This is a genomic window from Neorhizobium sp. P12A, from assembly GCF_008365395.1.
Classification (GTDB): Bacteria; Pseudomonadota; Alphaproteobacteria; order Rhizobiales; family Rhizobiaceae; genus Rhizobium.
Genome location: NZ_QOVX01000001.1, coordinates 1,020,881 through 1,245,706, shown reverse-complemented (window position 1 = coordinate 1,245,706; position 224,826 = coordinate 1,020,881). Strand labels below are relative to the sequence as shown.

At 60.2% G+C, this 224,826-nt stretch carries 210 protein-coding genes, 3 tRNA genes and 1 pseudogene (1 of these 214 running past the window's edge); 105 read left to right on the top strand and 109 right to left on the bottom strand.

What is annotated here, in order from left to right; all coding sequences use genetic code 11:
- Positions 1-292: 292 nt before the first annotated feature.
- Complete coding sequence (locus DTW90_RS05980) at positions 293-1,090, bottom strand: metallophosphoesterase family protein (RefSeq protein ID WP_348642633.1); 798 nt, start codon at positions 1,088-1,090, stop codon at positions 293-295.
- Positions 1,091-1,476: 386 nt separating this feature from the next.
- A tRNA-Thr gene (locus tag DTW90_RS05975) sits at positions 1,477-1,551 on the bottom strand.
- A 156-nt stretch (positions 1,552-1,707) separates the two neighbouring features.
- Here DTW90_RS05975 and DTW90_RS05970 point away from each other — a divergent pair.
- The 13 genes from DTW90_RS05970 (at position 1,708) to DTW90_RS05910 (ending at position 13,035) form a co-directional block, all read left to right on the top strand.
- Positions 1,708-1,926: a hypothetical protein gene (locus DTW90_RS05970; RefSeq protein WP_132525188.1), complete on the top strand. Its 219-nt coding sequence runs from the start codon at positions 1,708-1,710 to the stop codon at positions 1,924-1,926.
- Positions 1,927-2,044: 118 nt separating this feature from the next.
- On the top strand, positions 2,045-3,337 hold the full coding sequence (gene murA / locus DTW90_RS05965; RefSeq protein ID WP_132525190.1) for a UDP-N-acetylglucosamine 1-carboxyvinyltransferase: 1,293 nt from the start codon (positions 2,045-2,047) through the stop codon (positions 3,335-3,337).
- A 123-nt stretch (positions 3,338-3,460) separates the two neighbouring features.
- The gene (locus tag DTW90_RS05960) at positions 3,461-3,901 is read left to right on the top strand and encodes a DUF2948 family protein (RefSeq protein ID WP_132525192.1); all 441 of its coding nucleotides are present in this window, start codon (positions 3,461-3,463) and stop codon (positions 3,899-3,901) included.
- Between the two features lie 45 nt (positions 3,902-3,946).
- A complete protein-coding gene (gene hisD, locus DTW90_RS05955; RefSeq protein ID WP_149336964.1) occupies positions 3,947-5,245 on the top strand; it encodes a histidinol dehydrogenase in 1,299 nt (432 codons plus the stop codon).
- A gap of 3 nt (positions 5,246-5,248) precedes the next feature.
- The gene (locus tag DTW90_RS05950; protein WP_149336962.1) at positions 5,249-5,722 is read left to right on the top strand and encodes a UPF0262 family protein; all 474 of its coding nucleotides are present in this window, start codon (positions 5,249-5,251) and stop codon (positions 5,720-5,722) included.
- Between the two features lie 5 nt (positions 5,723-5,727).
- On the top strand, positions 5,728-6,204 hold the full coding sequence (locus DTW90_RS05945; RefSeq protein ID WP_149336960.1) for a low molecular weight phosphatase family protein: 477 nt from the start codon (positions 5,728-5,730) through the stop codon (positions 6,202-6,204).
- 119 nt (positions 6,205-6,323) lie between these two features.
- Complete coding sequence (infA, locus tag DTW90_RS05940) at positions 6,324-6,542, top strand: translation initiation factor IF-1 (RefSeq protein ID WP_003545338.1); 219 nt, start codon at positions 6,324-6,326, stop codon at positions 6,540-6,542.
- Between the two features lie 56 nt (positions 6,543-6,598).
- A complete protein-coding gene (locus tag DTW90_RS05935) occupies positions 6,599-7,219 on the top strand; it encodes a Maf-like protein (RefSeq protein ID WP_149336958.1) in 621 nt (206 codons plus the stop codon).
- Between the two features lie 5 nt (positions 7,220-7,224).
- Positions 7,225-7,437 carry a DNA gyrase inhibitor YacG gene (yacG, locus tag DTW90_RS05930; protein ID WP_188079878.1) on the top strand — a complete coding sequence of 71 codons (213 nt, stop codon included), beginning with the start codon at positions 7,225-7,227 and terminating at the stop codon, positions 7,435-7,437.
- Between the two features lie 246 nt (positions 7,438-7,683).
- A tRNA-Phe gene (locus DTW90_RS05925) sits at positions 7,684-7,759 on the top strand.
- 491 nt (positions 7,760-8,250) lie between these two features.
- Positions 8,251-10,197, top strand: a complete 1,947-nt coding sequence (locus DTW90_RS05920) for a PrkA family serine protein kinase (protein ID WP_132525202.1) — start codon at positions 8,251-8,253, stop codon at positions 10,195-10,197.
- A 19-nt stretch (positions 10,198-10,216) separates the two neighbouring features.
- Positions 10,217-11,488 (top strand): YeaH/YhbH family protein, encoded by a 1,272-nt coding sequence (locus DTW90_RS05915; protein ID WP_149336956.1) that lies wholly within the window; start codon positions 10,217-10,219, stop codon positions 11,486-11,488.
- Positions 11,488-13,035 (top strand): SpoVR family protein, encoded by a 1,548-nt coding sequence (locus DTW90_RS05910; protein WP_149336954.1) that lies wholly within the window; start codon positions 11,488-11,490, stop codon positions 13,033-13,035. Before DTW90_RS05915 ends, DTW90_RS05910 begins: the two co-directional genes overlap by 1 nt.
- Positions 13,036-13,054: 19 nt before the next feature.
- On the opposite strand, the gene DTW90_RS05905 is transcribed toward DTW90_RS05910, so the two are convergent.
- Complete coding sequence (locus DTW90_RS05905; RefSeq protein WP_149336952.1) at positions 13,055-14,515, bottom strand: DHA2 family efflux MFS transporter permease subunit; 1,461 nt, start codon at positions 14,513-14,515, stop codon at positions 13,055-13,057.
- A gap of 411 nt (positions 14,516-14,926) precedes the next feature.
- Between DTW90_RS05905 and DTW90_RS05900 the strand changes: the two genes are divergently transcribed.
- Entirely contained in the window at positions 14,927-15,148 is a 222-nt protein-coding gene (locus DTW90_RS05900) for a KTSC domain-containing protein (RefSeq protein WP_188079877.1), read from the top strand.
- A 31-nt stretch (positions 15,149-15,179) separates the two neighbouring features.
- Here DTW90_RS05900 and DTW90_RS05895 read toward each other — a convergent pair whose 3' ends face one another.
- The 5 genes from DTW90_RS05895 to DTW90_RS05875 form a co-directional block, all read right to left on the bottom strand.
- Positions 15,180-15,995, bottom strand: a complete 816-nt coding sequence (locus DTW90_RS05895; protein ID WP_149336948.1) for a DUF6030 family protein — start codon at positions 15,993-15,995, stop codon at positions 15,180-15,182.
- Positions 15,996-16,199: 204 nt separating this feature from the next.
- Positions 16,200-16,928, bottom strand: coding sequence for a copper homeostasis protein CutC (locus tag DTW90_RS05890; protein ID WP_246664891.1), 729 nt, complete (start codon positions 16,926-16,928; stop codon positions 16,200-16,202).
- Entirely contained in the window at positions 16,900-17,826 is a 927-nt protein-coding gene (locus DTW90_RS05885) for an ROK family protein (protein ID WP_149336946.1), read from the bottom strand. The genes DTW90_RS05890 and DTW90_RS05885 overlap by 29 nt, the downstream gene beginning before the upstream one ends.
- 78 nt (positions 17,827-17,904) lie before the next feature.
- Positions 17,905-19,239, bottom strand: coding sequence for an ATP-binding protein (locus DTW90_RS05880; RefSeq protein WP_149337069.1), 1,335 nt, complete (start codon positions 19,237-19,239; stop codon positions 17,905-17,907).
- An 8-nt stretch (positions 19,240-19,247) separates the two neighbouring features.
- Positions 19,248-19,907 carry a response regulator gene (locus DTW90_RS05875; protein WP_149336944.1) on the bottom strand — a complete coding sequence of 220 codons (660 nt, stop codon included), beginning with the start codon at positions 19,905-19,907 and terminating at the stop codon, positions 19,248-19,250.
- Positions 19,908-20,155: 248 nt separating this feature from the next.
- On the opposite strand from DTW90_RS05875, the gene DTW90_RS05870 reads away from it, so the two are divergent.
- From DTW90_RS05870 to DTW90_RS05825, 10 genes are all read left to right on the top strand, one after another.
- Positions 20,156-20,611: an RbsD/FucU family protein gene (locus DTW90_RS05870; RefSeq protein WP_132525218.1), complete on the top strand. Its 456-nt coding sequence runs from the start codon at positions 20,156-20,158 to the stop codon at positions 20,609-20,611.
- 71 nt (positions 20,612-20,682) lie between these two features.
- Positions 20,683-21,636, top strand: a complete 954-nt coding sequence (locus tag DTW90_RS05865; protein WP_132525220.1) for a sugar-binding transcriptional regulator — start codon at positions 20,683-20,685, stop codon at positions 21,634-21,636.
- Positions 21,637-21,785: 149 nt separating this feature from the next.
- Complete coding sequence (locus DTW90_RS05860; protein ID WP_132525222.1) at positions 21,786-23,096, top strand: sugar ABC transporter substrate-binding protein; 1,311 nt, start codon at positions 21,786-21,788, stop codon at positions 23,094-23,096.
- A gap of 138 nt (positions 23,097-23,234) precedes the next feature.
- Positions 23,235-24,107: a sugar ABC transporter permease gene (locus DTW90_RS05855; protein WP_149336942.1), complete on the top strand. Its 873-nt coding sequence runs from the start codon at positions 23,235-23,237 to the stop codon at positions 24,105-24,107.
- 1 nt (position 24,108) lies between these two features.
- On the top strand, positions 24,109-24,939 hold the full coding sequence (locus tag DTW90_RS05850; RefSeq protein WP_132525226.1) for a carbohydrate ABC transporter permease: 831 nt from the start codon (positions 24,109-24,111) through the stop codon (positions 24,937-24,939).
- A gap of 19 nt (positions 24,940-24,958) precedes the next feature.
- Positions 24,959-25,957 (top strand): ABC transporter ATP-binding protein, encoded by a 999-nt coding sequence (locus DTW90_RS05845; RefSeq protein WP_149336940.1) that lies wholly within the window; start codon positions 24,959-24,961, stop codon positions 25,955-25,957.
- A gap of 124 nt (positions 25,958-26,081) precedes the next feature.
- Positions 26,082-27,560 (top strand): mannitol dehydrogenase family protein, encoded by a 1,479-nt coding sequence (locus tag DTW90_RS05840; protein WP_149336938.1) that lies wholly within the window; start codon positions 26,082-26,084, stop codon positions 27,558-27,560.
- Between the two features lie 107 nt (positions 27,561-27,667).
- The gene (locus DTW90_RS05835) at positions 27,668-28,360 is read left to right on the top strand and encodes an HAD family hydrolase (RefSeq protein ID WP_132525232.1); all 693 of its coding nucleotides are present in this window, start codon (positions 27,668-27,670) and stop codon (positions 28,358-28,360) included.
- Positions 28,360-29,943: an FGGY-family carbohydrate kinase gene (locus tag DTW90_RS05830; protein WP_149336936.1), complete on the top strand. Its 1,584-nt coding sequence runs from the start codon at positions 28,360-28,362 to the stop codon at positions 29,941-29,943. The genes DTW90_RS05835 and DTW90_RS05830 overlap by 1 nt, the downstream gene beginning before the upstream one ends.
- 138 nt (positions 29,944-30,081) lie before the next feature.
- Positions 30,082-30,291 carry a hypothetical protein gene (locus DTW90_RS05825; RefSeq protein ID WP_132525236.1) on the top strand — a complete coding sequence of 70 codons (210 nt, stop codon included), beginning with the start codon at positions 30,082-30,084 and terminating at the stop codon, positions 30,289-30,291.
- A gap of 15 nt (positions 30,292-30,306) precedes the next feature.
- On the opposite strand, the gene DTW90_RS05820 is transcribed toward DTW90_RS05825, so the two are convergent.
- Positions 30,307-31,158 carry a MurR/RpiR family transcriptional regulator gene (locus tag DTW90_RS05820; protein ID WP_132525238.1) on the bottom strand — a complete coding sequence of 284 codons (852 nt, stop codon included), beginning with the start codon at positions 31,156-31,158 and terminating at the stop codon, positions 30,307-30,309.
- 253 nt (positions 31,159-31,411) lie between these two features.
- On the opposite strand from DTW90_RS05820, the gene DTW90_RS05815 reads away from it, so the two are divergent.
- The gene (locus tag DTW90_RS05815) at positions 31,412-32,137 is read left to right on the top strand and encodes a sulfate transporter family protein (protein ID WP_149336934.1); all 726 of its coding nucleotides are present in this window, start codon (positions 31,412-31,414) and stop codon (positions 32,135-32,137) included.
- Here the strand turns inward: DTW90_RS05815 and nth are convergent.
- On the bottom strand, positions 32,111-32,878 hold the full coding sequence (nth, locus tag DTW90_RS05810; RefSeq protein WP_149336932.1) for an endonuclease III: 768 nt from the start codon (positions 32,876-32,878) through the stop codon (positions 32,111-32,113). The genes DTW90_RS05815 and nth overlap by 27 nt on opposite strands.
- A gap of 22 nt (positions 32,879-32,900) precedes the next feature.
- Here nth and DTW90_RS05805 point away from each other — a divergent pair, with 22 nt between their 5' ends.
- Together DTW90_RS05805 and DTW90_RS05800 are read left to right on the top strand one after the other, a co-directional pair.
- A complete protein-coding gene (locus DTW90_RS05805) occupies positions 32,901-33,425 on the top strand; it encodes a DUF2244 domain-containing protein (RefSeq protein WP_149337067.1) in 525 nt (174 codons plus the stop codon).
- Between the two features lie 68 nt (positions 33,426-33,493).
- Positions 33,494-34,366: a bifunctional helix-turn-helix domain-containing protein/methylated-DNA--[protein]-cysteine S-methyltransferase gene (locus tag DTW90_RS05800; protein WP_149336930.1), complete on the top strand. Its 873-nt coding sequence runs from the start codon at positions 33,494-33,496 to the stop codon at positions 34,364-34,366.
- Positions 34,367-34,371: 5 nt separating this feature from the next.
- Here the strand turns inward: DTW90_RS05800 and DTW90_RS05795 are convergent, their stop codons facing one another.
- The gene (locus DTW90_RS05795) at positions 34,372-35,361 is read right to left on the bottom strand and encodes a sugar-binding transcriptional regulator (protein ID WP_149336928.1); all 990 of its coding nucleotides are present in this window, start codon (positions 35,359-35,361) and stop codon (positions 34,372-34,374) included.
- A gap of 470 nt (positions 35,362-35,831) precedes the next feature.
- Here DTW90_RS05795 and tal point away from each other — a divergent pair, with 470 nt between their 5' ends.
- Complete coding sequence (gene tal, locus DTW90_RS05790) at positions 35,832-36,797, top strand: transaldolase (RefSeq protein WP_132525248.1); 966 nt, start codon at positions 35,832-35,834, stop codon at positions 36,795-36,797.
- Between the two features lie 143 nt (positions 36,798-36,940).
- Here the strand turns inward: tal and DTW90_RS05785 are convergent, their stop codons facing one another.
- From DTW90_RS05785 to DTW90_RS05770, 4 genes are all read right to left on the bottom strand, one after another.
- Positions 36,941-38,107, bottom strand: a complete 1,167-nt coding sequence (locus tag DTW90_RS05785; RefSeq protein WP_132525332.1) for a CaiB/BaiF CoA-transferase family protein — start codon at positions 38,105-38,107, stop codon at positions 36,941-36,943.
- Positions 38,108-38,120: 13 nt separating this feature from the next.
- Positions 38,121-38,666 (bottom strand): MaoC family dehydratase, encoded by a 546-nt coding sequence (locus tag DTW90_RS05780; RefSeq protein WP_132525334.1) that lies wholly within the window; start codon positions 38,664-38,666, stop codon positions 38,121-38,123.
- A 66-nt stretch (positions 38,667-38,732) separates the two neighbouring features.
- Complete coding sequence (locus tag DTW90_RS05775) at positions 38,733-39,569, bottom strand: amidohydrolase (protein ID WP_132525250.1); 837 nt, start codon at positions 39,567-39,569, stop codon at positions 38,733-38,735.
- A 63-nt stretch (positions 39,570-39,632) separates the two neighbouring features.
- Positions 39,633-40,421, bottom strand: coding sequence for an IclR family transcriptional regulator (locus tag DTW90_RS05770; protein ID WP_132525252.1), 789 nt, complete (start codon positions 40,419-40,421; stop codon positions 39,633-39,635).
- Positions 40,422-40,599: 178 nt separating this feature from the next.
- Between DTW90_RS05770 and DTW90_RS05765 the strand changes: the two genes are divergently transcribed.
- The 13 genes from DTW90_RS05765 to DTW90_RS05705 all read left to right on the top strand — a co-directional run bounded on the left by DTW90_RS05765 (position 40,600) and on the right by DTW90_RS05705 (position 52,854).
- A complete protein-coding gene (locus DTW90_RS05765; protein WP_132525254.1) occupies positions 40,600-41,916 on the top strand; it encodes an extracellular solute-binding protein in 1,317 nt (438 codons plus the stop codon).
- Positions 41,917-42,074: 158 nt separating this feature from the next.
- Positions 42,075-42,968 (top strand): sugar ABC transporter permease, encoded by an 894-nt coding sequence (locus DTW90_RS05760; RefSeq protein ID WP_132525256.1) that lies wholly within the window; start codon positions 42,075-42,077, stop codon positions 42,966-42,968.
- Between the two features lie 2 nt (positions 42,969-42,970).
- On the top strand, positions 42,971-43,837 hold the full coding sequence (locus tag DTW90_RS05755; RefSeq protein WP_149336926.1) for a carbohydrate ABC transporter permease: 867 nt from the start codon (positions 42,971-42,973) through the stop codon (positions 43,835-43,837).
- Between the two features lie 5 nt (positions 43,838-43,842).
- Positions 43,843-44,940 (top strand): sn-glycerol-3-phosphate ABC transporter ATP-binding protein UgpC, encoded by a 1,098-nt coding sequence (gene ugpC, locus DTW90_RS05750; RefSeq protein WP_149336924.1) that lies wholly within the window; start codon positions 43,843-43,845, stop codon positions 44,938-44,940.
- Positions 44,941-44,952: 12 nt separating this feature from the next.
- Complete coding sequence (locus DTW90_RS05745) at positions 44,953-46,065, top strand: mandelate racemase/muconate lactonizing enzyme family protein (protein WP_149336922.1); 1,113 nt, start codon at positions 44,953-44,955, stop codon at positions 46,063-46,065.
- Between the two features lie 16 nt (positions 46,066-46,081).
- Entirely contained in the window at positions 46,082-46,411 is a 330-nt protein-coding gene (locus DTW90_RS05740) for an L-rhamnose mutarotase (protein WP_149336920.1), read from the top strand.
- A 171-nt stretch (positions 46,412-46,582) separates the two neighbouring features.
- The gene (locus DTW90_RS05735; RefSeq protein ID WP_149336918.1) at positions 46,583-47,656 is read left to right on the top strand and encodes a Gfo/Idh/MocA family oxidoreductase; all 1,074 of its coding nucleotides are present in this window, start codon (positions 46,583-46,585) and stop codon (positions 47,654-47,656) included.
- Positions 47,657-47,660: 4 nt separating this feature from the next.
- Complete coding sequence (locus DTW90_RS05730; RefSeq protein ID WP_132525268.1) at positions 47,661-48,122, top strand: MaoC/PaaZ C-terminal domain-containing protein; 462 nt, start codon at positions 47,661-47,663, stop codon at positions 48,120-48,122.
- Positions 48,123-48,132: 10 nt separating this feature from the next.
- Positions 48,133-49,269, top strand: coding sequence for an extracellular solute-binding protein (locus tag DTW90_RS05725; RefSeq protein ID WP_188079875.1), 1,137 nt, complete (start codon positions 48,133-48,135; stop codon positions 49,267-49,269).
- 17 nt (positions 49,270-49,286) lie between these two features.
- Entirely contained in the window at positions 49,287-50,018 is a 732-nt protein-coding gene (locus DTW90_RS05720; protein WP_132525272.1) for an SDR family oxidoreductase, read from the top strand.
- Between the two features lie 133 nt (positions 50,019-50,151).
- The gene (locus tag DTW90_RS05715; protein ID WP_149336914.1) at positions 50,152-50,829 is read left to right on the top strand and encodes a DUF1345 domain-containing protein; all 678 of its coding nucleotides are present in this window, start codon (positions 50,152-50,154) and stop codon (positions 50,827-50,829) included.
- 72 nt (positions 50,830-50,901) lie between these two features.
- Positions 50,902-51,531 carry a glutathione S-transferase gene (locus DTW90_RS05710; protein ID WP_149336912.1) on the top strand — a complete coding sequence of 210 codons (630 nt, stop codon included), beginning with the start codon at positions 50,902-50,904 and terminating at the stop codon, positions 51,529-51,531.
- 153 nt (positions 51,532-51,684) lie between these two features.
- Positions 51,685-52,854, top strand: a complete 1,170-nt coding sequence (locus tag DTW90_RS05705; RefSeq protein ID WP_246664890.1) for a GAF domain-containing sensor histidine kinase — start codon at positions 51,685-51,687, stop codon at positions 52,852-52,854.
- Between the two features lie 28 nt (positions 52,855-52,882).
- On the opposite strand, the gene DTW90_RS05700 is transcribed toward DTW90_RS05705, so the two are convergent.
- From DTW90_RS05700 to DTW90_RS05665, 8 genes are all read right to left on the bottom strand, one after another.
- Entirely contained in the window at positions 52,883-53,056 is a 174-nt protein-coding gene (locus DTW90_RS05700; protein ID WP_132525278.1) for a DUF1328 domain-containing protein, read from the bottom strand.
- Between the two features lie 85 nt (positions 53,057-53,141).
- Positions 53,142-53,651: a DUF2937 family protein gene (locus tag DTW90_RS05695; RefSeq protein ID WP_149336910.1), complete on the bottom strand. Its 510-nt coding sequence runs from the start codon at positions 53,649-53,651 to the stop codon at positions 53,142-53,144.
- Between the two features lie 146 nt (positions 53,652-53,797).
- Complete coding sequence (locus DTW90_RS05690; protein ID WP_149336908.1) at positions 53,798-55,225, bottom strand: gamma-aminobutyraldehyde dehydrogenase; 1,428 nt, start codon at positions 55,223-55,225, stop codon at positions 53,798-53,800.
- A 14-nt stretch (positions 55,226-55,239) separates the two neighbouring features.
- The gene (locus DTW90_RS05685; protein WP_132525282.1) at positions 55,240-56,055 is read right to left on the bottom strand and encodes an ABC transporter permease; all 816 of its coding nucleotides are present in this window, start codon (positions 56,053-56,055) and stop codon (positions 55,240-55,242) included.
- The gene (locus DTW90_RS05680) at positions 56,045-57,019 is read right to left on the bottom strand and encodes an ABC transporter permease (RefSeq protein WP_132525284.1); all 975 of its coding nucleotides are present in this window, start codon (positions 57,017-57,019) and stop codon (positions 56,045-56,047) included. The genes DTW90_RS05685 and DTW90_RS05680 overlap by 11 nt, the downstream gene beginning before the upstream one ends.
- Positions 57,016-58,005: an ABC transporter ATP-binding protein gene (locus DTW90_RS05675; protein ID WP_149337063.1), complete on the bottom strand. Its 990-nt coding sequence runs from the start codon at positions 58,003-58,005 to the stop codon at positions 57,016-57,018. The genes DTW90_RS05680 and DTW90_RS05675 overlap by 4 nt, the downstream gene beginning before the upstream one ends.
- A 205-nt stretch (positions 58,006-58,210) precedes the next feature.
- Complete coding sequence (locus DTW90_RS05670) at positions 58,211-59,371, bottom strand: ABC transporter substrate-binding protein (protein ID WP_149336906.1); 1,161 nt, start codon at positions 59,369-59,371, stop codon at positions 58,211-58,213.
- Between the two features lie 117 nt (positions 59,372-59,488).
- Entirely contained in the window at positions 59,489-60,397 is a 909-nt protein-coding gene (locus tag DTW90_RS05665; RefSeq protein ID WP_132525288.1) for a LysR substrate-binding domain-containing protein, read from the bottom strand.
- A gap of 332 nt (positions 60,398-60,729) precedes the next feature.
- Here DTW90_RS05665 and DTW90_RS05660 point away from each other — a divergent pair, with 332 nt between their 5' ends.
- Entirely contained in the window at positions 60,730-61,614 is an 885-nt protein-coding gene (locus DTW90_RS05660) for a hypothetical protein (protein ID WP_149336904.1), read from the top strand.
- Between the two features lie 69 nt (positions 61,615-61,683).
- Here the strand turns inward: DTW90_RS05660 and DTW90_RS05655 are convergent, their stop codons facing one another.
- The gene (locus DTW90_RS05655; RefSeq protein ID WP_149336902.1) at positions 61,684-62,031 is read right to left on the bottom strand and encodes a hypothetical protein; all 348 of its coding nucleotides are present in this window, start codon (positions 62,029-62,031) and stop codon (positions 61,684-61,686) included.
- 166 nt (positions 62,032-62,197) lie between these two features.
- Between DTW90_RS05655 and DTW90_RS05650 the strand changes: the two genes are divergently transcribed.
- Both DTW90_RS05650 and DTW90_RS05645 read left to right on the top strand, forming a co-directional pair.
- A complete protein-coding gene (locus DTW90_RS05650) occupies positions 62,198-62,482 on the top strand; it encodes a hypothetical protein (protein ID WP_149336900.1) in 285 nt (94 codons plus the stop codon).
- 80 nt (positions 62,483-62,562) lie between these two features.
- Positions 62,563-63,153, top strand: coding sequence for an Imm42 family immunity protein (locus tag DTW90_RS05645; RefSeq protein WP_149336898.1), 591 nt, complete (start codon positions 62,563-62,565; stop codon positions 63,151-63,153).
- Positions 63,154-63,280: 127 nt separating this feature from the next.
- Here DTW90_RS05645 and lysS read toward each other — a convergent pair whose 3' ends face one another.
- The 4 genes from lysS to DTW90_RS05625 form a co-directional block, all read right to left on the bottom strand.
- Positions 63,281-64,774: a lysine--tRNA ligase gene (gene lysS, locus DTW90_RS05640; protein ID WP_132525294.1), complete on the bottom strand. Its 1,494-nt coding sequence runs from the start codon at positions 64,772-64,774 to the stop codon at positions 63,281-63,283.
- A 191-nt stretch (positions 64,775-64,965) separates the two neighbouring features.
- Positions 64,966-66,423 carry a glutamate--tRNA ligase gene (gene gltX / locus DTW90_RS05635; RefSeq protein ID WP_132525296.1) on the bottom strand — a complete coding sequence of 486 codons (1,458 nt, stop codon included), beginning with the start codon at positions 66,421-66,423 and terminating at the stop codon, positions 64,966-64,968.
- A gap of 215 nt (positions 66,424-66,638) precedes the next feature.
- Positions 66,639-67,382 carry a TerC family protein gene (locus DTW90_RS05630; RefSeq protein WP_132525298.1) on the bottom strand — a complete coding sequence of 248 codons (744 nt, stop codon included), beginning with the start codon at positions 67,380-67,382 and terminating at the stop codon, positions 66,639-66,641.
- A 78-nt stretch (positions 67,383-67,460) separates the two neighbouring features.
- Complete coding sequence (locus DTW90_RS05625; RefSeq protein ID WP_132525300.1) at positions 67,461-68,144, bottom strand: TetR/AcrR family transcriptional regulator; 684 nt, start codon at positions 68,142-68,144, stop codon at positions 67,461-67,463.
- Positions 68,145-68,297: 153 nt separating this feature from the next.
- Between DTW90_RS05625 and DTW90_RS05620 the strand changes: the two genes are divergently transcribed.
- From DTW90_RS05620 to xylA, 5 genes are all read left to right on the top strand, one after another.
- The gene (locus DTW90_RS05620; RefSeq protein ID WP_132525302.1) at positions 68,298-69,530 is read left to right on the top strand and encodes an HlyD family secretion protein; all 1,233 of its coding nucleotides are present in this window, start codon (positions 68,298-68,300) and stop codon (positions 69,528-69,530) included.
- 95 nt (positions 69,531-69,625) lie between these two features.
- A complete protein-coding gene (locus DTW90_RS05615) occupies positions 69,626-71,164 on the top strand; it encodes a DHA2 family efflux MFS transporter permease subunit (protein WP_245512882.1) in 1,539 nt (512 codons plus the stop codon).
- A gap of 133 nt (positions 71,165-71,297) precedes the next feature.
- Positions 71,298-72,323 carry a LacI family DNA-binding transcriptional regulator gene (locus DTW90_RS05610; RefSeq protein ID WP_149336894.1) on the top strand — a complete coding sequence of 342 codons (1,026 nt, stop codon included), beginning with the start codon at positions 71,298-71,300 and terminating at the stop codon, positions 72,321-72,323.
- A 26-nt stretch (positions 72,324-72,349) separates the two neighbouring features.
- The gene (gene xylB, locus DTW90_RS05605; protein WP_149336892.1) at positions 72,350-73,804 is read left to right on the top strand and encodes a xylulokinase; all 1,455 of its coding nucleotides are present in this window, start codon (positions 72,350-72,352) and stop codon (positions 73,802-73,804) included.
- A 182-nt stretch (positions 73,805-73,986) separates the two neighbouring features.
- Positions 73,987-75,297 (top strand): xylose isomerase, encoded by a 1,311-nt coding sequence (gene xylA, locus DTW90_RS05600; RefSeq protein ID WP_149336890.1) that lies wholly within the window; start codon positions 73,987-73,989, stop codon positions 75,295-75,297.
- Between the two features lie 89 nt (positions 75,298-75,386).
- On the opposite strand, the gene DTW90_RS05595 is transcribed toward xylA, so the two are convergent.
- Entirely contained in the window at positions 75,387-77,057 is a 1,671-nt protein-coding gene (locus tag DTW90_RS05595; RefSeq protein WP_149336888.1) for an SDR family oxidoreductase, read from the bottom strand.
- A gap of 367 nt (positions 77,058-77,424) precedes the next feature.
- Here DTW90_RS05595 and DTW90_RS05590 point away from each other — a divergent pair, with 367 nt between their 5' ends.
- Entirely contained in the window at positions 77,425-78,474 is a 1,050-nt protein-coding gene (locus tag DTW90_RS05590; RefSeq protein WP_149336886.1) for an NAD(P)-dependent alcohol dehydrogenase, read from the top strand.
- Here DTW90_RS05590 and DTW90_RS05585 read toward each other — a convergent pair.
- Together DTW90_RS05585 and DTW90_RS05580 are read right to left on the bottom strand one after the other, a co-directional pair.
- Complete coding sequence (locus tag DTW90_RS05585) at positions 78,432-79,379, bottom strand: LysR family transcriptional regulator (RefSeq protein ID WP_149336884.1); 948 nt, start codon at positions 79,377-79,379, stop codon at positions 78,432-78,434. The genes DTW90_RS05590 and DTW90_RS05585 overlap by 43 nt on opposite strands.
- A 211-nt stretch (positions 79,380-79,590) precedes the next feature.
- A complete protein-coding gene (locus DTW90_RS05580; RefSeq protein WP_149336882.1) occupies positions 79,591-80,085 on the bottom strand; it encodes a TetR/AcrR family transcriptional regulator in 495 nt (164 codons plus the stop codon).
- Positions 80,086-80,193: 108 nt separating this feature from the next.
- Between DTW90_RS05580 and DTW90_RS05575 the strand changes: the two genes are divergently transcribed.
- Complete coding sequence (locus DTW90_RS05575; protein WP_149336880.1) at positions 80,194-80,961, top strand: SDR family NAD(P)-dependent oxidoreductase; 768 nt, start codon at positions 80,194-80,196, stop codon at positions 80,959-80,961.
- A gap of 519 nt (positions 80,962-81,480) precedes the next feature.
- Here the strand turns inward: DTW90_RS05575 and DTW90_RS05570 are convergent.
- Positions 81,481-81,702 carry a hypothetical protein gene (locus DTW90_RS05570; RefSeq protein ID WP_149336878.1) on the bottom strand — a complete coding sequence of 74 codons (222 nt, stop codon included), beginning with the start codon at positions 81,700-81,702 and terminating at the stop codon, positions 81,481-81,483.
- A 168-nt stretch (positions 81,703-81,870) separates the two neighbouring features.
- Positions 81,871-82,902, bottom strand: coding sequence for a LacI family DNA-binding transcriptional regulator (locus DTW90_RS05565; RefSeq protein ID WP_149336876.1), 1,032 nt, complete (start codon positions 82,900-82,902; stop codon positions 81,871-81,873).
- Between the two features lie 165 nt (positions 82,903-83,067).
- Between DTW90_RS05565 and DTW90_RS05560 the strand changes: the two genes are divergently transcribed.
- From DTW90_RS05560 to DTW90_RS05550, 3 genes are all read left to right on the top strand, one after another.
- Positions 83,068-84,591 carry a sugar ABC transporter ATP-binding protein gene (locus DTW90_RS05560; protein WP_149336874.1) on the top strand — a complete coding sequence of 508 codons (1,524 nt, stop codon included), beginning with the start codon at positions 83,068-83,070 and terminating at the stop codon, positions 84,589-84,591.
- Positions 84,592-84,673: 82 nt separating this feature from the next.
- Positions 84,674-85,678, top strand: a complete 1,005-nt coding sequence (locus tag DTW90_RS05555; protein WP_149336872.1) for an ABC transporter permease — start codon at positions 84,674-84,676, stop codon at positions 85,676-85,678.
- A 107-nt stretch (positions 85,679-85,785) separates the two neighbouring features.
- Positions 85,786-86,733: a substrate-binding domain-containing protein gene (locus tag DTW90_RS05550; RefSeq protein WP_149336870.1), complete on the top strand. Its 948-nt coding sequence runs from the start codon at positions 85,786-85,788 to the stop codon at positions 86,731-86,733.
- Between the two features lie 118 nt (positions 86,734-86,851).
- Here the strand turns inward: DTW90_RS05550 and DTW90_RS05545 are convergent, their stop codons facing one another.
- Positions 86,852-88,621: a tetratricopeptide repeat protein gene (locus DTW90_RS05545; RefSeq protein WP_149336868.1), complete on the bottom strand. Its 1,770-nt coding sequence runs from the start codon at positions 88,619-88,621 to the stop codon at positions 86,852-86,854.
- Between the two features lie 301 nt (positions 88,622-88,922).
- Between DTW90_RS05545 and DTW90_RS05540 the strand changes: the two genes are divergently transcribed.
- Together DTW90_RS05540 and DTW90_RS05535 are read left to right on the top strand one after the other, a co-directional pair.
- The gene (locus tag DTW90_RS05540; protein ID WP_149336866.1) at positions 88,923-89,975 is read left to right on the top strand and encodes a sugar phosphate isomerase/epimerase; all 1,053 of its coding nucleotides are present in this window, start codon (positions 88,923-88,925) and stop codon (positions 89,973-89,975) included.
- A gap of 170 nt (positions 89,976-90,145) precedes the next feature.
- Positions 90,146-91,333, top strand: a complete 1,188-nt coding sequence (locus DTW90_RS05535; protein WP_149336865.1) for a Gfo/Idh/MocA family oxidoreductase — start codon at positions 90,146-90,148, stop codon at positions 91,331-91,333.
- 600 nt (positions 91,334-91,933) lie between these two features.
- Here the strand turns inward: DTW90_RS05535 and DTW90_RS05520 are convergent.
- Entirely contained in the window at positions 91,934-93,181 is a 1,248-nt protein-coding gene (locus tag DTW90_RS05520) for a D-arabinono-1,4-lactone oxidase (RefSeq protein WP_149336863.1), read from the bottom strand.
- A gap of 215 nt (positions 93,182-93,396) precedes the next feature.
- On the opposite strand from DTW90_RS05520, the gene DTW90_RS05515 reads away from it, so the two are divergent.
- The 3 genes from DTW90_RS05515 to DTW90_RS05505 all read left to right on the top strand — a co-directional run bounded on the left by DTW90_RS05515 (position 93,397) and on the right by DTW90_RS05505 (position 95,929).
- Positions 93,397-94,770 (top strand): GH1 family beta-glucosidase, encoded by a 1,374-nt coding sequence (locus DTW90_RS05515; protein WP_149336862.1) that lies wholly within the window; start codon positions 93,397-93,399, stop codon positions 94,768-94,770.
- A gap of 118 nt (positions 94,771-94,888) precedes the next feature.
- Positions 94,889-95,335 (top strand): hypothetical protein, encoded by a 447-nt coding sequence (locus DTW90_RS05510; RefSeq protein ID WP_149336860.1) that lies wholly within the window; start codon positions 94,889-94,891, stop codon positions 95,333-95,335.
- 45 nt (positions 95,336-95,380) lie between these two features.
- Complete coding sequence (locus tag DTW90_RS05505) at positions 95,381-95,929, top strand: NADPH-dependent FMN reductase (RefSeq protein ID WP_149336859.1); 549 nt, start codon at positions 95,381-95,383, stop codon at positions 95,927-95,929.
- Positions 95,930-95,947: 18 nt separating this feature from the next.
- Here DTW90_RS05505 and DTW90_RS05500 read toward each other — a convergent pair whose 3' ends face one another.
- Positions 95,948-96,889: a rhodanese-related sulfurtransferase gene (locus tag DTW90_RS05500; RefSeq protein WP_149336857.1), complete on the bottom strand. Its 942-nt coding sequence runs from the start codon at positions 96,887-96,889 to the stop codon at positions 95,948-95,950.
- Between the two features lie 137 nt (positions 96,890-97,026).
- Between DTW90_RS05500 and DTW90_RS05495 the strand changes: the two genes are divergently transcribed.
- On the top strand, positions 97,027-98,028 hold the full coding sequence (locus DTW90_RS05495; protein WP_246664889.1) for an alpha/beta hydrolase: 1,002 nt from the start codon (positions 97,027-97,029) through the stop codon (positions 98,026-98,028).
- Between the two features lie 26 nt (positions 98,029-98,054).
- Here the strand turns inward: DTW90_RS05495 and DTW90_RS05490 are convergent, their stop codons facing one another.
- The 3 genes from DTW90_RS05490 to DTW90_RS05480 all read right to left on the bottom strand — a co-directional run bounded on the left by DTW90_RS05490 (position 98,055) and on the right by DTW90_RS05480 (position 99,982).
- Positions 98,055-98,528: a VOC family protein gene (locus tag DTW90_RS05490; RefSeq protein WP_149336855.1), complete on the bottom strand. Its 474-nt coding sequence runs from the start codon at positions 98,526-98,528 to the stop codon at positions 98,055-98,057.
- 82 nt (positions 98,529-98,610) lie between these two features.
- Complete coding sequence (locus DTW90_RS05485) at positions 98,611-99,519, bottom strand: CHAD domain-containing protein (RefSeq protein ID WP_132526645.1); 909 nt, start codon at positions 99,517-99,519, stop codon at positions 98,611-98,613.
- On the bottom strand, positions 99,509-99,982 hold the full coding sequence (locus DTW90_RS05480; RefSeq protein WP_149336853.1) for a CYTH domain-containing protein: 474 nt from the start codon (positions 99,980-99,982) through the stop codon (positions 99,509-99,511). Before DTW90_RS05480 ends, DTW90_RS05485 begins: the two co-directional genes overlap by 11 nt.
- 154 nt (positions 99,983-100,136) lie before the next feature.
- On the opposite strand from DTW90_RS05480, the gene DTW90_RS05475 reads away from it, so the two are divergent.
- The 4 genes from DTW90_RS05475 (at position 100,137) to DTW90_RS05460 (ending at position 102,585) form a co-directional block, all read left to right on the top strand.
- Positions 100,137-100,775 carry a 2-dehydro-3-deoxy-phosphogluconate aldolase gene (locus DTW90_RS05475; RefSeq protein WP_132526649.1) on the top strand — a complete coding sequence of 213 codons (639 nt, stop codon included), beginning with the start codon at positions 100,137-100,139 and terminating at the stop codon, positions 100,773-100,775.
- Between the two features lie 127 nt (positions 100,776-100,902).
- Entirely contained in the window at positions 100,903-101,604 is a 702-nt protein-coding gene (locus tag DTW90_RS05470; protein WP_132526651.1) for a tellurite resistance TerB family protein, read from the top strand.
- Between the two features lie 79 nt (positions 101,605-101,683).
- A complete protein-coding gene (locus DTW90_RS05465; protein WP_132526653.1) occupies positions 101,684-102,382 on the top strand; it encodes a GNAT family protein in 699 nt (232 codons plus the stop codon).
- Positions 102,379-102,585: a hypothetical protein gene (locus DTW90_RS05460; RefSeq protein WP_132526655.1), complete on the top strand. Its 207-nt coding sequence runs from the start codon at positions 102,379-102,381 to the stop codon at positions 102,583-102,585. Before DTW90_RS05465 ends, DTW90_RS05460 begins: the two co-directional genes overlap by 4 nt.
- A gap of 22 nt (positions 102,586-102,607) precedes the next feature.
- Here DTW90_RS05460 and DTW90_RS05455 read toward each other — a convergent pair whose 3' ends face one another.
- The 3 genes from DTW90_RS05455 to DTW90_RS05445 all read right to left on the bottom strand — a co-directional run bounded on the left by DTW90_RS05455 (position 102,608) and on the right by DTW90_RS05445 (position 105,366).
- Positions 102,608-103,717, bottom strand: a complete 1,110-nt coding sequence (locus DTW90_RS05455) for a nickel/cobalt transporter (RefSeq protein ID WP_132526657.1) — start codon at positions 103,715-103,717, stop codon at positions 102,608-102,610.
- Complete coding sequence (locus DTW90_RS05450) at positions 103,711-104,355, bottom strand: DUF1007 family protein (RefSeq protein ID WP_132526659.1); 645 nt, start codon at positions 104,353-104,355, stop codon at positions 103,711-103,713. The genes DTW90_RS05455 and DTW90_RS05450 overlap by 7 nt, the downstream gene beginning before the upstream one ends.
- A 117-nt stretch (positions 104,356-104,472) precedes the next feature.
- Complete coding sequence (locus DTW90_RS05445) at positions 104,473-105,366, bottom strand: LysR family transcriptional regulator (RefSeq protein ID WP_132526661.1); 894 nt, start codon at positions 105,364-105,366, stop codon at positions 104,473-104,475.
- Positions 105,367-105,898: 532 nt separating this feature from the next.
- Between DTW90_RS05445 and odc2 the strand changes: the two genes are divergently transcribed.
- Both odc2 and DTW90_RS05435 read left to right on the top strand, forming a co-directional pair.
- Positions 105,899-107,032 carry an ornithine/lysine decarboxylase gene (odc2, locus tag DTW90_RS05440; protein WP_132526663.1) on the top strand — a complete coding sequence of 378 codons (1,134 nt, stop codon included), beginning with the start codon at positions 105,899-105,901 and terminating at the stop codon, positions 107,030-107,032.
- A gap of 97 nt (positions 107,033-107,129) precedes the next feature.
- A complete protein-coding gene (locus DTW90_RS05435) occupies positions 107,130-107,720 on the top strand; it encodes an N-acetyltransferase (RefSeq protein ID WP_132526665.1) in 591 nt (196 codons plus the stop codon).
- A gap of 70 nt (positions 107,721-107,790) precedes the next feature.
- Here DTW90_RS05435 and DTW90_RS05430 read toward each other — a convergent pair whose 3' ends face one another.
- Positions 107,791-108,531 carry an SDR family oxidoreductase gene (locus DTW90_RS05430; RefSeq protein WP_149336852.1) on the bottom strand — a complete coding sequence of 247 codons (741 nt, stop codon included), beginning with the start codon at positions 108,529-108,531 and terminating at the stop codon, positions 107,791-107,793.
- 458 nt (positions 108,532-108,989) lie between these two features.
- On the opposite strand from DTW90_RS05430, the gene DTW90_RS05425 reads away from it, so the two are divergent.
- The gene (locus DTW90_RS05425) at positions 108,990-110,234 is read left to right on the top strand and encodes an MFS transporter (RefSeq protein WP_149336850.1); all 1,245 of its coding nucleotides are present in this window, start codon (positions 108,990-108,992) and stop codon (positions 110,232-110,234) included.
- Positions 110,235-110,412: 178 nt separating this feature from the next.
- Here DTW90_RS05425 and DTW90_RS05420 read toward each other — a convergent pair whose 3' ends face one another.
- From DTW90_RS05420 to DTW90_RS05410, 3 genes are all read right to left on the bottom strand, one after another.
- Positions 110,413-111,795 (bottom strand): cytochrome c peroxidase, encoded by a 1,383-nt coding sequence (locus DTW90_RS05420; protein ID WP_149336849.1) that lies wholly within the window; start codon positions 111,793-111,795, stop codon positions 110,413-110,415.
- Between the two features lie 20 nt (positions 111,796-111,815).
- On the bottom strand, positions 111,816-113,468 hold the full coding sequence (locus DTW90_RS05415; protein WP_149336847.1) for an alkaline phosphatase family protein: 1,653 nt from the start codon (positions 113,466-113,468) through the stop codon (positions 111,816-111,818).
- A 282-nt stretch (positions 113,469-113,750) separates the two neighbouring features.
- Positions 113,751-114,434: a DUF2161 family putative PD-(D/E)XK-type phosphodiesterase gene (locus DTW90_RS05410; RefSeq protein ID WP_149336846.1), complete on the bottom strand. Its 684-nt coding sequence runs from the start codon at positions 114,432-114,434 to the stop codon at positions 113,751-113,753.
- A gap of 197 nt (positions 114,435-114,631) precedes the next feature.
- Here DTW90_RS05410 and DTW90_RS05405 point away from each other — a divergent pair, with 197 nt between their 5' ends.
- Positions 114,632-115,105: a VOC family protein gene (locus tag DTW90_RS05405; protein WP_149336845.1), complete on the top strand. Its 474-nt coding sequence runs from the start codon at positions 114,632-114,634 to the stop codon at positions 115,103-115,105.
- Positions 115,106-115,177: 72 nt separating this feature from the next.
- Here the strand turns inward: DTW90_RS05405 and DTW90_RS05400 are convergent, their stop codons facing one another.
- The 7 genes from DTW90_RS05400 to DTW90_RS05370 all read right to left on the bottom strand — a co-directional run bounded on the left by DTW90_RS05400 (position 115,178) and on the right by DTW90_RS05370 (position 121,310).
- Positions 115,178-115,828, bottom strand: a complete 651-nt coding sequence (locus DTW90_RS05400; protein WP_246664901.1) for a hypothetical protein — start codon at positions 115,826-115,828, stop codon at positions 115,178-115,180.
- 893 nt (positions 115,829-116,721) lie between these two features.
- The gene (gene cysE / locus DTW90_RS05395; protein WP_149336842.1) at positions 116,722-117,567 is read right to left on the bottom strand and encodes a serine O-acetyltransferase; all 846 of its coding nucleotides are present in this window, start codon (positions 117,565-117,567) and stop codon (positions 116,722-116,724) included.
- A 9-nt stretch (positions 117,568-117,576) separates the two neighbouring features.
- Positions 117,577-118,566 (bottom strand): WD40 repeat domain-containing protein, encoded by a 990-nt coding sequence (locus DTW90_RS05390; RefSeq protein ID WP_132526679.1) that lies wholly within the window; start codon positions 118,564-118,566, stop codon positions 117,577-117,579.
- Positions 118,566-119,684 (bottom strand): GTP-binding protein, encoded by a 1,119-nt coding sequence (locus tag DTW90_RS05385; protein ID WP_149336841.1) that lies wholly within the window; start codon positions 119,682-119,684, stop codon positions 118,566-118,568. The genes DTW90_RS05390 and DTW90_RS05385 overlap by 1 nt, the downstream gene beginning before the upstream one ends.
- A 119-nt stretch (positions 119,685-119,803) precedes the next feature.
- On the bottom strand, positions 119,804-120,193 hold the full coding sequence (locus tag DTW90_RS05380; RefSeq protein WP_149336839.1) for a type II toxin-antitoxin system VapC family toxin: 390 nt from the start codon (positions 120,191-120,193) through the stop codon (positions 119,804-119,806).
- Complete coding sequence (locus tag DTW90_RS05375) at positions 120,190-120,420, bottom strand: type II toxin-antitoxin system prevent-host-death family antitoxin (protein ID WP_348642631.1); 231 nt, start codon at positions 120,418-120,420, stop codon at positions 120,190-120,192. The genes DTW90_RS05380 and DTW90_RS05375 overlap by 4 nt, the downstream gene beginning before the upstream one ends.
- A gap of 98 nt (positions 120,421-120,518) precedes the next feature.
- Positions 120,519-121,310 carry a creatininase family protein gene (locus DTW90_RS05370; RefSeq protein ID WP_149336837.1) on the bottom strand — a complete coding sequence of 264 codons (792 nt, stop codon included), beginning with the start codon at positions 121,308-121,310 and terminating at the stop codon, positions 120,519-120,521.
- 87 nt (positions 121,311-121,397) lie between these two features.
- Here DTW90_RS05370 and DTW90_RS05365 point away from each other — a divergent pair, with 87 nt between their 5' ends.
- From DTW90_RS05365 to DTW90_RS05355, 3 genes are all read left to right on the top strand, one after another.
- Positions 121,398-121,907 (top strand): MarR family winged helix-turn-helix transcriptional regulator, encoded by a 510-nt coding sequence (locus DTW90_RS05365; RefSeq protein WP_132526685.1) that lies wholly within the window; start codon positions 121,398-121,400, stop codon positions 121,905-121,907.
- Between the two features lie 116 nt (positions 121,908-122,023).
- Complete coding sequence (locus tag DTW90_RS05360) at positions 122,024-123,046, top strand: LacI family DNA-binding transcriptional regulator (protein WP_132526687.1); 1,023 nt, start codon at positions 122,024-122,026, stop codon at positions 123,044-123,046.
- A 25-nt stretch (positions 123,047-123,071) separates the two neighbouring features.
- Positions 123,072-124,034, top strand: a complete 963-nt coding sequence (locus DTW90_RS05355; protein WP_149336835.1) for a 2-hydroxyacid dehydrogenase — start codon at positions 123,072-123,074, stop codon at positions 124,032-124,034.
- Between the two features lie 121 nt (positions 124,035-124,155).
- On the opposite strand, the gene DTW90_RS05350 is transcribed toward DTW90_RS05355, so the two are convergent.
- Complete coding sequence (locus tag DTW90_RS05350; protein WP_149336834.1) at positions 124,156-124,935, bottom strand: gamma-glutamyl-gamma-aminobutyrate hydrolase family protein; 780 nt, start codon at positions 124,933-124,935, stop codon at positions 124,156-124,158.
- A gap of 296 nt (positions 124,936-125,231) precedes the next feature.
- On the opposite strand from DTW90_RS05350, the gene DTW90_RS05345 reads away from it, so the two are divergent.
- Positions 125,232-126,341, top strand: coding sequence for a TRAP transporter substrate-binding protein (locus tag DTW90_RS05345; protein WP_132526692.1), 1,110 nt, complete (start codon positions 125,232-125,234; stop codon positions 126,339-126,341).
- Positions 126,342-126,419: 78 nt separating this feature from the next.
- Here DTW90_RS05345 and DTW90_RS05340 read toward each other — a convergent pair whose 3' ends face one another.
- Entirely contained in the window at positions 126,420-126,929 is a 510-nt protein-coding gene (locus DTW90_RS05340; protein WP_132526694.1) for a hypothetical protein, read from the bottom strand.
- Between the two features lie 433 nt (positions 126,930-127,362).
- Between DTW90_RS05340 and DTW90_RS05335 the strand changes: the two genes are divergently transcribed.
- The 8 genes from DTW90_RS05335 (at position 127,363) to DTW90_RS05300 (ending at position 138,013) form a co-directional block, all read left to right on the top strand.
- The gene (locus DTW90_RS05335) at positions 127,363-129,678 is read left to right on the top strand and encodes an EAL domain-containing protein (RefSeq protein ID WP_132526696.1); all 2,316 of its coding nucleotides are present in this window, start codon (positions 127,363-127,365) and stop codon (positions 129,676-129,678) included.
- A gap of 249 nt (positions 129,679-129,927) precedes the next feature.
- Positions 129,928-130,683 carry a hypothetical protein gene (locus DTW90_RS05330; RefSeq protein ID WP_132526698.1) on the top strand — a complete coding sequence of 252 codons (756 nt, stop codon included), beginning with the start codon at positions 129,928-129,930 and terminating at the stop codon, positions 130,681-130,683.
- 263 nt (positions 130,684-130,946) lie between these two features.
- Positions 130,947-131,171 (top strand): aa3-type cytochrome c oxidase subunit IV, encoded by a 225-nt coding sequence (locus DTW90_RS05325; protein WP_132526700.1) that lies wholly within the window; start codon positions 130,947-130,949, stop codon positions 131,169-131,171.
- A gap of 91 nt (positions 131,172-131,262) precedes the next feature.
- On the top strand, positions 131,263-132,426 hold the full coding sequence (locus DTW90_RS05320) for a Re/Si-specific NAD(P)(+) transhydrogenase subunit alpha (protein ID WP_149336833.1): 1,164 nt from the start codon (positions 131,263-131,265) through the stop codon (positions 132,424-132,426).
- A complete protein-coding gene (locus DTW90_RS05315) occupies positions 132,426-132,824 on the top strand; it encodes an NAD(P) transhydrogenase subunit alpha (protein ID WP_149336831.1) in 399 nt (132 codons plus the stop codon). Before DTW90_RS05320 ends, DTW90_RS05315 begins: the two co-directional genes overlap by 1 nt.
- A 10-nt stretch (positions 132,825-132,834) precedes the next feature.
- Positions 132,835-134,229 carry an NAD(P)(+) transhydrogenase (Re/Si-specific) subunit beta gene (locus tag DTW90_RS05310; RefSeq protein WP_149337062.1) on the top strand — a complete coding sequence of 465 codons (1,395 nt, stop codon included), beginning with the start codon at positions 132,835-132,837 and terminating at the stop codon, positions 134,227-134,229.
- A gap of 245 nt (positions 134,230-134,474) precedes the next feature.
- Positions 134,475-135,476: a hypothetical protein gene (locus DTW90_RS05305; protein WP_149336829.1), complete on the top strand. Its 1,002-nt coding sequence runs from the start codon at positions 134,475-134,477 to the stop codon at positions 135,474-135,476.
- Between the two features lie 443 nt (positions 135,477-135,919).
- Positions 135,920-138,013: a GGDEF and EAL domain-containing protein gene (locus tag DTW90_RS05300; protein ID WP_246664888.1), complete on the top strand. Its 2,094-nt coding sequence runs from the start codon at positions 135,920-135,922 to the stop codon at positions 138,011-138,013.
- A 32-nt stretch (positions 138,014-138,045) separates the two neighbouring features.
- On the opposite strand, the gene DTW90_RS05295 is transcribed toward DTW90_RS05300, so the two are convergent.
- From DTW90_RS05295 to DTW90_RS05255, 9 genes are all read right to left on the bottom strand, one after another.
- Positions 138,046-139,716, bottom strand: coding sequence for a sensor histidine kinase (locus DTW90_RS05295; protein WP_149336826.1), 1,671 nt, complete (start codon positions 139,714-139,716; stop codon positions 138,046-138,048).
- 231 nt (positions 139,717-139,947) lie between these two features.
- Positions 139,948-141,024 carry an FAD-binding oxidoreductase gene (locus DTW90_RS05290; RefSeq protein WP_149336824.1) on the bottom strand — a complete coding sequence of 359 codons (1,077 nt, stop codon included), beginning with the start codon at positions 141,022-141,024 and terminating at the stop codon, positions 139,948-139,950.
- Positions 141,025-141,143: 119 nt separating this feature from the next.
- Positions 141,144-141,935, bottom strand: a complete 792-nt coding sequence (locus DTW90_RS05285; protein ID WP_149337060.1) for a tetratricopeptide repeat protein — start codon at positions 141,933-141,935, stop codon at positions 141,144-141,146.
- 217 nt (positions 141,936-142,152) lie between these two features.
- Positions 142,153-142,365: a 30S ribosomal protein S21 gene (gene rpsU, locus DTW90_RS05280; RefSeq protein WP_018072771.1), complete on the bottom strand. Its 213-nt coding sequence runs from the start codon at positions 142,363-142,365 to the stop codon at positions 142,153-142,155.
- 214 nt (positions 142,366-142,579) lie between these two features.
- Positions 142,580-143,071: a VTT domain-containing protein gene (locus DTW90_RS05275; protein ID WP_149336822.1), complete on the bottom strand. Its 492-nt coding sequence runs from the start codon at positions 143,069-143,071 to the stop codon at positions 142,580-142,582.
- 2 nt (positions 143,072-143,073) lie between these two features.
- On the bottom strand, positions 143,074-143,637 hold the full coding sequence (locus tag DTW90_RS05270) for a methyltransferase domain-containing protein (RefSeq protein ID WP_132526717.1): 564 nt from the start codon (positions 143,635-143,637) through the stop codon (positions 143,074-143,076).
- 97 nt (positions 143,638-143,734) lie between these two features.
- Complete coding sequence (locus DTW90_RS05265; RefSeq protein WP_149336820.1) at positions 143,735-145,096, bottom strand: HAMP domain-containing sensor histidine kinase; 1,362 nt, start codon at positions 145,094-145,096, stop codon at positions 143,735-143,737.
- 2 nt (positions 145,097-145,098) lie between these two features.
- On the bottom strand, positions 145,099-145,782 hold the full coding sequence (locus DTW90_RS05260) for a response regulator transcription factor (protein WP_149336818.1): 684 nt from the start codon (positions 145,780-145,782) through the stop codon (positions 145,099-145,101).
- 206 nt (positions 145,783-145,988) lie between these two features.
- On the bottom strand, positions 145,989-146,330 hold the full coding sequence (locus DTW90_RS05255) for a hypothetical protein (protein ID WP_149336817.1): 342 nt from the start codon (positions 146,328-146,330) through the stop codon (positions 145,989-145,991).
- A gap of 272 nt (positions 146,331-146,602) precedes the next feature.
- Here DTW90_RS05255 and DTW90_RS05250 point away from each other — a divergent pair, with 272 nt between their 5' ends.
- The 4 genes from DTW90_RS05250 to DTW90_RS05235 are packed head-to-tail and all read left to right on the top strand — an operon-like array spanning position 146,603 to position 151,742.
- Positions 146,603-147,856, top strand: a complete 1,254-nt coding sequence (locus DTW90_RS05250; RefSeq protein WP_149336815.1) for a sarcosine oxidase subunit beta family protein — start codon at positions 146,603-146,605, stop codon at positions 147,854-147,856.
- 13 nt (positions 147,857-147,869) lie between these two features.
- On the top strand, positions 147,870-148,211 hold the full coding sequence (locus DTW90_RS05245; protein ID WP_149336813.1) for a sarcosine oxidase subunit delta: 342 nt from the start codon (positions 147,870-147,872) through the stop codon (positions 148,209-148,211).
- On the top strand, positions 148,208-151,201 hold the full coding sequence (locus DTW90_RS05240) for a sarcosine oxidase subunit alpha (RefSeq protein WP_149336811.1): 2,994 nt from the start codon (positions 148,208-148,210) through the stop codon (positions 151,199-151,201). The genes DTW90_RS05245 and DTW90_RS05240 overlap by 4 nt, the downstream gene beginning before the upstream one ends.
- Complete coding sequence (locus tag DTW90_RS05235; protein ID WP_149336809.1) at positions 151,194-151,742, top strand: sarcosine oxidase subunit gamma; 549 nt, start codon at positions 151,194-151,196, stop codon at positions 151,740-151,742. The genes DTW90_RS05240 and DTW90_RS05235 overlap by 8 nt, the downstream gene beginning before the upstream one ends.
- Positions 151,743-151,814: 72 nt before the next feature.
- On the opposite strand, the gene DTW90_RS05230 is transcribed toward DTW90_RS05235, so the two are convergent.
- Both DTW90_RS05230 and DTW90_RS05225 read right to left on the bottom strand, forming a co-directional pair.
- A complete protein-coding gene (locus DTW90_RS05230; RefSeq protein WP_132526733.1) occupies positions 151,815-152,075 on the bottom strand; it encodes a hypothetical protein in 261 nt (86 codons plus the stop codon).
- A 251-nt stretch (positions 152,076-152,326) separates the two neighbouring features.
- Positions 152,327-152,866 (bottom strand): transcriptional regulator, encoded by a 540-nt coding sequence (locus DTW90_RS05225; protein ID WP_149336807.1) that lies wholly within the window; start codon positions 152,864-152,866, stop codon positions 152,327-152,329.
- A 237-nt stretch (positions 152,867-153,103) separates the two neighbouring features.
- On the opposite strand from DTW90_RS05225, the gene DTW90_RS05220 reads away from it, so the two are divergent.
- Entirely contained in the window at positions 153,104-153,355 is a 252-nt protein-coding gene (locus tag DTW90_RS05220) for a helix-turn-helix transcriptional regulator (protein WP_132526737.1), read from the top strand.
- A gap of 152 nt (positions 153,356-153,507) precedes the next feature.
- On the opposite strand, the gene DTW90_RS05215 is transcribed toward DTW90_RS05220, so the two are convergent.
- From DTW90_RS05215 to DTW90_RS05160, 12 genes are all read right to left on the bottom strand, one after another.
- The gene (locus DTW90_RS05215) at positions 153,508-153,993 is read right to left on the bottom strand and encodes a MaoC family dehydratase (RefSeq protein WP_149337058.1); all 486 of its coding nucleotides are present in this window, start codon (positions 153,991-153,993) and stop codon (positions 153,508-153,510) included.
- An 84-nt stretch (positions 153,994-154,077) separates the two neighbouring features.
- Positions 154,078-156,039 (bottom strand): glycogen debranching protein GlgX, encoded by a 1,962-nt coding sequence (glgX, locus tag DTW90_RS05210; RefSeq protein ID WP_246664887.1) that lies wholly within the window; start codon positions 156,037-156,039, stop codon positions 154,078-154,080.
- A gap of 221 nt (positions 156,040-156,260) precedes the next feature.
- A complete protein-coding gene (locus tag DTW90_RS05205) occupies positions 156,261-157,892 on the bottom strand; it encodes an alpha-D-glucose phosphate-specific phosphoglucomutase (protein ID WP_132526741.1) in 1,632 nt (543 codons plus the stop codon).
- A 4-nt stretch (positions 157,893-157,896) separates the two neighbouring features.
- On the bottom strand, positions 157,897-159,339 hold the full coding sequence (gene glgA / locus DTW90_RS05200) for a glycogen synthase GlgA (RefSeq protein ID WP_132526743.1): 1,443 nt from the start codon (positions 159,337-159,339) through the stop codon (positions 157,897-157,899).
- A gap of 26 nt (positions 159,340-159,365) precedes the next feature.
- A complete protein-coding gene (gene glgC, locus DTW90_RS05195) occupies positions 159,366-160,628 on the bottom strand; it encodes a glucose-1-phosphate adenylyltransferase (RefSeq protein WP_132526745.1) in 1,263 nt (420 codons plus the stop codon).
- A 21-nt stretch (positions 160,629-160,649) separates the two neighbouring features.
- The gene (gene glgB / locus DTW90_RS05190; RefSeq protein ID WP_149336803.1) at positions 160,650-162,857 is read right to left on the bottom strand and encodes a 1,4-alpha-glucan branching protein GlgB; all 2,208 of its coding nucleotides are present in this window, start codon (positions 162,855-162,857) and stop codon (positions 160,650-160,652) included.
- A complete protein-coding gene (locus tag DTW90_RS05185) occupies positions 162,854-165,316 on the bottom strand; it encodes a glycogen/starch/alpha-glucan phosphorylase (RefSeq protein ID WP_132526749.1) in 2,463 nt (820 codons plus the stop codon). The genes glgB and DTW90_RS05185 overlap by 4 nt, the downstream gene beginning before the upstream one ends.
- A 285-nt stretch (positions 165,317-165,601) precedes the next feature.
- Positions 165,602-166,813, bottom strand: a complete 1,212-nt coding sequence (locus DTW90_RS05180; protein ID WP_149336801.1) for a TadE/TadG family type IV pilus assembly protein — start codon at positions 166,811-166,813, stop codon at positions 165,602-165,604.
- 121 nt (positions 166,814-166,934) lie between these two features.
- Positions 166,935-167,813 carry a transglutaminase family protein gene (locus DTW90_RS05175; protein ID WP_149336800.1) on the bottom strand — a complete coding sequence of 293 codons (879 nt, stop codon included), beginning with the start codon at positions 167,811-167,813 and terminating at the stop codon, positions 166,935-166,937.
- A 3-nt stretch (positions 167,814-167,816) separates the two neighbouring features.
- Positions 167,817-170,234 (bottom strand): circularly permuted type 2 ATP-grasp protein, encoded by a 2,418-nt coding sequence (locus DTW90_RS05170; RefSeq protein WP_149336798.1) that lies wholly within the window; start codon positions 170,232-170,234, stop codon positions 167,817-167,819.
- A 13-nt stretch (positions 170,235-170,247) separates the two neighbouring features.
- Positions 170,248-173,592: a transglutaminase family protein gene (locus DTW90_RS05165; protein WP_149336796.1), complete on the bottom strand. Its 3,345-nt coding sequence runs from the start codon at positions 173,590-173,592 to the stop codon at positions 170,248-170,250.
- Positions 173,593-173,758: 166 nt separating this feature from the next.
- Positions 173,759-174,859, bottom strand: a complete 1,101-nt coding sequence (locus DTW90_RS05160; protein ID WP_132526757.1) for a DUF475 domain-containing protein — start codon at positions 174,857-174,859, stop codon at positions 173,759-173,761.
- A gap of 395 nt (positions 174,860-175,254) precedes the next feature.
- On the opposite strand from DTW90_RS05160, the gene DTW90_RS05155 reads away from it, so the two are divergent.
- The gene (locus DTW90_RS05155) at positions 175,255-175,497 is read left to right on the top strand and encodes a hypothetical protein (protein ID WP_149336794.1); all 243 of its coding nucleotides are present in this window, start codon (positions 175,255-175,257) and stop codon (positions 175,495-175,497) included.
- Positions 175,498-175,559: 62 nt separating this feature from the next.
- The gene (locus DTW90_RS05150) at positions 175,560-175,832 is read left to right on the top strand and encodes a BON domain-containing protein (RefSeq protein WP_149336792.1); all 273 of its coding nucleotides are present in this window, start codon (positions 175,560-175,562) and stop codon (positions 175,830-175,832) included.
- A 20-nt stretch (positions 175,833-175,852) separates the two neighbouring features.
- Here DTW90_RS05150 and DTW90_RS05145 read toward each other — a convergent pair whose 3' ends face one another.
- Entirely contained in the window at positions 175,853-176,164 is a 312-nt protein-coding gene (locus DTW90_RS05145; RefSeq protein WP_149336790.1) for a hypothetical protein, read from the bottom strand.
- 433 nt (positions 176,165-176,597) lie between these two features.
- Here DTW90_RS05145 and DTW90_RS05140 point away from each other — a divergent pair, with 433 nt between their 5' ends.
- Together DTW90_RS05140 and DTW90_RS05135 are read left to right on the top strand one after the other, a co-directional pair.
- On the top strand, positions 176,598-176,813 hold the full coding sequence (locus tag DTW90_RS05140) for a hypothetical protein (protein ID WP_149336788.1): 216 nt from the start codon (positions 176,598-176,600) through the stop codon (positions 176,811-176,813).
- Between the two features lie 271 nt (positions 176,814-177,084).
- Positions 177,085-177,429: a hypothetical protein gene (locus DTW90_RS05135; RefSeq protein ID WP_132526767.1), complete on the top strand. Its 345-nt coding sequence runs from the start codon at positions 177,085-177,087 to the stop codon at positions 177,427-177,429.
- Positions 177,430-177,499: 70 nt separating this feature from the next.
- Here DTW90_RS05135 and DTW90_RS05130 read toward each other — a convergent pair whose 3' ends face one another.
- Complete coding sequence (locus DTW90_RS05130) at positions 177,500-177,997, bottom strand: hypothetical protein (protein WP_132526769.1); 498 nt, start codon at positions 177,995-177,997, stop codon at positions 177,500-177,502.
- Between the two features lie 172 nt (positions 177,998-178,169).
- Between DTW90_RS05130 and DTW90_RS05125 the strand changes: the two genes are divergently transcribed.
- Positions 178,170-178,481 (top strand): hypothetical protein, encoded by a 312-nt coding sequence (locus DTW90_RS05125; RefSeq protein WP_149336786.1) that lies wholly within the window; start codon positions 178,170-178,172, stop codon positions 178,479-178,481.
- 103 nt (positions 178,482-178,584) lie between these two features.
- Here the strand turns inward: DTW90_RS05125 and DTW90_RS05120 are convergent, their stop codons facing one another.
- From DTW90_RS05120 to cpdR1, 6 genes are all read right to left on the bottom strand, one after another.
- Positions 178,585-178,764, bottom strand: a complete 180-nt coding sequence (locus DTW90_RS05120) for a hypothetical protein (RefSeq protein ID WP_149336784.1) — start codon at positions 178,762-178,764, stop codon at positions 178,585-178,587.
- 97 nt (positions 178,765-178,861) lie between these two features.
- Complete coding sequence (locus DTW90_RS05115; protein WP_149336783.1) at positions 178,862-180,004, bottom strand: ABC transporter permease; 1,143 nt, start codon at positions 180,002-180,004, stop codon at positions 178,862-178,864.
- Positions 180,001-181,218: an ABC transporter permease gene (locus DTW90_RS05110; protein WP_149336781.1), complete on the bottom strand. Its 1,218-nt coding sequence runs from the start codon at positions 181,216-181,218 to the stop codon at positions 180,001-180,003. The genes DTW90_RS05115 and DTW90_RS05110 overlap by 4 nt, the downstream gene beginning before the upstream one ends.
- Position 181,219: 1 nt before the next feature.
- On the bottom strand, positions 181,220-182,200 hold the full coding sequence (locus DTW90_RS05105; RefSeq protein ID WP_149336779.1) for an HlyD family secretion protein: 981 nt from the start codon (positions 182,198-182,200) through the stop codon (positions 181,220-181,222).
- A 304-nt stretch (positions 182,201-182,504) separates the two neighbouring features.
- Positions 182,505-182,579 (bottom strand) — tRNA-Val (locus tag DTW90_RS05100).
- An 84-nt stretch (positions 182,580-182,663) separates the two neighbouring features.
- On the bottom strand, positions 182,664-183,026 hold the full coding sequence (gene cpdR1 / locus DTW90_RS05095; protein WP_111162680.1) for a response regulator CpdR1: 363 nt from the start codon (positions 183,024-183,026) through the stop codon (positions 182,664-182,666).
- Between the two features lie 185 nt (positions 183,027-183,211).
- Here cpdR1 and DTW90_RS05090 point away from each other — a divergent pair, with 185 nt between their 5' ends.
- A complete protein-coding gene (locus DTW90_RS05090; protein ID WP_132526779.1) occupies positions 183,212-184,096 on the top strand; it encodes an N-formylglutamate amidohydrolase in 885 nt (294 codons plus the stop codon).
- A gap of 3 nt (positions 184,097-184,099) precedes the next feature.
- Here the strand turns inward: DTW90_RS05090 and DTW90_RS05085 are convergent, their stop codons facing one another.
- Positions 184,100-184,531: a hypothetical protein gene (locus DTW90_RS05085; protein ID WP_149336778.1), complete on the bottom strand. Its 432-nt coding sequence runs from the start codon at positions 184,529-184,531 to the stop codon at positions 184,100-184,102.
- Between the two features lie 329 nt (positions 184,532-184,860).
- Here DTW90_RS05085 and hisN point away from each other — a divergent pair, with 329 nt between their 5' ends.
- Positions 184,861-185,634, top strand: a complete 774-nt coding sequence (hisN, locus tag DTW90_RS05080) for a histidinol-phosphatase (RefSeq protein WP_132526783.1) — start codon at positions 184,861-184,863, stop codon at positions 185,632-185,634.
- Positions 185,635-185,657: 23 nt separating this feature from the next.
- Here the strand turns inward: hisN and DTW90_RS05075 are convergent, their stop codons facing one another.
- Positions 185,658-186,632, bottom strand: coding sequence for an alpha/beta hydrolase (locus tag DTW90_RS05075; RefSeq protein ID WP_149336776.1), 975 nt, complete (start codon positions 186,630-186,632; stop codon positions 185,658-185,660).
- Between the two features lie 100 nt (positions 186,633-186,732).
- Here DTW90_RS05075 and DTW90_RS05070 point away from each other — a divergent pair.
- A pseudogene (locus DTW90_RS05070) lies at positions 186,733-186,891 on the top strand (transposase); the annotation flags it as partial.
- A gap of 178 nt (positions 186,892-187,069) precedes the next feature.
- Here DTW90_RS05070 and DTW90_RS05065 read toward each other — a convergent pair.
- Positions 187,070-187,888, bottom strand: coding sequence for an alpha/beta hydrolase (locus tag DTW90_RS05065; protein WP_149336774.1), 819 nt, complete (start codon positions 187,886-187,888; stop codon positions 187,070-187,072).
- A 110-nt stretch (positions 187,889-187,998) separates the two neighbouring features.
- Entirely contained in the window at positions 187,999-188,589 is a 591-nt protein-coding gene (locus DTW90_RS05060) for a TetR/AcrR family transcriptional regulator (protein ID WP_149336772.1), read from the bottom strand.
- A 536-nt stretch (positions 188,590-189,125) separates the two neighbouring features.
- Between DTW90_RS05060 and DTW90_RS05055 the strand changes: the two genes are divergently transcribed.
- Positions 189,126-189,596, top strand: a complete 471-nt coding sequence (locus DTW90_RS05055) for an Hsp20 family protein (RefSeq protein ID WP_132518120.1) — start codon at positions 189,126-189,128, stop codon at positions 189,594-189,596.
- Between the two features lie 92 nt (positions 189,597-189,688).
- Here the strand turns inward: DTW90_RS05055 and DTW90_RS05050 are convergent, their stop codons facing one another.
- Positions 189,689-190,720 carry a bile acid:sodium symporter family protein gene (locus DTW90_RS05050; RefSeq protein ID WP_149336771.1) on the bottom strand — a complete coding sequence of 344 codons (1,032 nt, stop codon included), beginning with the start codon at positions 190,718-190,720 and terminating at the stop codon, positions 189,689-189,691.
- A 96-nt stretch (positions 190,721-190,816) separates the two neighbouring features.
- Between DTW90_RS05050 and DTW90_RS05045 the strand changes: the two genes are divergently transcribed.
- Positions 190,817-191,674 carry a LysR substrate-binding domain-containing protein gene (locus DTW90_RS05045; RefSeq protein ID WP_132518128.1) on the top strand — a complete coding sequence of 286 codons (858 nt, stop codon included), beginning with the start codon at positions 190,817-190,819 and terminating at the stop codon, positions 191,672-191,674.
- A 13-nt stretch (positions 191,675-191,687) separates the two neighbouring features.
- Here DTW90_RS05045 and DTW90_RS05040 read toward each other — a convergent pair whose 3' ends face one another.
- Entirely contained in the window at positions 191,688-192,422 is a 735-nt protein-coding gene (locus DTW90_RS05040; RefSeq protein WP_188079872.1) for a phosphatase PAP2 family protein, read from the bottom strand.
- A 375-nt stretch (positions 192,423-192,797) separates the two neighbouring features.
- Complete coding sequence (locus tag DTW90_RS05035) at positions 192,798-193,847, bottom strand: low specificity L-threonine aldolase (protein WP_149336767.1); 1,050 nt, start codon at positions 193,845-193,847, stop codon at positions 192,798-192,800.
- A 542-nt stretch (positions 193,848-194,389) separates the two neighbouring features.
- Here DTW90_RS05035 and gltB point away from each other — a divergent pair.
- Genes gltB through DTW90_RS05015 form a run of 4 tightly spaced genes read left to right on the top strand, consistent with a single transcriptional unit; the run spans position 194,390 to position 201,334 of the window.
- The gene (gene gltB / locus DTW90_RS05030) at positions 194,390-199,117 is read left to right on the top strand and encodes a glutamate synthase large subunit (RefSeq protein WP_149336765.1); all 4,728 of its coding nucleotides are present in this window, start codon (positions 194,390-194,392) and stop codon (positions 199,115-199,117) included.
- A 57-nt stretch (positions 199,118-199,174) separates the two neighbouring features.
- The gene (locus DTW90_RS05025; RefSeq protein WP_132518134.1) at positions 199,175-199,447 is read left to right on the top strand and encodes an AbrB/MazE/SpoVT family DNA-binding domain-containing protein; all 273 of its coding nucleotides are present in this window, start codon (positions 199,175-199,177) and stop codon (positions 199,445-199,447) included.
- Entirely contained in the window at positions 199,444-199,842 is a 399-nt protein-coding gene (locus tag DTW90_RS05020) for a type II toxin-antitoxin system VapC family toxin (protein WP_149336761.1), read from the top strand. The genes DTW90_RS05025 and DTW90_RS05020 overlap by 4 nt, the downstream gene beginning before the upstream one ends.
- Before the next feature lie 37 nt (positions 199,843-199,879).
- Positions 199,880-201,334: a glutamate synthase subunit beta gene (locus tag DTW90_RS05015; RefSeq protein WP_149337056.1), complete on the top strand. Its 1,455-nt coding sequence runs from the start codon at positions 199,880-199,882 to the stop codon at positions 201,332-201,334.
- Positions 201,335-201,402: 68 nt separating this feature from the next.
- On the opposite strand, the gene DTW90_RS05010 is transcribed toward DTW90_RS05015, so the two are convergent.
- Together DTW90_RS05010 and DTW90_RS05005 are read right to left on the bottom strand one after the other, a co-directional pair.
- Entirely contained in the window at positions 201,403-202,602 is a 1,200-nt protein-coding gene (locus DTW90_RS05010) for a DUF459 domain-containing protein (RefSeq protein ID WP_149336759.1), read from the bottom strand.
- 76 nt (positions 202,603-202,678) lie between these two features.
- Entirely contained in the window at positions 202,679-203,902 is a 1,224-nt protein-coding gene (locus DTW90_RS05005) for a lytic murein transglycosylase (protein WP_149336757.1), read from the bottom strand.
- Between the two features lie 203 nt (positions 203,903-204,105).
- Here DTW90_RS05005 and galU point away from each other — a divergent pair, with 203 nt between their 5' ends.
- Positions 204,106-204,993 (top strand): UTP--glucose-1-phosphate uridylyltransferase GalU, encoded by an 888-nt coding sequence (gene galU, locus DTW90_RS05000; protein ID WP_132518142.1) that lies wholly within the window; start codon positions 204,106-204,108, stop codon positions 204,991-204,993.
- A 147-nt stretch (positions 204,994-205,140) separates the two neighbouring features.
- On the opposite strand, the gene DTW90_RS04995 is transcribed toward galU, so the two are convergent.
- Entirely contained in the window at positions 205,141-206,676 is a 1,536-nt protein-coding gene (locus DTW90_RS04995; RefSeq protein ID WP_149336755.1) for an outer membrane beta-barrel protein, read from the bottom strand.
- Between the two features lie 219 nt (positions 206,677-206,895).
- Here DTW90_RS04995 and DTW90_RS04990 point away from each other — a divergent pair, with 219 nt between their 5' ends.
- Complete coding sequence (locus DTW90_RS04990) at positions 206,896-207,891, top strand: KpsF/GutQ family sugar-phosphate isomerase (RefSeq protein ID WP_149336753.1); 996 nt, start codon at positions 206,896-206,898, stop codon at positions 207,889-207,891.
- Here DTW90_RS04990 and DTW90_RS04985 read toward each other — a convergent pair whose 3' ends face one another.
- Positions 207,892-208,350, bottom strand: a complete 459-nt coding sequence (locus DTW90_RS04985; protein WP_149336751.1) for an NfeD family protein — start codon at positions 208,348-208,350, stop codon at positions 207,892-207,894.
- A 3-nt stretch (positions 208,351-208,353) separates the two neighbouring features.
- Positions 208,354-209,373 carry an SPFH domain-containing protein gene (locus DTW90_RS04980; protein WP_149336749.1) on the bottom strand — a complete coding sequence of 340 codons (1,020 nt, stop codon included), beginning with the start codon at positions 209,371-209,373 and terminating at the stop codon, positions 208,354-208,356.
- Between the two features lie 251 nt (positions 209,374-209,624).
- On the opposite strand from DTW90_RS04980, the gene queC reads away from it, so the two are divergent.
- The 3 genes from queC to queE are packed head-to-tail and all read left to right on the top strand — an operon-like array spanning position 209,625 to position 211,425.
- Complete coding sequence (gene queC, locus DTW90_RS04975; RefSeq protein ID WP_149336747.1) at positions 209,625-210,335, top strand: 7-cyano-7-deazaguanine synthase QueC; 711 nt, start codon at positions 209,625-209,627, stop codon at positions 210,333-210,335.
- Positions 210,335-210,691 (top strand): 6-carboxytetrahydropterin synthase QueD, encoded by a 357-nt coding sequence (gene queD / locus DTW90_RS04970; RefSeq protein ID WP_132518153.1) that lies wholly within the window; start codon positions 210,335-210,337, stop codon positions 210,689-210,691. The genes queC and queD overlap by 1 nt, the downstream gene beginning before the upstream one ends.
- Positions 210,688-211,425: a 7-carboxy-7-deazaguanine synthase QueE gene (gene queE / locus DTW90_RS04965; protein WP_149336745.1), complete on the top strand. Its 738-nt coding sequence runs from the start codon at positions 210,688-210,690 to the stop codon at positions 211,423-211,425. The genes queD and queE overlap by 4 nt, the downstream gene beginning before the upstream one ends.
- Positions 211,426-211,449: 24 nt before the next feature.
- Here the strand turns inward: queE and DTW90_RS04960 are convergent, their stop codons facing one another.
- The 7 genes from DTW90_RS04960 to DTW90_RS04930 form a co-directional block, all read right to left on the bottom strand.
- Positions 211,450-212,634: a GGDEF domain-containing protein gene (locus DTW90_RS04960; protein ID WP_149336743.1), complete on the bottom strand. Its 1,185-nt coding sequence runs from the start codon at positions 212,632-212,634 to the stop codon at positions 211,450-211,452.
- A 197-nt stretch (positions 212,635-212,831) separates the two neighbouring features.
- Positions 212,832-213,866, bottom strand: a complete 1,035-nt coding sequence (gene hemH, locus DTW90_RS04955; RefSeq protein WP_149336741.1) for a ferrochelatase — start codon at positions 213,864-213,866, stop codon at positions 212,832-212,834.
- Positions 213,867-214,007: 141 nt separating this feature from the next.
- Positions 214,008-216,572, bottom strand: coding sequence for a 5'-nucleotidase C-terminal domain-containing protein (locus DTW90_RS04950; RefSeq protein WP_149336739.1), 2,565 nt, complete (start codon positions 216,570-216,572; stop codon positions 214,008-214,010).
- Between the two features lie 198 nt (positions 216,573-216,770).
- Positions 216,771-217,145, bottom strand: a complete 375-nt coding sequence (gene omp10, locus DTW90_RS04945) for an outer membrane lipoprotein Omp10 (protein ID WP_132518163.1) — start codon at positions 217,143-217,145, stop codon at positions 216,771-216,773.
- Positions 217,146-217,324: 179 nt separating this feature from the next.
- Entirely contained in the window at positions 217,325-218,776 is a 1,452-nt protein-coding gene (locus DTW90_RS04940) for a homospermidine synthase (RefSeq protein ID WP_132518165.1), read from the bottom strand.
- 144 nt (positions 218,777-218,920) lie between these two features.
- Positions 218,921-219,289: a nuclear transport factor 2 family protein gene (locus tag DTW90_RS04935; protein ID WP_149336738.1), complete on the bottom strand. Its 369-nt coding sequence runs from the start codon at positions 219,287-219,289 to the stop codon at positions 218,921-218,923.
- Positions 219,290-219,292: 3 nt separating this feature from the next.
- Entirely contained in the window at positions 219,293-219,577 is a 285-nt protein-coding gene (locus tag DTW90_RS04930; RefSeq protein WP_149336736.1) for a YciI family protein, read from the bottom strand.
- Positions 219,578-219,715: 138 nt separating this feature from the next.
- On the opposite strand from DTW90_RS04930, the gene DTW90_RS04925 reads away from it, so the two are divergent.
- On the top strand, positions 219,716-220,621 hold the full coding sequence (locus DTW90_RS04925; protein ID WP_149337054.1) for a sensor domain-containing diguanylate cyclase: 906 nt from the start codon (positions 219,716-219,718) through the stop codon (positions 220,619-220,621).
- A gap of 16 nt (positions 220,622-220,637) precedes the next feature.
- On the opposite strand, the gene DTW90_RS04920 is transcribed toward DTW90_RS04925, so the two are convergent.
- From DTW90_RS04920 to DTW90_RS04900, 4 genes are all read right to left on the bottom strand, one after another.
- On the bottom strand, positions 220,638-221,153 hold the full coding sequence (locus tag DTW90_RS04920) for a hypothetical protein (RefSeq protein WP_149336734.1): 516 nt from the start codon (positions 221,151-221,153) through the stop codon (positions 220,638-220,640).
- Positions 221,150-221,791 (bottom strand): aminotransferase class IV family protein, encoded by a 642-nt coding sequence (locus DTW90_RS04915; RefSeq protein WP_149336732.1) that lies wholly within the window; start codon positions 221,789-221,791, stop codon positions 221,150-221,152. The genes DTW90_RS04920 and DTW90_RS04915 overlap by 4 nt, the downstream gene beginning before the upstream one ends.
- Complete coding sequence (locus tag DTW90_RS04910; protein WP_149336731.1) at positions 221,776-222,936, bottom strand: aminodeoxychorismate synthase component I; 1,161 nt, start codon at positions 222,934-222,936, stop codon at positions 221,776-221,778. Before DTW90_RS04910 ends, DTW90_RS04915 begins: the two co-directional genes overlap by 16 nt.
- Before the next feature lie 268 nt (positions 222,937-223,204).
- A protein-coding gene (locus DTW90_RS04900) for a M3 family oligoendopeptidase (protein ID WP_149336729.1) crosses the window boundary here: on the bottom strand, positions 223,205-224,826 show its 3' portion. It continues 229 nt past the right edge of the window; only the last 1,622 of its 1,851 coding nucleotides appear in the window; the start codon falls outside the window, past its right edge — the gene reads right to left on this strand; the stop codon is at positions 223,205-223,207.

The window sequence follows — 224,826 nt, the reverse complement described above, 5'->3', positions numbered from 1 at the left end:
CCTCTACACCGGCAATTCCGGCTCCGTCGAACTCCTGAAGTTCCTCGATATCGCCAACGCCATTACATCAACCGCTGCCGGTACAACATCCGATACAGTCTCGACACGAGATTCAATCAGAGACATTGGGAACGGCAAAAATTAAGGGCGCTGCTCGGATCGCTGCTCGCCGACCGAGCAGCGAATTGCGATTCGCGCCGGATTTCGAAAACCCTATTAGCGGCCGGTGTTTCAGCTCCGGCCGTTTTCCGTTTCCAGGCTCTGTTCTGGTTCTGGGCTTTGTTCTGGCGACTTAAGCGGCGACGGGAAAGACCGACGGCTCGCCGCCGGCGATCTTCAGAACCGTTAGGTTGCCTGTTGCGAAGGCGGCGGTGTCGATGCCGATGCGCCCGCTGGCAAAGACGGGCTTCATATCAGGCGTATGGCCGTGGATGACGAGCGACGGCAGTTGCGGACCCTTGGTGATGAAAGGTTCGCGTATCCACATCAGATCCCGATCTGATTGCGAATCCATCGATACGCCGGGGCGCACGCCCGCATGCACGAAGATCAGATCGCCAATGGAAAGAGCGATCGGCATGGATCGCAGCAATTCGATATGTTCCGGCGGAACGGCGAGGCGAATTGCTGCGCAGAGCGCATCCAGACCGCCTCGTCCCTGGCTGAAAAGATATTTGGCATCCACGCCATAGGAATAGAGCGTTTCTTCACCGCCGAACTCCAGCCAGCCGATATTCGTGCGCGGCGCGGTCAAAAATTTGAAGAAGGCGTCGTCATGGTTGCCGCAGAGGGCCACGCGGTGGAAACCTTCCGGGGCCGGCGCGCAAAGATGCTGGAGGACGTCCCTCGATCGTTTGCCCCGGTCGACATAGTCGCCAAGAAGCACGATCAGCTTCGGGCCAGCAATGATGCTTGCGTCCTCGACGATCCGCCTCTCCGCTTCGATCAGCGCCTCGTAGCAGCCATGTACATCGCCAATGGCGTAAATGGCAGCATAAGCCAACGGATCGAGGCTAAGCCGCACCCGCGGCGGCTTCTCCACGACCTTCTCGGTATTCCCGCCAAATATCTTTCGAAACAATCCTGCCATGAGCATCCATCGGCGTCAGGCGTGTCGGAGCGCGCACAAAACAGTTATAAAAGGCTTAAATTTCTTCCTGACGTTACGTTAGTTCAACGGCAATCTTTTCGCAATGCAGCAAAGGTCCCAGCTTGCTGAGACAAAGGTCCGATCTTGGGATTTGGTTAAGAGAAATTGGGATGATCGGGGACGGACGAACGTGGCAAGCCGGCGCCGGAGGGCGGGCTGAAGTGCTCCACCTAGAAGGGTTGCGAATTGACGAGCGAGCTTTATCGCTCGATTGTTTCCAACTTCAATTGCAATCCGGCACTATGAGCGTCATCCTCGTATTGGGACAATGCCCAGAGTCGCCAGTCTTTGAAAAGGGAGCGATTCGATTTTCCGGAGAAGAAAGCTGGTGCTGCTAGAGAGATTTGAACTCTCGGCCTCTCCCTTACCAAGGGAGTGCTCTACCCCTGAGCTATAGCAGCATTTCTGCGACGCAGTGTGACGCGTCGTGTGAGCGAGGCGGCTATTGCCATAGCTTGGCGGCAAGTGCAAGCCGCAAAATCCATGTTGTTCGAAACAGCCGTTGAAAAAGTGTGGTCAAGCTTTTGGATGGGCCGGATTTCGGATATGGAGGCTTTATGAGCAAAGACGGGACAGAAGACGAGAAAGCCCAGGCGGCCGGGGCTGTCGGGTCGACGGGTGCGGCTGACAAGACCGAGGCGGATCGGCGGCGGGAGCGTGCGGCGCAGAAGCTTCGCGAGAATCTTGCCCGCCGCAAACAGCAGGTGCGTGCCCGCCGTGCGGGGCAGGCTGATGAGACGGATGGGCTTCCTGCCGCAAAAATGGACGAATCGTAATGAAACGTCGCGTGCAGACCAAACGAATTGAAGCGCCCTTGTATTTCGTCTAAACACCACCTTCCTTCTTAAAGGCTTGGAACTCTCAGGAAAGGCGGGCCCGGCCCGTAATTGACACATGGATCGTATCAGGATTGTCGGCGGGAATGAACTTAACGGTGTCATTCCGATCTCCGGCGCCAAGAATGCCGCCCTTCCGCTGATGATCGCCTCGCTTCTGACCAGCGATACGCTGACGCTCGAAAACGTGCCGCATCTGGCGGACGTCGAGCTTTTGATGCGCATTCTCGGCAATCACGGCGTCGACGTCGCCGTCAACGGCCGTCGCGAGCGCCAGGAAGATTCCTATTCGCGCACGATCCATTTCACCTGTCGCACCATCGTCGACACGACCGCCCACTACGAGCTGGTCTCGAAGATGCGCGCCAGCTTCTGGGTCATCGGGCCGCTTCTTGCCCGCGAAGGCCATGCCCGCGTTTCGCTTCCCGGCGGCTGCACCATCGGCACGCGTCCGGTCGATCTCTTCCTCGAAGGTCTGACGGCCCTCGGCGCGACGATGGAGATCGATGGCGGCTATATCAATGCCAAGGCTCCGAAGGGCGGCCTTGTCGGCGCGCGCTATACGTTCCCGAAAGTATCGGTCGGCGCGACGCATGTCGTCATGATGGCCGCCACGCTTGCGCGCGGCACGACCGTGATCGGCAACGCGGCGCGCGAGCCTGAAATCGTCGACCTTGCAGCCTGCCTGAATGCCATGGGCGCGAAGATATCGGGCGCCGGCACCAGCACTATCACGATCGAAGGCGTTACCTCGCTTTCCGGCGCCCGCCACAGGGTTCTGCCTGACCGCATCGAGACCGGCACATACGCGATGGCGGTTGCCATGGCCGGCGGCGATGTGCGGCTGGAAAATACCGACTCCACGCTTCTCGAAACCGCGCTGGAGACCCTGCGCCGTGCGGGAGCCGAGATCACGCCGACCAATAACGGCCTGCATATCAAGCGCAACGGCGCCGGCATCAAGCCGGTCGATATCGTCACCGATCCCTTCCCGGGCTTCCCGACCGACCTGCAGGCGCAGTTCATGGCGCTGATGACGCGCTCGTCGGGCACCTCGCATATCACCGAGACCATCTTCGAGAACCGCTTCATGCATGTGCAGGAGCTTGCCCGCCTCGGTGCGAAAATTTCGCTTTCCGGCCAGACTGCGAAGATCGAGGGCGTCGAGCGACTGCGCGGCGCGCCAGTCATGGCGACGGATCTGCGCGCTTCGGTATCGCTCGTCATCGCCGGCCTTGCAGCCGAGGGCGAGACCGTCGTGTCGCGCGTCTATCACCTTGATCGCGGCTTCGAACGGCTGGAAGAGAAGCTGACCCGTTGCGGCGCGATCGTCGAGCGGATCAGCGAATAATCGAAAACGGCTGACGCGCCGCGGAGTTCACGCTTCCGCGGTTGCGTCTTTTGTCGTTGCGTCCTATCTCCATCACGGGGATGCCGCTTTCCGGTATTGGCTGGTGATGGGGACGTAAGACGAATGACCACTTTGAAGCTCCTGGCGCTCGACAACGAGGACCTGGCAATCATATCGGCGCATATGCAGGACAGCGTCTTCAAAGTGGGCGACATGTTCTATTCGCCGCGCTTAGGCCAGTTTTCGATCACCGCCAATCGCTTCGTCTGGGAGCTTTCCGACCGCAAGGACAAGGCCTATGAGCGGCATCGCTCGGCCCTCGTGTTCAAACGGGTGCAGGCGGTTCGCTCGACCGGCATCGACAGGCGCCGGCGCGACGAGGTTCTGTCGCTGCTTGCCATCCGTTTCGAGCAGAAGGGCGAGGGCCCTGATGGCACCGTGGAATTGACGCTTGCCGGCAACGCGACGATCGCGCTCGATGTCGAATGTATCGAAGTTCAGCTTGCGGATGTCGGCGGCGCGTGGGAAACGGCTTCCAAACCCGACCACTCGGACGGGGAATAATTTCGGCAGCCGGCAGGCGGCCTCGATTTGAAAGGACTATCGGCAGTGGCTATCTGGCTGGAACATGGATCTGAAGGGTTCGAGCAGAAGTTTGCGGCTTTCCTGACGACCAAGAGGGAAGTGTCCGAAGACGTCAACCTGGCGGTTCGCGCCATCATCGACGATGTCCGGGCGCGCGGCGATGCGGCTCTGGCGGATTATTCCAAGAAATTCGACGGCGTGGACTTTACCAAGGTCCCGATGCGCGTCACCGAAGAAGAAATCAACCAGGCGATCGAGCTGGTTCCTTCCGAAGTGCTCGGCGCGCTGAAGGTCGCTGCCGTCCGCATCGAATCCCATCATCGCAGGCAATTGCCGAAGGACGATATCTATGAGGACGAGCTCGGCGTCGGGCTCGGCTCGCGCTGGACGGCGATCGAGGCCGTCGGTCTCTATGTTCCGGGCGGCACGGCGAGCTATCCGAGTTCGGTGCTGATGAACGCGGTGCCGGCCAAGGTCGCTGGCGTCGAGCGCATCGTCATCGTGGTTCCGGCGACGGGCGGCGCGGTCAATCCGGCAACGCTTGCGGCGGCAAAACTGGCAGGCGTCACGGAAATCTACCGTCTCGGCGGTGCGCAGGCGATTGCAGCCCTTGCCTATGGCACGGAAACGATTGCCCCGGTCGCCAAGATCACCGGTCCCGGCAATGCCTATGTCGCGGCCGCCAAGAAGCACGTCTTCGGCACCGTCGGCATCGACATGATCGCCGGCCCGTCGGAAGTGCTCGTTATTGCCGACAAGGACAACAATCCGGACTGGATAGCCGCCGACCTTCTGGCCCAGGCGGAACATGACACGGCCGCGCAGTCGATCCTGATCACTGACGATGCGGAATTCGGCAAGGCGGTCGAGGCTGCCGTCGAAAGGCAATTGAAGACACTCAGCCGTTCCGAAATGGCTGCTGCAAGCTGGCGCGATTTCGGCGCGATCATTCTGGTGCCTGACTTCAAGGCCGCGCTGCCGCTTTCCAACCGGATCGCGCCTGAGCATCTGGAACTCGCCGTTACCGATCCCGATGCGCTTCTGCCCGGTATTCGCAATGCCGGCGCCATCTTCATCGGCGCGCATACGCCTGAAGTCATCGGCGATTATGTCGGCGGATCGAACCATGTGCTGCCGACGGCGCGTTCGGCGCGCTATTCGTCCGGCCTTGGCGTGCTGGATTTCGTCAAGCGGACATCGATCCTGCGGCTCGGCGCAGAACAGTTGCGTACACTCGGACCTGCGGCGATCGCGCTTGCGACCTCCGAGGGGCTGGATGCGCATGCCCGCTCCGTCGCAATACGGCTCAATCTGGAAAAATGAGCGATGGCTGAAGGCGACTACCGGCTGAGCGATGTGGTCCTCGACGACACGATCGGCCGTTCGACGCCCGATGTCGAGCACGAGCGGGCGGTCGCGATCTTCGATCTGATCGAGGAAAACACCTTCGAACCCGTGGGCCACGCCGGTGGTCCCTACAGGCTGAACCTGTCGCTCATCGATTCCAAGCTCGTCTTCACCATTACGACGGACGAAGGCGGCGAGGTGGCGACGCATATATTGTCGCTGACGCCCTTCCGCAGGATCGTGAAGGATTATTTCATGATCTGCGAGAGTTACTATGAAGCGATCCGTTCGGCGACACCGAGCAAGATCGAGGCAATCGACATGGGGCGTCGCGGCGTTCACAACGAGGGCTCGCAGACGCTGATGGACCGGCTGCAGGGCAAGATCACGCTGGATTTCGACACGGCCCGGCGTCTCTTCACCCTCGTCTGCGTCCTCTACTGGCGCGGGTGACGGCCATGGAGAGCCCAGTGGCCGCAGGCAGCGGCAAGCCACCCGGAGCGATACTGTTCATGTGCGGCATGAATGCCATCCGCTCACCCATGGCGGAGGCGATCGCCCGCAGGCTTCTCCCGCCTGGCATCTATGTAAATTCGGTGGGTGTTCGTGCCGGCGAGAGGGATCCGTTCGTCGATACGGTTCTTGAGGAGATCGGCCTTGTCGTGTTGCGCCGACAGCCGCAGACCCTCGAAGAGTTGGAAGACGACTTCTTCGACGTGATCATCACCCTGTCGCCGGAAGCGCATCACGCCGCGCTGGAACTCACCCGGTCCAAGGCCGTTGATGTCGTTTATTGGCCCATGCCCGACCCGACGGTTGCAACCGGCACTCGAGAGCAGATATTGGATGCTTACCGCGAAGTTCGAGATCGTCTGATCGGCCTGATCGAGAGCAGGCTTGTCAGACGGGATGGTATTGCCGTACAGCCGGCGTGAAACAAATGCATAAAGCCTGATCAACGAGGTTCACAAAACCGCGTTGATTGTGTAGTTTCCGCGCAAATTTCCCGGAGGCCGAGCCCCCGGCCTCAAACCCTACAGGAAGAAAAGCCTTAATGCCGAAAGAAGAAGTCCTGGAATTTCCCGGTATTGTCACCGAATTGCTGCCGAACGCGACCTTTCGCGTAAAGCTCGAGAATGAGCATGAGATCATCGCTCATACGGCCGGCCGCATGCGCAAGAACCGCATCCGCGTTCTGGCAGGCGACAAGGTGCTGGTGGAAATGACCCCTTACGACCTCACCAAGGGCCGCATCACCTATCGTTTCAAATAATCGGCCGTTTCGAACGGGCCGATCCTTCCTAGTACGCCTGCGATGGTCGAGGTTTGATGGCGCTGAAACACAAGCTGATATTGGCTTCCGGCTCGCCGCGTCGCGTCGACCTGCTGCATCAGGCGGGGATCGATCCTGCGCGCCTGATGCCGATGGATATCGACGAGACGCCGGCCAAGTCCGAACATCCGCGCTCGCTTGCCCGCCGACTTTCCGCTGAAAAGGCGGAAGCGGCCCATGCCGTCATCCGCAATGATGTCATCTGGCGGGGCAGCTATCTGCTCGCGGCAGATACCGTTGTCGCGGTGGGGCGGCGGATCCTGCCAAAGGCGGAGTTCGTCGATGAAGCTTCGTCGGCTCTGCATCTTTTGTCCGGCCGCACCCATTGGGTCTATACGGGCATCTGCGTGATCACTCCCGATCGCAAGCTGCGGCAGAAGGTCGTCGAGACGAAAGTGCGCTTCAAGCGGCTGTCCGAAACCGATATCGAAGCTTATCTCGCGTCCGGCCAATGGCGCGGCAAGGCGGGGGCGTACGGTATTCAGGGTCTGGCCGGCTGCTTCGTTCAGAAAATCGTCGGCTCCTACACGAATGTCGTCGGATTGCCCCTTTATGAAACCATGCTGCTTTTGTCGGGGGAGGGATTCGATGTCCACGCCCATTGGCAGGAAGGATGATCATCATGGCGGATGAGCGGATGAAGATCGGCGCAAAGGTAGAACCTTTGCGGAAGACGCGTTCTTGTGCCGAGTGCGGACGTCCTTCGGTGCGCGAGCATTATCCTTTCTGTTCGGATCGCTGCCGTTCGTCGGATCTGTCCCGTTGGCTCAACGGCTCCTATGCGATTCCCGTTGCGGAAGACGAGACGAAGGCGGATTATTCCGACGAGGAGTGAGCCGGGACATAGCCGGCTTCGGATGCCCCCGATTGAGATTTCCTTCGGCCGCTATCGAGGTTCTTGTCGTTTACTCTCCCGTAAATCCTTCAATTTCCTTCGGAATTGGCAAAATCCCGTTTCCCGTCAAAAAAGAGTCATTTGACGCTGGACATGGCCGAACAAGATGCTATAACCCCGCTCGCTTCCGGGGAGAACCAAGCCCCTAAGGCTCTTCAAGAAGAGCTTTTCAAGCGAAGCAGAGTTGCCCGGATAGCTCAGTTGGTAGAGCAGCGGATTGAAAATCCGCGTGTCGGTGGTTCAAATCCGCCTCCGGGCACCATTCACTTTCTTGCATTGCCATTAATGCTTCGTGTTTTTGGTCGCCTTTATTGCGTTAGGCCGTAAGTCATGGCTTACGCATCCCTGCTAACGCAGTTTTTATCCACAGATCGCGGCGATCTTTTCGAGGCAGTCGGATGGTCGTGCGTGGGGACGTCTTTATCGCGCGGTTGAGCGGTTAAACTCAATATAAACAGGTGCTATCGGCTTCCGGGGAAGCCATGTGGCTTGTGAGTCGCGGCGGTCGTATTCGTTTCGCGATTGCTATCTTAAATTGAGCCGAGAGCGCTTCCGGCAATCTCCGTGGTATGCATTATTAAATTCAAGTCTGCGTAAGTAGCGGGATATTGCTGCGCTGCCGAATCGGGCGTACGAATTATAGATAGGCCAGGTCTTGATTCGTAATGAAGCTTCCCCCACCATATAATGTGGTGGCGGGTGTAAACTCGCCGGATGCGGCGTTAGTTGCAATAGCAAAGCTATCGAGGCGCCATGAACAACAACGATGTGCTGTTTAACGAATTCGCCCGTACTTTTGAAGCGCGGCGCGAAAGCGAGTTATCGTTTTCCGAATACTTGGAAGCGTGTCGGGATAATCCCCTGATGTACGCCAACGCGACGGAGCGTCTGTTGGCCGCCATGGGCGACGCCCAGATGGTGGATACCGCCAAGGATACCCGGCTTGGGCGTATTTTCATGAATCGCACGATCCGGGTCTATCCTGCCTTCTCCGGCTTCTATGGCATGGAAGAGACGATCGAACGGATCGTCGCCTTCTTTCGCCATGCGGCCCAGGGACTGGAGGAGCGAAAGCAGATCCTGTACCTGCTCGGCCCTGTCGGTGGCGGCAAATCCTCTCTTGCCGAACGTCTGAAGGCGCTGATGGAAGTTCACCCCATCTACGTGCTGAAGGCCGGGGACGAGATCAGCCCGGTTTTCGAAAGTCCGCTCAGCCTTTTCGATCCTGTGACCATGGGATCGATACTGGAAGAAAAATACCGCATCCCCCGCCGGCGGCTGACCGGTCTCATGAGCCCCTGGTGCCTGAAACGCCTGGAAGAATTCGAAGGCGATATTTCCAAGTTCCGCGTGGTGAAAATGAACCCGTCGCGTTTGCGGCAGATCGCCATCGCCAAGACGGAACCCGGTGACGAGAACAATCAGGACATCTCCTCGCTCGTCGGCAAGGTTGATATTCGCAAGCTCGAAAGCCTCGCCCAGAACGATGCGGATGCCTACAGCTATTCGGGTGGTCTCAACCGGGCCAACCAGGGCATTCTCGAATTCGTCGAGATGTTCAAGGCGCCGATCAAGATGCTGCATCCGCTGCTGACGGCGACGCAGGAAGGCAATTACATCGGTACCGAGAATATCGGCGCCATCCCGTTTTCCGGCGTCATTCTGGCGCACTCGAACGAAGCCGAATGGCAGACCTTCAAGGCCAACAAGAACAACGAGGCCTTCATCGACCGTATCTGCGTCGTCAAGGTACCCTATTGCCTGCGGGTCACGGAAGAGCAGAAGATTTACGAAAAGCTGATCGAGGAATCCGAACTCAGCACCGCCCCGTGCGCTCCCTCGACCCTGGAGACGCTTGCTCGCTTCACCGTACTGTCTCGCCTGACACGTCATGAGAACTCGACACTGTTCTCCAAGCTCAGGGTCTATGACGGCGAAAGCTTGAAGGAGACCGATCCGCGCGCCCGAAGTGTTCAGGAATATCACGATGCGGCGGGTGTTGACGAAGGCATGGACGGCGTTTCGACCCGATTTGCCTTCAAGGTGCTGGCGGCGACTTTCAACCACGATACGACGGAAGTCGGCGCTGATCCGGTTCATCTCATGTATGTGCTGGAGCAGGCGATCCGGCGTGAGCAGCTTCCGAGCGAAACCGAGAAACTCTACATCGAGTTCATCAAGGGCGAGCTTGGGCCGCGCTATGCCGAATTCATCGGGCATGAAATCCAGAAGGCCTATCTGGAATCCTATGGAGACTACGGTCAGAACCTCTTTGACCGCTATGTCGATTATGCCGATGCCTGGATCGAGGATGTCGACTTCAAGGATCCCGATACCGGCCAGATGCTCGATCGCGACCTGCTCAATCAGGAACTGACCAAGATCGAGAAGCCGGCTGGAATTGCCAATCCGAAGGATTTCAGAAACGAGGTCGTCAAGTTCTGCCTGAGGGCACGAGCAGGCAATGCCGGAAAGAATCCATCCTGGACGAGCTACGAAAAGATCCGCGAAGTCATCGAAAAGCGGATGTTCTCCCAGGTCGAGGATTTGTTGCCGGTCATTTCCTTCGGGTCGAAGAAGGACGGAGAAACCGAGAAGAAGCACGGGCAGTTCGTCGAGCGCATGACCTCCAGAGGCTATACGGAGCGTCAAGTTCGGCGGCTTGTTGAATGGTACATGCGTGTAAAGCAAGCAGGGTGAGCCCAACAAGGAAGCGGGAATGCATATTGTCGACCGGCGCCTGAACCCAGGCGGCAAGAGTCTGGAGAATCGCCAGCGTTTTCTGCGGAGAGCCAAGGCGCTGGTGCAGAAAGCGGTCTATGAGTCTTCACAAAATCGCGACATTCAGGACATCCTGAACGGCGGTGAGGTCAGCATTCCCATCGATGGGACGGAGGAGCCCCGGCTGCATCGGGGCGCCGGGGGAAAGCAGGAGCATATCCTGCCAGGCAACAAGACCTTTATCGAGGGTGATATCCTGCCGCGGCCGGAAAGCCGTGGCGGGAGGCCTCGTGAGGCCGGCCAGGGCTCTGGCGAGGATGCCTTCCGTTTCGTTCTGACCCGCGAGGAATTCCTCGACATGTTCCTGGACGATCTGGAGCTTCCGGATCTCGCCAAGCGGCGTCTGGCAACCACCGATCAGGTCAATCCCGTTCGCGCCGGCTATTCTGTTTCCGGGTCTCCGGCAAACCTTGCGGTGACCCGAACAATGCGGCTTGCCATGATGCGACGCGTGGCACTGAAGCGGCCGAAGCCGGAGACGGTTGCGGAACTCGTCGCCGAACTGGCGGAATGCACGGACGACGAGCGCCGACGGGAGCTGGAGGAGGAGATCAAGCTGCTGGAGTCCAAGGTCCGGCGCATTCCCTATATCGACCCCATCGATATCCGCTATCGCCGTTTCGAGAACGAGCCGAAGCCGGTGGCGCAGGCGGTGATGTTCTGCCTGATGGACGTTTCCGGCTCGATGTCGGAGCATATGAAGGATCTCGCCAAGCGCTTCTACATGCTGCTCTACATTTTCCTCACGCGGCAGTACCGCCGGGTCGAGATCGTCTTCATCCGTCATACGGACACGGCCGAGGAGGTGGACGAGGAAACCTTCTTCCGCAGTCCTGCGACGGGCGGCACGCAAGTGTCGAGCGCGATGGAGGCCATGCGGCGGATCGTGATCGATCGCTATCCGCCGTCCGACTGGAACATTTATGCGGCGCAGGCCTCCGACGGCGACAACGCCTATTCGGACAATGCGGCGACGGCCACCTTGCTCACCGACTTCATCCTGCCCGCGTGCCAGTATTTCGCCTATCTCGAAGTCGGCGAGTCCCGCAGTTCACCCATCGTGTCAGGCTCGGCGCTCTGGTCGCTTTACGAGCGCATCCAGCGGGAATGGCCGCTTCTGTCGATGCGAAAGGTCACGGATCGCAGCCAGATCTATCCTGTTTTCCACGAGCTCTTCCAGCGTCGTCCGGCGGAAGGGAAGGTTGGGTGATGACAAAAAAGATGAAGCGGCTCTACGAAGGGGCTGATTGGGATTTCTCGACGATCCAGCGGATTCACGATGCCTGCGAGAAGATCGCGATCGGGGAGCTCGGTCTCGATTGCTATCCGAACCAGATCGAGATCATCACCGCCGAGCAGATGCTGGATGTCTATTCCTCGATCGGCATGCCGCTCTTCTACAAGCACTGGTCCTTCGGCAAGCATTTCGCCCATCACGAGGCTTTCTACCGCAAAGGCTTGAGGGGGCTTGCCTACGAGATCGTCATCAACAGTTCGCCCTGCATCTCCTATCTGATGGAGGAGAACACGGCGACGATGCAGGCGCTGGTCATCGCGCACGCTGCCTTCGGCCACAATCATTTCTTCAAGAACAACTATCTGTTCAAGCTGTGGACCGATGCCGACGGCATCCTCGAATATCTCAACTTCGCCAAGGGCTATATCTCCCATTGCGAGGAGCGTTACGGGCATGCCGCGGTCGAGCGGACCCTGGATGCGGCCCACGCGCTTATGTCGCATGGCGTCCATCGCTATGCAGGCCGCAAGAAGCTCGACCTCAGGCAGGAAGAGCTTCGCCAGCAGGAACGGCGGGCGCATGACGAGAAGATCTTCAACGATCTCTGGCGAACCGTGCCGACCAAGCCGGGGAAAAGTGCGCCGGACCTCAGCCTGGCAAGGCGGCAGTTCGTTGCCGGCCTGCCGCAGGAAAACCTTCTCTATTTCCTTGAAAAGATGGCGCCGAGGCTCAAGCCGTGGCAGCGAGAGATCTTGCGCATCGTCCGGCACGTGGCCCAGTATTTCTATCCGCAGGGCCAGACGAAGGTGATGAACGAGGGGACGGCGACCTACGTCCACTATTCGATCATGACGCGGCTCCATGAGCGTGGCGGTATTAGCGACGGCGACTTCCTGGAGTTCCTGAAGTCCCATACCAATGTGGTATTCCAACCATCCTTCGACGACCAGCGCTATTCCGGCCTCAATCCCTATGCGCTCGGCTTTGCCATGATGCAGGACATCGAGCGCATCGTCACCAAGCCGGAAGAGGAGGATCGCGCCTGGTTCCCCGAAATCGCCGGCACGGGCGATGCGATGGCCGTGCTTCGCGATCTCTGGGCGAACTATCGCGACGAAAGTTTCGTCGCACAGTTCCTAAGCCCCAATCTCATGCGGCGCATGCGCATGTTCCATCTGACCGACGATCCGGAAGAGGAAGAGGGGATTCTGGTTGCAGCGATCCATGATGAACGCGGTTATCGCCGCATCCGGCGGGAATTGTCGCGTCAGTATGATATCGGCTGGATCGATCCGCATATCGAGATCGTCGATGTCGATCTCGCCGGCGACCGTCGCCTCATTCTCAAGCATACGGTCATGAACGGCAGCCTGCTTGACGAAACCGATACGAAGCGTGTCATGCAGCATCTGGCGGATCTATGGAGCTATGACGTCCTACTGCAGGAGGTCGATCAATCCGGAGCGTTGCTGAAGGATCATCTGATCCATCCGCGCGAGGCAGTCGTGGCGGCAGCCTGAGGCTGCCGCATCGGTATTATTATTCCCCGGGAGCCTCCATGCCGCGGCGTACATGGCCGCTGACCTGTCTTCCGTCCTCCGGGCGAAGACGCAGAAAACCGGGCAATCCCAGCAACGGAATGATCGCCATCAACAAGAAGGCGAGATGGAACTTCTCCGGTGTGAGCTGCGATCCGTCGAGCGTTACAAGCCCGAGCAGCATGGCAGCGATCGATATGCCGAAGCTGACACTCAACTGCTGCAGAACGCCGCCGAGGCTGGTCGCGCGGCTAAGCTGGGCGGCTGGCGTGTCCGAATAGGACAGCGTGTTCGAGGTCATGAACTGGGCCGCGCGGGCAATGCCGAAGACGAAGACATAGGCCATGATAAACCAGCGTGGCGTATCAGGGCCCATCAGGGCAAAGCCGGCAACGATGGCAGAGCCGAACACGGCACTCCACGTCAATACGCGGTCGAAGCCATAGAGGCGAAGCAATCGAGCCGAGACCGGACGCACGGCAAGCGCGCTAAGGGCGCTTACGAAGGTCAGTGTGCCGGATATGATCGGGCTCAGGCCGAAGCCAACCTGCAGCATCAGCGGCAGAAGGAAGGGCACGCCGTTCAGGCCGACGCGACAGATGCCGCCGGCGAGCGTTCCCACCCGGAAGGTCCGCAGGCGAAAGAGCGTGAGATCGACGGCCGGGGATTCAGCGGTCTTTGCATACTGCACGAAGCCGGCGAGCAGAAGGAAGGCTGCGATAAGAACGGCTGCGATGGCCGGGACTGGAATTGTCGGGCGGCCGACATTTTCGATGCCGTATTGCAGCAGGACACAGCCGAGGCCGACCATCACGAAGCCAGGAAAATCGAACTTGAGGCTGCTGTCGCGGTCGGTGTCCTCGACGTAGCGCAGGGCGGCGACCATGCCGATGATGCCGAAGGGCAGGTTGACCCAGAAGATCCAGCGCCAGGACAGATAGGTGGTCAGGAAGCCACCGAGAACGGGTCCGATGACAGGCCCGATGATTGCAGGCAGCGTCATATAGGTCATGGCAGTCACCAGCTGGCTGCGCGGGAAGCTGCGGATCAGAATCAGCCGGCCGACCGGTGTCATCATGGCGCCCCCGAAGCCTTGGAGGGCGCGCGTGGCAATCAGCATCGGAAAGCTTGTGGCCATGCCACAGAGGATCGAGCCGAGGGTGAAGAGAAACAGCGACAGCGTGAAAATACGCCTCGCACCGAAACGATCGGCAAACCAGCCGCTGACCGGAATGAACATGGCAAGCGTGAGGATATAGGTCGTGACAGCAAGATTCATGCGCACCGGCGTCGTGGCAAGGCTCTTGGCGATATCGGGCACCGCAGTGATGATGATCGTGGAATCCAGCTGCTCCATCAGGAAGCCGACCGCGACGACGGCTGGGATGATATAGCGGAGGCGAGGATCTCGTTCGGTGACGAAGGTAGGGCTGCCTTCGGAGGCTTCATCTGTGGAGGTCATGCAATAGGCTTTCCGCGTCCAGGGCTACTGGGGGACCCTGTCCGTAAATCCGCCGGCGATTTCCGGCTCAACAATCATTACCATTTCAGCACTATAGATCGTGCAGTGCAACAAAAAGCGGCCGCGTTGCGATCATTTGCTGCGGATTTCGGCAGGTGGGCAGAGTGTGCCTCAAAGAATGCATTGTGAAGGTATCAAGTCACAATTTTTCGTGATCGAGTGTATCATTCCAAAACAGTATATAATCGTCGCGCCGCACAAAAGCATTGACGGCTATTAATGTCTTGGTTATTGTTTTGTGCATTGCAACAGATATCTTTCAGATCAATGATGACGCAGTTTAGACTGCGGAGATATTGATCAGTGCCACTGAGCGATTCCAGCTTATTTTGAATGATTGGAATGTGCGATATGGAAAAGATCCTCGTAAATTCAAGGCTGATTTCCGCCGTGAGGTATGATTCCTCGCTGGCTCGTCTGGAAATCGAATTCAAGAGCGGCAGAATAGTACCATATTCGGATATTCCCGAGCAGGTTTATAAAAACCTGATCAACGCGGATTCGCCCGGCTCTTACTATCGCCATCACATTCTGGAACGCGGACCTCGGCCCTATACACGGTCCGGCGGCTGATATTCTTCTACCCAGTCGGGTTCTGCGATCTTTATCTGGCATTTGCAGCCTGCGGAGGCACTGGCAACCATTTCGACGTGTCGAAATAATCGCCCTCCCGGCGTTGCTCTGGAGTCGTCCTTTCCAGGTCGAGGACGAAATTGAAACGCCTGGCATCCTCAAATTCGTGCGAGAAGGTCAGTTTCGCGCCGAACGCGGCCAGCGTGACATTCTCAAGCCTGCCGATAGGTTCCAGGGCGGCCTGGAAGTCGGGCCATTGGCTTTCTGTCACAAGCGTCGTGACTGTGTTTACAAACTTGTCCCGAAACGCCCGCCCGCCGTCGGTGTCGGGCAGGATGACCTTGAGCCGGACATTGGCAAGTTCACCGGTTTCCGTACCGCGCACGATGATGAAGAAGGAAGCTTCGTTATCGCCTTTCCCGTTCTGGGCCTCATAGCTGCATTCGAAAGTGCCGGTATCGAAGCCGCTCTGTTTCCATTTGCTGACGGGCAGGCCGGCATCCGCCAATTTTGCGCAAAGGTCTTCGCCAGAAATCTTCCAGGTCCTGATGAAACTGACCGGCATCGTTGAAGGTGCCTTATCGAAGGCGTGTTCCGGCAAGGGTATCTGTGCCTGCACCTGTGCCAATCTCGGCTTTGTTCTTACGGCTACGACCGGCTTTGCGGCGACCGGCACATCCTGATGAAGCCAGCCGTCGAACCAGGTTATGTGATAGTATTGGGTCAGCGTTCTGAGATTGCGTTTGTCGTTTGCCAGAAGAACTGTCGCCAGAATGGCGGTGCCGATGATGATCGTCGAGATCCAGAAAACGGCTCTGCTTTTCTTCCGCGGCGGCGCGATCGACATACTGAAAACTACGCCTTGCTCAAATCTCGAAGCAAATCTCTACGGTTCTAAATTCAGTTCAAAGCGGTAGGTTTGCATTTTATTCTGCAGCCCGGAGCGCAGCTTTCCGCAGTCACGATCCTCGCTTCTTGACTAACTCATGCATGTTTTAAGCGCGTCTGGCAATTGTGTTCGAATATGCTCGGAAACCGGCCGAGAAATATCTCAGCCGATGCGCAACTTGAGGGCGCGCACCGTCGCGGCATCCGTGCGGCGGCTTGTCGGAGCAGCGAACCCCAGCGCAAGCAAAAGTGGGTCCTGCTCGTCTTCGGCCACGGAACAGGACGCGTGGATTTCGGTCACTGTGAGACGCGGCAGCAGTTTGGAGACCGACTGGCGATTGACCCCAGAGCCGGGCATGATGGAGATGCGTCCTGCTGCAACCTTGATCGCATGATCAATGGTCTCCACGCCTTCTGGCGCCGTCTTTTCCCGACCTGACGTCAATATGCGCTCAAAGCCGAGTTCGACGGCCAGTTCGACGGCTTCCTCGATGTCAGGAACGAGGTCGAAGGCCCGGTGAAGCGTCCGGCCCATACCGTCGGCTTGCTTGACCAACGCTTTCAGCGTTTCGCCGTCCAGCCGCCCATCGGGCAGGGAAGCTCCGAGCACCACGCCGGGAAGACCGGCATGACGGGCAGCGTCGATGTCTGCCTTCATCACGTCGAGTTCGTCGGATGAGTAAATGAAACTGCCGGCTCGCGGGCGGATCATGGCGTAGGAGGGAACCGGCTGGGCAGCTGCAGCCGCCATAAGGCCGGCGCTCGGCGTCAATCCACCAACGGCGAGTGCGCTGCAGAGCTCGATACGGTCGGCGCCGCCGTCGATTGCCTGCAACAGGCCGGCAATGTCTTCGACACAGACTTCAAGCAGCATGGTCGCGTTCTTCTGCATATTTAAGTCCGAGCAGGGCTGCGCCGATCAGGCCGGGCTCGACCTTGCACTGGCTTTGGACGACGAGAGGGCGGTCGAATTTTCGCAGGATCCTGGAGCGGACCGCAGCATCAAGCCTTGCCAGCAGAGGCTCGACATTCGACAGGCCGCCGCCAACGGGAACGATTGTCGCGCCTGTAATGTTGACCGTGAGTGCAAGCGGCGGGGCCACGAGGTCCATATAGACATCCAATGTGCGCCCGGCTTTTTCATCGCCCTTGCGCCAGAGGTCGATAATCTCCTCGCTGCGCAGGTCGATATCATGCAGCGTACGGTGAAGTTTCTCGATGCCGCGCGCACCGCCGACCGTGTCGACGCAACCCTTCTGGCCGCAGCCGCAGGGATAGGCCGGAATGGCGACCGGCGGCGTCCCGGCGAAGGAGGCGATGATCGGGCCATGGCCCCATTCTCCGGCAAAGCCGCCCGCGGCATTGATCAGCCGCCCATCGGCAACCAGCCCCCCGCCAACGCCGGTGCCGAGAATGGCGCCGAAGACGATGCGGTGCCCGCGTCCCGCACCGGACATGGCCTCGGCCATGGCGAAGCAATCGGCATCATTGGCGATCAGCACGCGATAGCCGAGTTCTGCTTCCAGGTCGGCGGCGAGGCGACGTCCATGGATGCAGGGGATATTGGCGCAGGTCAGCGCCTGGGTATCGGGATCGACAACGCCGGCGATGGAAAATGAAATGCAGTCCGGCGTTTCGCCAGCTTCGCCGATCAGTTCGCGGAGCGTTGCGACAAACTGCGTGAAATCGTCTTTCGGGGTTGGGCGCCGGGCAAGCGGCACGATCTCGGTGTCCGATCGGGCAATGCCGCCCTTGATGGCAGAGCCACCAATGTCAAAAGAAACGATCATGATATCCGCCCGTGGAGCCTTTCGCGCTTGCTCGCACCCTTTGCCGATCAATGCAAGAATAATCCGGGCTGCCGAATATTACCGCATCGTGATCCTGGCTTCGAAGCCGTCGGTCTGACCGGGCACCGGAGAGATGAGATCGAGGCGCCCGCCCATCTGGCCTATGATGCGGTCGACAATTGCAAGGCCGAGGCCTGAACCGGCAGCCTTGGTCCGGCCGCGCCGGAACCGTCGCTTCAGGTCGACCAGATCGTTGGCGGGCACAGCTTCGCCGCCGTTTATGACTCGGATCGCGCCTGACTCGGCCTTGACGATGACCTCGCCTTCGGCATGGCCATGCAACAGCGCGTTTTCGATGAGGTTTCTCAGCACGATTGCGAAAGCGTCGATGTCGACGTTGCGGACCAATGCTCCATCAGGCTGGCATTCGTTCAGGATGCGGCCTGATGTTTCCGTGTCGCGGTCGTAGTCGCTGACGACCGTCTGTATGATCAGCGCCAGATCGACGGGCTTTTCGGCAGTACCGATGCCCGCCTCCGCGCGGGCGAGCTGAAGCAGCTTTTCGGCAAGCCGGCCGAGATTGGCGAGCGAGGTCTCGATGCGTCCGGCACGCTCGACCAAGGGACCTGCCGGCAGTTCCGCAATGAGCCGCTGCGTCTGTGCCAGAGCTCCGGCGATCGGGGTCCGTAGCTCGTGGGCGCTGTTCGAGGTAAATTCCCGCTCCGCATCCAGCGCGGCACGCAGGCGGCCGAGAAGAAGGTTGACCGAGCGTGCGATCGGCCGCAATTCGCGCGGCAGGGTATCGCTTTCCAGCGACGCCATGTTGCCGCTGTCCTTGGTGCCGATCTCGGTGCGCAATCTGTCGATCGGCGCAAGCGAACGGCTGACGATAAACCAGATGGCGGCCATGCTGACAGGAATGAGCAAGAGCAGCGGCCAGAGCAGGGCGACGGTGCCCTCGCGCACGGCTTCCCGGCGATTGCGGAAGGCGTCGGCGACATGCAGGAAGAGCGTGCCGTTCATGGCAGTTTCGGTGTAGATTCGATATTTCGGCGTGTTGTGAAAACCGATCTTAAGCGGGACTTCATAGGGGACGGTCGGAGCTTCCTGCGAATGCAGGATGATTTTTCCCGTCGCGTCGAGAACCTGGTAGGTCAGATATTCCCTGTTCAAGCCCTGCTGGATTTCCTGGAGGCGCTGTTCATCGTTCTCGCCAGCGCGCTGCCCCAGGTCGTCGAGGACGAGCGGCATCAGGCGTTCGGCCGTTTCCTGCAGCGTGCCGTCGAATATTTCCGCTAGCTCGCGGTTCATGACATAGGCGCCCAGTCCAACCGCAATCAGCCAGAAGATCACCACCATGCCGGTCAGCGTCGTGATCAGGCGGCGGGTAATGCTGACTCGGTTCAGCTTCATGCGCTCGGTCATCGCTCACCCAGATAATAGCCGACGCCTCGGGCTGTGCTGATGCGATCCTTGCCGATCTTCTTGCGCAGCCGGCTGATATAGACTTCCACGGTATTGCTCTCGATTTCCGACCCGAAGGAATATAGCGCCTCCTCGATACGGTCCTTCGACACGATCGCGCCCGGCCGCACCACGAGAAGGTCGAGGACGGCCCATTCTCGGCCTGTCAGAATGACGTCCTTGCCGGAAATCGTCAGGCGACGCTGGGGTTGGTCAATCTCGATGTCGCCGACGCGGATTGTCGGCTGTGGGCTGCCTGAATAGCGGCGGGCGACAGCCATGATGCGTGCAGAGAGTTCGCCGAGATTGAAGGGCTTGACGAGGTAATCGTCGGCGCCGCTGTTCAAGCCCTCGATCCTGTCAGTGATCTGATCCCTGGCGGTGAGAATGATGACGGGGGTCTCATTCGATTCGCGGCGCAGGCTTTTGAGAAATTCGACGCCGCTACCATCAGGGAGTTGCAGGTCGAGCAGAATAAGGCCGTAGTGCACGGCGCGTGATGCTTCCGCCGCGTCATTCAGTTGCTTCACCCAGTCCACCGCATGCGTCGCAGCAACGATATGATCGCGAACGGCGCTCCCGAGCGTTTCGTCATCTTCAATGAGCAGGATTCTCACTCGTTCCTCACGGTTGACGTGTGTTTATGAAGGGGCGCCATGGTGATAGGCGATCCAATAAAGGCCGAAATAAGCCGCAACGGAAGTGTCATAATTGAACGGGTCGATAAATCCTGGTGTTCGATCGGTGATCGAGAACGTTCACGGCGGCTATGGACAGAAATCGAAGCCACGATTACTTGTTTTGTCCGGCAGGAGGAACGGCACGTCTGATGGCGATGCCGCCACATATTAGAGGACGTTTGCCCATGTTGAAGGGAATTTCACCGCTGCTCAATGCGGATGTGCTTCATGCGTTGAAGGCGATGGGACATGGCGACATGCTTGTCATCGTGGATACGAATTTTCCGGCCGATGCGATTGCTCGTCAGACGCGACTTGGCAAGCTGCTGCGCATCGACAACGTCACGTCCGCGCAGGCCGCCGCCGCCATCCTTTCCCTGATGCCGCTCGACAGCTTCATCGACGATGCTGCAGCCTGCATGGAAGTCGTCGGCGCGCCCGATGAGATTCCCGGGCCTCGCAAGGAAGTGCAGGCCGAGATCGATCGCGCCGAGGGCAAGCATTGGCCGCTGGTGCCGGTCGAGCGTTTCGCCTTCTACGAACGCGCCAAGAATGCCTATTGCGTGATCCAGACCGGCGAGCGGCGCTTCTATGGTTGTTTCACCTTGACCAAGGGCGTCATTCCGCCGGACATTCAGTAGTCTGTGAAACATCGCACCATTTCCCCCGGCGACGTCGGGGGTCCGCTGCTGTTTTGCATAGAAGGACCATGATGGCGAGGAAGTTGGAAAGCCATGGGCGGCTCGACGATGCGGCACGTGCCGGCTGGCTCTATTATGTTGCGGGACGGACGCAGGACGAGATCGCCTCGGCGATGGGGATTTCCCGACAGTCGGCGCAGCGCCTTGTGTCGCTTGCCGTGGCTGAACGTCTGATCAAGGTCCGGCTCGATCACCCGATCGCGGCCTGTCTCGAACTGGCTCGAGCCCTGCGCGACAAATATGATCTCAAGCATGTCGAAGTCGTTCCCAGCGATGCCGGCTCCAGTTCAACCACGGTCGGGATCGCTGAAGCGGCAGCGGCGGAGATCGAGCGCTGGCTGAAGCGCAGCGATCCCATCGTGCTGGCCATCGGGACGGGTCGCACGCTGAAGGCGGCGGTCGATCAGTTGCCCGTCATCGAATGTCCGCAGCACCGCGTCGTTTCGCTCACCGGCAATATCGGTCCTGACGGCTCGGCCGCCTATTACAACGTCATCTTCAGCATGGCGGATGCGATCAAGGCGCGGCATTATCCAATGCCGCTGCCGGTGCTCGTGACCGCTTCCGAGGACCGCGAAGTCCTGCATGCGCAGGCGCTGGTGCGCTCGACGCTCGATATCAGCGCGCAGGCCGATGTTACTTTCGTCGGCATTGGCGAAATGGGGATCGACGCGCCACTCTGCCTCGATGGTTTCCTTGAAAAGGATGAGATGCTGGCGCTGATGAAGCGCGGCGCTGCCGGCGAGATCTGCGGCTGGGTCTTCGACGGGCAGGGGAGGCTCCTCGTCGACCCGATCAACGATAGGGTCGCCAGTGCGCCCATACCGTCACGGGAGACTTCCTCGGTCATCGGTATCGCCAAGGGCAAGCGAAAGCTTTCGGCCATCAAGGCGGCCCTGACAGGTCATCAGATCAACGGTTTGATCACCGACGAGGCTACTGCTGAATTTTTGCTCAGAGACTGAGCAAAAATTATTTTCTTCATTTTCAGATAGTTAGGTTGCATGTTCGGCATCGCAGCAACGAATGTGCATTGACTTTTTGCAATAATGCGTGAGTAATTGCCCATGAGCAAAGCGAATGCTCAGATTTTCTTTTCTTCTGGGAGGAAGATATGAAATTGAAGACTTTTCTGCTGAGCATCTGCTCGGCAACAATGCTTGCTGGGATGGCCTCTGCAGAGACGCTGACCATCGCTACCGTCAACAACGGTGACATGGTTCGCATGCAGAAGCTGACGGATGACTTCAAGAAGAAGAATCCGGACATCGATCTGCAGTGGGTAACCCTCGAAGAAAACGTCCTGCGCCAGAAGGTCACGACCGACATCGCGACCAAGGGTGGCCAGTATGATATTGTCACGATCGGTACCTATGAAGTTCCGATCTGGGCCAAGCAGGGATGGCTGCTGCCGCTCGACAATCTCGGCGCCAGCTACGATGTGGACGACCTTCTTCCGGCCATCCGCAGCGGTCTGACCGAAGACGGCAAGCTCTATGCAGCTCCGTTCTACGGCGAAAGCTCGATGGTCATGTACCGCAAGGATCTGTTCGACAAGGCCGGGCTGAAGATGCCTGATGCCCCGACCTGGGACTTCATCGCCGACGCGGCCAAGAAGATCACCGACAAGGACCATGAAGTCTACGGCATCTGCCTTCGCGGCAAGGCCGGCTGGGGCGAAAACATGGCGTTCCTGACGGCGATGTCGAACTCGTTCGGCGCTCGCTGGTTCGATGAAAAGTGGAATGCCCAGTTCGATCAGCCCGAGTGGAAGAAGACCCTCGACTTCTACGTCAAGATGATGAAGGAAGACGGACCTCCGGGCGCCTCCTCCAACGGCTTCAACGAAAACCTCGCTCTGTTCCAGACCGGCAAGTGCGGCATGTGGATCGACGCGACGGTTGCTGCTTCCTTCGTTTCCGATCCGAAGCAGTCCAAGGTCGCCGATCAGGTCGGCTTTGCTCTTGCTCCGGACACTGGTCTCGGCAAGCGCGGCAACTGGCTCTGGGCCTGGAACCTCGCCGTCCCGGCCAGCACCAAGAAGGCCGAAGCTGCCGAGAAGTTCGTCGCATGGGCAACCAGCAAGGACTACACCAACCTCGTTGCGGAAAAGGAAGGCTGGCTGAACGCTCCTCCCGGAACCCGCGCTTCGCTCTATGCCAATGCCGATTACCAGAAGGCAGCTCCGTTCGCGAAGATGACCCTGGACTCGATCAATTCGGCTGATCCGAAGCATCCGACCGTCAAGCCCGTTCCCTATGTCGGCGTCCAGTTCGTCGCCATTCCGGAATTCCAGGGCATCGGTACGGCCGTTGGCCAGCAATTCTCTGCTGCACTCGCCGGTCAGGTCACCGTCGATGCCGCACTGAAGAGTGCACAGCAGCTGACGACGCGCGAAATGAAAAAGGCTGGCTATCCCAAGTAAGAAGCCCTCCCGAGAGAACGAGGGAGTGACCTCCGCTCCCTCACCTAGGTCGCCGTCCGAACTACTCTTCGGCGACCTCTTTTATTTCCGCTGTTTTGCGGCCATTCTCCCGAGATTTAGACAAGATTGGTCCTTGCCATGGCGACGTTACACACCCGTTCTTCCGCGCGCCTGATGATGGCGCCCTCGGTTCTCCTTCTTTTCGCGTGGATGATCGTCCCGCTCGTCATGACGATCTATTTCTCGACGCTGAACTACAATCTGCTCAATCCCGGCGAACACGAATTCATCGGCTTTACCAACTACCAATACTTCCTGACCGATCCGGCCTTCTTCGATGCGCTGCTCAACACGCTGCTGCTCGTTGCCGGCGTGCTCGTGATCACCATCATCGGCGGCATCGCCTTTGCCCTTCTTCTCGACCAACCGATGTTCGGCCAGGGGATCGTGCGCATTCTTGTGATTGCGCCGTTCTTTGTCATGCCGACAGTTGCGGCGCTGGTCTGGAAGAACATGTTCATGAACCCGGTGAACGGGCTCTTCGCATACCTGTTCAAGCTGGTGGGACTGCAGCCGCTGGACTGGCTTGCGACCATTCCGCTTTTGTCGATCATCATCATTGTCGCCTGGCAATGGCTGCCCTTTGCGACCCTGATCATGCTGACTGCACTGCAGTCGCTCGACGAGGAGCAGAAGGAAGCCTCCGAAATGGACGGAGCCGGCCCGATCTCGAAGTTCATCTATATCATCCTGCCGCATATGGCTCGTGCCATCACGGTCGTGATCCTGATCGAGACGATCTTCCTGCTTTCGGTCTTTGCAGAAATCCTTGTCACGACGAATGGCGGCCCGGGCACCGACAGCACGAACCTGACGTATCTCGTCTATTCGCAGGCCCTGTTGCAGTTCGACATCGGCGGCGCATCGGCAGGTGGTATCGTCGCCGTCGTCCTTGCCAATATCGTCGCGATCTTCCTCGTCCGCATTGTCGGCAAGAATCTGGAGGCTTGAGATGGCACGTAGCGTTTCTACCCGCCGCAAAGTGGTCATCTCGGTCATCGCCTGGGCGCTGGCCCTCCTGATCTTCTTCCCGATCCTGTGGACGTTCCTGACCAGCTTCAAGACGGAGGGGGAGGCGGTCGCCTCGCCTCCGAGCTTCCTCTTCTTCCATTGGACGACCGAGAATTATTCCGAGGTGCAGGCCCGATCGGACTATTTCCTGCATTTCTTCAACTCGGTTGTCATCGCCTTCGGCTCGACCATCATCGGCCTGATCATTGCCATTCCCGCCGCCTGGGCCATGGCCTTTTCGCCGACGAAGCGCACCAAAGACGTATTGATGTGGATGCTGTCGACGAAGATGATGCCGCCGGTCGGCGCGCTCATTCCGATCTACCTCATCTTCCGCAATTCCGGTCTGCTGGACAGCCGGATCGGGCTGGTCGGGGTAATGACGCTCATTAACCTGCCGATCATCGTCTGGATGCTCTACACCTACTTCAAGGAAATTCCTGGCGAAATCCTCGAAGCGGCTCGCATGGACGGCGCGACCTTGATGAAGGAGATCGTCTACGTGCTGACGCCGATGGCTGTTCCGGGCATTGCGTCGACGCTGTTGCTCAACATCATCCTGGCATGGAACGAGGCCTTCTGGACGCTCAATCTCAGCACGTCGAATGCGGCGCCGCTGACGACCTTCATTGCGTCCTACTCCAGCCCCGAAGGCCTGTTCTACGCCAAGCTTTCGGCGGCTTCGACCATGGCGATCGCGCCGATCCTCATTCTCGGCTGGTTCAGCCAAAAGCAACTCGTCCGCGGCCTGACCTTCGGCGCAGTAAAATAAAGACTCCAGGGAGAGAAACATGGGCAGCATTACCCTTCAAAAAGTCTCGAAGGTCTTCGGAGACGTCCAGGTCATTCCATCCGTCGATCTCGAGATCGCAAATGGCGAATTCGTGGTCTTCGTCGGCCCGTCCGGTAGCGGAAAATCGACCCTGCTGCGCCTGATCGCCGGCCTCGAGGATCTTTCGGCAGGCAAGCTCGTCATCGACGGGAAGGACGTAACGGAGAGGCCGCCTTCGGAGCGCGGTCTTGCGATGGTCTTCCAGTCCTACGCGCTCTATCCGCATATGAGTGTGCGCAATAATATCGCCTTCCCCCTGAAGATGGCGAACATGGACAAGGCCGAAATCGACCGCAAGGTCGCCGATGCCGCCCGCGTCCTGAACCTGACCGACTATCTGGAGCGCAAGCCCCGCCAGCTTTCGGGCGGCCAGCGCCAGCGCGTCGCCATCGGCCGCGCGATCGTTCGCCAGCCATCGGCCTTCCTGTTCGACGAGCCGCTGTCGAACCTCGATGCTGCGCTGCGTGTCAATATGCGCCTCGAAATCAGCGAACTGCACCAGCAGCTCAAGACGACGATGATCTACGTCACGCACGACCAGGTCGAGGCGATGACCATGGCCGACAAGATCGTCGTCTTGAACCGCGGCAATATCGAGCAGGTCGGCTCGCCGTTGGAGCTCTACAAGAACCCGCGCAACCTCTTCGTCGCGGGCTTCATCGGCTCGCCAAAAATGAACCTCGTCAACGGTGCGTCCGCGCAGAGTTTGGGCGCCCATACGATCGGCATTCGCCCGGAGCATCTCATCCTCTCGCATGAGAGCGGCGACTGGAAGGGCAGGATCACCGTGGCCGAACACTTAGGCTCCGACACTTTCCTGCATGTGGATGTCGAAGGGATCGGCCCGGTTACGGCCCGTGGCAGCGGCGACTTTGCGTCCCGCGCCGGCGATATCGTCTATCTGACGCCTGATAAGACCCGCATCCACAAGTTCAATGACAAGGGCCTGTCGATCTAATCGCCTGCTGTCCGCAGACCCTGCGGCACATGAGAGACGTGCCCGGACCAGAGAAGGCCCGGGTTTATCCTGCGGGAACCCCGGAGGTTGCCGCATATAAAGACCTTTCAGAAGGACTTGAGTCATGACGAAACTATCGCTGGCAACACTAAAGGACGTGTCGGCAACGGCGACCATCCCGGCTTATGACCGGTCGAAGCTTTCGGCCGGCATTGTTCATTTCGGCGTCGGTAATTTTCATCGCGCCCACCAAGCCATTTATCTCGACGATCTTTTCAATCTGGGGCAGGACCATGACTGGGCCATAATTGGCGCCGGCGTTCTCCCCTCCGATGCCGCCATGCGCGAAAAGCTTGCGGCGCAGGATTTCCTGACGACCATCGTCGAGCAGGACAACAACAAGACGGCGGCGCGCGTCACCGCGCCGATGATCGATATCCTGCCGCCCGGCGACGCCAAGGCGATCATCGCCAAGCTCGCGGATCCCTCGATCCGCATCGTCTCCTTGACGATCACCGAAGGCGGCTACTTCATCGACGCATCAGGCAAGTTCAACCCGGCTCATCCGGCGATTGCCGCGGACGGAAAGAATCCTGATGAGCCGAAGACGGTCTTCGGCCTCATCGTTGCCGGCCTCAAGGCACGGCGCGACAAGGGCGTTGCTCCCTTCACCGTCATGTCCTGCGACAACATTCCGCATAATGGCGTGGTCACGACCAATGCCGTTGTCGGCACGGCTAGGCTTTCCGATCCTGATCTTGCCGATTGGATCAAGGCGAATGTCGCCTTCCCGAACGCCATGGTGGACCGCATCACGCCGGCGACCGGCCAGCGCGAAATCGACCTGCTCAAGGATGCCTTCAAGATCGAGGACAACTGGCCGGTCTATTGCGAAGAGTTCAAGCAATGGGTGCTGGAGGACAAGTTCACCCTCGGTCGCCCGGCGCTTGAGAAGGTCGGCGTCACTTTCGTTCCCGATGTCACGCCCTATGAGCACATGAAGATCCGCATCCTGAATGGTGGCCATGCGGCCATCGCCTATCCGGCTGCGCTGATGGATATTCATTTCGTTCACGACTCCATGGAAGATCCGCTGATTCGCGCCTTCCTCGCCAAGCTCGAGAATGACGAGATCATCCCGATCGTGCCGCCGGTGCCGAATACTTCATTGACGGACTATTTCGCGCTGATCGAGCATCGCCTGCTCAACCCGAAGATCGCCGATACGATCCCGCGCCTGGCGCAGGACGGCTCCAACCGCCAGCCGAAGTTCATTCTGCCCTCGACGCTCGACAATCTGCGCCAGGGCAGGGACATTGTCGGTCTGGCCCTGGTCTCGGCGCTCTGGTGCCGTTATTTCGAAGGCACGACCGACAGCGGCCAGAAGATCGTCTTCAACGATGCAAGCGCCGATCGTCTGCACGAGGCTGCCGTCAAGGCGAAGGACGATCCGATGGCGTTCCTCGTCTTCGAAGACATCTTCGGCGAAGTCGCCAAGTCCGACCTCTTCCGCAAGCGTTTTGCCGATGCGCTGCAGACGCTTTGGGAGAAGGGCACGCGCGCGACGCTGCAGCTTTATCTCGACGGCAAGCTGGCGAAATAGGTGAGGGCCTTTTTCGCGTAAGCTTCGGTTTACGCAACTCGCATAAGCAAGATCCGGCGCCCGACTTTGAGGCGCCGGCGACAAACCAGGCACAGGTTGGATCGGCCATGGCTGATACGGAAAAAGGGCTCGTAATCTTCGACTGCGACGGCGTGCTCGTCGACAGCGAGCCGATTTCCATCAGCGTTCTCGTCCAGGCGATGCGCGATGCCGGCATCGAGATCGATGAAGAGGGGGCCTATCAGCGCTTCCTCGGTCGAAGCCTCGCGACATTGATCAGCACGCTGGAGACGGAGTTCAACGTTTTTGCCGATCAACAATTTCTCGACCGTATACGCAACGATCTCTACGCGCGCTTCCGCACCGAGCTGAAACCGATCGATGGGATCGGCGAGGCGATCGATACCCTTGATATCCCCTGCTGCGTGGCATCCTCCAGCCAGCTTGAGCGCATCCGGCTGTCGCTCGGTATCACGGGGCTTCTCGGCCGGCTCGATCCCCACATTTTCAGCGCTTCCATGGTGGAACGTGGCAAGCCGGCTCCGGATCTCTTTCTCCATGCCGCCAGGCAAATGCATGTCGAACCATCGCGCTGCATCGTCATCGAAGACAGTCCCGCCGGGATCGTGGCGGCACGGGCGGCGGGGATGACGGTCTTTGCTTTCACCGGCGGATCCCACGCGCATTCGCCGAGCTACCGGGCGGAATTGCAGCAGCTTTCCCCTGAAGTCGTGTTTGACGCGATGCCGGATTTGATACACCTTGTTCGAAAACATAGGTCGGACGGGGCTCATAACTGATGCGTGATCATGTGGTTGCGGTCGATGTCGGCACGGGCAGTGCCCGCGCCGGGTTGTTCGATTCGCGGGGGCGGCTGCTTGGGAAGGGCGAGCATCCCATTCTCATGAATCGCCCGCGCGAGAATCACGCCGAGCACAATTCCGAAAATATCTGGGCTGCCGTATGCGCCGCGGTGCGGGACGCCCGCTCGGTCGCCGGTGTCGATGCGTCAGCCGTCGGCGCCATCGGCTTCGATGCGACCTGCTCGCTGGTCGTGCGCGATACGCAGGGGCAGCCGATCAGCGTTTCCAGCGAAGGCGGGACGCATTTCGACACAATCGTCTGGCTCGATCATCGCGCATTGCGGGAAGCCGATTTCTGCACGACGACCGAACATGGCGTGCTCGAATATTCCGGTCATTTCATGTCGCCGGAAATGGAAATGCCCAAGCTGATGTGGCTGAAGAAGAACCTGCCGCACACCTGGGAAAAGAGCGGCTACTTCTTCGATCTCGCCGATTTCATGACCTGGAAGTCGACAGGCTCGCTGGCGCGGTCACGCTGCACCCTGACGGCGAAATGGAACTATCTCGCCCATCGCAAGCCCGGCTGGCAGGCGGATTTTCTGGAACTGATCGGGCTTCCGGACCTGAAAGTGCGGGGCAATCTTCCGGAGGAGACCGCTCCCGTCGGCTCCAGCGTCGGCACGCTCACGGCAGAAGCTGCCGAAGCGCTGGGGCTTGATCAATCCTGCCACGTTTCAGCAGGCATGATCGACGCCTATGCGGGGGCGTTGGGAGCGCTGGGCGGCTATGCCGGAGATTCGGCCGGGCTGGAGCGGCAACTGGCCCTGATTGCGGGAACGTCGAGCTGCATCGTTGCCTTTTCGAAGGAACGCAAGCGTAGCACCGGCATGTGGGGCCCCTATTACGAAGCGGTGTTCCCGGACACCTGGCTGGTGGAGGCGGGCCAATCCGCGACCGGCGCGTTGCTCGATCATATCGTGCGGATGCATGCAGCCGGCGGTGAACCGAATGCGGCGCTGCATGAGCGCATCGTTGCCCGGATCGCGGAACTGCGCGCCGCCGAGGGTGACGGCTTTGCCTCGCGCATCCATGTCCTGCCGGATTTTCACGGCAACCGGTCGCCGCTTGCCGATCCGCATGGGGTCGGCGTGATCAGTGGCATGACGCTCGACACATCGTTCGACGGGCTCTGCCGTCTCTATTGGCGCACAAGCGTCGGCATCGCGCTCGGCATCCGCCACATCCTCGAAAAAATGCATGAATACGGGTATCGTCCCGATACGCTGCATGTGGCGGGGGGCCATGTCAAAAACGCCGTGCTCATGGAGCTTTATTCCGATGTGACGGGATGCAAGGTGATCGTGCCTGCCATGAACGAGGCTGTTCTGCTCGGCACTGCGATCGCCGCTTCCGTCTCCTGCGGGCTGCATGCCGATATCGCCGCGGCCGGTGCCGCCATGTATCCGGGTGGGCATGAACGGCTGCCCGATGAAAGCAAGAAGGCAATCTACGATCGCGACTATCGCCGTTTTCTGGCCATGTACCGGCATCGCGCCGAGCTGGAAAAGATGGATTAAAAGGCCGATCGGGGCGATGATGTCGCTTGGCAGTCGAGTGACATAGGGTTCCCCTCGTGAGGCCGATGTGACAAAGAGCTGCACTCATATCAAACCAAACGTCGAAACGCTTGTTTCGGCTCTTGCAGGTCATGCTCCATGAATGAAGAAGAATTCATCGCCCTTTGCAAAAACGGGAAATTCAAGGAGGCTCTCGCACTCGCCCTGCAGGGCGGCGAGAAGCAGAAATTCTCGCCCAGCCGGTTCTCCATGGACAAGAAAACCGGAAAGCCGATCTTCTACCGGGGCAACAAGCGGGTCGAGATGGACGAAGATGGAGAGTGGCAGTTGGCGAAAAACAGCTGGTAGCCGCAGGGTTCCTCTTCAGCGCAACGGTGCGTCGGCGAACATGCCTTCCAGTTCAGCGATCCGGCGCGCGCGTACTTCGGCCTCTTCACCGGCAGAATGAGCAACGGCTGCGGCGAAGAATTCCAGCAATGCTGTCATGGCCACCATATTTTCCCGGCTGCCTACGCGCAGCGGAGGGAGGGAAAGGGTGGCATTGGCAAACTCATGTGCCCATTCGGTATATTGGCCGGTTACAAGCAAGACCTTGTAGCCCGAGCGCCTGGCCGAACGCGCCAGCAGCCGCGATTTCGAGAAGCGGTGCGAATCGATGATGATCAGCATCGCATCCGTCGACTGGTGGCCGAGCAGTTCGATGTAGCTGCCGTTGTTGCCGGACGAAAAATAGACGTGGTCGCGGGCAGACGTCAGTCGCTCGCAGAAATGATGGCCAAGTCCTGCGCAGCTCTGGTGAGTCGCCACGAAAACCTCGCTCGAAGCGAGAACCATGGCGACGGCATCCAGCCATTGCGGCTGACCGGCGAGATTATAGACATGATGGAGCATCTCGACTTGCTCGGCGATGAGACCTGCAAAGGGACGCCCCTCGTTCACGTCTTTCTGCAGCTGTTCTATGGAATGCGGTATCTGCCACGTCGTGGGCGCCACCGTCTCGCGCAAATGAACCTTGATGCCATCAAGCCCCTGATAGCCCAATGCCCTGAGGAAGCGGCCGACTGTCATCGGGCTCAATTCGAGCCGATCGGCGACGGATGAGGCGGTTTCGAAAGGCAGCTCATTCAGATGATCGGAGAAATACCGGGCGATGCGACGCTCGGCAGGCGTTCCCGATTTCATGTACTGCTTGAGCTTCTGGCTAAGATCTTCCAAGTCGGCCTCGCTGGTCTCTCATCTATTTGGCGATCCTTTGAACACATCAACAATTGATGCGGGTGGGGGACACCCGGGGGTTGCTTCGCAGGTTTAAGTTGTTGTTTTCAAAAGTAGCCCAATATATATTAGGGTGTTCTTCATTACAATAAGCCAGTTGCATTCAATTCTATCCCGCAGTGCGGGAGACCCTTGTCGGCGGCGCAATCTCTCATTACATCGCGAACAACTGCCCATTAGGAATGGCTATTGTATGGTGATCGATGCTGCGCGCCTGGCGCTCGCCAATCTTCTTGCACCGGAGACACGGAAGCTCTTCTGGAAAGTACTTGGCATAACGCTGCTGTTGCTGGTCGGGCTATGGCTCGCCTTGCATGGCGCCATTGTTGCCTTTGCCCTGCCATGGGTCGAAAGCTTCTTTCCGGATCTACCGGATTGGGCGGGATGGGTCGCCTTTGTATTCACGATTTTCGCAGGCGTGGGTCTGGCATTCGGGCTTGCTTTCCTGCTTTCGCCCGTCACTGCTGTTGTCGCCGGCCTTTTTCTCGATGATATCGCCGAGGTCGTGGAGCGGCGCGATTATCCGGCCGACAGGCCGGGCACGGCCATGCCGCTCGTTCCGGCCATGATCGGGTCGTTGAAATTCCTGGGCGTGGTGGTCGTCGGCAATATTATCGCGCTGATCCTGCTCTTCGTGCCGGGCATCAACCTGATCGCCTTCTTCCTGGTCAACGGCTATCTGCTTGGCCGAGAATTCTTCGAATTCGCCGCCATGCGGTTTCGTTCGCCGGAGGAAGCGCGATCCTTCCGGGCAAAGCATTCAACGACGGTTTTCCTGGGCGGCCTGATCATCGCGGCGTTCCTGGCGGTGCCGATCGTCAATCTGCTGACACCGCTGTTTGCCGCAGCGATGATGGTGCATCTGCACAAGCTGCTGAGCGTGCGCGATCCGCTATTCGCCAATCAATTGCGGCGGTAGCGCAACCAGCGGCGCCGGTATGTCCACCGTCTTTTCGGGCGACCGACAGAGATCGGCGATGACGCAACGTTCGCATTCGGGCTTACGGGCCTTGCAGACATAGCGACCGTGCAGGATGAGCCAGTGGTGTGCGTGATAGAGATAGTGGTCGGGAATAACCTTTAAGAGCCGTTGCTCGACCTCGTCAGGCGTCTTGCCCGGCGCAAGCTTGATGCGATTGGCGATGCGGAAGATATGGGTATCGACCGCGATCGTCGCCTGCCCGAAGGCCATGGATAGCACCACGTTTGCCGTCTTGCGGCCGACGCCGGGCAGCATCACCAGCTCGTCGCGCGTCTGCGGAACCTTGCCATCGAACTTGTCGACCAGCATCTGCGAAAGCGCGATGACGTTCTTCGCCTTGTTGCGGTAGAGCCCGATCGTCTTGATGTAGTCGCGGACCTGGTCTTCGCCGAGTTCCAGCATCTTTTCAGGCGTGTCGGCGACCTTGAACAGGGCACGCGTCGCCTTGTTGACGCCGGCGTCCGTCGCTTGGGCCGAGAGCGCCACGGCAACCACCAGTGTGAAAGGGTTGACGTGCTCCAGCTCGCCCTTCGGCTCCGGCCGCTGGATAGAGAAACGCCGGAATATTTCCTCCACTTCCGTCTTCGAATAGGCGCTGCGGACCGTTGCCGGCTTGCGGCGTGTGGTCACAGTCTTTTGTGGGGCCGGGGTAGTGGATTTGAGTTTCGGATTTGCCATGGAAAACCTATACTCATGCGCCATGATGGAACGCAACGGCGATATGAGCAAAGGCGATCCGGGCACTGATCCCGATGGCGACAGGCCGGTCTTTGCGGCCGAGCTTTTTCCCTATCGGTCACTCGGGCGGAAAGGATTCAGGGTTCTTCTTGTGCTTATGGGGACGTTCTGCCTGTTTTATGGCGGCTTGTTCTTCCTCCAGGGCGCATGGCCGATCGGTCTTTTCTTCGGCGCCGATTTCCTCCTTCTCTACGGCGCCTTCTGGCTGAACTATCGCTCCGGCCGTGTTCGCGAGCAGGTCACCGTCTCGCGCACCGATGTTTCCATCCGCAAGGTCTCGCCGTCGGGCCGGGTGGAGGAGCATCGCTTCAATCCATTCTGGGTCCGGTTCCTCGTCCGGCGGCTGCGGGGAGTCGGCATCCGGTCGATGCACGTTCGCGGCGAGGGGCACGACATGGAGATCGGCTCTTTCCTCAGCCCGGAGGATCGCGAGAGCTTTGCAAAAGCGTTTACCGGCGCACTTGCCACGGTAAAGCGTCGAATTTAGCGGTTTCGGCAAGAAACGGGTGGTAACGAAGCACCTGAATGGTCATTTCATGGGCAAGGAGAAAGACCATGAACGCAATCGCTCAGTTCAAGACCGACATCACGCCCGAAGGCGCGGATTACGATACGGTCCGCCGCGTCATCGAACTCATCACCGAGGAGTATCGCGATCAGCCGTCGCTGGAGGCGATTGCTGCGCGGCTCGACCAATCTCCCACGCAGTTGCAGAAGACGTTTACTCGCTGGGCCGGCCTGTCGCCGAAGGCATTCCTGCAGGCAGTGACGCTGGATCATGCCAAGCGGCTGTTGCGGCAGGAAAACCTGCCCCTGCTCGAAACATCGATCGAAGTCGGGCTTTCCGGTCCGAGCCGTCTGCACGATCTCTTCGTGACCCATGAGGCCATGTCCCCTGGCGAATGGAAGGCGAAGGGCGGCGGGCTCGTCATCCGTTTCGGCTTCCATCAATCACCGTTCGGCACGGCGCTTGTCATGGCAACCGATCGCGGCCTTGCCGGCCTTGCCTTCAGCGACAGCGGCGATGAGGCCGCCTGCCTTGACGACATGACCTGCCGCTGGCCGAACGCGCAATATGTCGAGGATACGCAGGCAACTGCGCCCTATGCGGAGCGGGTTTTCGAGCCCGGCAAATGGACATGCGACCAGCCGTTGCGTGTCGTGCTGATCGGTACGGATTTCCAGGTGCGTGTTTGGGAGAGCTTGCTCAAGATCCCGCTCGGCAAGGCCGTCACCTATTCCGATATCGCGCGGGATATCGGCCAGCCGACGGCAATGCGGGCCGTGGGCGCCGCAGTCGGCCGCAATCCCATCTCTTTCGTCGTGCCTTGCCATCGCGCGCTCGGCAAGAATGGTGACCTGACCGGCTATCATTGGGGGCTGACCCGAAAGCGGGCCATGCTTGGCTGGGAATCTGCGCAGGCCTGATGGCCTCAGGCAGCCTTGGCCTGCGCCAGGCCAAGCAATGCTACGGCAGCGCTTTCGTCTGTTATCAGCGTGTTGCAGCCGATGCGCCTGATCGTGGCGCGGATCGCCATTGCGCGATGGGTGCCGCCCGAAGACAGCACGATGTGCTTGGCCTTTTTCAGCGTGTCGAGATCGACCGACATGACCCGGCTGTTGATGCTGTGGTCGATGGAATTGCCGTCGGCATCGAGGAAATTGAACATGGTGTCGCAGACACAGCCGGCATCGATCAGCTGATCCAGCTCCTGCTTGGAAATGAAGCCCTCCGACAGGGAGGTCGAATGCGGGCCGATATCGCCGCAGCTGACGATCGCCAGATCCAGGTTCTCGGCCAGGCGATAGATCGCTTCCAAGCCACATTTCTCGATGAGATTGCGTTTGGTCTCGATGGAATCGACCAGCAGCGGTGCAAGGAACATGTAGCATTCCGCGCCGAGCTGGCTGGCCAGCCTCCATGTATAATCGATCGGATTGGTCTGCTGGACCGCAACGATGCCGCCAAGCAGGGAGACGACCTTGCAATTATCACGACGCGGCGGCCGGAAGCTGGAAAGCGAGGCCGTCATCGTGCGGCCCCAGCCGACGCCGATCGTGTAATTGTCCGGTATGGCTTCGGTCAGGAACTGGCCGAGCGCCAGGCCCACGCACTTGGCCTGGGCATCGGCGCTGCTGTTTGGCGGAGTGGGCACGACGATCGCCTCGTCGAGCCCATAGGCGCGCTCCAGCTTGATTGCCAGTTCGACGCAATCGTCAATCGCCTCGTTGATCCAGATCTGCACTTCGCTGCGTCGCATCGCCTCGTCCAGAAGACGGATAACGGTCGTGCGGCTGATGCCGAGCTGTTCGGCGACTTCCTTCTGGGTGAGACCCTGATTATAATAAAGCCAGGCAGCACGAAGCCTGAGTGACGCCGTCTCGGAATAGGCGGTATGTGTTCCACGTCTCAGTTTGGCCACAGGTCCTCCGGAAACCTCGTCCGTTCATATCGCAGCCGTAGAAGGCGAAATCTGCGCAATTGTGCAGAACGGTTCCTGCGATTTCGGATCTCTTTTCCAGATATTCTATGGCCTGAAACTTATGTCAATTGAAATGCACAAATGTCCTTGACTTTACATCGGCGGAATTGTGATAGTCTGTCGGGAAGCGGGTCCTTGTCCGATCGAGGAGGGCAAATCGTGCGGTTAAACGGCAATCGGTACATCTGGCCAGCCGGACGGTCATTGGCGGCATTTGCGCTTCTTGCAGTCACCGAACTCCATCGTGGTGCCAGCCCGCTTACGGCATCTGGAACATCGCGTCTTTCCCATCGTTACCGAGGTAGTGGAGAGGGAAGTGCGTAAATCCGCCGAAAAATTCATACCGTCTGTCGAACATCGGACGGAATTTCGCACCGGTCAACAGTCCCAATTCAACAAGGATACCTACCATGACATCCAAGCTTGACCAACTCCGTGAGATCACGACGGTGGTTGCCGATACCGGCGACATCGAAGCGGTTGCCCGCCTGAAGCCGGTCGATTGCACGACCAACCCGTCGATCGTTCTGAAGGCCCTCGGCACGCCGATGTTTGCCGACAGCATCAAGGAAGCCGTTGCATGGGGCAAGAAGCAGGGCGGCGCTTCCGAAGCCGTTGCCTCTGCCGTCGCTGACCGTCTTGCAATCTCCGTCGGTGCAGCGCTGTCGAAGCTGGTTCCGGGCCGCGTCTCGACCGAGGTCGACGCCGACCTTTCCTTCGACACCAAGGCTTCGATCGCCAAGGCACACAGCATCATCGCTGCCTACAAGGAACGCGGCATCGAGAAGGATCGCATCCTCATCAAGCTCGCTTCCACCTGGGAAGGCATTCGCGCTGCCGAAGTCCTGCAGAAGGACGGCATCGACTGCAACCTGACGCTTCTCTTCTCGAAGGCCCAGGCCGTTGCCTGCGCCGATGCCAAGGTCTTCCTGATCTCGCCTTTCGTCGGCCGCATCCTCGACTGGTACAAGAAGTCGACCGGCAAGGACTACACGCCGGAAGAAGATCCGGGCGTTCTGTCCGTCCGCGACATCTACAACTACTACAAGGCCAACGACATCAAGACGGTCGTCATGGGCGCCTCGTTCCGTAGCGCCGCCGAAGTCGAGGCCCTTGCCGGCTGCGACCGCCTGACGATCGCTCCAAACCTTCTTGAGGAACTGTCGAAGGACGAAGGCAAGCTCGAGCGCAAGCTTTCGCCCGACATGAAGAAGCCCGCGGCGAAGATCGAGATGGATGAAAAGACCTTCCGCTGGATGATGAACGAAGACGCAATGGCGACCGAAAAGCTTTCGGAAGGCATCCGCAACTTCGCCAAGGACCTCGTCACCCTGCGCACCATGGTCACCAAGGAACTGCAGGCCGTCGCGGCTTGATCTTCCGTTGGTAGACGTGTGATTTGATAGTGAAAAGGCCCCGTTTGTGGGGCCTTTTTTGTTAGAGTGCGGAATTGAGAGCTTGTGGTTGCGGCAGGCGGATGAGGGGCATACGGCACGCCACGCACCGTATGCCCCTGAAACTACTCCCCGCCCGACATAAACTCCGCCCTGATCTCTTCGGATTGGTTTCCGATCGTCGGCGCGGCCCGGTTGTTCTTGTGTCTGACGCCGTTGACGCGGATGGGGCTCGCCGTCGTGCGGACGGAGACGCCGTCGCCGCGGGTAACGGTCTGCAGCATGTCGAGCTGACGGAAGGCCGCTGTCTGCATCAGCTTCGGCCAATCCAGCACCTCCGCGGCCCAGATATCGGCCGGCTGCAGGATCGCAAGCCAATCCCCGACGCTCCTTTCCCTGAGCCGTCCGGCAATCATGCTCTTTACCTCGTCGCGCCGGGAGAAGGCCTCCTCGGGCGTGTAGGTGGCAAGAGCAGGTAAGTCGAGCAAGGGCGCGAGCTTGGAAAGCGGCATCATCGCGACGGCGATCCAACTGTCCGATGTCTGGTAGACGCCGTAGGGTGCTGCGAGATAGGCGTGGGCGTTGCGTACGGAGGATTTCTTCGGCAGGCGGCCGCCGTCGTTCAAATGGGTGGTCAGGACTTCGAACTGGAAATCGATCATGGCCTCGATGAGGCTGGTTTCGACATGCGAACCTTCGCCTGTCATGCCACGGCGTACGAGGCCTGCCAAAATGCCCTGGACGAGGAGATTGCCGGCCAGCATGTCGGCGACCGCGAGGCCGAAGGGAACCGGGCCGTCGTCAGCCTCGCCGTTCAGCCACATGGCGCCGGAGCGGGCCTGGGCCAGTAGATCCTGCCCCGGAAACTGCCGCCATTCATCGGCGGTGCCATAGCCCGTGATGCTGCCATAGACGATACGGGGATTGATCTTGCGCGCCGTCTCATAGTCGAGGCCGAGCCGCTCGATCACACCGGGGCGGAAATTCTGGATGATGACATCCGCCTTGGCGATCAGCGCATGGATACCCCTGAGGTCGTCGGCATCCTTCATGTTGAAGGCAATGCTTTCCTTGCCACGGTTGATCGCGTGGAACAGCGTCGAGTCGCCGCCGATTTCGGTGTCGCTGAGATAGAGACGCCGGCAGAGATCGCCGCCATCCGGCCGCTCGATCTTGATTATGCGCGCGCCGAGATCGCCCAGGCGAAGTGCTGCCATGGGACCCGATAGAAACTGGCTCATATCCAGCACCGTTATGCCGGACAACAGGCCTTCAGCATTCATATTCTTCATCATTCGGCTTTCTTCAGCCTTTCAGTTCAGGTGCATCCGCCGGCCTGCCGTTCTTGTAGCGGACCGTCTGGATATGTTCGCAATAGAGCACTAGCTCGCCTTCGCCCTTGAAGACCTCATAGGAGGATCGGATCAGGCCGAGCTCCACATATTTCGGCTGTTTGTCGAGGTTGGTGCGGATGGTGTAGATCGTGTCGCCGATGAAGGTCGGCTTGATGAAACGCAGCTTGTCGTAGCCATAGGAAAAGGCGTTGATGCAGTTGGTCGCGACGAGGCCGAGGCCAGCGGAGAAGACGAAGGCGCCCGCAACGAGCCGCTTGCCGAACATGCCCTCGGTCTCGGCGAAGATCTGGTCGCCCACGTAAGGATGCATGTCGAGCACGAGCGCATTGAACTGCATCGATTCCCCTTCGGAAATCGTGCGCCTCAGCGAGCGGATCTTGTGACCGATCTCGAAATCCTCATAGAACCAGTTTTCCGAATTCCAGACGGGCAGGGAGGCATGATCCTGCGGCATCGTCTTTGGGTGGGTGCTCGAAATGCCGACTGTGGCGGTCATCGGGTCATCAGTCGTCCGGTTATCGGTCATGGGATCATCTTTCCAATGCTGGATAGCCAGAGCGCTTCAGAGTTTCCAGATGCGCTTGGCGTTGCCGTTGTAGAAACGAGCGCGTTCATCGGCGCTGCAGCCTGAGGTCAGCGCATGGGTTGCCGCAATCCACGTGGTCAATCCGCCGCCCAGCGTGCAGACGGGCCAGTCGCTGCCCCACACGACCCGGTCCCAGCCAAAGCTCTGGATTGAGTGTTCGACGAAGGGACGCAGCGTCTCGACAGTCCAGCTTTCCGGATCGGCATAGGCAACGACGCCGGAGATCTTCACCGTAACGTTAGGCCGCTTGGCGATCTCGGTCATGCCCGATTTCCAGATCTCGCTCACGCCGTCCTTGACGGCGGGAACGCCGCAATGGTCGAGAATGAACTGGATGCCGGGGTTCAGGTCGACCAGCGCAATCGCCTTCTGGATCTGATGGGGCAAGACACAGAAATCGAAGGTCAGGCGCGTGCCGGCAAGGCGTTTCAGATTTTCGCGAAAAAGCGCTCCCTCAGAGAGATCATCGGGCACGACATGCAGGACGCGGCGAAATCCCTTGACGAAGGGATCTGCAAGAACCCGATCGAGATAGGCCGGGAACCCATCCTCTTCCGGGCGGCAGGAGGCGATCGCGCCGCGGATCAGGCTGCCCGGTTGCCGCGAAAGCTCCTTGATATAGGCGGTTTCCGCTTCGATATCCTCCGGCGCGACATCCACTTCCATGTGGAGCGTATCCGAAATGCCGGCGCGATGGGCGTCGCGGGCATATTCCTCATAAAGGCTGTCGCGGTTCAGCGCACCGGCTCCCGCAAGCCAGGGATAGTTCAGCTTCGCACGGTCGACGACGTGCAGGTGCGTATCGAAAAGCATGGTGATCCTCCCCTACATGCTATCGACATATACTCACAGAAGAATAGTTTATTCAAATAAAAATTATAGCTCCGCTTCGTCGACCGTTCCTGCCACGGTCTCGGAGATCTGCCGGGCGGCGTCGCAGACGTATTCGATAACCTTCTCATAGCTCGGCGCGTTGCCGTTGACCGGCTGGATATAGGGACAGGTCATGGCCGCCAGCGCATTGCCGTCCATCGCCAGAACCGGTGCCGAGATATTTCGGACACCCGTGGTCTGCAGGCTGTCCATGGTCTCGAAGCCCTTTTCCCGGATGATCTGCAGCTTTTCGTTCAGGTCCTCGGGTTCGGGAATATCGTCATCGCGGCGCTGCTGCTCGGTGATCATCATACGCCGCTGCTTTTCATCCCGGAAGGCCAGGAGGATGTGGCCGGAACCGGTGTTGAAAAGGTTGATCTGGGCGCCGACGCGAATGGAGATGCCCCAATAGGTCGGCGAATCCTGCTGGGCGATGACGACGACGGAGCCGCGGTCGAAGACGGCGAGATGACAGGCTTGTTCGGCGCGATTGGAGAATTCGCGCATCAGTGGCGTCGCGAAGGAGACGAGGCGGCGCACCGGCGCATGGAAATGGGCAAGGCCGAAGAGCTTAAGCGTCAGATAAAAGCGATCGCCCTCCTGGCGCTGGACATAGCCGCGGCGCACCAAGCGGTCGAGCATGCGGTAGAATTCGTTCGGGCTCTTGCCGAGCTGCTTGGCGATTTCGGCCTGGGTCAGGCCGCCATCGATCCGCGACAGCAGCTCGAGAATGTCCAGTCCCTTGTCGAGGGCGGGGGCGCGGTAGCGATCGTTCTCATCATCCAAGGCCATCATCTTTCCTTCATGCGTACATGCCGTTTGGAATTCATATATGAATGAAAATGATTTGCAAACCCGGTGACCGGAACGCTTGACGCTCGATAAATATGATGTTTACATATGAATTATCGATCCATATTTGGAAATCGATTGTCGGGCAAGAGGGTCCGAGCTCAAGGGAGGAGTTCCTATGAAGAAGTTGGGAGCCGGTCTAGTCGCCGGTTTGATGGCGTTTCTTGCCAGTTCCACGGCATGGTCCGCGGATCTGCCCGGAAAATTCGATGGCGTGACGATCGATGCGAAGATCATCGGCGGCCAGCAGTATGAGCCGCTCTATGCGCGCATTGGCGAGTGGGAGAAGGCGACCGGTGCGAAGGTCAACGTTCTTTCGAAGAAGAACTATTTTGACCTCGACAAGGAAATCAAATCCGACATGGCGTCAGGCAACATCACCTGGTGCGTCGGTTCCAACCACTCTTCCTTCGCGCCGATCTATGAAGGCCTCTATACGGACCTGAAGCCGCTGCTACCGGCCGACGAAATCGCCAAGTTCGTCGATTCGACGATCGCTGCCTCGACCATCGACGGCAAGCTGGTGATGCTGCCGCGCGCTCAGTTCGACGTTTCCGCCCTCTATTACCAGAAGAGCCTCTATACCGACGAAGCCAAGAAGAAGGCTTTCAAGGATAAGTTCGGCTACGAGCTGGCGCCGCCGAAGACCTGGAAGGAAGTCAGCGACCAGTCGACCTTCTTTGCCAATCCGCCGAACTTCTACGGTACCCAGTTCCCCGGCAAGGAAGAAGCGATTAACGGTCGCTTCTATGAAATGCTGGTTGCCGAGGGTGGCGAGTATCTCGACAAGGACAAGAAGCCGGCCTTCAATTCCGAAGCCGGTGTACGCGCGCTCGACTGGTTCGTGAACATGTACAAGGCGAAGGCCGTTCCGGCCGGCGTCACCAATTATCTCTGGGATGATCTCGGCGCGGGCTTTGCGTCCGGCACCGTGGCGCTTGACCTCGACTGGCCCGGCTGGGCCTCCTATTTCAACGATCCGAAGTCCTCGAAGATCGCGGGCAATGTCGGCGTCGTCGTTCAGCCGGTCGGCTCCTCCGGCAAGCATACCGGCTGGTCCGGCCATCACGGCTTCTCGGTAACGGAAGCCTGCCAGCACAAGGATGCGGCTGCATCGCTCGTCTGGTGGCTGACCAACGAAGACAGCCAGAAGCTCGAAGCGGCAAACGGCACGCTGCCGACCCGCAAGGCTGTCTGGGATTGGGATATCGCCCAGGCCGCCAACGATCCCTACAAGAAGGAATCGCTCGGCGCCTTCCAGGAAGCCATGAAATACGCCTTCCCGGTTCCGCGCACGCCGGAATGGATCGAAATCTCCAACGCCGTCTATCCGGAACTGCAGTCCGCCATCCTCGGCGACAAGAGCTCCAAGCAGGCGCTGGACGATGCCGCCAAGAAGGCGACCGATATCCTCAAGGATGCCGGCGATCTCTGATCGCCTGACCGATGCTCCGCACCCGGAAACGGGTGCGGATGTCTGAACATGACTTTGGCCAGTACCCATCCGGCCGGTCTGCCAAGGCTAATGTCCTCAAGCTGCGGCGTCACGAAACTGCGTTCCTCATTTTCGGGAATGCGCGGACAGGTACATCAATGTTCAAAAAAATATCTCCACCGGTCCTGCTTCTTCTACCGGCGTTCATCGTTCTTGCGGCGGTGGTTATCTTCCCGCTGCTGCTGTCTCTTTATTCCAGCTTCACGCCCTTCCGGCTGACGCGGCCGAACACGCTTTTCGTCTTCATCGGCCTGCGCAACTATACGCGCATCCTGACCGATCCAGTCTTCCTGGCAGCCTTCGTGCGCACGGTCATCCTGTTGACGATCGCGTTGAACCTTGAAATGCTGCTGGGCCTAGGTCTTGCGCTGCTCGTCAACAAGGCGACGCATGGCAAGCGCGTGCTGCGCACGCTGATGATGTTTCCGATGATGTTTTCGCCCGTCCTCGTCGGCTTCCAGTTCAAGTTCATGTTCAATGACAATGTCGGCATCGTGAACAACGCGCTGCAGTCACTGGGGCTCACTACCGATGCCATTCCCTGGCTGATCGACGGCAATCTCGCGCTGCTTTCCATCGTGATCGCCGAAGTCTGGTCTTCGACATCGGTCTTCGCAATCCTGATCCTGGCCGGCCTGCTCGCCATGCCGCAGGAGCCGGTCGAGGCGGCGCGCGTCGATGGCTGCACCTCGTGGCAGACCTTCCGCTATGTCACCTGGCCATTCCTGATGCCCTTTGCCTTCATCGCCATGACGATTCGCTCGCTCGACGTCGCGCGCGCCTATGACATCGTCAAGATCATGACCGATGGCGGTCCGGCGCAGCGCACCGAACTCCTGTGGACGCTGGTCGGGCGCACCGCCTATTCCGATGCGCAGATGGGCCTCGCCAACGCCATGGCCTATGTCTCGATCATCCTCTCGATCGTCTTCACCGTCTATTTCTTCCGCAAGCTTGCGCTTGCCCGCACCCAGATCGGAGCGGAGTGGTAATCATGGATCGCAACGCTGAACAACGCGTACGCCGCCGCATCGGAAAAGTCCTGCATCTCGTCGGGCTTTTCATCGCGATGCTCATCATCTGCCTTCCGGGCGTCTGGATCATCCTCAGTTCGCTGAGGCCGACCGTCGAGATCATGGCGAAACCGCCGGTCTGGATCCCGCATGAAATCTCGCTCGAAGCCTATCGCGACATGTTCGGCGGGCTCGGCCATGGCGGCATCCCGGTCTTCGACTATTTCCGCAATTCGCTGATCATCTCGATCACCTCGACCGTCATTGCGCTGGCGATCGGCATGTCGGGCGGCTATGCCTTCGCCCGCTTCCGCTTCACCGGCAAGTCTGCCGCCTTCCTGGGGCTGATGCTGACGCGCTCCGTACCAGGCGTGGCGCTGTCGCTGCCGCTCTTCATGGTCTATTCGCGCATCGGCATCATCGATACGCATTTCGGCCTGATCCTCACCTATGTGGCGCTCAACGTGCCCTTCACCATCTGGCTGATCGACGGCTTCTTCCGGCAGGTGCCGAAGGATCTGGCCGAGGCCGCGCAGATCGACGGCTGCACCCGCTGGCAGGCCTTCTGGCAGGTGGAGTTTCCGCTCGCCGGTCCCGGCATCGCGTCGGCAGGTATCTTCGCCTTCCTCACCTGCTGGAACGAATATGCGCTGGCCTCGCAGCTGACGCGATCGATCAATTCCAAGACGTTGCCGGTCGGCCTGCTCGATTATACCGCCGAGTTCACGATCGACTGGCGCGGCATGTGTGCGCTCGCCGTCGTCATGATCGTCCCGGCGCTCATCCTCACTTTCATCATCCAGAAGCATCTCGTGTCCGGCCTGACGTTCGGCGCGGTCAAAGGTTGAATTCGATGGCTCAGGTTTCGCTCAAAAAACTCGTCAAGCGCTACGGCGCGCTGGAAATAGTCCATGGGATCGATCTCGACATCAAGGACAAGGAATTCATCGCGCTGGTCGGCCCCTCCGGCTGCGGCAAGTCCACGACGCTGCGCATGATCGCCGGGCTCGAAGAGGTCTCGGGCGGCGCGATCGAAATTGGCAATACCGTCGTCAACGACCTGCCGCCGCGCGACCGCAACATCTCGATGGTGTTTCAGTCCTATGCGCTCTATCCACATATGACGGTGCGCGAGAACATGGGCTTCTCGCTGAAGATCGCCAAGCAGCCGCAATCCGAGATCGACAAGCGGGTCAACGAGGCGGCCGCTATTCTCAGCCTCGAGGCGCTGATGGATCGCCGTCCGGCGCAGCTTTCCGGCGGCCAGCGCCAGCGTGTCGCCATGGGCCGCGCCATCGTGCGCCAGCCGGAAGTCTTCCTTTTCGACGAGCCGCTGTCGAACCTCGATGCCAAGCTGCGCACGCAGATGCGCACCGAGATCAAGAAGCTGCATGCCAAGGTGCAGTCGACTGTCATCTACGTCACCCACGACCAAGTCGAGGCGATGACGCTTGCAGACCGCATCGTCATCATGCGCGACGGCTATATCGAGCAGGTCGGCACGCCCGATCAAGTCTTCAAGAAGCCTGCTACGCGCTTCGTCGCAGGCTTCATCGGTTCGCCGCCGATGAATATCGTCGAGGGCACGGTGCAGTCGGGCGCGATCGTCTTTGCGAATGGCGACAAGTTGCCGGTGCCGGAACAATTCAAGGCGAAGGTTAAGGAGGGCGACAAGGTCGCCTTCGGCCTGCGCCCCGATGACATCTTCCCGACCGGCCATGGACTGCATTCGGGACAGGCTGCCGATGTCCACGAACTGACGCTGCCGGTCGCGATCACCGAGCCGCTCGGCAACGAGACGCTGGTTTTCGTTGAGTTCTCCGGCCGCGAATGGGTGTCGCGCATGCTCAATCCGCGTGCGCTTAAGAGCGGTGAGCAAATCAAGATGAGTTTCGACCTGTCGCAGGCCCACCTGTTCTCGGTCGAAACCGGCAAGAGCCTGGCAGTCTAAGGAGTAACTGATATGGCCCGGATCGAAAAAATCGAATTGCGCATGGTCGACCTGCCGCCGAAGGTGAAGCGGACGGACGCCATCCAGAGCTTCGTCTCCCAGGAAACGCCGATCGTGACCATCACCGACAGCGACGGTGCCGTCGGTATCGGCTACAGCTATACGATCGGCACCGGCGGCTCCTCCGTCATGCGACTGCTCTCCGACCATCTCGTGCCGCTTCTGATCGGCGAGGATGCCGATTGCATCGAGGCGTTGTGGCACAAGATGGAATTTGCCACCCACGCCACGACGATCGGCGCGATCACGGCCTTGGCGCTTGCCGCGGTCGATACCGCGCTCTGGGACCTGCGCGCCAAGAAGCAGAAGCTGCCCCTCTGGAAACTAGCCGGCGGCGCAAAGGAAAGCTGCCCGCTCTACACGACCGAGGGCGGCTGGTTGCATATCGCCAAAGAAGCCCTCGTCGAGGACGCGCTGGCCGCCAAGGCCAAGGGCTTTACCGGCTCGAAGGTCAAGATCGGCAAGCCGCACGGCGCCGAGGATTATGACCGCCTCTCTGCCGTTCGAAAGGCGCTGGGCGATAATTTCGAGATCATGACCGACTGCAACCAGGGCTTCACGGTGGATGAGGCGATTCGCCGGGCAGCGCGCCTTGGCGAGCTTGATCTCGCCTGGATCGAAGAGCCGCTGCCGGCCGACGATCTCGACGGCCATATTCGCCTGACGCGTTCGACGCCGACGCCGATCGCGGTCGGCGAATCCATGTATTCAATCCGCCATTTCCGCGAATATATGCAGAAGGGTGCCTGCTCGATCGTTCAGGTCGATGTCGCCCGCATCGGCGGTATCACGCCCTGGCTGAAGGTGGCGCATGCGGCCGAGGCCTTCGACATTCCCGTTTGCCCGCACTTCCTGATGGAGCTGCATGTCAGCCTTGTCTGCGCGGTTCCGAACGGCAAATATGTCGAATACATCCCGCAGCTCGACGACCTGACCACCAAGGGCATGGAGATCCGCGACGGCCGTGCCATCGCTCCATCAGAGCCCGGCATCGGCATCGAATGGGATTGGGAGGCGGTCAAGGCGCGCTCGATCGGCGAGTTCACGACCGAACATCACGGATAAAGAGGAGGGGACGGTCATGCAGCGTATGGGAATGGTGATCGGCCTGGAGGCCTCGAAGATTGCCGAATATAAGGCGTTGCATGCCGCCGTCTGGCCGGAAATCCTGGCACTGATCTCCGAGTGCAACATCACCAACTATTCCATCTTCCTGAAGGAGCCGGAAAACCTGCTCTTCGGCTATTGGGAATATGTCGGCTCCGACTTCGAGGCTGATATGGCGAAGATGGCCGCTAGCCCGAAGAACAAGGAATGGTGGGCGGTCTGCATGCCTTGCCAGAAGCCGCTCGAGACGCGGAAAGAGGGCGAGTGGTGGGCAATGATGGAAGAGGTGTTTCATCATGGATGAGATCTTTACCTCCCCCTTGAGGGGGGAGGTCGCGCGGGTGGGGGTGATCGCCACACGCGCCGAGCTTGCCGCAGTCACCCCACCCCGGACCTTCGGTCCGACCCTCCCCCTCAAGGGGAGGGTAGGTTACCCCTTCTCCCCGCTGGGAGAAGGGACTCGCGGAGATCTCCCATGACCTTTGACCCGACCACGCTCCGCCAATGGTGGCCGAAACCCTCCGGCCCCAAGCCCATCGTCATCTTCGGCGCTGGCAGCATCGTCGGCGATGCGCATTTGCCGGCCTACAGGAAGGGTGGTTTCCCGGTCGCCGGCATCTTCGATCCGAATGCGGACAAGGCCAATGCTCTGGCGGACCAATGGGGTATCAGGGCCTTTGCCTCCGAGGAGGAGGCGCTGGCGGCTGATGGCGTGATCTTCGATCTTGCCACGCCGCCAGCCGCTCATGCCGCGATCCTGTCGAAACTGCCGCGCGGGTCCTTCGCGCTGATCCAGAAGCCGATGGGAAGCGATCTTAATCAGGCGAGCGAAATCCTGAAAGTCTGCCGCGAGCGCGACATCAAGGCGGCGGTGAATTTCCAACTGCGCTTCGCGCCGATGATGCTGGCGCTCTATGATGCGGTCGAGAAGGGGCTGCTCGGCGATGTCGTCGATTTCGACGCCTGGCTGGCACTGGCGACGCCGTGGGGCCTTTGGCCGTTCCTGAAGGGCTTGCCGCGCATCGAGATCGCCATGCACTCGATCCACTATCTCGATTTCGTCCGCGGCCTGCTCGGCAATCCGCAAGGCGTGCACGCCAAGACGATCGGCCATCCGAACCACGACGTGGCGCAAACGCGCACCGCCGCCATCCTCGACTATGGCGACAAGGTGCGCTGCGTTCTCTCGGTCAACCACGATCATGATTTCGGCCGCAAGTTCCAGGCCTGCGAGTTCCGGATATCGGGAACGAAGGGTGCGGCTTACATAAAGCTCGGCGTCAATCTCGATTACCCCAAGGGTGAGCCGGACGAGCTTTGGATCCGCGCCGAGGGTGAGAGCGAGTGGAGCGAGGTGACGCTCGAAGGTGCCTGGTTCCCGGATGCCTTCGTCAACCGCATGGCCAATCTCCAGCGCTTTGCATCAGGCGAGGACGAGACGCTGGTCGGCTCCGTCGAGGATGCCTGGCAGACCATGGCGCTGGTCGAGGCCGTCTATCAATCGAGTGCGGCGCCGGCAACGCCCATCGCCGCCCTTCCAAAGGCCTGAGGACATGGCAGAACAGACCATCTATTTCGAAGACTACGAACTGAATTCCGAACGCATCACCACGGGTCGGACGATCACCGAGACGGATTTCGTCGTCCATGCCGGCCATACCGGCGATTTCTTCCCGCATCACATGGATGCCGAATTCGCCAAGACGCTACCCGGCGGGCAGCGTATCGCGCATGGCACGATGATCTTTGCAATCGGCGTCGGGCTGACGGCCTCGCTGATCAATCCGGTTGCCTTCTCCTACGGCTACGACCGGCTGCGCTTCATCCGGCCGGTCCATATCGGCGACACAATCCGCACGCGGGTGACGATTTCTGCCAAGGAAGACGATCCGAAGCGGCCGTCGCAGGGCCGCGTCGTCGAGCGCTGCGAAGTGCTGAACCAGCGCAATGAAGTCGTGCTGGCCGCCGACCATATCCTGCTTGTCGAGCGCAAATCGCCAACCACGGAAGTTTGAGAGAAGATTGATGACGAAACTCAAGGGAATGACCTGGTCGCATCCGCGCGGCTATGATCCGATGGTGGCCTGCTCCAAGGCCTGGCTGGAACAGACCAGCGTCGAGATCACATGGGAGAAGCGCTCGCTGCAGGATTTCGAATCCTTCGCGGTCGAGGAGCTGGCGGCAGCCTATGACCTGATTGTCATCGACCATCCGCATGTCGGCCAGATCACCCGCGAGGATTGCCTGCTGCCGCTCGACGACGGCAAGCATGACGCGGAACTCGCGGCGATTGCGGCAGGCACCGTCGGGCGCTCCTATCCGAGCTACAATTGGCAGGGGCGCCAATGGGCCTTTCCGATCGATGCGGCAACGCAAGTTCAGGCTTACCGGCCGGACCGGCTGGAAGGCCCTGTCACGGATCTGCGCGAGATCGCGACACTGGTCGAAAAGGGCAGGGTCATCCTACCGATGCGTCCGCCGCATTCGCTGATGACCTTCTATACGCTGGCTGCTCACCTGGGCTTCCCCTGCAAGGTCGAAGGGCCGGAACTGATCGCTGAGGCCGACGGCGAGATCGTGCTCGATTGGATGGCGCGTCTGGTCAAGGGCATGGACAAGTCCTGCTACGAGATGGACCCGATCGCCGTGCTCGATCTGATGTCGGAGCCGGACTGCCCCTATGACGTCGCCCCCTTCATCTACGGCTATGTCAGCTATTCCTTCGAGAAATTCCGCCCGGTGCGCATCGCCTTTGCCGATATTCCAGTGATCGGCGGGCGTCCTGCCAACGGCTCGGCGCTTGGCGGCACCGGCATTGCGGTATCGGCAAAGACGCAGTCGCCCGAGGAGGCGAAAGCCTTTGCACGCTGGATTGCCAGCGGTCCAGTTCAAGCCGGCATTTACGCCGCCGCCAATGGGCAGCCGGGTCATTCCGATGCCTGGGTGAGCGAGGCGGTGAATGCCCGGACGCTCAATTTCTATCGAAATACGCGCGCCACGCTGGAGGGTGCTTTCGTTCGGCCGCGGCATGATGGCTACATGGCATTCCAACAGGACGCATCTGATGTTCTGACCCATGGACTGCGTGACGGCGAACGTCATAGTGTCATGCTGGAAAAGCTGAACACGCTCTTTGCGCAATCATTTAAGACCGGAATCTGACAGAAAGGACCGAGACAATGGGACACGGACTTGAGGGCAAGACCGTATTGATTACTGCGGCGGGCCAGGGCATCGGCCGTGCGAGCGCCGAGCGCTTCATCTCGATGGGTGCCCGCGTGATCGCGACCGATATCAACGAGAAAACGCTCTCGACACTGGAAGGCGCCGAAACGCATGTTCTCGACGTATTGGACGGCGGGGCGGTCAAGGCATTCGCCGGGAAGATCGGCGCTATCGACGTGCTCTTCAATTGCGCTGGTTTCGTCCATGCGGGCACGATCCTCGATTGCGAAGAGAAGGACTGGGACTTCTCCTTCAATCTCAACGCCAAGGCGCAGTATATGACCTGCCGGACCTTCCTGCCGGGCATGCTGGAAAAGGGCAAGGGCTCGATCGTCAACATGGCGTCGGTTGCTTCTAGCGTGAAGGGCGTGCCGAACCGCTTTGCCTATTGCGCCTCCAAGGCAGCCGTGATCGGGCTCACCAAGTCGATCGCTGCCGATTTCGTCACCAAGGGTATCCGCGCCAATGCCATTTGCCCCGGCACCGTCGACAGCCCCTCGCTGCACGACCGCCTGCGCGCCACGGGCGACTATGACAAGGCGCTGAAGGATTTCATCGCGCGCCAGCCCATGGGCCGCATTGCGACCGCCGAGGAAATCGCCGCGCTGGTCACCTATCTCGCCGGCGACGAGGCAGGGTTCACCACCGGCCAGATCCACGTCATCGACGGCGGCTGGACAGGCTGAGGTCGCTATCGATCACAACAACAAAGACCCCGCCCCGGCGGGGTCTTTTCGTTTCGGCGATTGCCTTGTCCCGGCCAATGCAAAAGTTATATCAATGCGTTGTCGAGGGGCGAAAACGGAGCGGAATATTTTCATGTCGCAAGACAATCAGCGGCAGGCGCGGTCTCCCGCCATGGCCCTCTTTCACAAGCATTTCGCTGTCGCGGTAGCCGTTATCGCCAGTATCGTGGTCTTCGCCCTCCTGACATCCGGCCGCTTCAATGCCGGCAATTTCCTGGCAAGCTGGAACGTCGGTGCGGCGGTCTATATCGTGCTTACCTGGTACCGGATGCTGACGGCCGATGTGCGTCGCATTCGCCGGCGCTCCGCCGATCTCGATTTTTCGGACTCGCTCGTTCTTGCGCTTTCCATTCTCGCGGCACTTGCGAGCATCGCCGGCATCGCACTGGAATTGACCGGCGTGAAGGATGCAGCCCCCGGTGCCGCCGCAGCTCAGGCCGGGGTCGCCTTCCTGACCATCCTGATCTCCTGGGTTTTCCTGCACACGTTGTTTACGACCCACTACGCGCATCGCTTTTATGCCGATCCGGGAGCCAAGCCGGCCATCATCTTTCCGGAGCACATAGACGAGCCCATTTATTGGGATTTTCTCTATTTCTCCTTCATCATCGGCGTTGCGGCACAGACGGCTGACGTCGCTATTGCCACCATGCCGATGCGGCGGCTGGCGCTGTTGCATTCCGTGCTGTCGTTCCTCTTCAACACGACGATCCTGGCGCTCGCGATCAATGTCGGGGCAAGCTTGTTGTAGCGGTGACATGTTTGCCGCTGCTTTATCTCCCCTCTTTGGATAGAAGCGAGAGCAGCGAGCAGAGGTGAGTGCATGTCGGTCCTTCGTATCCTTGGAAAAGCATCTTCGATCAACGTGCGTAAAGTCCTGTGGACCTGCGACGAGATCGGCATTCGCTATGAGCGCGAGGATTGGGGCATCGGATTCGCATCGACGAAGACGCCGGAATTTCTTGCCAAGAACCCGCGCGGTCTCGTTCCCGTTATCGAGAACGAAGACGGCATCCTGTGGGAATCCAACACGATCTGCCGATACCTTGCCGGCAAATACGGCCGGACCGATCTTCTGCCGACCGATCCCTGGAGCCGCGCCCTGGTGGAGCGGTGGATGGACTGGCAGGCGACTGAGCTCAATACCTCCTGGCGATACGCCTTTCTCGCCCTTGCACGCCGAATTCCGGGCTACGATGACCCGGCGTTGATCGCCGCGAGTGCCGGGGACTGGAATGCGAATATGGGCATCCTTGAGCGGCATCTCTCGGCGGCGGGCCTCTATGTCGCGCGAGGGGACTTCACGCTGGCGGACATCGTCATCGGCCTTTCGGTCAATCGCTGGCTGCAGACGCCTATCGAGCGGCCGGACCTGCCGGCAGTCAGCGCCTATTTCGATCGTCTCCGCCAGCGGCCGACCTATATCGGGCATGGTACAAACGACATCGCTTGAGATAGTTGGTGGGTAGTCGCAGTCTCCCGCAAAGTACAAAGCCGCCGGTTATTTCCATTTCGTGGCTCCGCACTATGTCAATCGGGATGTATTCCGATCGGGAATGCGTCATCCGAGTGGGAGTCACTCGATTGAACTGTGGAACGTCAGCATTTGAACGATGATCCTCTTGTCTCCGTCGACGCGGTGTCGCGCATCGATGCCGTTCCCACGATTCTGGAAGTCGTATGTCGGACCACAGGTATGGGTTTTGCCGCAGTTGCCCGCGTTACCGAGGATCGGTGGATCGCCTGCGGCGTTCGCGATGAGATCGCTTTCGGACTGGCACCTGGCGGCGAACTGAAGATCGAGACCACGATATGCAACGAGATCCGGCAGCATCGCGAGGCCGTTATCATCGATAACGTCGCTGAAGACCCGATCTATTCCCACCATCACACGCCGGCGATCTACGGTCTGCAAAGCTATATCTCCATGCCGATTACCCTGCCGGACGGATCCTTTTTCGGGACCCTCTGCGCGATCGACCGCGTTCCACGAAAGCTGAACACCGTGGAAATCGTGGGCATGTTCAAGCTTTTCGCCGATCTTATCGCCTTTCATCTGGATGCGAACCAGCGGCTGCTGACCAGTGAGAGTGATCTGAAGATCGAACGGCGCGAAGCGGACATCCGCGAACAGTTTATCGCCGTTCTTGGCCATGACCTTAGGAATCCACTGGCTTCCATCGATGCAGGCGTGAAAATGATGCGGCGAACGCCGCTCGAGGAGAAGGCGATCTCGATCCTCGATCTGATGCAAAGCAGCGTTCAGAGGATGTCCGTCTTGATCGACGATGTGCTGGATTTTGCCCGCGGACGCCTCGGCAGCGGATTGGCGATCGAAAAGGCCGGTCAGGTAGAACTCAGGCCGATGCTCGAACAGGTGGTTGCAGAAATTCGCTCGGCACATCCCGATCGCAAAATAGAGAGTGACCTTGCGGACGTCACGATTCACTGCGATCCCGGCCGCGTTGGCCAGTTGCTTTCGAACCTTCTTGTGAATGCCGTGACACACGGGACACCGGACGGCGCCATCCGGGTTCAATCCGTCATGTCAGGGGACGTCTACGAGCTTTCAGTTTCCAATCAGGGGACTTCCATCCCAGAGGACATTCGAGCCCATCTCTTCAAGCCCTTTTTCCGCGCTTCTGCCCAGCAGAGCCGACAAGGTTTGGGATTGGGCCTATATATCGCCTCGGAAATTGCACGGGCACATGGCGGGTCGCTTGAGCTGACTTCCTCGGAAGAGGAGACCCGCTTCGTTTTCCGGCTTCAGCCTTGAACGTAGCAGGTCTTTTGTTTGCCATCACTTACAAGACGGCATTACCCGCCATGAGCGCCAATACGAGGAAAATCAGGAAGATAATGAGCGCGATGCCGAAGAGCACGCGGGCGATCGTGGCCGTTGCCGCCGAAATGCCGGAGAAGCCGAAGAAGCCGGCGACGATCGAAATGACGAAGAATATAAGAGCCCATTTGAGCATGGCAATTTCCTCTGTGTTGCACCCATCAAAGACGCTGAACCAGGAAAATTGTTCCACGCGAATAACAATCTAGCCGCAGGTCGCGCTATCTGAGGCCGGGCTGTCGCCTCACCTGCCTGCGCCCGAACAGGGCAAAAAATCCAGCTATTCCGCCGAAGAACAAGGCGCCTATTCCGCCCCAGGCGATTTCCGAGAGGGTGACTGGAATGGCGGGGACGAAGTCGCTCCAGGCGTTGCGGACGATCATTTCGTCGGGGTCGGAAATGACGATAAACGGCCGGAGGACTGGAGCGGTGCTGTTCATGTCCGCAACCTGGTCCGACAGTTTCTGGTACCGGTCAAGCGTGTTGCGCATCGAGGTGCCGCGCGCCTGGACGAAGCTTTCCTTCGATGCGGAGAAAAGGGCCAGCGCGCTTTCGCGGGTCAGGTTGTATTGCCGGGCGTCATGATCGAAATCGTCGACGATGACACGCAGTTCATCCAGCGCGCCGCCCAGTCTCTGGCGGTACTGCTGGGCGAATTCCGGTGCCTGCGAGAAGGTGACGGCGCCCACAATTGCCGCCACCGATATGGTCGCTTTCGAGACATAACCCATTCAGAGCTCCGCACGGATCAATCGGCCGAATGATTGCTCCAGCGGTAACCGTGTTGCCGGGAAAAGGTTTCGTGATCCGGCCAGATAAGCGAAGGGCAGAGACGTGCCGGCCCTTCGCTTTGGCTCAGGCTTCGCCTGACCGCGCCTCACCCATGATTGATCATGACGTGGCGGACGGCGGTGTAGTCCTCCAGCGCATAGACCGACATGTCCTTGCCGTAGCCCGATTGCTTGAGCCCGCCATGCGGCATCTCGTTGACCAGCATGAAGTGGGTGTTGATCCAGGTACAGCCGTATTGAAGGCGAGCGGCCGTCTGCATGCCGCGGCTGATGTCCTTGGTCCAGACCGACGAGGCAAGGCCATAGTCGCTGTCATTCGCCCAGGTGACGGCATCCTCGACATCGGTGAAGCGAGTGACGGAGACCACGGGTCCGAAGACCTCGCGGCGGACGATCTCGTCATCCTGTGTGGCGCCCGCGATTACGGTCGGGGCGTAGAAGAAGCCTCTGTCGCCGGAGACCTTGCCGCCTGTCGTGATTTCCATATGCTTGTGCTCGCTGGCACGCGTGACGAAGCTTTCGACGCGGTCGCGCTGGCGCTTGGAGATCAGCGGGCCGATCTCGTTTTCCGTGTCGTCGGCAAGGTTGTATTTGATCGAGGAGACGGCCGAAGAGAGATCGGCGACGAATTTGTCGTAGACCTTTGCGTCGGCATAGATGCGGCAGGCGGCGGTGCAGTCCTGGCCGGCATTATAATAGCCGAAGGTGCGGATGCCCGAGACAACTGCGTCGATATCGGCATCGTCGAAGACGATGACGGGCGCCTTGCCGCCGAGTTCGAGATGGGTGCGCTTCACTGTCTTTGCGGCTGCCTGCAGCACCTTCTTGCCGGTCGCGACATCGCCGGTAATCGAAATCATCGAAATCTTCGGATGGTTGATCAGCGCGTTGCCGACGCTTTCACCGCGGCCAAGAATGACGTTGACGACACCCTCGGGAAGAATATCCGCCAGCAGCTTCGCCATCTTCAACGCCGTAAGGGGCGTCTGTTCCGAAGGCTTGAAGACGACGGTGTTGCCGCCGGCGATGGCGGGCGCCAGCTTCCAGGCCATCATCATCAGCGGATAGTTCCAGGGCGCGATGGAGCCGACGATGCCGATCGGATCGCGGCGGATCATCGAGGTGTGGCCGGGGAGATATTCGCCGGCGACCGGGCCATGCAGGTTGCGCACCGCGCCGGCAAAGAACCGATAGCAATCGACGATGGCGGGGATCTCGTCATTGAGCACGGCGTTGATCGGCTTGCCGCAATTCAGCGCCTCCAGCGCCGCAAATCCCTCCGCATCCTTCTCGATCGCATCGGCGATCCGGAGCAGATAGGTCGAGCGCTGGCCAGGCGTCGTCTGCGCCCAGCTCTTGAAGGCCTTTTCCGCAGCGTCGACGGCGGCTTCGATCTGGCCGAGCGATGCCTCGGGCAGGTTCACAACAGTCTCGCCTGTCTTCGGGTTGAGGATGTGTTCCTCAGTCTCGGTGCCAGCTTCGAAACGTGAGCCAATCAGCATTGCGGTATCCATCATGTTCTCCTCGTTTATTTGCCGCCGCCGGCGATCTGGTCGCCGTCGCGGGTGAGATAGTAGGCTGCCAGGATCGGCAGGAAGGTGACGAGCACCACGACCATGGCGACGACATTGGTGACCGGGCGCTGGCGCGGGCGGATCAGCTCTTCCAGCATCCAGATCGGCAGCGTCATCTGCTGGCCGCCGGTGAAAGTGGTGACGATGACTTCGTCGAAGGACAGCGCGAAGGCGAGCATGCCGCCGGCAAGCAGAGCCGTGCCGATATTCGGCAGGATGATATGGCGGAAGGTCTGGAAGCCGTCGGCGCCGAGGTCCATCGAGGCCTCGATCAGCGAACCCGACGTCCGGCGGAAGCGGGCGACGGCATTGTTGTAGACAACTACGACGCAGAAGGTGGCGTGGCCGAGCACGATCGTCCAGACCGAGAAGGGGATATCGAGCAGGCTGAAGGCGGACCTGAGCGCGATGCCGGTGATGATGCCGGGCAGCGCGATCGGCAGGATGACTAGCAGCGATATGCCCTCGCGGCCGAAGAACTTCGTCTGGCTGACGGCGGCGGCGCAGAGCGTGCCGAGCACCAGCGCGATCGCGGTCGCGATGACGGCGACCTGTACGGAAAGCGCGAGCGCCTGCCATACATCAGGCCGGTTCCAGGCAATGCCGAACCATTGCAGAGTGAAGCCCGGTGGCGGCCACTGGTAGCTCTTTTCCTCCGTCGTGAAGGCATAGACGAAGATCAGGAGGATCGGCAGGTGCAGGAAGGCAAGGCCGCCGGCAGCGCCGAGCCTCAGCAGAAGCGGTGATCTTTGGCTACGGTCAGAGCGCATCGAAAGCTCCCTGTTTCTTGGCGATCCAGAGATAGATGGCCATGATGACGATCGGGACGACCGAGAAGGCGGCGGCGAGCGGCACGTTTCCGGCCGTGCCCTGTTGGGCATAGACCGCCTGGCCGATGAAGAGACGGGACGAGCCGATGATTTGCGGAATGATGTAGTCGCCGAGCGTCAGCGAGAAGGTGAAGATCGAACCGGCGACGATGCCCGGCAGCGCGAGCGGCAGAAGCACGGTGCGGAAGGTCTGGCGCGGCGTGGCACCGAGATCGGACGAGGCTTCCAGCAGGTTTCCCGGTACCCGCTCCAGTGCCGCCTGCGTCGGCAGGATCATGTAGGGCAGCCAGATATAGACGAAGACAAGGAAGGTTCCGATATAGCTGACAGACAGCGAGTTGCCGCCGATGACGGGCAGGGCCAGCACGCCGTCGAGCAGCCAGCTGAGTTGCAGGCGCTCGAAGAGCCAGGTGAGGATGCCTTCCTTGGCTAGGATCAGCTTCCAGGCATAGACCTTGACGAGATAGCTCGACCAGAGCGGCAGCATGACGCCGAGATAGAACAGCGCCTTCCATTTCCCCTGGGCATAGCGGGCGGCATAATAAGCGATGGGGAAGGCGACGAAGGCAGACGCAATCGTCACCAGCGCCGCCATGATAATCGTGCGGACGATGATGTCGAAATTGGCCGACACCAGTAGCTGGGCATAGGTCGAGAGCGTGAACTCGTAGTTCACCATCCCCGAAAAATCGTCGATCGAGAAGAAGCTCTGCAGCAAGAGCGCGATCAGCGAGCCGATATAGATGATGCCGAGCCAGAGCAGCGGCGGCGTCAGCATAAGGAACAAGAGCAGTTTCGGACGCCGCCAGAAAAGATCCGAGAGCCGGCCGAAGAAACCGCCTCGGCCTGGCAGGATCGAGGTCGCCGGCGCGGCGGCGATAGACGTGGCGGTCACGGCATTCATGCTGCGTCGTCCATATAGTGGATATCGGCCGGCTGCCAGGCGAGGCGGACGGATGCGCCGGTCTCTGGAACCGGCTGGCTCGCCGGCATCGTCACATGCAGCTTTGCGCCTTGCGTTTCGACGGAAAGCCGGGTCGCTGCGCCGAGGAAGCTCGCACTGGCAACCGTCGCCGCGACGCCTTCGCCCGATGCCAGCCGGATGGCTTCGGGGCGCAGGCTCGCCCAGCGTCGTTCACCGCCGAGCGCAAGCATGGTTTCCGGGGCAATGATATTGGACGAGCCGACGAAATCGGCGACGAAACGGGTTTTCGGCCGCTGGTAGATATCCTGCGGCGTGCCCTGCTGGACGATGCCGCCATTGTTGAAGACGGCGACGCGATCGGCCATAGAGAGCGCCTCGCCCTGGTCGTGGGTGACGAAGACGAAGGTAATGCCGAGCGCCCGCTGCAGGCTCTTCAACTCCTCCTGCATCTGCTCGCGCAGCTTGAGATCGAGCGCGCCGAGCGGTTCGTCGAGCAACAGCACTTTCGGCTTGTTGACGAGGGCGCGGGCAAGCGCCACGCGCTGACGCTGGCCGCCGGAGAGCTGGCCGGGCTTGCGGGCGCCGTAGCCCGGAAGTTTGACGAGCTCGAGCGCCTGCTCAGCGGCGCGGTTGCGTTCCTCCTTCGCCACGCCCTTGACCATCAGCCCATAGGCGACATTGTCGAGGATGTTCAGATGCGGGAAGAGCGCATAGTCCTGGAAGACGGTGTTGACGTTGCGCCGATAGGGCGGCACGCCCTCGGCAGTCTCGCCGAAGATCTCAATATGGCCCGAGGTCGGCTGTTCGAAGCCGGCGATGAGCCTAAGGCAGGTGGTCTTGCCGGAGCCGGAGGGGCCAAGCATCGCGAAGAATTCGCCCGGCGCGACATCGAGATCGACACCGTCGACGGCACGCACCTGGCCGAAGTGACGGGAGACCTTCTGGAAACGGACGGCTGATGTCATGGGTTTGGGCTCCGATTTCACGTATTGGGGGCAGTGCGGGCGTTGGACCCCGCCCCAAACCCCTCCCCACAAGGGGGAGGGGCTTAACTTGCCGCGCGCTCCCGCCAATCATTCAGAGTTCGAGCTTGGGCGAGATGGGCGCCATCTGTAGCCCCTCCCCCTTGTGGGGAGGGGTTGGGGAGGGGACTTGCCCCACATTCAGGTGTCATCGTCCCCCGATGACGCCGATATAGTCCGACACCCAGCGATGATAGGGCACGCATTCGCTCTGCGTTGCGCACTTGGCAACCGGCGTCTTCCAGAACTTGATCTTGTCGAAATGATCGAGGCCGTTATTGGCGCAGCCAGTATCGCCCATCAGCGCATTGCCCTTGCAGGCGGCCGGGACGGAGGGGACGGCGCCGAACCAGGCGGCGGCGTCGCCCTGGACCTTGGCCTGCAGCGAATGTTCCATCCACATATAGGCGCAGTTCGGATGCTCGCTGTCGACATGCAGCATTGTCGTGTCGGCCCAGCCGGTTACGCCTTCCTCGGGGAATGTGGATGCGATTTTCTGCTTGTCGCCCTGCAGCAGGTTGACCTGGAAAGGCCAGGAGCCTGAGGCAACCACGCCTTCGTTCTTGAAGTCGTCCGTCTGGATCATGGCGTCGTGCCAGTAGCGGGAGACGAGCTTGCGCTGGCCGCGCAGCAGGTCAAGGGCCGCCTTGTACTGGTCTTCGTTCAGCTCGTATGGGTCCTTGATGCCAAGTTCGGGCTTGTGGGCCATCAGGTAGAGAGCGGCGTCGGCAATGTAGATCGGGCCGTCATAGGCCTGGACGCGGCCCTTGTTGGATTTTCCGTCGGGCAATGTCTGCTCTTCGAAGACGACGTTCCAGCTGGTCGGCGCCTTATCCTTGAAGGCATCGGTATTGTACATCAGCACGTTCGGTCCCCAGAGATAGGGAACGCCATAGTGAACGCCGTTCACCGTGTACCAGGGTCCGTTCTGCAGGCGCGGGTCGACGTTCTTGAAGCTCGGGATCAGATCGGTGTTGATCGGCTGGACGCGCTTGCCGGCAACGAGGCGCAGCGACGCGTCGCCCGACGCGGTGACGAGGTCGAAGCCGCCCTCGTTCATCAGCGACACCATCTCGTCTGACGTGGCGGCCGTCTTGACGGAGACCTTGCAGCCGGTTTCCTTTTCGAAGTCGGTCACCCAGTCGTAATTCTTGTCGCTCTCGCCGCGCTCGATATAGCCGGCCCAGGCCACGATGCTGACCGCGCCTTCACCCTTTCCGAGCGTCTTCAGCGGCTCGGCGGCGATGACCTGTGTGGCAAAGCTCACTGCCGCAAGCGCAGCAGTGCATGATCTCAGCAAGTGCTTCATCGGAGTCTCCCGGTTTTCGAGCCACTTTGTGGCGTTTTGTTCCCGGGAAAAGGGTGGCTTGATTTCGCCGCATTCGCAAACTGATTTATCAGAACGCCGATATCGGAAATTCCGATATCACCTTTGTCGTCCGGATCGCATGCTTTCGGCGATGCCGATGAAATCCCGCGCCGCCTGCGGCAGGCTGGAGCCCTTGCGCCAGACGATGCCGACCTGGACGACGGGCAGGGAGCCGGAGACGTCGCGGCTTTCGATGCGGTCGCCTTCCAGCGACCAGGGGCGATAGACAAGGTCGGGGAGCAACGCCACGCCGGCGCCGGTCGCCACCAGGCTGCGCACCGCCTCGACGGAGCGTGTGCGGAAGGCGACGTGGGGGCGGGCGCCAAGCGCCGACAGCAACTTGCCGGTATTCTCCTCGATCTCGTCGATCGTCAGCATGATCAGCGGCTCGCGGGTGATATCGGCGACGGAGATGATGTCGGCCGAGACAAGCGGATGGCCCATCGGCAGCCAGAGGCGATAGGGCGAGGTTTCGAGGATCTCGGCCTGCAGCGCCATGCGGTCGCGCAGGTTGGAGATGACCATGACGGCAACATCCAGCTCGCCGCCGACGAGCAGATGTTCGAGATAGCCGCCATTGTCCTCGATGGCGCTGACCTCGACCTCCGGGCAGGCGCGCCGATAGCGCGCCAGCATATCCGAAAGCACATAGCCTGCGACCAGCGAGGTGACGCCGATGTTCAGCGTTCCGCCCGGCTCGCTGCGCTGGCCGGAAAAGCTCGTTCGCGCATCCGAGACTGTCGCGAGAATCTTCGTCGCGTGGCGCAGGAACTGATGGCCGTTATGGGTGATGGACAGGCCGCGGGGATGGCGGTCGAAAAGATCGACGCCAAGGTCCGTTTCCAGCTCCTTCAGGGCTTCGGTAACAGAGGATTGCGAGATCGACAGGTTCTGCGCAGCCCGGGTTACCGAGCCCTGCTCGGCCACGGCCACGAAATACTGAAGCTGTCTTAAGGTGAATGCCATGGCGTGTTAAATCATGCGATTATCGGGACAGGCAAGCATCGCTCAAAGCGCCTGTGTGGATGCCGTGAGTCCCCATCGTTGAAAGCAAAGATAAAAACACATCTTTTGATTGTGTTTCAGCAATATTTTTCACACGCGCCAATATGAATGTGCGTCGCTTTTGATCGCGAAGTTATTGGTTTTCATAGCTGAAAGTGACCTGACTTTTTTTGGTAACTAAGGCGTGAGTCGGTTTTAGCATGGTGCCTCCTTAAGTATTCCGAAACGTCATTTCTTTAGCCTCGCACCGATAATCGTATGGCATTGGGGTGCTTTATGGCGGAGCAGTTGGCGTGAAGGCCTTACTGCGAATTTTCCGGCCCTCCCGGAAACTAGTCATTATTATCGGCGGCGCCGCTCTGTTGATGGGTGGTTCCGGCGCCCTTGCCGTTTATCTTGGTGCTGAGAAATATATCGGTCTGTCGGCACCATCCGCTGATGGCCTGACTTGCACCGACGTCAACCTGGTTACGATCCGCAAGCAAAATCATCTGTGGGTCCGCAAATATATCACCACGGCGCCGACGGATGGACTTACCCGCGTCAAGACGGCGTTGCGGGTTGCGAAATTCATTTATGACCAGCAGAAGCCCGATCTCGTTCAGGTCGTGGTGCTGGACAAGAATGGTCCGACGTTGCGTTCCGATATCCGCGGTCGCGCCCTGGGCGCCGATGTCATCTATGTGCCCGACCCTGCAAAAGTCGGCGACGGGAGCGTGACGGTGCCTTATACCGCACGCTATTATAATGGCGGCGCCAGCGACGAGGGGCTGTTTTACGGCGAGCACGTCGACATGATGCCGAAGGATATCGACGGCGTCGTTGCGTCACTCAAGGATACCAGCGACTGCCTCGATCCCGTTGCCGCGGAAGCGTCGAAGGATGGCGGCAAGGGGGAGAAGGGCAAGAAGGACAAGGGCCACGCGACCGAGAAGGCCGAGGCCAAGCCCGAAAAGGTGCCCGAACCCGACAAGCCGCCGGAGCAGCATCCGGCACCTGAGCAAAGTCATGTAAAGCCCGCTGAAGAAAGCACCGGTTTCATCGGTGCCAGCGCCGAGCCAAACCCGGCCCTGCAGCAGAACATTTCAGCGCAGACCGAGGACGCGGAGGCATCCCGCGTCGGCACCGATCCGCAGACAACGGGCGCCAGCCAGCGGCGTTCGCCGGTGACGAACTAAAGCATCTCGCGCGGAAAAAGCGGAATTGGGCACTAAATGCCACCGGCAATTCCGGTGGCTACTGCAACTTCATTTGCCGAAGAGTCTGTCATGCCAAATGCCAGCTTCGGCGAGGCCAAAATCTTCATCTGAAGACCCAACGATTATAACTTTGCCCTCAGGGTAGCGACTGTGAACAATGCAATACGCCGCGAGCCCGATCTGTTGATGTGCGGCAGCTGGTGTCTGCAGCCAGCTGCGGCTATCAACTCTTAGCGTTGCCGTGCTGCTTGAATAGTCAGCGTAACTGATGAGATTTGGGCTCTGCCAGATCGTTAAAAGCACCATTTCATTGTGGCACTGGGAATTTGTATCCTCTGCGTTCGCAACCGTGTTCAACGCTCCCAGTGATAACAAAACTATACCGAACAGTTTCATATACTTCCCTGCTTGTGACATGTGACGAGCCTAGGCGGTAACGAACTAAAACACCTTGCATGGAAAAGCGAAATTAGGCGTAAATGGCATTGGCGGTTCCGCTGGGCCGTAAGCGGCAGATTCTCGCCATTGTGGTCATCCGGCTCCTAATTTAACCCGTGTAGTCATGGCCATTTCTCGTAAACTAATTCTCCATAGCCCTCTCGCGAATGACAGTCTTCTTGAAGCGTTCGTCGAACGTTGCCTTGCTGAGGGCGTGTCTTTATTGGCAATTGTGGGACCCGATGCGAACATGCTGGAAGATCGCGTGGACTGGATCGTTTTCGGTGCCGGCAATGATCCAAGGCGATTTCTCTGTACGACGTCGCATCCCGATGAATCGCTTGAAGATGTGATTGAAATGGCCAATGCTTGGGACGGCGAGGGCCGCGTAGAACAGGTGTTTCTCTAATGCGCGTCGGCCGACTGCCTCCTTTGCAGGCTGTGCCTTATCGTCCGATTATGCGATCTGAAAGGCTGTGAGGGCAGTCGATGATAGCGGGCGATCCCAGCGTTTTCGCGATCGAAAGCGAAATCACCGAGGCATTGGAAAACCCCGGCCAGATGGCACTGGGATTTTTTGTCATCCATGTCGGTGGCCGAGCCTTCGGAGTTAAGGAGCCTGACGCTTCTTGCCTCGGATGCTCATTCAATGAAGTGGAAGCCAGATTGCGGCGGCGGGGAATGCATATGTCGCCTTTCCCAACCGACTATCACGCCGCTGACGTCGCTGAAGCCTATCTTGATGCCATCTATCGCGACACTCCGCGGCGGGATTACGTCGGACTGTCACGGCAAGAGTTTGTCGAGGCTATATATACGAGCGCGGTGATATGGGCTCCAGACGGGGACGAGACTTTTGATGACGGAAGCCACGTTCTGCAGTTCGATGTCGGAAGCCGCGTACGCATTATCGCCTTCGTCAATACAGAGTCGCCTGACGATCTAACCGGCACGATCAAGGAAGAATGGTTGGATGCCAACCTTTTTTACAGCGTTATGTCTGACTGGAATACACTATTCACTGCGGAACGAGCAGATAGGTTGAAAACCAATACTCGTTCACCGGAAGCCGAGAGCTGAGAAAATATTCTCAGGCGCCTGAGCGACTGCAACGGTCCATAAGCTGCCACTGGCAGCATTTGCTACCTGACACAAAAAAGCCGGCGCACCTTTCGGTGGCCGGCTTGATATTGGATCGCTCTTTTCCTCAGTCGGCCTTGTTGCGGCGGGCCGGGAAGAGGATGATGTCGCGGATAGACGGGGCGTTGGTCAGAAGCATGATCAGGCGGTCGACGCCGATGCCGAGGCCGCCTGCGGGCGGCATGCCCTGGTCGATGGCGTCGAGGAATTCATCGTCGAGCTGCTTGGCAAGCTCGCCGCGGGCATGGGCCTGCTCCAGCTGCTCGACCATGCGCTTGCGCTGTTCTTCGGGGTCGTTCAGTTCCGAGAAGGCGTTGCCGAGTTCCCAGGCGTTGCAATAGGTCTCGAAACGCTCGACGAGGCGCGGCTCGCCCGGCACTTCCTTGGCGAAGGGCGAGATGTCCTTCGGGAAATGCGTGACGTGGCTCGGCTGGATCAGCGTGCCCTCGACCTTCTCCTCGAAGATGAAGGCGAGACATTCGCCCCAGGTCCAGTCCTTCTCGACTTCGAAGCCGGCAGCCTTGGCGGCGGTGCGCGCTTCTTCGTCCGTCTTCATCGCCAGGAAGTCGATGCCTGTCACTTCCTTGACGGCGTCGGGCATCGGTACGCGCTTGAACGGACCCTTGAAGGAGATTTCCTTGTCGCCGAAAGTGAATTCGGTCTTGCCGTGGATCGACAGCGCCAGCGTCTCGAACATGCGCTCGACGAGGTCCATGATGTCCTCGTAGTCGGCATAAGCCCAGTAGCACTCCATCATGGTGAACTCGGGGTTGTGCCTGGTGGAGACGCCTTCGTTGCGGAAGTTGCGGTTGATCTCGAAAACCTTATCGGTAAGGCCCGAAACCAGCGTGCGCTTCAGGAACAGTTCCGGCGCGATGCGCAGATACATGTCGAGCTTCAGCGTGTTGTGATGCGTCTTGAAAGGCTCTGCCGTCGCGCCGCCATAGACGGAATGCAGCATCGGCGTTTCGACTTCCATGAAGCCGTCGTTTTCCATGAAGCGGCGGATGCCTGAGACGATCTTCGAGCGCTGCTGGAAGCGGAGCTTCGAGTCCTCATTGGTCATGATGTCGAGGTGGCGCTTGCGATAGCGCAGCTCGATATCAGACAGGCCATGCCACTTTTCCGGCATGGGCAGCAGCGACTTGGTCAGCATGGTGATTTCGCGGGCGTTGATCGACAGCTCGCCGCGCTTGGTGCGGCGCACCGTGCCGGTCACGCCAATGATGTCGCCGATGTCGATCATGGCGAGCATGTTGCGCGCTTCTTCCGGGGTCACGTCCTTGTGGGAGAAGATCTGGATCTTGCCGCCGGCATCATGGATGTCCATGAACATGCCGGAATTGCGCGAGGAATAGACACGACCGGCGACGGTGACGACATCCTGCGTTTCCGTATCCGGCTCCAGGTTTTCATACTTGGCCGCCAGCTCGCCGTTGGTGATGGTGCGGTGAAAATGTGCGGGGTAGACATCGCCGATCTGCTCGCGCAGCAATTTCAGCTTTTGCGCGCGGACTTCCGTTGCGTCGGAGGAGAGGGTGGTTTCGGTCTTTTCGTTCATCTCATTTGCCTCATCGATGCGGCATGAATTCTAAATCTACGGTTCAGTGCTCGAAGCGCAGCTGCTGGCTCGGCGCTAACCCTCCCCCTTTGTGGGGAGGGTCGGAGCGAAGCGGAGGGGAGGGGTTTGCTTTGAAAGAAGACCCTCCCCAACCCCTCCCCACAAGGGGGAGGGGCTTTTCCGCTCGCGTTTTACTTTCCGCTTCCAACCATCGACGCCACCGTCTGCGCTGCCAGCTTCAGCCGCTGACGCACGACGGAGCGGCCGAGGATCGCCATGGAGTCAAACAACGGCAGCGAACGTGACGAGCCGGACACGGCAACGAAGAGCGGCGCGACGATGACCTTCAGCTTCTTGCCCATGCGGTCTGCAATGGCGCGCAGCTCGGCTTCGATCGTCTCGACGTTCCATTCGAGGATCTTTTCGAGATCCGGCTGGACGGTATTGAGGATTTCCAGCAGTTCTTCCGGCGTCGACTTGATCTTGGCGAAGGAGGCGGGATCGAGGTTCAGGTCCGACTTGAACAGGAAGCCGGTGAGATCGGGCAGTTCGCCGAGCTTGGAAATGCGCGACTGCGACAGCGCGAGGCCGGCCTTCAGGCGGTCGTTCTCCATCGCCCAGGTCAGCACGCGATGCTGGAACTCTTCTTCCGACATCTTTTCGCGGATCCAGCGGCCGTTCAGCCAGTCGAGCTTCTGGATGTCGAAGATCGCGCCGGCCTTGGACAGGTTTTCCGGATCGAACTTTTCGGAGAGCTCATCCATGCTGAGAAGCTCTTCGCCTTCAGCGATCTGGATAAAGAACAGGCCGAGGAAGTTCATCAGCGCTTCGGGGATATAGCCGAGCGCCGTGTAATAGGAGATCGAGGTCGGGTTCTTGCGCTTCGACAGCTTCGACTTGTCGGCATTCCTCATCAGCGAGAGGTGCATGAAGACAGGCTGCTCCCAGCCGAAATAGCGATAGAGCAGGATATGCTTCGGCACCGAGGCCAGCCATTCCTCGCCGCGTGCGACGTGGGTGATCTTCATCAGATGGTCGTCGATGACGTTGGCCATATGATAGGTCGGCATGCCGTCGCCCTTGATCAGCACCTGCATGTCGACCGAGTCCCACGGGATCGAGACATCGCCGTAGACGCCGTCGGTGAAGTCGCAGGAGCCCTCGGTCGGGATCTTCATGCGGATGACGGAGCTTTCGCCCGCCGCCATCTTGGATGTGACTTCCTCGGCGGTGAGGCTCAGGCAAAGCCCGTCATATTTCGGCGGCTTGCCCGCGGCTCGCTGGGCCTCGCGCATCTGTTCCAGCCGCGCCGGCGTGCAGAAGCAACGGAAGGCATGACCCTTGTCCAGCAGTTCCTGGCCGTAGGGTGTGTACATGTCCTTGCGGTCGGACTGGCGATAGGGGCCATAGGGGCCGCCGATATCCGGGCCTTCCTTCCATTCCAGGCCACACCATTTCAGCGCGTCCAGAACCTTCGTCTCGAATTCCGGCGTCGAGCGGGTGGCATCGGTGTCTTCGATGCGCAGGATGAATTCGCCGCCGTGCTTCTTGGCGAAAAGATAGTTGAACAGCGCGATATAGGCCGTGCCGACATGCGGCTCGCCGGTCGGGGAGGGTGCGATGCGGACGCGAACGCCTGATGTGGTCATCTCTGTTTGCCCGTTATAAAAGCCGGTGGCTTCTTAGGAAGCGCTGCCGGCCACAAGGAATGTGAGTATCTGGATCAGGAAACCGGCTGGAAAAGGGCGCAAAGCCGCCTCATCCGCCAATTGTCCGTTTGGCTGGCCTTAGGCCATATTCAACTCTGCTCGTCAAGAAAAACCGCGCCGACGGCACGGTTCGAGCACCCAGACCGAAGGCTGCGTCAGTGCACTCGCTTTCTTTCCCGCCTGTTTCTGGCCACCATGTTCAGCACCTCGACGAGCGCCGAGAAGGCCATTGCCGCATAGATGTATCCCTTGGGGACATGGAAGCCCATGCCGTCGGCAATCAAGGTCGTTCCGATCATCAGCAGGAAGGCGAGCGCCAGCATGACGATGGTCGGGTTCTTCTCGATGAAATTGGCAAGCGGTGTCGCTGCGACAAGCATGACGGTGACTGCCGCGATAACGGCGACGAACATGATTGGCAGATGCGGCGTCATGCCGACGGCGGTGATGATGCTGTCGACCGAGAAGACGAGGTCGAGCAGGAGGATCTGGCCAATCGCGGATGCGAAGCCCGATGTCGCGGATTTTGCGATGAAATCCTCGTTGTGATCGGCGGGATCGACATTGTGATGGATTTCCTTGGTGGCCTTCCAGACAAGGAACAGGCCGCCGGCGATCAGGATGACGTCCTTCCAGGAGAAGCCGTGTCCGGCAATGTCGAAGACGGGTTCCGTCAGCCGGACGATCCAGGCGACGGTGCCCAGCAATGCAAGGCGCATGATAAGCGCAAGGCTGATGCCGACGCGGCGGGCGCGCTCGCGCTGTTCTGGCGGCAGCTTGTTGGTGAGAATCGAGATGAAGATGAGGTTGTCGATGCCAAGCACCACTTCCATCACCACAAGCGTCACGAGGGCTATCCAGGCGGACGGATCCTGGATAAGCGACAATATATCCTGCATTAGCTATGTCCCCCACACTAGCGTTCGGCGTCGCTAATGTAAGGGGCGAAATTTTTGCTGCAAGCGCCGCGGGTGTTTTTAGGCTTCCGTCTGGCCGTGGCGGACGCCATAGGCGGCCATGAAAACGCGAACGGCGCCCGTGATGACCCGATCGATTTCCTGATGTGAGGGTGCGGTTTCCATGCTGCCGAAGAGCCGCAGCTTGAAGAAGCCACCGCTCGCGAGATCGAGAAACTGGCCGGCTGCCAGATCGAGATCATCGATCTTCAATTGTCCAGCGGCCACATGCTCCGTCAGGAACTCGCGTACGACGGTGAGCAGGTTCTCCGGTCCCCTGAGGAAGCGCTGACAGAGCGCAGGCATGCGGTCGCGGACGCCGAGAACGGTTCGCATTGCGCTGATGACCTTCTCGTCGGTCATGTGCGTCACGAAATTCATGCCGAACTTGTAAAGACCGGCTTCGACATCGTCATGTTCGGCAAGCGTCGTGCGCATCGAGGCCAGAAACGCGGCGCGCTCGTTTTCGACCATTGCCGTAAAGAGCTCTTCCTTGTTGTCGAAGTAGACGTAGAGCGTGCCCTTGGAGACTCCCGCCTCGCGGGTGACATCGTTCATGCTGGCTGCATCGAAGCCCATCTTCATGAAGACGCGCTTGGCGCCGTCCAGAATCTGCTGGCGTTTCGCCGGATCCTCGCCCGCAGCCCAACGGCCGGCAGTCGAAGGGTGGGTCTCCTCCGCACGCATATTAACTTTGTCTGTCATAATCTCCTGGGTCATCCACTTTCCGAAGAATCTTTAACCAAATCGAACCGATTGGTTCGGTAAGACTTGATATGCGATTAAAAACGCTCTATGTCAACTGAACCGAACCGTTCAGTTCGATCAAATTTACCTCAAGAGTTTGGTACAGGCCCTATGTCGTCCACGCAAAAGAATTCTGTAGCGCGCATCGTCAGCGACTCCACTGACGATGAAGTCGCTCAGGAAGCCGGCGCATCCGCGGAAGCCCCCACCGCGGATGCGCGCGGCAATCCTGCAGCTCCGGCAAGGGCAGAAGCCCCTGCACCTGCGCCTGCACAAGTTGCAGCGCCGGTCGCGCCGAAAAAGCGCCGCAGCCCCGTCCTGCCGATCATCGCTCTGCTCGCCATCGCTGGCGGCGGCTGGTACGGCTATAACTACTGGACGGTCGGGCGCTTCATGGTGTCCACCGACGACGCCTATATAGAAGGCGATATCGCAACCATTTCTCCGAAGGTGACGGGTTATGTCGCCAAGGTCAATGTCGTTGCCAACCAGCAGGTCAAGGCCGGGGATGTTCTGGCGACCCTCGATGACGGCGACTACAAGATCGCGCTCGACCAAGCACAGGCCTCGCTCGACACCGAGCAGCTCTCGTTACAGCGTCTCGACGCCCAGATCGCCGGCGGCCAGGCCAGCCTGCAACAGGCTCAGGCTCAGAAGGTCGCGCTTGAGGCAACCGTGCGCGGCGCCCAGATCACCCAGCAGCGTGCAAGCGACCTTCAGTCGAAGTCTGCCGGCACGACGGCTTCGCTCGACAGCGCCAACATCGCCCTTGACCAGGCCAAGGCCAATCTCATTGGCGGCGATGCAGCCATTGCATCGGCGCAGGCGAATGTGACGATTCTTGAATCGCAACGCCGTGAGGCCGAAGGCACGATCCGCCAGCTCCAGCTGGCGCGCGACAAGGCCGCTCGCGACCTCTCCTTCACCGTGCTGAAGGCGCCTTATGACGGCGTCGTCGGCAACCGCTCGGTTCAGGAAGGCGATTACGTCACGTCGAGCAACCGCCTGATGGCGATCGTTCCGACGAAGCAGCTCTATATCGACGCCAACTTCAAGGAAACGCAGATCCAGCATCTGGTTCCGGGCTCCAAGGTCGATATCTATGTCGACGCCTACAGCGGCAAGCCGATCGTCGGCACCGTCCAGTCGCTGGCACCTGCCTCCGGCGCCGTCTTCTCGCTGCTGCCGCCTGAAAACGCGACCGGCAACTTTACCAAGGTCATCCAGCGCGTGCCGGTTCGTATCGCCATCCCGCAAGATGCGCTGGACTCCGGACGCCTGCGCGCAGGTCTCAGCGTGGTGGTGGATGTCGATATCCGCACGGCGCCGGACGCACAGAACTAAGCCGTCGAAGGAGACGCCTGATGGCTTCCGCAACGACAACAGCAGGCCCGAGCGCAACTTCGGGCCAAGCCGTTGGGGCTCCGGCTTCCGAGCACATGGACCCGCGGCGCCTCATCGCGTTTTTCGCGATGGTCCTCGGCATGTTCATGTCGATCCTCGATATTCAGATCGTATCGGCCTCGTTGTCTGAAATTCAGGCAGGCCTCGGTGCGGGTTCGGATGAAATTCCGTGGGTGCAGACCTCCTACCTGATCGCGGAGGTCATCATGATCCCGCTCTCGGGCACGCTCGGCCGCATCATATCCACACGCTATTTGTTTGCCGCTGCTGCCGCAGGCTTCACGATGTCGAGCGCGCTTTGCGCGACCGCGACCAATATCGACCAGATGATCATCTACCGCGCCATCCAAGGCTTCATCGGCGGTGGCATGATCCCTTCCGTCTTTGCTGCGGCCTTCACGATCTTTCCGGCGTCTAAGCGCAATGTGGTGTCTCCGATCATCGGCCTCATCGCGACGCTGGCACCGACAATCGGTCCGACCGTCGGCGGTTATCTCAGCAATGCCTTTTCGTGGCACTGGCTGTTCCTCGTCAACATTCCTCCGGGCATCATCGTCACCATCGTGACCTGGAACTTCATCGATTTCGACAAGCCCGAGCTGTCTCTGATGAAGAAGTTCGACTGGTGGGGCCTGCTGTCCATGGCGGTCTTCCTGGGCGCGCTGGAATACGTGCTCGAAGAGGGCAATACCAAGGATTGGTTCAACGACGACATTATCGTCTGGTGCGCAATCGCATCGGCGGTTGGCGCCGTGGTGTTTTTCTATCGCGCCTTCAAGGTGGACTTCCCGATCGTCGACCTCAGGGCTTTCTCAAACAAGAATTTCGCGCTCGGCTCGATGTTCTCCTTCGTCATGGGGATCGGGCTCTATGGGCTCACCTATATCTATCCGGTCTATCTCGGTCGTATCCGTGGTTACGATTCACTGATGATCGGCGAGACGATGTTCGTCTCCGGCCTTGCGATGTTCTTCACCGCTCCGCTTGCGGGCTTCCTGTCGGGCAAGTTCGATCTTCGCATCCTGATGGCGATCGGCTTCGCGAGCTTCGCTTCGGGCACCTATATAATGACGGGCCTGACGGCCGACTGGGACTTCTGGGAACTGCTTATCCCGCAGATCCTGCGCGGCTTCGGCCTGATGCTCTGCATGGTGCCGATCAACAATATCGCGCTCGGCACCATGCCACCGGCGCGTATGCGCGGCGCCTCCGGCCTGTTCAACCTGACCAGAAATCTCGGTGGCGCGGTCGGGCTGGCGATCATCAACACTTTGCTGACGACGAGGCAGGACCAGCATTACTTCCGTCTGCGCGACAACGTTCACTGGGGCAACCCGATGGCGCTCGACCAGATGAACAGCATGACCGCAAACAATGCCGCCGCAGGGCTCGACGCATCCCAGAGCGCATTGAAGCAGATGGTCAATATCGTCGAGCAGCAGGCAATGATCATGTCCTTCGGGGATGTTTTCATGCTGCTGACCGTGCTGTTCATCGCGATGATCTTCGGAACGATGGTAATCAGCAAGCCGAGACCTCCGCAGCCCGGCGCTGCCGGTGGCGGCGGTCACTGAGCTCATCCATTCTTCGAAAAAGGCTCCCTCGCGGAGCCTTTTTCATTTGCGCCAAATTTGAAAATGGCGGCTTCGGCGACTTTTTGATTTACGTACATCAAATTCTGATCTAATGGTCTCGTCAGGAGGAGCGATGAGGCCGACCGTTCACGATATAGCCGCTGCCGCGGGCGTCAGTCTTGCGACTGTCGACCGGGTGCTGAACCAGCGCGCCGGTGTGCGCGAGGTGACGCGCAAGCGCGTCGAGGAGGCGATCCGGGAGATCGGCTATATCAGGGACGTTGCCGCCGCCAATCTCGCGAAGGGCCGGGTCTATCCGCTTGTCTTCATTCTTCCGACCAGCGACAATTCCTTCATGCATGGCCTCCATAACGAAGTGCGCCAGGCGATGATCCGTTCGGGAACGGAACGCACCGACATCCATATTCGCGAGGTGCCTGCCTTCGACCCGCAGGCGCTCGTCGCCGAGCTCGAGCGGCTGGCGGAAGAAAAGCCGGCCGGCGTTGCGTTGGTTGCTGCGGATGCGCCGGAGGTGCTGGCAGTGGTCGATCGGCTGGTTGCCGCAGGTGTCCCCGTCGTGACGCTCGTCTCCGATCTCACGGGATCGTCCCGCTGCCACTATGCCGGCGTCGACAATATCGCCGCCGGTCGCACCGCTGCGCGCCTGCTCGGCCGCTTTCTCGGCGGCAAGGCCGGCGACATTACTGTTCTTGCCGGTTCGATGATGGTGCGCGACCACCGCGAACGCCTGGAAGGCTTTACCCAGGTGATGAGTGAGGAGTTTCCCTCCCTCAATCTCCTGTCCGTGTTGGAAGGCCGCGACGATCCCGATATGGCCTATGCGTTGATCTCCGACGCGCTCGGCTCGAACGATCGCATCATCGGGATCTACAGCCTTGGCGCCGGCAATCGCGGCCTGATCCGCGCCTTGAAGGCGCGGCACCAGGAGCGCACACTGACCGTGATTGCCCATGAGCTGACCGAGAGCACGCGCGGGGCGCTGACTGACGGGACGATCGATGCCGTTCTCAACCAGGATGCCGGCCATGAGGTGCGCAGCGCCATCCGGGTGCTGAAGGCGAAGGCCGACGGGCTTGGCTTCATTGCCGCGCAGGAGCGCATTCGTCTCGACATATTCTTGAAGGACAATCTGCCTTGATAGGCGGAATTTAGGGAGTAACGCGCATGTATTTGGGTCTCGATCTTGGAACATCCGGCGTCAAGGCGATGCTGATCGACGGCGACCAGAAGATCATCGGTTCGGCCAACGGCTCGCTCGATGTCTCGCGCCCGCATCCGGGCTGGTCGGAGCAGGAGCCATCGCACTGGATCCGCGCGACGGAAGAGGCAATTGCCGGCCTCAAGGCGGCGCATCCGAAGGAACTGGCTGCCGTTCGCGGTATCGGCCTGTCCGGCCAGATGCATGGTGCGACGCTGCTTGACGCCGACGACAAGGTGTTGCGTCCCTGCATCCTCTGGAACGACACGCGCTCCTATGTCGAGGCTGCGGCACTCGATGCCGATCCGCGCTTTCGGGCGCTGACCGGCAATATCGTCTTCCCCGGCTTCACCGCGCCGAAACTCGTCTGGGTCGCCAAGCACGAGCCGGATATTTTTGCCAAGGTCGCCAAGGTTCTGCTGCCGAAGGACTATCTGCGCCTCTGGCTGACCGGCGAGCATATTTCCGAAATGTCCGACTCGGCCGGTACGTCCTGGCTCGACACCGGCAAGCGCAAATGGTCCTCCGAGCTGCTGGCTGCCACCAATCTCGATGAAAAGCAGATGCCCTCGCTGATCGAGGGTACGGAACAGGGTGGCAAACTGCGCTCTGAGCTTTCCTCGAAGTGGGGCATATCGGGCGACGTCGTCGTTGCCGGCGGGGCAGGGGACAATGCGGCCTCGGCCTGCGGCATGGGAACTGTCAGCCATGGCGCTGCCTTCGTTTCGCTCGGTACATCAGGCGTGCTCTTTGCCGCCAACGGTTCCTACCTGCCGAAGCCGGAAAGCGCCGTCCATGCATTCTGTCACGCTCTGCCCAACACCTGGCATCAGATGGGTGTCATCCTGTCTGCCACGGACGCGCTGAACTGGCATTCGGAAGTGACGGGCAAGTCGCCGGCCGATCTCACCGGCGAACTCGGCGAGAGCTTGAAGGCGCCGTCGAGCGTGACCTTCCTGCCTTATCTCTCCGGCGAACGCACGCCGCATAACGACGCCACCATCCGCGGCGCCTTCATCGGCCTAGGCCATGAAAGCAGCCGCGCGGTGCTGACGCAGGCCGTGCTGGAAGGTGTGTCCTTCGCCATCCGCGATAATCTCGAAGCCCTCCGCTCTGCCGGCACGGACATCGCCCGCGTGACCGCGATCGGCGGTGGCTCGCGCTCGCGCTACTGGCTGGCCTCGATCGCGACGGCACTCGGCGTTCCCGTCGATCTCCCCGCCGATGGCGATTTCGGCGCGGCCTTCGGCGCTGCCCGCCTCGGCCTGATCGCGGCGACGGGGGCCGATCCGGTCGCGGTCTGCACGCCGCCTGCGACATCCGGCACGATCGAGCCGGTCGCCGGCCTGAGCTCTGCCTATGAGGATGCTTACAAGCGTTATCGTGCGCTCTACCCGCCGCTCAAGTCGCTGGCGCATTGAATTTAATCCTGACGGGAGTGGTCGAAAGACCCCTCCCCAACCCCTCCCCATAAGGGGAGGGGCTTCACTGCCCCAAGCCTGCTCGAGTAGCGGGCGGTGCCCATCGGCTTTCTCCCCCTTGTGGGAGATGCCGGCAGGCAGAGGGGGACTTTCCAAGCCTATTCGTCTCAAGGAGGAATCACATGAGCACCGGATTTTTCGGCGACATCCAGAAGATCAAGTATGAAGGCCCTGACAGCACCAATTCGCTGGCCTTCCGTCACTACAACAAGGACGAAGTCGTCATGGGCAAGCGGATGGAAGACCATCTGCGCTTTGCCGTGGCCTACTGGCATACCTTCACCTGGCCGGGCGGCGACCCCTTCGGCGGCCAGACGTTCCAGCGCCCCTGGTTCGAAGACACGATGAAGGCAGCCAAGCTGAAGGCTGACGTTGCGTTCGAATTCTTCAGCCTGCTCGGCTCGCCCTTCTATTGCTTCCACGATGCCGATGTGCGTCCGGAAGGCAAGAACTTTGCCGAGAACACCAAGAACCTGAACGAGATCGTCGATTACTTCGCTGAAAAGCAGGCTGCATCAGGCGTCAAGCTGCTCTGGGGCACGGCGAACCTCTTCTCCAACCGCCGCTTCATGTCGGGCGCTGCCACCAATCCGGATCCGGAAGTGTTTGCGTTCTCGGCTGCGACGGTCAAGACCTGCATGGACGCGACCATGAAGCTCGGTGGCGACAACTATGTGCTCTGGGGCGGCCGCGAAGGCTATGAAACCTTGCTCAACACTGACCTGAAGCGCGAACTCGACCAGATGGGCCGCTTCCTCAACCTCGTCGTCGAGTACAAGCACAAGATCGGCTTCAAGGGCACGATCCTGATCGAGCCGAAGCCGCAGGAGCCGACCAAGCACCAGTATGACTACGACGTCGCGACCGTTTACGGCTTCCTGAAGAAGAACGGCCTCGAAAACGAAGTGAAGGTCAATATCGAGCAGGGTCATGCGATCCTTGCCGGCCATTCCTTCGAGCACGAACTGGCGCTCGCCAACGCGCTCGGCATCTTCGGCTCGATCGACATGAACCGCAACGACTACCAGTCCGGCTGGGATACCGACCAGTTCCCGAACAACGTTCCGGAAATGGCGCTGGCTTACTACCACGTTCTGGCAGGCGGCGGCTTCAAGAACGGCGGCACCAACTTCGACGCCAAGCTGCGTCGCCAGTCGCTCGATCCGGCAGACCTTTTGATCGGCCATATCGGCGGCATGGATTGCTGCGCCCGCGGCCTAAAGGCTGCCGCAAAGATGATCGAGGATAAGGCGCTGTCGCAGCCGCTTGCGGACCGCTACGCCGGCTGGGATTCTGCCGAAAGCCAGAAGCTGCTGCGCGGCGAATACTCGCTCGACGAGATCGCCCACTGGGTCGAAAGCAGGGACATCAACCCGCAGCCGAAGTCCGGCAAGCAGGAACTGCTGGAAAACGTCGTCAACCGCTACGTTTGATTACGGGTTTGACTTTTGAAGAGAGCCGGGGAGCGAGAGCTTCCCGGCTCTTTTTTGTGCGGCAGCGGCTAGTGGTCGGTTGCTTTGCCCTAAGCTTCCTTCGGCACCGGTTCCATCGCCCCCTTATAGGCGACGATCAATCCCACTCCGGGCATTGCGATCTTCACGTCGAAGCAGAAGCGCCCGTCGCGCTCCGTTTCGAAGGTCCCGCCTTTCGGCAGCAGGAAACGCGGAAGCGGAATTCCCAGCAAGGACCAATTGCGGGGAATGAAGAACAGACGGTCTTCTTCCATGACGAGGGCGAGCGCGACGGTGATCATTCCAAAGCGCTCGAGCATCAGGCAGTCGTTCCTGCCCGTGCCAGGTTGCTGGACGGAGGAGAAGGACTTCTTCCCGAAGGTTCTGGTCCAGGTCTCGATGCCCTGTTTCGATGACAAGGCGACGGTGACCGGGATATCTGCCGCTGCGCTCGGAAAGCCGATGATGCTGGCGATCATTTTGGCGATGCCCGAGGTCCCGCGCTTCACTTCCGCACGCCCGACCCATTTTCGCGATTGCGCCGCGCCATGCAGCGCTTGCATCTGCGGAGGGAGCCTGTCGAAGGCTGTGCCCAACACCTGCCGGTAGATGGGGGCGATTTCGCCTTCCGTCTTGCGGAACCCGGTATAGATCGGCCTGTGAGCAAACATCCGGTCGTAATCTGCAAGCTCCAGTGCGCGGGTTGCTGGCCGAGCGCCGGAGTTCGGGCGGATGCCGTTCAGGAGCTTGCGGACGATGGCCTCGATCGCCATGGAGGGAATGTAGGGGCCATCGTCCCCCTCAGCCAACAAGTGCCAGCTCTGCTCGACCGGCTTGCCGTCCTTCAGCCCCCTGGCGCGTACGAACATGCCGCCGCGATGCTCGCCGAACCGCATCAGGTTCAGCACTCTGTAGAACAGCCCCGACAGAGGCACCAGCGAGGGCAGCGACAATGTCGCGCGCGCCTTTGCCAGCAGATTGAGGATGCGATGCAGGAATTCGGGCACGGGGCCAGCGCCCATCCATATATCCCGTAGCGTAGCGTGCTCCGGCGGGATGACCTGAAGGTCCGGAACGTCGACGAGCGAGAAGCGGATGTTTCTGAGCGGAAGTCGCCCCGGCACCGCAATCGTATAGCGCATGCTCTCGGCAAGGCCGATGGCATGGGTCTGAACGCCGTTTCGCAGGAGCTTTACGGGAGCGCCAGCATAGCCGACGACCGCGCGCATGACGTTGAGCCCTATGCCGGCGAAGGGCGAGGGCGCGATGCCGCCTTCCACTGACGTAATGTCCATCGTCTTTTCCATCTCGCGCAGCACGGCTGATGTCAGCACCGGAAAGCTGCTGACGCCCGACAGGATGAAAACGCCCGCCGCCTTGGCCTCGGCATCGAATTGCGAAACGCCGAATACGAAATCGGCGGCATCGGCAAAATCCGTGTAGTCCGTGCCCGATGCGATGCATGCGCGAATAACGCCGTAGGGATCGTCGCCATAGGTCTGAAATGGGCCTGACGCATCGACGACGAGGTCGGGGCCTTCGGCGGCCAGCGTCTCGGTGATCTCGGCGCGGTCCGATTGAAGCGGGCGAGCTGAGGCCTTGCCGCGATAGGCAGCACAGAACCGAGCGGCACGCTCGAGGCTGCGGCCGCAGATGATCAGCTCGAGCCCAGCGATGTCGGATAATAGTTCGGCCAGCCGCCCGCCGAAAACGCCATAGCCGCCCAGGATAAGAATCTTCAAAATCGCTGTCTCTTCATGGTTCTACCATCGGGACGGTCGTGCAGGCCGGATGTGCGGACGAAATGGTAGGATCATCCACGCGAACCCATACGGCGGCCAGGACCGTGTGGCGCATCATCGACGTGAGGGCGACTTTTTTCAACTCAAGCGTCCATGTTGCGCGAATAGGTCGCGCATAGCGGCAATCGAAGACCAGCTCGAAGTTTTCAAGCAACGACAGGCGTGCGTCCGTCGTTCCGATTGCTGAGCTGTGCTCACAAACCCATCCAGCAACGGGCCGCTAATGCGGACGGATCATCGTGGCTATATCCGCCTTGGCGCCAGTCTGCGCCGGTCAGACTTCCAACAGCCTTGCGAGGATGCACCATTGAAAACATCAGCATATGCCGCAACAGATGCGAACACACCGTTGCAACCCTTTTCCTTCGAACGCCGCGAACTGCGCCATAATGATGTCGCGATCGATATCCTCTACAGCGGCGTCTGCCACACCGACCTGCACATGGCCCGTAACGACTGGGGCTTTTCGATCTACCCGCTGGTGCCAGGCCATGAGATCGTCGGCCGAGTTTCCGCCGTCGGCGGCAGCGTCACGGGCTTCAAGGTCGGCGACAATGTCGCCGTCGGCACCATCATCGACAGTTGCATGGAGTGCGAGCAGTGCCGCCGCAACGAAGAGCAGATGTGCTACAAGGGCGTGACCATCACCTATAACGGCCAGGATCGGGTGACTGGCGACGTCACCTATGGCGGCTATTCCAACCATATTATCGTACGCGAAGAATTCGTGCTGCGCATGCCCGAAGGGCTCGACATGGCACGTGCCGCGCCGCTGCTCTGCGCCGGCATCACCACCTATTCGCCGCTTCGCACCTGGAATGTCGGCCCCGGCAGCCGGGTGGGCGTCATCGGGCTCGGCGGGCTCGGGCATCTGGCGGTCAAGTTCGCCTCCGCGCTCGGCGCCAATACGACGGTCCTGACGCGCTCCGAAGGCAAGATCGATACGGCGCGCGAATTGGGAGCGGACAGGGTGCTGCTGTCGACGTCGGCCGAGCAGATGGAATCGGCCGCCTTCGGCTTCGACGTCATCATCGACACCGTTCCCTACGAGCACGATCTTAGCCCCTATCTCGGCCTTCTCGACGTGGATGGCACGCTTGTGATCGCCGGCTCGCTGGTCGATACGCCGAAGTTCAACAACATGCCGCTGATCCTGGGCCGCCGCCGGATTGCCGGGACGCCGAGCGGCGGCATCCGGGAGACCCAGGAGATGCTGGATTTCTGCGCCCGCAAGAACATCCTGCCGGAATGCGAGATGATCGCCATCCAGGACATTGGCACGGCGTTCGAAAGGCTGGAACGTGGCGACGTGCGCTATCGCTTCGTCATCGACATGGCCTCGTTGCCGGCTGCCTGATTCCTAGCCCGACGCGCGTTCGACCGAAGCGCCTCGACGAATACAGAAAGCGCCGGCGGCATCTGTCGCCGGCTCGGATAGTAGATGGAATAGCCTGGAAAGGGCTTGCAGTAATCCTCCAGCACCCTGACGAGCCGGCCGTTGCGCAGGTGCTCTTCGGCGAAGTCTTCGAAGACATAGACAAGGCCGGACCCGGCAAGCGCTGCCGCAATCATCATGTCGGAATCATTGACCATGAAGCTGCCGCTGACCTTGACCTCGACGTCACGGCCATCCTCCTCGAACTCCCACCAGTAGGGACCACCGGCGGACGTCATGTAATAGGTGACGCAATCGTGGTTCGCGAGGTCCTGCAGGTTCTTCGGTGGCGGATGCTGGGCGAAATAGGAGGGGGCGCCGACCACGGCAGCGCGGATATCGGGTCCGATCCTGATGCCGACCATGTCTTTGTCTATCCTCTCGCCGAAGCGAATGCCGGCATCGAAGCGCGAAGCGACGATATCCTCCAGCCGGTCGCCGACGATGAGTTCGACCCTGATATCGGGATAGTCGCGATGGAAGGACGGCAAGATTGGCGTGACGAGAGAGACAGCGGCGTGCTTGCCGGCGGTGATGCGCACTGTGCCAGAAGGCTTTTCGCGCAATTCGCCCAACGCCTGCAGGCCCCGACCGATATCCGCGAATGCGGGACGCAAGGTCTGGAGCAGCCGTTCGCCGGCTTCGGTCGTGGCGACGCTGCGGGTCGTGCGCGCCAAAAGCCTCACGCCGAGGCGTTCCTCTAGGAGCCGCATTATGTGGCTGAGGCCCGAGGACGATATGTCAAGGCGCGCCGCGGCGCGGGTGAAGCTACGCTCCTCCGCGACGATCACGAAGGCTGCGAGATCATCGAAGTCGTGACGTTTCATTTTTGACCAGCCCTCATCAATGGAGCGCGATTGCGAAATTCACGGGATATTTATTGTGGCGCTATGCAGGTTTCAACGGCGGGGCCAATCTTCCGATACCGTTTTGGTGAAAGCGTCCGATGCGTAGGCTTAGCGCTTCTCCTAAAGACTGGTAAAACCAACTTCGATGCCAAGCTGCGTCGCCAGTCGTTCGACCCGGCAGACCTTTCGATCAGCCGGCGACCTCGTCGAAAATAGCGGTATCCCCGAGCGCATTGGCGACAAGCATCGCGCCCTCCAGATTGGCCAACAGCTTCATGGCCTCGCGTTGCGACAAACCGGCATTGACGAGCGTCTCGACACCTCGCTGGAAAAAGCGCTGCGCCTCGATACGCACTTCCTCTGGCAGGTCTTTCGCCGCGGCGGCAAGCGCGCCGCACAGGCACATTCGGCCGTCTTCTACCAATGCCTTGCGAAACACGCGGTGCCAGGATTCGGCCGGAGCCAGACCGGCCTTGCCGGCCTCGGAAACCGCCTCTGCGAAACGATCCGTGTAGCGACGCGCAACGGCTGCCGCCAACCGCTCTTTCGTCGGAAAATGATAATGAACGCTGGAGCTCTTCACGCCGACGTCGGCCGCGATTTCCCGAAAGCTGAAACCGCTATAGCCAGCCTCCCTGATCCGTCGCTCCGCCGCATCCAGAATTGCATTTGCAATGTCACTCATTGAATCACCTCTCTATCTCTTGATAGATAGGGATTGCCAGAGCGAAACGCAATCGCTAAAGAGGTTCTTGCAATCTATCTATCGATAGATAAACAAAAGGAGCCCATAATGCGTTTTGAAGGAAAAGTGGTTGCCATTACTGGTGGCGGCTCGGGTATCGGTCGGGAAACAGCGGCGCGATTCGTGGCGGAAGGCGCGATGGTTGCCATTAACGGCCGCGACGCGGCCAAGCTCGAAGGGGCGGCGCGCGAAATCGATCCGACAGGCAAGAAGGTCATCGTTTCGGCCGGCGATATCGCTAATCCGACGACAGGCCAGGCGCTCGTCGATGCCGCCGTCACTCGCTTCGGCAACCTGGACATTCTCGTGAACAATGCCGGTGTGTTCAATCCGAAGCCGTTTATCGAACTGACCGAGGCCGATTACGACTGGTATCTCGATACGATCCTCAAGGGTAAGTTCTTCACCGCGCAGGCCGCCGCCAAGGCGATGAAGGACAGGGGCGGCGCAATCGTCCAGACCGGTTCGATGTGGGCGATCCAGGCGATTGGCGCCACGCCATCGGCCGCCTATTCAGCCGCAAATGCCGGCGTCCATGCCATGGTGCGCAATCTCGCCATCGAACTTGCGCCCTACAAGATCCGCATCAATGCTGTCGCACCGGCGGTCGTTGAAACGCCGGTCTACAATACCTTCATGTCCGCCGAGCAGGTGAAGCAGGTGCTTCCGACGTTCGACGCCTTCCATCCGCTCGGCCGCAATGGTCAGGCCAAGGATATCGCTGATGCGATCCTCTTCCTTGCATCTGACCAAGCCTCCTGGATCACCGGCACCGTGCTTCCTGTCGACGGCGGCGTGACCGCCGGTCGGCAGTAACGACCGACAGGAACAATAGGTCGAGAGGGGTCGGAAATCTGTTTTCCGACCTTTTTTGCACCAGTCTGACCAATACTATGCGCGTTGATCTCGGGGCCAGTACAGGGGAATAGTTCTGTTCTCCGCGACATCTACGGCAAGCGCGGCATTCACCTTAACAAATTGTCGGGCTTCATTCAGGGTGGTCGGATATGGCACTCCGAGCCTGTAATACGGGAAACCCTTCAAAATAAGAAAAGCCGCGACAGCCCAGCCCTTTCTGTCATTGGCTGATGGCGGCCGGAAATCCGATCCAGTCCTGTAAGTGATGCCGGCGCAGCGTGGGCATGTTTTCTGTATTGCATCGGCAGGCCGCTTGAAGACCCTGCAGCAGTCCAGGCAAGCGAATTTTGTCAGCGAGCGGGTCATTTGGTCACGCGATGGAGAGCTCGGGATGTGGTGAAGGCTTTTGCAATGCAGGCTCTTTGGCAGGTCTGCAACGGCCTTGGCCGGCTGGCGACCTCATTTCCATGATCGCAATCAGTTCTGCTCGTCGGCTGCGGACAGCAAAGTTCTGGCGTCTTCGAGGTCGGCATCCACATCATTGATTGTCAAAGGTTCGCCGCGGCCGGTCCAAGCCAACATTGCATAAATACCATAGGCGCTCAGCATGGAGATGATCACCTCAGCCTCCACCTGGGTTTCCACGCCTGTCAGCTTAACCAAATGTCGCGGCATTTCGCCTTCCGGTGGCTGCCCCATGTCTTCAAGCCTTTCATGCTGGATTCGTTCGCGGAAAATCACAGATCCGGGACGCGCCCGCAATGATCCAAAAAAGCACGCAATACGGCTATCAATCTTCCTCGCCCTTGAGAATATCGTCGAGCGTTTGCGAATTCTGCTTTCTGATCGCTCGCTCCATTTGGAAGCTTACCGCTTCCCCCACCCCTTCGCCGGCGACGAGACCGAGTTCCGGACCACCAGATCCGGCCGCAGCAGGATTTCCGTTTCGGCCGGGCGGCCGTCGGACAGCAGTTCCAGCAGCAGCGCCATCGCGTGTTTGCCGATCATTGTGCGCGGCTGGCGAATGGTGGTCAGCGGCGGGGACATGAAGACGGCCTGGGGGACGTCGTCGAAGCCGGTCACGGAGAAATCGCGAGGGATATCATAGCCGCGGGCGCCGAGGCCGATCATGACGCCGATTGCCGTCTGGTCGTTGACGCACATGAAGGCGGTCGGCAGCGTGTCGCGCATGAAGAGCTGCTCGACCGCGTGTCTTCCGCTTTCGATCGTGCCGTCGCCTTCCAGCACGATGCGCTTGTCCATCGGCACGCCGGCTGCGTTCAGGCCGGCATCGTATCCCTGTCGGCGGCGGCTATAGGCAAGGCGGGTGCGGCTGTCGCCGATGAAGGCGATCTTGCGGTGGCCTTCGGCGAGCAGCAGATCGACCGCCTTGCGGGCACCTTCCATGTCGTCGACGCCGACATAGGGAATGCCGCCGTTGAAAACAGGCTCGAAGACGCCGACGCTCGGCGGCAGGCGGGCGGTCATCGTCTGGTGGCCGAAGGGCAGGATGCCGGTAAAGAGGATCAGCCCGGCCGCCTGGTTGGAATTGAAGAATTTCAGATATTCGAGGCCGCGCTGCGCATCGTTCTGCGTGTGGCCGATCAGGATGCCGTAGCCATGCGCGCGCGCCTCGTTTTCGAGGCCCACCAAGATATTGGAAAAGTTGGGGTCGCCGATATCGGGCGCGACGACGAGGATCATGTTGGAGCGGCCGAGCCTCAGGCTGCGGGCCATGGCATTGGTCGTATATCCCGTGATCGCAATCGCCTGGTTGACCTTCAGCCGGGTGGAATTGGCGACTTTTTCCGGCGTGTGAATAGCCCGCGAGACGGTCGCGATCGAAACCTCGGCGATCCGGGCGACGTCTTCGATTGTTGCGGGCGTGGAATTCGACACTGCGCTCTGCCTTGGCTGTCTTCGCCGCACACTACACAGACTGGTCGGCAGGTCAAAGGCGGGTTCCGACGGATCTGTGTATATCAATGATGTAAACCTTTACATGAGGTATGTAAAGGTTTACATATGGTCTCGAAGCGGATGGGAGCCGCAGGGGAGGACATCATGACCGTGGAGACTGTGGACGCTGCGCCAGTGGTGCTGTCGGCTCGGCGTATCTGCAAATCCTTCAGCGGCGTGCAGGTTCTCTTCAGCGTGAATTTCGACCTCAGAGCCGGCGAAATCCATGCGCTGATGGGCGAGAATGGTGCCGGAAAATCGACCCTGGTCAAGGTGCTCTCCGGCTTCGAGCAGCCAAGCTCCGGCGAAATCATTCTCGACGGCAAGCCGGTGGTTCTGCCGCCCAATGGCGCGGCGGAGGCGATGGGCATCGTCATCATCCACCAGGAATTCAATCTCGCCGAACATCTGACCGTGACCGAGAGCCTGTTTCTGGGGCGGGAAGTCACCCGGTTCGGCGTGCTCGATCGCAAATACATGCGGGGGCAGGCGCGCAAGATTCTCGACATGCTCGGTTCGCATGTCGATGAGAATGCCTTGATCAGCACGCTTTCGATTGCCGACAAGCAGATGGTGGAAATCGCCAAGGCGATCAGCCGCGACGCCCGTGTCGTCTTCATGGACGAGCCGACGGCGGTGCTGTCGCGCGAAGAAACCAAGATGCTCTTCAAGCAGGTGCGCAAGCTGCGCGATCAGGGCACGAGTTTCGTCTTCGTCTCGCACAAGCTGGACGAGGTGATGGAGTTGACGGATCGGGTCACGGTCCTTCGCGACGGGCAGTGGGTCAAGACAGCGCCTACTTCCATGCTGGACGGGGAGTCGATTGCCCAGCTTATGGTCGGGCGCGAGCTTTCCAGCCTCTATCCGGCCAAGGCCGAGCCCAATGTCGATGAAGAGGTCGTCCTTCGCGTCGACGGTGTTTCGACGGGTTATGTCCAGGATGCGAGCTTTGAGGTGCGCAAGGGCGAGATCATCGGCTTTTCCGGCATGATCGGCTCCGGCCGCACCGAGCTCATGGAAGCGATCGCGGGCCTCAGGACACGCGCTGCGGGCGAGGTGTTCATCAAGGGCACGTCGGTTCCGTCAGGCGACGTCCATGCGGCCAATAAATGCGGCCTTGCCTACATGACCAAGGATCGCAAGTCCAAGGGCCTGCTATTGCGCTCGAACATGATGACCAATCTGACGCTGCAGTCGCTCGGCCAGCATTCCCGCCATGGCTATCTTAGCCCCGGCAGCGAGGCCGCGGCGCTCGCAAAGGCCAAACGCCGCTTCGATATCCGCGTTCGCGACAGCAACATCGTTGCCGGCCGCATGTCGGGCGGAAACCAGCAGAAGCTGCTTCTCGCCAAGGTCATGGAGACCGAGCCTGAGATCATCATCATCGACGAGCCGACGCGCGGCATCGATGTCGGTACCAAGCAGCAGATTTATCATTTCATTTCGGCGCTCGCGCGTGACGGCCGGTCGATCATCGTCGTGTCTTCGGAAATGCCCGAGATCATCGGGCTTTGCACGCGGGTCGCCGTGATGCGCGAGGGGCGGATCGTCGGCGTGCTCGAGGGGGAAGAAATCTCCGAACAGGAAATCATGCGTTATGCCGCAGGCCTGAAAAAGCAGGCGGCCTGAGGTTGAGCGACGCGTACCGCTAAACGGCGGCGCATTGGGTCAAGAATCCCAGCAAATTTGGGACGGGAGGTTGGTTTTGGAAATGAGTGCGAGCGAGGAGACCAGGGAAATCCGACGGAGATCCTGGCGGGATGTCGACCTGCGTGCCGTGGCGCCCTTTGCGGCCCTGGCTCTGCTCCTCATTGTGGGAGCGCTGGTCAACCCGAATTTCATCGGCATCACCAATCTTGCCAACGTCGCCACGCGCTGCGCTTTCATCGCGATCATTGCCGTCGGCGCCACCTTCGTGATCTCGGCCGGTGATCTCGATCTCTCCGTCGGCTCCATGGTGGCCTTCGTCGCCAGCCTGATGATCCTTCTCATCAATTCCGGCGTCATTCAAAATCCGGTCATGATGCTGATCGCCGCTGTTGTCTTCACCGTTGTCGCGGGTTCGCTCTGCGGGCTTGCGAACGGGCTGATCACCACGGTGGGCCGGATCGAGCCTTTTATCGCGACGCTTGGCACGATGGGCATCTTTCGCGGCTTGACGACATGGTTGTCGCAGGGCGGGGCGATCACCTTGCGTTCCTCGGAAATCCAGAATCTCTATCGTCCGGCCTATTTCGGCAGCATCGCCGGCGTGCCGATCCCGATCGTCGTGATCCTGGCCGTGACCGCCGTTGCCGCCTTCATTCTCTACCGCACCCGCTATGGCCGCCATGTCGTGGCTGTCGGGTCGAACAGCGATGTGGCGCGCTACTCCGGCATCGCCGTCAACCGCGTGCGGACGATCGCCTTCGTCATCCAGGGCCTCTGCGTCGCGATCGCCGTCCTGCTCTACGTGCCGCGCCTGGGTTCGACCTCGGCGACGACAGGTATTTTGTGGGAGCTGCAGGCGATTACCGCAGTCGTCGTCGGCGGCACGGCGCTCAAGGGCGGCGCGGGCCGGGTGTGGGGCACGATCTGCGGCGCCTTCATCCTCGAACTCGTCGGCAACATCATGCTGCTTTCGAATTTCATCAGCGAATACCTGATCGGGGCGATCCAGGGCGCGATCATCATCATCGCCATGCTGGTTCAGCGCTCGCTTGTGCGCAAGAGCTGAGTTTTAACCGGGGTTGACTGAATTGGCTTGACTGAATTGACCGGGCTATCGGGGCGGCGCGGTCTGGAAGCGGAGAAGTCCCTGACGTTTTTTGGGAGGAGAGTAGTATGCGCAAACTTATGTTGGGTCTGGCGGTGGCGGCGGTAACGCTTGCCGGCGCCGCTCACGCCGAAGACAAGAAGTTCACGATCGGCGTGTCCATTCCGGCTGCAGACCACGGCTGGACATCGGGCGTCGTGTTTCATGCCAATCGCGTCGCCAAGCTCTTGATGGCTGAGCATCCGGGTCTGAACGTCATCGTCAAGACCTCGCCGGATGCGGCGAGCCAGGCAAACGCCGTTCAGGACCTGGAAACCCAGGGCATCGACGCGCTGGTCATCCTGCCGTCCGATCCGGATCCGCTCGTCAACGCGATCAAGGAAGTCAAGGACAAGGGCAAGTTCGTGGCACTCGTCGACCGTGCGCCGAGCAACAACGACAACTCCGTTCGTGACCTCTATGTGGCCGGCAACAATCCGGCGCTCGGCGAAGTCGCCGGCAAGTACATCAAGGACAACACGCCGGACGCACAGGTCGTCGTCATCCGCGGTCTGCCGATCCCGATCGACCAGCAGCGCCAGGACGGCTTCGACAAGGGCATTGCCGGCTCCAACGTCAAGGTTCTCGATCGCCAGTACGGCAACTGGAACCGCGACGACGCCTTCAAGGTCATGCAGGACTACCTGACCAAGTATCCGAAGATCGATGTGGTCTGGTGCCAGGACGACGACATGGCTGTCGGCGTGCTGCAGGCGATCGATCAGGCCAAGCGGACCGACATCAAGTATGTCGTCGCCGGCGCCGGCTCGAAAGACATGGTCAAGAAGGTCATGGACGGCGACAAGCTGATCCCGGTCGACGTTCTCTATCCGCCGGCAATGGTCGGCACGGCAATGCAGCTGACCGCTGCTTCGCTCTATGATCAGGTTCCGGTTCGCGGCAGCTACATCCTCGATGCGACGCTCGTCACCAAGGACAATGCCAAGGACTTCTACTTCCCGGATTCTCCGTTCTGATCCATCTGCGTTCCAAGGCGCCCGTCCGAAAGGACGGGCGTTTTCTTTTTCGTGGCTAAAGCTTTGATTTGACGCAATTCCGGACGCAAGACCGTGTGACACTTTTGCTGGAATTGCTCTATTCCGGCAGGCCGGCCTTTGCGAGATCCGCAACGAACTGATCGACGAAGGCCTTTGTCATCACGGGATGGTCGCCGAAAAAGAATTCTGCCCGCGCCTGTGCGAGGTTCATTGCGGGGCGGAAGCGCTGAAGTCTTGCAATCGTCTCCCGCGCCTCGTCGACTTTTTCCTGTCGGCCAAGGATGGCCGTCAGGACGAGTGCCGGCCAGAATGTGACATTCGGAGAGCGCAGCGATGCGCGCGCCGCCTCGGCCGCCTCGTCCATGCTGTTCAGTTGATAATGCGCGAGCGCGAGCATGTTATGGAAAGTCCACATATGCGGGTCACGCGGGCTCAGCCGAAACGCCTCCCTGATTTCGGGTATTCCCTCTTCAGGCCGCTCGGCATAGCACATGGCCTGGCCCAGCGCGAAATGCGCCTGGGCGAAGCTGTGATCCAGTTTTATCGCGGTGCGAAGATGGGCGATCCCGGCTTCGATCGCGCCGTCAAGCGCCAGCGCCCGGCCAAGCGCCAGATGCGCGGCCGGCTCCTTCTGGTCCACCGCGATCGCGCGTTCGGCCAGATCGATCGCGTCGCATATGTGATCGGCCCGTTCCTCCAGCGGCCCGTACCAGCCGAGCTGAATATGGACATAGGCCAATCGCGCGTGGGCCTGCGCAAAGGTGGGATCGATGCCGATTGCCTGCTCGAACAAGTCCTTGGCGATCTCCAGCTCCTCGCGCGTGAACTTGTAGAGGTGCCAGAGGCCCTTCAGGTAGATCTCCCATGCGGTCATGTCGACGATCGAGCGTCCGCGAAGCGCTGCGAATTCGATCGCGCCCAGCTCCGGCTCGATCGTTCCGGTGATCTCGGAGGCGATCTCGTCCTGCACGTCGAAAATATCGGCCAGAGTGCGATCGTAGCGTTCCGCCCACAGCAGGGTGCCGTCGCTGCCGCTCAGCAGCTGCGCCGTAATGCGGATCTTGCTCTCCGATCGCCTGACGCTGCCTTCCAGCACATATTTCACGCCGAGGTCTTCCGCGACCTTTCGCGCATCGATCGACCGTCCCTTGTAGCTGAAGGACGAATTGCGGGCAGCCACAAGCAGCCAGCGGCAATGGGCAAGCGTTGCGATCAGCTCGTCGGTAAAGCCGTCCGAAAAGTGTTCCTGCCCTTCCACGTTCGATCTGTTCACAAAGGGCAGGACCGCAATCGACGGCCGGTCCTGGACCGGCAGCGGCGCATTGGACAGCACGCAAGAGACGATTTCCTCTCCCTGTGGAGACCAGCACCAGATGCGCACCGGATGGTCGGTATCGTGGAGCCTGCGGTTGCCGAAGTCGGTCGCGTGGAATTCCAGTTTCGAGCCGATCTGATCGCGAACCTGCTGGGATACACAGACCCCGCCCGGCGGCGCGAGCCGTTGCAGCTTCGTGGCGATGCTGACGCCATCGCCGAAGATGTCGTCACCTTCGGCCAGAATGTCGCCGATATGGACGCCGATGCGCCAGAGCATTCGTCGCTCAGGCTCGACGCTCTCGTTGCGCAAATGCAGTGCTCTCTGGAGGTCCATCGCGCATTTCAGCGCGTCGATGACGCTGGCGAATTCCGCGAGTGTGCCGTCGCCGACAAATTTCACGACGCGCCCGTGGTTTTCGGTGATTGCGGGCACGATGAGTTCGGTATTGTGGGCTCTCAACGTCGCAAAGGTTCCGGCTTCGTCGAAACCCATCAGCCGGGAGAAGCCGACAACATCGGCATCCAAGATTGCTGCCAGTCGCCGCGTCATGCGCCAACCTCCTGGTCCGGAAAGAGTATCACGGCATGGCGGGAAGTCCATCGAAACGAGCCCCAGCCCCGTTGCGACCCCGCTGTCAGGCTTCGGTTCGGCGGCGAGAAGGGCAGGGGAAGGCGAGAAATGCGGTACGTACATCTTGCGGCCACAGGCATGCCGTGATTAAGTCGGGCACCTTTGATTTCCGCCCTCAGGGGCAGATTGGCTGTTTGGCCGAAATCGACTTGCCGACAGCAAATTGCGTGGTAGAACTCTATCGGAAACGTTTACGTTCGTCATTCAGGGAGGAATTGACATGAAAACGATCAAGGGCCCCGGCCTCTTTCTCGGACAATTCGCAGGCGATGCGGCCCCGTTCAACTCATGGGATGCCATCACCAAATGGGCGGCTGATACCGGCTATGTCGGCGTGCAGGTTCCGACCTGGGCGAGCCAGCTGATCGACCTCAAGAAGGCGGCCAGCTCCAAGGACTATTGCGACGAATTCGCCGGCAAGGCACGCGAGAACGGCGTCGAAGTGACCGAGCTTTCCACCCATCTGCAGGGCCAGCTCGTTGCCGTGCATCCGGCCTATGACGAGGCCTTCGACGGCTTTGCGGCGCCGGAAGTGCGCGGCAATCCGAAGGCACGGCAGGAATGGGCCGTCGAGCAGGTGAAGATGGCGATCACCGCTTCCAAGCACCTCGGCATCAAGGCGCATGCGACCTTCTCCGGCGCGCTCGCCTGGCCCTTCATCTATCCCTGGCCGCAACGTCCGGCCGGTCTCGTCGAGACCGCCTTCGAAGAGCTTGCCAAGCGCTGGACGCCGATCCTCAATCATGCCGACGAAAACGGCGTCGATGTCTGCTACGAAATCCATCCCGGCGAAGACCTGCATGACGGGATCACCTTCGAGATGTTCCTGGAGCGCGTGAAGAACCATCCGCGCGCCAACATGCTCTACGACCCCTCTCACTATGTGCTGCAGTGCCTCGACTATCTCGACAACATCGACATCTACAAGGACCGGATCAAGATGTTCCACGTCAAGGACGCGGAATTCAACCCGACCGGCCGGCAGGGCGTCTATGGCGGCTATCAGGGCTGGGTCGAGCGCGCCGGCCGCTTCCGCTCTCTGGGTGATGGCCAGGTCGATTTCGGCGCGGTCTTCTCGAAGATGACGGCGAATAATTTCGATGGCTGGGCCGTGGTCGAATGGGAATGCGCGCTGAAGCATCCGGAAGACGGTGCCCGTGAAGGTGCCGAATTCGTCAAGGCACATATCATCCGCGTCACCGAAAAGGCCTTCGACGATTTCGCGGCCGGCGGAACGGATCAGGCGGCCAACCGGCGGATGCTGGGGCTCTAAGAAGACCCCTCCCCAACCCCTCCCCACAAGGGGGAGGGCTAAGTTGCCGCATCGTCGGCGCTTCAAATGGGCCGAATGCAAGCCACGAGTCTTCTCCCCCCTTGTGGGGGAGATGCCGGCAGGGCAGAGAGGGCTTTGTTTCCAGCAAGTATATTTTCGAGGAGGATAGAATGACAATCGAAGGATCATCGGAAGAAGCGCGCGAGCCGCGCATCCGGCTCGGCATGGTCGGCGGTGGGGCCGGCGCGTTCATCGGGGCGGTGCATCGCATTGCTGCACGCATCGACGACCAGTATGAACTCATCGCCGGCGCGCTGTCGTCCACGGCTGAGAAGGCGATGCAGTCCGGTCGCGACCTCGGGCTCGCTCCCGATCGCACCTATTCCAGCTATCGCGAGATGGCGATCCGCGAGGCGAAGCTGAAGAACGGCATCGAGGCCGTCTCGATCGTCACGCCGAACCACGTGCATTACGACGCTGCCAAGGAATTCCTGCGCCGCGGCATCCATGTCATCTGCGACAAGCCGCTGACATCGAACCTCGCCGATGCCAAGAAGCTGAAGAAGATCGCAGACGAGAGCGGCGCGCTCTTCATTCTGACGCATAATTACACCGGCTATCCCATGGTCCGTCAGGCCCGCGAAATGGTCGCCAATGGCGAGCTTGGCGATATCCGGCTGGTGCAGGCGGAATATCCGCAGGATTGGCTGACGGAAGCCGTCGAGCAGACCGGCGCAAAACAGGCCGTCTGGCGCACCGATCCGGCGCAATCGGGCGTCGGCGGCTCGACCGGCGATATCGGCACCCATGCCTATAATCTCGGCGCCTTCGTTTCCGGCCTGGAACTGGACAGTCTGGCCGCCGATCTCGACAGCTTTGTCGAAGGCCGTCGTCTCGACGACAATGCCCATGTCATGCTGCGCTTCAAGCCGAAGGGATCTGAGAAGCCGGCCAAGGGTATGCTCTGGTGCAGCCAGGTGGCGCCCGGCCATGAGAACGGCCTCAAGGTTCGTGTCTACGGCACCAAGGGTGGCCTCGAATGGGTCCAGGCCGATCCGAACTATCTCTGGTTCACGCCGTTCGGCGAGCCGAAGCGGCTGATCACCCGCAATGGCGCCGGATCGGGTGCCGCCGCCGCCCGCGTCAGCCGCGTTCCGTCAGGTCATCCGGAAGGCTATCTCGAAGCCTTTGCGACGATCTATACGGAAGCCGCACGCGCCATCAACGCCGCCAAGAAGGGCAAGGCCGTCGATCCGGCTGTCGTCTACCCCACCGTCGATGACGGCGTGAAGGGCGTCGCCTTTGTCGAGGCCTGCGTGGCGTCTTCGAAGCGCAATGGGGCGTGGGTCAAGGTCTGAGGATTTCGCCGAGCGACCTTTGAGGTATGAAAATGGAAATGGGAACGGACGCAAATCCGTTCCCATTTTTGTTTCAGGTCTTTGGATTTGCTGCGAATTCGTCCTTGCGTCGATCTGAAAGTTGGCCGTCTGTCACGGCCCCATCCTCCTCCGTCACTCCTGTGCTTGTCACAGGAATCTAGCCACGGCGCGCCTGCGCCGTGAGGAGACCCTCTTCGACCCAAGGACTTGGGCCGGCTGGATCCCTGTGACAAGCACAGGGATGACGGGCGGAGAGGTTGCAGTTCGACCGAAGCCATCAGCCTTTTGTCGGCAGTTCATACGAAGCCGGGACTAGGATGCCCCGAAAACAACTTGCTCTAAGCATGGGTTGGAGAATTTTCGCTGCGGATCCACCCTGTCACGGCTCTATCTTCCTCCGTCATTCCTGTGCTTGTCACAGGAATCCAGCCACGGTACGTCTGCGCCGTGAGAAGACACTCTTCGACCCAAGGACTTGGGTCGGTTGGATCCCTGTCACGAGGACAGGGATGACGGGCGGAGAGGTTGCAGTTCGACCCCACCCATCAGCCTTTGTCGGCAGTTCATACGAAGCCGGCACTAGGACGCCCCGAAGACGACCTTCTCCAGCCACGGGTTGGAGAATTTGCGCTGCGGATCCATGCGGTCACGCAGCCGCGCGAAATCGGCGAGCTTTTCGTAGCGCGCGCCGATGTTGCCGAGCGTGAAGACCTTTCCCCAGTGCGGCAGGGCATCGAAAGGCGACAGCGCCTGTTCGAGATGGCCGACAGCGACGTTTACCGCCTCCTGATCTTTGACCCAGGTAAAATGGATCGATAGGGTGTCGCGTTGGTATTGCGGGCTGAGCCATAGTTCATCGGCGGCGGTGGTGCGGAATTCTACGACCTGTACCAGATGGGCAAATTTGTCCCGGATCGACAGCAGAGCCTCGATTGCCGCTGCTCCTTTCTCTCTCGGAACGTGGAATTCGGACTGTATCTCTTCGCCGTTGCTGGGTGTGAAGCCCATCTTGAAATGCGGAAGCCGGTCCGACCAGCGGCCGTATTCGCCCAGCTGATCGGTGGCGTTGCGCGGGTCAAGCCCGATGATCGGGTGACGCTTCTCGGTCGAGCGGTGAGCGCCATGAAGCATTGCGGGCAGATCGTCCGACGGTGCGGTGCTCTTCAACCAGATGGCGCCGGCCTTTTCGGCCCATTGCGTGAAGACGCTGACGCTATAGGCCGCACCCATGATCCCGTCGAGATTGGCCAGCAGGCTGTCCCAGGCAAGACCTTCGTAAACCGTTTGCGCGACCTGGAATTCCGGCTGGACATCCAGCGTCACGCGGGTGACGACGCCGAGTGCGCCGAGATGCACCACCATGCCGGAGAAATCCGGATCGCCGCGCTTCGCTTTCACGATACTGCCATCGCCGGTCACGAATTCGATGGCTGAGATTGCGGTGGCGAGATTGCCGTTGCTGATACCGGAACCATGCGTGGCTGTGGCGATCGCGCCGGCGATCGAGATATGGGGCAGGGATGCGAGATTGTGGATCGCGAGACCATGCTCATGCAGGAAGAGGGCGAGTTCGCCATAGGTGGAATGCGCGCCGACGGTGACGTGCTTGCCATCCGCTTCGATGACAGGATCGATCGGGACTTCTGCCAGCGACAGCGCCACGTCGCCGTCGACGATGCCGTTGAAGGAATGCCGCGATCCCAGGACCTTTATCCTGGATGCTTGCGACACAGTCTCGCAAACGGCCTCCAGCGAGGAGGGATAGAGGCAGTCGCGGAAGCTGTAGTGAAAACTCTCTGACCAGTTGGCGGTGGGAACGCGTTTCATGAACCAAACTTTCGTGAATCCGGATGGTGCACTATAGCCTTCGCCCCGGCAAAGTCGAAGGCCGCGATCGGTTGTCCGCCGTAATCCTCATATAAAAACAACTATCTACTGCAACGTTACAGTTTTGCCGTTTCCATGCTGTACAATCGCGGTTGGCTTGACTACACCATTGCCCAAAATCTGGCCTCAGGGTGCAAACAAGGATGGGACTCGAGATGATTGATCCAAAGAGCTTTGCCGATCGTTTTCCGGGCGATTTCACATTCGGTGTGGCGACTGCCGCCTTTCAGATCGAGGGCGCGTCCAAGGCCGATGGCCGCAAGCCGTCCATCTGGGACGCCTTCTGCAACATGCCCGGACGTGTCCATAACCGTGACAATGGCGACGTTGCCTGCGATCACTATAACCGGCTGGAACAGGATCTCGACCTGATCAAGGAGATGGGCGTCGAAGCATATCGCTTCTCGATCGCTTGGCCGCGCATCATCCCTGAAGGCACCGGCCCCGTGAACGAAAAGGGCCTCGACTTTTACGACCGGCTGGTCGACGGATGCAAGGCGCGCGGCATCAAGACCTTTGCGACGCTCTATCACTGGGATCTGCCGCTGATGCTCGCCGGCGAGGGCGGCTGGACGGCGCGCTCGACCGCCTACGCCTACCAGCGCTATGCCAAGACCGTCATGGCGCGGCTCGGCGACCGGCTTGATTCCGTTGCGACCTTCAACGAACCCTGGTGCATCGTCTGGCTCGGCCATCTCTGGGGTCTGCATGCGCCTGGCGAGCGCAATATGCAGGCCGCGCTTTATGCCATGCATCACGTCAATCTCGCGCACGGCCTTGGCGTCGAAGCGATCCGGGCGGAAGCGCCGAAGGTTCCGGTCGGGCTGGTGCTCAACGCTTCGTCGATCATCGCAGGCTCGGACAGCGAGGCCGACAAGGCCGCGGTCGAGCGGGCGCATCAGTTCCACAACGGCGCCTTCTTCGACCCGGTCTTCAAGGGCGGGTATCCGAAGGAATTCCTCGAAGCGCTGGGCGACCGCATGCCCGTCGTCGAAGAGGGCGACCTGAAGATCATCAACCAGAAGCTCGATTGGTGGGGTCTCAACTATTACAAGCCGGACCGCGTCTATGACGATGCCTCCAAATCCGGCGATTTCCCCTGGACGAAGGAAGCGCCGCCGGCCAGCGACGTCAAGACCGATATCGGCTGGGAGATCTATGCACCGGGCCTCAAACTGCTCGTCGAAGACCTCTATCGCCGCTACGATCTGCCGGAAGGCTACATCACCGAGAATGGCGCTGCCTACAATATGGGCGTCGTCAAAGGAGAGGTCGATGATCAGCCGCGCCTCGACTATTACGTCGAGCATCTCGGCATCGTCTCCGACCTGATCAAGGACGGTTTCCCCCTGCGCGGCTATTTCGCCTGGAGCCTGATGGACAATTTCGAATGGGCAGAAGGCTACCGCATGCGCTTCGGCCTCGTCCATGTGGACTACCAGACGCAGGTCCGCACGGTGAAGAAGAGCGGCAGATGGTATCGCGAGCTGGCAAGCCAGTTTCCGAAGGGGAACCACAGGGCGGGGTGAGAACCGCCTCTGGCAAGTGTGTTTAAAATCATGGCGTCCCAGTGTGGGCGTCATGATTTTGATGTAACTGGTCCAGGTCGAGAGAGAGACGCGTCCGAGCGGCTATTCCGGAGTTCACATGTTTTATCAGGATGTCTATGGCAATGTTTTTGAACCAGCCAGCTGGTTTGATAAGGTCCCGAATGATCTCCAATGGTCGGAACTCTTCGACGCATGTTATCATCAGGGGAGCATAACGACCGGATCTTACGCGGTCGTACCGCACATCGTAGATTCCATCGCAAAGCATGGCATCTTCGATTGGGAACCCTATGCCTTGGTCGCCGCTATCGAGGAGGCACGACTAACGGACCCAGCTCCCGCGATGCCGTCCGAGCTAAAAGACACATATTTTGAAGCCTATCAAAAGCTTGCAGAACATTCGCTGCGCGTATTCCCGGACGCATCGGATCCGTTGCTGGTCAGGAGCGTTCTGGCGGTTCTTTCGCTATCGAAGGGACAGGTCTCCATCGCAACATTCGCCATGCTCACTGAAAGCGAGCAGCTTGAGCTGCTGGGCAGTTAAGCGATCGCATCTCGCCAGAATCAGCGTTTGTGGCTACAGCGAGATATGGCTTATCCAATCACCCTCTATGCCCTCTGCGGCAGCCTGCGCCGTGTCTCGACGAGCCGCCGGCTTTTGGAGGCGCTGCGCGATCATGCGCCCGAGAGCATTTCGATTGAGATCTGCGATCTAATCGGCGATCTACCGATCTTCAATCCGGACGATGAGGGAGAGCGGACGCCTGCTGATGTCATCGCGATGGCGGAGAAAATCCGGGCGGCGGACGGATTGATCGCGTCCTGTCCCGAATATGCCCATGGCATTCCCGGCGGCTTCAAGAATGCGCTTGACTGGCTGGTGTCGCGCGATGAGGTGCCGTTCAAGCCCCTTATGTTCGCCCATGCCTCGCATCGCGGCGATCTGGTGCTGGCGCTGCTGACTGACGTCCTCAGCACGATGTCGCTGCATATTGTCGAGGAAGCATTTCTGCGGCTGCCGCTTGCCGGCAAGACCGACGAGGCGCAAGCGGCATTGGTGGACGAGGCGGCGCAGGATGGCGTGCTGAGGACCAGCCTTGAGCGGTTCCGCCGCGCAATCGAGGAGCGAGCCGGTTAGCTGCGGACTGCGTCAGCCTCAGCTGCCGATATGCCGCTCGCCGCGCTTCTTTGCCAGTGCCACCTGCTTCTGGCGTTCGCGGAAACGGTGGCGGTCTTCGTCGGAGCGCTCGTGATAGCAATTGCTGCAGGAGACGCCTTCCTCGTAATAGGGCGAGGTTATCTCTTCCGCCGTGATCGGATTGCGGCAGGCGTGGCAGAGCTTGTGATTGCCTTCCTTCAGGCCGTGCTCGACGGAGACGCGCTCGTCGAAGACGAAGCAGGCACCCTCCCAGAGGCTTTCTTCCGCTGGCACTTCTTCCAGATATTTCAGGATGCCGCCCTTGAGGTGATAGACCTCGTCGAAACCTTGCTCCTTCATGAAGGCCGTCGCCTTTTCGCAGCGGATGCCACCGGTGCAGTACATGGCGATCTTCGGCTTGTTGTGCAGGCCGGGATTCTGCTTCACCCATTCCGGAAATTCGCGGAATGTCTTGGTCTTCGGATCGACCGCGCCCTTGAAGACGCCGATTGCCGTTTCGTAATCGTTGCGGGTGTCGATGACGATCGTATCGGGATCGGAAATCAGCGCATTCCAATCCTTGGCCGCGACATAGGTGCCGACCACCTTGTTGGGGTCGATGTCCTCGACGCCCATGGTGACGATCTCTTTCTTCAGCTTCACCTTCATGCGCACGAAGGGCATCTTCGAGGCCCGGCTTTCCTTGTGTTCAAGGCCGGCGAATTCCGGCTGGGCGCGCAGGAAGGAAAGGAGAGTGCCGATGGCCGCATCCGTACCGGCGATGGTGCCGTTAATGCCCTCATGGGCCAGAAGCAAAGTGCCCTTGACGCCGTTTTCGTCGCACAGCGCCTGCAGCGGCTCGCGCAGGCTTTCGAAGCGCGGCACGGACACGAAATGATAAAGGGCTGCGACGAGAAAAGGGCCCGTCGTGGACGCCGGTGAACTGAAGATGTCTGTCATGGGCTCGGAAATACAGCTTGTCAGGCTTTCGTGCAATCGGGATTTGTCGATTTGCCCGGTGGCGGCCTCTCCGACAGGGCTTCCATTGCGCAGGCCGACTCATGCTAGCCTCGGCCGCAATTGCCGAGGGAATAGTCGTGACAGTGATTGGTTTTCGAAAAGGAACAGCATTCGACGGGGATCGCCCCAATTGGGATGGGACCGGGCCGCGGCCGCTCGGCTGGGCGGCCTGGTATCCGGCGGTGGGCGAACCGCCGAAAGACGAGCCCGCCAGGGAGGGATGGTTTTCAAATCCGTGCGTTGCCCGCGATGCTGCGATCGACCGAACCGAGCAACCCTATCCGCTGGTCCTTCTGTCGCATGGAAGCGGTGGTTCGGCGAGCAACCTTGCGTGGCTCGCCCATCACCTGGCCGGTAACGGGTTTGTCGTTCTTGCGGTCAACCACCATGGGCATACCGGGGCGGAGCCCTATCGCGCGGAGGGTTTTCTTTGCCTGTGGGAGCGGGCGAGGGATTTGAGCGTGCTGCTTGATTCACAGGATTGGCTGCAGGCGCTGCAAGTGCAGGTGGATATGGACCGGATATTTACGGGCGGCTTTTCGGCAGGAGCCTATACCACGCTCCTGCTTGCCGGTGCGATAGCGAAGTTTTCGCAGTTCGATCCTGCCAATCCATTTCGTGGCTCCAATCGTGGCCCACTGGAATTTCCTACAGTTGCGGACGAGATCCCCAGTCTGCTCGAAAGCAGCACGGTATTTCGCGAGTCCTGGGCGCGTGTGTCGCATTCTTATCGGGACGATCGCTTCAAGGCCTTTCTCCCGCTTGCGCCGGCCCGGTCCGTTCTCTGCTTCGATGAGGAAAGCCTCGGGCGAATAGATCGCCCGGTCCTCGTGGCAACCGGTGGATCGGATAAAATCGCGCCGGTGAAACAATGCTCGCAATGGCTTTGCGATCGTATCGACAGGGCTCAGTTGGAAACCATAAGCGGAGCCGGCCACTATATCTTTCTTCCCGAGCCCACGGAGAAGGGGCTCAAGGAACAACCGCAATTCTTTTCGGATTCTCCCGGCGTCGATCGCAAGTCTGTCCACGATCATGTCGCAGACTTGGCGCTTGCTCTCTTCAAAGGCCCGTGCTGAAAAGACACCCGCTGACCGGTGCTCTGTCAACGCTCCCGCCACGCCGACCAGGGCTGCATTGCGAACGCCGCATCCGGCTCGTCGTCGAGAACGCAGATGAGTTCGATCGAATGCCCGTCCGGGTCCTTGAAATAGAGCGACAGCGCCGGCACCCAGCCGATGATGATCGGCTCGCTCACCGGTTCGCCATGGAAACCGAGAGGCTGGACGCCGCGGGCTTTCAGGAGGGCCGGGGCAAGGAGAATGTCGTCCTTCCTCATGTGCAACGCGATGTGGAGCCGCATCTGCAATGGCCCGCTTCCGGTTTCCCAAAGGCCGAGCATGCCGGTCTTCTTGCCTCCCACCCAGAAGAAGGCGATGCGCCGCTCCTCGAAGCGCGCCGCCAGTTCAAGGCCCACGACCTCCTGGTAGAAACTGATCGATGTTTTCAGGCTGGAGACGGTGAGGTGGGTTTCGTAAACCCCCAATATAGGCGGCATCGGGGCAATGTTTGCAGTCATCTTGTCCTCGGCAATGTGGTTGTCCATCACGATTGCAGAGGCTAGGACCTCAACATAAGTTGAGGTCAAGGGGTCATGAAGATCAATTTCCGACGAGCACCCAGAGCAGTTCGATGCGCTCGGATTCCGCCTCCGGATCGTCCGCGAAGACAGCCTCGGCCTGCAGCAGCGCCTGCCGGCGCGTTTCCTGCTGGCGGGCAATGATGGCGTCGAGCAGATGCGCAAGATCGTCGTTGCGGGAGAAGAGCTGCGGTTCGGCTTCCACCAAGCCAGAGAGGACGTCGAGGTCGTGGACGTGGCCGAGAAGATCGGCCAGTTGCTTGCCAGCGGTGCGCTTGGCCTTCATTGCGCTCGGCCAGGCATGGTGCAGCAGGGCCTGGTACTGGCGATAGTCCTGCGTCCGCTTTCGCAACTCGTGAAAGGCCTCGGCGGACGCCTCGCCGTGGCAGTCCCCGATGGCAGCCTGCGCCCGGCGCATCGTCTTGCGCCAGCTCTTGGCAAGCATGCGGGCGACCTTGTGATGACTGTCGTCGAAGGAAACGTCGTCGAGTGCTGCAATCGCCTCGCGCAGGATATCGGCCGTATGCAGCAATTTCTGATCAAGTCCGCTTTCCGCCTCGGCCAGCCAGTCCCGGCGCGTCTTCAATGCGGCGACGATCCGGCCCAGCGCTTCCGCCTCTTCCGGGCCGCGGGCATTGTCCCTGAGATATTTTGCTGTTCCGATCAGGGCGGTCGCATCGCGGATTGCGGAGAGCTCCTTGGCTGCATCGCGCAGCCTTTCATTCTCGCGCTTGCGGAAATCGGGAGCGGCCCGGGCGACGAGACGATAGAGCGAGCGCACCCGCTTCAGGTTCTTTCGGAAGGCATGGACAGCTTCATGCGATCCGTCCGGACGTTCTTCCAATGTCGTTATTGCATGCTGCAGCTGCGATGCCGCCGCGTTCCGGAATGCGAGGGTGAATGCTTCCCCCGGCTCAATTCTAAAGCTCATAGTCGTTTTGACCGTATTGCGTGGCAAGCGCCTGGTTCGAGTAGCGATATTCACCTGTCACCTCCTGGCCAAGCCAGTCGGGAAGCTCGGGATTGTCGTCTTCGGATTTCATTTCCACTTCGGCAATGATCAGGCCCTCATGCGCGCCCATGAAGACGTCGACCTCCCAGGTGAAACCCTGGTAGGGTACCAGATGACGCTTTTTCTCAATGACGAGGCCGATTGCGGCGCACATCAACTCCTTGGCGTCAGTAGCGGCGATGTCGTACTCGAACTCGTCGCGCGTCAGCGATCGGCCAAGTTTGATGGTGATGGTCGCGACCTCTTCGTTGGCTAGCCGCACCCTGACACTGCGGTCCTCCATAGATGCGATGTAGGCCTGCCGGAAGTGTTTGACTTCGGAAACAGAATTCCGCCATCGATCGTCGCGAACCAGAAATTTGCGCTCGATCTCTTTTGCCATGGAAATGCTCCGCCTCGCATCCGTAACGATAACACTAGCCGAAGTTTTTGGCATTTCCTACCCGATGTCTGCTGTCATCAGCTTTTGTCTCGACAAGACCGTGTCAGGGGGTTATCGAACTCTGAATTTCAATCGTTTCAGGAGCCAGCAAACCATGGGCGAGAAAACCGAAAAGCTTCTTTCCATTCTGAAATTGCAGCCGGTCGTTCCGGTTCTCATCGTGGAAGATGCCAAGTCGGCGGTGCCGCTGGCGCGCGCGCTGGTGGCCGGCGGCCTGAAGGCCATCGAGATCACGCTGCGCACTGCTGGAGCGCTCGATGCCGTGCGCGCCGTTGCCGACGAAGTCGAAGGTGCCGAAGTCGGCGCCGGCACGATCCTCAATGCAGCCCAGTGGGAAGCGGCTGTCGAGGCAGGCTCCAAGTTCATCGTCAGCCCCGGCACGACGCAGGAACTGCTGGACGTCGCGCGCGATTCGCATGTGCCGCTGCTTCCGGGCGCTGCGACCGCCAGCGAAGTCATGGCGCTGCGCGAAGAGGGCTACAAGGTGTTGAAATTCTTCCCCGCCGAGCAGGCCGGCGGCGCTGCCTATCTCAAGGCTCTGTCCTCGCCGCTGGCAGGCACGCTGTTCTGCCCGACCGGCGGCATTTCGCTGAAGAATGCACGCGACTATCTGTCGCTGCCGAACATCATCTGCGTCGGCGGCTCCTGGGTGGCGCCGAAGGAGCTGGTTGAGGCCGGCGACTGGGCCGGCATCACCAAGCTCGCCGCCGAGGCTGCTGCGCTCAAGGCCTGAGGTTTACAGGTTTCGAAATAACAGCAAGGCGCCCATCGTTCGTGGGCGCCTTTGTTTTTAAGCGGGTTTGAATTTAACCGCTGGCCTTCCTACTTCGGATTTAGCGCAACCGATGGGAGGATGACGAATGATCGATGCTCGCAAGCTTCTGGACCAGTTTCTCGGAGCCCAGGTGCCCGGCATGCAGGGGACCGTGCGCGACAAGGCCACCGAGGCCGTCAATCTGGCACGGGACAATCCGCTTGCCACAAGCGCCATTGCCGGCGTGCTCCTTGGCACCAAGACCGGCAGGAGTATTGCGACCAATGCATTGACGCTGGGCGGGCTCGCAGCCATCGCCGGCCTCGGCTATCAGGCATACAGGAATTACAAAGCCGGCGAAGAACCGCAATCGCAGCCGGAAACGCAAAAGCAGCCGCAACTCCTGCCCCCGCCCTCCGATTCCGGGTTCAGCACCACGCCCGCCATTGCGAGCAATGATTTTGCCCTGACGCTGGTGCGCGCGATGATCGCTGCGGCGCGGGCAGACGGTCATATCGATGAAGCCGAGCGCCGGCAGATCCTCGGCAAGATCGGGCAGGCAGGACTTGGGGCCGAGGCGGAGGCCTTCATCGGCCGGGAGCTCGCCAATCCGGTCGATATCGATGCCATTGTCGCGGCGGCAACGACGGAGGAGCAGCGTGTCGAGATCTACACCGCCTCCCGACTGGCTATCGAGCCTGATACGCGGGCGGAGCGCGGCTATCTCGATCTTCTCGCCGGACGTCTCGGCCTTGCCGATGCCCTGGTCGATCATATCGATGCGACAGTGACGACGGCGAAAGCCTGATTGTCATCGTGACGTTGAGGCTGGTTGCCTTTCCCGGGCGGCTGGCCTAATCCAATTCTCCAGACATTGGGGGAACGCGATGCGCGATCTAGCAAATTTCAAGGGATGCCCTGCTCCGCAGCCGGTGACGCTGAAGGGCCGTTACGTCACGATCGAGCCCTACGACAGCGAGAAGCACCTTGCGGGTCTCTGGGAGGCGCTGGGTGGTGCTGCCGAGATCAATTCGCTGCTCAAATATTTCCCCAATGAAGACTATGCGACTGCCGAAGAGCTGGATCAATGGCTGCAGAAGGCAAGGGTCGCTTCCAGTTTCGTGACGCTTGTCTTCCGCGACAATGCCAGCGGCAAGATCGTCGGCATGGCGAGCTACATGCGCCCGGATCCGAAGAACGGCGTCGTCGAAGTGGGCTCGGTGGCGCACGGACCCGCGATGAAGCGCTCGCCGCTTTCGACGGAAGTGCACCACCTGATGGCCAAGCACGTCTTCGAAGATCTCGGCTACCGGCGCTACGAGTGGAAATGCCACAACGAGAACGAGCCGAGCAAGACGACGGCGCGGCGCTACGGCTTCACCTTCGAGGGCGTGTTCCGGCAGCATGTGATTTCTCGCGGCGCCAACCGCGATACCGCGTGGTTCTCGATGATCGACAGTGAATGGCCGCTGCTGAATGCAGCCTTCGAAGCCTGGCTTTCGCCCGACAATTTTGATGGCGAGGGTCGGCAGAAGCTGCGCCTGGAAGACATTCGTGCCGAGTTGGCGAAGGATTTCGTCTCTTGACCGGAAGCAGCAACCGTTCGTCGGCGATAGCCGCCGCCATCATTCTGCTTGTCGCCGGGGCCGTGCTCTACCTGATGCCGACGATCGTTCTGTCTCTCGGCGAGATTTCGCCCTGGCTCGCGGCGGGAGCCGGCATCTGCATCATCCTTGCCTTCTTCCTGGTGTTCTGGCTGCGCGCCCAGTATCAGCGGCGCCACCGGTAACGGCCAGGATCCGGTCTCAAGACTAGGTTTGGAGCGACGCGCCGAGCAGAAGGACGCCGGTCGCGATAACGAGCAGCGCGCCCAGTATCTCGATCGCATTTCCGACCCAAGTGGCGAGCATCGACCCGGGTCCGGCAAGCCGCATCGCCGTGCCCTTGGTGGCAACCGCAAAGATCGCCAGCAACGAAACGGTCAGCGCCGTGCCGACGGACATGGCGATGACGGAAAGAATGCCGCCGAGCATCAGGCTGTTCAGCATCGAGAAGGTCATGACGAGCAGCGCGCCGGAGCAGGGGCGCAGGCCGACTGTCACGATCGCCGACCATGCTTCGCGAACGCTGAAATTCTCACCCTTCAGCAGGGACGGATCGGGAAGATGCATGCGGCCGCAGGTGGCGCATATCTCGTCCGCTGACGCGCCATGCTCTGGCGCGTCGCAGACATATTGCGTGCTGGACTGGGCGGTCGCGCTTGCGCGGAACATCTGATTGCTGCGGCGTGTGTCCGGCGCTCCGTCGAACAGCGATAGGCTCACCGGTCCTGCCGATGTTGCGAACTGCACCGATTCGCGGCGCGGTGCTTCACGGATCATCGAGCGGAGCTTGCGATAGAGCAGCCAGCCACCAAAGAGGATCACCATGACGAAACTGGTGATTTCCATCGTGTTGGTCGCCTGCGTCATGGTGATGCCGGAGCCGCGCAGCACGAAATAGGCTGCGGCGACCACCAGCACGGCGACCAGCCCCTGCAGGAAAGCAGAGATGAACGAGATCACGATGCCGCGCTTCAGCTCGATCTCGTTTGCCACCATGTAGGACGAGATGACCGCCTTGCCGTGGCCGGGGCCGGCGGCATGAAAGATGCCGTAGGCGAAGGAGAGGCCGATCAGCGTCCAGAGTTCCCTGGGGTCACGGCGCATGCCCTCGATCGAAAGGGTCAGGGCGCGGTAGAAGGCCTGCTGTTCGTAATTGATGTAGAGGAAGATCGGGGCGAGGGGGCCGCCGATAGGCTGGAAGCTGGGTTCCGCCGTGCCGATACCCAACGGCGAACCCGTGGCATGCGCAAGGCTGCAGGCCGCAAGCAGGGCAACGATCGCTGATGGCAGCAAGGCCGCATGACGACGTTTCAGCATTGAAGATCGATCCGTGTTGCAAAGAGCTTCGACATGGTCGTCCCGGTCGGGTCGTTGAAGAAGGCATCCGTCAGCGATGTCTTGTTTTCGGCGATCACCTGATCCGGGTCAGGCCGCACCACCTTCTGCGTGCAGCCCTTGAAGGCATCGCCTATCGTCACAAGATCGCCGTCGGTCGGGAAATCGATGGATGTATAGAGGGTCGGGTCGTAAATGCCGAAGGAAAGGCGGTTGCCCTTCATCGACATGGTCTCCGCCGGCTTGACCGCGAAGAACATCAGAAGCTGGCCGTCCTTATAGTCGACATTGATGACATCGGGCTTGTTCACCTTGATGACCTTCCCGTTGACCGACATGTTGACGTAGTAATCGTAGTCGACCAGCGAATCGCGGACGGTCTTGCCGACTTCCTTCAACTCATCGGGGTCGAGCTTCAAATTGGTGTTCTTGTCGAAGTCCATCAGCACGGACGAGGAGAAGACCTCGTCGAATCGCCAGACGTTGCGCAGTTCCTTGATCGTGCCATCAGGACTGGCCGCGACCTCAAGCCGGGCCTCCACGAAAATATGCGGATGGGCGAACGCAGCAGCGGGCGCGAGGCAGAGGCTTCCGGCCAGGATGAGGGTGGATTTTTTCATGCGAACCATATGCACCGCCAGCCTTGAATCGACCCGTTTTTTGGGCGGGAAATGAGACAGAATTGGGACCGTTTGCTGCGATGCACCCGGAAGGGCGCAGCAAGGCGAGACATCAATTCAACTCTGCTTGCGGAACCAGTTATACAGGTAGTCGACGAAGATGCGCACCTTGGCCGGCAGATAGCGCCGGTGAGGATAGACGGCGTAGATGCCGCGATCGGTCGGGATATAGTCGTTGAAGAGGGTGAGCAGCGCGCCGCTTTCGATCTCCTTGCGGCCGATGAAATCGGGGACCATGGCAACGCCGATGCCCGCGAGAGCTGCCCTGAGCGTTGCATGCGGGCTGTTGACCTCGATCGGACCGCTGATCGTAACATTGAAGGAGCTGCTGTCCGGATTGTAGAATCGGATGCTGTTCTGTGACCTGTTGTTGGTGTCGATGATGAAGGGCACATTCGCCAGATCGTTCGGATGAACGAGGTTCGGATAGCGCTCGAGAAATTCCTTGGTCACGCAGACGTGTGTGCGGAAATCGGAGATTTTTCGCGCGATCATGCCCGAGTCCTCCAGCTTGGTGACGCGGATCGCGACATCGAAGCCTTCCTCGATCAGATCGACGAAGCGGTCGTCGGCGGAGATTTCGAGCGCAAGGTTCGGGTTCTCTTTCGCGAAGTCTATCAGTGATTGCCCGACATCGGCGTCGACGAAGGTGCGGGGCACCGAGATTCGCAAGCGACCCTTGAGCTGCTGGTTGCTCTCGCGCACGAGGTCGGCGAGGTTGTCGATCTCCTTCAAAATGTCGGAAGCCGTGCGGAAATAGGTGTGCCCTGCCTCAGTCAGCGAAAACTGCCGAGTGGTGCGGTTGAGGAGGAGAGCACCGAGTTCGTCCTCCAGCTCACGGACATATTTGGAGAGCAGGGCCTTCGACCGGCCGGTCTTGCGTGCCGCTGCGGAAAAGCCCTCCGCTTCCACCACGTCGATAAAGGCGCGAATGCGCGTCAGGGTGTCCATGAAGTGCCTCTCCGTATCTGTTTCTGAATATTGAACAAAACGGCGAAATTTGTTCAATTTATTTTTTGAGGCTTCGATCAAAAAACTTCTTGATTATGACGGCGAATATTCTTATCTCCCGCTTAGCCCAAAGTCGCACGTGCCCATGGGTGTCCGCCGAACCCTCGAATTGGTGAGGAAATCGGTAAGGTACCTGGAATTAACCCCTCCAGTCGCTATTCCGGCCAACCGGAAAATGCGAGGACGCCTGAAGCAACGACGGTGCGGGCCTTTTTGTTCTCTCCCTGCTTTCCATCAGCGGGGGTTACTGAAGAGGCACACCTTCATTGCCGGAAGTGCGGCAGGGATATTCCCTCCAATCCATGGCAGACAAAGCCGAACCTATACCGCTTTCGCGGCGTTGGTTCATCATCTGCGCATCGAGCGCTGCTAGGGATCCGGGGTCTCCACCGGCTGGTTCCTGAGCGGTTCTCGTATGCCCTTTGTCCTCCGGTTTTTTACCGGAGCTCTGGAATTGGAAGAGGGAATTGATATGACCACTCAGCGCATCCGCGACTTTCTCGCAACCCGACGTCCCGACGGTCCCTGCCTCGTGGTTGACCTCGACGTAATCCGCGACAATTTCCATGCTTTCCGTCACGCAATGCCGGACAGCGCGATCTACTACGCGGTCAAGGCAAACCCGGCTCCTGAGGTCCTGAAGCTGCTCGCCAGCATGGGCTCCAATTTCGATTGCGCGTCCGTCGCTGAAATCGAAATGGCGCTCGAAGCCGGTGCGACCGCTGCTCGTATCTCCTTCGGCAACACGATCAAGAAGGAACGCGACATCGCCCGCGCCCATGCGCACGGTGTCAGCCTCTTTGCGGTCGACAGCCACGAGGAAGTCGAGAAGATCGCCCGTGCCGCTCCCGGCGCCCGCGTTTTCTGCCGCGTGCTTACGGATGGCGAAGGTGCCGAATGGCCGCTGTCGCGCAAGTTCGGCTGCGTGCCGCAGATGGCCGTCGACGTTCTCGTCTACGCTCATCAGCTCGGCCTGCAGTCCTACGGCGTCTCGTTCCATGTCGGTTCGCAGATGACCAAGGTCGACGCCTGGGATTCGGCTCTTGCTGATGCCAAGCGCGTCTTCGTTCAGCTGGCCAAGCAGGGCATCCACCTGCAGATGGTCAACATGGGCGGCGGCTTCCCGACCAAGTATCTGCGCGACGTTCCGTCCGCCGAAGCCTACGGCAAGTCGATCTATGCTGCTCTGCGCGCCCATTTCGGCAACCAGATCCCGCAGACGATCATCGAGCCGGGCCGAGGCATGGTCGGCAATGCAGGCGTGATCAAGGCTGAAGTCGTCCTGATCTCGAAGAAGTCGGACAATGACGATGCTCGCTGGGTCTTCCTCGACATCGGCAAGTTCGGCGGCCTGGCAGAAACCATGGACGAAGCCATCCGTTACCCGATCCGCACCGCGCGCGACGGCGACGAGATGGAGCCCTGCGTCATCGCCGGTCCGACCTGCGATTCTGCCGACGTGCTCTACGAAAAGAATCTCTATCCGCTGCCGCTCACGCTTACGATCGGCGACGAAGTTCTGATCGAAGGCACCGGCGCCTATACGACGACCTACTCGGCTGTCGCTTTCAACGGTTTCGATCCGCTGAAGGCGTACATCATCTAACAAGGTCGCTCTCGCCAGCCCCGGAACCAACCGGGGCGGCAACCTCACAATTTTCCTTCATCACCGCTCATAACGGTATTGGGTACGGGAGGCCAAAATGGCCGCTGTTCTTGATTCTGTACGCGCATTCTTTGCGCCCTCCACATTCACCATCGACCTGGAAAACTCCAGCGACGTTGTTGCTCGCGAAAACCTGCTCGACCACGCCATGGGCGCTGGCCGCACCAAGAAGTCGTCGGAAAAGCTCCGTCGCAATCGTGTTCCGGCCGAGGGCCTCGCTCTCGTCGCACGCGACCGCAATGGCCATGTCATCGGCACGGTGCGCCTTTGGAACGTGGAAGCCGGCGTCGATCACGACACCCAGCCGGTCGATGCGCTGCTGCTTGGCCCGCTTGCGGTCGATCCGGCCCATGAAGGAAAAGGTATCGGCTCCGCGCTGATGCGGGCCGCAATTCTCGAGGCGAAGAAGCGCGATCATGGCGCGATCCTCCTCGTCGGCGATGCGTCTTATTATGAGCGCTTCGGCTTCTTTGCCGAAAAGGCCAAGCATCTCGTCATGCCCGGCCCGTTCGAACGTCATCGCTTCCTGGCGCTTGAGCTTAAGGACGGCTGGCTCCAAGGAGCCGTCGGACTGCTCGTTGCCAGCGGCCGCCAGCTCGTGCGGCCTCCGGTCCGCGGGGCGGCGTGACCGGCCGGCTGCTCCCTTTGCGCAAAAGGGGAGCAGCCGCTTTTGGGTTTCTGGCTCTATAATAGCGTGATCAGAATTCCTGGACCGTGGGGCGCAGGACGATTTCGTTGATATCGACATCGGCCGGCTGCTCGATGGCGTAGGCGATCGCCCGCGCGACCGCACTCGCCGGGATCGCGATCTTGTAAAAATCACGCACGGTCGACGCTGCGGTGCCCGTGGTGGAGAATTTGAGGTCGCTTTCGACGGCGCCGGGCTCGATCGACGTCACGCGTACCTTACCCCCGACTTCCTGGCGCAACCCCTCGGAGATCGCCCGCACGGCGAATTTCGTGCCGGAATAGACCGTGCCGCCCGGCGCGAACACCTTGACCCCGGCGACCGAACTCAGATTGATGATATGGCCGCTTTCCTTCTTCAGGAATATCGGCAGGACGGCGGCAATCCCATACAAGGTGCCCTTGATATTGACGTCGATCATCGCATCCCACTCGTCGGTATTCACTTCCGCCATCGGACGGATCGGCATCAGGCCGGCATTGTTGATCAGGACGTCAAGCTTGCCGAAGCCAGCGATGACAGCGTCGACGACGGCCTTGACCTCTTTCTTGTCGACCACGTCGAGTTGATAGGCTCGCGCCTCGCCGCCCGCCTTGGCGATTTCGGCAACCACTTCATCGAGCTTTTCCTTGCGCCTGCCCGCAACGGCGACGCGTGCGCCCCTGGCGGCCAGATGGCGAGCCGTCTCAGCCCCGAGGCCAGTTCCGCCACCGGTGATGAGGACAACCTTGCTCTGAATTCCTTCGCTCATATTGCATCTCCTTTAAGTTGTTGCTTATGCGGATGATGGTTTTATGCGAGTGATGGTCGGGGCCTGTCAGCCGATCTCAGTGGGATTGCGTACGAGGCAGCGCATTCGGCGAGATCGTTTATCCTGGTGAAAACAGTTCCTGAATGCGGCGCCTCACGATGCGCCGCTCTGGCCGCATTGTCCATGCAGGGTTCGTCGGGAACGAAATGACCGCGATCGATCCGATTTCGCCAGATATCCGACCTGCGGGCTGCCGGCGACCTAACGCAGCGGGAACCTTTTGGTCGCTCCATGCATTTAGACCACGCTGCTTTTTAATTCTCGCCCCACCTGCCGTTTCTTCCCTTCAAGGACATGCATCGCGGGACACGAAAGAGCCCGGCTGCCTGCCGGTCTGTTCATTTCGGCGACTTCCGGATATTGCCCGTCAAGCCGCCGGCCTCGGAATGGAGTTTCTGATGTTCGCGCTCGACGACATTCGTTCCCTGACGCCTCAACAACGCAATACTGTCCTCGCAAGCTTCCTCGGCTGGACGCTTGACGCCTTCGATTTCTTCATCCTGGTCTTCATTCTGAAGGCGATTGCCGAAGAGTTTCACACCGACGTTACCGCTGTTTCCACGGCGATCTTCCTGACCCTTGCCATGCGCCCGATCGGCGCGCTCATCTTTGGCCTCTCGGCCGACAGGTACGGACGGCGTGTGACGCTGATGGTCAACGTGCTCCTCTATTCGCTGTTTGAGTTCCTCTCCGGCTTTTCCACCAGCCTGACGATGCTGATCGTGCTTCGCGTGCTCTACGGTATTGCGATGGGCGGCGAGTGGGGTGTCGGCGCGTCGCTGGCGCTGGAAAGCATTCCCGATCGCACGCGCGGCATTGTCTCCGGCGTTCTGCAGGCGGGCTATCCGTGCGGCTATCTGCTCGCCTCGCTGGTCTACTTCTTCCTGTTTCCGGTCATCGGATGGCGCGGCATGTTTATGATCGGTGTCTTGCCGGCGCTGCTGGTGTTCTACATCCGCCGCAGCGTCCAGGAATCGCCCTCCTTCCTTGCCAACCAGCATCGCAAGCGCCAGCCCTTCTTCTCAGTGGTGAAGGATAATCTGCCGCTGTTCATCTGGGCGGTGATCCTGATGACGGCCTTCAATTTCTTCAGCCACGGCACGCAGGACATCTATCCGACCTTCCTGCAGACGCAGCGTGCCTATTCGACCCATACGGTCGGTGCCATCGCCATTGTCTATAATATCGGTGCGATCATCGGCGGCCTGTTCTTCGGCAGCCTGTCGCAGCGGATCGGGCGGCGCAGGGCGATCGTGATTGCGTCATTGATCGCCATCCCGATCGCACCCCTCTGGGCCTATGGTTCCGGCCCGGTCATGCTCGCCATCGGTGCCTTCCTCATGCAGTTCTTCGTCCAGGGCGCCTGGGGCGTCGTGCCGGCTCACCTCAACGAGCTCTCCCCCGACGAGGTGCGCGGCACCTTCCCGGGCGTTGCCTACCAGCTCGGCAACCTGTTGGCGTCAGGCAACGCGACGCTGCAGGCTGGACTGGCTGCACATTGGAACGGAGACTATGCCTTCGCCCTTGTTCTCGTCGCCGTCATCGTTGCAGCTGCGGTCGCACTGCTTGCCGGCTTCGGCTACGAGCGGAAAGATGTGAGCTTCGAGCTTCCGATCGATCGGGACGCCGTGCGCTCTTCGTGACGCCGCACGCAACCGATCGAGTGCCGGGCCGGGAGGAGCGGCCATGGCAAACTGGCCGCGATCCCCACCTGGTGAGGATCGCGGTTTGTTTTTTTGGAGTCGACGTACAAGTGTGGATAGGGAGCAGGCGGATGCCTCTTGCGTCTTCTCCCCAAGAGGAGAACGGGAGCTTCGCCCCTTACTTCGCGGCCTTCTGCGTTTCTTTGGACGGATCGTAGCCGTCCGTGAGGGTCTTCAGGAAGGTGACGACATCAGCGATTTCCGCGTCGTTCAGCGCCGGCTGCTGGCCGGGCTTGCGGTTCATCGGGGCGTCGATGACGTCCATATTGGCCTGATATTGCGGCGGCACGTCATTGTATTTCTGGACCGTGCCGTCTGATCCCTTGGGATAGATGGTTTCGGGATTGGTGTCGCGCTTGACGTAAAAGCGCACGACGTCTTCCAGATTGTTGTAGACGCCGTTGTGGAAGAAGACGTGGCGGGTCGCGACATTGCGCAGGGTCGGCGTCTTAAAGAGACCGCAATTGGCGGACTGCGACGAATAGCTGTCGTTGCGCAGCGGGCCGCAGATGCCGAGGTCGAAGTAATGCGCATCAGCATTGGCCGGGATCGCGGCATTGCGCGGCACGCCGAGGCCTTCGAATTCGAAGTCGGTGAAGTCAGGCATCTCGGTGCCGACCATCTGGTCGAGATGGCAGGAGCTGCAATTGCCCTTGTTCGGGTCCTCGAACAGCTTCAGCCCGCGCATCTCGGCGTCGGAAAGCTGGACCTGGCCGCGCAGATAGGCGTCGTATTTGCTGGAATAGGGATGGAAGGACGTCTCTTCGATCTGGTAGCGGGCGAGCGCAAATCCGGCCTCCGAGATCGCCATGTCTCGGTCGTCGAGCACGTTCTTGCCGAAGAGCGCCTCGATCTGCTTGCCATAGCCCGCCTTCAGCTTGGCATAAACGGCATTTTCGTCGGAATTGGCCATTTCGAAGGGCGAGATCATCGGCTGCAGCGCCTGATCTTCCAGCGAATCGACGCGGCCATCCCAGAACATGCCGCCCTGCGGCACCATGTCAGGGGCGTTGGAGTCAGCCTTGACAACGGCCTGACCGGTCATCGGGCCGGCGACGATTGCCGGGGCGTTTGCCAGCGAAACGCCTGACGCCTCCTGCATCGGGGCGGCCTCGGCAGCCTCGTCGGCGGCACTTTCGGCGCCGACGGAGAAGGAAGGCGTCGTCATCTTGTAGGCCAGACTCGGCGTCGCGCGCAGGCCGGGCTTGTCGAGATTGGGGCCGCCCATCTGGACGGGGAGCGCATTTGATGGCGCGTAGTGATTGGCCGGATCGTGGCAGGTAGCGCAGGACATCTGGCCGTTGCCCGAAAGCGCATGGTCATAGAACATCGCCTTGCCGAGCTGCGCGACGGCGCTCAGCGTGCCCTCGGCTGGATAGTCGGCGGCAGTGGTTGCCGCCGGCTTCAGTTCTTCGCTCGCCATGCCGATGGTTGCACCGGCCAGCGAGACGCCGGCGAGCGCCAGCAGGGGAAGGAGACGGCGGTTGAATTTGACGATCATCGTCCTTCCCCCTCTGTGGCTCAGGCGCCCGGCTTGCCGGTCTTCGGATCGAGAACCAGCTTCTGCGTATCGCCCTTGGACCAGTCGAACATGTTGTTCAGCGTGCCCGAGATGGCGTCGAAGGAGCCGCCGCCGAGGCGCTGGCCGCCAAGCCAGTTGTCTTCGATGAAGCGATCGACGGAGGTCTGGTCGGTCAGGGTGTGGTCGACATAGTTGACCTTGGAGTAGGGCGAGACGACGAGCAGCGGCTGGCGCGTGCCGTAGCCGCAACGGCCCTGTGCCGGAGCGCCCGTGACGCCCGGAAGCGGAGTGCCGGTGCCGCAGGCATCGCCGTTCAGCACGTCATAGCCCTTGACGCCGAGCTTGGACGGATTGACGACAGCGTGGGCATGGTCATACCAGCCGTCGGAATCGTCGTAGAGGATGACAACAGCGGTGTCTTTCCATTCCGGGGCGTCGGCGACGGCGTTGACGACCTGGGTCACGAATTCCTGCTCGTCGAGCGGATCGGAATAGCCGGCATGGCCGTCCTGATAGGCCGGGGCCTTCATGAAGCTGACGGCGGGCATATTGCCGTTCTTCAGCGCGGCGAAGAAGTCGTTGGTATCGTACTGGTGGTTGGCGCCGCCGTCATTGCTGGTGCCGATCGCAGCGACCGAGGACGGACGCACGTGTAGCGGGTTCGCCGTCGAAGCGTAATACTGGAACGGCTGGTGGTGCGGGATGTAGTCGGCGCTGTTGACCTTGGTGACATCGGAGGTCGAGGCGCGCTTGCAGCCCGTGGTACCGTCGGCGTTCTTCAGCGTCAGGTCGAAGCCGCCTTCGAAGAAGCCCCAGGTGACGTTGCGGGCGTTCAGGAGGTCGCCGATGTTCTTGCCGTACATCAGCGCGGTCTGCCCGGCGGAGCAGGCGTCGCCGGTCGGGTCGAAGTCGCTGATCGCGGTCCAGCCGCCATTGCCGTCGGGCACGATGCGGCCCTTGGAATAGGTGCCGTCGGTTTCCAGCGTGTAGCCGGGCGGCAGGATGGCGCCGTTGGTCTGGCCGGAGATCAGATTCAGCGCGCCGGGCGTCGAGGGGCCGAAATTGGTCGAGAAGGAATTGTCGTTCAGCGCGAAATGCTGGGCGTAGTTCCAGAGCGCAGTGACGGTGTTGCCGTCATAGTAACCCATGACCTGGCCCTTGGTGCCGAAAGCGCCGGCAGCGCCCTTGGTGCCGTGGCCGGTATTGGCCGGGAAGAGGTCCATGGCAAAGTTGTTATAGGCAGCCTGTTCGGCAGTGTAGCCGTGGTTCTGCGACTGGGTGGCGGCCTGGGTGCGATCGAGACGGAAGGGGGCGGCAGCATCAGCACCGTTGCCCGTGTTGGTCTTGTTCGGGTTGTTGTCGACCAGGCCGGCATTGGCGAGCGTGTTGATATCGCTCGGCGTGTTTGCCGCTGCCGTGAACTCGGGTTCGCCGGCGACATTCGCAGCCTTGGGGTAGGTCGCGAAATAGTGGTCGAAGGAGACGTTCTCCTGGAAGATGACGACCAGATGCTTGATCGGGGTCGCGGTATTGGTAGCGGTCGGAGCGGCGGTGGTGGGGGCAGCGGTCTGGGCGACCGCGGCGGAACAGAGCGAAATCAGGGTGAGGGCGCTGCCGGCGGCGAGTGCTGCACGACGTGAAATTCCAGCCATATCAATATTCCTCTTCGAGTGATCGTCATCGCCCGGCAGGGAGAAAGTCGCTTGGGCAGCCGAGGCGGAAGGAAACAATGACCGGCTAGCAACGGTATATGACAGTTCCGTGAACGTCTGTTTTGCTGCGCACAAACTTGATTATTTTCAACAAGTTATACATTGCTGATGTTATTGCCGTATTAGTATCCGGTGCCGCCGAACCTTTCAAAATGGGTTCAGGCGTGCTTCAAAATGCCGCGCTGTGGCAGCGATATATCGAGGAGATATTCCGAGCCGCCGCTATTCGGCCGCTTGAATCAAATGAGGGGCGGGGGCCTCCTGTGGCCAGCGTTGCAGGGCGGTGATCCCTGCCTCGGTCAAGGCATAGACACCCTTCTCAACACGCTCGAACCAGCCATAGACATTGCCGAGCAGGATCTTGCCGGCATCCGGGGCAGCGGCTTTGATATCGCGCGGCCGCAGCGGGCCCTGGCTCAGGGCGGCAGCGCAGGTGAGCGCCTGCTGGCGGTACGCGGTCATGACCGGAACCTTCGTGCTGCCGCCCAAGGCCGGGTCGCCCCGCCGTCGCTTGTGTTCGTTCACCAGTCGCGTGCGGCGTTTGGTATTCTTGCGCGGCAGGATCGAGCAGGGGCTGACGATGATCGAGACATCGCCGGCGTCCGAAACGCCGAGCATGCCGAGGCCGAGGCGCCTGCAGAGATCGCGAAAGCGCTTGTCGCTTTCCCGGCCCTTGCCCTTGGCCGAGATGCGTGCCGCGATCCACACCTCGTCGCTGGCTGCGCCGCGATCGACCGCCTGTAGCAGCAGTTCGAGATTGAAGCTGAGCTTGAGTTCGCAGACGACAAGCAGCGGCGGCTCGCCCTCGCTCAAGCCGACAATATCGCAGCCGCCGATCTCGCCCTTGACCACGTAGCCGGCGCTTTCGAGAAACTGTTTGACCGGCAGATAGAGCGACGTTTCCATGATGTCCCGACCTATGGGCGCGATTTCAGCGCCTGTCGGGGGATAATGGCCGATTCGGGTTATTTTTCCGACATCGGTTTGCGGAAGGCATGCTCCTCCATCACGCGGCCCCTGAAATGGCAGATAGAGACTGGAGAAAGAGGACATGCCCTCTAGGTCAGGGAGGATGCTGAAAAGAAGAGCGAAAGGATGCTGCAATGGCAAAGAACACGATCTGCGTTTGGTACGACAGGGATGCCGAGGCTGCCGCCCGCTTTTACGCGGAGACCTTTCCCGACAGCGCGGTGGGCGCCGTCATTCGCGCGCCGGGCGACTATCCTGATGGCAAGCAGGGAGATGTGCTGGTGGTTGAATTCACCGTTGCCGGCATTCCTTGCGTCGGCCTCAACGGGGGTCCCGTGTTCAAGCACAACGAAGCCTTCTCCTTTCAGATCTCAACCGAGGATCAGGCTGAAACTGATCGCTACTGGAACGCCATTGTCGGCAATGGCGGCCAGGAAAGCGACTGCGGCTGGTGCAAGGACAGGTGGGGCGTATCTTGGCAGATCACGCCGCGCGTCCTGATGGAAGCGATTGCGGCGGGCGGCGCTGAGGCCAAGCGTGCCTTCGACGCGATGATGAAGATGCAGAAGATCGACGTCGCGGCAATCGAAGCGGCGCGGCGCGGCTGAAAGCTCCCGCCTTAAGGGAGAGGCAGGAGCGTCCTTGCCACGGAATGCGTCGGGTTCGCGCGTCGGCCTTGCTCAATAGCAGGGCGGGTAGGGGTAATATCCGCAATGATACGGCGGGCGGCGGTAATAGTAAGGCTCGCCGTAGGGAGGATAGTAATAAGGGGGCGGTGCGTAGGCCGGGGCTGCATAGACGGGCGCCCCTGCGACTGCCGCAGCCGCTCCAAGACCGAGGGCGGCGCCCGTTGCTAGGCCAACGCCATACCAGGCGCCATGACCATGCCAGTGGTCAATGAACAGTGCCGCCGGACCACTTTTGCCGGCGATGCTTCCCTCGAGAACCGAAACGTCGAATGTCAGACTCGTCCCCTCGAGCTTCGGTGACTTCAACGTCACGACGGCATCGGCGACATCGGAACTGTCGCTGCCGAGAACCGAGATCGTTGCGTTTGGCGGATCCTTTGAAAGACTGTCAGGCCCTTCGTTCCACGCTTTCACGAGTTCCGCGGTCGTGACATGGCCGGCGGCCCTCACCGGACGATCGGTAAAGACGATCGAATTATTCGAAACACCCGTCAGCGTGAGCTTGTCACCCTCGAGTGTTGCGCCATCCGAATTGATCACGGCGAGCGAGGAGACGGAATCGGACTCTTTTGGCGTGGTTTGGCCGATGATCTTTTTAGGGATCGGATTGTCCGCCTCGGGACCTTCCTGGGCAGCGGCGATGCCGGCAGCAAGGCTGACACCGGCGGCCAGGAGCAAGGCTAGAACGGAATTGGATTGCACTGGACTATCCTCCATGATGGAAATTCGGATTTCAGAGCAGGGCGATGCGACTGTCGCCGGACATACCGTCCGTCACGACGCGGAGATTTTCACGGCTGCGGACGCATAGGGGTTTGCACGCGACCGGCAGCCCCGGCACATCGGCCCATAAGTCGCCAATGCTTGGAAGTACGTTACGGTAAATTCCTGCGTAAATTTCTTCGGTTGATTGTGGCTGCCGCGGGAACCCCTCATCCCCCTGCCGGGACCTTCTCCCCAAGGGGAGAAGACATATGCGGCACCGACAGCACTCCTGACCTTAAGGTTTGGCAAGGCGCTGCGACTTGCCTCTTTCCCCCTGGGGAGAAGTGCCGGAGCGATAGCGAGGCGATGAGGGGCTCCCACGGAGGTCCAACACCTGTGGCAAGTTGATGCTTCGGTCAAAGGATTTTCGTGAGCAAAATCAATCCGCTATCATAAAATCGCGTGACCGATTTTCCACACTCGCCAACACCTCACCCATACTAACCCCGTCATCGAGCAAGGGGCCGGGGTCGCGAACCGGTTTTTGCGTTTCCAGTTCAGGAATTCCGGCGTTCGGTGATGGTTGCGGCGAGATGATCATGGGCTGTCAGAACCCATGATCCGGATGCCATCGTTCGGAAGGGGATGACAAGTCTCCGACCCAGATGGCACAGGACGATCGGACCGCAATCGGAGACAGGCAGCAAAGCCTGACACCTATACTACTATCTGATACCGCTGCCTGCCTCTTCCCATCAGGAGGTCAAGCCGCGGCCCGAAAACTCCCGGGCGCGGAGATTTGGCACGTCTTCGATTCAGTTATTCGGGGGTCAGATATTCTGATCCATCGTCTCGGCGGGAATTTCGTCGGCGCGATGGATGCGCACGACCGTTGCCGGAACGCCGGCGACGGTGCAGTGGGCAGGGACGGGTTTGACTACGACGCTGCCGGCGGCGACCTTGCTGAAGGCGCCGATCTCGATATTGCCGAGGATCTTTGCGCCGGCGCCGATCATGACGCCGCGGCGAATCTTCGGATGGCGGTCACCGGTTTCCTTGCCAGTGCCGCCGAGCGTGACGTTCTGAAGGATGGAAACTTCGTCCTCGATGACGGCGGTTTCGCCGATCACGATGCCCGATCCATGGTCGAGCATGATTCCCGAGCCCAGCGATGCCGCCGGATGGATGTCCGGGCCGAAGACCAGCGAGGCGAGATTGGAAAGCCAGCTTGCCATCTCCACCCTACCTTCGACCCACAAGGCATGGGCTATGCGGTGGGTCTGCAGGGCATGAAAGCCCTTGAGATTGAGGAAGGCATGCAGATAGGTCGTGCAGGCGGGATCGCGGGTGCGGACGGCCACCAGATCGACCTCGGTGCCGGTGATGATTTCCGGATTGTGCGTCAGCACATCCCGAAAGAGATCGAGCAGATCGGCGCTGCCCATGCCCGCGACGGAGAGGCGTGCGGCGAGGACGCCGGCCAGCATGTCAGCACCGACCGGCGCCGTAATGATCTGTTCGCGGAGCAAGGGGCGAAGCAGGCGTTCGCGGTTGGCAAGATCGGCGGCTTCGATGCGCAATTGGTCCCAGACGAGGTCGGCAGACGCGATCCCGCCGCCGGCATGCGCCGCGATGTCGGTGTTCTCGATGCCTGCTGTCGCAGCCTCCTGTGCCATTCTCTCTTCTCAGGCCGAAATATCGATAACGCCGCAATCCCCTGCCTCGGAAGCAAAGGCGAGCTGCTTGCCGGATTTGTTCCAGCTCATCGAGGTGATCGCGCCCTTGCCGGGACGGCGCAGCAGCGCCTCCTTGCCGTCAGCAATACGGACGGCGAGAACCATGCCGTCGACGAAGCCGATGGCGAGGATATCTTCGGCCGGGTGGAATTTCACCGAAGTCGCCATGATGTTGGCGCGGGTGCCGAGTTCCAGCGGCGCCTTGCCCATCGGACCGTCCTTGCCCTGGAAAGGCCAGACGATTGCGGCCGGCGCGCCTGATGAGGCGAGCCACTTGCCCTTGGCGGACCAGGAGAGCGACTTCACCTTGGCAGGATAGCCGGTCATGCGCATGTGGCGCGCCTCGGCATTCGGCTTGGTATCCATTTTCCAGCCATGCAATGCGTTCTCCTGCATGGTCGTGACAAGGAACTGGCCGTCGGGGGAGAAGGTGACGCCGGTATGGGCGCCCTTCCATTCGAGATCGACGGGAGCTGCGCTCATGCCGACCCAATGAAGCGAGACGCCGTTATAGCGGGCAACCGCGATGCGCAGGCCCTTCGGCGCAAAGGCGAGGCCTTCAACCGTGCGCTCCTCGGCGAATTCCTTGGTCGTGCCATCGGCGAGACGAACGAAAGTGCTTTTGCTATAGGCGTAGGCGACCGCTCCCTGCGGGCCGGCGGCAAGCTGGGTGATCCATTTGCGCGGCACTTCGGCAAGCGTGGTCACCTCGCCGTCGGCCGTGGTGCGCACCACCTTGCCATCCTCGCCGCCCGAAATCAGGCTGTCGCTGTGGGGATCGCGGATGCAGCTCAGCATGCCCTTATGGGCTTCGGACACCTTCTCGCCGCCTTGCAGGCGGTGGATGGTTCCCGATGCGGCTGCGAAGAATGGGGTGTCCCTCAAAAATTCGACGGCCAGAACGTGGCCGTCGATATCAAGCGGCGCGACTGTCGGCATTAGGCAGACGCCTCGCAAGCCTTAAAGCTCTTTTCCAGCTTTTCACGGTCGAGCTCGCGGCCGATGAAGACGAGGCGGCTCTCATGCTTTTCGCCGTCCTTCCACGGGCGCTGATGGTCGCCCTCGATGATCATGTGGACGCCCTGGACGACATAGCGTTCCGGATCATCCTTGAAGGCAATAATGCCCTTGAGGCGAAGAATGTTCGGGCCGTCCGTCTGCGTCACCTTCTGGATCCAGGGGAAGAAGCGATCCGCGTTCATCTCGCCGCCGCGCAACGAAACCGACTGGACAGTCACGTCATGGATCGGCGACATGGCGCCATGATCGTGGTGATGGTGGTCATGATCATGATCGTGGTGATGGTGGTCATGATCATGATCATGATCATGGTGGTGATGGTCGTGATGGTGGTGATCGTGATCGCAATCCGGGCCGCAGACATGGTCGTCATGGCTGGCGTCGAGGAAATGCGGATCGTTTTCCAGCGCGCGTTCCAGATTGAAGGCGCCCTGGTTCAGCACGCGGGCAAGGTCGACGCCCGAGCGGCTGGTCTTGTAGACGCGGGCGGCCGGGTTGATGGCGCGCACGACGTCCTCGATCTGCGCCAGTTCTTCCGGCGAAACGAGGTCGGTCTTGTTGATGACGACGACGTCGGCAAAGGCGATCTGGTCTTCGGCTTCGCGGCTGTCCTTCAGGCGCAGCGGCAGATGCTTGGCGTCGACGAGGGCGACGACGGCATCGAGCTCGGTCTTGGTGCGGACATCGTCATCCATGAAGAAGGTCTGGGCGACAGGAACCGGATCGGCAAGTCCCGTCGTTTCGACGATGATGCCGTCGAAACGGCCCGGACGGCGCATCAGGCCTTCGACGACACGAATGAGGTCGCCGCGCACGGTGCAGCAGACGCAGCCATTGTTCATTTCGTAGATTTCTTCGTCCGACTCGACGATCAAGTCGTTGTCGATGCCGATCTCGCCGAACTCGTTGACGATCACGGCGTATTTCTTGCCGTGGTTCTCAGACAGGATGCGGTTCAAAAGCGTCGTCTTGCCGGCGCCGAGATATCCGGTGAGAACGGTGACGGGGATCGGCTTTTGCGTGGCTGTTTCGGTCATGGGAGCCTCGAAATGTGGAGTATGCCCAAAGGGCTGGAATTGGGGCTGGAAATTCGTCGCCTCCATATAAGGAGTTGAGCGCGGCAGTTCAAAGGCTTTGTGTATGTTATAAGATCACATCATTTCGTGGTGGCGGACCGGATATCGGTCTGCGAAAAATCGTTGCCGACGAAAAGCAGCGGACAATCGAATTCCTTGGCGGTGGCATAGGCGAAGCAGTCGCCGAAATTAAGCGATGCGGGATGAAAGCTCTTGCCCCAGAGGGAATAGGCATCTGCGGCGAGTTGAGCGCGAGTGGGTGTCAACGGTATGACCTCCGATATGCTGCGCTGAAGCAATGCCGCCATGCTTTCCTTCAACCCTTTGCGCGAGGCAACAATCATCGCCTCGGTGTAGGTTCCTGCGGACATTATGATGGACGTTTCTTGTCTTAGGGCATGACGGCAGTCCAGTGCCGCTTCTTCTTCATTCAGGATCGACATGAAAGCCGAGGTATCCACGACGATCATTTCGGCAAGCCAAATTCGTCATAAAGAAAATCCTGGCTCCGGGCAGCGTCGGGCCCGGGAGGCAAGTTCTTGCGCCGAACGTCTTCCTGTAGCTTCCGGATGAACGCGTCGCGTTCAGCGGGGTCGGCAATGAATGTTTGTACCGGCTCCAGCCGAATGACCGGTTGCCCTTCTTCCATGAGAACAACTTCTTCGCCCTTGCGTGCAAGGCGAATGAGTTCCGTCAATTGCCCTTCCGCATCTGCAATGGAAATGCGCATCTCATTCTCCATAATAAACGGCACCGTTTATTATGGGTCATTGCTCATGTGCAGACAAGATTTCGCTACCCGAGGTCTGCCACATCGAACGCGTCCACATCCTGGAGCAGCTCCACCAGCCCCTTTACCGCATGGGCAATCAGCCGCTCGCCCTTCTCGGCCGTTGCAGCTGCAGCGTTGCCGGCGACGCCGTCGGGGTTGAGGTCGGACATTTTCCAGCCGAAGGCGTGAGGGCCGTAGGCGCGCAGGTGCTTGAAGCGCCTGGCGAAATCCGTCTGGCGGGAGGGGAAGTTGCCTGCCTTCGCCATGTCGACCCTGTCGGGGCAGAGCGCGAGCATCACCGACGTCTCGATATCGCCGCCGTGGATGTCGATCGCCTTGTTGTCGGGGGTTATCAACCCTTCCGGCACGCCGAAGCGCGTCCAGCTCGTCGCGACCGCCAGCATGTCGAAGCGGACTCGGGCTTCGGTTGCTACGACGGTCAGGAGCGGCGAGTTGCCGCCATGGGCGTTGAGCATGACGAATTTGCGGATGCCGAGGTCGTTCATACGCTCGGCGATGGTTAGCCAGCGATAAATTGCTTCCTCGGGCTGAAATGTCTTCGTTCCTTCAACATCCATATGTTCTATGGAGTAGCCGATAGATTCGACGGGCAGGAAGGTGACGGGCAGATCGCCGGGAAGCGCAGCTTTCAGGCGCTCGACGATGCCTGATGCTATCAGCGTATCGGTCTCGAAGGGCAGGTGGGGGCCATGCTGTTCGTGGGCGCCAAGGGGCAGCACGGCAATCCACGCCGACCTGTCCTTGCGGGATAAAGCCGGATCATTGTCTTCGAAACTAAGCGAAGGCTGCGCCATCTGAAGCTGTGCCCCTTGTTTATGTCAATCTCCTGCGCAATCTCATAGCGCGGCGATGTATCGACCGAAAGATCAACGGAAACAAAGATGGGCAAGAAGCACAAGGACGGAAAGAAGGGCAAGGCGGGAAAGAAGAAGGATCAGAGCGAATATTCGCTGGCTGACCTTTCGCCGGCTCTGATCCAGGCGGCGCGGTCCATGCGCACGGCGCTGACGCGCAGCCTGACGGAGAGCGGCCTCTATGCCGGGCAGGACGGCGTCGTCCTTGCGCTTGCCGAACAGGATGGCCTGCCTGCCGGCGCGCTTGCCCAGAAGCTCGGCGTCAAGGCGCCGACCATGACCCGCACGATCGGTCGCATGGAGGCACAGGGCTTTGTCGAGCGTCGTGCCGATACCGAGGATGCGCGCCTGACGAAGGTCTACCTTACCGAAAATGGTCGAAACAGCGTCGCACAGATCGAGACATCTGCTGCCGCATGCGACGCGCTCGCCACCCATGGCTTTTCCGAGAAGGAAATCCGTACTCTCGTTCGTCTCCTGAAGTCGATCGACGGCAACCTCCAGGCCGGCGAAGATTTCGATGATGAAGAAATTTGAAATCATTTAAAGATTCTAATTGCGCTCCTTGGTTCAAGCTTTTATTTAAATTTTTTTAAATGCCGGAATCGAAACAGCCGGCATCGATTGCATGGGTTACACGGGGGAGGGGCGACGTGGCTCAAAAGATAAAGCTTTCGACAATTGCCGAAACGCTTGGCATTTCCACGGCGACCGTATCTCTGGCATTGCGCGACAGTCCGCTTGTCGCGGCGACCACGCGCGACAAGATCAAGGATCAGGCGCGCAATCTCGGCTATATCTACAATCGCCGTGCGGCGAGCCTGCGCACCTCGCGGTCGGGGATCATCGGCGTTGTCGTGCACGACATCATGAACCCGTTCTACGGGGAAATCCTGAAGGCGATCGAGAGCGAGCTGGATCGTAGCCGGCATACGTTCATTCTCTCCAACCACTACGATTCCGTCGAAAAGCAGCGGACCTTCATCGAGACCCTGCTGCAGCTCGGCGGCGACGGGGTCATCATGTCGCCGGCCATCGGCACGCCGATAGAGGACATGCAGATCGCCGAGGACAACGGCATGCCGGCCATCCTGGTTGCCCGTTCGATGGAGGGCATGGATTTTCCGACCTTCCGCGGCGACGACAGCTACGGCATCTCGCTTGCCACCAACCATCTGATCGGCCTCGGACATCGCTCGATTGCTATGATCGGCGGCACCGACCAGACATCGACCGGCCGTGACCGTTACCAGGGCTATGTCAACGCGCTGCGCAAGGCGAATATCGAGGTCAATCCGGACCTGCGCATTCCCGGACCGCGGTCCAAGCAGGGCGGTTTCGAGGCTGCGGTGCATTTCCTCTCCCTGCCGCAGAAGCCGACCGCCGCCGTCTGCTGGAACGATCTCGTCGCCATCGGCCTGATGAACGGCATTGCCCGCGCCGGTCTCGTGCCGGGTAAGGATATTTCCGTCACCGGCTACGATGACCTGGAAGAAGCCGCGATCGCCACCCCGGCGTTGACGACCGTCTGGAACGGTCAGGCGGAGGTCGGAAGGCTTGCAGCGCGCGCGCTTCTTGATAGGCTGGAAGGCAGCCACGAACCTGACGGTATCCATCTCATCAAGCCCGAGATGCGCATCCGCCAGTCGACGAGCCCTTACCGTCCGCGCACTTAAAGTCCTGGTCCTTAAAGGAAAAATCATGTCCGAAGCCCGTATTTCCGTCCTCGTTCCGGGGAAGATCCATCCACGCGTCCTCGAAAGGCTGCGTGATCGTTTCGATATCGTGGCGGTCGAGAAGGGCGAACGGCCGCAGATCGATGCCGAGACAGCCAAGCGTATTCGCGGGATTGCGGTGGCCGGCAGCGTCAACGCCGCCTGGATGGATGCTCTTCCCAATCTTGAGGTAATCGCCAATTTCGGCGTCGGCTATGACGGTGTCGATGTCGGGCATGCCGCATCGAAGGGCATTGTCGTGACGAATACGCCTGATGTGCTCAATGACGAAGTCGCCGATACCGCCGTTGGCCTGCTGCTCAACACGGTGCGGCAATTGCCGCTTGCGGAGAAATGGCTGCGCGATGGGCGCTGGGTGAAGGAAGGATCGTTTCCGCTGTCGCCGTTCTCGCTGAACGGCCGGCATGTCGGCATGTACGGCCTTGGCCGCATCGGCCAGGAGATCGCCAAGCGGCTGGAACCCTTCAAGGTGAAAATCTCCTATCACACGCGCACGCGCAATGCTGACGTTGCATATGACTATTTCCCGACGCTGCTTGATATGGCCAAGGCGGTCGACACAATCATTGCTATCGTTCCGAAGACGCCGCAGACGCATAAGGTGATCGATGCGCAGATCATGTCGGCACTGGGATCCAACGGGGTATTGATCAATGTCGGTCGCGGCTGGTCGGTCGATGAAGATGCGCTGATCGCTGCGCTGGGTGATGGAACGCTTGGCGCCGCCGGGCTCGACGTCTTCTACGATGAACCGCACGTGCCGGCAGCGCTGATGGAACTGCGGAACGCGATTCTGTTGCCGCACGTCGCTTCCGCATCCGTACCGACACGCAACGCCATGGCCGACCTCGTGTCGGAGAATATCATCCAGTGGTTTGCCAAGGGCACCGCGGTCACGCCGGTGCCGGAGACGCCGCAGAAGCGCTGAGCCATTGAGGGCATCTCCGCTTTTCTTCCAACCGCGGAAATGCTCTATCCCTTTGATTTGACGCAATTCCGGATGCAAAACCGCATCACACTTTTACTGGAATTGCTCTTGGGCAACGCGATCAGGCGATCGCCTTTACCGGCATCGCCTGCATCTTTCCAGCCGCATAGTCGCGCACGGCATCGCCAAAGGCGCTGAACAGCCGGTTGGAGGCGATATCGGTCTCCGCCCAGTATTCCGGATGCCATTGTACGCCGACGGCGAAGGCCTTGGCGTCGATGACGGAGACGGCCTCGACGGTGCCGTCTTCCGCAACAGCCTCCACTTGCAGCCGCGGCGCCGTTTCAGCAATCGCTTGGCGGTGAAGGGTGTTGACGCGCACCTCGCCGGCGCCAATGAAATTGGCGATGCAGGAGCCTTCCTTTACGAAGACGCTCTGGCGAATGGCATAGAGCGCATCGCGATCCGTGCCTTCAGGCCTACGGTGGTCGGAGCGGCCAGGGAGATCTTGGATCTCGCTGTCGAGAGAGCCGCCGAGCGCGACATTCAGTTCCTGTATGCCGCGACAGATTGCCAGAAGCGGGATGGCGCGATCGATCGCCCGTCGGAGCAAGGGCAGGGACGTCGCGTCGCGTGCGGGGTCAAACGGGCCATCGGCCTCAGTTGCTTGCCTGCCGTAAAGCGAAGGGTGAACGTTGCTGGCCGAACCTGATATCAGCACGCCGTCGACCCGATCCAGAATGGCATCGATGTCATAGCCTTCTTCCATGGCCGGCACGATCAGGGCCATCAGCCCGGACGCCTTGAGTGCTGCATTCACATATTGCTGCTGCACCGCATGCCAGGTCGCCCCGTCGATCGCCCGGATGTCGGCGGGAATGGCGATGATCGGCTTTGTCATGAATGGCTCCAGTAAAAATGCCAAAATTGTGCGTTCGTGTGAGAGCGCAGAATGAATATGGTGTCTATCACAACGCAATTCACGGCGCGCGCCATATTTCGGCGACCCGGAAAGGTTGCGATCGCAACGGTTCCTACCTGCACGACATGTCGTATCGATTGCAGCAGCATGATGGCCAAAAAGATTGGTGGGAGCAGAGCTTGAAAGAAAATGCGCGACATGGTTAGCTCCTGCCGCCGCCGGGGTGCCCGGACAGACCGCTATGCCAGCGATACCAGCTATACGGGAGGTTTTTGATGGATCGCCGTTCGTTCATCAGAAGGGCCGGCCTTATAGGCGCGGGCGCTGCGTCTTCTTCCGTTCTGGCAGCTCCGGCCATCGCACAGGAAAATCCCAAGATCACCTGGAAGATGACGTCTTCCTTTCCGAAGACCCTCGATACGCTTTATGGCGGTATCGAGGACATCGCCAATCATGTCTCGGATGCGACGGGCGGCAATTTTACCATACAGACCTACGAAGCCGGCGAAATCGTTCCTGCGCTTCAGGCGGTGGATGCCGTCAGCGCCGGGACCGTCGATGCGGCCCATACCTGCTCCTATTATTTCTGGAACAAGGATCCGACCTACGCGATCGGCACCGCCATCCCGTTCGGATTGAATGCCCGTCTGTCGAATGGCTGGTTCTATCAGGGCGACGGCAACAAGCTGATGAACGAATTCTTTGCCACGCAGGGCATGTACGGTCTGCCGGCGGGCAATACCGGCGCCCAGATGGGCGGCTGGTTCCGCAAGGAAATCAATACGCTGGACGATCTGAAGGGCCTGAAGATGCGCATCGCCGGGCTTGCCGGCAGCGTGATGCAGAAAGTTGGCGTCGTGCCGCAGCAGCAGATCGCCATCGGCGACGTCTATGCGGCGCTCGACAAGGGAACGATCGATGCCGCGGAATGGGTCGGCCCTTATGACGACCTGAAACTCGGGTTCCAGAAGGTCGCGAAGTTCTACTATTATCCCGGCTGGTGGGAGGGCGGAGCCGTCGTCCACGCCTTCTTCAACCTGGAAAAATGGAACGGCCTGCCGAAGAATTACCAGACGATCCTCAGCGATGCCTGCGCCTTCGCCAACACGAATATGCTGGCGAAATACGATGTGAGGAATCCGCAGGCGCTGAAGCAGATCGTGCAGGACGGCGCAACGCTCCGTCCCTTCAGCCAGGAGATCATGGAAGCCTGTTTCCAGGCCTCCATGGGCATCTATGCCGACCTCTCGAAGTCCAATGACTACTTCAAGAGGATCTACGAGGATCAGGTGGCCTATAAGAAGGACGCCTATCTCTGGATGCAGCTGTCGGAATACACGTTCGATACCTTCATGATGATCCAGCAGCGCGCGGGGAAGCTCTAGGCGTTCAAGCGCGCATGTATCCGAGCATGTTTACGATTCACCCTGCATCAGCGTTGCTGGATCGACATTCGATCCCTGTTAGCGACAACCCGATTTTTCCTTTTCGCACCCGATCCTGTTCATGGTCACACTGACAGGGCGATAGCTGTAATCATGCTTTTTCTTGTCTGTCGCCGCGTCGATCAACGCGACGGCGACAATGCTGACGAGACCGTTGTTGCTCGCCGCATCGAGCCGTTCTGCGGATGTCTTGTCATAGGGCTGAACGCTCGCGAAACCGGTCTTGTAGCCAGGTGCCTGACAGTGGACGGATACGGGGCGTGAAGCATAGCCGTAGTCCGGGACCTTGATTTCAGCCGGCGTTTTGATTGAGGCACGATATCCTTCGCTTTCCAAAGCGCAATCAATGCCTTCCAGTTCGGTTTGGCTGGTGAATTGCCCATCCGATTTGGCTACAATTCCGTAGGTGCGCACTGTTACGATCTTTTGTCCTTTGAGCGGCGGAATGTCCTCTCCGGCAGCGCGCTGTGGCGCCAAGGCGTCGCCATATTGCACGCCTTTTGCTGTCGGCACGACAGAGACGCTCATCGAGATTGGCTTTGCGGTCTGGCATCCTGCCAGCCCTGCGACCAAGAGGAGGGAAATCATGTGTAGGCGAGGCAAGGCATACATCATCTGGTCCTAACAGGAGAGGGCGTAAATCAAAATCGCCGACAGGGGCGTCGGTGTGCTGGTTTGGGGCAGGGCGGATTTGGAAAAATGACGGGGTTTGAAGAAAAGTGGCGGGGACGATGGGTTGTTCTGAGACGTCGAATATCTATCCCTTTGCAACCGGCGAGTCATTATTGTAATCGGAAGTAGAGTTACTGTAACGTAAACACAATAAGGGGGTGCAAAAATTCACTCAATTTGGGACCAAATGGGTGATATACTTGGAAAATTCGACCAAATCGCTCTTAATTGCGCAATCAATTTTTAAATGGTTTGAATTACCGTGCCTGCCGCATAAGGGGGACTCTGGATGAAGCCTCAAAGCCCGAACGCGGTACCGACGGATGTTTATCTGTCGTTCGTGAGTTCGCTCTTTGGAAATCGCAACACGTTGTTCACGGGCATGACCGTTCAGGTCCTGACCTATCTCGTCGTGTACGCAAAATCCGGCGCCAATTTCTATCTCTATCTCTCGGCCCTCTTTGTCGCGGTCTGCATCTTTCGCGTCTATTGGTTTCAGCGGTTCGATGCGACGGACAAGTCCAAGCTGACACGTGAGGACATTGCCCGCTGGGAGAGGCTCTACCTCTATGGCGGCGTTTCGACGACGACGCTGCTTGGCATTGGCAGCGGTTACGCCATCCTCGTGCTGCAGGACTTTTTTGCGGAGATCGCGTGTATCGCGGTCACGCTTGCCTCGATGGTTTCGGTTGTCGGCCGCAATTATGGGTCACCCAAGGCGGTCAATCTTCAGACTATTTCAGCGTCGCTGCCGATCAGCCTCGGGTTCCTGCTGCTCAGGGACCCCTATATGGTTATCCTGTCGCTGACGCTTATTCCGTTCGTGTTGACGACGCGTTCCATGGCCAATGGCGTGCGCGAATTCCTCTACAAGAACGTCATTGCCTCGCGCGAGATATCGCTGATTGCCGACCGGTTCGATACCGCGCTCAACAATATGACGCACGGCCTGTTCATGCTGGATGCCGACAACCGCATCCTCGTCGTCAACCGCAAGGCCTGCGAGCTTCTGCATCTGACCAACCAGGATCAGCTCAAGGATTGCGAGCTCGATGTCGTGCTGCGCTACGGCGTGCGCAATGCGTTCATCGACGGTTCGCTGCCGAGCCTCATCCAGCGGCAGCTGGCGCAGCTGGTCGACGGATCGCTGTCGCGCACACTGATCCAGTTCAACGAAGATCTCTTCCTTGAATTTTCGGCAAGCCGCCGTGACGATGGCGTCGTCATCCTTATTTTCGAGGACGTCACGGGCCGCATTCGCGCCGAGCGCAAGATCATGCACATGGTGCGGTTCGATCCGCTGACGGGCCTGCCGAACCGGGAATATTTCGTCGATCTCGTCAAGGAGAACCTGTCTGCCCGCAGGCGGCCCGGCAAGATCGGGATCATGGTCATCGACGTCGACGACTTCAAGCATGTCAATGACATGAAGGGTCACGTGGTGGGCGACCGCGTTCTGGTGAAGATCGCAGGACGGCTGAAGGAAGAGGCAGGCTCAACCGCGCTCGTCGCCCGACTCGTCGGTGACCAGTTCGTCCTGTTCTTCCCGAACGAGGACGATGCTGCTGATCTCGACGGGCGGATTCGGAGCCTGCATGCTGCAATGGCCGGCGCCTATGAGGTGGACGACAACACTTTCCGCGTTTCCTTCAGCAGCGGCTACGTGACCATCGACAGCCGCGAATTCCGTCCCGAGGAATGGCAGATCAAGGCTGATCTCGCGCTCTTCGAGGCGAAGTCGCGGATGAAGGGTGGATGCTCGGCCTTCGAACAGGAAATGGACGCCCGCTACCTCGACCGGCAGAAGCTCAAGGACGATCTGCGACTGGCGATCGAGACCGGCAAGCTGCACGCCGTCTATCAGCCGATGTTTACGCCCGACGGCACCAAGATCGATTGCTGCGAAGCGCTGGTGCGCTGGGTGCATCCGGAAAAGGGTTCGATCCCGCCGAACGTCTTCGTGCAGATCGCCGAAGAGATGGGGATCGTTGCCGGCATCACGAAATACATGATCAACCAGGCCTGCCGCGATTGTGCGAGCTGGCCGGCGCCGCTATCCGTGTCGGTCAACCTTTCCGCACAGGATCTGCGAAACACCGACATCATCGCCGTCGTTGCCGATGCGCTGGCAACCTCGGGCCTTACGGCCTCGCGGCTCCATATCGAGGTAACGGAAAGCTGCCTCGTTGACGAGTTCTCGACGGTTCGTGCCATCCTGTCCGACCTACGGTCCCGCGGCATCACCATCGCGATCGACGATTTCGGCACGGGTTTCTCCAGCCTCAGCTACTTGGACTCGCTGCCGATCGACATCGTCAAGATCGACCGGTCCTTCGTCAACGATATCGTCGAGGATACGCGGCGCTTCAAGCTGCTGCGCGGCATCGTCAATCTCTCGCGCGAGCTGTCCCTCGAAATCGTCGTGGAAGGCGTCGAGACGCGTGATCAGTTGATGCTGATCAACAAGCATCAGTGCGCCGACTACATTCAGGGCTACGTCTTCTCCACGCCCGTTTCCACCGAGAGCATCCTTGAGATGGTCGACGGCCTTGCCAAGAAGCAATCTGCAAAGCAATCCGTGCGTAGCGGCAAGAACGTCGCCTAATGTGAGATTTTCGAGCCGTTCGTTCGGGCCGGAGGCCTCGGTGACGAACCGACACCCGGATGCGCATCGGCCGTTAGTGGCCCGAATCTCTGTTTCAAGTTGATTATTCTGATCCGCGGGCGACAAAAAAATCGCGCGGGAGTAGCCCTGTTAACCTTAATATAATTCTTATTATTCAAGTTTTATTCAAATCTTGCGAAGGGCCTAGCCCTGAAGCATTAATGATCCGTTAACATGGATATGTGGATCATGCTCTCGGATATCTTTCACAACAGCTTCTCAAAAAAGCTTCTTCAGATTTTGGATCGCGTCGAGTACCGACGCGTTGAAAGCAGCGAGGACCTGGAAGAGGTTGGCCGCATTCGTTACCGCGCCTACAAGATGGCGGACATCCTGCCGCTCTCAGGCTCAAAGCTGATCGATGACAGCGATTTCGATGATCACGCCTATGTCTTTGGCGTCTACTTCTACGAGCGGTTGATCAGCACCGTTCGCATCCATCATGTCACGCCCGAGCATCGCGTCAGTTCGACCCGCGACATCTATCCCGCGGAGATCGATCAGTTCCTGGACGCGGGCATGAGCCTGATTGATCCCGTCCGTTTTGCGGCCGATCCGGAAATCATCGGGGAAATGCCTTCGCTTCCCTATCTGACGCTACGGATCGCCTCGATGGCTGCCGACTATTTCGATGCCGACCGCGTCCTGCAATTGGTCAGCCCGCAGCACGCGTCTTTCTATCGCCGCGTCTTCTATGCCGATACCATCGTTCCGGCGAAGAGCAATGTCGGCAAGTACAATATCGATCTGACGCTAATGGCAACGCGGACAAGAGATGTCAGGCAGAACCTCTACAAGCGTTTCCCGTTCTTCGTCTCGGAACCCTATGAACGGCGCATGATGTTCTCGCGCGACACCAACCTGGGTCCGGCGCCACTGACCATTCTTCCGACGGCACGCCATGCTGCTCGTGGCCAGATGGAACCTGAACGCCGTCTGGGCTGAACAACGTTCGATCCGGGGTGCTGATCCCGGATCGAACGTTTCGCCGCATGCCTGCGGCATTGTCGTGGATTGCATTTTTTCCCGCTTTGTGTAAGGCCTCAATTGAGGAAATTGCCCTGCTTTGCAGCGGGTGTTACGAGGGGCTCGGGACGTCTTCCCAATCCGTAACGCTGGCCGCAACCTGGGGCGATTTAGGGATATGGGTTCTGCTGGGAGGCCGTTTGAAGGTCGATTGCAGCGGACCGTTCAAGGGGAGATCGTCTATGGCTGAACATCATTCCGGACCTGTCGAAACCGGTGCTCCAATGGATTATCGAGAGCACGAAAAGACCTATGGCCTGTTCATTAGCGGCGCCAAATATGGATCGATGATCATTGCGGCGCTGCTTCTGGGCATGGCTGCCGGTTTCTTCGGCGGCGGCGGTTTCCTCGGCGGCCTTCTCGTCTTCATCATCCTCGTCGTTATCGGCGCCTTCCTGCTGCGCTGACCGATCTCAGGTTCTCCGCAGCTTTTCCCAAAAATTCGCAGGCCATTGCGGGCACGCTCCGAAGTGGTTCGTCTGACGCAAGGAGATGTAGTTGGGCAATCTTGTCTTTGTGGCAAAGGAGACTGCCGCGGACGAGACGCGCGTTGCGGCGTCCGTAGAGACAGTGAAGAAGATGAAGGCGCTCGGCCTCGATGTCGTGGTCGAAACCGGTGCCGGGCTTCTGTCACGCATCCCCGATGGCGAATATGAGACGGTCGGCGCGCGCTTAGGCTCGGTCGCAGATGCTGCGGTCGCCGATGTCGTTCTGAAGGTCCGTCGTCCGACGGCGGCCGAGATTTCCGGCTATAAAAGCGGTGCCATCGTCATTGCCATCATGGACCCCTACGGCAATCATGCAGCGCTTGCCGATATGGCCCGGGCCGGGCTCATTACCTTTGCCATGGAGCTGATGCCGCGCATCACGCGCGCGCAGTCGATGGACGTTCTGTCGTCGCAGGCCAATCTGGCCGGCTATCAGGCCGTGATCGAGGCGGCTGAAGCCTATGACCGCGCCATGCCGATGATGATGACGGCGGCAGGAACGGTGCCCGCCGCCAAGGTCTTCGTCATGGGCGCCGGCGTCGCCGGCCTGCAGGCAATTGCGACGGCCCGGCGCCTCGGCGCCGTGGTTTCCGCGACAGACGTTCGCCCGGCGGCCAAGGAGCAGGTCGCCTCGCTCGGCGCCAAGTTCATCGCCGTCGAGGACGAGGAGTTCAAGGCAGCGGAAACTGCCGGCGGCTACGCCAAGGAAATGTCGAAAGATTATCAGGCCAAGCAGGCGGCGCTCGTTGCCGAGCATATTTCCAAGCAGGACATCGTCATCGCGACGGCACTGATCCCTGGTCGGCCGGCGCCGCGGCTGGTGTCGCGCGACATGCTGAAATCCATGCGGCCGGGCGCTGTTGCCGTCGATCTGGCGGTCGAGCGCGGTGGCAATATCGAGGGGGCGCAGGCAGGCGGGATTGCCGAAGTCGAGGGCGTCAAGGTCATCGGGTTTGCCAATATGCCGGGCCGGGTGCCCGCCAGCGCCTCGCTGCTCTACGCCAAGAACCTCGTCACTTTCCTGGAGACCATGGTCAACAAGGAGACGAAGACGCTCGGCCTCAATCTCGACGATGAGCTGATCAAGGCGACGATGCTGACCCATGACGGCGTTGTCGTGCATCCGAGCTTCATCGATCCGGATCAGGCAAATGCCAAGAAGGGAGTCCTGTAATGGCGACCCAGGAAATGGAGCGGGCGTTACAGAAGCTGAATGAGGCCGTCACGGCAGTCACTACGGCCGCAGCCCATGCGCCTGATGTGGCGAGCGCTGCCACTGGCGGCGCCATCGATCCGCTTGTCTTCGAACTTGCGATCTTCGTGCTGTCGATCTTCGTCGGCTATTACGTCGTCTGGTCGGTCACGCCGGCGCTGCATACGCCGCTGATGGCCGTCACCAACGCTATTTCGTCCGTCATTGTGGTCGGCGCGCTGCTCGCGGTCGGGATATCGGCAAGCGGGCTTGCGACGGGCTTCGGCTTCGTCGCGCTGGTCCTGGTGTCCGTCAATATCTTCGGCGGCTTTCTTGTGACCCAGCGAATGCTGGCGATGTACAAGAAGAAAGACAAGTGAGCCCGGCATGCTGAGCAATATTGCAGCCTTCCTCTATCTCGTGTCGGGCGTCCTCTTCATTCTGGCGCTGCGCGGCCTTTCGCATCCCTCCACCAGCCGCAAGGGCAATCTCTACGGCATGGCCGGTATGACGATCGCCATCCTCACCACGCTGGCGCTGGCGACACCCTCCTTCGGCGGTCTCGTGCTGATCGTCCTCGGCATCGCGATCGGCGGCGGGGCAGGGGCCTATATCGCCCGCGTCATTCCGATGACCTCTATGCCGCAGCTGGTCGCCGCCTTTCACTCGCTGGTCGGCCTTGCCGCCGTGCTGGTGGCTGCGGCCGCGCTCTATACGCCGTCCTCCTTCGGCATCGGCGAAATCGGCCAGATCCATACCGAAGCGCGCATCGAAATGGCGCTTGGCGTGGCGATCGGCGCGCTGACCTTCACCGGCTCGATCATCGCCTTCCTGAAGCTTGACGGGCGCATGTCGGGCAAGCCGATCATGCTGCCGGCGCGGCACGTCATCAATGCCGCCCTGCTGGCATTGATCGTCCTCTTCATCATCGTGCTTGCCGTTACCGAGAGCCATTTCGCCTTCTGGGCCATCGTTGCCCTGGCGCTTGCGCTCGGCGTTCTGCTGATCGTGCCGATCGGCGGCGCGGATATGCCCGTCGTCGTGTCGATGCTCAATTCCTATTCGGGATGGGCGGCAGCCGGCATCGGCTTCACGCTCGGCAATCTGGCGCTGATCGTGACCGGCGCGCTCGTCGGCTCGTCGGGTGCGATCCTGTCCTACATCATGTGCAAGGGCATGAACCGCTCCTTCATTTCGGTCATCCTCGGCGGCTTCGGCGGCGAGGTTTCGTCCGGCGCTGCCGACGATATCGACCGGAGCGTGAAGCTCGGCTCGGCCGAGGATGCCGCCTATCTGATGGCGAATGCCTCGAAGGTCATCATCGTGCCGGGTTACGGCATGGCGGTCGCGCAGGCGCAGCATGCACTGAGAGAAATGGCCGACAGGCTGAAGGCGCATGGCGTCGAGGTAAAATATGCCATCCATCCTGTCGCCGGCCGCATGCCAGGCCACATGAACGTGCTGCTCGCCGAAGCCAATGTTCCCTATGACGAGGTCTTCGAGCTGGAAGACATCAATTCGGAATTCGCCCAGGCCGATGTCGCCTATGTCATCGGCGCCAACGACGTCACCAATCCGGCGGCACGCGACGACAAGACCTCGCCGATCTACGGCATGCCGATCCTCGACGTCGACAGGGCCAAGACCTGCCTCTTCGTCAAGCGCTCGCTCGGTTCCGGCTATGCCGGCATCGACAACACGCTGTTCTACAAGGACGGCACGATGATGCTGCTGGGGGACGCCAAGAAGATGACCGAAGACATCGTCAAGGCGATGAACGAGTAGAACAGCGGCCTGTCTCCAAGCTTCACGTAGACTTGGAGACAGATGCTTGGGTTCAGGATATCGCGGGGAAATCCTGTCTGTCTGAGGGGATCCCCGGCAGTCCTCTGCGGAAAAAGTTTTTACTGACCAATCGATGCGCTAAGTATTGCATGCTTAGTTTTACGATTTTTATTTCAAGCGATCTATTTTCGGTTGCATTTATCCGCCAGTGTGATTGTATACAAATACAATTCCGGGGGGAAAAAATGAAAAACATGATGTTTGCAGCCGCTTGCTTAATGCTTGCTTCGACTAACGCCAGCGCATTTGCAATACCACCTTGTGGCGGCGCTACAGTCGAGGCGGAAGACGTTTTCTTCCATCCGGGATCCGACGCGAAGCCTGCGCCTCTGGAACTGGCCTTTGCAAAATCTCTGTTGGAGAATGAGGCAAACGGTGGTCGCGTTGCATATTGCCTAAGCGACGCAAGGATGAGTAGCGGAAAAAATGGCCTGAGCTTTGGTTTCTTTCAGTATGACCTTAAGCAAAATCCGGCTGCGACACTCATTCTCGTCGATATCCTTGAAAGTGTCGTGGATATTCCTGATGCGAATATCAGCAAAGCAGATGTCCGAAACATAAAGGCAGGAGCTCTTTCCCAGAAGGCACCGGAGCTAAGGGCATCTACGAGCCAGTCGAAAAGAAGATTGATTGAGCGGGTGAATAGCGCCCTGGCAACAGAACTTGGCGTTGCGGAAATAAACGCATATTTTGTATCGGGTATGCAATCAACCATCAAAAATAACGATCAACGCGTTTCGATGCTGACGGATAAGGTCGGCGCGCGGACACTTCTCCAAAACAACAATACCGCACGCCTCATCCTTCTCGATTACGAGAATTTCTTTGGCGCATTCGGGAATCAGTTCAGAGGATTTCTAAATGGTGAGCCGCAAAACCTGAAAGCCGGCACCATCTCGATCGGTGCCCCGGCCGCAACTACGGATATCATAAACTTCTACCTTTCGGGAAAGCAGGGTTCAGGCCCTGCCAATGATGAAAGGGCCGAATGCCTGAGACGAATAAACAACGTCGTTCGTTACGCCCAGGAGATCGATGGGCCGATCGCCCTGACCGACCGGGATAAAAGTTACCTGATGCAAACTTTGAAGCCGATTCTGGACGACACGGGCAATCCCTACATTGTCAAGAAACGCGCCGGGCATCAATACGACGCTCTACTGACATTGTTGGAACGAGCAACATAGTTTGCAGCGCATCGAATTCGTGTCCGGAGAATGCATTTAGCAGCCTATCCGGGAGGCGACGGGTGTGCATGAGGCCTGCAGTGAGCCACAATCGGAACCCTAAAGATTTGAGCTTCGAGCCCAAAAGCGGCCCGGCGGCGGCCGGCCTGCAGATTTAATAAGGGTTGTACAGGCGCCCGAACGACAAAACGACGACAGTCACCGATAGCTGCCGTCTATTTCTTAAAACTATCATGAGAACAGGGTAAGCGAGACGCATTGTATATGCGTGTATCTGCACCGATCACGATTATCGGTGCCTTAAACTATTACGCTCATAATGAGCGCCAAACTCCAAATTCTTTTACGTGATGATTTTGAAAATGCAGGGATCGACGAAATTTGAAGAATTTGTCGGCGCTGTCGCCAATCTGCACGAAGCGGAGTCAGAGCAGGACATTTTTTTGGCATTTCACGCCGCATGTGAAAGCGTGGCCGGGCCTTTGGCCCTTTGCGGCTATGTGGTGGCGCGCAACGGCAAGACGGTGCGCGAGGTAGCGCAGGTCGGTGATCTCAATTTGCCCGCGGGCACGGCACTCCCAAACACCGATTGGTTGATCGAGGGCGTCGAATTTCCGATCAGCCAGGCCGCCAACGGATCGCCGATCCTTGCCCAGCCGCTTGTCAGCGGAGCCCGCGTGGTGGGTGGCGTCATCCTTGCCGGAAGCGGCCTTGTGAGCCCGGAGAGCCTGCTCCGCTGCAGCCGGCTTACGCGCTTCTGCGCCGGTGCCATCGTCGCCTTTCACGAGCGGCGCTTGTCGCAGATGGTGCTCGAAGCTCTGGAGGAGAGCGAAGAGGCGATTTCGTTCTACGACGCCAATGACGGCATCGTTTTCACCAACAATGCCTATCACCGGGTTTTCCCGCATTACCCCGAACCCTCGCAATTGCTGGGCCGGAACCATCTCGACCTCTACCGGATGGATCTCGATGCCGGGATCATCGACGATCCGCTGGCGCGCAACGATCCGGAAGCTTATCTCGCCAAGCGCAAGCAGATGGCCGAAGTTCTGGTCGCGCGTCAGCGCGAGATCCAGAAGATCAGCTCCAAGACCTATATCTATACGCGCTCCCGCTCGAATACCGGGGCGACCATGTCGCGGCGGATCGACATCAGCGAGCAGGCGTCGACAGAGGCCCGCCTGCGGGAACGGGAGCGGGAACTCCATACCCTGGCGTTCCAGGATCCGCTCACCGGCCTGTTCAATCGCGCCTATCTGCTCAATCTGATCGGCGACCTGCAGAGCCGCTCGCGCGAGGGCTCGCTCGAGCAGATGGCCGTCTTTCTCGTGGATCTCAACGGCTTCAAATTCGTCAACGACACCTATGGCCACGACTGCGGCGATTTCGTCCTGAAAGTCGTGGCGCAACGCCTGAGCAAGATCGTGTCGGAAGGCGACGCCGTGGTCCGGCTCGGCGGCGACGAATTCGTCATCATTTTCGAGCGCGCCCTTGTTCCGGCCGAGCTTGCCGCGACCGCCGACGCCATCATTGCTGAACTCGCCCAACCGGTCGAATATGGGGACGTGGTTCTGACGACGGGAACGAGCGTCGGAATTGCCGTCCGCGCGGGTAAGGACGCCGATCTCGGCACCGTCATCGCCGACGCCGATCTGGCGATGTACGAAGTCAAGAAGATGAAGTGCAGCGCCCATATGTTCTTCGATCCGGGCATGCGGGCCGGCATGCTGGAGCGCTTGAACCTGCTGGAAGACCTGCGCAACGCATTGCGCGAAGGCGAATTCGAACTCTACTACCAACCGCAGTTCAGCACCGCGATGCCGCATCTCGTTGGTTTCGAAGCCCTGGTCCGTTGGCATCACCCGACGCGCGGGCTGGTTTCCCCGGGCGTATTCATTCCGCTCATGGAGGAATACGGCCTTATCGAGGCCCTTGGCGAGTGGGTATTGCGCACGGCCTGCACGGAAGCGGCACGCTGGCCGGGCGAGTTGCACGTTGCCGTCAATGTGTCGCCTCTGCAGGTCCGCAACGGCCGGTTCTCGCTCATCCTCAGCGATACGCTGCTGCGCACCGGCCTTGCGCCGCACCGGCTGGAGCTGGAAATCACCGAATCCGTCTTCATCGACGATGAAGCCGGGACGCGCGCGCAGCTGGAACTCTGGAAGTCGCTCGGCGTGCGCATTGCCCTCGACGATTTCGGCAGCGGCTATTCAAGTCTCGGCTATCTGAACGCGTTTCCGATCGACAAGATCAAGATTGATCGCGGCTTCCTTGGCAAGCTGAACCCCGACAATCCCGATGAAGCGGCAGACATCATCCTGCGCACGATCATCGATCTCGGTCGTGCGCTCGACATGACGGTCACCGCAGAGGGCGTCGAGCGAGCCGACCAGCTCGAATTCCTGAGCGAACGCCGTTGCTCCGAGGTTCAGGGATATCTGCTCGGAAGGCCGATGCCGGTGGAACAGGCACGGCTGCTGTTTGGGGCAAACGACCGATCGTCCGAAACGGATTCCCAGTGCATTGAGCTGGCGTAGCCAGCTGTCGCCATCCAGTCTCTCTCTGCGTGTCAGCTATGAGTCCCGGCTTTCTGCTCGACGGCGCTGCGCTGCGCCATCAATACCCAGAGCAGGCCTTCCGGCAGGAAGTCGACCTGGACCATGCCGCCGAAGGCGGCGGCCGCGTGCGTCTTGATGATCGTCGTGCCGAAACCGGTGTGCAGGGGTGTCTTGACCGTCGGACCGTTCATCTCCTCCCAGCTGAAGCGGATCATCGGCGCAGCGCCCTCTTCGACGTCGGTCCAGCTGATGCGGATGCGGCCCTCGGGGGCCGAGAGCGCACCGTATTTCACGGAATTGGTCGCCAGTTCGTGAAGGGTCAGTCCGAGGTTCTGCACGGCTTCTGGCCTTAGCAGGATATCATGTCCCTCGACCTGAAGCTGCTGCGGGTCCTGCAGGAAGTTCGCAAGGTGAAGATTGATGACGCGGCGGAGCGAGACGCCCGACCATTGCTCGCTCGTCAGAATTTCGATCGAGCGCGCAAGGCCGTCCAGGCGGTCGGCCACGGCCTTCTGGAATGTGTCGACGCTGTCCGTCTGCTTGGCAAGCTGGCGCATCATCGCCTGGGCCAGCGCCAGCAGGTTCTTCGTGCGGTGGACGAGTTCATGCATGACGAGGTGAAGCCGATCCTCGGTCTCGCTGCGGTCGAACGACGCATTGGAGAGCGCGACGGCCACCTGGTTGGCCTCGACGACGCTGGTTTCGATCGGAGCGACGATCTCGCCACGGCCCATCCGGTTGGCCATGTCGGCAATATCCTGAATTGTCGTGCGGACCTGGCGGGCGAGGGCGTAAACGGCAATCAGCGCAATGAGAAGCAGCAGGATGCCGCCATAGACCAGGAAACGCCAGATGTTGGCGATGGAGTCCTGGACCGATGCAATCGGCCCCCAGACGACCGTCTTCCACGCCCATCCAGGCACCTGGGCGTATCCAAGCAGGTCCCGCGGCATGGTATAGTCATTCTGATAGATGCCGCTGCTCAGTCCCAGCGCCGGCAGTATGTCCTTCTTGAAGAGCGTCCCGGCTGCAAGATGGTCGGCTCCAATGGAGGCAACGACGTGTCCGGTGCCGTCGAGCACCGCCGCCGACCAGCCGGGCGCCATTCCGTCGGTTGTCAGCAGCCGACCCAACTCCTCGGCATTCTGCGTCATGATCATGGCAGCGCCGGAAGGCGATGTCGCAAGCGGCATGGTCACGTTGAAGACGTATGCGCCGCTGGTCGAGCCCAGGAAGACATCCGAAACCTCGGTCCTTCGCGAATCGAGCGCGTGCTTGAGCGCGGGTATGTTCGACATCTTCTTCAGCGGCGTGCCATAGGAGCGGCGGGTGTTGAGCAGCTGCTGGCCGTCCGAGTCCACGAGGAGGACGAACATCGAATCAGAGCCGAGTGCGGTCAGCGTCCTATCGTGAAAGGCTGCCAGATCGCCTCGCTCCAGTTCGGGGGAGGTTGCGAGCAGCCGAAGAGTCGTCGACATGTCCTGCAGTTGCCGATCGATGCTGCGGGCAATTGCAATGGCATCCTGGACGGTGTCGCGACGAAGAACGTCACGCTGGCTGTCTTCCAGCTGGACAAGCAGCAGGGCCACGAACGCCAGAATAGGCAACGCGATCGCCAGTGCGATTGCGATGAGATAGGCGCCAATCGTTGCCCTTGGAAACAGTCTTAACTTCTTGCCCATGAATGCGATCAGCCGTTTGCCTTCCGGCTACTATCATTCACGTCAACAGTCGGACTGGTTTTCGCCATCATGTCGAACGCCCCCATTACCCACAGACAGCAAGCTATCCAACAGCATGTTAGGGCTCGATAAATTGCGTTGCAACATGCGAAAAGAGACCACCGCGATTTGACGGGGGATGTTGCGGATATGTCGCCGGAAGGTAAGAGACCCGGACCTCGTTGCAGACGCTCAGGCGGCTGAGAAACGGGAGAGTCGGAATGGCGCAAGCAGGCTGTCGCGCCTTTCTCCGAGGACCTCGTCGGCTGCCAGCTGGCCGACCAGCGGTGCGAGCGTAATCCCCGAATGCATCACGGTCAGATAGAGCCCGGCGACGGCATCGGAAGGCCCGATGATCGGAAAGCCGTCCTTCGGCGTCGGGCGGTAGCCCACCGTGAAGAAATCAAGCTCGAGACCGTCCGCATCGCGCAGCATCGCCTTTACCTTGGCAAAGAGCGTGTCGGCCACCTTTTGCGGTTCGTCGCCGGGATCGCTGCCGCCGAAATCGCTGCCGGCAATGATGCGGCCTTCAGCGGTCTGGCGCATGTGCAGCTCCGGGGCGATGACTAGGCCATTGAGCAGCGGTGTATAGGGTCGGGAATGGACGATAAGGCCGGGCGGCGTTTCGAGCGGCACATCCACGCCAACGGATGCCGCAAGCCCTGATGTGCCGGCACCGGCTGCAAGAATGACATGGTCGGCGGAAAGCCTGCCGTTCGAAGTCTCTATTCCGACGATCCGGCCATTTTCGATCAGCAGCCGCTCGACTTCGACAGCCTGCAGGAAAGTCGTGCCATAGCGGAAGGCATCGGCAAGCATCAGCCTTGCAGCCGCCACCGGCTCGACGGCTCCTTCTTCGGCAATATGCAGGGCGAGATCGGGCAGCTCAGTAATGCCGGGCTCGATCACGGCGCTCTCTTCTTGGGCCACGCGCCTGACGCCATATCCCCAGCCGCCATGCTCGGAGGCATAGGCTTCCAGCTGATCCGGGGGCAGGTCCCAGCAGAGACCGCCGCACCAGTTGAGCGGTAGCCCCGGCAATTCCTCGGCAAGCCTCTTCCATTCCGTCATGGCATGGCTGCGGAAGCGGAAATAGAATTCCGGATTGCCCCAGCTTGCGTTGATCCAGGCAAAGGAATTCGGCGTCGCCTCGCCGCCCGGCTTCTTGGCGATGACGGTGACAGAGGCGCCGCGTCTTGCAAGATGCCATGCGATGGAGGCGCCGATGATGCCGGCGCCGATAACGATGATTTTTTGAGAAGAGGGCATGCTTTTCAGCGTCCTTTGCGCGTCATGTTTGACGAGCGGCGCTGTAGGGGAGAGCGCCGCCGATGTCGCGGCACCCCGAAATCAAGCGCCGCCTACGGATCGCAGGCGGCGGATCTCAATCAGCTCGTGCGAACGCGTGCCAGGCCATCCTTGGCCGGTTGGTAGCTCGGGTCAAGATTGATTGCATGCTGATAGGAGCGGGCCGCCTTGGCCTTGTCACCCTTGCGCTCGTAAATGAGCGCCTGGTTTGCCCAGGATTCGGCAATCTTGTCGTTGAGCTCGATGGCGTGGTTGAAGTCGGCGAAGGCGTTGTCGTCGTCGTTCAGCGCCACGTAGGACGTGCCACGGCCGTTATAGGGCTCCGGAGAATTAGGAGCCAGCGAGATGGCCTTCGAGAAGTCCTCGATCGCCTTATCCTGCTGGTTGCGCTTCTGGTAGATCAGGCCGCGGCCGTGATAGGCGCGCCCATCCGTGGTGCCGAGCTGGATCGCCTTGGAGAAATCGCTGAAGGCGTCGTCGTCGCGGCCTGCGCTGCGATAGATGTTGCCGCGACCGATATAGGCGACGTCGTAGTTCGGATTGATCTGCAGGGCCATGTTGTAGTCTGCAACCGCCTCGGGCTGCTTGCCCATGTTGCGGTAGACCAGCGCGCGGTTGGCGTAGGCCTGGTAGAATTTCGGATTCAGCTGGATCGCCTGGTTGAAGTCTGCGAGCGAACGGCTGAATTCACCGGCGCGTCCATAGGCGGAGCCGCGGACGTTATAGCCTTCCGGATCTTGAGGATTGGCATTGATGACCGCGGTCAGCGAAGCGATGTTTTCCTGAGACCCTTGCGCCTTGTCGATTCGGATGACGGTGTCGGCGTTGTTCGTCTGGCAGCCTGCAAGACAAATGGCACCAAGAAGCGCCATGATCGGCAAGGAGGCAAAGCGCCTCTTCGAATGAGAATTAAACGGTTTCGAAGAAACGGTCGCTTGGATATTCGTGACTGCCATTATCGGGTTCGCTTTCCCCATACGTCATATCAGTTTCGTCTGATATACATTATCAGAGACAAATCAAAAAGGCGGCGGCGAACGATTCGCCCCCGCCAGACAAGTGCATCTGAAAACGTCGAAATAACGACAATTAACGCGCGACAACACCTTCGCGCTGTGCACGCTTGCGTGCCAGCTTACGAACGCGACGAACAGCTTCTGCCTTTTCGCGAGCGCGCTTCTGCGAGGGCTTCTCGTAGTAATCGCGCATCTTCATTTCGCGGAAAATGCCTTCGCGCTGCATCTTCTTCTTCAGAGCGCGGAGAGCCTGGTCAACATTGTTATCGCGGACAAGTACCTGCACGTGAAATCCCGTTCCTTTGGTTTTGGTTGTCAGCCGGCGGAAATCAGCAATTTCCGGGGGCAATAAAATAGTGTTCGCTAGGCCCATGACCTTGCGATTGGTAGGGCGAGATAACAGATCACCTTGTCAAAGTCCAGCCGGAACCTGGGGTTTTAGGGCGGAAAAACGGATGGATCTGGCCTTTCTGCCTCAAACATCCTGATTGGAACGGAATTTACAGGGTGCCAATGATCCGCCCAACGGAGGTTAGTACGCCGTTCCAGACGCAGCAACCGGCAAAGGTCGAGAGCGCGAATCTGGTCACGCCGACGCTTGAGCTACCGTAGAGCAGACCCGTATAGGCCCTTGCGACAGGCAGGAGCTGTACGGCGATGACGCCCGCCGCGGTCGTGCCCGCCAAGCCTGTGACCGGCCGCGCTGATCGGGCATATCGCTCGAGAAGGCGATGTCTGCGCTCGTGCCATCCGTATGTCCCGGCCACACGGGCGATTCCAAACCAGCACAGGGAACCGATTGTCGAACCCATGGCGGTAACGAGGATCAGGGCGAGGAAAGCCGCCGGTCGACCATCCGACAGGATGCCGAGTATGAGGTAGAGGCCGATGGATGGAATTACGGGCAGCAATTTTTCGATCGAGGCGACGAGGAAGGCGCCAGCCAGCCCGCAGGAGACGAGGGATTGCGCGAATGCGGGGAGGTCGGCCATGATCAGGAGGGTTTCCTGGACAGTTTGAAAACGCTGGCCGGCGGCAGATTCAACCGAACGCGACCGAGCCGCTCTGATTCCAGCCCCAGCCTGTCCATCACGTCAGCGGGCACCGAACAGGCGGCGCCATAGGTGAATTGGTAGAAACTGCCGTCCCCGTGCAGCAAGGACAGGGCCTCGCTGAGGATCGCAAATATCGTATCCTTCGGCATGTTGCGGAAAGGGAGGCCGCTGACTACGGCGGCATAGCTGTCTTTCTTCAGGTCAGGAAGATGCCCGGCGTCGCGCTGAAGCACGGTAACACCGGGAAACCGCCGTCGTAGCAAGGAGACGAACGGCTTCTCGATCTCGACGAGCGTCAGGTCCGCAGGCCCCACGCCCTTGTCGAGCAGCGTCTGCGTGAACACGCCCGTTCCCGGACCGAGTTCCAGAATACGGCCGGAGCCGGGCGTGATTTCACTCGTGATCAAACGCGCCAGATAGGGACCGGATGGCGCGATCGCGCCGATCGTGCGCGGCGCGCGGATGAGGTTTGCAAAGAAGGCGGGCAGGGACGGCAGGGGCATTTCGGTCTCCGGGTTGCGATCGGCAGGGGTGCCTCACGCAGTCCTGAAGGGTCCGCATTATGGGAGCATTACGTCCCCCCGACCCTCGCGATGAAATTCAGGTGTCCGAGGCTGCGGGCGGAAAGGCGATGTTGAAGCTTGCGCCGCCGCCCGACGCGTCTCCCACCCAGATCCGGCCGCCGTGGAATTCGACGATGTCCTTCACCAGATGCAGGCCGAGCCCAACGCCTTCGGTCGGGCTTCCGATCCGCTGAAAGGGTTCGAAGATCCTCTCCCTGTCGGCTTGGGGAATTCCATCTCCTTCGTCGCTGATCGAAATATCGGCGGGATGTTTGACGAGGATCGTAATAGTGCCGCTCCGACCGCCGTGCTGAACGGCATTCTGCACCAGATTGGCGACGGCTCTCTCGATGGATGCGGCGTCGCCAACGATCGGAAGAGGTGACGAAGGCATCTGGAAATCGGCGGTATAGCCGGCAGCGATGATCAGGGGAGCAAGCTCGATCACCTGCCGTCGCACGAGGGCGCCAAGGTCGACAATATGCGATTCCCTGGCATTGCTGTTCAGCCGCTGAAGGTCGAGAAGCTGTTCTGCAAGGGTAGCAAGTCGCGAGATGTCTTCGGCAAGCCGCTCCGTGGCCGCGGTCTTCTCCATTGTCGCGAGCCGCGCCTGGAGGATGGCGATCGGAGTTCGAAGTTCATGCGCTGCCGCCAGCATGAAGCGCTTCTGGCGGTGATAGGCGTCGTCAAGCCGCGCCAAGGTGTCGTTTACGCTCAGCACGAGCGGGGCGATTTCCGAGGGTACGGTTTCAAGCGGCAGTCGGTAGCCGCGATCCTCGGCATTGATACGTTCGGCGGCACGTGCAACGGCTTCAAGGCTTCTGTGAACGCCTCGGGCGACGAAAGGCGTGACGGCCAGCGTTATCAGGCCAGTCAGCACGATGGCCGGGATGACTGCGCCTGATGCAAAGGTGGCAAGCGTCAGCAGAAGCTTTGCGGGTGGCAATATGCCCTGCCGACCGACGATGATGGTAAGCGGGCCGTGCGGGCTGGGAAGGGTCTTCAGGCGCGCCGCCATCGCCGCGGGGTCGCTGATGTCGCTGTTGAACCGCGCCTCGGCGACGATAGGGCCAAGCGCGCCTATTTCGAGGAATGGCGCCGGCACGGGGCCTTCACGAAGGGTTCGTCCATCCCGGTCGCGGACGAGGGCCCAGAAACCGGGTGCCTGCTTGCGCTCCCTTTCCAGGCCCGCGGTTTCGATCAGGCGCATGCTTCCATCTTCCTGCCACGCGATGGAGGCGGCAACGGCGGCAATAGAATCTTCGTCCGGCGCCGACAGGCCGGTAAAGCCGCTGCCCCACAGGCCGAAGACAAAGAGGATGCCCAGGGAAAGACAGGTTGCCGCCTGTAGCAGGAAAAGACGGCGGATCAGGCGCCATTTCAAAGAGCGGAAGCGCATCGTCACGCGCGCGTTTGGCGGATGAGATAGCCGATGCCGCGGATCGTGTGGATCTCGACTCCGGCCGCGGCCGCCTCAAGCCGCCGTCGCAGGCGCGACACATGAGCATCGAGCGCGTTGGACTGGATGTCGTCGCCAAGGCCGTAGACGGCTTCCTCGAGGCTCGACCGTTCGACGGTACGGCCGGCGCGTCGCATCAGTGCTTCGAGAACCAGCAATTCCCGGCGCGGCATCTCGATCAGGCTTTCGCCGACCCGCGCTTCCCGATTGAGAAGGTCGAAGCGCAATTCTCCCATCCTCAGCGGCTTCGCATCCAGCGTTCCCGGCCGCCGCAGGACCGCCCTCAGGCGTGCCATCAGTTCCTCGACGGCAAAGGGCTTGGCGATATAGTCGTCCGCGCCCTCATCGAGCCCTTCGATCCTGTCGTGCAACTCGCTTCTTGCGGTCAGCATGATGACAGGGACTCCACCCTGGCCCGTCTCCCGGGCCAGCTTGACCAGCGTCAGCCCGTCGCCATCCGGAAGGCTTCTGTCGAGCAGCAGCGCGTCATATCCCCTGGGCAGCCGCAAGGCCTCTTCGGCATCGCTGATCGTGGAGAGGTGATCGACAACCAGATCATAGTTTCGAAGCGCCGCGGAGAGTGCGGCAGCAAGCTCCGGCTCGTCTTCTACCAGTAGGACACGCATCTAGCCACCTCGCCCCACGCTTGTGGAGAGGCAACATTGCGCGAGCATGACGTCGTGGCGAGGTTTTGATGCAAATAAGCGCGGTTTATACGATCGCGAGGTGGATCAAGCCATCATTTGCTGGGCAGCTCGGCGGGGCCTGCTCCCCAAATCTAAAGGGACGGCGCCGGTTTCCGCCGTCCCGTGCGTGCATCAACCGCTATCGATCAATAATCGCCGTCTTCGTAGTAACGATTGTCATAATAGCGATTATCATAATAGTGGCGATGGTAACGATAGTAGCGATCGCGCGGATACTCGTCGTAGTAGTATCGATGCTGGTTGGCGACCGCGCCGCCGATGATGGCGCCGGCGGCAAGGCCACCGATTATCGCGCTGGCATTGTTGTTGTGGTGATGATGGTGATGCCAATGGTCATCAACCTTTACAACGTCAGGGTTACCGCCGGTCTGTTCGTGAATCGTCGGCATCGCGGGCGCAGCATAGACAGGCGCTACGCCGGCAAGGCCGGTTGCCAAAGTGAGGGCAATGATTGCAAGTTCTTTCATGTCATTCACCATTTCCTTTCACTTAAGAAACGGCTGAGCCGCAGTTTTGTGCCATCAGACAAAAGTCCCGGGTGGGGTAGGGTCGTCTCTGCGGCCGGTTTTTCCGATGAGGAAGGCATTCGGCCCGCGGCAAGTTATTAGCCACGACGACATTCTTTTGCCCGTGTCGAAAGCCGAGTCCGATTGCGTCGCAAAAGAACCGTTGTGTCGGTTTTCGATTTGCGATTTGTATGGCCCATCGGAAGGGCTCTGCCTGAAGGAGTTGAGGGCGAATGCGGAAATATTCGGTTTTTGCCGTGGCACGCGAGGCGTTGCGGGCTCACAAGGGTTGGGAGGCGCAGTGGACCTCGCCCGAGCCGCGCAAGGAATACGACGTTATCATCGTCGGCGCCGGCGGCCATGGCCTTGGTGCGGCCTATTACCTTGCCAAGGAGCACGGCATCACCAATGTCGCCGTCATCGAGAAGGGCTGGCTCGGCGGCGGCAATACCGGCCGCAACACGACGATCATCCGCTCGAACTATCTCTACGAAGAGAGCATGCATATCTACGAGCATTCCATGAAGCTGTGGGAGAACCTGTCGCAGGATCTCAACTACAACGTCATGTATTCGCCACGCGGCGTGATGATGCTCTCGCACAACATCCATGACCAGCAGTCGTTCAAGCGGCATATCCATGCCAACCGGCTCTACGGCATCGACAATGAATGGCTGACGCCCGAGCAGGCAAAGGCCTTCTGCCCGCCGCTCGATATTTCCAGCACCGCCCGCTATCCGATCAACGGCGCTGCCCTGCAGCGGCGGGGCGGTACGGCCCGCCATGACGCGGTCGCCTGGGGTTATGCTCGCGCTGCATCCGATCGCGGTGTTCACATCATCCAGAATTGCGAAGTGACCGGCATCCGCCGCGGTCCCGACGGGCGTGTCATGGGCGTCGAAACGTCCCGCGGCTTCATCGGTGCCAAGAAGATCGGCGTATCGGCCGCCGGCCACACGACGACGGTCATGAAGATGGCCGACGTTCGCGTGCCGCTCCAGTCGAGTCCGCTGCAGGCGCTGGTGTCCGAGCCGCTGAAGCCGATCTTCCCCTGCGTCGTCATGTCGAACACGGTGCATGCCTATATCTCGCAGTCCGACAAGGGCGAGCTTGTCATCGGCGCCGGCACCGACCAGTACAATTCCTACAGCCAGACCGGCGGCCTGCAGATCATCACGCATACGCTCGACGCCATTTGCGAGCTCTTCCCGATGTTCCGCCGCGTCAAGATGATGCGCTCCTGGGGCGGCATCGTCGACAACACGCCGGATCGTTCCGCGATCCAGTCGAAGACGCCGGTTCCGGGTCTCTACGTCAATTGCGGCTGGGGAACGGGCGGCTTCAAGGCGACGCCCGGCTCGGCCAATCTCTTCGCGCATCTGATCGCGCGCGACGAGCCGCACAAGTTCAACGCCGGGCTGACGCTCGATCGCTTCCGCACCGGACGTCTGATCGATGAAGCCGCTGCCGCTGCCGTCGCGCACTGACACGAGGTTATCAATGCTTCTGATCCACTGCCCCTACTGTCAGGAAGAACGTTCGGAACTCGAATTCCGCAATGCCGGCGATGCGCATCTTGTGCGGCCGGCGAATATTGCTGCGATCTCTGACGAAGAGTTCGAGGAATATTTCTTCCTGCGCGACAATCCGAAGGGCCTCATCTTCGAGCGCTGGCGGCATATGCATGGCTGCGGCCGCTTCTTCAACGCGGCTCGCGATACCGTCAGCGACAAGTTCGTCATGACCTACAAGGCAGGGGAGCCGAAGCCGGATCTGCATCCGGCACCGGCCACGAGCGCCACCGTCGAAACCTATGAAGCGACGGAAGGAGACGCACGATGAGCGGCGCCAATCGCATCGCCGGCAAGGGCCGCTTGACGCCCGCCCGCACCGCGCGTTTCACCTTCGACAACAAGACCTATCACGCGCTGGAAGGCGACACGGTCGCGTCAGCGCTGCTTGCCAACGGCGTGCATCTGCTTGGACGCTCGTTCAAGTATCACCGTCCGCGTGGCATCCTTTCCGCCGGACCGGAAGAGCCGAATGCGTTGCTCGACATCTCGCGCGACACCGCCCGGCGCCAGCCGAACGTGCGCGCCAGCGTGCAGGAAGTATTCGACGGCATGGTGGCGAGTTCGCAGAACCGCTGGCCGTCGCTCGCCTTCGATATCGGCAGCGTCAACAACCTGCTTTCGCCCTTCTTTGCGGCGGGCTTCTACTACAAGACCTTCATGTGGCCGAAGAGCGCCTGGAAATCGCTCTACGAGCCCTTCATCCGCCGGGCCGCCGGTCTCGGCGTCGCGCCGACTGAGGAAGACCCGGATCACTATGCAAGCCGCTATGCCCATTGCGACGTGCTGGTCGTCGGCGCCGGCATTTCCGGCCTGTCGGCTGCCCTTGCCGCTGCTGAAGCGGGCGCCAAGGTCATCCTCTGCGACGAGCAGGCGGAAGCCGGCGGCGCGCTGCGTTTCGACATCTCGGTAAAGGTTGACGGGACGGACGGTTACGACTGGGCGCAGGCGACTGTTGCCAAGCTGCAGGCGATGCCCAATGTGCAGGTGCTGACCCGCACGACCGCCTTCGGCTACTACAACCACAATTTCATCGGCCTTGCCGAACGGGTCACAGACCATATCGCCCGGCCGTCCAAGGATCTGCCGCGCGAGCGCCTCTGGCAGGTCCGCGCCAAGCGCGTCATCCTGGCGACCGGTGCGATCGAGCGCCACATGGTTTTCCCGAATAACGATCGTCCGGGCATCATACTGGCTTCGGCCGCGCGCACCTATCTCAATCACTACGGCGTCGCCGTCGGCGCCAAGGTCGGCGTCTATACTGCGCATGATTCCGCCTATGAGGCCGCTTTCGACCTCAAGAAATCAGGCGTTTCGATCGCCGCCATCATCGATTGCCGCCCGCGTCCGGGCGAAGCCGTCGTCACGCAGGCCCGCGCACTCGGCATCGAGGTATTGTCGGGCTATTCCGTCATCAACACCTCGGGCAATCTGCGCATCTCGTCGATGACGGTTGCCCGAAACGGCAGCAGCTCGTCGCGCAAGATCGCCGTCGATGCGCTGCTGGTCTCCGCCGGCTGGACGCCGTCGGTGCATCTGTTCTCGCAGTCGCGCGGCAAGCTCAAGTTCGAGGCAGACAAGCAGCGCTTCCTGCCGGGCACCTATGTGCAGGACTGCCTTTCCGTCGGCGCCTGCAACGGCACGGATGGGCTGCAGGCTGCAATCGAGGAATCGCTGGCTGCCGGCGAACTGATGGCGCGGGCGACGGGAGCTGCCGGCGACGGCAAGATCGGCCTCAACGCCGAAACCGCCTTCGAATGGACCGGCGGCATGATCGGCGCTGCCGAAGGGGCCGGGCCGGAGACAAGCGCCAAGGCTTTCGTCGACTTCCAGCATGATGTCTGCGCCAAGGATATCCGCCTTGCGGTGCGCGAAGGCATGCACTCGATCGAGCATATCAAGCGCTTCACCACCAACGGCATGGCGTCAGACCAGGGCAAGCTGTCGAACATGCATGGCCTTGCGATCGCCGCCGAAATGCTCGGCCGCGATATCCCGCAGGTTGGTCTCACGACTTTCCGCGCACCCTATACGCCCGTTACCTACGGCACGCTGATCTCGCATTCGCGGGGCGATCATTTCGATCCGGCGCGCAAGACTGCGATCCACCCGTGGGAAGAGGCGCATGGCGCGATCTTTGAGGATGTGGGCAACTGGAAGCGCGCCTGGTTCTACCCGAGGGCCGGTGAAACCATGCATCATGCGGTAAACCGCGAGTGCAAGACGGTGCGCGATATCGCCGGTGTCTTCGATGCCTCGACGCTCGGCAAGATCGAGGTCGTCGGGCCGGATGCCGCCGAATTCCTGAACCTGATCTATACCAATGCCTGGGATACGCTGAAGCCCGGCCGCTGCCGCTATGGCATCATGCTGCGCGAAGACGGCTTCGTCTATGACGACGGCGTCGTCGGTCGCCTGGCCGAGGATCGCTTCCATGTCACGACGACGACCGGCGGCGCGCCGCGCGTGCTCAACCACATGGAAGACTATCTGCAGACCGAATTCCCGCATCTGAAGGTCTGGCTGACGTCGACGACCGAGCAGTGGGCGGTCATCGCCGTGCAGGGTCCGAAGGCGCGCGAGATCGTCGAGCCGCTGGTCGAGGGCATCGATTTATCGAACGAGGCCTTCCCTCATATGAGTGTTGCGGAAGGCAAGATCTGCGGCGTGCCAACGAGGCTCTTCCGCGTCTCCTTCACCGGCGAAGTCGGCTACGAAATCAACGTGCCGGCCGATTACGGCCAGGCGGTATGGGAAGCCGTCTGGGCGCGGGCCGAGCCGCTGGGCGCCTGCGCCTACGGTACGGAGACGATGCACATCCTGCGCGCCGAGAAGGGCTATATCATCGTCGGCCAGGACACGGACGGAACGGTTACGCCAGACGATGCCGGGCTTTCCTGGGCGGTCTCGAAGAAGAAGACCGACTTCGTCGGCATTCGCGGCCTGAAGCGGCCCGATCTCGTCAAGGATGGTCGCAAGCAGCTCGTCGGCCTCATCACCAAGGATCCCAAGGTGGTGCTGGAAGAGGGCGCGCAAATCGTTGCCGATCCCAACGAGCCGAAGCCGATGACCATGCTTGGTCACGTCACCTCGGCTTATTGGTCGGAAAATCTCGGCCGCTCGATCGCCTTTGCGCTTGTCGCCGGCGGACGCGAGCGCATGGGCAAGACGCTCTATGTGCCGATGCCTGACAAGACCATCTCCGTCGAGGTTGCGGACATGGTGTTCTTTGACAAGGAAGGGGGCCGGATCAATGGCTGAGCTTGCAACCCGCAGACCGCCGCTTGCCGGCCGCCAGGGCGGTTCCTCCTCGGTTCATCTGACGCCGGCGGCACCTGCCAGCCGGATTTCGCTGAGGGCGCCCGCCGATTCCGTTTCGGCCATCTCATCCGCCCTGCGGCTGGATCTGCCGACGAAGCCGAAGACATCAGGCCATGCCGGAAGCCGCTCGGCGCTCTGGCTCGGCCCGGACGAATGGCTGGTCATCGATGAAAGCGGGGAGGATCTGGTGGCACTCGCGGCTGCTTCTTCCGCGCTACATGCGGCGACCGACGTTTCCCATCGCAATACGGCCGTGTTCGTCTCTGGTCCGGGCGCCGAGGCGACGCTTTCGGCCGGATGCCCGCAGGACCTCAGCCTTGATGCCTTCCCGGTCGGCGCATGTTCGCGCACGTTGTTCGGCAAGGTGGAAGTGGTGATCCTGCGTATCGATGCCGAGACCTTCCGCGTCGAATGCTGGCGGTCCTTTGCCCCTTACGCCTTCGGCCTGCTGGCCGAGGCCGCCGGGGATGCCGCGCTCTAATTTCCTGAGCTAGAAGCTTATGCCAATCCAGCGACTGGGCCGGTCGATTGACCGGCCCAGCGAAGCTGCGTCTTAGCGATAACGCCAGCCGCCGTGCCACCGCTCGCGGTGCATCCAGTAGCGATTGCCATCCCAGTAACCACGTCCATGATAATAAACGCCGACACGCGGGCCGCCGGGCACGACGACGACCGGACCGGGAGCGTTCGGACGGCAGTGGCCGTAGGGGCCGCGGTGAAATCCGGCGCCGCATCCCTGGGCCGCGTCGGCTGTGGAAACAACTGCGGTCAAGGCAGCTATTGAAGTGAGAGTAACGATAAATAGCTTTTTCATAATTTCCTCTTTGTGGTGTTCGTCCGAGACGCGCCTTGCATCCCGGATACATACCCTTAACGCTGATTCCTGCCATTTTTTGTCATTCGAATAGAAAAAAATTCGAATAGGTAATCGTTTAAGCGTGTATTCGGCCAAAGCAAACTCGAAAAAGTTGAAATAGATTGCTTTTGCGAGCTAAACTTGAATGATTCATGCGATGGTTGTGTTTGTCGCGATGGTTCGAGCAATACGGACGCCACCATACGGCATCAGGATGACCGTTTGGCTGCGGCTGCCTGCGTCCGGATAATCTGCCAGCGCTGGAGTTCGAGCATGGCGTCGGGTAATGCGCGATGCGCGGGCGGTGACGGCTCGGTCTGTCTTTTGATCGTCTCGACAAACGCTGATATCTCGGCTTCGGAGACGGTTTCTCCCATAGCCTCGCGCGCTGCCGCCAGAAACGCCTCGTCGGACTTGGCGAGCCTGAGGGCGTGCCTTGGAAACCCCGCGGAACGCAACAAGACGCTCAGCCACTTTCCATCCCAGGAAGGGGCGCTGGCATAAAGCGCGTGTCCGGAAAGGGCATCGGTCATCTCCTTGGCAACCTCTTCGACGGGCACGCCCTCGGCCAGAAGGAGTTCCCGGGAAATGCGGTGAATTTTTTCGGCATCGGGCGACCAGTCCGTCCAGACGGGTGCGGGCTTGATCAGGAAAGAACGAGAGCTGCCGTCCTCAAAAACCCAGGCGACCTCGACCGGAACGCTTTTCTTGCTCAGGGACGAGGCTTCGAAATCAAGGAATACAATCAATGCACCGTATCTCCCTTGCCAAATCCGCGTGTCCCTCTATCGTGCGCGACGATCGATCGTAACCAGAGTGATTCCCACGTGTCGTTGGGTGAGTTGACGATATTGTGATCGAAAGGCGCAGCAGTTGTCGAAACGCGCTGCCAATCACAAATTCTTTCCGCTTGTTATTATTGCAATGCAGCAATAAAAAGTTACCGGCATATTAATGCCGGACGTCATGCAGAGAAGGAGACGTTTATGTCCATTTCACTCAATGATTTCGATTCCTCCGTTGAAGGCGCAGTTGCTGTTGCCGAGGTCGGAACCAAAGTTAAGGCTGCCCGCGAAACTGCTGGCTACAGCATTGAAGATCTCGCGGTTACTACGGGTCTCGCAAATTCGGAAATCACCGAAATCGAAGAAGGCCACGATGCCGATCCTGCCAAGCTGAAGCGTGTCGCACACGCCTTGCAGGTTCCGACGTCTGCTTTCCTGGGCCAGGCGGCCTGATTGCACTGACCGGTCGCCCCACAAGTGACCGGTCTGCCCACCCCGGCATTTCCGCTTTTCTCTGGATCGCGGAAATATCCTATTTCTTTGGCGTGACGCAATTCCTGGCGCAAAACCCTGCGCAGTTTTGATGGAATTGCTTCTTCCAAATCTCAAAAATCTTCGGGCCTATCCTTCGGGTCGAACTGGGTGATCGTGATCCACGTTGCGGTCAGGGCCGGTTTGCGTTCGTTTTCGATTTCGACCGTAACTTCATAGGTCAGCATCATCATTCCGGCGCCGCGTAGCCTTGCCTCGGCCAGCTTGAAGCGGCCGCGCACGCGCGTTCCCGCCTTGACCGGCGACATGAAACGGATCTTGTCGAAGCCGTAGTTCACGCCCATCGTCTGCTCGCGAATTTTCGGAACGCAGTTGAAGTTCATTGCCGACAACAGCGAGAGCGTCAGAAAGCCGTGTGCGATGGTGCCGCCGAAGGCGGTTTCCTTGGCACGTTCAGGATCGACATGGATGAACTGGTGGTCGTCGGTCGCGTCAGCGAAAGCGTTGATCATCGTTTGATCGACCATGATCCAGTCGGAGACGCCGACCTCCGTTCCCACGATGGTTCTGACGTCCGAGAGTGATATCTCGCTTGGCATGTAATTCCCTTCGCCATCGGGCATTGGCGCCTTCTGCGCGCATCAGGTGTAAGCGATACCTATTTGAAAAGACAATAGGATGAATCAAGTGCCCAGGAGGAAATGGACGGAACGTGGGGGGATAGCGTGCCCGCCGTCGACTTCGGTTTCACCCTCCGCCGTCAACAATTTCCATCGGCTATCCTGCTGCCGGTGAATGGCAAAGACCTGCTCGGCGCGGGCTCGGTTGATCAACACGGCAAGTCGGACTTTTTTGCCGGTCTCGTTGTCGAGCGTCTGGAGAACCATGCCGAAGGCCGGTAGCGAGGGCGTTTCCCATTGCGAGACGGTCATCGCCTCACCATCCGTGGACAGCCAGAGGATATCGCCGTTGCCGGTGAAGAATGCCGTCTCCGCGAAGACTGCAAAACGCTTGCGCAGCGCGGACAGGAAGGCGGTCTGCGCGATCAGTTCCTCATCGAGCTTAGACCAATCCATCCAGGTGATTTCATTGTCCTGGCAATAGGCGTTGTTGTTGCCATGCTGGCTGCGGCCGCCTTCGTCGCCCGCCGTCAGCATGACCGTGCCGCGCGAAGCAAAGAGCGTTGCCAGCAGGGCGGCGACATCGCGCCGGCGGGCGGCGACGACCTCGGGGTCGTCGGTCGCGCCCTCGACGCCGTTGTTCCAGGAATAGTTTTCGTTGTGGCCGTCGCGATTGTTCTCGCCGTTCGCCTCGTTGTGCTTGTTCGTGTTCGAAACGAGGTCCATCAGCGTGAAGCCGTCATGGGCGGCGAGGAAATTGACGCTTCGTGTATGCGTGCGGCCATCGCGGCCGAAGATGTTGGACGAGCCGGAAAGGATGGTGGCGAGGCTGCCGGTCTTCCAATCATCGCCACGCCAGTAGAGGCGCATGTCGTCGCGGGCGCGATCGTTCCATTCGAGGAAGGGCGCCGGGAAATTGCCGAGCTGATAGCCGCCCGGGCCGATGTCCCAGGGCTCGGCGATCAGCAGCCGGTCGCCGAGCACGTCGTCGGCCAGCATGGCCCTCAGCGTCTCGCCCTCGGCCTCGAAGCCGCGATCGGTGCGGCCGATGATGGGCGCCAGATCAAAGCGGAAGCCGTCGACGCCAGCCTGGAGCACAAAATGGCGCAGACTGTCGATGATCAGCCGGCGGATATAGGGATCGTCGCAATCGACGGTGTTGCCGGTGCCGGTGTCATTGACGAGCGTGCCGGGCTGGCCGGGAACCTGGCGATAGGCCGAGAGGTTGTCGAGGCCCCGCAGCGACAGCGTCGCGCCCTGGCGGTCACTTTCGCCGGTGTGGTTGAAGACGAGATCGAGGATGACGGAGATGCCTTCGGCATGCAGTGCGGCGACCGTTTCGCGCAATTCCTTGATGCCGCCCGGGACAATGCGGGGGTCGAGCGCCATGAAGGCGACGGAATTGTAGCCCCAGCCGTTGCTCAGGCCGAGCGGCGGCAGGTGCCGTTCGTCGATCCAGGCCGGGATCGGCATCAGTTCGACCACATCGACGCCAATATGCTTCAGATGCGCGATGATGGACGGGTGGGCGAGCGCTGAAACAGTGCCGCGTTGCGCTTCCGGAATGTCCTGTCGCAGGATGGTGAAAGGCTTGACGGCGACTTCGTAGACAAGGCCGCCCGGCTTGACGGTCGGTCGCTTGGCGACCGGCGGCAGGGGAGCGGTGACGATTGCCCGCGGCACGACATCCTGCGTTTCCGCACCGAATTGTGTCAGCCTGATATCGTGCCGGAACGGCCTGTCGAGGGCGACGGCATAGGGATCGACGAGGAGTTTCGAGGGGTCGAACCACAGGCCTTGATCAGGATCATAGGTGCCATGGGCGCGGAGGCCGTAGCGGGTACCTTCAACGGCGCCCTTGACGAAAAGCCGATGGATGTCGCCTTCGCGGGGCATCGACAGGCGCTTGGTCTCCGCCTGGCCTTCGGCGTCGAAGAGGCAAAGCTCGATTTTCTCGGCGTGTTTGGAAAAGACGGAGAACTCGGTGCCATTGGCCAGAAGCCTTGCGCCAAGGGAGGGGTTCAAGGATTCCTGTTGCATTGATCACCGGCGGCTGAGAGGGGCAGGGCGGTATCGTCTTGTCGCTTCTCCCCAGCGGGGAGAAGATGCCCGGCAGGGCAGATGGGGGACGGAGAGCGAAGCGATGCGTATCCTGAGCGGCAAGCGAAGGATAGCTAGAAGCGCGCGGCCCCCTCGTCCGAACCCTTCGGGGCCACCTTCTCCCCGAGGGGAGAAGGGGTAATCGATCAGGTAATAACCGTCGGCGCGGGGCGACCGGTGCGGCCCTTGATATCGGCGATATCCTGGGCGGCAGCGATGAGGTCGGCCAGCGCTTCCTGGGTCTCGATGTTATGGCGGGTCGGATCGGGTTCGTAGCGCTCGATATAGACGCGCAGCGTGGCGCCCGTCGTGCCGGTGCCCGACAGACGGAAGACAACGCGGGAGCCGCCTTCGAAGAGGATACGGATGCCCTGATGCTGGCTGACGGATTTGTCGACCGGGTCGTGGTAGGCAAAATCGTCGGCGGCGGAAACGGTGAGATCGCCGAACTTGCTGCCGGGCAGGGTGGCGAGCTTGTCGCGCAGCGCCTGGATCAGGCCATTGGCGGCATCGGTGTCGACGCCTTCATAGTCGTGGCGGGAATAGTAGTTGCGGCCATAGGTCGCCCAATGCTGGGTGACGATATCGATCACGCTTTCGCCGCGCACGGCAAGGATGTTCAGCCAGAGCAGCACGGCCCAGAGACCGTCCTTTTCGCGAACGTGGTTCGAGCCGGTGCCGGAACTTTCCTCGCCACAGATCGTCGCCATGCCGGCGTCGAGCAGGTTGCCGAAGAACTTCCAGCCGGTCGGCGTTTCGTACATGCCGATGCCGCGCTTTTCAGCGACGCGGTCGGCTGCACCCGAAGTCGGCATGGAGCGGGCGATACCGGCAATGCCGTGCGAATAGCCGGGCGCCAGGTTGGCGTTGGCGGCAAGGATCGCCAGGCTGTCCGACGGGGTGACGTAGATGCCCTTGCCGATGATGAGGTTGCGGTCGCCGTCGCCGTCGGATGCAGCGCCGAAATCGGGCGCATCGTCGCCGCTCATCATCTCGTCATAGAGATCCTTGCAGTAGACGAGATTGGGATCCGGGTGATGGCCGCCGAAATCGGGCAGCGGCAGGAAATTGCGCACCGAGCCGTCAGGGGCGCCGAGGCGCTTTTCGAAGATTTCCTTGGCGTAGGGTCCGGTGACGGCGCTCATCGCGTCGAAGGCGAGGCGGAAGCCGAGGCTGATCAGATTGCGGATCGCGCCGAAATCGAACAGTTCTTCCATGAGAGCGGCATAGTCCTCGACCGGGTCGATAACCGACACGATCATGCCGCCGATGTCTTCGCGGGCGATGCGATCGAGATTGATGTCCGGGAAATCGGCGATCTTGTAGCTGTCGATCGTCTTGGAGCGCTCGAAGATCGCGTCGGTGATCTTTTCCGGAGCGGGGCCGCCGTTACCGATATTGTACTTGATGCCGAAATCTTCCGTCGGGCCGCCAGGATTGTGGCTGGCCGAAAGGATGATGCCGCCGAAGGCCTTGTACTTGCGGATGACGTTCGAGGCTGCGGGCGTCGAAAGGATACCGCCCTTGCCGACCATCACCTTGCCGAAGCCGTTGGCGGCGGCCATCTTGATGGCCTTCTGGATGACTTCTCTGTTGTAGTAGCGTCCGTCGCCACCGATGACCAGGCACTTGCCCTGGTATCCGTCAACCGAATCGAAGATCGACTGGATGAAGTTTTCAGCATAATTGGGCTGCTGGAAGACCGGGACCTTCTTGCGAAGCCCGGACGTGCCCGGTTTCTGGTCCTGGTAGGGTTTGGTCGGAACCGTTTTGATCATCGGATTACATGCCTTTCGAGACGAGGCTGGAATAAAGGGCAGCGTAGCGCTCCGCGCTCTTTCCCCAGGACACGTCGGATTTCATGCCCTGCTTTTGCATCTGCGTCCAGAGTTTTCGGTCGTGGAAAAGGTGGATGGCGCGCCGTATTGCCTGCAAAAGTCCGTCGGAGGTGACAGGAGAAAACTGGAGGCCGGTTGCCACTTTCGCCGAGAGTGCCGCATGGTTGGCGTTGATGATGGTGTCGTTCAGGCCGCCGGTGCGCGCGACGATCGGAATGCAGCCGTAACGCAGGCCGTAGAGCTGGGTCAATCCGCAGGGCTCGAAGCGCGACGGGATGATGATCGCGTCGCAACCGGCTTGCATCAGATGCGACATCGGCTCGTTATAGCCGACCGCAACGCCAACCCGGCCGCGATGGCTGCCGGCGGCGGCCAGGAGCGCACCTTCGAGAGCCGCATCGCCGGCGCCGAGAATGGCGAGCTTGCCGCCCAGAGAAACGATTTCGTCCACCGTGTCGGCCACCAGGTCCATGCCCTTCTGCCAGGTCAGGCGACTGACGACACAGAAGATCGGGCCGTCATCCTCATCGAGGCTGAAATGCTCGGCGATAGCCTTGCGGTTTTCATCACGGTTCTTCAGCGTCGCCAGACCGAAGTTGCGGGCGATCATGGCGTCGGTTTCGGGATTCCAGATGTCCGCGTCGATGCCGTTCACTATGCCGTGAAGACTGTTGATACGGCTGGCGATCACCCCTTCGAGGCCCATGCCGAATTCGGGCGTCAAAATTTCCTCGGCATAGGAGGGGCTGACTGTCGTGATGGCGTGAGCGGTCTGTAGCCCGCCCTTGAGGAAACCGACATCGCCGTAATATTCGACGCCTTCCATCGAGAAGGCGTGCGCCGGCAACCTGAGGCCGGGGAAAATGTCGGACCCGAACTGGCCCTGGAACGCAATATTGTGGATGGTCAGAACGCTCGGCAGTTCCGGCGTCGGATAGTAGCGCATGTAGACCGGCACCAAGGCGGACTGCCAGTCATGGGCGTGGACGAGATCGGGGCGCCAGCCCGGCATGCGGCCCGCGGCGATTTCCGAACCGGCGAGCGACAGCGCTGCAAAGCGGCGCCAGTTGTCCGGGTAATCCTTGCCAGCCGGGTCGACATAGGGACCGCCCCTGCGGCTGTAATAAGCAGGGGAATCGAGCACGAGGATAGAAGCACCATCATGTTCGACTTCGAGAACCGTCGCTTCCTCGCCGAGAAGATCGTCGAAGGTGAGCCGCGGGACCGGATGCCGGATCGCGTTCATGACAGCGGGATAGCCCGGAACCAGCGTCTTCGTCTCGACGCCGTGGGGGTTTAGCGCAACTGGCAGGGCGCCGACCACATCGGCCAGGCCCCCTGTCTTGATCAAAGGGAAGACTTCGGACGAAACCGAAAGAACTTTCATTTAAGAATATCCAGTTCGTTTCTTCTTCAAATATCGAGCTTGTCTATCATCGTCTGCGTAATCAGGCATATGCCGTTTTCGGTGCGGCGGAAGCGCTTGGCGTCGAGATCGGGATCTTCCCCGACGATCAGCCCTTCGGGAATGGTCACGCCGTGATCGATCACCACATTCTTGAGCTGGGCGCGCCGGCCGATCTTGACGCTCGGCAGGATGACCGCTCCCTCCAGCTTCGAGTAGGAGTTAGCGCGCACGCCGGTAAACAGCAGGCTGTTGTAGAGGCTGGCGCCCGAAATGATGCAATCGCCGGCCACAAGCGAGGAGATCGCCGAGCCGCGGCGGTCTTCGTCGTCATGGACGAACTTGGCCGGCGGGTTGATTTCGGCATAGGTCCAGATCGGCCAGGACTTGTCGTAGATGTCGAGTTCCGGAACGATCGCCGTCAGGTCGATATTGGCCTGCCAGTAGGCATCGACCGTGCCGACGTCGCGCCAGTAGGGCTCGCGCTCGAAATCCGAGCGGACGCAGGATTGCGCGAAGCGGTGGGCGACGGCTTTGCCGTTCTTGACGATGTAAGGAATGATGTCCTTGCCGAAGTCGCGGCTGGAATTCGGGTCGGCTGCATCACGACGCAGTTCCTCGATGAGGAACTTGGTGTGGAAGACGTAGATGCCCATCGAGGCAAACGCGCTATCCGGCTTTCCGGGGATGGCCGGCGGGTCGGCGGGCTTTTCGACGAAATCGATGATGCGGTCGTTTTCATCGACGTGGACGACACCGAAGCCTACCGCTTCCATGCGCGGCACTTCCAGGCAGCCGATGGTGACGTCGGCGCCGGAATCGACGTGCTGCTGCAGCATCCACTCGTAGTCCATCTTGTAGACGTGGTCGCCGGCGAGGATGACCATGTATTCGGGACCATAGGGCTCGATGATGTCGATGTTCTGATAGACCGCATCCGCGGTGCCTTCATACCATTGCGTCTCGGAGACGCGTTGGGAGGCGGGCAGGATGTCGAAGCTCTCGTTTCGCTCAGGACGGAAGAAGTTCCAGCCGCGCTGCATGTGGCGGATCAGCGAATGCGCCTTGTACTGCGTCGCGACACCGATGCGGCGGATGCCCGAGTTGAGGGCGTTGGAGAGGGCGAAGTCGATGATACGGGCCTTGCCACCGAAATAGACGGCGGGCTTGGCGCGCTTGTCTGTGAGTTCCTTCAAGCGGCTGCCACGACCGCCGGCAAGAACATAGGCCATCGCATCGCGGGCGAGCGGTTGGATACGTTTTTCTACCATTTCATCCTCCCCTGATTGGTCTTAGAATTCCGGCTCCAGCATGATAGTCGCCAGGGGCGGCAGCGTTATGTTCGCCATTATATCTCCGCCTGCGCTGACGGCCTGCACACGTCCGCCGTTGCCTTTGCCGCTGCCGCCATAGATGTCGGCATCGGTATTCAAGATCTCGCGCCAGCGGCCGGCGGCCGGCAGGCGCAGAGCATAGTTCTCCCGATAGACGGGCGTAAAATTGGTGATGACGGCCACCGGCTTCTCGCCCGGCGCCTTGCGCAGCCATGCGAAAACCGAGTTCTGATCGTCATCGACGACAAGCCACTCGAAGCCGTCGCCTTCGCAATCCCTGGCGTGCATGGCAGGCTTGCTGCGGTAAGTGAAGTTCAGGTCGCGCACGAGGCGGCGCATGCCTTCGTGCATGCGGTATTGCAGCAGGTTCCAGTCCAGCGAACTTGCCTCGTTCCACTCGCTCCACTGGGCAAATTCCTGGCCCATGAAGAGCAGCTTCTTGCCGGGATAGCCCCACATATAGGCGTAGTAGGCGCGCAGGTTCGCAAACTTTTGCCAGTCGTCGCCGGACATCTTGGCGATCAACGATCCCTTGCCGTGCACGACCTCGTCATGGGAGAGCGGCAGGACGAAATTTTCCGAGAAAGCGTAGATCAGGCCGAAGGTCAGCTCGTTGTGGTGGTACTTGCGATAGACGGGCTCACGGGCGAGATAGCTCAGCGTGTCGTGCATGAAGCCCATGTTCCACTTGAAGCCGAAGCCCAACCCACCTTCGTGGACCGGTGCGGAAACTTTCGGCCAGGACGTGGATTCTTCGGCAATGGTCATGACGCCCGTGTTGTTGCCATAGAAGCGGGTGTTGACTTCCTGCAGGAAGCGGACGGCCTCGAGGTTTTCGTTGCCGCCATATTCGTTCGGGATCCATTCGCCGTGCTTGCGCGAATAGTCGAGGTAGAGCATCGAGGCCACAGCATCGACGCGCAGACCGTCGAGATGGAACTTTTCCGCCCAGTAGAGGGCATTGTTCATCAGGTAGGACACAACTTCCGTGCGGCCGAAATTGTAGATCGCGGTGTTCCAGTCCGGATGGAAGCCTTTGCGCGGATCGGCATGCTCGTAGAGCGCCGTGCCGTCGAACCAACGGAGCCCATGCTCGTCGGTCGGGAAATGCGCCGGCACCCAGTCGAGGATGACGCCGATGCCGACCTTGTGGCAGCCGTTGACGAAGCGGGCAAAGCCCTCAGGTTCGCCAAAGCGTGCCGTCGGTGCATAGAGACCGGTCGTCTGGTAACCCCAAGAGGGATCGTATGGATGTTCCGTGATCGGCATGAACTCGATATGGGTGAAGCCCATATCAGTGCAGTAGGGGATGAGCCGCGCAGCCAGCTCGTCCCATGACAGCATCGAGCCGTCGTCGTGGCGCTGCCAGGAGGCGGCGTGGACTTCGTAGATCGAAATCGGCTGACGACGCTGGTCGACCTGCGACCAGTGCTTGCGGTGAGCCTCGTCTTCCCATACCTGCGTCAATTCCCCGGTCGTGACCGAAGCATTCTTCGGCCGCAATTCGCTGCGCCGGGCGAAGGGATCGGCCTTCAGGGGAAGCACGACGCCGTCCTTGCCCCTGATCTCGAACTTGTAGGTGACGCCTGCCGGAACATCCGGCGCGAAGATTTCCCATATGCCGGAATCGGAGCGGAAGCGCATGGCGTGGCGCCGGCCGTCCCAATTGTTGAAGTCGCCAACGACGGAAACGCGCTGCGCGTTCGGCGCCCAGACCGCAAAATGGAAACCCTGAACGCCTTCGTGCTTCAAGGGATGGGCGCCCATCTTGTCGAACAGCCGCAGATGCGATCCCTGCCGGGCGTAATAGTCGTCCATGGGCCCAAGGACCGGGCCGAAGCTGTAGGGATCGGTCACCGCCCATTCCGCGTCGCCACGCCGGGCGCGGTAGCGCACCGGCTGAAGCTTCGACAGGGAGACCTTGCCAGCGAAGAACCCTTCCGGATCAAGGCCCTCCAGCTCGCCGAGGGGCGAGCCGTCCAGCGCCATGGCGGTTACCGCTTCCGCTCCGGGAATGAAGCAGCGCGCGATGTAACCGCCATTTGCGGGATGCACGCCGAGTATGGAAAAAGGATCGGAATGCCTGCCGGCGAGAACGCTTGCGATCTCTTCTGTCGAAATGTTCTCGGAAACGTCTGTTTCGCCGGCGGGCTTCTGCTTTTTCATCCCGCTCTCCAGATTTCATCGGCATATTGCCGGATCGTACGGTCGGAAGAGAACCAGCCCATGCGGGCCGTGTTGCAGATCGTCTTCGAATACCATTCCGACGGCTTGGCCCAAAGCGCATCGACGTCGCGCTGAGCTGCCGCATAGGCATCGAAATCGGCCGCAACCATGAACCAGTCGTGGGCATAGATACCCTCGATCAGGCCGGTAAAGCGGTTGCGGTCGTCGGGCGAGAACACGCCGGAGCTGATGGCGGCGAGTGCCTGGGCAAGCTCGCGGGATTGCTCGATGACCTTGCGAGGATCATGGCCGTCGCTGCGGGCCTTCGCGACTTCATCTGCCGTCATGCCGAAGATGACGATATTGTCAGCGCCGACATTGTCACGCATCTCGACATTGGCGCCGTCGAGCGTGCCGATCGTCAGCGCGCCGTTCAGCGCAAACTTCATGTTGCCGGTGCCTGACGCTTCCATGCCGGCGGTCGAAATCTGCTCGGAGAGATCGGCGGCCGGGACCATGACCTCGGCAAGCGAGACATTGTAGTTCGGAACGAAGACCACCTTCAGCAGGCCGCGTACCGACGGATCGTTGTTGATCACGCGGGCAACGTCGTTGATCAGTTTGATGATCAGCTTGGCGTTGTGGTAGCTCGGTGCCGCCTTGCCGGCGAACAGCTTTACGCGCGGCTGCCAGTCCAGCTCGGGCCGCGAGCGGATCTGATCGTAGAGCGCGACAGTCTCGATGATGTTGAGAAGCTGGCGCTTGTATTCGTGGATACGCTTGATCTGGATGTCGAACATCGCGTTGGGATCGAGCTTGATGCCCATGCGCTGTGCGACGAGGTTGGAGAGCCGCACCTTGTTGTCGCGCTTGACGGCCGCGAACTTCTGCTGGAAGGCGCTGTCGCGGGCAAAGGCGTCGAGCGGTTTCAGCTTTTCCGCATCATCGAGGAAATCATCGCCGATCGTCTCGCGGATCAGGCCGGTCAGGCCGGGGTTGCACTGCATCAGCCAGCGGCGCGGCGTAATCCCGTTCGTCTTGTTGTTGATACGATCGGGATAGAGGCGGTGCAGGTCGGCAAAGACCGTGACCTTCATCAGGTCGGTGTGCAGGGCGGAGACGCCGTTGATCGAGTGCGAGCCGACGAAGGCGAGGTTGCCCATGCGCACCCGGCGATCGCCACCTTCGTCGATCAGGGAGATCGAGCGGACCTCGGTGTCGTTGAAGTTGCGCTCCTTGCGCGCCTCGACCAGGACCTTGGCGTTGATCGCGTAGATGATCTGCACATGGCGCGGCAGCATGCGCTCCAGCAGCGGGACGGGCCAGCTTTCGAGCGCTTCCGGCAGAAGCGTGTGGTTGGTGTAGGAGAAGGTGCGGCGGGTCAGGTCCCATGCGGCATCGAACTCAATGCCGTGAACGTCGCAGAGCAGACGCATCAGCTCGATGACCGAGATTGCCGGATGGGTATCGTTGAGCTGGATCGCGACCTTGTCGGGCAGCGAGGTCAGGTCGTCATACTGCTGCAGATGACGGCGGAGGATGTCCTGCAGCGAAGCGGAGGAGAAGAAGAACTCCTGGCGCAGGCGCAGTTCCTGGCCGGCAGGGGTCGCATCGGCCGGATAGAGAACGCGGGTCAGGCTTTCTGCCTTGTTGCTTTCGCGCAGCGCGCCGATGTGATCGCCAGCGTTGAAGGCGGCAAGCAGGATCGGGTCGATTGGCTGTGCCGACCAGAGACGCAGCGTATTGACGCGATTGCCGCGCCAGCCGACTACGGGCGTGTCGAAGGCGGCCGCGATAACGCGCTCAGCCGGCTTCCAGACGTAGCGCGGCTGATCGTCATGGCCGGTGACGAACTCGACGGAGCCGCCGAAGCCGATTTCATAGGCGCTTTCGCGGCGCTCGAATTCCCAAGGGTTGCCATGGGCGAGCCAGGTTTCCGGCAGCTCGACCTGCCAGCCGTCAGCCATCTGCTGGCGGAAGAGGCCATGGACGTAGCGGATGCCGTAGCCGTAGGCAGGCACGTCGACCGTCGCCATCGACTCCATGAAACAGGCGGCGAGACGGCCAAGGCCACCGTTGCCGAGTGCCGCGTCCGGCTCCAGCCCGGCAATCACGTTGATATCGACGCCGAGCGAAGTCAGCGCGCCACTGATCTCTTCCATCAGGCCGAGGTTGGAAACGGCGTCGCGCATCAGGCGCCCGATGAGGAATTCGAGGGATAGGTAGTAAACGCGCTTTGCACCTGTCGCATAGGTCTTGCGCGTCGAATCCATCCACTTGTCGATGATGCGGTCACGAATGACGAGGATCGTGGCGGTCAGCCAGTCATGGGGCTTTGCGACCTTGGCATCCTTGCCGATACGGTATGTCAGGCGTTCAATGATTTCTTCCGCAAGAATTTCCGGGCGGGAACTGCGAGGGGCCGGGGTAGGGAGTGTGGCCTTGGTCGGGGTGTTCATGGGGTCTCTCGCCAATTTTGATTTTATTTTCAGAAGGTTATATCTGATCAAATCGTTTTGCCATTCACATTTCAGCAGCCAGTTTATGCACCCTTATGCTGCAGTTGCAATATGGGATCGGAGCAAATGCAAAATTTGGCCTACGGCTTCTCGCATTGTCTAAAAGAACTTGATTTCGATTGGTTTTCCCGATTTTATCCGCAGATCGATGGATAACGAAAAGCCGCTTCGGATTGTTCCGAGGCGGCTTTTTCGTTTTTGTTTATATTTGCGATCGCCGAGTAATCAGTTCGTCAAGAGCGTGGCCGAGCTGGTCGCCGTCTGAGCGATGGATTTGAACGCACTTACCAGATTTTCCATCGTATCGGGATCGTAGTAGTTCGAGCTGTTCGAAGCGCAGAATTGCAGCAGTGACTTGCCATCGGCAGGCGCCATGAATGCCACCGAGAAAATGGTAATGCCGTCGGCCTTGGCAGCGGTGCATTTGTCGCGCACCGACTGATCCAGCGTCTTGTTCCATGTGCTGCTGTTGCCGGTCATTTCACCATCGGTCATCAAAATGATGAAGCGATCGGAGGTCTTGTTGCCCTTGGTGGCCTGCTGGATCGTTTCGGTGTCCGTTCCATCAGGGCTCTTCTTGGCGGCAGCATCGGCGATCGTCATCGCACCCGTTGCGTCCGTGCCGCCCTGAGGGTTCGACGGCATACCGTTCACATAGGCGCGGGCAGCAGTAGTGCCCCAGTTCATGGTCGGATTCTTCGTCTGACCCATGACAGTACTTGTATAGGAAACGGCGCCGGTCCGGACCAATACATGGGTGGGGTCGGCGGTATCGAGCGCGTCGAAAAGTGCACCGGCAGCCGTCTTCAGCGCCTGAATTTTCGAGACGTAGGTGTAGTTGTATTTCGTGCAGACACCATTCTTCTTCTTCGCGCACGTCTGCGACGCGACGACATCAGTGGGGTCTGCCATGGATCCGGATTCGTCGAGAGCGAGCATCATGGAAAGCGCGGTTCTCGTCTGCGTTGTGCCGCTCGTCGTCGAGCTGCTCGCTCCCACCTGAACGGTGTTCCAACCGAGCATGTGGGTGAGGCCGCTGACGGGCATCGAGTAGGAACTGCTGACCGTGACCGCGTATGACGTACCCCCGGAGGTGATGGTTTGCTGTACGTTGGCGTTGGTTCCGGATTTGATCGCGTTTATCGTATTGGTATCGCTGCCGAGAAAGTTCGCCATTTGGCCAGCGACAAAATCCTTGGCAAGCTGCGGCGCTCCGGTCGTATCCGTCCCGCCATTGGCCAAAGCGGTCGCTGCGGCCAGGGCTGCGGCGTCGGTCGCCTCCTGAAGCTCGCTGCGAGACATCATCATATTGGTCATATCAACGGCGATGCCGGCGGATCCTGCCAGAACCGGAATGGCGATTGCCGTCATTATAGCGAAATTACCACCGCGATCGCGTAGGAAGCGGCTCACATGCCGACTGAATTTGGTGCCCATCATGCTCACCCCGAAAAAGACCTAGAACCCGGGGGCACCATTGCAGGAAAGCCGTAAGTTCCCGGTTTCAAAAATCGCTCAACTTGTAGCGATCGGCCGATATTTTCCAGTTTTGGGATGACTATTTCAGCGGAATCACGTCCACGGCCTGGATCGTCTTGTGATTGCCGTAGCTCTTGAGGATGCCGATGACGGGGGCGACATCGGAATAGTCGCGGCCGTAGGCAACGACGATGTGGTCGGTGCCAGCGGGGATGTTGTTGGTAGGATCGAGCTCGATCCAGCCCGCCATCTCGCCACACCAGATTCGCACCCAGGCATGCATTGCGTCCGCGCCTTCCAGCCGCGCCTTGCCCGGTGGGGGGATGGTCCGCAGGAAGCCGCTGACATAGCCGGCCGGAATGCCGAGACTTCTGAGCGCGATGATCATTACATGCACGAAATCCTGGCAGACGCCGCGCTTGATGCGGAAGGCCTCCTTCGGCGTGGTATCGACCGTGGTCGCCTTGGCGTCGTAGACGAAATCCTTGTGGACTTGCGAACAGATGGCGTGGGCGATCTGCATCGCGGTGAGATCTGTCGAAGCCCATTGCCGGGCGTAGTCTGATATCTCGGGCGTTTCGGGCAGGCGCGGGCTGTTGCCGAGGAAATGATGCGGCGACGAGGCGTCGAGCGACCAGTAGTCGGCAATCTCTTCCGGAAGCTTCTTCAGTATCGGCGAAAAGTCCGCGGTGACCGGCTGGCTTTCTACCTGCACGCGGGCCTGCATGCGAATGTCGAGCTTCTCATGCGCGCTGCGCAACAGGATCGAGGTCGTCGGGTGCAGGAAGAAATCGAAGAAACTGGCCCGCTCCTCCGGCTGCGGCGAGATCGTCAGCGATCCGGCGATCAGCCGCTGGCGTTCCGGCAGAGACAGGGGCAGCAAGCGCAGGATGTGGCGCGCGCCCGAGGCCGGGACGTCGTAGAGGTAGCCCATGTGCAGCGAGAGATCGTAGAGCATGTTCTATCCGAGATAGGTCTGTGCCAGGAGATCGGAGAAGCGTTCCAGCTCTTGTTCCAGCCGGCGATAGACCTCTTCATTCATCGCTTCGGGTGTCATGACGGCAAGGCCCGAATGCAGGCGCATCGCCTCGCGGAAGAAGGGCGACATCTGGCCGTTGACGAAAGCCTTTGGCAGTTGCTCCACCTCCCGGTGGATCTCGTTCATCTGGAAGAGGATCGAGCGCGGGTTGAGCGGATCGAGGGCGAGAAGGTCTGTCACGGTCAGGCGCGCTGTATTGACGTTGTAGCGGCGACGGTGGGTCATGACGCTATCGCCGATCTCCAGCAGCATGTCGAGCGCGCCATCGGGCGCTTCCGGTCCCGACATGCGGCCGAGCAGTCGGGTCATATGCAGTCCACGCTCGATATAGCGGCCGATCGACAGGAAGCGCCAGCCGGTGAAGCGGTACATGTTTTCGTGGACGAGGCCGGCAAAGCCCGCAAGCTTGCGCAGGAGGATCGTCATCGCATGGCTGGCGTCGTCGCCGGGGCTGACCGTTTCCCGGAAGCGGCGGGCCGTCTTGGCGAGATCGTTCAGCGCCAGCCAGCCGTCGGGCGAGAAACGGTCGCGGATGTTGCTTGCAGAATAGACGGCACTGTCGATATTGCGCAGCAGGCTTTCCGGGACCGCTTCCTCCGTGTCGATATCGACGGCGGCGAGATATTGCGAAACATCGGCAAGCAGCGGTTCGCTTGGATCCGCGGATTCGGCAAAGCGGCCATGCCACGCGCGAAGGATGCGCAACGCGCCCTCGGCGCGTTCGATATAGCGGCCGAGCCAGAAGAGATTGTCGGCCGAACGGCTGGGCAGGCTTCCCGGCATATTGCGGGTGAAGCTTTCTTCGGCGGGCAGCAGGGTGTGGCGCTCAACCGGCTTGTCGCTGACGATCCAGACATCCGCTGCCGAACCACCCGACTGCATGGCGATTGCGGCAACGTCGGCGCCGCTGCCGATACGGGCAAAGCCGCCCGGCATGATCTGCCAGCCCTTTTCGGTGCGGGCGGCAAAAACGCGCAGGCTCATCGGCCGCGGCACGAGCTTGCCGCCGACCCAGGCCGGCGTCGTCGACAAGGTGACGACCTCCTGGCCGACGAGCTTATGGCCATCCGTCTGCAGCCAGTCTGTAATCGATTCCTTGGCGGTGGAGCGTAGCGTCGAGCCAAGCACGGACTGGCCGTTGTCGTCGAAGAAAGGCAGGCGGGAATAGGCCGGGCCGATCACCATTTTTTCGATATTGCGCGCGACCTGGCTGCGCTCGCTTTCCTGCCCGCACCACCATGTCGCGATCGAGGGTAGCTTGAGTTCCTCTCCGAGGAGTTCCCGACAGATCGTGGGCATGAAGGCCAGCAGTGCCCTTGTCTCGAGAATGCCCGAGCCCAGCGCATTGACGATTGTGACCGACTGGGCACGTAGTGCCTGCACCATACCTGGGGTGCCGATATGCGAATGCTGATCCAACTCCAGCGGATCTGCATAGGCGGCGTCCATGCGGCGCCAGAGAACGCTGATGGGCTTCAGGCCTGCAACGGTTCGCACCATCACCTTGTCGTTGACGACGGTAAGGTCTTCGCCTTCCAGCAGCATGAGGCCGAGATAGCGGGCGATGTAGGCGTGTTCGTAATAGGTCTCGTTGGCAGGACCGGGAGAGAGGACGGCGATGCGGCCGTCGCCGCCTTCCTTCATGTTCTGCAGCGTGTTGCGGAACGCGCCGAAGAAGGACGCAAGACGGTGAACGCGGGTTTCGGCATAGATGTCTGAAAATGCGCGGGTGGTCGCGACACGCGTCTCAAGCGCAAAACCGGCTCCGGAGGGAGCCTGGGACCGGTCGGCGAGCACCCACCAGTTTCCATCAGGCCCGCGGCCGACCTCGAAAGCAAGGAAATGCAGATAATGCCCGCCTGCCGGCTTCACGCCGACCAGCGGTCTCAGGAATTCGGGATTGGAAGCGATCAGCGCCGGCGGAATGAACCCTTCCTGGACCAGCCGGCCCTCGCCGTAGATGTCGGCGATGATCTGCTCCAGGAGATCGGCGCGCTGTACGAGCCCTTCAGACAGGCTCTGCCATTCGCGCTCGTCGATTAGAACAGGGATATGCGAGATCGGCCAGCTGCGCTCGCTGGCGCCCTTGGCGCCATAGGCGCGATAGAAGACGCCGGCATCGCGCAAATAGCGGTCGGCGCGGGCGAAGCGGTCATGCAGCTCTTTTTCCGGCATGCGCGAAAGGGCGGCAAGCAGGTTCTGCCAGACGGGGCGGACGGCGTTGTTGTTGTCCACCATTTCGTCTGCGACACCCGGCAGGGGGCAATAGGCAAAGGCCGGAGCGCCGCCGGCTTCAGCCTCCATATCGTCCCGCAAATCAGTCGCCGGTTTCTTGCTCATCTCTATCTCTGGTTCAAATTCCCGGCGGACGTCGCAGATCAAGCGTCAGCGGGAATTCCGGCGATGCCTGCTCGGACCGCAGGATATAACCGCCGGCCGTGTGCCCCCAAGGCTCGAATCGCGCAAGACGGCGCGCTTCCGCCTCATTACCATTGACGGGGAACGTCTCATAGTTCCGGCCGCCGGGATGGGCAACATGGTAGATGCAGCCGCCGATCGAACGATTGGACCACGTATCATAAATGTCAAATGTCAGCGGGGTGTTAACCGGCAGCACCGGATGCAGGCCGGAGGCTGGATGCCAGGCCTTGAAGCGGACGCCGGCAACCGAGACGCTGGAGGCTCCGGTTGGTGTCAGCGGGACGCGACGGCCGTTGCAGGTGACGGCGTAGCGCGAGGGATTGTTGGTTTCCAGGCGCAGTTGCAGCCGCTCGACGGAGCTGTCGACATAGCGAACCGTTCCGCCGGCAGCACCTTCCTCGCCCATGACGTGCCACGGCTCCAGCGCCTGGCGCACTTCCAGCTTGTTGCCCTCGTATTCGACCTCGCCGCAGAAGGGGAAACGGAATTCGAGCTGGGCCTGGAACCATTCGGAGCGCAGGTCGAAGCCGTTCTGCTTCAGGTCGGCCAGTACATCGAGGAAATCCTGCCAGATATAGTGAGGCAGCATGAAACGGTCGTGCAGGGTCGTGCCCCAGCGGACGAACTTGCCGTCGATCGGGTTCTTCCAGAAGCGGGCGATCAGTGCACGCACAAGCAACTGCTGGGCAAGGCTCATGCGGGCGTTCGGCGGCATTTCGAAGCCACGGAATTCGACGAGGCCAAGACGGCCGGTCGGGCCGTCGGGCGAAAACAGCTTGTCGATGCAAATCTCGGCGCGGTGCGTGTTACCGGTCACGTCGGTGAGGATGTTGCGGAACAGGCGGTCGACGAGCCAGGGCAGGGGCTGGATGCCATGGCCCGGCGCCGGCACCTGGGCCATGGCGATCTCCAGCTCGTAAAGGCTGTCGTGGCGGGCCTCGTCGATGCGCGGCGCCTGGCTGGTCGGGCCGATGAAGAGGCCCGAGAAGAGGTAGGACAGCGAAGGATGGCGCTGCCAGTGCAGTACCAGGCTCTTCAACAGGTCCGGGCGGCGCAGGAAGGGGCTGTCATTGGGATTCTGGCCGCCGACGACCACGTGGTTTCCACCGCCGGTACCGGTGTGGCGGCCGTCTATCATGAACTTGTCGGCACCCAGCCGCGTCTTGCGGGCTTCGTCGTAGATCACAGTCGTGATGTCAACGCACTCGCCCCACCTTGCCGCGGGGTGGATATTGACCTCGATGACGCCGGGGTCTGGCGCGACGCGGATGACGTTGATGCGTTCATCCTGCGGCGGCGGATAACCCTCGATGTGGATTGGTAGCCCGATGGCGCCGGCGGCGTTTTCGGCGGCGGCCAGCAGTTCCAGATAGTCCTCGATCCGCTCGACCGGCGGCATGAAGACGCAAAGGCGGCCGTCGCGTGGTTCGACCGAGAGAGCGGTGCGCACGGCGCCGCCGATTTCGCCGAGCGTCTGTTCGATCCGGCCCTGCGCGCTGTCATCCGTCTGGAAGGACGCTTCGGGCATGGCCCGGCCGACCGGCACGAAGACATCGGGCAATGGCTGACGCGGGATCGAGGGGTCGGCGGTGTGGATATAGGGATAGCGCGCCGGCGGCACGTAGGGCAGGGTGCCGAGCGGCAGGCGGAAGCCGACCGGGCTGTCGCCGGGAACGAGGAAGATGCGGCCACGACGGGTGCGCCATTTCTCGCTGACCCAGCGTCGACCGTTCGCACGCGCATTCCATGCCTGGACCGGCAGGACATAACCTGCCTGGACCGGCAGGACATAACCTGTCGGGACCGTCAGGCCGCGCTCGAAGACGCGCGCGATGCGGCTGCGCTCTTCCGGGTCCTTCAGTTTCGAATTGGAGGGGTCAACGTTTTCAGGAAGGCTGCCCTCCTTGACGATCCATTCGGCCGGATCCTCGTAGGCCGGTTGCACCATATCGGGGGCGATTGCGAGTTCGCTTGCGACCGCGGTCAACAGCTTTTCCGCATCTTCTGACGTAGAACCTGTCTTTGCGCCTTCCAGTGCGATCAAGTCGGGATTCTGCCAGATCGGTTTGCCGTCCTTGCGCCAATAGAGCGAGAAGGTCCAGCGTGGCAGGCTCTCGCCGGGATACCACTTGCCCTGGCCGTAATGCAGGAAACCGCCGGGGGCGAAACGCTCGCGCAGACGGCGGATCAGGTTGTCAGCCTTGTCGCGCTTGGTCGGGCCGACGGCTCCGGTGTTCCATTCCTCAGACTCGAAGTCGTCGATCGACACGAAGGTCGGTTCGCCGCCCATGGTGAGGCGCACGTCCTCTTCTTTCAAAACGCGGTCGACTTCCTCGCCGAGCGCGTTCAGCGCATCCCAGCTTTCATCGGAAAAGGGCTTGGTGATGCGCGGATGCTCGGCGACGCGGGTCACCTTCATGTCGAAGGCGAATTCAGTGTTCGCTTCGCCGATATAGCCGCCGGAGATCGGCGCTGCATTGCGAAAGTGTGGCGTGGCGGCGAGCGGGATGTGGCTTTCGCCGGTCAAAAGGCCTGATGTCGGATCGAGACCGATCCAGCCGGCGCCGGGCAGGTAGACCTCGCACCACGCATGCAGGTCCGTGAAGTCGTATTCAGTGCCCGAGGGGCCGTCGAGCGCCTTGAGATCGGGGGTGAGCTGGATGAGATAGCCGGAGACGAAGCGGGCGGCGAGGCCGAGATGGCGCAGGATCTGCACCAGCAGCCAGCTGGTATCGCGACAGGAGCCCTTGGCAGTCTGCAAGGTCTCCTCAGGCGTTTGCACGCCGGCCTCCATGCGGATGACATAGCCGATCTCGTGCTGCAGGCGGGCATTCAGGCCGACGACCATGTCCACGGTCTTCTGCTTCGAACGGTCGATCGTTTCAAGGAAGGCGGCAAGCAGCGGGCCGGGCTCTTCCGGCGTGAGATAGATCGACAGGTCCTCGCGGATCGTTTCGGGGTAGTCGAAGGGCCACTTGGTCGCTTCCTCCTCGACGAAGAAGTCGAACGGATTGTAGACCGTCATGTCGGCGACGAGATCGACCTCGATCTTCAACTCTGTGACCGGCTCGGGAAAGACGTAGCGGGCGAGATAATTGCCGTAGGGGTCCTGCTGCAAATTGACGAAATGATTGGAGGGCGTGACCTTCAGCGAATGGCTGAGCACCCTCGTCTTGGAGTGTGATGCGGGCTTCAGACGAATGATCTGAGGCCCGAGAATGACCGGATTGTCGTATTTGTAATGCGTCAGGTGATAAATGCTTGCTTTGATCGACATTTTTCTCTTCGCCCGGCGCGCATCGTTGTGCGGCTGTTGCTGTTCCCGGATGGGATAGTGTGCAATGCAGCGAAAGAAAGCAAGGCGGTTGCCGATGCTTGGCACGGCGCGGGGAGGGGCAAAGCGAAGGCGGCGGACTTTCGCCCGCCGCCGAGATTCCGGTTTTTCACCCGGCTCTTACTTTTTCATTTCGTCCTGAATGCTCATGGACGATGCCGTTTTTCCTGTTGAAGCGGATGGACGACCAGAGCGAGATGCCGATCAGGCCGGCGCCGCCAAGCCCGGTGATCACCTCGGGTATGTGTACCAGCGTCTGCAGATACATGATGAACGAAAGGGCGATGATCGCGTAGAAGGCACCGTGCTCGAGATAGCGGTAGTGCATCAGCGTTCCCTTCTCCACCAGCATGATCGTCATCGAGCGCACATACATGGCGCCGATACCGAGACCGATGGCGATGATGAAAAGGTTCTGCGTCAGCGCGAAGGCGCCGATGACGCCGTCGAAGGAGAAGCTCGCATCCAGCACTTCAAGGTAGAGGAATGCGCCCAGTCCGCCCTTTGCCGCCTCGCTCATCGCGCGCTGCGAAGCATCGAGAAAACCCGCGAGCACCTCCAGCAGCAGAAAAGTGATGAGACCATAGATGGCGGAATAGATGAAGGTCGTGGCTTCACCAGCATCCTTCAACTGCGAGGAAAAGATCAGCACAAGAATCAGCACGAAGGCGATCTCGATGCCCTTGATGGTCGCAAAGCGCGACATCGCCTTTTCGAGGAACACGATCCAGTGGACATCTTTCTCGTGGTTGAAGAAATAGGTGAGGCCGACCATCATCAGGAAGGTGCCGCCGAAAGCCGCGATCGGCAGGTGCGCGCCGTGCATGATCTCGGCATATTTATCCGGCTGCCTTGCCGCCAGGTTCAGCGCCTCTATGGGGTCGATATGGGCCGCCACAGCGACGATCGCCAGCGGGAAGACGATGCGCATGCCAAAGACAGCAATGACGATGCCCCAGGTCAGGAAACGCTTCTGCCAGACAGGCGTCATTTCCTTGAGCTTGTTGGCATTGACGATGGCGTTGTCGAAAGAGAGCGAAATCTCCAGAACGGCCAGAACCGCACAGATGAAGAAGGCGGTGGCTACGCCGCCGAGCGTATTCGTCATGTTCCAGCCGAGCACGCCGCCGAGCACGAGGCCCGCAGCAGTGACGATAAAGGCCCATTTGAAATAGCCGAGCGCGCTGTGATGGGTGATCGGCTGTTTCATGACCGGCCTCCGGCTCTGAGGATCATATGCCGGTAGGCAAAAAGACGCGCCATGCCGAAAACGGCATGCGGGCGAGGCATGGTTGGGTTTGTCATCGAAAGAAAATCCGCCGGCTCATCTGCAGGCGGTACCGACATCGCGAGAGCGCCGTTCAAACTCTCGCCAGAGGGGCCCGGCACCAATGTTTTTCGTCCTGCCAATGTCAGGGGCCGCAGGACATCCTAAAAGTAGTGAAGTTGCCCGCGACGTCAAGGGCGCAGGGCGCAACCTTTGATTGATTTCACGCTTCCTTCCAACTGCTGTGCAAATTTTACGGGAACCAAACGCAACGAACGACGTTCGAAACACATGCAGGGCACCTCCGTGCTGTCATCCGAGACCCAGGAGATTTTATCATGACACCCCATTTCCGCCATCCTTCGGAGAAGCCGCCGACGCCGGCCAAGAGCTCCAAACGAGCGCGGCCAAACGCCTTGCGGCACGCTCAGGTGCTGCCGCCGCACAATGTCGACCTGACGCTGCCGCCGGCCACGCATGACGATATCCACGTGCCGGCCCATGTGACAGGCGTTGACCTTTCCAAGGAAGCGCCGGCCGATGCTGATGCCTCCACCAAGAAGGACATCCGCTCCCGCTAAAGCCGGTCGAACCAAAGACATCCCCAGGCGTTACCCATTCGTCGTAGCAAGGGACGATCGACATGGTGTTCAAGCAGCCGTTCTCCGGCGATTCCGGTTTCGAGCAGGGAAATTTTGGTCATCGCCACGCGGCGCTGAAATCAGCTATCGCGAGCGCTCTCGCCTATGCCGAGGATATCGACGCGAGCGACATTACGGTGACGATCGTCGAAACGACGATCGTGCTCGAAGGCAGCGTACCCAGCCAGAATGACATGGACAGGGCGATGGAACTGGCGATCGCCATTGCCGGCGCGCAGGTTCACAACCGCCTGTGGCGGCAAGCGCATCATTAAAACCGCCGTGTGGCCACCGATCAGATTGCCCGTTGCCCTGCAAATATCCTTGAGAGCACAATGCCGGTCAGCAGCATGCCCGCACCGCTGGCGACAGTATCGACCAGCGAACCCAGGTAAAGCGGGCCGACGTCGATGAAGAGCAAGTAGGCGACCAAAAGGTTCAGCCAGCCCCAGATGACATTCATGGTCGGCGAGCTGACGTCCCCGCCATGCATGCGCACGAAAGGCGTGCGAAACGGTCTGCCGCAGACGCCGGATACAAAATGCGGAATGCCGTTTGCCAGGAATACGCCACCAAAGAAATGCGCGATGTAGACGAGGATTGGCACTGGTCATCTCCTTGCGCGAACGCGTGTCTTCGAGGCGTAGGGAGGCCGATGAGCCTCGTCAAGCAGGTTTTTCCACAACGGCAATTTTGCAAGGCTGAGCCCGTTATTTGAGCGCAGATCATCCGGCGCGGGTTAGTCGGGCCTAATCATTATTTATTAGAATTTTCCAGATTCGGACGAGTCTAATCAAGAATCCGTCCTTTGGGCATTGGCCAGTCGGCGTAGGCCGAATCTACATACTGACCTATATTATTTCAGAATTGCATAAAATGCATAGAATAGCCGACGAGCTACGCCCAAAAAGCCCGGATTCATTACTTGAAGCGCGGAACAAATGAGCTTCGAATACAGTTGATAGGCAGCGGTTTTACTGCTGGAGGCGAACATGCATAGGCGGATGGCATTCAGATGCGTAGCGGCAGCAGCGCTATTGATGGCTGCAGCAGCTCCAGTATGGGCGGCGCTTGAGGGCGTCATCGATTATTCAACGCAAACGCCCGAGGTGGACGTCAGCACGGTGACGGGCTCCATCGATCCGGCGGCGGCAGCGGCACCGGACTGCGAGCCGGTCTATGCGCCGAAGCTGGTTCACGAGCGTGACGGCAGCATCGTCGGGATGACCTACGAGCTGGACGGCGACAATTGCTGACGAAGCGGCTACTGCAGCTTCATAGTCCCTGGGTTGTGGCAGCGCTGTCCTGAGCCTGCCCCGGGGTTTCATAATGTCCTGACACTTCCCAAAGCCCCTCCTTAAGAGGAACCTTCAACCCGGCAAGCCGTTTGCGAAGGGCGTTCCATGATCGCTCCTTGATCGCTCTTGTCCGGCTGCGTCGTGCATCGAGATCCGCCTGAGGAACATGAGGGGCCGGGCAAGACAGGGGCCGGTAACGCAGGGGGAAGGGGAAATACAGGAGGAAGACATGATCTCCCGTCTGACCACCGTGGCGCTGGCGCTTTTCGTTGGCGTCGTCAGCGTCCCGCATCTGGCGCTAGCGCAGGACTATGACATGGAGACCGGCCCGCCGCCCGGCTATCCGCCGCAACAAGGATACGATGACGACGACGGTGGCCCGCCGCCACCGCCGCGCCATGCGCATGCCTGCAATCTCGATGACGCCGAAGACGAGGCCCGTGACATGGGCTTTCACCGCCCGCATGTCATCGATGTCGACCCGCGCCGCGTTGTCGTGGAAGGCTTTACCCACCACGGTCCCGATCGCATCTACTTTGCAAATGTCCGCGGCTGTCCTGTGATCGGGCGTTAAGGGGAAACGGACAAGCTACCGAAAGATGGGCAAGCTCGCCGCCATGGCTCTCGTTACGGCGCCATTCGAGTTATTTCTTGCTCGGAGCTTTGGTATTTGCCGGCGGCGCTTTGCCATTCGTCTTGAAACTGCCCGTGAAGGCGGAATCCTTGGATTTTGCCGTGCATTCGATCGTGGTCGGTTTGCCCGAATAGGGGTTGCCGAAGGTGCAGAAGCCTGATGCCTCGACCTGGCCCGTCATCTTCGTACCGACACCCGTCGAGACCATATTCAGCGTCAGGCGCGCGTTTCCGGGCGTCGTCGGCCGTACGGTTCGTCCGTCACCACCGAAGCCGAGCATTTTGCCTTCAGACGTGAAAATAAAGGTCACGGTCCCGTCAGGGCCGGTCACGGTCGCCAATTCGCCCTTGCATCCTTTCGACGCGTCGAGCTTGCCGACGACCAGCTTCGAGCATTTGCCAGGCAGGGCGATAAGGCCGGGAGGACCGGGAAAATTCTGCGCCATCGCGCCGCTCGCAACTAAGAAAAATGCCGCGAGGGCACATGAAATCCGGCTGACCTTGCCCATGGCGATTCTGCTCCTAACTTCCGATTCGTCTGTGATGATATTTTACAGCAGGGTTGCGGCAAAGCTTTGTTGCAAATGCGCTTTAAGGTGAGACGGAAAAGTCGATCCGGGGCGAGAACAAAAGCCGATGCGCCCGATTTCCGTGATTAAACCATAGCTCGAGGTGGGTCCGATGAAATTGTTGATGGCAGCAGGAATAGCACTCAGCCTTGCATGTATTTCAGCGGCGGAAGCGCCGTCGAACTACGAAACCTATTATGGCGGCGTTCGCGTCGATTCCGATCCCAGGCTTCTCAACCACTATAACAGGGTTCTAGCCTATTGCGATCGCGAGGCAAGCCTGCCGCAGCGCGGATCGCCATACCCCAACGACACGTGGCACATTCTAGCGCTTCGCAGCTGTCTCTATCGATACAGCTTCGTCGACCGCGGGGTTCATTCCTACCCGGCCAATTGGTTCTGGGGGCATGTATTGGAACAGTGACGGCTGGTCCGGCGCAGAGCCGGTGGCTGGCCGCCCGCAATCGGTGGGAGCGGGCTGGCTATCGGCTCGAGGCGCGTTACGGCCTTGAGCCTTCCTTTGTCGATTAGCCGAAGAATCCGTCCAATACGGAAGGATGGATAGCGGGAGTTTTGACTTCTGATTTGCGGCGGCGTCGGGCGACAAAATTGGCCGACGAGAAGAAGCGCATGAAGCCGCCTTTGATGGCGTTTCTTTTGTTTTGCATTTTGAACTCACTTGTTTTTCTTTTTTTCTGCCGCTGCATGTAGGCGCGTCACTGCATTGTCACAATAGTGTCACGGACAATGCAGGCATGCAAAATTGCGGGGCGTTGAGGGCCCGGTGCGGCACGTCTCGCATATTCAGGCGCTTGTGGGACTTCGAGCTTCGAGAAAAAACGCAAGAACGGTGTAGACGACCGCCAATATCCACAGCGTGAGGAATTGCTGAGATACCTCGGCGATGGTCGCGCCCAACTGCGCAACACCGACCATCCCAAAAATCGCGGAAGTGCTGGGCAGCACGAGGGCTATGTCTTTCAGCCAGTTCGGGATTGCTTCCGCCGGCCAGGAAAATCCCGCAAGGAACAGAAACGGTATTCCGACAGCGGCCGTCAGCAACTGGACCGCCAGCGGGTTTCGCAGCAGCCTGGCGATGACCATGCCAAGCGACGATACGGCGATGATGAAGGGTAGGGCAAAGATCGCGATCGCGACGGGCGATCCGAGCCTCGGAATGCCGTAAAGATAGGGCAGGGCAATCAGGTAGAAGGAGGCGGCGAATATCTCGATCGTCAGATAGGCGAGCAATTTGCCCAATATCCTGTCATAGGGACCCGCCTGCTGCTGCGACAATGCCTCCAGCTTCGGGTTTGGATGCGTTTCGAGCAGGCCGACGCCGATCAGCAGGGTCTGCTGCAGGATGAGCACTAGGGCAGCGGGAAGAATATAGGTCGCATAACCGCCTTGAGGATTGAAGAGGGTGACCGCCGTCAGAGGGAGCGGATCCGGGGCGGCCTCTGCAATCACCGGATCCACATGGGCGGCGATCAGGCGAGCGGTCTCGATTTCGGCACCCATGGTTCGGGCAACCGCTGTCGCCGCGCCGGAGATGCGCTGATAGACCAGGAAATAGCTGGCGTCGGCATAAAGAGCGATCGGCGACGCGCGACCGTGCAGCAGGTCCCGCTCGAAGTATTTGGGGATGACGACAAGCCCGAATAGGTTCCTCGCGAAAATCGCGCGCTCGGCCGAAACCTCGTCCGGAAAGGTAGCCGCGATTGTGATATCCGAAGACGCTTCCAATCGGCGCGCGAGCTCCCGGCTGCTGTCGGTATCGTCGCGATCCACGAGCGCGATCGGTACGTTCCGCAAGGCCTCGTTTCGATAGGGCTGGGGATAGAAGACCGAATAGATGAGAACGGCAATCACCAGGACCGAGAAGGCGGGCCGCAGCTTGAAGATGCGCTCCAGTTCGATGCGATAGACCGCGAGAAGGCCGCTCATGTCCCGCCCTCCCTTCTTAGCCGTCTGCTTGCGTGCATCCTATCGGTGCGCAAGCCGAGGACTGTCAGTCGGAGAAACACAAGGAGGAGCAGGATCAGCATCAGCGCGAGGAGGGACAGCAGCGGCTGGAGCGACAGGTCGACGGGTGTGCCCCGGACGGTCTGGTCGACGCGCACCATCAGATACCAGGTCCCCGGCAGCAGTTGGCCCCAGTGATAGGCGAAGAAATTCATGCCAAGCCTGGGAAAGCCGATGCCCATGAAGCCGAATGCCGGGGCGGCGAACAGGGCTCCGATGCTGATGGCTGTTGCCGTCGGGCGCAGGATAAGCGCAAAAAGTGTGCCCAGAAACTGGCAGGCGAGCACAAAGAGAATGCCGCCGCAAACGAGAAGCAGCCTGTCGCCTCTGAGCGGCATTTCGAGAACGGAAAAAAGAACGATATCGGAAAGGCCGAGCACGAATAGAAACAGGATCGTATAAGGCAGGATCTTCCCGAACAGCGCGCACCACAGGCCGCCTCCGAGCCTGCGAAGGACCCGCAGACGATAGGGCCGGTCGACATCAAGGCCGACGCAATAGGCCATGGTGGTGATGACGGCCACCTGAAGGACCGACGGTAAGAGGGCTGCAAGAAGAAAATAGGCGTAGTTGAGGGTCGGATTGAAGAGCGGATGGACCTGGACCGGAATCGGCTGCAGGTCTGTCTGCGCGATGTCGACAGGCTCGCCCTTCTCGGTTCGCAACGCCAGCCGGATTACCGCCGCCACGCTCGGCACGGCAGCGCTGACCCCCCGAAGCGTCAAGTTGCCGGGCGTCAGGGTCTGGGTGTTATAGAAAAAAACGACCTCGGGACGCCGGCCGGCGAGGGTATCCCGCTCAAGATTGAGAGGAAGGTACAGCAGGCCGTGCACCTTTCCCGACAGAATGAGATGTCGGCCCTCGGCCAGATCGGCCACCCGGACGGCAACGGCGGTGTCCGGCGTGGCATCCACGGTGCGGATGACGGTTCTTGAAAGATCCGAGCCATCAAGGTCGAGGACGGCGATCGGCAACCGGGTTGCCAGGCCTTCGTGGAAGACGGTTGCCAAAAGCCCCATCAATATCAGCGGCATAAGAGTAGACAGGAAAAGCAGGAAGGGGCGGCGGCGAAAATGATCGACCTCCCGCCGGAAGACGAGAGCAAAGCCGGGTCTGATCGCTCCCTTTCCGAGCACGTCACGACCCCGCCTTGGGCCAGAGTGCGATCGCGCTCATTCCCGGGCGCAGTCCCTTGACCGGGCTGATCGGTTCGGCGCGGACTTCGAAAGTGCGCAGATCGAAATCGCCGGTCGCCCGGGTCGCGCGCCATGTGGCGTACTGCCCCTGCGCATTGATGACGGTGACCCGCACCTCGATCCTGCTGTTATCGAGGGCAGGCACCGTCACCTCGAACCGGTCGCCGATCGCAAGTCCCTTGAGCAGATCCTCACGCAGGTTGAAGGTGAACCAAGGGTGGTTGATGTCGATCAGGGAGAAGAGGGGTGCGCCGGCACTGAAATTTTCCCCAAGCTCGGCCACGCGCGTCGTCACTTGCCCATCGATCGGCGTGTGGATGGTTAATTCGCCGACATCCGTTTGCGTCTGCGCCAGCGAGGCCTTTGCCTGCTCGACCTGGGTGGCGGCGAGCGCCTTTTCTTCCTTGCTCGATCCGGCGACGGCAAGATCCAAAGCGGCCTGTGCCGATTCCCGCTTGCGGATTGCAGATTCGAGGTTGCGGGTCGCTTCGTCGACCATCGATTGCGTCGATGAGCCCGAGGTGACGAGCTTTGCCTGGCGCGCCGAATTCTCCTGATAAAGGGTGACGTCGGCATCGGCGGCGGCCAACTCCGCCTTTCGAGCCTCGATTGTCTCCGGACGGGTGCTGTTGACTCTGATGAGGTCGGCCTCGGAGACGGCAAGTGCGGCTTTCGCCATTTGCAGGCTTGCGACCAGTTGCGGGCTTTCCAATTCAGCGATCACCGAGCCCGCCGTGACATTATCCCCGACATCGGCGTTGAGCTTGGCAACACGTCCGGACACGCGGGGGCTGAGATCGACGCGATTCGCGGAAACTTCTCCCTGGACCACCAGCGGCGGCGGCCTGGTCGCAAACCAGAGAACGATCCCCAGGGCCACGATTGCCCCAATCGCGATCAATGCCCGAACAAGTCTCAGCATGCGAGTCTTCCCCTCAAATCTCCGCCAGCGATAAACGGTAGCGTCTTCCATGCGCCCTGGATCGGTTTAGCCGCTGGAAACGTACGCTGCGAGTGGAGAAAGGTACAGCGCGGGATAGCAGGCGAGGAGGTTTCTTATCTCGATAAATTTGCCTCATTACCGAAGGGCAACAGCGGCACGTCCCAAGTAGATTACGTGCACAAAATAAAGCCTTCGGAAGGCTTGAGGAGAGGCAATGCTTTGAAGACTTAAACTCACCAATCGGCGGCTTGGCGAAAGTCCCTTGTGGGTCAAGGGGATCGGATGGTGGGCGTGACAGGGATTGAACCTGTGACCCCTACGATGTCAACGTAGTGCTCTCCCGCTGAGCTACACGCCCATCCGATGGCGGCGCATAGATCACAAAACCCTTTGAGCCGTCAATAGGCTTTTTTGAAGTTTTGTGACGCGCCGCCGGAATGCCTTATGCGGCAAGGAGTTTGTTGACCTCGTCGACCAGTTCGCGCAGGTGGAAAGGCTTGGAAAGGACCTTTGCATCCTTCGGTGCCTTCGAATCAGGGTTCAGCGCAACGGCGGCAAAGCCGGTGATGAACATGACCTTAAGGTCAGGATCGAGCTCGGTGGCGCGGCGCGCCAGCTCGATGCCGTCCATCTCGGGCATGACGATATCGGTCAAAAGCAGCGAGAAGGGCTCTTCGCGAAGACGGTCGTAGGCGCTGGCGCCGTTGTCGAAGGACGAGACCTTGTAGCCCGCCTTTTCAAGCGCTTTCACGAGGAAGCGACGCATGTCGTTGTCATCTTCGGCAAGAAGTATCTTCTGAGTCATTACAGGACCGTCAATCAATGTCATCTCTCATGGCTATTCAGCCGTTAACCTTATCCGTCGCCCGTAAAGAAGCGATGAATAGCAATGTCGACGGCCATCATTTCAGTTGATGTTAGTATGGACTTGCGCGCAAGCAACTGGCAACATGGGCAGTGCACAACTTGTTGACATGGTAAAGACGTCTGATGCCTGCAGAAATGCGCGATTTCGAAATATTCGAGATACTGGAGCCCGTTTCGCAGTCAATTCCCTTTGTCTACAACTCTCCGCATAGCGGCCGCATCTATCCCCCCGATTTCATCGCCCAGTCCCGTCTTCAGGGCATGTCGATCCGCCGCTCGGAGGATCACTATGTAGACGAGCTGTTTTCGGCCGCCTGCGACCTCGGGGCGCCGCTTCTGGTTGCCAATTTTCCTCGCGCCTATATCGACGTGAACCGCGAGCCCTATGAACTCGATCCCCGCATGTTCGACGGGCCGCTGCCGCCCTATGCCAATATCAACTCGATCCGGGTTGCCGGCGGGCTCGGCACCATTCCGCGCATCGTTGCCGAAAACATGGAAATCTATGCGCGCCGCGTGCCGGTCGAGGATGCGCTGAAGCGCATCGAGACGATCTACAAGCCCTATCATGCCGCCTTGCGGCGGCTGATCGCCGCGACCCATGTGAAGTTCGGTTTCGGCGTTTTGATCGACTGCCACTCCATGCCCGGCAATATCCGCATCGCCGGCAGCCATGTCCGCCCGGATTTCATCATCGGCGACCGCTACGGCACCAGCGCTTCCGCCGAGCTTTCGCGTGCCGCCATGCAGATACTCGAGGAAATGGGCTTTGCCGCCGTGCGCAACAAGCCCTATGCCGGCGGCTTCATTACCGAGCATTACGGGCGACCCTCCCGAGGGCTCCACGCGCTGCAGATCGAGGTCAACCGCGCGCTCTATATCGACGAGATCACGCTGCAGAAGAGCCCGGATTTCAACGCTGTCAGGGCTGCGATGACCTCGTTCATGCGGCAGATGGCGGATTATGTCGATAAGTTCGCGGGCGACACGGCGCTCGCTGCCGAATAGCGATCAGCTGGTTTTTCGCAGCATCTTCAGCAAGGTTTCCGATTGCGCTTGTGCCTCCGTCCGGGCCTGCTGGTCCAGCATGTCGGGGCCGCAGAAATGCGCTCGGTCCGCCGTGTCGGTTTCGCCGGCTTCCGGATGGCCCGATCCCGATATGACCAACCGCCAGGCGCAGCCAAGGGTGCGGTCCTCGCGGATCGCCTGCTCGCAGCCTGTGCTGAGGCAAAAGGAAATCGTGCGCTGGGCGTCGTAGGAGCCGGACAGGGCATCGGTATAATTCCTGTCCCAGGCCGTGCGTATTCTCTCGCAGGCGCCCGGATCGGCGGTTTGGCGGCACTCGACCGCGGTGTTGATATAGTCGCCGGCCGCGACCCAGCCGGGAGGTTCCGACAGGTCGACGCAGCCGCAGGCATACAAGGCCGCTATCACGAATCGCATTGACATCATCCCCACCACACCGCTGAATCATAGAACGGCGGGGAATTCAGGCAAGACGGGTTTCGGAAAAGCTTTGCAGGCAGCCGGTTGACCGGATCCCCAAAAAAAGAACCGCGCCTGCGGCGCGGCTAAGTCTAGGGAGGAAACACCCAAGGAGGGTATTTACAGTCAGAAGACTGTAGGGAAACACTATTATTGCGTTGCACAAATGTCAAGCATCTTTTTGCATTGCATCAAATTTAGGCAACTGCCGGTTTCCTGCCTTATCCATTTGCAGCTGTTGGCTTTTAGGCTATGACATCGCGTCCAAACCAAGGATCGGATCGACCATGCTTCCTGACCGCTCGTTCTTTCATCGGCTCGCCGAAGCGGCCAAGGCCGAGACGCTGCCACGCTTCCGCTCGGGGCTCGACGTGGTCAACAAGGAGGCCGGCGGCTTCGATCCCGTCACCGAGGGCGATCGTGCCGCAGAGGCGGCGATCCGGGCGCTTATCGAGGCGGAATTTCCCGACCACGGCATTCTCGGCGAAGAACACGGCAATGTCGGTCTCGACCGCGAATATGTCTGGGTGATCGATCCGATCGACGGCACGCGCGCCTTCATATCCGGCGTACCCGTCTGGGGCACGCTGATCGGCCTGCACAGGAACGGCCGAGCGATCATGGGCCTGATCGACCAGCCATTTACCGGCGAGCGCTATTTCGCCGACGGCAAGAGCTCGAGCTATGTCGGGCCGGATGGGGAGAGGACGCTCAAGGTGCGCGATTGCGGCGACCTGTCGAAGGCGATCCTGTTTACCACCTCTCCACATCTGTTCGTCGGCGACGAGGTGGCGAAATATCGCGAGATCGAAAGCCAGGTCAGGCTCTTCCGATACGGCACCGATTGCTACGCCTATGCGCTGCTGGCTGCCGGCCACGTCGATCTCGTGGTGGAAACGGTGCTGAAGCCCTATGATGTCGGCGGAATCATCCCTGTGATCGAGCAGGCGGGCGGCATCATCACCACCTGGGACGGCGGTCGCCCCGAAATGGGCGGATCGGTCATCGCCGCGGGCAGCCGCGCCGTGCATGAACAGGCAATGGCGATCCTGTCTCGCTGACAAGCGGCATCGCAAATTTAAGCTTAAGCGCCGGCTCCGACGACCTCAGTGCTGGCTTCAGCATCGCTGCCGGGGATGAAGGCGTGGATGGCGGCAAGGGCTGCCGCGCGATAGCTGTCCCTTTCCTGCAGCACCTCATGCTTGGCGCCCGGCACAGGCACCAGCTGCGCCGCGCGGAAATAGCGCGACAGCCTTTCCTGGTCTGCATAGGGCACCACCCCGTCGCGCGTCGGCGCGATCAGCACCGTCGGGATGGTGATCGAAAACAGATGGTCCGGAGTGGAGGCGCCGCGGATGGTGAGGATCGCTTCGTGCAGCCAGCGGGCGGTCGGCGGCCCCAGCCCGAGCTCCGGATGAGCCTTGTAGATCGCTTCGTTGCGTCTATAGCGTCGCTCGTCCGTCGTCAGGGGATTTTCCGAAAACGGCACTTCCTTGAATTTCTTGGTGAATTGCATGGTGCCGAGACCGGTCCTGCAGGCGCTGCCGGAAAGCCAGCTGATGGCGTTCAGCGAGAAGGCCTGTCCCGTGAGGCCGACAAAGGGAGCCAACAGCACCATGCGCTCGATGCGGCACGTCAATCGCGGCGCGGCCGAGAGCGCAATCAGGGCGCCGGTGGAATGCCCCAGGAGATAGAAGGGCAGGCGTGTATCCGGCAGGACGATCTGCTTGAGGAAGGTGTCCAGGTCGCGCTCGTAGTCGGAGAAGCGCCGGACGTGGCCGCGTTTGCCGTCACGATGCAGCCGTGTCGAGCCACCTTGGCCGCGTAGGTCGAAGGTGGCAACCCACAGGCCTTTCGCGTTCAGATCGCGGATCGTCTCGAAATATTTCTCGATGAACTCGTTGCGCCCCTGAAGGATGACGACCGTTCCCTTTGCGACCGGCTGGGCGCAACGGAAGACGGCGTACCGCAGTTTCAGCCCGTCATGGGTCTCGAAATAGCCCTCGGTACGATTGTCCGGAGCGGGATTGTCTGGTGTCGGGAAAAGGATCGAATCCATTGAGGGCCGCGATTTGCTGAGAGCGAAGCAGCATAATGGGGTAGTGCGGCAGATATGAAAAGTGCCGACAAAAGCCGCGACTGAAACTTTAGGCTCAGGACAGCTCTACCGCCAACGCCATAAGGTCGAGATCATGTTCGGCAGGCTCAAGGACTGGCGCCGCGTCCACACCCGCTACGATCGCTGCGCCCACACCTTCACGGGCGCCATCACCCTCGCCGCGATTATCCTCTTCTGGCTGCCCAGTCGTGAGTCCTGAGTCTCGGCGGCGTAGACAAACTCCACATGTCACGGTTTCCCTTAAAGCGCCCCGTGCAGGCACGCCTTGGCCGACGAGTTGTCGAGGAGGGTTTGAGCTTCTTGTTCGTTCCTTCGTCACTATGACGAAACCCGAACCCTCCTCAGTTTGCGAATACGATGATGGACAAGAGGTGTCGTCAAGACCTGATGAACGAGAGCAGGTCAGGGTTGAGGACATCTGCATGTGTGGTTAGCATGCCATGGGGGTAGCCAGGATAAGTCTTCAGCGACCCGTTCTTAAGCAGGTTGACCGCACGCGGCACGGAACTTGCGAAGGGGACGACTTGATCGGCCTCGCCATGCATCACGAGCACCGGCACGGTGATCTTCTTGAGGTCTTCGGTATAATCTTCGAGCCAAGAGTCGACAGTCGCGTGGTGAGCGAGGGCACCGCCGGCCATTCCTTGGCGCCACCAGTTCGCAATGACTGCCTCCGAAGGCTTGGCCCCATCGAGGTTATAGCCATAGAACGGGTTCTCAGGGACGAAGCGGAAGAACTCCGCCCGGTTGCCCAGCACGCCTGCCCGGATCGCTTCGAACCACTCCGGCGGTTGACCGGACTGGTTTTCCTCGCTCCGGTACATGTTCGGCGTCAGGGAAGCGACCAGTACAGCCTTCGCGACGCGCTCCTGGTGGCGAGCGACATAGCGAGCCACCTCACCGCCACCTGTCGAGTGCCCGATATGGATCGCGTCGCGCAGGTCGAGGTGTTCAGTCAAGGTCGCGAGGTCGGCAACCCAATGGTCCATATCGTTGCCGGTGCTGGGCTGGTCAGACCTGCCGTGTCCGCGCCGATCATGGGCGATCACCCGGTAGCCGTGGCGAAGAAAGAACATCATCTGGGCATCCCAGTCGTCCGCCGATAGCGGCCAGCCGTGGCTGAAAACGATCGGCTGGCCTGAGCCCCAATCCTTGTAGAAGATATTTACGCCGTCTGTAGTCGTGATCGTAGGCATGATTTGCTCCTTTGATAGCCGCGATAAAAGTCATCACTCGCTGTCGCGGCGTTTCAGCGAGAAACTTATTAAATACATGACCGGTCGTATATTAATCGGCCAAAAATTATTCAGGCCACAAGGGCAGGCAAAACGAAACCTTCAAAGCTGTCGAACGGCGACCGGTTACGTTCGACTTTGGCGCGCGTGACCGCGCCTTCGAACGCGTCGATCAACGCGACGGCGACCTGTCCTGGCTCCTTTCCAGCCGGCAATTCGCCCTGGGCCTGGGCTTCCCCGAGGCATTCAGTGAGCGAGGCCGTCCATTGGCGGTAGATTGCGGCCAGCTTAATGCGTACTTGCTCGCTCGACGGCGTGACCTCGAGCGCCATATTCCCGATCAGACAACCAACCGCGTAACCGCGGCGCCCGTGAAACTCTGCCAGGCCCGCGAAATAGCATGCGATACGCGCGAGCGGCGTCATGTTGTGATCGGTCAAAATCGGGCTGTAGGTAGCAATCAATGAATCCCAATACTCGGTCAGCACTTCAACAGCAAAAGCCTCCTTGCTTTCGAAATAATTGTAGAACGACCCTTTGGGTACACCGGCCGCCGCCGTAATCTCCTGCACGCCGGTGGCATTGAAGCCGAGGGTGCTGACGAGGTCTCCCCCCTTTTCCAGGAGGCGGGATCGGGTTTCTGGATTGGCTGGTCTCGGCATAGCTAAGCTTTAAGGTTGGTGTTTGCGTTTCGATGGTTTATATATGACCAGTCGTCTTTTAATTGTCAAGCAGTTTTTTGCTGGGACAGGGTAATGCATTCACACCCGCTGCGATCGCTGCGCCAACGCCTTTATGGGCGCATCACCCTCGCCGCCATCCTCCTATTTGGCCACTCCGTTGTGAGTCCTGAGCCTAGATTATTTGAGAAAAAAGGCCGGCATACGGGCTGTAGAGGTCCGCAGGCCGGCCGAGTAGGACTGAAGAAGAAGGGACGATACGCTTCAGTCATCGGACGGTTGTCCATCCGATAGAAAGCAGGCTACCGCCCGTCGCCTGAACGGCCGCAGAACCGGGCGTTCATCTGTCGTTCACGCGCAAATTCGCGTCAAATCGCGGGCTCTTGAACTGCGCCGGCCCCATCACCATCTCCCTTTTGCGGACGCCGAAAGGGTCCGCGGAACCGTCCCGGGGCCGCCGCAACAGGGGTCTCAGGGGTAATATCAGTATCGCAAACAGTCGCTCACAGGAGGACACCATGCGTCACGTAGACTTCTCTCCCCTTTATCGTTCCACCGTCGGTTACGACCGCCTCTTCACCATGCTCGACAGTCTGGCCCAGCCCGATCAGGCCCAGACCTATCCCCCCTATAATATCGAGCGCACCGGTGAAAACACCTACCGTATCACCATGGCGGTTGCCGGTTTCGACGAGAAGGAACTCTCCCTTGAAGCCCATGCCCATGTCCTGACGGTCAAGGGCGAAAAGAGCGACGAGGGCACCCAGAACAGCGAATATCTCTATCGCGGCATCGCCAAGCGCGCCTTCGAGCGCCGCTTCCAGCTTGCCGACCATGTCGAAGTCCAGGCTGCTTCCCTGAAGAACGGCCTGCTGCACATCGACTTGCTTCGCAACATTCCGGAAGCCATGAAGCCGCGCAAGATCACGATTGCCGCTGAGCCGGTCGAGGCTCCCAAGGCTATCGAAGCCCAGGTGATCAACAGCTAATTTTCCCGATTTCCGGGTAATGGAAAGGCGGCGTTCCAGATGGGACGCCGCCTTTTTTCATGTCATTATTCCAGGTGTGATCGGCTCTGGTTTCAGCCGGGGGTCGTCGCATCCGCGGTTTTCTGCAGGCGCTGCGCTTCCGCTTCCTTCTGGGCCGTCTTCCGGTTTGCCGCATCCGCATATTTCTGGGCAATGACGGCGCAGGCCATCAGCTGGATCTGGTGGAACAGCATCAGGGGCAGCACGATTGCGCCGATGCTCTGGCCGGCAAAGATGACGCTTGCCATCGGTACGCCGCTTGCGAGACTCTTCTTCGATCCGCAGAAGGTGATGGTGATCTCGTCAGCGCGCGAGAAGCCGAGGGCGCGGCTGCCGAACATGGTGATGCAGAGAACGAGCGCCAAGAGGACCATGTTGGCGATGATCACGGTTGCAATGTCGCCTATGGAAAAGGTGTGCCACAGGCCTTCGACGACGGCCTCGCTGAATGCGGAATAGACCACCATCAGGATCGAGCCGCGGTCGACCGGCATCAGGATCTTCTTCTTGGAGCGTATCCAGTTGCCGATCCAGGGCTGGAGGATCTGGCCGAGGATGAAGGGGGCGAGCAGCTGTTCCATGATCTGTTCCAGCACGCTCCAGGAGAAGCCGCCACCATGGCCGCCGACGGAGAAGAGCAGGCCGACGAGCAGGGGCGTCAGGAACATGCCGAAGATATTGGAGGCCGATGCCGCGCAGATCGCAGCGGGCACATTGCCGCCGGCGATCGAGGTAAAGGCGATCGAGGACTGTACTGTCGACGGCAGCACGCAGAGGAACAGGATGCCGGTATAGAGCGTCTGCGGCAGCACGGTCGGCACCAGCACGCCCATGCCAAGACCGAGCAACGGGAAAATGCCGAATGTCGTCAGCAGGATGATGAGATGCAGCCGCCAGTGCAGAGCGCCTGCGATGACGACATCCCGGGACAGGCGCGCGCCATGCAGGAAGAAGAGAAGCCCGATGGCAAAGTCTGTTGCAATACCGAAGTAATGCGCGGCGGAACCCTGCACGGGGAAGAAGGATGCCGTGAGTACAGTAAGTACGAGCAGCATGGTGAAAGTGTCTGGTAGAAAGCGGCGCATGATGCCTATCCCGGTCGCATAAAATATCGCCTTGCTCTTACCGCTATCGCGATCCACGATGCAAGGAATAACAGTTATCAAGAAGGTGGATGCCTCATGCTGGATCTCACGCAGTTGCAGAGCTTCGTCGCCGTCGAACAAATGGGAAGTTTCACTTTGGCCGCCGAGCGGCTTGGCCTCGGTCAATCGACGGTCAGCCAGCATATCCAACGGCTCGAGGCCACGCTCGGTCGCAAGCTTCTCGCGCGCGACACGCATCGCGTGGTGCTGACCGGCGATGGCGAGGCGCTGCTCGGGCACGCGCGGGCGATGCTGTCGATCCAGGGGCAGGTGCAGTCGCTGTTTGCCGATAACAGCCTGCGCGGCACGCTGCGGCTCGGGGTTTCGGAGGATTTCGTCACCAGCCAGCTGCCCGATGTGCTGGAGGAATTCGTGCGCTCGCATCCGTCGGTCGATCTGGAACTGACGGTATCGCTGAGCGGCATACTTTATGAGATGCAGGATAATGGCGAACTCGACCTTGTCCTTGCCAAGCGCCGGCTCGGGGACACGCGCGGGCGTCTGGTCTATCGCGAGCCACTGGTCTGGCTTGCCCGCGATCCCGAACTCATCCGTTCCTCCGCCGCGCCGCTGCCGCTGATTGCGTTTCCGGCGCCGAGCGTCACCCGCGCCATTGCGCTCGAGGCGCTGCGCCGTCAGGGCGTGCCATGGCGGATCGTGTGCACCTGCGGCAGCCTGAGCGGGCTTACGGCAGCCGCTCGCGCGGGGATGGGCGTGCTGGTGCAGCCGCGCAGCATGGCACCGACGGGGCTGGAGGAGATCGGAACGGAGTGGCTGCCGCCGCTCGAGGATGTCGAATTCGTGCTGGTGCCGCGCAAGGGCGCCGATCAGCTTCTCGTCAGCGCGCTGTCGGAGGATATTCTCGCGAAGATCAGGGATTTGCGGGCGGGGTAGGGTAGCCGACGCCCTAGACGGTCATGGCCGCTTCCGCAGGCAAGGATTTCGCCGATCTCGCCTTCGTCAGGAAACAGGCGAGCCCAATGCAAATGGCCGCTACCCCGAAGCCAGCAAAGACATCTATCACGTAGTGATTGGCGATAGTGAAAGCGGATACCGCCATGAGTACATTCAGCAGAAGAGCAGGATAGCGAAGAGGTTTCAGGTCCCACATTGCCCAGGCACAGATCGCAGCTACTGCCGCATGTCCCGACGGGAAGGTCAGGATGCCTTTTGTTTCTGTCAGCCTGAAGATGAAATTCGGATCTTCTCTGATCGCATGCAACTGCGGAACGAAGTCGCTCCAAAAGTAAGGGTTCAGGTTCTGTAGTTTGGACGTATCCAGCGGGTAGGTCGCTACAGTTCCAAATGCCGGAAATGCGCTGGCGAACACGGCGGATATGAAGATCATCGCGCCATACGCGAAGACCATGCGGTATGCGCGTGTCGTTCGGCCGAAGATCGAAAGCAAGTACGGCACAGTCAGCAACTGGAAACTGAAGCTCGTGTAGGCCAGCATCAAAATCCGAGCCAGCAGAGCATGCCTATCGACAAAGCCGATCATGGACGGCCAGTCGACGCCAAGACCGCGATCGATCGCTGCCAGGAAATGGTCGGCGAGCGGCATGTCCAGGCGCATGGAGAGATAAACAAACATCATGCCGGGCAAGCTCAGAAGAAGGCCTGCACAAATGGTTTCGACCATTACCCGCAGCCTCAGCATTCGCCGGTATCCGCACCATCCGCCGACGATTGCGAGAAATCCCAGCGTCGCCAACAGCTTGCCGGTAAAGTCGTCATAGTCGATCCGCATCCCGACCGACCATGCGAGGGGAAATGCGATTGCATAGGCCAGTGCGACAAGGCTCCAAAGCAGATATCTTGATCGCTCGAGTTCGGACATGACTTACTCCCAACGCATTCGACTTAGGCGAAAAACGTTAACGGTGCGGTAAAGTCACGTTTAAATTATCGCATAGGTTGCGTTTGCTGGTGTTCTGTTCTCTCTAAGATTGAGCAGCAGCCTCGAACGAAAGGGCATGACGTGACCCGACATGCCCGATTTATCCTGAAGATTTCGTCAGCCCGCCAGGCAGCCTAGGAAGCCTTCGACATCAGCATCGGTCGTCGCAAAACTTGTCACGAGGCGGATCAGGGTTTCGTCGGGGGTGACCAGGTCCGGCTGCTTTTCCGGGATCGGCCATTCGTAGAATTTCGCGCCCTTGTCTTCGGCGGTTTTCGCTGCCGACTTGGGAATGATGGCGAAGACTTCGTTCGATGCCGTCTGCCAGGCGAGCTTGGCACCGGCGGCGGATTCGATGCCGGCACGGAGCTTATCGGCCATGGCGTTGGAATGGCGGGCAAGGTTGAGCCAGAGGCCGTCCTCGAAGTAGCCATCGAACTGGGCGGCGATGAAACGCGACTTGGAGAAGAGCTGGGCGGCGCGCTTGCGGATGAAGGCCATTTCCTTGGCCATCTCAGGATTGAAGAAGACGATAGCCTCGGCGCACCAGCAGCCGTTCTTCGTGCCGCCGAAGGAGAGGATGTCGACGCCGCGCTTCCAGGTCATTTCGGCCGGCGTTGCATCGAGCGCGACGAGCGCGTTGGCAAAGCGTGCGCCATCCATGTGCAACGGCAGGCCGTTTGCCTTGCAGATCGCGGAAATGGCGTCGATCTCGGCCAGCGAGTAGATGGTGCCGATCTCGGTTGCCTGGGTAATGGTCACGGCCGCCGCGCGGCCATGATGGACGGCGTCCTGCGGAAAACGGGCGACCTTGGTGGCGAGCGCCTTGGGATCGATCTTGCCGGCTGCGCCGTCGACTGTCGCCAGCCGCGCGCCGCTGAAGAAGTCGGGAGCACCGCATTCATCCTCGGCGACATGCGCCTCGGTATGGCAAAAGCTGATGCCGCCGGGCTTCTGGACGCTTGCGAGCGACAGCGAGTTGGCGGCCGTTCCCGTTGCAACGAAGAAGACGGCGACCTCGCGCTCGAAGATCTCGGCAAAGCGGGCTTCGACCTTGCGATCCAGATCGCTGGTGCCGTAGGCGGCCGCAAAGCCGCCGGCTTCCTTGACGAGGCGTTCTGCGATTTTGGAATGGGCGCCGGCCCAGTTGTCGGAGGCAAAGAACATGTGATGAACCAGGGAAAAATTGAAGGTTAAAGCGATGGGGCGGACATTAGTCCAACGCCCCTATGGGTCAAGCCCGAGGGTGGGTGCGATCCATCACAGAAATTGAACTACGCAATCAACAAACAAAATGGTCCACTGTGGCGAAACTTTATTTCCGGATTTTGATGCAATCGGCAATCTTCCGTCGTTAAGGGCAGATATTTTGCCGCTAACCTCTTGCGAAGGAGAATGCTTTCTGGCATAGAACTGATGAATTAGGACAGGGTTGCTGTCCTATTTTGGCCGTTGAGGCCGAAGATGCGCTGAAAACCCTGGAGATGACGGGATTTCACGCTATAGTTCTCGCGAGCGCTGCCGCAAGGGCAGAGCGGCGGTGAGCAGGTAGCAGGCGCGGAACGCCGACGGTGATGCTCCGCCACGAGTGACCGTTTGCGGACGTATCTTCACAATGCAACAGCGCTGTCCCGCGCGCCGCATCCGGAACAGCCGGTGCGACGCGAGAGAAGGGTCGCCCGCGACGCGGGCCTATCGGAGGAAAGACGATGACGAACAGGACGCCGTCCATGACTTTTGACCAGATTGCCGCCGTAGAGGCCAAGGCAACGGCCAATACGTCGAAACGCGCCGCCGTGGGTCTTCCGCCGAAACAGGGCCTTTACGATCCGCGCAACGAACATGACGCCTGCGGCGTCGGCTTCGTCGCGCATATGAAGGGCAAGAAGTCGCACCAGATCGTGGCTGACGGCCTGTTCATCCTGGAAAACCTGACGCATCGCGGTGCTGTCGGGGCCGATCCACTGATGGGCGATGGCGCGGGCATTCTAGTGCAAATCCCGGACCGCTTCTTCCGCGAAGAGATGGCGACGCAGGGCGTCATCCTGCCGAAGGTCGGCGAATATGGCGTCGGTCACTTCTTCCTGCCGCAGGACGAAAAGCTGATCGAGCATTTCAAGAAGACGATCAAGGATGTAATCGCGGAGGAAGGCCAGGTGTTCCTCGGCTTCCGCGAGGTGCCGGTCGACAATTCCTCGCTGTCAAAGGCGCCCGATATTGCCGCCACCGAGCCGCATCATGTGCAGGTCTTCATCGGTGCGGGCAGCCATGCTGCGACCGAGGACGAATTCGAGCGTCGGCTGTTCACCCTTCGCAAGGTGATCTCAAACCGTATCTATGATGAGTATGAGGGCGAAGAGAGCGGCTTTTATCCTGTCTCGCTGTCGAGCAGGACGATCGTCTACAAGGGCATGTTCCTCGCCTACCAGGTCGGCGCCTATTATAAGGACCTGGCGGATCCGCGCTTCGAGTCGGCCGTTGCCCTTGTGCATCAGCGTTTCTCGACCAACACCTTCCCGTCCTGGAAGTTGGCGCATCCCTACCGCATGGTCGCTCATAACGGCGAAATCAACACGCTGCGCGGCAACGTCAACTGGATGGCGGCGCGCCAGGCATCCGTGTCCTCGCCGCTCTTCGGCGACGACATCTCGAAGCTGTGGCCCATCTCTTACGAAGGCCAGTCGGACACCGCCTGCTTCGACAACGCGCTCGAATTCCTGCAGCGCGGCGGCTATTCGCTCGCCCATGCCGTGATGATGCTGATCCCGGAAGCCTGGGCCGGCAACCAGTCGATGGCGGCAGATCGCAAGGCGTTCTACGAATATCATGCCGCCCTGATGGAGCCGTGGGACGGACCGGCTGCTGTTGCCTTCACCGACGGCAAGCAGATCGGCGCTACCCTCGACCGCAACGGCCTTCGTCCGGCACGCTATCTCGTCACCAATGATGACCGCGTCATCCTGGCGTCGGAAGCCGGTACGCTGCCTGTGCCGGAAGAAAACATCATCCGGAAGTGGCGTCTGCAGCCGGGCAAGATGCTGCTTATCGACATGGAAAAGGGCCGCATCGTCTCCGACGACGAAGTGAAGTCGGAGCTTGCGACCAAGCATCCCTATCGCAACTGGCTGGATCGCACGCAGCTTATCCTTGAAGATCTCAAGCCGGTCGAGCCACGCGCTCTGCGCCGTGACGTTTCGCTGCTCGATCGCCAGCAGGCATTCGGCTACACGCTGGAAGACACCCGCATCCTGATGTCGCCGATGGCGACGACCGGCCAGGAAGCGATCGGCTCGATGGGCACCGATACGCCGATCTCGGCCATGTCGGATAAGTCGAAGCTGCTCTACACCTACTTCAAGCAGAACTTTGCGCAGGTGACGAACCCGCCGATCGACCCGATCCGCGAAGAACTCGTCATGAGCCTTGTCTCCTTCATCGGCCCGCGTCCGAACATTCTCGACCACGAGGGTGCGGCCAACGCCAAGCGTCTTGAAGTGCGCCAGCCGATCCTGACCAATGGCGATCTCGAAAAGATCCGCTCCATCGGCCACACGGAAGACCGTTTCGACACCAAGACGCTCGACTTCACCTATGATGTCGAGCGCGGTGCCGAAGGCATGCCCGATATGCTCGACCGGCTCTGCGAGCGCGCGGAAGCGGCAGTCAAGGGCGGTTACAACATCATCGTGCTCTCCGACCGCCAGATCGGGCCGGATCGCATCGCGATCCCGGCGCTTCTGGCGACGGCTGCCGTCCACCATCACCTGATCCGCAAGGGGCTTCGCACTTCGGTCGGTCTCGTCGTCGAAACCGGCGAGCCGCGTGAAGTGCATCATTTCTGCCTGCTCGCCGGCTACGGCGCTGAGGCGATCAACCCCTATCTCGCCTTCGACACGCTGCTCGACATGCATGCCAAGGGCGAATTCCCGAGGGAAGTGGACGCGAGCGAAGTCGTCTACCGCTACATCAAGGCGGTCGGCAAAGGCATCCTCAAGGTCATGTCCAAGATGGGCATCTCGACCTACCAGTCCTATTGCGGCGCGCAGATCTTCGATGCGATCGGCCTGCAATCGGAATTCGTCGCCAAGTATTTCTTCGGTACGGCGACGATGATCGAAGGCGTCGGCTTGGAAGAAATCGCCGACGAGACCGTCGCTCGCCACAAGTCCGCCTTCGGGCGCGATCCGCTGCTGGCAAGCACGCTCGATATCGGTGGCGAATATGCCTACCGCATGCGCGGCGAGAGCCATGCCTGGACGCCGGATGCGGTTGCAGCCCTGCAGCATGCCGTCCGCGGCAATGCAGAGGATCGCTACCGCGAATTCTCGGAAATGGTGAACACCTCGGCGCTACGGATGAACACCATCCGCGGCCTGTTCAGGATCAAGAGTGCGGAGCAACTCAGCCGCAAGCCGGTTTCGCTCGATGAGGTCGAGCCGGCTGCCGATATCGTCAAGCGTTTCTCAACGGGCGCCATGTCCTTCGGTTCCATCTCCAGAGAAGCGCATACGACGCTGGCTATGGCGATGAACCGGATCGGCGGCAAGTCGAACACCGGCGAGGGCGGCGAGGAAAGCGATCGCTACATGCCGCTGCCGGACGGTTCGCAGAACCCCGAGCGCTCTGCGATCAAGCAGATCGCTTCGGGCCGCTTCGGAGTGACGACCGAATATCTCGTCAATGCCGATGTGCTGCAGATCAAGGTCGCGCAGGGCGCCAAGCCCGGTGAAGGCGGACAGCTGCCCGGCCATAAGGTCGATGCAACCGTTGCCAAGACCCGCCACTCGACCCCGGGTGTCGGTCTGATTTCGCCGCCGCCGCATCACGACATCTATTCGATCGAGGATCTGGCACAGCTGATCTACGACCTGAAGAACGTCAACCCGACATCAGATGTCTCGGTGAAGCTCGTCTCGGAAGTCGGCGTCGGCACGGTTGCCGCCGGTGTCGCCAAGGCGCGCGCCGACCATATCACCGTGTCAGGTTTCGACGGCGGCACGGGCGCTTCGCCGCTCACCTCGCTGAAGCATGCCGGCAGCCCATGGGAAATCGGCCTTGCCGAAACCCAGCAGACGCTTGTCCTGAACGGCTTGCGCTCGCGCGTCGCCCTGCAGGTCGACGGCGGTCTGAAGACTGGCCGCGACGTCATCATCGGCGCGCTTCTCGGTGCGGACGAGTTCGGCTTTGCCACCGCGCCGCTGATTGCGGCCGGCTGCATCATGATGCGCAAGTGCCACCTGAACACCTGTCCGGTTGGCGTTGCGACCCAGGATCCTGTCCTGCGCAAGCGCTTCAAGGGAACGCCGGAGCACGTCGTCAACTACTTCTTCTTCGTTGCCAACGAGGTCCGGGAAATTCTCGCCTCGCTCGGCTTCACCAGGCTCGACGACGTCATCGGCGCTGCCGAGCTTCTGGAGAAGGACGACATGCTTGCCCACTGGAAGGCGAGGGGGCTCGACTTCGGCCGCATCTTCCACAAGGTCGAGGCACCGAAGGAAGCCACCTACTGGACGACGCGCCAGAACCATCCGATCCACGACATTCTCGACCGCAAGATGATCGAGCAGGCCGAGCCCGCCCTGACGGCGCGGCAGAAAGTCTCGATCGACGTCGACATCAAGAATGTCGACCGTTCGGCCGGCGCGATGCTGTCGGGCGAAGTCGCCAAGCGCTTCAATCACAAGGGGCTGCGCGAAGACACGATCAACGTCACGCTGACGGGTACGGCCGGCCAGTCCTTCGGCGCGTTCCTTGCGCGTGGCGTCACCTTCACCCTGATCGGTGACGGCAACGACTATGTTGGCAAGGGCCTGTCGGGCGGCAAGATCGTCATCCGTCCGCCGGAGAATTCGCAGATCGTTGCCGAGAACTCGATCATCGTCGGCAATACCGTTCTTTACGGCGCGACCGAGGGCGAATGCTACTTCCGCGGCGTTGCCGGCGAGCGTTTTGCCGTTCGTAACTCCGGCGCGATCGCTGTCGTCGAGGGCGTTGGCGACCATGGCTGCGAATACATGACTGGCGGCGTGGTCGTCGTGCTCGGCGGGACGGGACGCAATTTTGCGGCTGGCATGTCGGGCGGCGTCGCCTATGTGCTCGATGAGCAAGGCGATTTCGCCAAGCGCTGCAACATGGCGATGGTCGAGCTCGAGCCGGTTCCAGAAGAGGACGACATGCTGGAGAAGCTGCACCATCACGGCGGCGACCTCATGCACAAGGGCCGCGTCGACGTATCGGGTGACATGACCCGTCACGACGAGGAACGGCTCTACCAGCTGATCTCCAACCATCTCCATTACACGGGCTCGACCCGGGCCAAGGAGATCCTGGATGCCTGGGCTGACTACCGTCCGAAATTCCGCAAGGTCATGCCGGTCGAATACCGCCGTGCCCTTGAGGAGATGGAGCGCAGCCGGATGGGTGTCGCGGCCGAGTAAGTTGGGTTTGGAAAAATACTGTGATATGACACGTCATATCACAGTATGGAGGTTGCGATGAACGAACATTCCGAAGTCATCAAAATCGCCCAGGTATTCAATAATGGTCGGAGCAGGGCGATCAGAATTCCAAGAGAGTTCGAATTCGATGCGGACAGGGTCGAGATCCGGATGACTGAGAAGGGCGACCTGATTGTTCATCCGCTCAAGCGGAAATCTCTGCTTGAGGTGCTGGCCACGCTTGAGCCGCTTGGTGAAGAGGATCGGCTACCTGAAATCGAGGACTATCCGCCGGAGCCTGTCGATCTTGGTGGAATTGACGAAAAGTGAGGTATCTGCTCGATACCAATATCGTTTCGGACGTCATGCACAATCCGCAGGGACGGGTAGTTCAGCGGATTGCGCAAGTTGGTGAGGACCTTGTTTTTACCAGCATTCTCGTCGTTTCCGAAATTCGTTTCGGTATCGCGAAGAGCCAGTCGAAGAGGCTGGCAAAAAGGCTGGTGGAAATGCTCGATGTGTTTCCCGTCGAGAAATTCGAAGGGCCAGCTGATGAACATTACGCCGTTATTCGTGCGGCGCTGGAAGGAATAGGCCGAAAGATCGGCCAGATGGATATGCTGATAGCAGGGCATGCGCTGGCACTCGATGCGGTGCTGGTGACGGCCAATGAGGGCGAATTTTCCCGCGTGCCGGGATTAAAGGTTGAAAACTGGCTGCGCTGAGGAAGAGGCGGTCATGACAGTAGTAAGGGAAGACAGCATGGGCAAGGTAACAGGTTTCCTGGAAATCGACCGGCAGGTGGCGAAGTATCAGCCGGCCTCCGATCGCATCCGCCATTTCCGTGAATTCACGATTCCTATGTCGGACCCGGAAGTACAGAAACAGGCCGCGCGCTGCATGGACTGTGGCATCCCCTATTGCCACGGTCCGACCGGCTGCCCGGTGCATAACCAGATTCCTGATTGGAACGACCTCGTCTACAATAACAACTGGGAAGCGGCGATTCAGAACCTGCATTCGACCAACAACTTCCCGGAGTTTACCGGTCGCGTCTGCCCGGCGCCCTGCGAGGAAGCCTGCACGCTGAACCTTGAGGATGCGCCTGTCGCCATCAAGACCGTCGAGCAGGCGATTGCCGACAAGGCCTATGAGCTCGGCTTCATCCGGCCGGAGCCAGCAACGGTGCATACTGGCAAGAAGGTTGCCATTATCGGTTCCGGCCCCGCCGGCATGGCGGCTGCGCAGCAGCTCGGCCGCGCCGGTCATGAAGTCCATCTCTACGAGCGCGAGAGCAAGGCCGGCGGCCTGCTGCGCTACGGTATCCCCGACTTCAAGATGGAGAAGAACTTCATCGACCGCCGCGTCGAGCAGATGAAGGGCGAGGGCGTCACCTTCCACTACGGCGTCAATGTCGGCGTCGATCTGAAGGTCGAGGAGCTTCTGGCGGGGCACGATGCCGTGCTCTATTGCGGCGGCTCGGAAACCCCGCGCGAGGCCGGCATCCCGGGCACCGATCTCTTCGGCGTGCATGACGCGATGCCCTATCTCGTGCAGCAGAACAAGCGCGTCGGCCGCGAGAATATCGACAGCGTCGGCTGGGCCGCCGATCCGATCCTTGCCGGAGCCAAGCATATCGTCGTCGTCGGTGGTGGCGATACGGCATCGGACTGCGTCGGCACCGCGTTCCGCCAGGGTGCGGTCAAGGTCACGCAGCTCGACATCCGCCCGCAGCCGCCGGAGAAGGAAGACAAGCTCGCCGTCTGGCCGTTCTGGGCAACCAAGATGCGCACCTCTTCCAGCCAAGCGGAGGGCGCCGTGCGCGAATTCCAGGTTGCGACGCTGGAATTCATCGGCGAAGACGGGATCCTGACCGGCGTGAAGTGCTGCGAAGTGGATGAGCGCCGCCGCCCCGTCCAGGGCACGGAATTCATCATTCGCGCCGATCTCGCCTTCATCGCCATCGGCTTCCGCGGCCCGTTCAACAACAGCGTGCTGAAGGAACTCGAAGGCAAGCTGACGCTGAATACGGACAAGCGTGGCTCGACCAATGTCGTCGCCAACGAAAAGGACTACAAGACCTCGGTGGACAAGCTCTGGACCGCCGGCGACGTGCGTCGCGGTCAGTCGCTGGTCGTCTGGGCGATCCGCGAGGGCCGTCAGGCGGCCCGTGCTATCGATGAAGAACTGATGGGCGCAAGCCTTCTTCCGCAATAAATGCAGTCTCTGAGAGTAATAGGGAAAGGGCCGCGGTTGCGGCCTTTTTCATTGGATGCCAACCGTTCTTATGGCGACGCTCGCTTCAACCGGTAATCGTCGACACGGCCGGCGGGGGCGGGGGCCATCTCTCCTTTTTCGACCAGGAGATCGCGCGGCGATTGCGTCGAAGAAGCAGGAGAGATTGCTGCGCCCAAGAGTTCCGCTCCGCCGTCGAGGTTAGGATCCGACAAGCTGATCGGCTGAGTACGCAGCGGTTGATTGACCTCAGACGGTGGCAAATCGGCGTTTATCGCAGCGTTGTCCGTATCCAGCCGCGTAATGTCGGGGCTTGCCTGATCGCCGAGCAGCCGACGTGCGGATTTTTCGACATAGAAGGCGACCTTACGCCGACCGGCGGCCGTCATGTTGATACCATCAGCGGTTCGCAGCCGCACCTGCTGGCCGTTGATATCGGAGCCGGTTATGACGAAGTCTCCGTTCTCATCGGTGAAGCCGTCCCAGATATTGATGAATTCGCCGCCAATGCTCGTCACCTTGCTCTGGTAGATCTGGTTCAGCTTGACGACATCCGCGGTCATCGAATCGGACCCGAAGGATGGCAGGCCGACCCATAGCAATGGGATATGCCGGTCCGTCACAAGCTTGGCGAAGTCCTGCACGCGCTCCTCATAGGCCATGTACCAGGCGTCAGTGCCGAATTTTTCGTTCAGGCCATCGCCGATCATCTGCTGGCGGTCGTTGGAGCCGATCATGACGACCACGATCGCCGGTTTCACCTGATCGATCATTTGCGGCAGTTGCTGCGGCCAGTTGTAATAGTCCTGGCGAACGAGCCCCGAGGCGACATTGCCGCGCGTATCGATCACGACGCCGGGGGAGTTCGAGAAGGCGTCATCCAGTCCGCTGCCGAGACCGCCCGCAAGGAAATCGCCGACGACAAGGATCTTTTGGGCTGTATCCAGCTTTTCCGCCGCAGGCGGTTCGTCGGGCTGCATGACCACCTGCCGGGGCGGGGAGGCCGGCGCTGCCTTCTTGCGCGGCGGGCGGGCTATACGCCGGGGCGCCGGTTGAGCGGGAGTATAATAGTACGGCTGCTGCACGCGGCGGCCAAACAACATTTCAAGCAAGGTGCGGCGCTGTTGTTGCGGTTGCTGCGCCTCTACCGGCGTTGCCAGTCCGACAAATGCAAAACACAGAGCAAGCAGGGCCGCAACGATCGCTCTTGCGGCGGCCACTCTTGTCATGCGGGAGGACTGGTTATTCATTCGGCCGCTTTCCGATTTGAGCCCATTTTCTCATGGAGCGGGCGATTCCGTCCAGCCGCCAAATGGTCCGATCGGTCTATTTGCGCAGTGCGTTCAGCAAGTCCTTTGACGGTTCGCCGTCGGCATTCATGCCCATGCGCTGCTGGACGGCCTCGATGGCTGCCTTCGAGCCTGATCCGAAATTGCCGTCCACGGTGCCGTCGTAATAGCCCAGCGTCTTCAGGCGCGTCTGCAGCTCGAATTTTTCCTTGATATCGAGCGTGCCGTCCGGGCGCGGCCATGCCTGCTGCATGCCGCCAAAGCCTGCGATTTCGTCGGCCAGCACGCCGACCGCGAGCGCATAGCTGTCGGACGCATTGTAGCGCTTTATCGCGAAGAAATTGGCCGTCATCAGGAAACCGGGTCCATTCGGGCCGCCCGGCATCTTCAATTGCGCGCGGTCGGTGCCGAGGCGGAAGCTCTTGCCGTTCGGCCGGGAAAATCCAAGGGCGGCCCATTGCGCCAAGGTGCGGGTCTTGCCGATCTGGGCGCTGCCGCCCTTCGGCACCACGACTTCGTAACCCCAGGTCCTGCCGCCTTGCCAGCCGTTCTTCATGAGAAGATTGGCGGAGGTCGCAAGTGCATCCGGCACGGAATTCCAGATGTCGGCGCGACCGTTGCCATCGGCGTCGACGGCATAGAGCAGGTAGCTTGTCGGGATGAACTGCGTATGCCCCATGGCGCCTGCCCAGGAGCCTGTCAGTCCTTCTGCCGAAACGTCGCCTTCCTGCAGCATCTTCAGCGCGGCAATCAGCTGCTTTTTAGCATAGCCGGCGCGCCTGGGATCGGCATAGGCAAGCGTTGCCAGCGCGCGCGGCACGTAGTGAAGCCGATCGTCCTTGGCCAAAACCGTGCCGTAATTCGATTCCATCGACCATATGGCAAGCAGGATATTCCGGTCTACGCCATACCGCTGCTCGATCGAGCGCAGGGTAGAACCATATTTAGCCGCCATTTTCCGGCCGACATCAGCGGTATAAGGGTTGACGCGGGAGTCCATATAGTCCCAGATTTGGGTCTTGAATTCAGGCTGGTATGCCGCTTTTTCCAGGACCGTCGGATCGGGGTCCGTCACGCCGGCAAATGCCTTACGGTAGGTTGCCGAAGTGATCCCGCTTCTGGCGGCAACGTCGTAAAAGCCGGAAATCCACTTTTGGAACCCGGTGTCGGCGCTGGCGTTATTAGGGGTCAGTCCAACGAGGGCAGCGAAAGCAAGCACCAGCGTCAGGCCGCGAAGGGAGGTTCTGTAGCGTTCGATCATCACAGCCGCATCCGTCATGTCCGATGGTCGGTTCGCGATGCACAAGGCATCGGTTCATGCACGAAAATACAGAAACGAAGTCAACAAATTCTTTACCATGGAAGACAGGCTCAGTCACCATTTGCAAAACAGTAGCAAACTTATACTAGAGACTAGCCAGTTTGCCTTGAGCCAAGGCAAATCATTCGCCCCAGGAGGTATGTGTGGGAAAGCATAGTAAGGTGCGTAAGGCAGTATTTCCGGTGGCCGGACTTGGAACGCGGTTCTTGCCCGCGACAAAGGCCGTGCCGAAAGAAATGCTGACCGTCGTCGACAAGCCGGTCATTCAGTATGTGGTCGATGAAGCGATGGAAGCCGGTATCGAGCACTTCGTCTTCGTCACCGGCCGCAGCAAGCACGTCATCGAAGACTATTTCGATATCCAGTTCGAGCTGGAGCATACGCTGCGCCAGCGCAACAAGAAGGCGGAACTGACGCTGTTGAACGGCCTGCTCCCAAAGGCCGGCACAGCGAGCTTTACGCGCCAGCAGGAGCCGCTCGGTCTCGGCCACGCCGTCTGGTGCGCCCGCGAGATCGTCGGCCATGAGCCTTTCGCGCTGCTTCTGCCCGACATGGTCATGCGCGCCGAAAAGGGCTGCATGAAGGGCATGATCGAGCTCTACGAGCATAGCGGCGGCAACGTCATCGCCGTCGAGGAATGCGATCCGGAACAGACGCACAAGTACGGCATCGTCGGCGTCGGCGACACGGTCGGCTCGGGCTTCAAGATTACCGAGATGGTCGAGAAGCCGGCAAAGGGTACCGCGCCCTCGAACTTCTTCATCAACGGTCGCTACATCCTGCAGCCGGAAATCTTCTCGATCCTGGAAACCCAGGAACGCGGGGCCGGCAACGAGATCCAGCTGACCGACGGCATGCTCAAGCTTGCGAAGGAGCAGGATTTCGCCGGCTATCACTTCAAGGGCGAGACCTACGACTGCGGCGCCAAGGATGGCTTCATCCTCGCCAACGTCGCCTTCGCGCTCTCGCGCGCGGATATCCGCCCGACCATCGAAGATGGTTTCAAGGCGCTCCTCAACGCGTTGAAGTAATCCATCGTCTCTTAGGCGGCGCCCCGCTTGTGGCGCCGCATTTCCCTGGAGCATTTCCGTTTTTCTTCGAAGCACGGAAATGCTTTATCTCTTTGATTTGGCACAATTCCAGACGCAAAACCGCGCTACACTTTCGCTGGAATTGCTCTACCGCTTGGCGGCAATGCCGATGCCGGCGATGAATTGTTGGGTGTCGTCACCCGTCTTTCTCGATGTCAGCTCGTAGCCGAGGTCGCCGGTCAGGTCGAAGTACCGGTTGATGCCCCAGGCAAGGCCGGTGCCGATGTCGTACACTGTCTCATCATCGAAAGTGCTGTTCGAAGGATAGTCGCGCCAAGTGATGCCGCCGGTCAGCTTGCCCGTCAGGTTGTCGCGCAGTTGATGATTGATGGTGTTGGTCAGCTGATAGGCGACGTAGCCGCTGTCGCCTGCCGCTGTCGACGGTTCGACGCTGGTGGAGAAGCCGATGTTGACATCGGTGCCACGCTGCGGCGACCAGGCGATGTTGCCGTCGATCGTCGGCGAATCGATGGCCTCCAGGCGGGAGTCCTCGAACTCGGTGCGTTGATAGCCGATGCCCAACTCGCCCTTCAGCTTTTCGCCGAGATCGACTTCGACACCGACCTTGCCGCCATATCCATGGTTTGAACGGGCGTAGCCGTCCGAATCGAGGTGCTGGTCGTAGAGTGTGCGGCCTAGATCGGCCTCGATGAAGGGAATGATCGCCGGGGAGAGTTCGTAGCCGATGCGGCCTCGCCAGGTGCCGGCCGTTTGGTTGCGGTCGCTGAGATTGACTTCCGTTCCATCGGAAAGCGTGGCGTTGGAATAGATGGTGCGGGTCAGCGCCACGGCTGTTGTGCCGCGCAGCAGGCCGAAATCGCGCTCGATGGAGAAGCCGCCGTCGAACTGATTGACGGCAGACTGCTTTGACGCATTGGCGATCGCGTTCGGATCGTCGGTATCCTCGCGGAAAAACTGGTAGCCGGCGGTCACATGCGCCGTGGTATCGGATGGAAGATCGAGGCGCAGGTCTGCATTGATATCGACCGTCGGCTTCTCTTCGCCCGTGCCGCTGATGTTCTTCTGCCAGACGCCATCGCCCTTGATCGTCAGCGAATGTCGGTCCCAGTCCGATGTCAGGGTGCCGTTCAGATCGGTCTGCAGGTAGGAGCGGTCCTCGTCGTCGACGGAGCCGGTGGTCTGCTTTTCGTAATTGACCGACTGGTTGACCGAGGGGCGCAGCGTAAACGTTCCAATCGGAATTCCCTGCGCGTCGTCACGATCCGGATGCTGCTTGGCGTTCAGATTATCGACGGTCGTTTCGCGAGCGTTGAGGCGCCTCAGATCGTCATCGAGGATGGAGCCCGTCGTTTGCGCGTCGGTGCCATCCAGCCGCAGACGGGGATTGAGAGGCGCGTTGCTGTCATCGCTGGTGCTCTGGGTCGCCGCCTTCGAGGTCTTCGTCGAGGTGGCGGAGCCGGCCGAAGAGGAGCCGCCCGTTGCCGCATTTCCAGGAAGTGTATCGGAAAGGCTGCTGTCGTCGGTTGCGGATTGATTGGAATACAGCGACTGCGAACGGGCTGCGTCCGGCAGGACAAGAATGCCGCAGCCGAGCAGAGCCGACGCGGCGCAGGCCGTCAGCCGGAAGGGGCGTCCACCCGTCCTGTCATTCCACATGCCCATGCAATTTCGCGTCCGGCATTTCTCAAATTCGTTACCTGAACGTAAAGCGATGTGGTTAACGCATCGTTGAGAAATTGATGCGGGCTGGAGCACTTCTTCGCAATCTCGAAAAGTTGAGAGTGCCTATTCGCCCATTTGTCGGGGATCATGTCTGCAGTGTATATCATTCCGTGCATTGCCCGATGGACTCGGGTGGTGAAAAGCGTTAACGCTCAGCCCATGAACAAGAGAGCAGTCAACCTTGTTGAAGATGGCGTGATCAGTTCCGCCACCCGCACGATCGCCACCGAACGAAGAGGCCTTGAGGCGCTGGAGCGAGCGCTCGCCAATGGTCTGGCCGGTCCCTTCAATCGCGCCGTCGAACTCATCGGCCATAGCACGGGCCGGGTCATCGTAACGGGCGTCGGCAAGAGCGGCCATATCGGTGCAAAGCTCGCTGCCACTTTCGCCTCCACAGGAACGCCGGCGTTTTTCGTGCATTCGGCCGAGGCCAATCACGGCGATCTCGGCATGATCGCCCAGAACGACGTCATCATCGCCATGTCTTGGAGCGGCGAGACGGCGGAGCTGAAGAATATCGTTTCCTATTCCCGCCGGTTTTCAATTCCGCTGGTCGCAATTACATCAGGCGAAAAATCGACGCTCGGCCGGGAAGCTGACGTTGCTATCGTACTGCCGAAAGAAGAGGAGGCTTGCCCGCACGGGCTGGCGCCGACCACGTCGACGATGATGCAGCTTGCCATGGGCGATGCGCTTGCCATCGCGCTGATGGAAGCTCGCGGTTTCACCGCCGGCGATTTCCATGTATTCCATCCCGGTGGGAAGCTCGGTGCTTCCCTTACCCACGTTGCCGATATCATGCATACCGGCGATCGCGTTCCTGTCGTGAAGCACGGAACGCCCTTTACCGAGGCGATCTCGGTTCTTTCGCGCGGGCGCTTCGGCTGCGTCGCGGTGCTGGACGACGACGGTCGCCTGTGCGGGATCGTCACGGAGGGCGACATGGCCCGCAACCTGACGCGCAACCTCTCCGAACTCGATGTCGATGACATCATGACGCGCACGCCAAAGATCGTGAAGCCGACCACGCTTGCGACCAGTGCGGCCGCCGTGCTCAACCGGCACAATATTTCGGCGCTGATCGTGATCGATGAAGACAACCGGCCGGTCGGTCTTGTGCATTTCCACGATCTGCTGCGGATCGGCGTCGTCTGATCAGAAGGGTTCGACGGTCAGATCCCGGCCGTTGCTTGCGACGATCCTGACGCGCGTGCCGGCCGGCAGGTCCGGCCCCATGACTGACCAGAACGTATCATCGAGACGGATACGACCGCGACCTTCGGCGATCGGTTCCTGCAGCGTCGCCGTACGGCCGACGAGGCTCGCGCCACGCTGGTTCAGGAAGGGTTGGTCGGATGGCTTGTCGTTGCGGTAGATATAGCGACGGCCGAGCACGACTGTGATTACGGCAAGCGCTGCGAAGAGCAGCAGCTGCAGCTGCCAGCTCCAAAACGCCTGATCCCATAGCGCTAGAGACAGCGCGCCGACGATGATGGCGGCAAGACCGATCCACACGAGGAAGACGCCGGGGACGATCAGCTCGGCCGCCAGTAGAACCAGACCGGCCACCCACCAGCTCCAAGGACCCAGTTCCTCGGCCAGGCTCAGCAGCATGGATCAGCTCCCCTGCGATGAAAGCGGATTGACCGAAGGCGTGCTGCGCGGGGCGGAGGGGCGCGGACGCGGGGCCGGCGGGACTGTTCCGCCGTCGTTGCCGCCATTGCCGAAAACCTCGCGGGCAATGGCGCCGATACCGCCGAGCGAGCCGAGGATGGACGAGGCCTCCATCGGCATCAGCACGATCTTGGAATTGCCGGCGGAGCCGATCGCCGTCAGCGCCTCGGTGTATTTCTGCGCCACGAAATAGTTGATGGCCTGCACGTCACCGCTGGCGATCGCCTCGGAGACCATGAGGGTGGCCTTGGCTTCGGCCTCGGCCAGACGCTCGCGCGCCTCGGCGTTGCGGAAAGCCGCCTCGCGCTGGCCTTCGGCTTGCAGGATCGCGGCCTGCTTTGCGCCTTCGGCACGAAGGATCTGCGCGTTGCGGGAACCTTCGGCTTCCAGAACCTGCGCGCGCTTCTCGCGCTCCGCTTTCATCTGGCGTGCCATGGCGTCGACGAGATCGCGTGGCGGCTGGATGTCCTTGATCTCGACGCGGGTAACCTTGATACCCCATGGTCCGACCGCCTCATCGACGACGCGCAGGAGCCTGTCGTTGATCGTGTCGCGGTTCGACAAGAGCTCGTCCAGATCCATAGAGCCCATGACGGAGCGGATATTGGTCATGGTGAGGTTCAGGATGGCGTTTTCGAGGTGGGATACCTGATAGGCAGCCTCTGCGGCATTCAGCACCTGGTAGAAGGTCACGGCATCGGCGGAAACGCTGGCATTGTCCTTGGTGATGACCTCCTGGGTGGGCACGTTCAGTACCTGCTCCATGACGTTCATGCGTGCGCCGGTGCGCTCGATGAAGGGGAGGATCAGGTTGAGGCCCGGCTCCAGCGTGCGGGTATAGCGGCCGAAACGTTCGACCGTGTAACGGAAGCCCTGCGGTACCGTCTTGACGCCCGCAAACAGCACGAGGATGACCAGCACGACAAAGGCGATTACAACGATATCGAAACCACTGAAAAGCATCGAATCTCCTCTGGACCGGCCTCGGTCCTTGCGCCATGGCGCTTGTTAAGATGTGGGGATTTAACACGAAATTTGCAACGCGCGGATATAAAAAGCGTGGCCGCAGGAGCGTGTGTCAACTATAAGCCGCCAGCGCCCTACAATTTGAAGTGATCGCCGATCTCACCGCTTCACAATCTTGCCTCTTTGGCCTATTAGCCCCGCCATTCGCATCCGGTCGCAGCCTACCCGGTCAAAACAAGGACACAGTCATGAAAACTATCGTCATCTGCTCCGGCGGATTGGATTCCGTCTCGCTTGCCCACAGGATCGCGGCCGAGCACGATCTCCTGAGCCTTCTCTCCTTCGACTACGGACAGCGGCACGCCAAGGAATTGGACTTTGCCGCCGCTTGCGCGAAACGACTCGGCGTTCCCCACCAGGTCGTCGATATCAGCGCAATCGGGGCGAGCCTTAGCGGTTCGGCCCTGACCGACGAAATCGATGTCCCCGATGGCCATTATGCCGAGGAGACGATGAAGGTCACCGTCGTCCCCAACCGTAATGCCATTATGCTGGCAATCGCCTTCGGCGTCGCAGCCGCCCGCAAGGCCGATGCGGTAGCGCTCGCCGTACACGGGGGCGATCACTTCATCTATCCCGACTGCCGCCCCGGCTTCATCGACGCTTTCCGGACCATGCAGGAGCATGCGCTCGAGGGCTATGCCGACGTGACCCTGCTTGCGCCATATGTCACGGTTTCGAAGGCTGATATCGTCACCGATGGCGCCAAATACGGGACGCCCTTTGCCGAGACCTGGTCGTGCTACAAGGGTGGCGCGCGTCACTGCGGGCGCTGCGGCACCTGCGTCGAACGGCGCGAAGCCTTTCACCTGGCAGGTGTCGACGATCCGACCGAGTATGAGGATCCGGATTTCTGGGTCGCCGCCACCAGCGGCTTCTCGGCGACGGAGGTCAAGTGATGTTCAGGATCACCAAGGAGTTTCATTTCTCGGCGTCTCATCAGCTGACCGCGCTGCCGCCCGATCATCAATGCGCCCGGCTTCACGGGCACAATTATGTCGTCGAAGTCGAGCTTTCGGCAGATCGGCTCAACGAATACGGTTTCGTTCGCGACTATCACGAGCTGGCGCCGCTGAAGCGCTATATCGATGACAGCTTCGACCACCGGCATCTGAACGAGGTGTTTGGACACGGGCAGGTGACCGCCGAATGCCTTGCCAAGCACTTCTACGACTGGTGCAAGGAACTGCTGCCGGAGACCAGCGCGGTACGGGTGAGCGAGACGCCAAAGACCTGGGCCGAGTACCGGCCATGAGCGGCGAGCGGCAAGGCGAAATCCGCGTCAGCGAGATTTTCGGTCCGACGATCCAGGGCGAGGGCGTGCTGATCGGCCTGCCGACCGTTTTCGTGCGCTCCGGCGGCTGTGATTACCGCTGTTCGTGGTGCGACAGCATGCATGCGGTCGATACCCGCTTTCGTGCCGACTGGCGGCCGATGTCTGTCGAGACCATATGGGCGGAGGTAACGCGCCTTTCCGGCAACAAGCCGCTGATGGTCTCTCTTTCCGGCGGCAATCCGGCCATCCAGCCCTTCGGCGATCTCATCCGTCGCGGACATGAAGAGGGCTACCGGTTCGCATTGGAGACGCAGGGGTCCGTCGCGCGCGATTGGTTTGCCGATCTTGACGTCCTCGTCTTGAGCCCCAAGCCGCCCTCCAGCGGCATGGATACGGATTGGACTGCGCTTGCAGACTGTCTCGAGATGGCAGGCGACGGACCGGAGATCGTGTTGAAGATGATCGTTTTCGACGATGCCGATTATGCCTATGCCAAGTCTGTCGCGGCAAGGCATCCACGCTACCCGGTCTACCTGCAGCCGGGCAACCACACGCCTCCGCCGCCGGATGCCGACGATGCCTATGTCGACATGGAAGGGCTGATGGCGCGCATGCTCTGGCTGGTGGACAAGGTGACGCGAGACCGCTGGTTCGAAGCCCGCGTGCTGCCGCAGCTTCACGTCATGCTCTGGGGTAATCGAAAGGGCGTCTAAAGCCCGGATTTTGGGGCGTAACGATCAGGCCACTCGCGTGCCGGGTTCTGGTCGAGGGGCGAGCGCGACGGTATTTCTGCCCATGCGCTTTGCTTCGTAGAGGGCCTTGTCGGCGTCCTGCAGCAGCTTTTCAAAAGTGATCTCGACTGGTGAGGCGGAGGCGACGCCCAGGCTCGCGGTTACGCGACCATCGCCGAGCCCACGATGGCGGATGTCGCGCCGTTCGATGGCTGTCCGGATACGTTCCGCCATCGCCAGGGCCTGCAGAGGCCCCCGGCCGGCTGAAAGCACGAGTATTTCCTCGCCGCCGAAACGGAACACGAAGGATGCCTCGTCGGCTGTTTCGCGAATGCATTGCGAGACGGCGCGAATGCAGGCATCGCCCTCGATATGGCCGTGAAAATCATTGAAGAGCTTGAAGTGGTCGATATCGAGCAGGATGGCCGAGATCGTCGACGGTCGTCCGGCTTCGTGCCAAAGCATTTCGCTGATCCGCGCCAGCGAACGGCGGTTCAACAGTCCCGTCAGTTCGTCGTGCTCGGCGTTGAGTTCGAGCCGGCTGTAGAGAAGGCTGCCTCGCAACTGGTTCAGGAAATTCTGCCGATCGGTCCGCTCCAGGAAATAGGCGCTGACCGCCAGGAAGATCGAGAGTGTCAGGTAGAAGGTGACGATGCCCGAATAGGTGACGTCATCGAAGGCGCCGGTGAGATGCGTGATCGCGAAATGCGAAGCGCACATCAGCGTCAACCCAGCCAGTATGGCGGGAAAACGCGGGCGCAACGCGATGACGAAGAAGAGGAAGGCGGCGGAATTGCCGTTCTGGTAGACGAAGAGATAGTGGCTGCTGCTATCCGTGGCGACGGCCATGGGAAGCGTCACGCCGAGCACGGCGATCGCGATCGACAGAAGGTCGTAGAGGAGCGCATTCGGCCAGCGGCGCACGGCCAATATGCAGCCAATGACGAAGGGCGTGAAGACAAGGAAGCGCGCCTTGACCATATCGTCGAAGACGTCAGGCACCATGGTCCGGTCGCCGAAATAGACGAGATCATAGATCAGCGTGCCGATGATACCCCAGATGACCGAGAGCCGTACGCGCGTTGCCGCATAATCCTTGCTGAATCTCGCTTCCAGATCCGGGGAAAAGCGGAGAAGACGAAAGCCGCGCGCGATCTGGCGCTCTACATGGTCCAATGTCACGACGCTCATCGCCGAAATCCCCGCATACAGCACGACTGCTTAACGCTAGGGCAGAAAGCTGAAGAATTATCTAAAGTTAGAATGGGTTGTGTAGGGGAGGGAGCGCATGCGATGCGGACCCCTCACCCTACCCAACCAGGGTTGAGTAGCGGGTCTCAACCCGTCCTTCAGCCCCCCGAGGGAAGAGGCGGAGATGGCGTGCGCCCTCAGACCCACCCCTGAAGCTCGCGACGGACGACCTTTTCCAACACCCGCATGCCGTCTTCGCTGTCGTTGAGGCAGGGGATGTGGGCGAATTTCTCGCCGCCATTGTGATGGAAGGACTCTTCCGCCTGGACGGCGATCTCTTCCAGCGTTTCGAGACAGTCGGAGACGAAGCCGGGGTTCATGACGGCGATGCGCTTGATGCCGTCCTTTGCGAGCTTTTCGACGGTCTTGTCGGTATAAGGTTGTAGCCACTCTTCCGGCCCGAAGCGGGACTGAAAGGTCACCATGAACTTCTCCTTGGGCAAGCCGAGCCTTTCGCGCAGCAGACGTCCGGTCTTCTGGCACTGGCAATGGTAGGGATCGCCCTGCTTGAAGTAGGACATGGGAATGCCGTGGAAGGATGCGAGCAGCATTTCCGGCTGCCAATCCAGCGTCGCGAGATGCCGGGTGACAGAGTTGGCGAGGGCCTCGATATAGGTCTCGTCATCGTGATATTCGGGCACGGTGCGGATTGCCGGCTGCCAGCGCATCGCCATCAATTTCTGGAATGCCTTGTCGTTGACCGTCGCGGTCGTCGCAGCCGCATATTGCGGATAGAGCGGGAAGAGGACGATGCGGTTGCAGCCGGCCGCCTTCAGCGCATCGATGCGCGAGGCGATCGAGGGCTGGCCGTAGCGCATCGCCCAGTCGACGACGACGTTTGGCAGGTCCGTCAGCCGTTCGCCCATGAGGTCGGACTGGTTGCGGGTGAAGGTGCGCAGGAAACTCTCGTTCTTTTCCTTGTTCCAGATCGTCTCGTAAGCCTTGCCGACCTTTCCCGGGCGGGTGTTGAGGACGATGCCGAAGAGGATCGGGTACCATTTCCAGGGCGACCATTCGATGACACGCTTGTCGGTCAGGAATTCCCTCAGGTAACGGCGCATGGACGCGTAATCGGTGCCATCGGGCGTGCCGAGATTGACGAGAAGGATGCCGACCTTGCCGAAGGTGATCTGCGGGTGGTCGGTCGGCATGGCTTTAAGGTCTGCGGTCATGATGTCGGTCCCGGCGCGCGTCGATCTATACCGACCATTCTGCGTCGCGAGCGGCGAACGGTCGGCCTTTACTTAGAAACAAATGGCGGTCCGGGAAAGGCTCGACCCTATATCATGAGACCTTTTGTCCTGATTTCCGTTCTACTTGGTCGGAATGGTCAAGTCGTGGCCGACGGGTAGCCGGCGCGGATTGAGATTCTTGTTGGCCTCGACCAGCTTCCGCCAGAGTTCGGCATCGCCATAGTAATGCTTGGCGAGATCCCAAAGCGTGTCGCCGGCAACGACGACGTGGGTTGTGGGTGTCGTCGCTTGCTCCGTCGCCGGCGCTGGAGATGGTGCCGCGGCGGGCTCTGACGGGCTTGGCGCCGGAGCTGATGGCACAGGCGTGGATTCCGGTGCAGCAGGTGCCGGAGCGGGCTCGGTCGGTGATTCGGCAGCCGGCGCCGTCGGGGCTGGGGCTGCCGTTCCGGTGTCAGGAGCCGGCGTGGCGGGCGTTTCGGTGGTTGGAGCCGGTGCAGGTGCCGGGGTTGCCGCCGAAGCCGGTGCGGCCTCGGCCGGGGCTGGCTGGGTGGCTTGAGCCGTCGTATCGGCAGGAGCGACAGGTGCTGCCGAAGCCGCCGGCGCCGTTGCGGCAGCTGTATCGCTCGGGGCTGGCGCGGGGGCCGGGGTTGCCGGCGAGGCTGGTGCAGCCTCGGCGGGAGCCGGCTGGGTGGCCTGAGCCGTTCTATCGGGAGAGGCAGCAGGCGCTGTCGGATCCGATGGGGCGGGGGCTGCCGGTGCTGCCGGCGCGGGTGCAGCAGATGTACCGCTAGGGTCTGGCGCAGGGGCCGGTGTGGCAGGCAATGCGGGCGCAGGTGATGCTGGGGCCGGTGATGCAGGCTGGGCAGTCTGAGCGGTCCCGTCGGAGGAAGGAACAGGCGTTGCCGAAGCCGGAGGCGTCGGTGTTGCGGGCGCAGGAGCCGAACCGGGAGCAGGGGTGTCGGGAGCAGCAGCAGCCGGTGCGGCGGCATTTTCCGACGGGGCCGGCGCGGGCTTTTCGCCCGAAGGGGCGATCTGCTTCTCGGTCGGCTGCGTCGATTCCTGCTGCGGCGAACCGGTAGCTGCGACCTGGGTCACGCGGCCGTCGAGATATGGCTTGTAGGGATTGTGTGCGGCGAGATAGTCGGCCACCACCTGTTCCAGGTTGGGGCCGAAGTCATAGGCATTCTTTCCGTCCTTGGCGAAGACCGTGTAACCGTCGCCGCCAGCGCGCATGTAATTGTTGCTGACGACTCCGTATGTCTTGTTCTGGTCGAGGGGCGCGAAATTGTCGCCTTCCTTGACTTCAACCGACGTGACGCGGCTGCCAGCCGGCTTCGATTTGTCGAAGCTGTACTTGATGCCCGACACCTGGGGGAAGCGTCCGGCACCATCATCGATCTGGCTGAGGCCGTTTTCAAGCGCGGCAATCACATCGGCGCCGGTCAGCTGGAAGGTCGAAATCGTGTTCTGGAAGGGCAGGACGGTGAGCACATCGCCCATGGTAACATTGGGGCCGCCGATCGAGGCGCGCAGACCGCCGCCGTTCTGGATGGCAATGCTGATCCCCTGCGCCTTGGTACTGTCGAGCATGGCGTCGGCGACGAGGTTGCCCATCGAGCATTCCTTGGCGCGGCAGACTTCACGCGAGCCTTCGATCGGGCCTTCGGTTGAGCCAATCACCTTCTGGCGCAGCTCTTCGATCGGCTTCGCCATCTCCCTGACGCGCGCGACGATTGCCGGATCTTGGGGAACAGACGAATCAAGCAGGATCGGATCGCCCTTGGCCTCCTTGACGACGCCATTGTCATCGAAGGTGACGACGATGTCGCCCAGATATTTGCCATAGGAGGCGGCGGTCACGACAGGTACTTTATAGCCGCCGGGATTGTCGACCATGGTCGGATATGGGCCGGCAGCCTTCGGATCGGTGTTCGACAGAAGCGTATGCGAGTGGCCGCCGACGACCACATCGACACCGGGGATCTTGGCGATCTGGTCAAGGTCGCGCGGGTAGCCGACATGGGTGAGCGCGATGATCTTGTTGACGCCCTGCGCCTTGAGCATGTCGACTTCGGCGTTGATGGCCTGCGCGTCGTCGGTGATCTTGATATGCGGACCTGGGGAGGCGAGCTCCGGCGTGTCGTTCGCCACGGCGCCGACGATGCCGATCTTCTGGCCGCCGATATCGAGGACGATCGACTTCTTGATGCGGTCGCCAAGCTTCGATTGTGCGTCGGGAACGACATTGGCGCCGAGAACGGGGAACTGCACCTTGTCGAGGAATGGCGCCAGCGCCTCCTCGCCGTCGTCGAATTCATGGTTGCCGACGGTCATGGCGTCGAACTTCATGTCGTTCAGGAACTCGACTTCGGCTGCGCCCTTGTAGGTGGTGTAGAACAGCGATCCCTGGAAATTGTCGCCTGCATCCAGCAGGAGGACATTCTGGCCCTGAAGCGCCTGGCGGCGCTGGTCGATTTCCGTCTTCATCCGCGCCACGCCGCCGAAGCATTCCTTCTTGCTTTCCTCTTCCGCCGAGCAGGTGGCGTCGAAGCGATTGATCGGCTCGATGCGAGAATGAAGATCATTGATGTGCAGGATGTTGAGCTGGTAGTCGGCAAAAGCCGCACTGGTGCTGAGCGCCAAGGCTGAGACTGTCAGAAGTCCCATTCCCAAAAGCAGTTTCATCTTCTCACCCCTATTCTGGCGAAGGGCGAAACCTTCGCAACCCTCTCCCGCCTTGCGGGATCAGAAACTCTACGGGAGCACTCTATCGCGCTGGCAACTATAGAAAAAGCTGGCTTCTGCAGCTTCTTTTCCAAGAGGTATCACGCAAAAAAGCTCCCGCAAGGAGAGCTTTTCGCAATGGTTTGGAAAATGTTGGTATCAGCGACGTGCGAGCGAGAATTGGGCGCCGCTATCCGACGTGCAGTTCAACTGATTGGGGCCGACCAAGGCGCAGTTGACCTTGGACTGCGTCTTGCGCACGAGCGAGGTCATGTTGATTTCGACGAGGCCGGGCGACGTGCTTGTATAGGTGCCCGAGGCCAGAAGCTGGTTACTGTCTGTCGTGCGGGTGGTGAAGGCACCGGCCTGGAAGGTCGAAATGATGCCGTTCGGGTCGGCCCAGTTGCCCTCGACAGTCTTCGGAGCGGACGAAAGCGGCGTGGAAACATTCGTGGGCGTCGACGAGCCGAAGCTCATGCATGCTGACAGCGACGCGGCCACGAGAAGGAGGGCGAAGCTGGTTCTGATTTTCATTGTGTGTCTCCCGCAATGCTTTAGTTGGACTGTGCGCCGCAATATTTGCGAAAAACATGGCGCGCTGTCTGCCTGAAAGCAAGGCTTTGGGATGCATCGCTTGCGATTTATCCGACGAGCGTAGCAAAAATGCCCGCACCATCGGCGCGGGCATCTCGAGTTTCAAATATTAGGGCCGATCAGCGAACCAGGATATTCTTGAACTGCCAGGGATCCTTGGTGTCGATATCTTCCGGGAACAGGCCGGGGCGACCGTCGAGCGGCGTCCAATCGGTATAGTGGCCTTCGACCGGGCCGAGATAGGGCAGCTGTACTTCGAGGCAGCGCTTGTAATCGACCTCGTCGGCCTCGACGATGCCGGCCTTCGGATTTTCCAGAGCCCAGACCATGCCGGCGAGAACGGCAGAAGTCACCTGTAGGCCGGTCGCATTCTGGTAGGGAGCGATTCGGCGGGTTTCTTCCAGCGAAAGACGCGAGCCGAACCAGTAGGCATTCTTCTCATGGCCGTAGAGCAGGACGCCGAGTTCGTCGATGCCGTCCTCCAGCTCGTCCTCGTCGAGAACGTGGTGGACAGGCTGCGGATTGCCGCCATTGCCGAACATTTCGTGCAGCGAGAGCACGGCGTCGTTGGCCGGATGATAAGCGTAGTGGCAGGTTGGGCGGAAGGTGACTTCGCCGTCCTTGTCGCGCACCGTGAAGTAATCGGCGATCGAGATCGATTCGTTATGAGTGACCAGGAAGCCGTATTGCGGGCCGGGGGTCGGGCACCAGGTGCGGACGCGGGTATTGGCGCCGGGCTGCTCCAGGTAGATCGCGGCCTTGGAGCCCTTCTTATGCTTCTTGGCGTTCTTCGGCATCCATTCTTCATGGGTGCCCCAGCCGAGTTCGGCCGGCTGCATGCCTTCGGAGATGAAGCCTTCGACCGACCAGGTATTCCAGAAGACGTTGAGCGGCTTCGGGTGCTTGGTGCGTTGGGTGTCGCGCTCGGCAATGTGGACGCCCTTGACGCCGAGCTTCTTCATCAGCTTCGCCCAGCCTTCGCGGTCGTTCTGATCAGGCTCTTCGAACTTCAGACCGGTATCGCGCGCGAGGTTGACGAGCGCCTGCTTGACGAACCAGGAGACCATGCCCGGATTGGCGCCGCAGGTGGAAACGGCCGTGGCACCGCCCGGGTTCTTTTCCTTTTCCTTGCGCACGGTTTCGCGCAGAGCATAGTTCGTGCGGTCAGCATTCGACATGTTCTTGTCGAAGTAGAAGCCGAGCCAGGGCTCGACAACGGTGTCGATGTAGAGCACGTCATGCTTGCGGCAGAGCTTCATGATATCGAGCGAGCCGGTGTCGACCGAGAGATTGACGCAGAAACCCTGGCCTTCGCCTTCGGTCAGGAGCGGCTTCAAGAGCTCCTTGTAATTGTCCTTGGTGACATATTCCTTGATATGACGGACGCCGTGCTTCTTGAGGATCTCCATGTCGGAGGGCTCTTCGCGCGGGTCGATAACGACCATCCGGCTCTTGTCGAATTTAAAGTGGCGCTCAATCAGGGGCAGGGTGCCGCGGCCGATGGAGCCAAAGCCGATCATCACGATCGGACCGGTAATTTCGGCATATACCGGATAGTTCTCTTCCGTCATTCTTTTCTCCTTCGAAAGGCTGGAGCCATTCGTGTACGAAATTTAGGTGAAGTTTGCGCGAAACCGCGCGAGTATGTGCGGCTCTAAGCATAAATTTCTGTCACAATAAAGAGCCGGTGCATGATTGCAGGCAGTGGTGCGCCGCTAAGCCGCCAAAGTGCCTTGGTGAAACACCATGCGCCAGTTTCCGTCATCTTCCAAACGCCAGATTGAACTTCTCAACGTTTTTCGCTCGCTTCCATCTGAACGGGTGTGAACTGACTGGTAGGTCAGCAGTGCAACGCCTTCGGCGAGCAGCTTCAACTGAAAATCCGTTCCGCTGGTAACTCCTCTGTCGGGCTTCTCGCGTGGCAGTGCCTCCAGGGTCTGGTCAAAGTCCCAGAAACGGCCGGAACTGCCGATCTCGCGAAAGTCGGGCGACAGCAAGCCCGCTATCGCTTGGGCGGACGACCGGATGGTGGGATCGAAGAGCTTTTCCTCAAGCTGGCGAAGATGGGTGGCGAGATCGTTCATGGGTCAGCGCTTCAAGGCGTCGAGTCCGTCGACCACTGTTGTCACTGCGACTTCGGTGATTTCGTATTCGGCAATGCCGTGGATGGTGAAGGGATCGGCGGCGACATAGGCCTCGATCTCCGCGCGGTCTCCGACGGCCAGAATCACGCCGCCGGTGCGCGGCACCTTGCGGCCCGAGGCCAAAAACCAGCCCTTGGCATAGCCCTCCTTCACCCAGGCCATATGCGGCTCCATATGCTTGTCGGCTTCCTCGTTGGGCTTCACATAGGTAAGGGCGAGTATCTGCATCGAAATTCCTCTGGGAGAGATGGGGCGGCACATTTCGGCACAGATGAGTATCGTATCAAGTCACTGTCATCCATCATCTTTTCAGAACTTTGCATCATAGTGCCGCTGCTTGATCCCTAAGCCCCGGATTTGACCATGATGGACAATATATCCGAGCGGTTCGCCACGCTGCAGTGTGCGACTTCCGTTCTCATCGCACTCTATGACCAGGAAGACCGATTGCGCTATGCCAACGCGGCTTTCCGCTCGGCCTTTGCGCTGGATCCGGTGGAGACGCCTTTATGGGGTGATCTCATGCGGCGCAATACACTCGCTGGGAAGGGCACGATGATTCAAGCCGCGGATTTCGAAACATGGCTGGTGTCCGCGCAGTCGCGACGAGGCAAATTGCCGTTCAGGGCCTTCGAGACCGATCTTGCGGATGGGCGTTGGCTCTGGATGACAGAGACCGTTGAAGGGGACGGATGGATGTTGTGTATCGCGACCGACATTACCCACATCCGCGCGAGCGAAAGAGATCTGCGGCAGGACCGCGACTTTGCCCTCAAGGCTTCGCAAACCGATGAACTGACCAGCATCTCCAATCGCCGCTTCATGATGATGGCGCTTGAAGATCTGGTCTGCCGGCAGGTGGATGCCGAGACCGCACTTGGCTGTATCTGCATAATCGATCTTGATTTCTTCAAGCGGATCAACGACAGCTTCGGTCATCAGACCGGAGATGGTGTGCTCATCGATTTTGCGCGACGCGTGCATCCTCTCGTTCGTCGCCGCGACAGTTTCGGCCGCATCGGCGGCGAGGAATTCATGCTGATCCTGCCCGATACGACGCTTGCGCAGAGCGAGATGATCGTGGACCGGATTTTGCAATCGGTTCGCGGCGCGAGGCCAATCCAGGCGATGCCGGGCTTTTCCTATACCTGCTCGGCTGGCCTCGTCGAACTCCGTCCAGGCGAGACGGCGCGAGAAATCTATTCACGCGCCGATGCTGCGCTCTACATGGCCAAGCACACCGGCCGCGACCGATTGAAGATCGTCGCTTAGGACGTGCGACCAATCACTATTCCGTTGAACCGGTCGAACGTTTGGGACGGATGAGACCTGACGCATCGCGTACCATCACGCGCCGACCTGGAACACCTAGGTACTCGTCGACTGAGCAACGTCCGGCTTGATCCTGCACAGTTACAACAAACCGTGGTCCATATCGTTCTACGGAGTAGCGTGCCGTTAGCTCACGAAATGCACTGATATCGGTGCCATGTCGCTGACAGAGATCGCAAAGGGCCTTTGCATAGAGAGCGATCGCTTTTGCGAGCGATTCTGACGTGGATCCGCCGGAAGTCGTGCCGTTGAGAAAATCGACGAGTATGTATCTTTCGGGACTTCTTGCAGCCTCTCCGAATATGTCCGTGGCATAAACGCCGATCAGCAGACCAACCCCGCTTGCCAGAGAGTCGGATATGTTATGGCCAATCGATCTGAGTTTGCCGATTTTCACATCAACACCTAGGAACACAAAGATATAAATGAAGGGCGTCTTGATTGCTTGGTATTGCTTGATCGCCGACGTCAAGGATTTACGATTTTTGCCGCGATCAGTCCGCGCAACGAATTCCCGACAAAGAGTTGGGCGTTCGCCAGATCATCCCTTGATATGCGGCCGACACGGGCCTTGCGCTGGCATATGAGTTCGGTGCGCAGCACGCCGGCGATCAGTCCGCAGGCGATCGGCGGGGTGCGAAGGATGCCCGAGCCGTCATCAAGAAAGACAGAGGTGATGGTGCCTTCGCAGACGTCGCCGCGCTCGTTCAGCAGGATGACTTCGTCTGCCTGCTCAGCAGAGTATTCCGCGCGGGCAGCCTCATAGATGCCGCGGCGTGTCGTCTTAACCCTGAGAAGCTTGTCATTCGAATCAAGCCTCGTCCTTGCGACACGGACAGTCCATACAGTATCAAATGCAAGCGGTGCGAAGGGGGCAGTCGTCACCTCGATCCGGCCCCTTGAATCGAAGGTGAGCCGAACACGCAGAGGGGCGGCACTGCCGACCACTGCTTCCTGAAGCTTTGCCACTGCTTCGCTTGGCTTGGGAAAATCGAGCCGGCGGGCTGACCGTTCCAGTCGCGCGAGATGCAGGCGCAGGCGGACGAAGCCCTGTTCCGGCTCGTAGCGAAGCGTTTCGATCAGCGAGATGTTCTCTAGCGCTCGATCCATCGGTCCCCCACTGCAAAGCGCGCTTTCAGCAGGCATTCCTCGTATTCCGCTTCCGCGGTCGAATCAAAGACGATGCCGCCGCCGACGTTGAAGACGGCACGGCCATCTTCGAACAGGCTGATGGTGCGGATGGCGACGGAGAAGCGCATGGCGCCGTCAGGTGAGATCATGCCGATCGCGCCGCAATAGGCGTCGCGCGGGTCGGTCTCCAGGTCATGCAATATTTCCATTGCCCGCATCTTCGGGGCGCCCGTTATCGAGCCGCAGGGGAAGAGAGCGGCGAAAATCTCGGCGATGGAAAGATCCGGCTTCAGCTTCGCCTGTACATGGCTCACCATCTGATGGACGGTCGGATAGGTCTCGACATCGAAGAGTTTTGGAACGTCGAGCGTGCCGACTTCTGATATCCGCGAGATGTCGTTGCGCAGCAGGTCGACGATCATCCGGTTTTCGGCCTGCGTCTTCTCGTCGGCGAGCATGGCGGCGACGATCTCCGCGTCTTCGGCCGGGCTATTGCCACGCTTTGCGGTTCCCTTCATCGGATGCGTTTCGATCCAGCCGTCCCGGTCGGTGCGGAAGAACAGTTCCGGCGAGCGGGAGAGGATGATCGGGCCGCCGAGATCGGCAAGTGCACCGTATTTGACCGGCTGGCGATCGATCAGTGACCAGAAGGCGGCGCGCGGATCGCCGTCCCAGCGGGCGGTGATCGGCATGGTGAGGTTCGCCTGATAGCAATCTCCCTGGCGCAGATGCCAGTGCAGGCGGTCGAAGCGCTCTTTATATGCTGCGAAGTTCCATCCGGCTTGGGGGGCGGACAGGAATTCCGTGTTTTCTGTTCGTTGTTTCGGTTGGGCAAGCGGATGGCCTGCCTGTTGAGGCGCATCGAAGATGCCGAAGCAGAGGAGGGGCGTTTCCCTATTGTCCGGCGTGAAGGGCGCAAGCTTCTGCTCGAAGGCGTAGCCTGCCTCGTAGGAAAGATAGCCGGCGAGCCATTTGCCGGCGTCATGCGCCTGTTGCAGCCGCTCGAAGGCGGGCAGGATATCGGTGGCGCTGCGGACGACGACCATATCCGACGGCTCGGCGAAAAGCATGGTTTCGCCGGTCGTGTCGTCGCGGAAGAGAATGGAGCGCGTCGAGCGTGTCATGGCTTGATGCGTTTATCAGGTGACGTGGCTGCGGCAAGCGTTGTTTTGCGACTTTGACGTGATGCCGTGCGGCTAGCCCCCTCTGCCCTGCCGGGCATCTCCCCCACAGGTGGGGAGATCGGCTGGGCGCACCAACGTCGCCAAACGATTAACCTGGCAACACGGCGAAGCGTTTGAGTGGCGCGAAGTCAAAGCCGCTTGTGATCTCCCCCCTTGTGGGGGAGATGCCCGGCAGGACAGAGGGAGTGCCCAGCACGCGGCGCAGCGCTTACCCCCGATCCAACGCCTCAAGCTCATCGATCAAGCCTTCGATCATCGACAGACCCTTGCTCCAGAAGGACGGATCCGTCGCATCAAGCCCGAACGGCTTCAGGAGTTCGGAATGGTGCTTGGTTCCGCCGGCTTTGAGGAGCTCGAAATACTTGTCCTGGAAGCCCTGTTCGGCGTTCTGGTAGACAGCGTAGAGCGAGTTCACTAGGCAGTCGCCGAAGGCATAAGCGTAGACATAGAAAGGCGAGTGGATGAAGTGCGGGATATAGGTCCAGTAGGTCTCGTAGCCTTCCGAAATCTTGATCGCAGGTCCGAGGCTTTCCGACTGCACCGATAGCCAGAGTTCGCCGATATCGTCCGCCGTCAGCTCGCCGGCTTTCCTAGCGGTGTGGACCTTACGCTCGAATTCGTAGAAGGCGATCTGGCGCACGACGGTGTTGATCATGTCCTCGACCTTTTGGGCGAGCATCGCCTTGCGCTCGCGCTTATCAGTGGTCTTGTCGAGCAGCGCGCGGAAAGTCAGCATCTCGCCGAAGACGGAAGCGGTTTCGGCAAGCGTCAGCGGCGTCTGGCACATCAGCGCGCCCTGGCCGCCGGCCAGCACCTGATGGACGCCGTGGCCGAGCTCGTGGGCGAGCGTCATCACGTCGCGCGGCTTGCCGAGATAGTTGACGAGTACATAGGGGTGCGCGGAGGGAACGGTCGGATGGGCAAAGGCGCCGGGCGCCTTGCCGGGTCTGACCGGCGCGTCGATCCATTGCTCATCGAAGAAGCGCTTGGCGATCGAAGCCATTTCGGGGGCGAAATCCCCATAGGCCGAAAGAACCGTTTCCTTTGCCTCGCTCCAGGGGATGAGGGCATTCGGCGTTTCCGGGAGCGGCGCATTGCGGTCCCAGAAATTCATCTGCTCCATGCCGAGCCACTTCGCCTTCATCTTATAATAGCGATGCGACAGGCGCGGATAGGCGTCGCGGACGGCAGCGGCAAGCGCATCGACCACGTCGCGCTCGACGCGGTTGGCCAGGTGCCTGCTGTCGGCGATATCCTCGAAACCGCGCCAGCGATCGGCGATGTCCTTATCCTTGGCGAGCGTGTTGGTGATCAGAGTGAAGACACGCAGGTTCGCCTTGAAGGTTTCTGCAAGCGCCATCGCCGCCTTCTTGCGCGTTTCAGGCTCGGGGTCCTGAAGCAGGTTCAGCGTGACTTCCAACGGCAGTTTCTCGCCGTCGATCTCGAAACGGAGATCGGCCATCGTCTCGTCGAAGAGCCGGTTGAAGGCGGCGGCCGAGGTCATCGACTTTTCGAGAAACAGCTGCTCGAGCTTGTCATCAAGCTGGTAGGGCTTGTCTTTTCTCAGATCGACGATCCAGGGACGGTAATGGCCGGCAGCCGGATCATTGACCATGCAGGCGTCCATGACGGCGTCTTCGATGCGGTTGAGTTCCAGAGGGAAGAACAGGAGGTGCGCCGCATATTCGGTCAGCTTCGTCTGGACGTCGCCATAGAGTTTGCCATTGGCCGGATCGGTGGTGTTGGAAAAATAGGTGAGGCCGGCAAAGGAGCCGAGGCGGCCCATGACATCGTCCAGGGCCTCATATTCCTTGAGGGCTGCGCCGATAC

Coding starts and splice junctions, on each gene's coding strand:
- DTW90_RS05980 (WP_348642633.1), bottom strand. CDS start 1,090: ATGGCAGGATTGTTTCGAAAGATATTTGGCGGGAATACCGAGAAGGTC.
- DTW90_RS05970 (WP_132525188.1), top strand. CDS start 1,708: ATGAGCAAAGACGGGACAGAAGACGAGAAAGCCCAGGCGGCCGGGGCT.
- murA (WP_132525190.1), top strand. CDS start 2,045: ATGGATCGTATCAGGATTGTCGGCGGGAATGAACTTAACGGTGTCATT.
- DTW90_RS05960 (WP_132525192.1), top strand. CDS start 3,461: ATGACCACTTTGAAGCTCCTGGCGCTCGACAACGAGGACCTGGCAATC.
- DTW90_RS05950 (WP_149336962.1), top strand. CDS start 5,249: ATGGCTGAAGGCGACTACCGGCTGAGCGATGTGGTCCTCGACGACACG.
- DTW90_RS05945 (WP_149336960.1), top strand. CDS start 5,728: ATGGAGAGCCCAGTGGCCGCAGGCAGCGGCAAGCCACCCGGAGCGATA.
- infA (WP_003545338.1), top strand. CDS start 6,324: ATGCCGAAAGAAGAAGTCCTGGAATTTCCCGGTATTGTCACCGAATTG.
- DTW90_RS05935 (WP_149336958.1), top strand. CDS start 6,599: ATGGCGCTGAAACACAAGCTGATATTGGCTTCCGGCTCGCCGCGTCGC.
- yacG (WP_188079878.1), top strand. CDS start 7,225: ATGGCGGATGAGCGGATGAAGATCGGCGCAAAGGTAGAACCTTTGCGG.
- DTW90_RS05920 (WP_132525202.1), top strand. CDS start 8,251: ATGAACAACAACGATGTGCTGTTTAACGAATTCGCCCGTACTTTTGAA.
- DTW90_RS05915 (WP_149336956.1), top strand. CDS start 10,217: ATGCATATTGTCGACCGGCGCCTGAACCCAGGCGGCAAGAGTCTGGAG.
- DTW90_RS05910 (WP_149336954.1), top strand. CDS start 11,488: ATGACAAAAAAGATGAAGCGGCTCTACGAAGGGGCTGATTGGGATTTC.
- DTW90_RS05905 (WP_149336952.1), bottom strand. CDS start 14,515: ATGACCTCCACAGATGAAGCCTCCGAAGGCAGCCCTACCTTCGTCACC.
- DTW90_RS05900 (WP_188079877.1), top strand. CDS start 14,927: ATGGAAAAGATCCTCGTAAATTCAAGGCTGATTTCCGCCGTGAGGTAT.
- DTW90_RS05895 (WP_149336948.1), bottom strand. CDS start 15,995: ATGTCGATCGCGCCGCCGCGGAAGAAAAGCAGAGCCGTTTTCTGGATC.
- DTW90_RS05890 (WP_246664891.1), bottom strand. CDS start 16,928: ATGCAGAAGAACGCGACCATGCTGCTTGAAGTCTGTGTCGAAGACATT.
- DTW90_RS05885 (WP_149336946.1), bottom strand. CDS start 17,826: ATGATCGTTTCTTTTGACATTGGTGGCTCTGCCATCAAGGGCGGCATT.
- DTW90_RS05880 (WP_149337069.1), bottom strand. CDS start 19,239: ATGAAGCTGAACCGAGTCAGCATTACCCGCCGCCTGATCACGACGCTG.
- DTW90_RS05870 (WP_132525218.1), top strand. CDS start 20,156: ATGTTGAAGGGAATTTCACCGCTGCTCAATGCGGATGTGCTTCATGCG.
- DTW90_RS05865 (WP_132525220.1), top strand. CDS start 20,683: ATGGCGAGGAAGTTGGAAAGCCATGGGCGGCTCGACGATGCGGCACGT.
- DTW90_RS05860 (WP_132525222.1), top strand. CDS start 21,786: ATGAAATTGAAGACTTTTCTGCTGAGCATCTGCTCGGCAACAATGCTT.
- DTW90_RS05855 (WP_149336942.1), top strand. CDS start 23,235: ATGGCGACGTTACACACCCGTTCTTCCGCGCGCCTGATGATGGCGCCC.
- DTW90_RS05850 (WP_132525226.1), top strand. CDS start 24,109: ATGGCACGTAGCGTTTCTACCCGCCGCAAAGTGGTCATCTCGGTCATC.
- DTW90_RS05845 (WP_149336940.1), top strand. CDS start 24,959: ATGGGCAGCATTACCCTTCAAAAAGTCTCGAAGGTCTTCGGAGACGTC.
- DTW90_RS05840 (WP_149336938.1), top strand. CDS start 26,082: ATGACGAAACTATCGCTGGCAACACTAAAGGACGTGTCGGCAACGGCG.
- DTW90_RS05835 (WP_132525232.1), top strand. CDS start 27,668: ATGGCTGATACGGAAAAAGGGCTCGTAATCTTCGACTGCGACGGCGTG.
- DTW90_RS05830 (WP_149336936.1), top strand. CDS start 28,360: ATGCGTGATCATGTGGTTGCGGTCGATGTCGGCACGGGCAGTGCCCGC.
- DTW90_RS05825 (WP_132525236.1), top strand. CDS start 30,082: ATGAATGAAGAAGAATTCATCGCCCTTTGCAAAAACGGGAAATTCAAG.
- DTW90_RS05815 (WP_149336934.1), top strand. CDS start 31,412: ATGGTGATCGATGCTGCGCGCCTGGCGCTCGCCAATCTTCTTGCACCG.
- nth (WP_149336932.1), bottom strand. CDS start 32,878: ATGGCAAATCCGAAACTCAAATCCACTACCCCGGCCCCACAAAAGACT.
- DTW90_RS05805 (WP_149337067.1), top strand. CDS start 32,901: ATGATGGAACGCAACGGCGATATGAGCAAAGGCGATCCGGGCACTGAT.
- DTW90_RS05800 (WP_149336930.1), top strand. CDS start 33,494: ATGAACGCAATCGCTCAGTTCAAGACCGACATCACGCCCGAAGGCGCG.
- tal (WP_132525248.1), top strand. CDS start 35,832: ATGACATCCAAGCTTGACCAACTCCGTGAGATCACGACGGTGGTTGCC.
- DTW90_RS05785 (WP_132525332.1), bottom strand. CDS start 38,107: ATGAAGAATATGAATGCTGAAGGCCTGTTGTCCGGCATAACGGTGCTG.
- DTW90_RS05780 (WP_132525334.1), bottom strand. CDS start 38,666: ATGACCGCCACAGTCGGCATTTCGAGCACCCACCCAAAGACGATGCCG.
- DTW90_RS05775 (WP_132525250.1), bottom strand. CDS start 39,569: ATGCTTTTCGATACGCACCTGCACGTCGTCGACCGTGCGAAGCTGAAC.
- DTW90_RS05770 (WP_132525252.1), bottom strand. CDS start 40,421: ATGGCCTTGGATGATGAGAACGATCGCTACCGCGCCCCCGCCCTCGAC.
- DTW90_RS05765 (WP_132525254.1), top strand. CDS start 40,600: ATGAAGAAGTTGGGAGCCGGTCTAGTCGCCGGTTTGATGGCGTTTCTT.
- DTW90_RS05760 (WP_132525256.1), top strand. CDS start 42,075: ATGTTCAAAAAAATATCTCCACCGGTCCTGCTTCTTCTACCGGCGTTC.
- DTW90_RS05755 (WP_149336926.1), top strand. CDS start 42,971: ATGGATCGCAACGCTGAACAACGCGTACGCCGCCGCATCGGAAAAGTC.
- ugpC (WP_149336924.1), top strand. CDS start 43,843: ATGGCTCAGGTTTCGCTCAAAAAACTCGTCAAGCGCTACGGCGCGCTG.
- DTW90_RS05745 (WP_149336922.1), top strand. CDS start 44,953: ATGGCCCGGATCGAAAAAATCGAATTGCGCATGGTCGACCTGCCGCCG.
- DTW90_RS05740 (WP_149336920.1), top strand. CDS start 46,082: ATGCAGCGTATGGGAATGGTGATCGGCCTGGAGGCCTCGAAGATTGCC.
- DTW90_RS05735 (WP_149336918.1), top strand. CDS start 46,583: ATGACCTTTGACCCGACCACGCTCCGCCAATGGTGGCCGAAACCCTCC.
- DTW90_RS05730 (WP_132525268.1), top strand. CDS start 47,661: ATGGCAGAACAGACCATCTATTTCGAAGACTACGAACTGAATTCCGAA.
- DTW90_RS05725 (WP_188079875.1), top strand. CDS start 48,133: ATGACGAAACTCAAGGGAATGACCTGGTCGCATCCGCGCGGCTATGAT.
- DTW90_RS05720 (WP_132525272.1), top strand. CDS start 49,287: ATGGGACACGGACTTGAGGGCAAGACCGTATTGATTACTGCGGCGGGC.
- DTW90_RS05715 (WP_149336914.1), top strand. CDS start 50,152: ATGTCGCAAGACAATCAGCGGCAGGCGCGGTCTCCCGCCATGGCCCTC.
- DTW90_RS05710 (WP_149336912.1), top strand. CDS start 50,902: ATGTCGGTCCTTCGTATCCTTGGAAAAGCATCTTCGATCAACGTGCGT.
- DTW90_RS05700 (WP_132525278.1), bottom strand. CDS start 53,056: ATGCTCAAATGGGCTCTTATATTCTTCGTCATTTCGATCGTCGCCGGC.
- DTW90_RS05695 (WP_149336910.1), bottom strand. CDS start 53,651: ATGGGTTATGTCTCGAAAGCGACCATATCGGTGGCGGCAATTGTGGGC.
- DTW90_RS05690 (WP_149336908.1), bottom strand. CDS start 55,225: ATGGATACCGCAATGCTGATTGGCTCACGTTTCGAAGCTGGCACCGAG.
- DTW90_RS05685 (WP_132525282.1), bottom strand. CDS start 56,055: ATGCGCTCTGACCGTAGCCAAAGATCACCGCTTCTGCTGAGGCTCGGC.
- DTW90_RS05680 (WP_132525284.1), bottom strand. CDS start 57,019: ATGAATGCCGTGACCGCCACGTCTATCGCCGCCGCGCCGGCGACCTCG.
- DTW90_RS05675 (WP_149337063.1), bottom strand. CDS start 58,005: ATGACATCAGCCGTCCGTTTCCAGAAGGTCTCCCGTCACTTCGGCCAG.
- DTW90_RS05670 (WP_149336906.1), bottom strand. CDS start 59,371: ATGAAGCACTTGCTGAGATCATGCACTGCTGCGCTTGCGGCAGTGAGC.
- DTW90_RS05665 (WP_132525288.1), bottom strand. CDS start 60,397: ATGGCATTCACCTTAAGACAGCTTCAGTATTTCGTGGCCGTGGCCGAG.
- DTW90_RS05655 (WP_149336902.1), bottom strand. CDS start 62,031: ATGAAACTGTTCGGTATAGTTTTGTTATCACTGGGAGCGTTGAACACG.
- DTW90_RS05650 (WP_149336900.1), top strand. CDS start 62,198: ATGGCCATTTCTCGTAAACTAATTCTCCATAGCCCTCTCGCGAATGAC.
- DTW90_RS05645 (WP_149336898.1), top strand. CDS start 62,563: ATGATAGCGGGCGATCCCAGCGTTTTCGCGATCGAAAGCGAAATCACC.
- lysS (WP_132525294.1), bottom strand. CDS start 64,774: ATGAACGAAAAGACCGAAACCACCCTCTCCTCCGACGCAACGGAAGTC.
- gltX (WP_132525296.1), bottom strand. CDS start 66,423: ATGACCACATCAGGCGTTCGCGTCCGCATCGCACCCTCCCCGACCGGC.
- DTW90_RS05630 (WP_132525298.1), bottom strand. CDS start 67,382: ATGCAGGATATATTGTCGCTTATCCAGGATCCGTCCGCCTGGATAGCC.
- DTW90_RS05625 (WP_132525300.1), bottom strand. CDS start 68,144: ATGACAGACAAAGTTAATATGCGTGCGGAGGAGACCCACCCTTCGACT.
- DTW90_RS05620 (WP_132525302.1), top strand. CDS start 68,298: ATGTCGTCCACGCAAAAGAATTCTGTAGCGCGCATCGTCAGCGACTCC.
- DTW90_RS05615 (WP_245512882.1), top strand. CDS start 69,626: ATGGACCCGCGGCGCCTCATCGCGTTTTTCGCGATGGTCCTCGGCATG.
- DTW90_RS05610 (WP_149336894.1), top strand. CDS start 71,298: ATGAGGCCGACCGTTCACGATATAGCCGCTGCCGCGGGCGTCAGTCTT.
- xylB (WP_149336892.1), top strand. CDS start 72,350: ATGTATTTGGGTCTCGATCTTGGAACATCCGGCGTCAAGGCGATGCTG.
- xylA (WP_149336890.1), top strand. CDS start 73,987: ATGAGCACCGGATTTTTCGGCGACATCCAGAAGATCAAGTATGAAGGC.
- DTW90_RS05585 (WP_149336884.1), bottom strand. CDS start 79,379: ATGAAACGTCACGACTTCGATGATCTCGCAGCCTTCGTGATCGTCGCG.
- DTW90_RS05580 (WP_149336882.1), bottom strand. CDS start 80,085: ATGAGTGACATTGCAAATGCAATTCTGGATGCGGCGGAGCGACGGATC.
- DTW90_RS05575 (WP_149336880.1), top strand. CDS start 80,194: ATGCGTTTTGAAGGAAAAGTGGTTGCCATTACTGGTGGCGGCTCGGGT.
- DTW90_RS05570 (WP_149336878.1), bottom strand. CDS start 81,702: ATGGGGCAGCCACCGGAAGGCGAAATGCCGCGACATTTGGTTAAGCTG.
- DTW90_RS05560 (WP_149336874.1), top strand. CDS start 83,068: ATGACCGTGGAGACTGTGGACGCTGCGCCAGTGGTGCTGTCGGCTCGG.
- DTW90_RS05555 (WP_149336872.1), top strand. CDS start 84,674: ATGAGTGCGAGCGAGGAGACCAGGGAAATCCGACGGAGATCCTGGCGG.
- DTW90_RS05550 (WP_149336870.1), top strand. CDS start 85,786: ATGCGCAAACTTATGTTGGGTCTGGCGGTGGCGGCGGTAACGCTTGCC.
- DTW90_RS05545 (WP_149336868.1), bottom strand. CDS start 88,621: ATGACGCGGCGACTGGCAGCAATCTTGGATGCCGATGTTGTCGGCTTC.
- DTW90_RS05540 (WP_149336866.1), top strand. CDS start 88,923: ATGAAAACGATCAAGGGCCCCGGCCTCTTTCTCGGACAATTCGCAGGC.
- DTW90_RS05535 (WP_149336865.1), top strand. CDS start 90,146: ATGACAATCGAAGGATCATCGGAAGAAGCGCGCGAGCCGCGCATCCGG.
- DTW90_RS05520 (WP_149336863.1), bottom strand. CDS start 93,181: ATGAAACGCGTTCCCACCGCCAACTGGTCAGAGAGTTTTCACTACAGC.
- DTW90_RS05515 (WP_149336862.1), top strand. CDS start 93,397: ATGATTGATCCAAAGAGCTTTGCCGATCGTTTTCCGGGCGATTTCACA.
- DTW90_RS05510 (WP_149336860.1), top strand. CDS start 94,889: ATGTTTTATCAGGATGTCTATGGCAATGTTTTTGAACCAGCCAGCTGG.
- DTW90_RS05505 (WP_149336859.1), top strand. CDS start 95,381: ATGGCTTATCCAATCACCCTCTATGCCCTCTGCGGCAGCCTGCGCCGT.
- DTW90_RS05500 (WP_149336857.1), bottom strand. CDS start 96,889: ATGACAGACATCTTCAGTTCACCGGCGTCCACGACGGGCCCTTTTCTC.
- DTW90_RS05490 (WP_149336855.1), bottom strand. CDS start 98,528: ATGACTGCAAACATTGCCCCGATGCCGCCTATATTGGGGGTTTACGAA.
- DTW90_RS05485 (WP_132526645.1), bottom strand. CDS start 99,519: ATGAGCTTTAGAATTGAGCCGGGGGAAGCATTCACCCTCGCATTCCGG.
- DTW90_RS05480 (WP_149336853.1), bottom strand. CDS start 99,982: ATGGCAAAAGAGATCGAGCGCAAATTTCTGGTTCGCGACGATCGATGG.
- DTW90_RS05475 (WP_132526649.1), top strand. CDS start 100,137: ATGGGCGAGAAAACCGAAAAGCTTCTTTCCATTCTGAAATTGCAGCCG.
- DTW90_RS05470 (WP_132526651.1), top strand. CDS start 100,903: ATGATCGATGCTCGCAAGCTTCTGGACCAGTTTCTCGGAGCCCAGGTG.
- DTW90_RS05465 (WP_132526653.1), top strand. CDS start 101,684: ATGCGCGATCTAGCAAATTTCAAGGGATGCCCTGCTCCGCAGCCGGTG.
- DTW90_RS05455 (WP_132526657.1), bottom strand. CDS start 103,717: ATGCTGAAACGTCGTCATGCGGCCTTGCTGCCATCAGCGATCGTTGCC.
- DTW90_RS05450 (WP_132526659.1), bottom strand. CDS start 104,355: ATGAAAAAATCCACCCTCATCCTGGCCGGAAGCCTCTGCCTCGCGCCC.
- DTW90_RS05445 (WP_132526661.1), bottom strand. CDS start 105,366: ATGGACACCCTGACGCGCATTCGCGCCTTTATCGACGTGGTGGAAGCG.
- odc2 (WP_132526663.1), top strand. CDS start 105,899: ATGACCACTCAGCGCATCCGCGACTTTCTCGCAACCCGACGTCCCGAC.
- DTW90_RS05435 (WP_132526665.1), top strand. CDS start 107,130: ATGGCCGCTGTTCTTGATTCTGTACGCGCATTCTTTGCGCCCTCCACA.
- DTW90_RS05430 (WP_149336852.1), bottom strand. CDS start 108,531: ATGAGCGAAGGAATTCAGAGCAAGGTTGTCCTCATCACCGGTGGCGGA.
- DTW90_RS05425 (WP_149336850.1), top strand. CDS start 108,990: ATGTTCGCGCTCGACGACATTCGTTCCCTGACGCCTCAACAACGCAAT.
- DTW90_RS05420 (WP_149336849.1), bottom strand. CDS start 111,795: ATGATCGTCAAATTCAACCGCCGTCTCCTTCCCCTGCTGGCGCTCGCC.
- DTW90_RS05415 (WP_149336847.1), bottom strand. CDS start 113,468: ATGGCTGGAATTTCACGTCGTGCAGCACTCGCCGCCGGCAGCGCCCTC.
- DTW90_RS05410 (WP_149336846.1), bottom strand. CDS start 114,434: ATGGAAACGTCGCTCTATCTGCCGGTCAAACAGTTTCTCGAAAGCGCC.
- DTW90_RS05405 (WP_149336845.1), top strand. CDS start 114,632: ATGGCAAAGAACACGATCTGCGTTTGGTACGACAGGGATGCCGAGGCT.
- cysE (WP_149336842.1), bottom strand. CDS start 117,567: ATGGCACAGGAGGCTGCGACAGCAGGCATCGAGAACACCGACATCGCG.
- DTW90_RS05390 (WP_132526679.1), bottom strand. CDS start 118,566: ATGCCGACAGTCGCGCCGCTTGATATCGACGGCCACGTTCTGGCCGTC.
- DTW90_RS05385 (WP_149336841.1), bottom strand. CDS start 119,684: ATGACCGAAACAGCCACGCAAAAGCCGATCCCCGTCACCGTTCTCACC.
- DTW90_RS05380 (WP_149336839.1), bottom strand. CDS start 120,193: ATGATCGTCGTGGATACCTCGGCTTTCATGTCGATCCTGAATGAAGAA.
- DTW90_RS05370 (WP_149336837.1), bottom strand. CDS start 121,310: ATGGCGCAGCCTTCGCTTAGTTTCGAAGACAATGATCCGGCTTTATCC.
- DTW90_RS05365 (WP_132526685.1), top strand. CDS start 121,398: ATGGGCAAGAAGCACAAGGACGGAAAGAAGGGCAAGGCGGGAAAGAAG.
- DTW90_RS05355 (WP_149336835.1), top strand. CDS start 123,072: ATGTCCGAAGCCCGTATTTCCGTCCTCGTTCCGGGGAAGATCCATCCA.
- DTW90_RS05350 (WP_149336834.1), bottom strand. CDS start 124,935: ATGACAAAGCCGATCATCGCCATTCCCGCCGACATCCGGGCGATCGAC.
- DTW90_RS05345 (WP_132526692.1), top strand. CDS start 125,232: ATGGATCGCCGTTCGTTCATCAGAAGGGCCGGCCTTATAGGCGCGGGC.
- DTW90_RS05340 (WP_132526694.1), bottom strand. CDS start 126,929: ATGAGCGTCTCTGTCGTGCCGACAGCAAAAGGCGTGCAATATGGCGAC.
- DTW90_RS05335 (WP_132526696.1), top strand. CDS start 127,363: ATGAAGCCTCAAAGCCCGAACGCGGTACCGACGGATGTTTATCTGTCG.
- DTW90_RS05330 (WP_132526698.1), top strand. CDS start 129,928: ATGCTCTCGGATATCTTTCACAACAGCTTCTCAAAAAAGCTTCTTCAG.
- DTW90_RS05325 (WP_132526700.1), top strand. CDS start 130,947: ATGGCTGAACATCATTCCGGACCTGTCGAAACCGGTGCTCCAATGGAT.
- DTW90_RS05315 (WP_149336831.1), top strand. CDS start 132,426: ATGGCGACCCAGGAAATGGAGCGGGCGTTACAGAAGCTGAATGAGGCC.
- DTW90_RS05305 (WP_149336829.1), top strand. CDS start 134,475: ATGAAAAACATGATGTTTGCAGCCGCTTGCTTAATGCTTGCTTCGACT.
- DTW90_RS05295 (WP_149336826.1), bottom strand. CDS start 139,716: ATGGGCAAGAAGTTAAGACTGTTTCCAAGGGCAACGATTGGCGCCTAT.
- DTW90_RS05290 (WP_149336824.1), bottom strand. CDS start 141,024: ATGCCCTCTTCTCAAAAAATCATCGTTATCGGCGCCGGCATCATCGGC.
- DTW90_RS05285 (WP_149337060.1), bottom strand. CDS start 141,935: ATGGCGCTTCTTGGTGCCATTTGTCTTGCAGGCTGCCAGACGAACAAC.
- DTW90_RS05275 (WP_149336822.1), bottom strand. CDS start 143,071: ATGGCCGACCTCCCCGCATTCGCGCAATCCCTCGTCTCCTGCGGGCTG.
- DTW90_RS05270 (WP_132526717.1), bottom strand. CDS start 143,637: ATGCCCCTGCCGTCCCTGCCCGCCTTCTTTGCAAACCTCATCCGCGCG.
- DTW90_RS05265 (WP_149336820.1), bottom strand. CDS start 145,096: ATGCGCTTCCGCTCTTTGAAATGGCGCCTGATCCGCCGTCTTTTCCTG.
- DTW90_RS05260 (WP_149336818.1), bottom strand. CDS start 145,782: ATGCGTGTCCTACTGGTAGAAGACGAGCCGGAGCTTGCTGCCGCACTC.
- DTW90_RS05255 (WP_149336817.1), bottom strand. CDS start 146,330: ATGAAAGAACTTGCAATCATTGCCCTCACTTTGGCAACCGGCCTTGCC.
- DTW90_RS05250 (WP_149336815.1), top strand. CDS start 146,603: ATGCGGAAATATTCGGTTTTTGCCGTGGCACGCGAGGCGTTGCGGGCT.
- DTW90_RS05245 (WP_149336813.1), top strand. CDS start 147,870: ATGCTTCTGATCCACTGCCCCTACTGTCAGGAAGAACGTTCGGAACTC.
- DTW90_RS05240 (WP_149336811.1), top strand. CDS start 148,208: ATGAGCGGCGCCAATCGCATCGCCGGCAAGGGCCGCTTGACGCCCGCC.
- DTW90_RS05235 (WP_149336809.1), top strand. CDS start 151,194: ATGGCTGAGCTTGCAACCCGCAGACCGCCGCTTGCCGGCCGCCAGGGC.
- DTW90_RS05230 (WP_132526733.1), bottom strand. CDS start 152,075: ATGAAAAAGCTATTTATCGTTACTCTCACTTCAATAGCTGCCTTGACC.
- DTW90_RS05220 (WP_132526737.1), top strand. CDS start 153,104: ATGTCCATTTCACTCAATGATTTCGATTCCTCCGTTGAAGGCGCAGTT.
- DTW90_RS05215 (WP_149337058.1), bottom strand. CDS start 153,993: ATGCCAAGCGAGATATCACTCTCGGACGTCAGAACCATCGTGGGAACG.
- DTW90_RS05205 (WP_132526741.1), bottom strand. CDS start 157,892: ATGATCAAAACGGTTCCGACCAAACCCTACCAGGACCAGAAACCGGGC.
- glgA (WP_132526743.1), bottom strand. CDS start 159,339: ATGAAAGTTCTTTCGGTTTCGTCCGAAGTCTTCCCTTTGATCAAGACA.
- glgC (WP_132526745.1), bottom strand. CDS start 160,628: ATGGTAGAAAAACGTATCCAACCGCTCGCCCGCGATGCGATGGCCTAT.
- glgB (WP_149336803.1), bottom strand. CDS start 162,857: ATGAAAAAGCAGAAGCCCGCCGGCGAAACAGACGTTTCCGAGAACATT.
- DTW90_RS05185 (WP_132526749.1), bottom strand. CDS start 165,316: ATGAACACCCCGACCAAGGCCACACTCCCTACCCCGGCCCCTCGCAGT.
- DTW90_RS05180 (WP_149336801.1), bottom strand. CDS start 166,813: ATGGGCACCAAATTCAGTCGGCATGTGAGCCGCTTCCTACGCGATCGC.
- DTW90_RS05175 (WP_149336800.1), bottom strand. CDS start 167,813: ATGCTCTACGATCTCTCGCTGCACATGGGCTACCTCTACGACGTCCCG.
- DTW90_RS05170 (WP_149336798.1), bottom strand. CDS start 170,234: ATGAGCAAGAAACCGGCGACTGATTTGCGGGACGATATGGAGGCTGAA.
- DTW90_RS05165 (WP_149336796.1), bottom strand. CDS start 173,592: ATGTCGATCAAAGCAAGCATTTATCACCTGACGCATTACAAATACGAC.
- DTW90_RS05160 (WP_132526757.1), bottom strand. CDS start 174,859: ATGAAACAGCCGATCACCCATCACAGCGCGCTCGGCTATTTCAAATGG.
- DTW90_RS05155 (WP_149336794.1), top strand. CDS start 175,255: ATGACACCCCATTTCCGCCATCCTTCGGAGAAGCCGCCGACGCCGGCC.
- DTW90_RS05150 (WP_149336792.1), top strand. CDS start 175,560: ATGGTGTTCAAGCAGCCGTTCTCCGGCGATTCCGGTTTCGAGCAGGGA.
- DTW90_RS05140 (WP_149336788.1), top strand. CDS start 176,598: ATGGCTGCAGCAGCTCCAGTATGGGCGGCGCTTGAGGGCGTCATCGAT.
- DTW90_RS05135 (WP_132526767.1), top strand. CDS start 177,085: ATGATCTCCCGTCTGACCACCGTGGCGCTGGCGCTTTTCGTTGGCGTC.
- DTW90_RS05130 (WP_132526769.1), bottom strand. CDS start 177,997: ATGGGCAAGGTCAGCCGGATTTCATGTGCCCTCGCGGCATTTTTCTTA.
- DTW90_RS05125 (WP_149336786.1), top strand. CDS start 178,170: ATGAAATTGTTGATGGCAGCAGGAATAGCACTCAGCCTTGCATGTATT.
- DTW90_RS05120 (WP_149336784.1), bottom strand. CDS start 178,764: ATGCAGCGGCAGAAAAAAAGAAAAACAAGTGAGTTCAAAATGCAAAAC.
- DTW90_RS05115 (WP_149336783.1), bottom strand. CDS start 180,004: ATGAGCGGCCTTCTCGCGGTCTATCGCATCGAACTGGAGCGCATCTTC.
- DTW90_RS05105 (WP_149336779.1), bottom strand. CDS start 182,200: ATGCTGAGACTTGTTCGGGCATTGATCGCGATTGGGGCAATCGTGGCC.
- cpdR1 (WP_111162680.1), bottom strand. CDS start 183,026: ATGACTCAGAAGATACTTCTTGCCGAAGATGACAACGACATGCGTCGC.
- DTW90_RS05090 (WP_132526779.1), top strand. CDS start 183,212: ATGCCTGCAGAAATGCGCGATTTCGAAATATTCGAGATACTGGAGCCC.
- DTW90_RS05085 (WP_149336778.1), bottom strand. CDS start 184,531: ATGCGATTCGTGATAGCGGCCTTGTATGCCTGCGGCTGCGTCGACCTG.
- hisN (WP_132526783.1), top strand. CDS start 184,861: ATGCTTCCTGACCGCTCGTTCTTTCATCGGCTCGCCGAAGCGGCCAAG.
- DTW90_RS05075 (WP_149336776.1), bottom strand. CDS start 186,632: ATGGATTCGATCCTTTTCCCGACACCAGACAATCCCGCTCCGGACAAT.
- DTW90_RS05065 (WP_149336774.1), bottom strand. CDS start 187,888: ATGCCTACGATCACGACTACAGACGGCGTAAATATCTTCTACAAGGAT.
- DTW90_RS05060 (WP_149336772.1), bottom strand. CDS start 188,589: ATGCCGAGACCAGCCAATCCAGAAACCCGATCCCGCCTCCTGGAAAAG.
- DTW90_RS05055 (WP_132518120.1), top strand. CDS start 189,126: ATGCGTCACGTAGACTTCTCTCCCCTTTATCGTTCCACCGTCGGTTAC.
- DTW90_RS05050 (WP_149336771.1), bottom strand. CDS start 190,720: ATGCGCCGCTTTCTACCAGACACTTTCACCATGCTGCTCGTACTTACT.
- DTW90_RS05045 (WP_132518128.1), top strand. CDS start 190,817: ATGCTGGATCTCACGCAGTTGCAGAGCTTCGTCGCCGTCGAACAAATG.
- DTW90_RS05040 (WP_188079872.1), bottom strand. CDS start 192,422: ATGGTCGAAACCATTTGTGCAGGCCTTCTTCTGAGCTTGCCCGGCATG.
- DTW90_RS05035 (WP_149336767.1), bottom strand. CDS start 193,847: ATGTTCTTTGCCTCCGACAACTGGGCCGGCGCCCATTCCAAAATCGCA.
- gltB (WP_149336765.1), top strand. CDS start 194,390: ATGACGAACAGGACGCCGTCCATGACTTTTGACCAGATTGCCGCCGTA.
- DTW90_RS05025 (WP_132518134.1), top strand. CDS start 199,175: ATGAACGAACATTCCGAAGTCATCAAAATCGCCCAGGTATTCAATAAT.
- DTW90_RS05015 (WP_149337056.1), top strand. CDS start 199,880: ATGGGCAAGGTAACAGGTTTCCTGGAAATCGACCGGCAGGTGGCGAAG.
- DTW90_RS05010 (WP_149336759.1), bottom strand. CDS start 202,602: ATGAATAACCAGTCCTCCCGCATGACAAGAGTGGCCGCCGCAAGAGCG.
- DTW90_RS05005 (WP_149336757.1), bottom strand. CDS start 203,902: ATGATCGAACGCTACAGAACCTCCCTTCGCGGCCTGACGCTGGTGCTT.
- DTW90_RS04995 (WP_149336755.1), bottom strand. CDS start 206,676: ATGGGCATGTGGAATGACAGGACGGGTGGACGCCCCTTCCGGCTGACG.
- DTW90_RS04990 (WP_149336753.1), top strand. CDS start 206,896: ATGAACAAGAGAGCAGTCAACCTTGTTGAAGATGGCGTGATCAGTTCC.
- DTW90_RS04985 (WP_149336751.1), bottom strand. CDS start 208,350: ATGCTGCTGAGCCTGGCCGAGGAACTGGGTCCTTGGAGCTGGTGGGTG.
- DTW90_RS04980 (WP_149336749.1), bottom strand. CDS start 209,373: ATGCTTTTCAGTGGTTTCGATATCGTTGTAATCGCCTTTGTCGTGCTG.
- queC (WP_149336747.1), top strand. CDS start 209,625: ATGAAAACTATCGTCATCTGCTCCGGCGGATTGGATTCCGTCTCGCTT.
- queD (WP_132518153.1), top strand. CDS start 210,335: ATGTTCAGGATCACCAAGGAGTTTCATTTCTCGGCGTCTCATCAGCTG.
- queE (WP_149336745.1), top strand. CDS start 210,688: ATGAGCGGCGAGCGGCAAGGCGAAATCCGCGTCAGCGAGATTTTCGGT.
- DTW90_RS04960 (WP_149336743.1), bottom strand. CDS start 212,634: ATGAGCGTCGTGACATTGGACCATGTAGAGCGCCAGATCGCGCGCGGC.
- hemH (WP_149336741.1), bottom strand. CDS start 213,866: ATGACCGCAGACCTTAAAGCCATGCCGACCGACCACCCGCAGATCACC.
- DTW90_RS04950 (WP_149336739.1), bottom strand. CDS start 216,572: ATGAAACTGCTTTTGGGAATGGGACTTCTGACAGTCTCAGCCTTGGCG.
- omp10 (WP_132518163.1), bottom strand. CDS start 217,145: ATGAAAATCAGAACCAGCTTCGCCCTCCTTCTCGTGGCCGCGTCGCTG.
- DTW90_RS04940 (WP_132518165.1), bottom strand. CDS start 218,776: ATGACGGAAGAGAACTATCCGGTATATGCCGAAATTACCGGTCCGATC.
- DTW90_RS04935 (WP_149336738.1), bottom strand. CDS start 219,289: ATGAACGATCTCGCCACCCATCTTCGCCAGCTTGAGGAAAAGCTCTTC.
- DTW90_RS04930 (WP_149336736.1), bottom strand. CDS start 219,577: ATGCAGATACTCGCCCTTACCTATGTGAAGCCCAACGAGGAAGCCGAC.
- DTW90_RS04925 (WP_149337054.1), top strand. CDS start 219,716: ATGGACAATATATCCGAGCGGTTCGCCACGCTGCAGTGTGCGACTTCC.
- DTW90_RS04915 (WP_149336732.1), bottom strand. CDS start 221,791: ATGGATCGAGCGCTAGAGAACATCTCGCTGATCGAAACGCTTCGCTAC.
- DTW90_RS04910 (WP_149336731.1), bottom strand. CDS start 222,936: ATGACACGCTCGACGCGCTCCATTCTCTTCCGCGACGACACGACCGGC.